At 48.9% G+C, this 230,686-nt stretch carries 198 protein-coding genes, 2 tRNA genes, 3 rRNA genes, 4 pseudogenes and 1 riboswitch (2 of these 208 running past the window's edge); of the genes and pseudogenes, 81 read left to right on the forward strand and 126 right to left on the reverse strand.

Features of this window, described 5'->3' with window-relative positions:
• A protein-coding gene (locus AC566Q_RS20050; RefSeq protein WP_499609947.1) for a GGDEF domain-containing protein crosses the window boundary here: on the forward strand, positions 1-137 show its 3' end. It extends 817 nt beyond the left edge of the window; 137 of the gene's 954 nt are visible here — the last part of the coding sequence; the start codon falls outside the window, past its left edge; it ends in the stop codon at positions 135-137.
• A gap of 55 nt (positions 138-192) precedes the next feature.
• Here AC566Q_RS20050 and tnpA (AC566Q_RS20055) read toward each other — a convergent pair whose 3' ends face one another.
• The 5 genes from tnpA (AC566Q_RS20055) to AC566Q_RS20075 all read right to left on the reverse strand — a co-directional run bounded on the left by tnpA (AC566Q_RS20055) (position 193) and on the right by AC566Q_RS20075 (position 6,741).
• Positions 193-627 (reverse strand): IS200/IS605 family transposase, encoded by a 435-nt coding sequence (gene tnpA, locus AC566Q_RS20055; protein ID WP_105933925.1) that lies wholly within the window; start codon positions 625-627, stop codon positions 193-195.
• A 233-nt stretch (positions 628-860) separates the two neighbouring features.
• Positions 861-2,210, reverse strand: a complete 1,350-nt coding sequence (gene lysC, locus AC566Q_RS20060) for a lysine-sensitive aspartokinase 3 (RefSeq protein ID WP_499609951.1) — start codon at positions 2,208-2,210, stop codon at positions 861-863.
• A 34-nt stretch (positions 2,211-2,244) separates the two neighbouring features.
• The gene (locus tag AC566Q_RS20065) at positions 2,245-2,697 is read right to left on the reverse strand and encodes a DUF192 domain-containing protein (RefSeq protein WP_499609954.1); all 453 of its coding nucleotides are present in this window, start codon (positions 2,695-2,697) and stop codon (positions 2,245-2,247) included.
• Between the two features lie 85 nt (positions 2,698-2,782).
• Positions 2,783-5,395: a bifunctional aconitate hydratase 2/2-methylisocitrate dehydratase gene (acnB, locus tag AC566Q_RS20070; RefSeq protein ID WP_499609957.1), complete on the reverse strand. Its 2,613-nt coding sequence runs from the start codon at positions 5,393-5,395 to the stop codon at positions 2,783-2,785.
• Between the two features lie 209 nt (positions 5,396-5,604).
• The gene (locus AC566Q_RS20075) at positions 5,605-6,741 is read right to left on the reverse strand and encodes a PQQ-dependent sugar dehydrogenase (RefSeq protein WP_499609960.1); all 1,137 of its coding nucleotides are present in this window, start codon (positions 6,739-6,741) and stop codon (positions 5,605-5,607) included.
• Between the two features lie 175 nt (positions 6,742-6,916).
• Here AC566Q_RS20075 and AC566Q_RS20080 point away from each other — a divergent pair, with 175 nt between their 5' ends.
• Positions 6,917-7,432 carry a hypothetical protein gene (locus AC566Q_RS20080; RefSeq protein ID WP_105932908.1) on the forward strand — a complete coding sequence of 172 codons (516 nt, stop codon included), beginning with the start codon at positions 6,917-6,919 and terminating at the stop codon, positions 7,430-7,432.
• Positions 7,433-7,438: 6 nt separating this feature from the next.
• Here AC566Q_RS20080 and AC566Q_RS20085 read toward each other — a convergent pair whose 3' ends face one another.
• The 3 genes from AC566Q_RS20085 to AC566Q_RS20095 form a co-directional block, all read right to left on the reverse strand.
• Positions 7,439-9,088: an alkaline phosphatase D family protein gene (locus tag AC566Q_RS20085; protein WP_499609962.1), complete on the reverse strand. Its 1,650-nt coding sequence runs from the start codon at positions 9,086-9,088 to the stop codon at positions 7,439-7,441.
• Positions 9,089-9,227: 139 nt separating this feature from the next.
• On the reverse strand, positions 9,228-10,547 hold the full coding sequence (locus AC566Q_RS20090; protein WP_499609965.1) for a hypothetical protein: 1,320 nt from the start codon (positions 10,545-10,547) through the stop codon (positions 9,228-9,230).
• 152 nt (positions 10,548-10,699) lie between these two features.
• On the reverse strand, positions 10,700-11,476 hold the full coding sequence (locus AC566Q_RS20095) for a hypothetical protein (protein WP_105932911.1): 777 nt from the start codon (positions 11,474-11,476) through the stop codon (positions 10,700-10,702).
• Between the two features lie 139 nt (positions 11,477-11,615).
• Here AC566Q_RS20095 and AC566Q_RS20100 point away from each other — a divergent pair, with 139 nt between their 5' ends.
• Entirely contained in the window at positions 11,616-12,929 is a 1,314-nt protein-coding gene (locus AC566Q_RS20100) for a DUF2254 domain-containing protein (protein ID WP_499609969.1), read from the forward strand.
• A 73-nt stretch (positions 12,930-13,002) separates the two neighbouring features.
• On the opposite strand, the gene AC566Q_RS20105 is transcribed toward AC566Q_RS20100, so the two are convergent.
• From AC566Q_RS20105 to phoB, 12 genes are all read right to left on the reverse strand, one after another.
• Positions 13,003-14,316, reverse strand: coding sequence for a tetratricopeptide repeat protein (locus AC566Q_RS20105; protein ID WP_499609972.1), 1,314 nt, complete (start codon positions 14,314-14,316; stop codon positions 13,003-13,005).
• Positions 14,317-14,323: 7 nt separating this feature from the next.
• Positions 14,324-14,935: an energy transducer TonB gene (locus AC566Q_RS20110; protein WP_499609975.1), complete on the reverse strand. Its 612-nt coding sequence runs from the start codon at positions 14,933-14,935 to the stop codon at positions 14,324-14,326.
• A 13-nt stretch (positions 14,936-14,948) separates the two neighbouring features.
• Complete coding sequence (locus AC566Q_RS20115; RefSeq protein WP_105932915.1) at positions 14,949-15,356, reverse strand: ExbD/TolR family protein; 408 nt, start codon at positions 15,354-15,356, stop codon at positions 14,949-14,951.
• A 60-nt stretch (positions 15,357-15,416) separates the two neighbouring features.
• A complete protein-coding gene (locus tag AC566Q_RS20120) occupies positions 15,417-15,932 on the reverse strand; it encodes a MotA/TolQ/ExbB proton channel family protein (RefSeq protein ID WP_105932916.1) in 516 nt (171 codons plus the stop codon).
• A gap of 5 nt (positions 15,933-15,937) precedes the next feature.
• Positions 15,938-17,302 (reverse strand): MotA/TolQ/ExbB proton channel family protein, encoded by a 1,365-nt coding sequence (locus AC566Q_RS20125; RefSeq protein ID WP_499617564.1) that lies wholly within the window; start codon positions 17,300-17,302, stop codon positions 15,938-15,940.
• Between the two features lie 13 nt (positions 17,303-17,315).
• Positions 17,316-18,071, reverse strand: a complete 756-nt coding sequence (locus AC566Q_RS20130) for a DUF3450 domain-containing protein (protein ID WP_499609978.1) — start codon at positions 18,069-18,071, stop codon at positions 17,316-17,318.
• 153 nt (positions 18,072-18,224) lie between these two features.
• Complete coding sequence (locus tag AC566Q_RS20135) at positions 18,225-20,978, reverse strand: TonB-dependent receptor domain-containing protein (protein WP_499609981.1); 2,754 nt, start codon at positions 20,976-20,978, stop codon at positions 18,225-18,227.
• Positions 20,979-21,081: 103 nt separating this feature from the next.
• Entirely contained in the window at positions 21,082-25,146 is a 4,065-nt protein-coding gene (locus tag AC566Q_RS20140; RefSeq protein WP_499609984.1) for a beta-helix domain-containing protein, read from the reverse strand.
• Positions 25,147-25,360: 214 nt separating this feature from the next.
• Positions 25,361-26,164: a prolyl hydroxylase family protein gene (locus AC566Q_RS20145; protein ID WP_499609986.1), complete on the reverse strand. Its 804-nt coding sequence runs from the start codon at positions 26,162-26,164 to the stop codon at positions 25,361-25,363.
• On the reverse strand, positions 26,164-27,117 hold the full coding sequence (locus tag AC566Q_RS20150) for a PstS family phosphate ABC transporter substrate-binding protein (RefSeq protein ID WP_499609989.1): 954 nt from the start codon (positions 27,115-27,117) through the stop codon (positions 26,164-26,166). The genes AC566Q_RS20145 and AC566Q_RS20150 overlap by 1 nt, the downstream gene beginning before the upstream one ends.
• Position 27,118: 1 nt before the next feature.
• Positions 27,119-28,423 carry a phosphate regulon sensor histidine kinase PhoR gene (phoR, locus tag AC566Q_RS20155; protein ID WP_499609992.1) on the reverse strand — a complete coding sequence of 435 codons (1,305 nt, stop codon included), beginning with the start codon at positions 28,421-28,423 and terminating at the stop codon, positions 27,119-27,121.
• A 67-nt stretch (positions 28,424-28,490) separates the two neighbouring features.
• Positions 28,491-29,180 carry a phosphate regulon transcriptional regulator PhoB gene (gene phoB, locus AC566Q_RS20160; protein ID WP_105932924.1) on the reverse strand — a complete coding sequence of 230 codons (690 nt, stop codon included), beginning with the start codon at positions 29,178-29,180 and terminating at the stop codon, positions 28,491-28,493.
• Positions 29,181-29,517: 337 nt separating this feature from the next.
• Between phoB and AC566Q_RS20165 the strand changes: the two genes are divergently transcribed.
• Positions 29,518-31,245 carry an ATP-binding protein gene (locus tag AC566Q_RS20165; protein WP_499609995.1) on the forward strand — a complete coding sequence of 576 codons (1,728 nt, stop codon included), beginning with the start codon at positions 29,518-29,520 and terminating at the stop codon, positions 31,243-31,245.
• A 98-nt stretch (positions 31,246-31,343) separates the two neighbouring features.
• A complete protein-coding gene (gene rdgC / locus AC566Q_RS20170; RefSeq protein WP_499609999.1) occupies positions 31,344-32,252 on the forward strand; it encodes a recombination-associated protein RdgC in 909 nt (302 codons plus the stop codon).
• On the opposite strand, the gene AC566Q_RS20175 is transcribed toward rdgC, so the two are convergent.
• Complete coding sequence (locus AC566Q_RS20175) at positions 32,249-33,484, reverse strand: DUF418 domain-containing protein (protein ID WP_499610002.1); 1,236 nt, start codon at positions 33,482-33,484, stop codon at positions 32,249-32,251. The two genes, rdgC and AC566Q_RS20175, sit on opposite strands and share 4 nt — an antisense overlap.
• A gap of 259 nt (positions 33,485-33,743) precedes the next feature.
• On the opposite strand from AC566Q_RS20175, the gene AC566Q_RS20180 reads away from it, so the two are divergent.
• Positions 33,744-34,922: a benzoate/H(+) symporter BenE family transporter gene (locus AC566Q_RS20180; RefSeq protein WP_499610005.1), complete on the forward strand. Its 1,179-nt coding sequence runs from the start codon at positions 33,744-33,746 to the stop codon at positions 34,920-34,922.
• 36 nt (positions 34,923-34,958) lie between these two features.
• On the opposite strand, the gene AC566Q_RS20185 is transcribed toward AC566Q_RS20180, so the two are convergent.
• On the reverse strand, positions 34,959-35,795 hold the full coding sequence (locus tag AC566Q_RS20185) for an HDOD domain-containing protein (protein ID WP_499610007.1): 837 nt from the start codon (positions 35,793-35,795) through the stop codon (positions 34,959-34,961).
• 390 nt (positions 35,796-36,185) lie between these two features.
• Here AC566Q_RS20185 and AC566Q_RS20190 point away from each other — a divergent pair, with 390 nt between their 5' ends.
• Together AC566Q_RS20190 and AC566Q_RS20195 are read left to right on the forward strand one after the other, a co-directional pair.
• Positions 36,186-37,856, forward strand: a complete 1,671-nt coding sequence (locus tag AC566Q_RS20190) for a DUF8614 domain-containing protein (RefSeq protein WP_499610010.1) — start codon at positions 36,186-36,188, stop codon at positions 37,854-37,856.
• A 151-nt stretch (positions 37,857-38,007) separates the two neighbouring features.
• Positions 38,008-38,592, forward strand: a complete 585-nt coding sequence (locus AC566Q_RS20195; protein WP_499610013.1) for a hypothetical protein — start codon at positions 38,008-38,010, stop codon at positions 38,590-38,592.
• 937 nt (positions 38,593-39,529) lie between these two features.
• Here the strand turns inward: AC566Q_RS20195 and AC566Q_RS20200 are convergent.
• Genes AC566Q_RS20200 through folB form a run of 4 tightly spaced genes read right to left on the reverse strand, consistent with a single transcriptional unit; the run spans position 39,530 to position 41,589 of the window.
• Positions 39,530-39,898 (reverse strand): histidine triad nucleotide-binding protein, encoded by a 369-nt coding sequence (locus tag AC566Q_RS20200; RefSeq protein ID WP_123323838.1) that lies wholly within the window; start codon positions 39,896-39,898, stop codon positions 39,530-39,532.
• A gap of 29 nt (positions 39,899-39,927) precedes the next feature.
• Positions 39,928-40,728, reverse strand: coding sequence for an undecaprenyl-diphosphate phosphatase (locus AC566Q_RS20205; protein WP_499610018.1), 801 nt, complete (start codon positions 40,726-40,728; stop codon positions 39,928-39,930).
• A complete protein-coding gene (gene folK / locus AC566Q_RS20210) occupies positions 40,725-41,231 on the reverse strand; it encodes a 2-amino-4-hydroxy-6-hydroxymethyldihydropteridine diphosphokinase (protein ID WP_499610021.1) in 507 nt (168 codons plus the stop codon). Before folK ends, AC566Q_RS20205 begins: the two co-directional genes overlap by 4 nt.
• 1 nt (position 41,232) lies before the next feature.
• Complete coding sequence (gene folB / locus AC566Q_RS20215; protein WP_499610024.1) at positions 41,233-41,589, reverse strand: dihydroneopterin aldolase; 357 nt, start codon at positions 41,587-41,589, stop codon at positions 41,233-41,235.
• 198 nt (positions 41,590-41,787) lie between these two features.
• On the opposite strand from folB, the gene plsY reads away from it, so the two are divergent.
• Positions 41,788-42,390, forward strand: a complete 603-nt coding sequence (gene plsY, locus AC566Q_RS20220; protein ID WP_499610027.1) for a glycerol-3-phosphate 1-O-acyltransferase PlsY — start codon at positions 41,788-41,790, stop codon at positions 42,388-42,390.
• 3 nt (positions 42,391-42,393) lie between these two features.
• Here plsY and AC566Q_RS20225 read toward each other — a convergent pair whose 3' ends face one another.
• From AC566Q_RS20225 to tsaD, 4 genes are read right to left on the reverse strand one after another with little or no spacing between them, the layout of a single operon-like run.
• Positions 42,394-43,218 (reverse strand): redoxin family protein, encoded by an 825-nt coding sequence (locus AC566Q_RS20225; RefSeq protein WP_499610030.1) that lies wholly within the window; start codon positions 43,216-43,218, stop codon positions 42,394-42,396.
• A 23-nt stretch (positions 43,219-43,241) separates the two neighbouring features.
• Positions 43,242-43,592: a carboxymuconolactone decarboxylase family protein gene (locus AC566Q_RS20230; RefSeq protein WP_105932749.1), complete on the reverse strand. Its 351-nt coding sequence runs from the start codon at positions 43,590-43,592 to the stop codon at positions 43,242-43,244.
• 17 nt (positions 43,593-43,609) lie between these two features.
• Positions 43,610-44,824: an alkaline phosphatase family protein gene (locus tag AC566Q_RS20235; RefSeq protein ID WP_499610033.1), complete on the reverse strand. Its 1,215-nt coding sequence runs from the start codon at positions 44,822-44,824 to the stop codon at positions 43,610-43,612.
• Positions 44,825-44,868: 44 nt separating this feature from the next.
• Entirely contained in the window at positions 44,869-45,885 is a 1,017-nt protein-coding gene (gene tsaD, locus AC566Q_RS20240; RefSeq protein WP_499610036.1) for a tRNA (adenosine(37)-N6)-threonylcarbamoyltransferase complex transferase subunit TsaD, read from the reverse strand.
• A 250-nt stretch (positions 45,886-46,135) separates the two neighbouring features.
• Between tsaD and rpsU the strand changes: the two genes are divergently transcribed.
• The 4 genes from rpsU to rpoD all read left to right on the forward strand — a co-directional run bounded on the left by rpsU (position 46,136) and on the right by rpoD (position 51,023).
• On the forward strand, positions 46,136-46,351 hold the full coding sequence (rpsU, locus tag AC566Q_RS20245) for a 30S ribosomal protein S21 (RefSeq protein ID WP_012517258.1): 216 nt from the start codon (positions 46,136-46,138) through the stop codon (positions 46,349-46,351).
• Between the two features lie 74 nt (positions 46,352-46,425).
• Entirely contained in the window at positions 46,426-46,869 is a 444-nt protein-coding gene (locus AC566Q_RS20250) for a GatB/YqeY domain-containing protein (protein ID WP_499610040.1), read from the forward strand.
• 110 nt (positions 46,870-46,979) lie between these two features.
• On the forward strand, positions 46,980-48,770 hold the full coding sequence (gene dnaG, locus AC566Q_RS20255) for a DNA primase (protein ID WP_499610042.1): 1,791 nt from the start codon (positions 46,980-46,982) through the stop codon (positions 48,768-48,770).
• Positions 48,771-49,187: 417 nt separating this feature from the next.
• On the forward strand, positions 49,188-51,023 hold the full coding sequence (gene rpoD / locus AC566Q_RS20260) for an RNA polymerase sigma factor RpoD (RefSeq protein WP_499610045.1): 1,836 nt from the start codon (positions 49,188-49,190) through the stop codon (positions 51,021-51,023).
• 56 nt (positions 51,024-51,079) lie between these two features.
• Here the strand turns inward: rpoD and AC566Q_RS20265 are convergent, their stop codons facing one another.
• Positions 51,080-51,904: a hypothetical protein gene (locus AC566Q_RS20265; RefSeq protein ID WP_499610048.1), complete on the reverse strand. Its 825-nt coding sequence runs from the start codon at positions 51,902-51,904 to the stop codon at positions 51,080-51,082.
• A 244-nt stretch (positions 51,905-52,148) separates the two neighbouring features.
• On the opposite strand from AC566Q_RS20265, the gene AC566Q_RS20270 reads away from it, so the two are divergent.
• The 4 genes from AC566Q_RS20270 to AC566Q_RS20285 all read left to right on the forward strand — a co-directional run bounded on the left by AC566Q_RS20270 (position 52,149) and on the right by AC566Q_RS20285 (position 57,739).
• Complete coding sequence (locus AC566Q_RS20270) at positions 52,149-54,563, forward strand: alpha/beta hydrolase family protein (protein ID WP_499610051.1); 2,415 nt, start codon at positions 52,149-52,151, stop codon at positions 54,561-54,563.
• A 65-nt stretch (positions 54,564-54,628) separates the two neighbouring features.
• Entirely contained in the window at positions 54,629-55,324 is a 696-nt protein-coding gene (locus AC566Q_RS20275) for a 3-keto-disaccharide hydrolase (protein ID WP_499610054.1), read from the forward strand.
• Positions 55,324-56,997, forward strand: a complete 1,674-nt coding sequence (locus AC566Q_RS20280; protein ID WP_499610057.1) for a GMC family oxidoreductase — start codon at positions 55,324-55,326, stop codon at positions 56,995-56,997. Before AC566Q_RS20275 ends, AC566Q_RS20280 begins: the two co-directional genes overlap by 1 nt.
• Position 56,998: 1 nt before the next feature.
• Positions 56,999-57,739: a gluconate 2-dehydrogenase subunit 3 family protein gene (locus tag AC566Q_RS20285; RefSeq protein ID WP_499610059.1), complete on the forward strand. Its 741-nt coding sequence runs from the start codon at positions 56,999-57,001 to the stop codon at positions 57,737-57,739.
• Between the two features lie 11 nt (positions 57,740-57,750).
• On the opposite strand, the gene tsgA is transcribed toward AC566Q_RS20285, so the two are convergent.
• A complete protein-coding gene (gene tsgA / locus AC566Q_RS20290; protein WP_499610061.1) occupies positions 57,751-58,989 on the reverse strand; it encodes an MFS transporter TsgA in 1,239 nt (412 codons plus the stop codon).
• Positions 58,990-59,020: 31 nt separating this feature from the next.
• Positions 59,021-59,554: a DUF3750 domain-containing protein gene (locus AC566Q_RS20295; RefSeq protein ID WP_279320041.1), complete on the reverse strand. Its 534-nt coding sequence runs from the start codon at positions 59,552-59,554 to the stop codon at positions 59,021-59,023.
• Between the two features lie 232 nt (positions 59,555-59,786).
• Between AC566Q_RS20295 and AC566Q_RS20300 the strand changes: the two genes are divergently transcribed.
• Positions 59,787-61,295: a sodium:solute symporter family transporter gene (locus AC566Q_RS20300; RefSeq protein ID WP_499617566.1), complete on the forward strand. Its 1,509-nt coding sequence runs from the start codon at positions 59,787-59,789 to the stop codon at positions 61,293-61,295.
• An 857-nt stretch (positions 61,296-62,152) separates the two neighbouring features.
• Here AC566Q_RS20300 and AC566Q_RS20305 read toward each other — a convergent pair.
• Positions 62,153-65,254 (reverse strand): efflux RND transporter permease subunit, encoded by a 3,102-nt coding sequence (locus AC566Q_RS20305; protein ID WP_499610063.1) that lies wholly within the window; start codon positions 65,252-65,254, stop codon positions 62,153-62,155.
• Positions 65,255-65,257: 3 nt separating this feature from the next.
• Positions 65,258-66,324: pseudogene (locus AC566Q_RS20310) on the reverse strand (efflux RND transporter periplasmic adaptor subunit).
• Between the two features lie 64 nt (positions 66,325-66,388).
• Between AC566Q_RS20310 and AC566Q_RS20315 the strand changes: the two are divergent.
• Both AC566Q_RS20315 and AC566Q_RS20320 read left to right on the forward strand, forming a co-directional pair.
• Positions 66,389-66,946, forward strand: coding sequence for an NUDIX hydrolase (locus AC566Q_RS20315; RefSeq protein ID WP_499610066.1), 558 nt, complete (start codon positions 66,389-66,391; stop codon positions 66,944-66,946).
• A 124-nt stretch (positions 66,947-67,070) separates the two neighbouring features.
• Positions 67,071-68,831 (forward strand): acyl-CoA dehydrogenase family protein, encoded by a 1,761-nt coding sequence (locus AC566Q_RS20320; protein WP_499610068.1) that lies wholly within the window; start codon positions 67,071-67,073, stop codon positions 68,829-68,831.
• A gap of 47 nt (positions 68,832-68,878) precedes the next feature.
• On the opposite strand, the gene AC566Q_RS20325 is transcribed toward AC566Q_RS20320, so the two are convergent.
• The gene (locus tag AC566Q_RS20325; RefSeq protein ID WP_499610071.1) at positions 68,879-69,415 is read right to left on the reverse strand and encodes a DUF3016 domain-containing protein; all 537 of its coding nucleotides are present in this window, start codon (positions 69,413-69,415) and stop codon (positions 68,879-68,881) included.
• Positions 69,416-69,571: 156 nt separating this feature from the next.
• Entirely contained in the window at positions 69,572-69,937 is a 366-nt protein-coding gene (locus AC566Q_RS20330; RefSeq protein WP_499610073.1) for a hypothetical protein, read from the reverse strand.
• Between the two features lie 285 nt (positions 69,938-70,222).
• On the opposite strand from AC566Q_RS20330, the gene ccoG reads away from it, so the two are divergent.
• Together ccoG and AC566Q_RS20340 are read left to right on the forward strand one after the other, a co-directional pair.
• Positions 70,223-71,656 carry a cytochrome c oxidase accessory protein CcoG gene (gene ccoG / locus AC566Q_RS20335; RefSeq protein WP_499610076.1) on the forward strand — a complete coding sequence of 478 codons (1,434 nt, stop codon included), beginning with the start codon at positions 70,223-70,225 and terminating at the stop codon, positions 71,654-71,656.
• 12 nt (positions 71,657-71,668) lie between these two features.
• Positions 71,669-72,643 (forward strand): serine/threonine protein kinase, encoded by a 975-nt coding sequence (locus AC566Q_RS20340; protein WP_499610079.1) that lies wholly within the window; start codon positions 71,669-71,671, stop codon positions 72,641-72,643.
• A gap of 88 nt (positions 72,644-72,731) precedes the next feature.
• On the opposite strand, the gene AC566Q_RS20345 is transcribed toward AC566Q_RS20340, so the two are convergent.
• Positions 72,732-74,798 carry a winged helix-turn-helix domain-containing protein gene (locus AC566Q_RS20345; RefSeq protein ID WP_499610086.1) on the reverse strand — a complete coding sequence of 689 codons (2,067 nt, stop codon included), beginning with the start codon at positions 74,796-74,798 and terminating at the stop codon, positions 72,732-72,734.
• Between the two features lie 157 nt (positions 74,799-74,955).
• Between AC566Q_RS20345 and AC566Q_RS20350 the strand changes: the two genes are divergently transcribed.
• From AC566Q_RS20350 to AC566Q_RS20360, 3 genes are all read left to right on the forward strand, one after another.
• Positions 74,956-77,283: a CocE/NonD family hydrolase gene (locus AC566Q_RS20350; protein WP_499610093.1), complete on the forward strand. Its 2,328-nt coding sequence runs from the start codon at positions 74,956-74,958 to the stop codon at positions 77,281-77,283.
• 81 nt (positions 77,284-77,364) lie between these two features.
• Positions 77,365-77,572: riboswitch (cobalamin riboswitch) on the forward strand.
• A 73-nt stretch (positions 77,573-77,645) separates the two neighbouring features.
• Positions 77,646-79,544 carry a TonB-dependent receptor plug domain-containing protein gene (locus AC566Q_RS20355; protein WP_499610097.1) on the forward strand — a complete coding sequence of 633 codons (1,899 nt, stop codon included), beginning with the start codon at positions 77,646-77,648 and terminating at the stop codon, positions 79,542-79,544.
• Between the two features lie 102 nt (positions 79,545-79,646).
• Complete coding sequence (locus AC566Q_RS20360) at positions 79,647-80,273, forward strand: thiol:disulfide interchange protein DsbA/DsbL (RefSeq protein WP_499610101.1); 627 nt, start codon at positions 79,647-79,649, stop codon at positions 80,271-80,273.
• 110 nt (positions 80,274-80,383) lie between these two features.
• On the opposite strand, the gene AC566Q_RS20365 is transcribed toward AC566Q_RS20360, so the two are convergent.
• Positions 80,384-81,949, reverse strand: a complete 1,566-nt coding sequence (locus AC566Q_RS20365; RefSeq protein ID WP_105932777.1) for a SulP family inorganic anion transporter — start codon at positions 81,947-81,949, stop codon at positions 80,384-80,386.
• Between the two features lie 191 nt (positions 81,950-82,140).
• On the opposite strand from AC566Q_RS20365, the gene AC566Q_RS20370 reads away from it, so the two are divergent.
• From AC566Q_RS20370 to AC566Q_RS20385, 4 genes are all read left to right on the forward strand, one after another.
• A complete protein-coding gene (locus tag AC566Q_RS20370; RefSeq protein ID WP_499610108.1) occupies positions 82,141-82,452 on the forward strand; it encodes a TetR/AcrR family transcriptional regulator in 312 nt (103 codons plus the stop codon).
• Between the two features lie 9 nt (positions 82,453-82,461).
• Positions 82,462-82,755, forward strand: a complete 294-nt coding sequence (locus AC566Q_RS20375) for a TetR/AcrR family transcriptional regulator C-terminal domain-containing protein (RefSeq protein WP_499610116.1) — start codon at positions 82,462-82,464, stop codon at positions 82,753-82,755.
• Between the two features lie 62 nt (positions 82,756-82,817).
• Positions 82,818-83,156: a hypothetical protein gene (locus tag AC566Q_RS20380; RefSeq protein WP_499610120.1), complete on the forward strand. Its 339-nt coding sequence runs from the start codon at positions 82,818-82,820 to the stop codon at positions 83,154-83,156.
• A gap of 207 nt (positions 83,157-83,363) precedes the next feature.
• Positions 83,364-84,308: an AEC family transporter gene (locus AC566Q_RS20385; RefSeq protein WP_499610123.1), complete on the forward strand. Its 945-nt coding sequence runs from the start codon at positions 83,364-83,366 to the stop codon at positions 84,306-84,308.
• Between the two features lie 22 nt (positions 84,309-84,330).
• Here the strand turns inward: AC566Q_RS20385 and AC566Q_RS20390 are convergent, their stop codons facing one another.
• Positions 84,331-84,648, reverse strand: a complete 318-nt coding sequence (locus AC566Q_RS20390) for a BolA family protein (RefSeq protein ID WP_105932860.1) — start codon at positions 84,646-84,648, stop codon at positions 84,331-84,333.
• A 3-nt stretch (positions 84,649-84,651) separates the two neighbouring features.
• Positions 84,652-85,293 carry an alpha-ketoglutarate-dependent dioxygenase AlkB family protein gene (locus AC566Q_RS20395; protein ID WP_499610126.1) on the reverse strand — a complete coding sequence of 214 codons (642 nt, stop codon included), beginning with the start codon at positions 85,291-85,293 and terminating at the stop codon, positions 84,652-84,654.
• 29 nt (positions 85,294-85,322) lie between these two features.
• Here AC566Q_RS20395 and AC566Q_RS20400 point away from each other — a divergent pair, with 29 nt between their 5' ends.
• Positions 85,323-86,489: a methyltransferase gene (locus tag AC566Q_RS20400; RefSeq protein WP_499610129.1), complete on the forward strand. Its 1,167-nt coding sequence runs from the start codon at positions 85,323-85,325 to the stop codon at positions 86,487-86,489.
• 9 nt (positions 86,490-86,498) lie between these two features.
• Positions 86,499-87,104 (forward strand): peptidylprolyl isomerase, encoded by a 606-nt coding sequence (locus AC566Q_RS20405; RefSeq protein ID WP_499610133.1) that lies wholly within the window; start codon positions 86,499-86,501, stop codon positions 87,102-87,104.
• Here the strand turns inward: AC566Q_RS20405 and AC566Q_RS20410 are convergent.
• From AC566Q_RS20410 to AC566Q_RS20440, 7 genes are all read right to left on the reverse strand, one after another.
• On the reverse strand, positions 87,095-88,633 hold the full coding sequence (locus tag AC566Q_RS20410) for a diguanylate cyclase domain-containing protein (protein WP_499610135.1): 1,539 nt from the start codon (positions 88,631-88,633) through the stop codon (positions 87,095-87,097). The genes AC566Q_RS20405 and AC566Q_RS20410 overlap by 10 nt on opposite strands.
• Positions 88,634-88,754: 121 nt before the next feature.
• The gene (locus AC566Q_RS20415) at positions 88,755-89,261 is read right to left on the reverse strand and encodes a GNAT family N-acetyltransferase (RefSeq protein ID WP_499610137.1); all 507 of its coding nucleotides are present in this window, start codon (positions 89,259-89,261) and stop codon (positions 88,755-88,757) included.
• A complete protein-coding gene (locus AC566Q_RS20420) occupies positions 89,258-89,890 on the reverse strand; it encodes a gamma-glutamylcyclotransferase (RefSeq protein ID WP_499610141.1) in 633 nt (210 codons plus the stop codon). Before AC566Q_RS20420 ends, AC566Q_RS20415 begins: the two co-directional genes overlap by 4 nt.
• Positions 89,891-89,901: 11 nt before the next feature.
• Positions 89,902-90,642 (reverse strand): 23S rRNA (guanosine(2251)-2'-O)-methyltransferase RlmB, encoded by a 741-nt coding sequence (rlmB, locus tag AC566Q_RS20425; RefSeq protein WP_499610147.1) that lies wholly within the window; start codon positions 90,640-90,642, stop codon positions 89,902-89,904.
• Entirely contained in the window at positions 90,642-93,029 is a 2,388-nt protein-coding gene (gene rnr, locus AC566Q_RS20430) for a ribonuclease R (RefSeq protein ID WP_499610152.1), read from the reverse strand. The genes rlmB and rnr overlap by 1 nt, the downstream gene beginning before the upstream one ends.
• A 170-nt stretch (positions 93,030-93,199) precedes the next feature.
• On the reverse strand, positions 93,200-96,070 hold the full coding sequence (locus AC566Q_RS20435; RefSeq protein WP_499610159.1) for an insulinase family protein: 2,871 nt from the start codon (positions 96,068-96,070) through the stop codon (positions 93,200-93,202).
• 206 nt (positions 96,071-96,276) lie between these two features.
• Positions 96,277-96,648, reverse strand: a complete 372-nt coding sequence (locus AC566Q_RS20440; protein WP_105932790.1) for a VOC family protein — start codon at positions 96,646-96,648, stop codon at positions 96,277-96,279.
• 145 nt (positions 96,649-96,793) lie between these two features.
• On the opposite strand from AC566Q_RS20440, the gene AC566Q_RS20445 reads away from it, so the two are divergent.
• Positions 96,794-98,473, forward strand: a complete 1,680-nt coding sequence (locus AC566Q_RS20445; protein WP_105932791.1) for an alkaline phosphatase D family protein — start codon at positions 96,794-96,796, stop codon at positions 98,471-98,473.
• Positions 98,474-98,524: 51 nt separating this feature from the next.
• On the opposite strand, the gene AC566Q_RS20450 is transcribed toward AC566Q_RS20445, so the two are convergent.
• The 4 genes from AC566Q_RS20450 to AC566Q_RS20465 form a co-directional block, all read right to left on the reverse strand.
• Positions 98,525-99,595 carry a hypothetical protein gene (locus AC566Q_RS20450; RefSeq protein WP_499610166.1) on the reverse strand — a complete coding sequence of 357 codons (1,071 nt, stop codon included), beginning with the start codon at positions 99,593-99,595 and terminating at the stop codon, positions 98,525-98,527.
• A 103-nt stretch (positions 99,596-99,698) separates the two neighbouring features.
• Entirely contained in the window at positions 99,699-100,304 is a 606-nt protein-coding gene (locus AC566Q_RS20455) for a tetratricopeptide repeat protein (protein WP_499617568.1), read from the reverse strand.
• Positions 100,305-100,733: 429 nt separating this feature from the next.
• On the reverse strand, positions 100,734-101,444 hold the full coding sequence (locus AC566Q_RS20460) for a hypothetical protein (RefSeq protein WP_123323801.1): 711 nt from the start codon (positions 101,442-101,444) through the stop codon (positions 100,734-100,736).
• Positions 101,445-101,764: 320 nt separating this feature from the next.
• On the reverse strand, positions 101,765-102,007 hold the full coding sequence (locus tag AC566Q_RS20465) for a TIGR02647 family protein (RefSeq protein WP_105932794.1): 243 nt from the start codon (positions 102,005-102,007) through the stop codon (positions 101,765-101,767).
• A gap of 297 nt (positions 102,008-102,304) precedes the next feature.
• On the opposite strand from AC566Q_RS20465, the gene ubiD reads away from it, so the two are divergent.
• Genes ubiD through AC566Q_RS20485 form a run of 4 tightly spaced genes read left to right on the forward strand, consistent with a single transcriptional unit; the run spans position 102,305 to position 106,941 of the window.
• Entirely contained in the window at positions 102,305-103,792 is a 1,488-nt protein-coding gene (gene ubiD, locus AC566Q_RS20470) for a 4-hydroxy-3-polyprenylbenzoate decarboxylase (RefSeq protein WP_123323800.1), read from the forward strand.
• A 34-nt stretch (positions 103,793-103,826) separates the two neighbouring features.
• Positions 103,827-104,522 (forward strand): NAD(P)H-flavin reductase, encoded by a 696-nt coding sequence (gene fre / locus AC566Q_RS20475; protein WP_105932796.1) that lies wholly within the window; start codon positions 103,827-103,829, stop codon positions 104,520-104,522.
• 24 nt (positions 104,523-104,546) lie between these two features.
• A complete protein-coding gene (locus AC566Q_RS20480; protein ID WP_499610172.1) occupies positions 104,547-105,917 on the forward strand; it encodes a M28 family metallopeptidase in 1,371 nt (456 codons plus the stop codon).
• Between the two features lie 22 nt (positions 105,918-105,939).
• Positions 105,940-106,941, forward strand: a complete 1,002-nt coding sequence (locus tag AC566Q_RS20485; RefSeq protein ID WP_499610174.1) for a substrate-binding periplasmic protein — start codon at positions 105,940-105,942, stop codon at positions 106,939-106,941.
• On the opposite strand, the gene AC566Q_RS20490 is transcribed toward AC566Q_RS20485, so the two are convergent.
• From AC566Q_RS20490 to AC566Q_RS20500, 3 genes are all read right to left on the reverse strand, one after another.
• Positions 106,942-107,157, reverse strand: a complete 216-nt coding sequence (locus tag AC566Q_RS20490) for a hypothetical protein (RefSeq protein ID WP_499610176.1) — start codon at positions 107,155-107,157, stop codon at positions 106,942-106,944.
• 63 nt (positions 107,158-107,220) lie between these two features.
• Positions 107,221-108,399, reverse strand: a complete 1,179-nt coding sequence (locus AC566Q_RS20495; RefSeq protein WP_499610179.1) for an acyl-CoA dehydrogenase — start codon at positions 108,397-108,399, stop codon at positions 107,221-107,223.
• A gap of 99 nt (positions 108,400-108,498) precedes the next feature.
• Entirely contained in the window at positions 108,499-108,957 is a 459-nt protein-coding gene (locus tag AC566Q_RS20500) for an Lrp/AsnC family transcriptional regulator (protein WP_123323794.1), read from the reverse strand.
• 140 nt (positions 108,958-109,097) lie between these two features.
• Between AC566Q_RS20500 and AC566Q_RS20505 the strand changes: the two genes are divergently transcribed.
• Positions 109,098-110,054 carry a PLP-dependent cysteine synthase family protein gene (locus AC566Q_RS20505; protein ID WP_499610182.1) on the forward strand — a complete coding sequence of 319 codons (957 nt, stop codon included), beginning with the start codon at positions 109,098-109,100 and terminating at the stop codon, positions 110,052-110,054.
• Between the two features lie 5 nt (positions 110,055-110,059).
• Here the strand turns inward: AC566Q_RS20505 and AC566Q_RS20510 are convergent, their stop codons facing one another.
• The 10 genes from AC566Q_RS20510 to AC566Q_RS20555 form a co-directional block, all read right to left on the reverse strand.
• A complete protein-coding gene (locus tag AC566Q_RS20510) occupies positions 110,060-110,665 on the reverse strand; it encodes a hypothetical protein (protein ID WP_499610185.1) in 606 nt (201 codons plus the stop codon).
• 146 nt (positions 110,666-110,811) lie between these two features.
• Positions 110,812-111,021, reverse strand: a complete 210-nt coding sequence (cspE, locus tag AC566Q_RS20515) for a transcription antiterminator/RNA stability regulator CspE (protein ID WP_105932863.1) — start codon at positions 111,019-111,021, stop codon at positions 110,812-110,814.
• A 313-nt stretch (positions 111,022-111,334) separates the two neighbouring features.
• On the reverse strand, positions 111,335-112,966 hold the full coding sequence (gene ubiB, locus AC566Q_RS20520) for a ubiquinone biosynthesis regulatory protein kinase UbiB (RefSeq protein WP_499610190.1): 1,632 nt from the start codon (positions 112,964-112,966) through the stop codon (positions 111,335-111,337).
• Positions 112,967-112,971: 5 nt separating this feature from the next.
• Positions 112,972-113,595, reverse strand: a complete 624-nt coding sequence (locus tag AC566Q_RS20525; RefSeq protein ID WP_499610193.1) for a ubiquinone biosynthesis accessory factor UbiJ — start codon at positions 113,593-113,595, stop codon at positions 112,972-112,974.
• The gene (gene ubiE / locus AC566Q_RS20530) at positions 113,595-114,380 is read right to left on the reverse strand and encodes a bifunctional demethylmenaquinone methyltransferase/2-methoxy-6-polyprenyl-1,4-benzoquinol methylase UbiE (RefSeq protein ID WP_105932864.1); all 786 of its coding nucleotides are present in this window, start codon (positions 114,378-114,380) and stop codon (positions 113,595-113,597) included. Before ubiE ends, AC566Q_RS20525 begins: the two co-directional genes overlap by 1 nt.
• Positions 114,381-114,520: 140 nt before the next feature.
• Positions 114,521-115,201 (reverse strand): phosphoglycolate phosphatase, encoded by a 681-nt coding sequence (locus AC566Q_RS20535; RefSeq protein WP_499610198.1) that lies wholly within the window; start codon positions 115,199-115,201, stop codon positions 114,521-114,523.
• A 19-nt stretch (positions 115,202-115,220) separates the two neighbouring features.
• A complete protein-coding gene (locus AC566Q_RS20540; RefSeq protein ID WP_105932808.1) occupies positions 115,221-115,907 on the reverse strand; it encodes a DNA-3-methyladenine glycosylase I in 687 nt (228 codons plus the stop codon).
• On the reverse strand, positions 115,907-117,952 hold the full coding sequence (gene prlC, locus AC566Q_RS20545) for an oligopeptidase A (protein ID WP_499610203.1): 2,046 nt from the start codon (positions 117,950-117,952) through the stop codon (positions 115,907-115,909). The genes AC566Q_RS20540 and prlC overlap by 1 nt, the downstream gene beginning before the upstream one ends.
• Positions 117,953-118,138: 186 nt before the next feature.
• The gene (locus tag AC566Q_RS20550; protein ID WP_123323786.1) at positions 118,139-118,600 is read right to left on the reverse strand and encodes an Hsp20/alpha crystallin family protein; all 462 of its coding nucleotides are present in this window, start codon (positions 118,598-118,600) and stop codon (positions 118,139-118,141) included.
• Between the two features lie 179 nt (positions 118,601-118,779).
• The gene (locus AC566Q_RS20555; protein WP_499610207.1) at positions 118,780-120,471 is read right to left on the reverse strand and encodes an EAL domain-containing protein; all 1,692 of its coding nucleotides are present in this window, start codon (positions 120,469-120,471) and stop codon (positions 118,780-118,782) included.
• Between the two features lie 188 nt (positions 120,472-120,659).
• Here AC566Q_RS20555 and AC566Q_RS20560 point away from each other — a divergent pair, with 188 nt between their 5' ends.
• Genes AC566Q_RS20560 through nosR form a run of 4 tightly spaced genes read left to right on the forward strand, consistent with a single transcriptional unit; the run spans position 120,660 to position 125,092 of the window.
• The gene (locus AC566Q_RS20560; protein WP_105932812.1) at positions 120,660-121,220 is read left to right on the forward strand and encodes a response regulator; all 561 of its coding nucleotides are present in this window, start codon (positions 120,660-120,662) and stop codon (positions 121,218-121,220) included.
• A gap of 25 nt (positions 121,221-121,245) precedes the next feature.
• Entirely contained in the window at positions 121,246-122,088 is an 843-nt protein-coding gene (locus AC566Q_RS20565) for a phosphate/phosphite/phosphonate ABC transporter substrate-binding protein (protein WP_499610211.1), read from the forward strand.
• A gap of 9 nt (positions 122,089-122,097) precedes the next feature.
• Positions 122,098-123,768, forward strand: coding sequence for an ATP-binding protein (locus AC566Q_RS20570; RefSeq protein ID WP_499610213.1), 1,671 nt, complete (start codon positions 122,098-122,100; stop codon positions 123,766-123,768).
• A 25-nt stretch (positions 123,769-123,793) separates the two neighbouring features.
• On the forward strand, positions 123,794-125,092 hold the full coding sequence (gene nosR, locus AC566Q_RS20575; RefSeq protein ID WP_499610216.1) for a response regulator c-di-GMP phosphodiesterase, NosR family: 1,299 nt from the start codon (positions 123,794-123,796) through the stop codon (positions 125,090-125,092).
• A gap of 64 nt (positions 125,093-125,156) precedes the next feature.
• Here the strand turns inward: nosR and map are convergent, their stop codons facing one another.
• The 3 genes from map to dps all read right to left on the reverse strand — a co-directional run bounded on the left by map (position 125,157) and on the right by dps (position 126,804).
• Positions 125,157-125,945, reverse strand: coding sequence for a type I methionyl aminopeptidase (gene map / locus AC566Q_RS20580; RefSeq protein WP_499610219.1), 789 nt, complete (start codon positions 125,943-125,945; stop codon positions 125,157-125,159).
• A complete protein-coding gene (locus AC566Q_RS20585; protein ID WP_123323780.1) occupies positions 125,938-126,144 on the reverse strand; it encodes a ParD-like family protein in 207 nt (68 codons plus the stop codon). The genes map and AC566Q_RS20585 overlap by 8 nt, the downstream gene beginning before the upstream one ends.
• A 147-nt stretch (positions 126,145-126,291) precedes the next feature.
• Complete coding sequence (dps, locus tag AC566Q_RS20590) at positions 126,292-126,804, reverse strand: DNA starvation/stationary phase protection protein Dps (RefSeq protein ID WP_105932818.1); 513 nt, start codon at positions 126,802-126,804, stop codon at positions 126,292-126,294.
• Positions 126,805-127,167: 363 nt separating this feature from the next.
• Here dps and gorA point away from each other — a divergent pair, with 363 nt between their 5' ends.
• From gorA to AC566Q_RS20605, 3 genes are all read left to right on the forward strand, one after another.
• Entirely contained in the window at positions 127,168-128,514 is a 1,347-nt protein-coding gene (gorA, locus tag AC566Q_RS20595; RefSeq protein ID WP_499617570.1) for a glutathione-disulfide reductase, read from the forward strand.
• A gap of 133 nt (positions 128,515-128,647) precedes the next feature.
• Positions 128,648-129,049 carry a transposase gene (locus AC566Q_RS20600; RefSeq protein ID WP_499610224.1) on the forward strand — a complete coding sequence of 134 codons (402 nt, stop codon included), beginning with the start codon at positions 128,648-128,650 and terminating at the stop codon, positions 129,047-129,049.
• A 60-nt stretch (positions 129,050-129,109) separates the two neighbouring features.
• Positions 129,110-129,277, forward strand: a complete 168-nt coding sequence (locus AC566Q_RS20605) for a hypothetical protein (protein ID WP_499610228.1) — start codon at positions 129,110-129,112, stop codon at positions 129,275-129,277.
• 607 nt (positions 129,278-129,884) lie between these two features.
• On the opposite strand, the gene AC566Q_RS20610 is transcribed toward AC566Q_RS20605, so the two are convergent.
• Entirely contained in the window at positions 129,885-130,211 is a 327-nt protein-coding gene (locus AC566Q_RS20610; protein WP_499610234.1) for a hypothetical protein, read from the reverse strand.
• A gap of 25 nt (positions 130,212-130,236) precedes the next feature.
• Here AC566Q_RS20610 and AC566Q_RS20615 point away from each other — a divergent pair, with 25 nt between their 5' ends.
• The 5 genes from AC566Q_RS20615 to AC566Q_RS20635 are packed head-to-tail and all read left to right on the forward strand — an operon-like array spanning position 130,237 to position 134,478.
• Complete coding sequence (locus tag AC566Q_RS20615) at positions 130,237-130,416, forward strand: hypothetical protein (RefSeq protein WP_499610237.1); 180 nt, start codon at positions 130,237-130,239, stop codon at positions 130,414-130,416.
• A 17-nt stretch (positions 130,417-130,433) separates the two neighbouring features.
• Positions 130,434-131,207 (forward strand): ETEC_3214 domain-containing protein, encoded by a 774-nt coding sequence (locus AC566Q_RS20620; protein ID WP_499610243.1) that lies wholly within the window; start codon positions 130,434-130,436, stop codon positions 131,205-131,207.
• Between the two features lie 13 nt (positions 131,208-131,220).
• Complete coding sequence (locus AC566Q_RS20625) at positions 131,221-132,540, forward strand: transglycosylase SLT domain-containing protein (RefSeq protein WP_499610246.1); 1,320 nt, start codon at positions 131,221-131,223, stop codon at positions 132,538-132,540.
• A gap of 15 nt (positions 132,541-132,555) precedes the next feature.
• A complete protein-coding gene (locus AC566Q_RS20630; RefSeq protein WP_499610248.1) occupies positions 132,556-133,461 on the forward strand; it encodes a hypothetical protein in 906 nt (301 codons plus the stop codon).
• Between the two features lie 18 nt (positions 133,462-133,479).
• Positions 133,480-134,478, forward strand: a complete 999-nt coding sequence (locus AC566Q_RS20635; RefSeq protein WP_273072034.1) for a hypothetical protein — start codon at positions 133,480-133,482, stop codon at positions 134,476-134,478.
• Between the two features lie 504 nt (positions 134,479-134,982).
• Here AC566Q_RS20635 and AC566Q_RS20640 read toward each other — a convergent pair.
• Entirely contained in the window at positions 134,983-135,699 is a 717-nt protein-coding gene (locus AC566Q_RS20640) for a hypothetical protein (RefSeq protein ID WP_499610252.1), read from the reverse strand.
• A gap of 265 nt (positions 135,700-135,964) precedes the next feature.
• On the opposite strand from AC566Q_RS20640, the gene AC566Q_RS20645 reads away from it, so the two are divergent.
• Positions 135,965-137,494, forward strand: coding sequence for a DUF3369 domain-containing protein (locus AC566Q_RS20645; protein WP_499610255.1), 1,530 nt, complete (start codon positions 135,965-135,967; stop codon positions 137,492-137,494).
• A gap of 150 nt (positions 137,495-137,644) precedes the next feature.
• The gene (locus AC566Q_RS20650) at positions 137,645-141,004 is read left to right on the forward strand and encodes an amidohydrolase family protein (protein WP_499610258.1); all 3,360 of its coding nucleotides are present in this window, start codon (positions 137,645-137,647) and stop codon (positions 141,002-141,004) included.
• A gap of 61 nt (positions 141,005-141,065) precedes the next feature.
• Here the strand turns inward: AC566Q_RS20650 and gloA are convergent, their stop codons facing one another.
• From gloA to AC566Q_RS20665, 3 genes are all read right to left on the reverse strand, one after another.
• Positions 141,066-141,599 (reverse strand): lactoylglutathione lyase, encoded by a 534-nt coding sequence (gene gloA / locus AC566Q_RS20655; RefSeq protein WP_499610261.1) that lies wholly within the window; start codon positions 141,597-141,599, stop codon positions 141,066-141,068.
• A gap of 95 nt (positions 141,600-141,694) precedes the next feature.
• Positions 141,695-142,264, reverse strand: coding sequence for a DUF4136 domain-containing protein (locus AC566Q_RS20660; RefSeq protein ID WP_499610263.1), 570 nt, complete (start codon positions 142,262-142,264; stop codon positions 141,695-141,697).
• 117 nt (positions 142,265-142,381) lie between these two features.
• On the reverse strand, positions 142,382-143,926 hold the full coding sequence (locus AC566Q_RS20665; protein ID WP_499610266.1) for a hydroxymethylglutaryl-CoA reductase: 1,545 nt from the start codon (positions 143,924-143,926) through the stop codon (positions 142,382-142,384).
• 284 nt (positions 143,927-144,210) lie between these two features.
• Here AC566Q_RS20665 and AC566Q_RS20670 point away from each other — a divergent pair, with 284 nt between their 5' ends.
• Genes AC566Q_RS20670 through AC566Q_RS20680 form a run of 3 tightly spaced genes read left to right on the forward strand, consistent with a single transcriptional unit; the run spans position 144,211 to position 147,873 of the window.
• Positions 144,211-145,470, forward strand: coding sequence for an HlyD family secretion protein (locus AC566Q_RS20670; protein WP_499610268.1), 1,260 nt, complete (start codon positions 144,211-144,213; stop codon positions 145,468-145,470).
• Complete coding sequence (locus tag AC566Q_RS20675) at positions 145,467-147,638, forward strand: peptidase domain-containing ABC transporter (RefSeq protein ID WP_499610270.1); 2,172 nt, start codon at positions 145,467-145,469, stop codon at positions 147,636-147,638. The genes AC566Q_RS20670 and AC566Q_RS20675 overlap by 4 nt, the downstream gene beginning before the upstream one ends.
• Positions 147,631-147,873 carry a helix-turn-helix domain-containing protein gene (locus AC566Q_RS20680; RefSeq protein ID WP_105932826.1) on the forward strand — a complete coding sequence of 81 codons (243 nt, stop codon included), beginning with the start codon at positions 147,631-147,633 and terminating at the stop codon, positions 147,871-147,873. The genes AC566Q_RS20675 and AC566Q_RS20680 overlap by 8 nt, the downstream gene beginning before the upstream one ends.
• A 177-nt stretch (positions 147,874-148,050) precedes the next feature.
• On the opposite strand, the gene AC566Q_RS20685 is transcribed toward AC566Q_RS20680, so the two are convergent.
• The 12 genes from AC566Q_RS20685 to priA all read right to left on the reverse strand — a co-directional run bounded on the left by AC566Q_RS20685 (position 148,051) and on the right by priA (position 156,662).
• Entirely contained in the window at positions 148,051-148,152 is a 102-nt protein-coding gene (locus AC566Q_RS20685) for a hypothetical protein (RefSeq protein ID WP_499610273.1), read from the reverse strand.
• A 211-nt stretch (positions 148,153-148,363) separates the two neighbouring features.
• Positions 148,364-148,963, reverse strand: a complete 600-nt coding sequence (locus AC566Q_RS20690) for a Fic/DOC family protein (protein WP_499610276.1) — start codon at positions 148,961-148,963, stop codon at positions 148,364-148,366.
• On the reverse strand, positions 148,953-149,111 hold the full coding sequence (locus AC566Q_RS20695) for a hypothetical protein (protein WP_499610279.1): 159 nt from the start codon (positions 149,109-149,111) through the stop codon (positions 148,953-148,955). Before AC566Q_RS20695 ends, AC566Q_RS20690 begins: the two co-directional genes overlap by 11 nt.
• Before the next feature lie 57 nt (positions 149,112-149,168).
• Complete coding sequence (locus AC566Q_RS20700; protein WP_499610281.1) at positions 149,169-149,837, reverse strand: tyrosine-type recombinase/integrase; 669 nt, start codon at positions 149,835-149,837, stop codon at positions 149,169-149,171.
• A 114-nt stretch (positions 149,838-149,951) separates the two neighbouring features.
• Positions 149,952-150,344, reverse strand: coding sequence for an RHS repeat-associated core domain-containing protein (locus AC566Q_RS20705; protein WP_499617572.1), 393 nt, complete (start codon positions 150,342-150,344; stop codon positions 149,952-149,954).
• Complete coding sequence (locus tag AC566Q_RS20710) at positions 150,341-150,814, reverse strand: type II toxin-antitoxin system YhaV family toxin (RefSeq protein ID WP_499610284.1); 474 nt, start codon at positions 150,812-150,814, stop codon at positions 150,341-150,343. The genes AC566Q_RS20705 and AC566Q_RS20710 overlap by 4 nt, the downstream gene beginning before the upstream one ends.
• 2 nt (positions 150,815-150,816) lie before the next feature.
• Positions 150,817-151,146, reverse strand: coding sequence for a type II toxin-antitoxin system PrlF family antitoxin (locus AC566Q_RS20715; protein ID WP_499610287.1), 330 nt, complete (start codon positions 151,144-151,146; stop codon positions 150,817-150,819).
• A gap of 66 nt (positions 151,147-151,212) precedes the next feature.
• A complete protein-coding gene (locus AC566Q_RS20720; RefSeq protein WP_499617574.1) occupies positions 151,213-151,521 on the reverse strand; it encodes a tyrosine-type recombinase/integrase in 309 nt (102 codons plus the stop codon).
• Positions 151,522-151,667: 146 nt separating this feature from the next.
• Positions 151,668-153,002, reverse strand: a complete 1,335-nt coding sequence (hslU, locus tag AC566Q_RS20725; RefSeq protein WP_499610290.1) for an ATP-dependent protease ATPase subunit HslU — start codon at positions 153,000-153,002, stop codon at positions 151,668-151,670.
• A gap of 72 nt (positions 153,003-153,074) precedes the next feature.
• Positions 153,075-153,599, reverse strand: a complete 525-nt coding sequence (gene hslV, locus AC566Q_RS20730) for an ATP-dependent protease subunit HslV (protein ID WP_123323762.1) — start codon at positions 153,597-153,599, stop codon at positions 153,075-153,077.
• A 168-nt stretch (positions 153,600-153,767) separates the two neighbouring features.
• Positions 153,768-154,349 carry an SPOR domain-containing protein gene (locus tag AC566Q_RS20735; protein ID WP_499610293.1) on the reverse strand — a complete coding sequence of 194 codons (582 nt, stop codon included), beginning with the start codon at positions 154,347-154,349 and terminating at the stop codon, positions 153,768-153,770.
• Positions 154,350-154,469: 120 nt separating this feature from the next.
• Positions 154,470-156,662 (reverse strand): primosomal protein N', encoded by a 2,193-nt coding sequence (gene priA / locus AC566Q_RS20740; protein WP_499610296.1) that lies wholly within the window; start codon positions 156,660-156,662, stop codon positions 154,470-154,472.
• Positions 156,663-156,886: 224 nt separating this feature from the next.
• Here priA and rpmE point away from each other — a divergent pair, with 224 nt between their 5' ends.
• Positions 156,887-157,099 (forward strand): 50S ribosomal protein L31, encoded by a 213-nt coding sequence (gene rpmE / locus AC566Q_RS20745; RefSeq protein ID WP_105932834.1) that lies wholly within the window; start codon positions 156,887-156,889, stop codon positions 157,097-157,099.
• A gap of 322 nt (positions 157,100-157,421) precedes the next feature.
• On the forward strand, positions 157,422-158,660 hold the full coding sequence (locus AC566Q_RS20750; RefSeq protein ID WP_499610299.1) for a malic enzyme-like NAD(P)-binding protein: 1,239 nt from the start codon (positions 157,422-157,424) through the stop codon (positions 158,658-158,660).
• 61 nt (positions 158,661-158,721) lie between these two features.
• Here AC566Q_RS20750 and AC566Q_RS20755 read toward each other — a convergent pair whose 3' ends face one another.
• Complete coding sequence (locus AC566Q_RS20755; protein ID WP_499610302.1) at positions 158,722-159,726, reverse strand: helix-turn-helix domain-containing protein; 1,005 nt, start codon at positions 159,724-159,726, stop codon at positions 158,722-158,724.
• Entirely contained in the window at positions 159,726-160,628 is a 903-nt protein-coding gene (locus AC566Q_RS20760; protein WP_499610304.1) for a GGDEF domain-containing protein, read from the reverse strand. The genes AC566Q_RS20755 and AC566Q_RS20760 overlap by 1 nt, the downstream gene beginning before the upstream one ends.
• A 313-nt stretch (positions 160,629-160,941) precedes the next feature.
• On the opposite strand from AC566Q_RS20760, the gene AC566Q_RS20765 reads away from it, so the two are divergent.
• From AC566Q_RS20765 to AC566Q_RS20815, 11 genes are all read left to right on the forward strand, one after another.
• Entirely contained in the window at positions 160,942-163,635 is a 2,694-nt protein-coding gene (locus AC566Q_RS20765; protein WP_499610307.1) for a TonB-dependent receptor, read from the forward strand.
• A gap of 52 nt (positions 163,636-163,687) precedes the next feature.
• The gene (locus AC566Q_RS20770) at positions 163,688-164,689 is read left to right on the forward strand and encodes a purple acid phosphatase family protein (RefSeq protein WP_105932843.1); all 1,002 of its coding nucleotides are present in this window, start codon (positions 163,688-163,690) and stop codon (positions 164,687-164,689) included.
• Positions 164,686-166,575 (forward strand): phytase, encoded by a 1,890-nt coding sequence (locus tag AC566Q_RS20775; RefSeq protein WP_105932844.1) that lies wholly within the window; start codon positions 164,686-164,688, stop codon positions 166,573-166,575. Before AC566Q_RS20770 ends, AC566Q_RS20775 begins: the two co-directional genes overlap by 4 nt.
• A 270-nt stretch (positions 166,576-166,845) precedes the next feature.
• Positions 166,846-167,211: a response regulator gene (locus AC566Q_RS20780; protein WP_105932845.1), complete on the forward strand. Its 366-nt coding sequence runs from the start codon at positions 166,846-166,848 to the stop codon at positions 167,209-167,211.
• Positions 167,208-167,792, forward strand: coding sequence for a chemotaxis protein CheC (locus tag AC566Q_RS20785; protein ID WP_105932846.1), 585 nt, complete (start codon positions 167,208-167,210; stop codon positions 167,790-167,792). Before AC566Q_RS20780 ends, AC566Q_RS20785 begins: the two co-directional genes overlap by 4 nt.
• Positions 167,793-167,798: 6 nt before the next feature.
• Complete coding sequence (locus tag AC566Q_RS20790) at positions 167,799-169,106, forward strand: sensor histidine kinase (RefSeq protein WP_499610310.1); 1,308 nt, start codon at positions 167,799-167,801, stop codon at positions 169,104-169,106.
• 32 nt (positions 169,107-169,138) lie between these two features.
• Positions 169,139-169,672 carry a sigma-70 family RNA polymerase sigma factor gene (locus AC566Q_RS20795; RefSeq protein ID WP_499610313.1) on the forward strand — a complete coding sequence of 178 codons (534 nt, stop codon included), beginning with the start codon at positions 169,139-169,141 and terminating at the stop codon, positions 169,670-169,672.
• Positions 169,669-170,376, forward strand: a complete 708-nt coding sequence (locus AC566Q_RS20800) for an anti-sigma factor (protein WP_499610319.1) — start codon at positions 169,669-169,671, stop codon at positions 170,374-170,376. Before AC566Q_RS20795 ends, AC566Q_RS20800 begins: the two co-directional genes overlap by 4 nt.
• 169 nt (positions 170,377-170,545) lie before the next feature.
• Complete coding sequence (locus AC566Q_RS20805; RefSeq protein ID WP_499610324.1) at positions 170,546-172,123, forward strand: DUF4331 domain-containing protein; 1,578 nt, start codon at positions 170,546-170,548, stop codon at positions 172,121-172,123.
• Positions 172,124-172,134: 11 nt separating this feature from the next.
• On the forward strand, positions 172,135-172,629 hold the full coding sequence (locus AC566Q_RS20810; protein ID WP_499610327.1) for an Ig-like domain-containing protein: 495 nt from the start codon (positions 172,135-172,137) through the stop codon (positions 172,627-172,629).
• A 39-nt stretch (positions 172,630-172,668) separates the two neighbouring features.
• Complete coding sequence (locus tag AC566Q_RS20815; protein ID WP_499610330.1) at positions 172,669-173,721, forward strand: tetratricopeptide repeat protein; 1,053 nt, start codon at positions 172,669-172,671, stop codon at positions 173,719-173,721.
• Here the strand turns inward: AC566Q_RS20815 and AC566Q_RS20820 are convergent.
• Positions 173,718-174,737, reverse strand: coding sequence for an MBL fold metallo-hydrolase (locus AC566Q_RS20820; protein WP_499610334.1), 1,020 nt, complete (start codon positions 174,735-174,737; stop codon positions 173,718-173,720). The genes AC566Q_RS20815 and AC566Q_RS20820 overlap by 4 nt on opposite strands.
• Before the next feature lie 96 nt (positions 174,738-174,833).
• Here AC566Q_RS20820 and AC566Q_RS20825 point away from each other — a divergent pair, with 96 nt between their 5' ends.
• Complete coding sequence (locus AC566Q_RS20825; protein WP_499610337.1) at positions 174,834-177,185, forward strand: DNA polymerase II; 2,352 nt, start codon at positions 174,834-174,836, stop codon at positions 177,183-177,185.
• Here AC566Q_RS20825 and scpC read toward each other — a convergent pair.
• The gene (scpC, locus tag AC566Q_RS20830; protein WP_499610340.1) at positions 177,182-178,702 is read right to left on the reverse strand and encodes a succinyl-CoA:acetate CoA-transferase ScpC; all 1,521 of its coding nucleotides are present in this window, start codon (positions 178,700-178,702) and stop codon (positions 177,182-177,184) included. The genes AC566Q_RS20825 and scpC overlap by 4 nt on opposite strands.
• 537 nt (positions 178,703-179,239) lie before the next feature.
• On the opposite strand from scpC, the gene AC566Q_RS20835 reads away from it, so the two are divergent.
• On the forward strand, positions 179,240-179,947 hold the full coding sequence (locus tag AC566Q_RS20835; protein ID WP_499610347.1) for a 2OG-Fe(II) oxygenase: 708 nt from the start codon (positions 179,240-179,242) through the stop codon (positions 179,945-179,947).
• A 54-nt stretch (positions 179,948-180,001) separates the two neighbouring features.
• Here AC566Q_RS20835 and AC566Q_RS20840 read toward each other — a convergent pair whose 3' ends face one another.
• The 6 genes from AC566Q_RS20840 to AC566Q_RS20865 all read right to left on the reverse strand — a co-directional run bounded on the left by AC566Q_RS20840 (position 180,002) and on the right by AC566Q_RS20865 (position 187,438).
• On the reverse strand, positions 180,002-181,114 hold the full coding sequence (locus tag AC566Q_RS20840) for a glycosyltransferase family 2 protein (protein WP_499610350.1): 1,113 nt from the start codon (positions 181,112-181,114) through the stop codon (positions 180,002-180,004).
• A 510-nt stretch (positions 181,115-181,624) separates the two neighbouring features.
• A 5S ribosomal RNA gene (gene rrf / locus AC566Q_RS20845) occupies positions 181,625-181,740 on the reverse strand.
• Positions 181,741-181,959: 219 nt separating this feature from the next.
• Positions 181,960-184,919, reverse strand: a 23S ribosomal RNA gene (locus AC566Q_RS20850).
• Positions 184,920-185,568: 649 nt separating this feature from the next.
• Positions 185,569-185,645, reverse strand: a tRNA-Ile gene (locus tag AC566Q_RS20855).
• Between the two features lie 89 nt (positions 185,646-185,734).
• Positions 185,735-185,810, reverse strand: a tRNA-Ala gene (locus AC566Q_RS20860).
• 94 nt (positions 185,811-185,904) lie between these two features.
• Positions 185,905-187,438 (reverse strand): 16S ribosomal RNA (locus AC566Q_RS20865).
• Together the 16S, 23S and 5S rRNA genes with 2 tRNA genes alongside form the textbook arrangement of a ribosomal RNA operon.
• 464 nt (positions 187,439-187,902) lie before the next feature.
• On the opposite strand from AC566Q_RS20865, the pseudogene AC566Q_RS20870 reads away from it, so the two are divergent.
• A pseudogene (locus tag AC566Q_RS20870) lies at positions 187,903-188,649 on the forward strand (hypothetical protein); the annotation flags it as partial.
• On the opposite strand, the pseudogene AC566Q_RS20875 reads toward AC566Q_RS20870, so the two are convergent.
• The 8 genes and pseudogenes from AC566Q_RS20875 to AC566Q_RS20910 form a co-directional block, all read right to left on the reverse strand.
• Positions 188,645-188,689, reverse strand: a pseudogene (locus AC566Q_RS20875) (hypothetical protein); the annotation flags it as partial. The pseudogenes AC566Q_RS20870 and AC566Q_RS20875 sit on opposite strands and share 5 nt — an antisense overlap.
• 126 nt (positions 188,690-188,815) lie before the next feature.
• A complete protein-coding gene (locus AC566Q_RS20880) occupies positions 188,816-190,555 on the reverse strand; it encodes a glycosyltransferase family 2 protein (RefSeq protein WP_499610359.1) in 1,740 nt (579 codons plus the stop codon).
• Between the two features lie 174 nt (positions 190,556-190,729).
• The gene (locus AC566Q_RS20885) at positions 190,730-191,983 is read right to left on the reverse strand and encodes a molecular chaperone DnaJ (protein WP_499610366.1); all 1,254 of its coding nucleotides are present in this window, start codon (positions 191,981-191,983) and stop codon (positions 190,730-190,732) included.
• Between the two features lie 367 nt (positions 191,984-192,350).
• Positions 192,351-193,550, reverse strand: coding sequence for a Wadjet anti-phage system protein JetD domain-containing protein (locus AC566Q_RS20890; RefSeq protein WP_499610369.1), 1,200 nt, complete (start codon positions 193,548-193,550; stop codon positions 192,351-192,353).
• A gap of 12 nt (positions 193,551-193,562) precedes the next feature.
• Positions 193,563-197,006 (reverse strand): ATP-binding protein, encoded by a 3,444-nt coding sequence (locus tag AC566Q_RS20895; RefSeq protein WP_499610374.1) that lies wholly within the window; start codon positions 197,004-197,006, stop codon positions 193,563-193,565.
• A complete protein-coding gene (locus AC566Q_RS20900) occupies positions 196,996-197,607 on the reverse strand; it encodes a DUF4194 domain-containing protein (protein ID WP_499610377.1) in 612 nt (203 codons plus the stop codon). Before AC566Q_RS20900 ends, AC566Q_RS20895 begins: the two co-directional genes overlap by 11 nt.
• Positions 197,604-199,085 (reverse strand): DUF3375 domain-containing protein, encoded by a 1,482-nt coding sequence (locus AC566Q_RS20905; protein ID WP_499610380.1) that lies wholly within the window; start codon positions 199,083-199,085, stop codon positions 197,604-197,606. Before AC566Q_RS20905 ends, AC566Q_RS20900 begins: the two co-directional genes overlap by 4 nt.
• Positions 199,082-199,954 (reverse strand): WYL domain-containing protein, encoded by an 873-nt coding sequence (locus tag AC566Q_RS20910; RefSeq protein ID WP_499610385.1) that lies wholly within the window; start codon positions 199,952-199,954, stop codon positions 199,082-199,084. Before AC566Q_RS20910 ends, AC566Q_RS20905 begins: the two co-directional genes overlap by 4 nt.
• Before the next feature lie 414 nt (positions 199,955-200,368).
• Between AC566Q_RS20910 and AC566Q_RS20915 the strand changes: the two genes are divergently transcribed.
• Entirely contained in the window at positions 200,369-200,623 is a 255-nt protein-coding gene (locus tag AC566Q_RS20915; RefSeq protein WP_105936113.1) for a hypothetical protein, read from the forward strand.
• Between the two features lie 2 nt (positions 200,624-200,625).
• Here the strand turns inward: AC566Q_RS20915 and AC566Q_RS20920 are convergent, their stop codons facing one another.
• The 6 genes and pseudogenes from AC566Q_RS20920 to AC566Q_RS20945 all read right to left on the reverse strand — a co-directional run bounded on the left by AC566Q_RS20920 (position 200,626) and on the right by AC566Q_RS20945 (position 203,865).
• Positions 200,626-200,868: a type II toxin-antitoxin system RelE/ParE family toxin gene (locus tag AC566Q_RS20920; protein WP_499610388.1), complete on the reverse strand. Its 243-nt coding sequence runs from the start codon at positions 200,866-200,868 to the stop codon at positions 200,626-200,628.
• Between the two features lie 10 nt (positions 200,869-200,878).
• A complete protein-coding gene (locus tag AC566Q_RS20925) occupies positions 200,879-201,121 on the reverse strand; it encodes a type II TA system antitoxin, ParD family (protein ID WP_105934092.1) in 243 nt (80 codons plus the stop codon).
• A 211-nt stretch (positions 201,122-201,332) separates the two neighbouring features.
• Positions 201,333-201,810: pseudogene (locus tag AC566Q_RS20930) on the reverse strand (transposase); the annotation flags it as partial.
• A gap of 360 nt (positions 201,811-202,170) precedes the next feature.
• Entirely contained in the window at positions 202,171-203,181 is a 1,011-nt protein-coding gene (locus tag AC566Q_RS20935; protein WP_499610391.1) for a HipA domain-containing protein, read from the reverse strand.
• On the reverse strand, positions 203,178-203,531 hold the full coding sequence (locus tag AC566Q_RS20940; protein WP_105935347.1) for a HipA N-terminal domain-containing protein: 354 nt from the start codon (positions 203,529-203,531) through the stop codon (positions 203,178-203,180). The genes AC566Q_RS20935 and AC566Q_RS20940 overlap by 4 nt, the downstream gene beginning before the upstream one ends.
• Positions 203,524-203,865 carry a helix-turn-helix domain-containing protein gene (locus AC566Q_RS20945; RefSeq protein WP_164464632.1) on the reverse strand — a complete coding sequence of 114 codons (342 nt, stop codon included), beginning with the start codon at positions 203,863-203,865 and terminating at the stop codon, positions 203,524-203,526. The genes AC566Q_RS20940 and AC566Q_RS20945 overlap by 8 nt, the downstream gene beginning before the upstream one ends.
• A gap of 304 nt (positions 203,866-204,169) precedes the next feature.
• Between AC566Q_RS20945 and tnpA (AC566Q_RS20950) the strand changes: the two genes are divergently transcribed.
• From tnpA (AC566Q_RS20950) to tnpC (AC566Q_RS20960), 3 genes are read left to right on the forward strand one after another with little or no spacing between them, the layout of a single operon-like run.
• The gene (tnpA, locus tag AC566Q_RS20950; protein ID WP_499610398.1) at positions 204,170-204,454 is read left to right on the forward strand and encodes an IS66 family insertion sequence element accessory protein TnpA; all 285 of its coding nucleotides are present in this window, start codon (positions 204,170-204,172) and stop codon (positions 204,452-204,454) included.
• On the forward strand, positions 204,454-204,789 hold the full coding sequence (tnpB, locus tag AC566Q_RS20955; RefSeq protein ID WP_126874057.1) for an IS66 family insertion sequence element accessory protein TnpB: 336 nt from the start codon (positions 204,454-204,456) through the stop codon (positions 204,787-204,789). Before tnpA (AC566Q_RS20950) ends, tnpB (AC566Q_RS20955) begins: the two co-directional genes overlap by 1 nt.
• 23 nt (positions 204,790-204,812) lie before the next feature.
• Complete coding sequence (gene tnpC / locus AC566Q_RS20960; RefSeq protein ID WP_499617576.1) at positions 204,813-206,381, forward strand: IS66 family transposase; 1,569 nt, start codon at positions 204,813-204,815, stop codon at positions 206,379-206,381.
• A gap of 326 nt (positions 206,382-206,707) precedes the next feature.
• Here the strand turns inward: tnpC (AC566Q_RS20960) and rfbB are convergent, their stop codons facing one another.
• From rfbB to AC566Q_RS21035, 15 genes are all read right to left on the reverse strand, one after another.
• Positions 206,708-207,796: a dTDP-glucose 4,6-dehydratase gene (gene rfbB, locus AC566Q_RS20965; RefSeq protein ID WP_296050575.1), complete on the reverse strand. Its 1,089-nt coding sequence runs from the start codon at positions 207,794-207,796 to the stop codon at positions 206,708-206,710.
• A 22-nt stretch (positions 207,797-207,818) separates the two neighbouring features.
• Positions 207,819-208,673, reverse strand: coding sequence for a dTDP-4-dehydrorhamnose reductase (gene rfbD, locus AC566Q_RS20970; RefSeq protein ID WP_499610403.1), 855 nt, complete (start codon positions 208,671-208,673; stop codon positions 207,819-207,821).
• Between the two features lie 9 nt (positions 208,674-208,682).
• On the reverse strand, positions 208,683-209,228 hold the full coding sequence (gene rfbC, locus AC566Q_RS20975; protein ID WP_296050580.1) for a dTDP-4-dehydrorhamnose 3,5-epimerase: 546 nt from the start codon (positions 209,226-209,228) through the stop codon (positions 208,683-208,685).
• Positions 209,229-209,704: 476 nt separating this feature from the next.
• Complete coding sequence (rfbA, locus tag AC566Q_RS20980) at positions 209,705-210,583, reverse strand: glucose-1-phosphate thymidylyltransferase RfbA (RefSeq protein WP_499610410.1); 879 nt, start codon at positions 210,581-210,583, stop codon at positions 209,705-209,707.
• Positions 210,584-210,682: 99 nt separating this feature from the next.
• Positions 210,683-212,071, reverse strand: coding sequence for a glycosyltransferase (locus AC566Q_RS20985; RefSeq protein WP_296050586.1), 1,389 nt, complete (start codon positions 212,069-212,071; stop codon positions 210,683-210,685).
• Positions 212,068-213,189: a hypothetical protein gene (locus AC566Q_RS20990; RefSeq protein WP_499610414.1), complete on the reverse strand. Its 1,122-nt coding sequence runs from the start codon at positions 213,187-213,189 to the stop codon at positions 212,068-212,070. The genes AC566Q_RS20985 and AC566Q_RS20990 overlap by 4 nt, the downstream gene beginning before the upstream one ends.
• 16 nt (positions 213,190-213,205) lie before the next feature.
• Entirely contained in the window at positions 213,206-215,158 is a 1,953-nt protein-coding gene (locus AC566Q_RS20995; RefSeq protein ID WP_499610418.1) for a DUF6473 family protein, read from the reverse strand.
• A complete protein-coding gene (locus tag AC566Q_RS21000) occupies positions 215,151-216,362 on the reverse strand; it encodes a glycosyltransferase 61 family protein (RefSeq protein WP_499610422.1) in 1,212 nt (403 codons plus the stop codon). Before AC566Q_RS21000 ends, AC566Q_RS20995 begins: the two co-directional genes overlap by 8 nt.
• Entirely contained in the window at positions 216,325-217,260 is a 936-nt protein-coding gene (locus AC566Q_RS21005; RefSeq protein WP_499610426.1) for a sulfotransferase family protein, read from the reverse strand. The genes AC566Q_RS21000 and AC566Q_RS21005 overlap by 38 nt, the downstream gene beginning before the upstream one ends.
• 6 nt (positions 217,261-217,266) lie before the next feature.
• The gene (locus AC566Q_RS21010) at positions 217,267-218,376 is read right to left on the reverse strand and encodes a glycosyltransferase (protein WP_499610431.1); all 1,110 of its coding nucleotides are present in this window, start codon (positions 218,374-218,376) and stop codon (positions 217,267-217,269) included.
• Positions 218,373-219,527: a hypothetical protein gene (locus AC566Q_RS21015; RefSeq protein ID WP_499610435.1), complete on the reverse strand. Its 1,155-nt coding sequence runs from the start codon at positions 219,525-219,527 to the stop codon at positions 218,373-218,375. Before AC566Q_RS21015 ends, AC566Q_RS21010 begins: the two co-directional genes overlap by 4 nt.
• Positions 219,524-221,446 (reverse strand): glycosyltransferase, encoded by a 1,923-nt coding sequence (locus AC566Q_RS21020; protein WP_499610440.1) that lies wholly within the window; start codon positions 221,444-221,446, stop codon positions 219,524-219,526. The genes AC566Q_RS21015 and AC566Q_RS21020 overlap by 4 nt, the downstream gene beginning before the upstream one ends.
• Positions 221,446-221,916 (reverse strand): hypothetical protein, encoded by a 471-nt coding sequence (locus AC566Q_RS21025; RefSeq protein ID WP_499610442.1) that lies wholly within the window; start codon positions 221,914-221,916, stop codon positions 221,446-221,448. The genes AC566Q_RS21020 and AC566Q_RS21025 overlap by 1 nt, the downstream gene beginning before the upstream one ends.
• 134 nt (positions 221,917-222,050) lie before the next feature.
• Entirely contained in the window at positions 222,051-223,010 is a 960-nt protein-coding gene (fcl, locus tag AC566Q_RS21030) for a GDP-L-fucose synthase (protein ID WP_499610445.1), read from the reverse strand.
• A gap of 110 nt (positions 223,011-223,120) precedes the next feature.
• Positions 223,121-224,179, reverse strand: coding sequence for a GSCFA domain-containing protein (locus AC566Q_RS21035; RefSeq protein ID WP_499610448.1), 1,059 nt, complete (start codon positions 224,177-224,179; stop codon positions 223,121-223,123).
• Positions 224,180-224,305: 126 nt separating this feature from the next.
• On the opposite strand from AC566Q_RS21035, the gene tnpA (AC566Q_RS21040) reads away from it, so the two are divergent.
• From tnpA (AC566Q_RS21040) to tnpC (AC566Q_RS21050), 3 genes are read left to right on the forward strand one after another with little or no spacing between them, the layout of a single operon-like run.
• Complete coding sequence (gene tnpA / locus AC566Q_RS21040; protein ID WP_126874056.1) at positions 224,306-224,590, forward strand: IS66 family insertion sequence element accessory protein TnpA; 285 nt, start codon at positions 224,306-224,308, stop codon at positions 224,588-224,590.
• The gene (tnpB, locus tag AC566Q_RS21045) at positions 224,590-224,925 is read left to right on the forward strand and encodes an IS66 family insertion sequence element accessory protein TnpB (RefSeq protein ID WP_126874057.1); all 336 of its coding nucleotides are present in this window, start codon (positions 224,590-224,592) and stop codon (positions 224,923-224,925) included. The genes tnpA (AC566Q_RS21040) and tnpB (AC566Q_RS21045) overlap by 1 nt, the downstream gene beginning before the upstream one ends.
• 23 nt (positions 224,926-224,948) lie before the next feature.
• Positions 224,949-226,517 carry an IS66 family transposase gene (tnpC, locus tag AC566Q_RS21050; RefSeq protein WP_499617577.1) on the forward strand — a complete coding sequence of 523 codons (1,569 nt, stop codon included), beginning with the start codon at positions 224,949-224,951 and terminating at the stop codon, positions 226,515-226,517.
• Positions 226,518-226,753: 236 nt separating this feature from the next.
• Here tnpC (AC566Q_RS21050) and gmd read toward each other — a convergent pair whose 3' ends face one another.
• Together gmd and AC566Q_RS21060 are read right to left on the reverse strand one after the other, a co-directional pair.
• A complete protein-coding gene (gmd, locus tag AC566Q_RS21055; RefSeq protein ID WP_499610454.1) occupies positions 226,754-227,869 on the reverse strand; it encodes a GDP-mannose 4,6-dehydratase in 1,116 nt (371 codons plus the stop codon).
• On the reverse strand, positions 227,866-228,342 hold the full coding sequence (locus AC566Q_RS21060) for a hypothetical protein (RefSeq protein WP_499610459.1): 477 nt from the start codon (positions 228,340-228,342) through the stop codon (positions 227,866-227,868). Before AC566Q_RS21060 ends, gmd begins: the two co-directional genes overlap by 4 nt.
• 211 nt (positions 228,343-228,553) lie before the next feature.
• Here AC566Q_RS21060 and AC566Q_RS21065 point away from each other — a divergent pair, with 211 nt between their 5' ends.
• The 4 genes from AC566Q_RS21065 to tnpC (AC566Q_RS21080) form a co-directional block, all read left to right on the forward strand.
• Entirely contained in the window at positions 228,554-229,030 is a 477-nt protein-coding gene (locus tag AC566Q_RS21065; protein ID WP_499610462.1) for a hypothetical protein, read from the forward strand.
• A gap of 69 nt (positions 229,031-229,099) precedes the next feature.
• Positions 229,100-229,384, forward strand: coding sequence for an IS66 family insertion sequence element accessory protein TnpA (tnpA, locus tag AC566Q_RS21070; RefSeq protein WP_024016272.1), 285 nt, complete (start codon positions 229,100-229,102; stop codon positions 229,382-229,384).
• Complete coding sequence (gene tnpB / locus AC566Q_RS21075; protein ID WP_126874057.1) at positions 229,384-229,719, forward strand: IS66 family insertion sequence element accessory protein TnpB; 336 nt, start codon at positions 229,384-229,386, stop codon at positions 229,717-229,719. Before tnpA (AC566Q_RS21070) ends, tnpB (AC566Q_RS21075) begins: the two co-directional genes overlap by 1 nt.
• Positions 229,720-229,742: 23 nt before the next feature.
• Positions 229,743-230,686, forward strand: the 5' portion of a protein-coding gene (tnpC, locus tag AC566Q_RS21080; RefSeq protein ID WP_499617577.1) for an IS66 family transposase. The gene runs 625 nt beyond the window's last position; only the first 944 of its 1,569 coding nucleotides appear in the window; its start codon is at positions 229,743-229,745; its stop codon lies off the right edge, out of view.

The raw sequence follows: 230,686 nt of genomic DNA on the forward strand, positions 1-230,686 counted from the left end.
TTGGTATTTCTGTTGGCCAGCAACAGGATGGCAGGATCACCCTACCCTCAGTGGAAGCCGCCGATAAAGCCCTCTACAAAGCTAAGCGAACCGGCCGCAATCGTTGGGTGAACGATGCAGATGACGACGAGCAGTAAAGAATCCACCTTCTAAAGAAGGTGGCTTTGCGTTAACCCCCTAAAAGGGGGCCTTCTATTCAAGGGCTAGCTGAGCTTGCTCTTGTCTTTCAACCTTCTCTTGGTGACGAACATACCGTCTTATGATCTCTTCGTTTATCCCAACTGAGTCAACGAAGTAGCCTCTTTGCCAAAAGTGGTTGCCCCACATCTTATTCTTTCTCAAATGCGGATATTTGCTAAATAGCTTCAATGCTATTTTTCCTTTTAAAGCTCCCATTAAATTCGATATGGATAACTTTGGAGGAATTTTTACTACCAGATGGACATGGTCAATCTGTACATTCAACTCCACTACTATGCAGCCGAGTTGCTGGCAATACACGTGAATACACCTGTAAACATCTTTGCCTAATTTATTCTTCAAAACCCTAAACCGATACTTCGGCGTCCAAACTATGTGATATTGACATCGCCAGAACACATGCGATGCTTGCTCGTATCTACTCATGTTAATTTCCTTTTTGACTTCGCTAAAAATCAAAGGGAGATTTAACATGGGTAGGTATACGGGCAAAGCCCTACCATGAATGATAACCACCTACTGAAGTAGGTGGTTTAGGGCTGAAAATAAAAAATAAAGGGGTCAGGGTTAATTAATTTTAAACAAATTAATTAACCCTGACCCCTTTATTTGAATCAACTGACTCTGACCCCTTGATTTGGTTTTAGTCTTTTTGGATCTTACTCAAAGAGCTCCTTGTGTAGCACTGTGACGATCTCGGTGCTGTCTGACTCATTTACCAAAAATGAGATATTGTGCGGATTAGCACCAAAACAAATCATACGCAGGTTGTAGTCTGATACGGCCGCAAAAATCCGGCTCGATACGCCTTTACTGGTTTGCATGTGATTACCCACTACGGTAACCAAATCAAAACCGTGTTCCACGGTTACGTCACAGATGGTTTCCAGTTCGGCTATGGTTTCACGATTTAAGCGCTGTGCCACTGAATTAGCCGGGTTGTCCAGGGTAAATGATACCGAGATCTCAGAGGTGGTTACCAGATCAACACTCAGCTTGTGCTTGGCAATAATCGCAAACACCTGCTGCAGGAAGCCCTGCGCATACATCATCTTAGGCGTTTTTACCGTTACCATCACCTGCTCTTTACGGCGAGTCAGGGCACGGAATGGCGGCTCATTTTCGCAGTCTTTAACAATCCAGGTACCGCCCTTTTCAGGCTCTTTACTGGACCCTACAAACACTTTGATGTCTTTGCGAACTGCCGGTTCCATAGTGGCCGGGTGTAATACTTTCGCTCCGAAGGTAGCCATTTCCGCGGCTTCCTCAAAGCTCAGTTCCGGTAACGGATGAGCCGCAGCGGTAATACGTGGATCGGTAGTATAAACACCGGTTACGTCGGTCCAGATTTCGCATACCTCAGCGCCAATCGCTTCGGCCAACAGGGCTGCAGTAAAGTCTGAACCACCGCGGCCCAGCGTAGTGGTACGGCCTTCTTCGTCGGCGCCCACAAAGCCCTGAGTCACCACAATAGCGTTTTCAATCTCTGGCTTTAATAACGCCTGGGCGTTTTCGGCAATAGCATCCAGTTGTGGGGCGGCAGCGCCAAACTCACTGTCAGTACGCAAAACTTTGCGCACGTCAAAGTTCATGGTAGCCACATCCTGTTCTGCCAGCACAGCGCTGAACATCAGGGATGACATCCGCTCGCCCATCGACAGTAACTGATCTTTCAGATCGGCACGATGTAAAATCTCTTCATGGAAAGCCAGTTTCTTTACTTCTTCCAGCAAGTCGTCGAGCTTTGCCGCAACACTGTCTTTGGCTTTTAATTCGTTGAGGATTTTAAACTCAATATCAGCAATCGCCTGACAGACTTCGCCGACTTGATCCTGGGTCATGGCTTTATGCGCCAGATCCACCAGATGGTTGGTAATGCCGGCTGCGGCGCTTACCACAACAATACGAGTGCCTGGGTTGCCAGCAACAATGCGGGCACAATTTTGCATAGCAGCATAGTTAGCAACACTGGTGCCGCCAAATTTTGCAATGGTTAACGCCTTACTCACGGTGTTCTCCGTTTGTACGCTGTTCAAATCAGCGTTATGGATTGACAATCAGTTGGTCGCCAACATGAATATCATGCCTGGCAAACCAGCCCTGGTTCATTTCTAGCGCGTATTTCACCACTTTGGATGCGCCCACAGAAGTTAAGTCCTGTGGTTGCAGTGGTTTTATATCTGTAATTACGCCGTTTCTGTCGATAAATGCCACATCCAGTGGAATGAAGGTATTTTTCATCCACATACTTGCTTGTTTTTCGGGATCAAACTCAAACAACATGCCACAGCTTTCGCACAATGTTTTACGAAACATCAGGCCCTGAGCCCGTTGTTCGAAGGTTTTGGCAAACTCCACCTGCAGTGCAATGTCGTTAATTTCAATTCGCGCGGATTCAAAATCAACAGCGTTTACATTACAGGCGCTCAGCAGCAAGCCAGCTATCAGAAGGCCTGACGCTATCAGTTTTGACCTTATTATAGTGCGCGATCCCATTTATATTCCTTGTTAGTTACCTTAAATACAGACATAAAAAAAGCCGGGCCCTTACGGTGCCCGGCTTTCTAGTTTATATGCTAAGTCAGGCAACATTCAACGTTGGAATGATCTTAGCCTTAGCCTCTTCTTCTGCCTTCTTAAAGCTTTCCATCTTATCGAAGTTCAGATAGCGGTATACGTCAGCTGACATAGAGTCGATCTTACCAGCGTATTCCATGTACTCCGCCGCAGTTGGCAGACGACCAACGATTGCACCAACTGCTGCAAGCTCTGCAGAGGTCAGATATACATTCGCGCCATCACCTAAACGGTTAGGGAAGTTACGGGTAGAGGTAGACAGTACTGTTGCACCGGCATCTACACGTGCCTGGTTACCCATACACAGTGAACAGCCTGGCATTTCTGTACGTACACCTACGCGACCGTAGATGTTGTAGTAACCTTCTTCCATCAGCTGGGCTTTATCCATCTTCGTTGGTGGAGAAATCCACAGACGGGTCGGCAGCGTCTTACCGTAGTTATCCAGCAATTTACCTGCCGCACGGAAGTGACCGATGTTAGTCATACAAGAACCGATGAATACTTCATCAACCTTGTCACCCGCGACTTCAGACAATGTTTTAGCATCATCCGGGTCGTTCGGGCAGCATACGATTGGCTCTTTGATTTCTGACAGGTCGATTTCAATTACTTCTGCGTATTCAGCATCGGCATCAGCACGCATCAGGCTTGGGTTCGCCAGCCACTCTTCCATCTTCTGAGCACGACGCTCAAGAGTACGCGGATCGCCATAGCCTTCGTTGATCATCCAGCGTAACATGGTGATGTTAGAACGCAGGTACTCAGCAATAGACTCTTCAGACAGGTTGATGGTACAACCGGCTGCAGAACGCTCAGCAGAGGCATCAGACAGTTCGAATGCCTGCTCAACGGTTAAGTCTTCCAGGCCTTCAATCTCAAGGATACGACCAGAGAACTGGTTGATCTTACCTTTCTTCTCAACAGTCAGCAGGCCTTGCTTGATACCGTATAATGGAATCGCGTGTACCAGGTCACGCAGAGTGATACCAGGCTGACGCTCACCTTTAAAGCGAACCAGGATTGATTCAGGCATATCCAGAGGCATAACACCGGTGGCCGCAGCAAAAGCAACCAGACCAGAACCAGCCGGGAATGAAATACCCAGCGGGAAGCGGGTGTGCGAATCACCACCAGTACCTACGGTATCAGGCAGCAACATACGGTTTAACCAGCTGTGGATGATACCGTCACCAGGACGCAGAGAAACACCACCACGGTTCATGATGAAGTCTGGCAGCGTGTGCTGGGTATCAATATCTACCGGCTTAGGATAAGCGGCAGTGTGACAGAAAGACTGCATGGTTAAATCGGCGGTAAAGCCAAGACACGCCAGGTCTTTCAGTTCGTCACGGGTCATAGGACCAGTGGTATCCTGAGAGCCAACAGTCGTCATTTTAGGCTCGCAGTAAGTGCCAGGACGGATTCCTTCAACGCCACAGGCTTTACCTACCATTTTCTGTGCCAGCGAGAAGCCTTTACCAGAATCAACAGGTTGCTCAGGCTTACGGAACAGATCAGACGGGCCTAAGCCTAACGCTTCGCGGGCTTTTTCAGTTAAGCCACGACCGATGATCAGGTTAATACGGCCACCAGCACGTACTTCGTCGAGGATTACCTTAGACTTGTAGCTGTACTCAGCCAGTACTTCACCAGTTTCAGCGTTAGTAATTTTGCCTTCGAACGGATAGATGTCGATAACATCACCCATGTTCATTTTTTCTACGTCGGCTTCAAATACCAACGCACCGGCGTCTTCCATAGTGTTGAAGAAGATTGGCGCTACTTTAGAACCAATACATACACCGCCGCCGCGCTTGTTAGGCACGCCTGGCAGATCTTCACCGAAGAACCACAGAACAGAGTTAGTGGCAGACTTACGAGAAGAACCGGTACCTACTACGTCACCCACAAAAGCAACAGGATGGCCTTTGGCCTTCACTTCTTCGATTTGCTTCATTGGGCCTTTAACGCCGTGCTCTTCTGGCTCAAGACCGTCACGGGTCATTTTGTAAGCAGCTAAGGCGTGCAGAGGGATATCAGGACGTGACCAGGCATCAGGTGCCGGAGACAAGTCATCGGTGTTAGTTTCACCGGTTACCTTAAACACTGAGTAAGTCATTTTCTCAGCCATTTGCGGACGAGAAGTGAACCATTCAGCTTCGGCCCATGACTTAATGATGTCAGTGGCGAATTCATTGCCTGCTTTGTGTTTTTCTTCGACGTCATGGAACGCATCAAACATCAGCAGCGTGTGCTTCAATTCTTTGGCTGCCAGTGGCGCAAGTGCTGCATCGTCGAGTAACTCGACTAAAGTGGCGATGTTGTAACCACCGTGCATGTTACCCAGCAACTCAACTGCTTTTTCTTTGCTGATCAGGTCGCAGCTAACTTCGCCTTTTACAATGGCACTTAAGAAACCAGCTTTTACGTAAGCGGCTTCGTCAACACCAGGAGGTACACGCTCAGAAATTAGTTTCAGCAGAACCTCTTCCTCGCCTGCAGGTGGATTTTTCAGTAATTCGACTAATCCGGCCACTTGTTCCGCGTTTAACGGTTTGGGTGGGATTCCTTCAGCAGCACGCTCTTCTACGTGTTTGCGATATTCTTCTAACACGATGTTTTCCTCATGGTTATTCCTGCCAATTCGAACGGTCCCGGAGCAGGAAGTGACTATTTAAACGCCGGAATTATAACGGCATATATAACAAATTTGAATTTTTATGCAGTTTCGCAGACTTATAGCCGCTATTCAGCCAGACTATTGTTGTAACCACCGGGGTAACAACCGCATTTCTGCTAGCTTTTACGGGGATTCAGCCTGAGTTAGCGCAAACTGTGTTCCGGTACGTTTTCGGCCCGCAGTGGGGAAAAACGCATTAACCGGCCGCGCTCGCCGTCCGTCAGTACGTATACCGATCCGTCACGACCCACTATCACATCCCGTAAACGCTCATTTATAGTAGCAAAGATTTGCATTGTCGACATGGGATTTTGGTCTAATGCCACCGCATATAACGCCTGATCTTTCAGGCTGCTAACCAGCAGATGGTTGGCCAGCTCAGGAAAAGCCGAATCCTGATAAACCACTACTGAGGAAGGGGCTATGGATGGTGTCCAGTTTAACACCGGATCCACCATGCCATCATAATGGGTAAACGGCGAGATTTTTGCGCCGGAATAATCCATGCCCAGCGTCACCACGGGCCAGCCGTAGTTATTGCCAGCCTCCAGAGCATTAATTTCGTCGCCGCCATCCGGGCCATGTTCATTAAGCCATATCGTACCAGATTCCGGATCCTGAACCAGTCCCTGGGGATTGCGATGGCCAAGGGTATAAATATAGCTCTGCGGAGCATCGGGCGTGGTATAAAACGGATTATCCAATGGCGCACTGCCGTCTTCGTTAAAGCGCAGCACTTTACCCAGCATACTGTTTTTTTGCTGCGCCTGCTCACGATAGTCAAAGCCATCGCCGCTGGTCATTAACCAGGTACCGTCGGCCAGTTTTAGCAGTCGCCCGCCAAAGTGTACCGGCGTGTCTTTGGCTGTTTTAACGGTAAACAGACGCTGCACTTCAGGCTTGTCTCCCACCAGCTGCGTCGTGCCGAACGCGAGGTAGTTTTCGCTGTCATCACCCACCGAAAAGCTCAGATAGACCCGCCGGCTTTCGGTAAAGTCATCGGCCAGCACAATGTCCAGTAAACCGCCCTGCCCGGCCACATACAGCTGGTCTATTTGCAGCGGGATCTCAAGGCGTTGGCCGGCATTGGTATATTCAATAATAGTGCCGACACGTTCAGTGATCAGCCAGCCGCCGAGTGGATTTTCTACGGCCGCCCAGGGCGCGGCGAGGTAGCCTGCAATCTGGGTTTGATGGAAGTTTCCGGTTAACGGTGGCGGGTCATCGGCCTGTGCACAAAAGGCTCCGAACAGGCTAATTATCCCCGCCAGAAGGAGCATCAACTTTTGACTCCGCTGATGTAACGCTTTGCACATATCGATTAGACTATCAACAACTTGTACTTGGCAGCTTAGCATGAAATTATACGATTTGTGTTGCGCTTTATTGTAAGCAGTGTTGTCATCTGTGCAAGATGAGTACAAATTAAGCCTGTTGTAAGAGAGTAGTTCTGTAATGTCTGAAAAAGTCGTCGTTTACGAAGTTCAGTCCGACATCAGCCCGGTTACCAAAGCGGGCGCGTTGCTGGTGAGCTGGTTGTTGACCTACACCATTGCCAGTGTGTCTCAGTCACAATTTGTCCTCGCGAATCTGGAATCACTCGGCGTAAATATTACCGGTAATCAATGGCTCGAACATACCGTACTAGACTGGTGGGGTCTGCTTCCCAAATATGGTTCGGCAGTGTTTGCTGCGCTGTGTATTGCGTTATATGTGAGTGGCCGTGCCGGGCGCATGCTTAAACTGCGCAGTAACTGGCTTCACCCGCTGGCTGGCGGCCTGGCTATGGCGCTGATGTTAATGCTGATGCAACCGCTACTGGACGTTACCCTTATCGCCGGCACGCGCTCCTTTGAGGGCCAGCTCTGGCAGGTAATCGCCGGCATATCCGGCGGTTTAACGTATAAGTTTTTACGCCAGGACGTGGCGCGCTGGATAATCCAGCGACCACGCCAGAATGCGCTGCTGTAACTGCAACTAAATCTTTTCGATTGCCAGCGACGAACCCGCTTTGCTTATCTGATACTGACGCAGAGTTTTCGCGCTATAGTGCTCACTGGTAATGTTCGATACGCCAATAAAACTGGCGATTGCCGTCTTAGGAGCAAGCTCCAGCTTCACATAACCACGATGCTGACAATCCGTCCACAGAATTTCCCGGTTATGCTGCGCTACCCGTTGATCAAACTCCCCGGCCAGCGCCGGGCCAAAGGTTTCAAAATCACCCGGCGAGGTAATGCCTGCCGTACCCAGCTCCACCCCCATGGCATCGCCATCGCCGGCAAATAACTGATTTGCCCAGAACGCATGGCTATCACCGGTTAACACAATTAAATCAGTGGCTTTCGCCGACTGACAGAGCTGATAAAACTTCTCTCTGGCCACCGGGTAGCCATCCCAGGTATCCAGATAAATAGGTAAGTCATATTTACCCAGGGCCATAAAGTAACCGAAGTGTTGAGCTATCGCACCGTTATCTGCCAGCGCTTTGGGCAGAGATAAATCCGTGGCATCCGGAACGTTGGTTCGGGCCATTGGGATCTGGTTGCCGATCAGTCGCCATTTTGCCCCCTGAGCGACAGACTCGGCCAGTTTTTGGTTAACAAAATTCTCCATTGCTACGCTTAACATAGAACGACCGGGGTCACCTAACACCGACTCAATAAAATGCCGCAGGGTGTGTTCTGACTTTATCTGGGGCAGATGTTCGGCGTAGTCAATTTGTTTACTGCGTCCGGTATGGCGCGTTTCTAAGGTCGTCAGCGTAGCCAGATTGCCGAATTCAAAGTGCCGCCAGAGCTGCGCTTTTTCAGCCTGTTTAGCCGGTTCACGCAAAGGCATCCACTCGTAATAAGCCTGAATGGAGGCCGCCCTGCGATCAGCCCACTCGCCTTCACCAGGCTGATGATTCTGCGCGCCATGCAGGTAGGGATTATTGGCAGATTCGTGATCGTCCCAGGTGGGAATTAACGGATGCGAAGCATGCATTAACCGTGAACCATTATCAGTTTTATACTGGCGGTGCCGGGTTCGGTAATCTGTTAACGAAACAATTTCATTGGCGGGCTGATGCCGGCGCTTTAGCTTACGCCCTTCCTCGTCTCCCCAGCTGTCCTGCCCGTATTCGTAAATGTAATCGCCAAGGTGTAACACAAAATCGACCGACTCATCGCCCGCAATGTGGTGGTAGGCATTAAAGTAACCAAACGGGTAGTTTGAACAGGACGCCACGGCGATGTTCAGTGATTCCGGCTCGCCGGCGGGCAATGTCCTGGTGCGCCCGGGTTCACTCTGGCCATTGCTGGTAATAAACCGGTAATAATAAGTGGTTCCCGGTTCCAGACCGGTTACATCAATTTTGAAGGTGCAGTCCTGCGTTAACGCAGTTTCCCCCTGGCCACTTAGTACCAGCTGCTTAAATGCCAGATCCCTGGCTACTTGCCAGGTCAGGGCAATCGGTTCACGGGTGTGAGTCCATAGAATAACGCTGTTATGGGTCGGGTCGCCGCTTGCTACGCCACAGTCAAACAGGGGATTTACCGGCGCAGCGGCTACCTGATAAGCAAACGGCGTTAAGGCGCCAGAGGCAAGAGTGGTTTTTAAAAACTGGCGACGAGAGAAAATCATAGTAAGGTCCGCACAACAAAATGGAGCCTGACTATGCAGAAGCTCTGTGACACTCCGATGAAGTGTCGATGAACATTTGACTAAGGTATTGAAACTACTTCGTTAAGTACAACAATTGCCAACCCCCGCCGCCAACCGTTTAGCCGCGGGAGCGGATTTCTTCGACTCTCTTCAATCTGGTTAATACCTGTTCGCGGACTGCTGGCGACTGACGGGACAAAAACTCGTCGGCCTTGGCCTGGCTGTAGCGACCGTAACTTTGATAAATTCTCGACGTTAAAACGGTAAGGTTATCCTGGTTGGTGATCCTGTGCAGGTTCTGATCTGCAAACTGCGGATTTCGATAGGCCGAACGACTAATTAGCTCCGAAGTCAGTGGTTGGGTATCAATGTCGGTTTGTCTGTTTAGCCAGCTCAGCGCCTGTTCAGGCTGATTAAAGCTCATCGACTCAACCACCACTTTGGCTCGTGACTGGCGTTGATCCGGCGCCGCTCGTTGCATAAAACGATCGGCCGCTTCCGCCGGTTTTCTCACCATCCAATTGCGAAACGCTCTCTCCTCAATAGCTTGCCGCTGTTTAGGATCGCTTATCAGATCGAGCCTGGCCAGCGCTTCGTCTGGGTCTTTAGTTAACCAACTGGAGAACACAGCTTGTAACGCACTGTCGTTATCCATGGCCTGAACCCGGTCAAGTAAATACTCAAAATCTTCGGTATTTTGCAGGCTCCTGGCAGTGCTGCTTACGGCATAATCAATCGCTTCAAAGTCATTGGCATCGAAATCCGTTTCTATGCTGCTGATGGCGGCATCCAGGTCCTGTCGGGCGAGGCTTGAAAACAAGCCGCCCAGTGCAAATCTACCCACTGCCTGCTGGCGGGTAGCCTCGGGCTGGCTCAAATACCACTGCAGCGCAGCATGGGGGTCGGAATCTGCCCAGGTTGCTATGACAGCCGCCATAGCGCCGTCTTTTTGCATGCTGCCGGTCACGTTGAGGTTTACATAATCCACGGCCTGCAGTGGTGACAATTCTGCCAGCCGGTTGATAAACAACATCTTTATTTGCAGACTTTCCGGCGAGTCAGCGTATTCCAGCTGACTGAGCGCTGCTAAGGTTTGTTCTAAATTAAGTTGCGACACAATAGCATAGGCTTTGGCGATACTTGCCATGGTGGGCGACCAGCCCATATCGCCTAACAGCGCCTGCGTTTGCGCGACAGCATCATCTACGGTTACTGGCATATAGGCACTTTCAATATTCGCTTCAGGCCCCGCGCCAGTCTCCTCATAAATTGGCAAGATTGCGCTGCTTGTCACATTGTGCCTGTCTGGCTCTGCTGTGTCTTTAAGAGAGTTTACGGAACCGGGCCCGACGCTCTGGTGAGAGTTAACTTGTGATGTGCCATACCAATAAGCGCAGAGTACGGTCGCCATCCACAGCAAACCAATCAGTAATTTCATATCCAATCCTTTGAAAACGAGAACCTACCGGTCTTACCTTGTTGAGGTTATTAATGACCGGAAAATACAACTAAAGTCTAACCTTTAATGGCTCGTTGCGCCAAAATAATTGTTTAGCAGGTCACATAGCCAACCCGTCTGATTGGCTGATATTACAACGAGGTGTCCCTGGCCAGAAAGCCGAGCGCAGAGCGACTGCCATGCAGGCGGATTTGTTGCCCCGGACGAAGTCGCTCCCACTGCGATCTGGTCGTTACCTGGCACACATAATCAAAAAACTGAGCGCTGTACTCCGCCAGATAAATTTTGCCGTTACAGTGCTTTCTACGAAAGCGGCGGGGTAACTTTGCGATAGTCACCTGCTCGGTTGCCGTGCTGGCATCCAATACATAAAGATGCAGCGCGACCGGCGCGCCACGGTAAACTGCCAGGGCTGTAAACAAAGCAACCAGCAACGCTGCGCCAATCGCATTATAAAAACGGCGCGGTGAATCAACCTTAACCTGCTTTTTGCCCTTCGCCAGCCGCTCGGCACTCATTTTACGCAGGTGATTGGTGTGGAGGAATTTTTTGCAAGTTACCACAAATACCACCAGGCCCGCCGTTAAGGCTACCCATTTGAAGGGGGTAACCATCTCGTTATTCAGCAGAAAAGAGTGAAAATAAACCGGTAGTAACATGGCGCCGAGAATTAAACCGCCACAAATAAGCGCTAATGTGCCAAGCAACTTGCGCTGTATTTGCTCGGGAGTTTCAGGTTCTGGCAGCAGTATTTCCTGCTCAGGCGCGGGGGAATCGTCTTCATTGGCTTCAAGTGAAGCCAGCGCCTGAAGAATTTTTTCCACCCGTTCCGGAAAACGCGCTTTGTCGATGGTCCTGAGCGCTTCTTCAAGTTCTGCTTTAGAGTAACGACTGTAATCTGGTGTCACTGATCCATTGACCTTTCTGACTGTCCTGTACAGTACGATACATGACCGGCTATAAAAAAACTAATCAATCCGAATCAATAGGTTATTTCGTACTAAACTGATATTTTACTGGGAAGTCCATCGCTTATTAGGAAAACGGATGAATTTACGGCTGCTCACCACCCGCGTCAGGGTACTATGGGAATCACTGTCTACCAGCTACTGGTTTATCCCTCTGCTAATGATGAGTACAAGCGTGGCGCTGTGTTATGCCTGTTTATCGGTTATTGAACGGGCTTTTCTGCCGGACGTTTTACGACCGCTTATCCCTCTGGTTACGCAAGAAAGCGTTCAGCAATTACTGTCTACCGTCGCCGGCGCCATGATAACCGTAACCAGTATTGCTTTCTCTATGACCCTGGTATCGTTAACCCTGGCCTCAAATCAGTTTGGGCCGCGCTTAATTCGCAATTTTATGCAGGATCGTAATACCCAGATGGTGCTCGGAATACTGGTTTCCACTTTTCTGTTCTGCCTGATTTCCCTGCATCACTTGTCGTCGATAAACAGTAATCAGGATGCGGTTTCCATGTTAGCCGGTGCCACCGTGTTTCTGGCTCTCATCGATTGTGTCACCATCATCTATTTTATCCACCACGTGTCCCGCTCTATTCAGGCCGACCAGGTGATTGCCAATTGTGTACAACATTTCGAAAGCAACATTAACTCATTCTTGCCGGTACCTGAGTCTAACGCCTCCGTCCGCGCTATTGCCGAGCAGTGGGCAGCGCCACAAGGTGACTTTCAGGTGAGCGTGAAAGCGGTTCAAAACGGATATGTTCAAACCATCAATTATGCCAGCTTTCTAAATCAGACTGCCACCGAGGTGGCAGGGTGTGAGTTACATGTTCGCAGCGGCGACCACGTTTTATGCGGCGAAGCATTGTTTACCGTTCACTGCCGGCAACCTGCCAGCGAGGACGAATTTACTACGCTGCGACAAGCGGTGGTGCTGGGCGCCAACCGAACCCCCATTCAGGATCCTGAGTTTGCTATCAGTCAGCTGGTTGAAATTGCCCTGCGCGCTTTATCACCGGGGATTAATGACCCGCATACAGCCATCACCTGCGTGGATAAGCTAACCGCCATTTGTGTGCAGGTGGCCACCCGCGAGTTTCCGGCAGAAAACCTCATTCACACTTCGTCTGAGGTGTGGCTGAAACGTCGCACATTCACCTTTGCCGGTGTAGTCGATAAAGCGTATAGTCAGGTCCGCCAGTCAGCTAACGACCAGATTGCAGTGCTTATCCACTTACTTAAGAGCCTGGCAAAATTACAGCAATGCTGCGCAGCCACTGAGCAAAAAACCATATCAACTCATGCCCTTAGCATCGAACAGCAAATTGCCACGCTAACCATCAGTAGCAGTGATAAAAAATCCATAGAAGAGGCTATGTTGCCGTTTAGAGCCTAAGTCAATGTGACTGAACTAAAATAGAAAAGCCGGTAATGAATACCGGCTTTGGGTTAACTAAGCGGCTGTAATATTAAGAACCCAGTTCTGCCTGAATCTGCTCGCTGCTGCTCTTTTCTGACTCAACAAACTTTGACCACTGCTGCGCCATCCCTTTGCTTGAGCTGAATTTCTCAGCTTCGGCCAGGGTATCCAGCGCGGCGGCATATTGTTTTTTGTTGTACAGCGCCATACCTTTAATCAGATACGGGATGCCCGGGTTCCGCAACTCGCCTTTATTCAAGGCATTATCGGCCGCTTCAATGGCGTTGTCCCAGTTTTCCATGTTCAGATAGATCTGCGCAAGCTGGGCATCCAGCTCACCATCGTCAGATAAATCTGCCGCCTGAGCCATCACCGGTACCGCTTTTTCCTGTTCTTTAGCCAGCGTCCAGCTTTGGCCGAGGAACTTAAGGTTACGCAGATTCTTTTCCAGCACCCCATCATTTAACGCCTGCTCCATCAGACGGGCGCCTTTATAAGGCGCTTTATGATAGTAATAAAGCTGTGCAAGGTTAAAGATATCGCCGCCATTGGTCACGTAGCCCTGCTGATAAGCCGCTTCCATGATCGCCAGCTGCGTTTTCTCTTCACCCAGCTCACCGTACATACCCGCCAGTTGGATCCAGTACTTTGGCTCGTTAAACAACTTCACCATTTTTACCAGCACGTCTTTAACCTTTTCAGGCTGCTTGAGCTCGTAATAAATAGCACGTTGTAAAATCAGCCAGCCTTCGTCCGGGATCATGCCTTCATCTTCGTGACCTTTAATGGCCTGATTGATGAATTCTGACGCTTCAGCGTACTGCTTATTCTGATAATAGGCCTGGGCTTTAATTACCAGATTCTTCGGTGGAATCTTACCGGTATTCAACGCTTCCCAACGCTCAAGATACTCAATACTCTGGCTGTAGTTACCCTGCATCAGGTGTAGCTGGGCCAGACTGAACAGCGTGCTCATCTCGAAGCTTTCCGGGATTGGCTGTTGCGCAACCACTTTGGCAAAGTTTTCCAGTGCTTTGTCGTACTGCTCGTCGTTGTAGTAAATAAAGCCGTAGAAGTTATACATCATGGCCAGCTCATAGCTGTTCATGGAACTTGCTTTGTCCTGAACCACATCCAGGATGTCCACCGCTTCAGCAATGTTGCCTGCATCCGCCTGTTCCTGGGCACGGGCTAACTGCTCGTAAACCTTCGAACGTAATGCCGGCGTACGACGAGTGGGTCGCTCGCTGGCTTTTTGTTCTTCCTGGGCAACTGCAGGTGCTACCACCAGCGAACTCGCGCCAGTGAACAACAAGCCTGCCACCGCCAGTGACAACAGGGATTTAGAAAGTGTCTGTTTCATACTCACCTTACCCGTCTATCTGGAACGTAATACGGTTCTGCACACCGGAAACTTCCGCTGGCTCACCATTTACAACCCGAGGCTTATACTTAAACTTCTTCGCTGCGTCCATCGCGGCCTGCTCAAAAATGCCTTGTGGATTCGCTTCGATAACGAACACGTCTTTCACGGCACCTTGTTTGGTTACGGTGAACTCAACAATAACAAAACCTTCGATACCACGTTGCAGTGCACGACGGGGATAAACCGGCGATACCTTCACAATTGGCAGGTACTCACCATCGCCGCCTTCCAGCGCTAAACCGCCGCCTTCCAGTGCCATGCTGTCGCCCACATCTGCGGCAAAAGACATTCCGCTGCTATCCGCGTCCGGACTCGGCGAGTCCATTTGCGGAGAGTCCATCGGCGGTGGTGGCTCTTCTGGCTTGGGTGGCTTACGTGGTTTACGTTCTTTCTTCTGCACCTGCTCTTCAGGTTTAATGCGCACAAAGTCTAACACGCTGCCTTTAGGCGGCTCAGTGAGTGCACTGCCGCCCATTTTAATCAGCGACTGCATCAGAAAGAACAATCCCAACGTAATCGCCAGTGATACAACAAATGCGATTAAAAATCGTGACATGGTCTATGCTCGCTTATGGCTCTTGCGCGGCGATTGACACATCGTAAACACCAGCGGCCCGGGATGCATCCATCACTTTAATTAGCGTATCCGTAGTGGCTTTCTTATCGGCCTGAATAACTACGGTGCCCTGCGGGTTTTCCGCGTGTAAACGCTCAATATTAGCCTGTACAGCACGAACATCGATACGTCGCTTGTTAATCCAGATTTCGCCTTTATCCGTGATGGCAATCAGGATGTTGGCGCGATCTTTCTTAACCGCTGTGGCGGCTTCCGGACGGTTAACGTCGATACCCGCTTCTTTCACAAAAGAGGCCGTTACGATGAAGAAGATCAACATGATAAATACAACGTCCAGCATGGGCGTCATATCAATGGTGGCTTCTTCTTCATCCACCAGGTTTTGAAAATGCTGTTTCATAATTCTTTGTTACCTTGCTAGTGGGCGACTCGCAACGAGTCCCCCTCTCGGAATACCTTGTTAGCGCTTGACGAGTGCTTCTTCTAAGTGAGCACGTTCGGTTTTCACTTTGCGGTTCAACCAGGTTGACGCAAATACACCAGACAGTGCTCCAACCATTCCGGCCATTGTCGGAATAGTGGCTTTCGAAACACCAGACGCCATCGAACGGGCATTACCTGAACCTGAGATGGCCATAACATCAAAAACTTCGATCATTCCGGTTACCGTTCCCATCAGACCCAGCAGCGGACAAAGTGCTACCAGCGCCTGAATAATCGGGATACTGCCATTTAAACGAATGGTCAGCGACGAAATGACTTTTGAGCGAACCTGCTCAGCGTACCAGGAAGAACGATCTTCGCGGGATTTCCACTGAGCGATTGCTTCTTTGCTTAAGCTTTTGTGCCAAATCAGCAGGTACAGAGCACGTTCGAGGATCAAGAGCCACATGACGAATATCAGTAAGCCGATGACCAGGAGTACCTGGCCTCCGGTTTCTGTAAAATCACGAATTGCTTCCAGAAACTCAATCATGATGATTAGCCTTTCTCAGCGCGCTCAGCGATTACTCCGGCAGCTTGTTCCTGCAGAATGTAAACAATGTTCTTACTACGCGTATTCAGCATCGCGTACAGTAAGGTAGTCGGGATAGCTACCACCAGACCCAGTACGGTAGTTACCAGGGCAGTAGAGATACCACCAGCCATCAGTTTCGGGTCACCGGTACCAAACAGGGTAATCGCCTGGAAGGTGTTGATCATACCGGTAACGGTACCTAACAGACCCATCAGCGGTGCAACCACAGAGATTATCTTAATGATGGTCAGGTTACGGCCCAGCTTAGGTACTTCAGCCAGAATGGCTTCAGTTAAATGCAGTTCCAGTGCTTCAGTGTCGGCATTAGGGTGCTCATCACGGACTTTCAGTACACGGCCCAGCGGGTTGTTGGCTTTCACTTCTTTAGATTTCAACTGGCTGTTAACCTTGGTACGAATAATTGTCAGAGTGAACAAACGCTCGATTGACAACAACAGACCAAAAGCACCGACGATTAAGATGATGTAACCCACTACACCGCCCTGCTCTACACGTTCCTGCAGGTTAGGCGCCTGAACCAGCAGGCCAAGGATTGAACCGCCAGTCGGGTCGATACCAAACTTAACAATTTCACCGTTAGAGGCTTGCAGTTCTGCGGCAGATTCACCGTAGCGGCCCGCAGGCTGACGGATAAGCTCGGCAACCGTACCGGTTACGCCGTTGTAGTCGAGGTACTTGCCATCAGCAACCAGGGCAAACGGACCAACACGAACCACTTCTTTAGACACTTTGGCACCACCCGCTTCCACTACGTCGGTAGTGAACTTGGTGACTTTGCCTGATTGGGTCATTTCGCGCTGAATTTCATACCAGACCTGCTCAATCTCATCGATAGAGGCCAGTTTTGAGCTTGAGCCCATGTCCTGTGCAAGCTGGTCTAAGAATGCAGCACGGCCAGGGATTTCAGCAGAGACCACTGAGTTATAAAATTTGTTTTTAGTGTCGCCGGCAACCTGTTGCAGCACACCAAATAACTCTTTTAATGAACCTAAACGGTTGGTCAGCGCTTCATTTAAGTCTGCCAGTTTAAATTCGTTTTCTTCAAAGGTCGTTTCGAGCTGCTCTGACGTCGCCAGCGTGCGGTCACGCAGCTGTGCAGTTTCACGCAGAATGCGGTCCTGCTCTGCTCGCTGAGCCATAAACTCTTGCTCACGCTGTTTGTTTTGCTCAGTTTGCGCAAACTTACCTTCTTCCAGCTGCTTTAATAAAGCATCTAAATCTAAGGCACGGTCATCCTGTGCGACAGCGCTTACGCTGATGCTCGCAGCAACCAGACCAAATACGATATTCTTAAACGATTTCAACATCATCTTCGTCCTCTTAGTCTGTAATCGCGACAGGCAGCATTAACAGATCAGGCGCAAGTTGCTTCTTGGCCATGCGTAATGCTTTGGTTACCTGGGTACGGTAAGAGCTGTCTAACTCTTCCCACTGACGGGTTTGCTTGTTCCACACGCCCTGCGTGCCGGCATCACGAGTTTGATAAATCAGCGCGGTACGACCTAAGCGTAAAAACTCAACGTCACGCTCCTGACCGTTAATTTCGTGGATACCCGTGTAGGCTTCCATAGTACGGCCATAATCCATCTCAACCTGATACGCTTCCATTACACGACGGAATTTTTCAGACGCTGCCACATCGGCGCGGTCCATCATGCTTTTCAGGCTGGCGATACGCTCAGCACGCTCTTGCGGCAGAAACGGTACGTCCAGTTCGATAAACTGTTCCAGGCCATCAATCATGCGGATCATCAGTGGCGTGATTTGACGCTCGATAACAGACACTTCATCGATTGCCGCATTCAGGTCAGCCATTTCCTGTTCCTGGCTGGCGATCTGTTTACGCAGCTGGTTGTTGTACACTTCCAGACCTTCGATCTCTTTGTTCAGCGTTTTAAACTGTTGCAGCTTGCTGTCAATCTGATCGGTAATGCCATCAATTTTTTGCTGCGATTTGGCAGCTGACTCGTTGATTTCCTTGGCAGTGTCAATGGCAGGCTTTAAGTCCTGCTCCTGAGCAAAGGCTGACGCCGACAATAAAGCCGTGCTCATCAGCAAGGTGTTAAAAAGCTTCATAGATTCAAACCTTTTGTTTTCAAGAAATCGGATGTACCGACCACTAAATTAGCTGCGGGTAGGATAGGGGGTTTCTGTGACAGTTTTATTACATATCTGTCATATAAATATGGCAGTAAAAAGGGGCCCTTACGGCCCCTTTGCTGATGCTGCTTAGAACTGGTAGCTGTAGCTTAAACCAAACTCTACGCCATCTTCCTGTAACAACAGGTTTAAGCCTTCCTGTTGAATCTGCTTGGATTGATCCAGCAGGTTTTTGATGCTGAATTTAATCCGCGTATTGAAGTCGGGATAGTAGGTATAGTTCATGTCCAGTGAATGGTAGGTCTGCTCTTCGGCATCCTCGTTACCACGCGTACCAGGCACGATAATCCGTGGACCAAAGGCGTTGTATACTAAGGTTGCAGAGTGCTCACCGTTATCTGAGTCGTAACCTACCTGCAGGTTAGCGACCCATTCAGAGTGGCCTACCAGGCGACGTTTGTTGTTGGTTACCGTAATCGATGCAGAGGTCGCGTTTAACGCATCGAGCAACTGGGTTTCAAACAAACTGGTCACGTCATCTTCTACCGCACCTAAGGTTACCTCAGAGTCTGAAATGGTCAGGTTACCGGTAACGAAGAAGTTGCTTAAGTCACTGCTGATAATGCTCAGGTCCTGCAGGAACTCCACTTCCAGGCCGTATAACTGACCCGATTCACCGTTGGCGGTTAACAGGTTAGGTGCAGCGCCACCCACGGTGTTCAGCTCAATCAGTTCGATTGGGTTTTCGATGTCTTTATAAAACAATGCAACCGACAGGTTATTGCCCGCTTCACGATACCATTCCCAACGGAAGTCGACGTTGTCCAGCTTAGAGCTTTGCAGCAGTGGCGTACCACGTACCAGAAACTCAGTCAGCGGGTCGATAAAGAAGGTCACACTTACGTCACGCAGGTCCGGGCGGATGGTCGTCTGACTCATATTCAAACGGAACTGCATGTCGTTATCCATCATGTAGGTTAACGCCAGTGACGGGAAGAAGTCGTCTTCCTCAAAGAATAACTGCTCGATTTCTTCCGGGCTCACGGAAAACTGGTTTGAGTGTGCCTCAAATGGTACCGAAACCTGACGGAAGTCTTCGTAGCGTACACCGCCGCTTATCCGCCAGGTGTTATCGATAAACGCATCCATCATAAGATAGTAGGCGTCTATTTTAGTCCCTGCGGCAAATTCGTCGCCATCAGCCATGCCGGATTCCAAAATGTTGGCGCCGGTTGCACTGCGATAGAAATCATCATTATTGATGTTTTCATCGGAGAAAATCTCATCAATGCGGTTACCAAACAGGAAATCGCTTGAGATTGCCCGGTGGGTCACATTAATAGGAATGTTCTCAGCCTTACGCGCTTTTTCGAAGAAGTCGGCACCGGCTTTAATTTCCAGTTCCAGGCCTTCGTCCATAATCGGATAGCCCGCGTTCCAGCCCCAGGTTTCCACTACGTCGCGCAGGTCCTGATAACCTCTGTTAACACTGGTAGCTGCAATAGGCTGCAATTGTTGATCAACAAAGGTTCCCTCTGCAAAATTTTGCTGGTAGGTTACATCCAGACTGCCTGGTGCCGAACGACGCGCCCGGCTGGTGCCGGCGTACCAGTCGAGGTACAGGAAGTTAAGCTCAGGGAAGTTATGAGTACCTTTAATCTGATTCGAGTTCATGCGGCGTTCTTCAAACAACATGTCCACACGTTGTAATTCGGTTTCGCCAAAGACCGTTTCATTAATATCGATAAATTCACGTACCCGCACCCGGTCACTCATGTCGTGCAGGATCAGGTTAGTCATATCGATACGGTGGTTGCTGTTGATTTCCCAACCGAGGTTAAGCATGCCGCTCCAGCGTACCTGCTGTTCGGTATCCACGCCTTCAAAGAACTGCGCGAAACATTTGCCGTCTTTAGAATAGCGATCCGGCAGGTCAGAACAACCTACGGTGCCCAGGTTATTACCCTGACTGCCCTGATTGATATTCCATTCATTTTCGTAAGACACTGCCGACAGGAAACCAAATACCCCGTAATCGGTATCGTAGTTATCCCCTAAGGTCATGCCCAGATTGAAATCAGGATCAACACTTTTTGGATCAGGACCGATATCCCAAAACATCGAGCTCAGCATAGCTTTGCGATCTTCCAGGGTTAAACGATAACTGTTGGAACCCTGAATACCGGCGTCAGATTGCGCCCGGTCGAGGCTGTCTGAAATGACCGATGAGAGTTCACGGGTGCCATCGTCGCGGCCGGTCCAGTCGTCACCGCCGCCCGAATAAAAGAATCCATCATCTGAGTTATTGGTGTTGTACCCTAACCCGCCACTTAAACGGAAAATAAAGTCAGTCGGGATGGTTTTGGTACGAATGTTTACGTTACCCCCACCGAAGTGCGAAGGAATATTCGGCGAAAAGGATTTTTGTACATTCAGACTTTCAATAATGTCGGAAGGAAATAAATCCAGTGGCACTACAGAGCGGGTTGGATCCGGACTCGGCACACCCATTCCGTTTAGCTGTGTACTGGAATAACGTTCACCTAAACCGCGAACGTAAATGAATTTGCCGTCTACCAGGGTTAAACCGGTAACACGACGAAGTGCAGATGCGGCGTCGCCATCACCTGTACGGGAAATTTGTTCAGCACCCATTATATCGGCTACGAAGGCCTGGTTCTGACGTTCCTGCAATACTGCAGCAGCTGTGCCTTTCAAACGAGTTCCGGTGGCAACAACTTCTTCGATGGCCTGGGCTTCGTCCTGCTCTGCTTCTTGAGCAATCGCACTGTTTAACGGCACTAATGAACCGGCACAGAGAGCAAAGGCAACCGATTTATACAGCCGCGAGAGTGACGGCATTGGACGGTCTGATGAACTCATTATTCTAAAACTCCATTGGGACTCAAATTTTGCTGGATTTTCAACAGGTCAGGCGCCATACGGCGCCTTCCCTATTTATGACTTACGGTAAGCGCGGTGTGGATTACTCCAGACCGACAGTTACCCATCCTTGCGTCCAGTCATTGCTGGCGTCCATGGCACCGATAAAGTCAGTGTCTTCCAGCAGGTCGTTACCGGTGAAGGTTAACGAAGAATCTAACAGTACCGAACCAGCAGCTGGCATATAACCATTGTCTGCCATACCCAGCTGGTCGGCGGTGGAGACCATGTTAGAGGCATCCGCCAGGAACCAGTCTTCGGCAAACTGGTCACCAAAGTTGCTGCCCGCCTCACACGCTACGATTGAGTCAGCGATTGACAGGTCACCCGCGGTAGCAAGCGCCTGAGACTCATCACCGTTTACACGCAGACAGTTGCTGTAACCGGCAGGTCCGGTGATTACGAAACCGTGCAGAGAGCCAGCAGTACCGGCGCGCAGACGAACACCATTGGTTTGCGCTGCGCCTACAATGGTAACGTTGGCAACAGTCGGGTTAGTCAGTGGCGTAGCCGCCGCATCAAATTCGCTGTTGTCTGATTCAAACGCGTTATCGCCACCAGCAGAGTCCTGCTTAATCAACACGTATTGTGCAGTACCTGTCCAACCGAATGACCAGTCGAAGGAATCATCACCGTTGGCGGTCAGTACCACGTGCTTAACGCTTACGGTACCACCGAAGAACTCGATACCGTCGTCCAGGTTCTGGTGAACCTGAATGTAGTCAACCGACGTACCAGAACCTACCCCGGCGAAGCTGATACCGTTTAGTTCGTCACCGTTACCTAAGGTACGGCCCGCGTATTTAACCACAACGTACTGGATAGTGCCTGAATTATCTTCAGGTTGGTTACCACCGAACTGACCTGCGTCACCCTCGGCAGCTACACCACAGTTAGCCAGTTCAGATTCAGTGGCATCACCGGTAGTGTCGCCACAAGAGTTCGCTGGTGCATTACCCAGTAATACCAGCCCCCCCCATTGGCCAATGCCCGTTTCCTGACCCGTTACGTCTTGTACAGAAGTCATCACAATTGGCGCATCAGCAGTACCCATGGCGCGGATTTTCGAACCGCGACGCACTACCAGGAAGTCTTCACCCTGCTGACCGATTAGCGTAGTGCCTGCATCGATATAAAGGGTGGCAGAGTTCTGGTTATCACCACCAACCGCAGTACGACCTGTTAATACCCAGTGCGCATCGTTAGACAGCGCAACGTCGGCGTTAAATTCAACGTCTTCATCTAACTGATAAACCGGCTTGTCAGTGATTTCCGGGAAGCTTGAAGACACGTCAGTCGCCAGGCCTTGCTCAAAAGCGTTGGTGACCAGAGTCTGGTCCATACCGTAGGCCCAGCCTTCAGTCCAGTCGTTTTCACCGTCGAAGGCACCGATGTAATCGGTTGACGCAAACCAGCTATCATCTTCAACGTCGGCCACGTCTGCACCAGCGCCTAACAGCGCAGAACCTGCACCCGGCATACGGCCCAGCGTACCTAAGTTAAGGTCGGCAGAAGTCAGTACCTGGTTGTTGTTACCTGCAGTAAACCATGACTCAGCGAAAGCATCACCGAAGTTGCTGGCGGCAGCACAAGCGACTACTGAGTTAGCAATTGACAGGCTACCCGCAGTGGCCAGAGCCTGAGACTCGTCACCGTTTACACGTAAACAGTTGCTGTAGCCTTCAGGGCCGGTAATTGCGAAGTTATACAGCGCACCTGCAGTACCGGCACGTAAACGTACGCCGTTTGTCATTGCAGCACCCTGGATAGTGACGTTAGCTACCGTTGGGTTAGTCAGCGGTGTAGCAGAAGCGTCGAATTCGCTGTTGTCAGATTCAAAGGCGTTATCACCACCTTCAGAGTCCTGACGGATATAAACGAACTGTGCTTTACCTGTCCAGCCGAATGACCAGTCGAAAGAGTCATCGCCATTGTCGGTCAGTACAACGTAACGAACGTTAACAGTACCACCGAAGAATTCGATACCATCGTCCAGATTCTGGTGAACCTGAATGTGGTGAACGTTGGTTTGTGAACCCACACCCGCAAAGCTGATACCGTTCAGCTCATCACCGTTACCTAAGGTACGGCCCGCGTGTTTAACCACTACGTACTGAATAGTACCTGAGTTGTCTTCCGGGTTATTACCGCCGAACTGACCTGCGTCACCTTCAGCTGCGACACCACAGTTAGCCAGCTCGTCTTCGGTTGCGTCGCCAGCAGTATCGCCACAAGAGTTAGCTGGTGCATTACCCAGTAATACCAGGCCGCCCCATTGGCCAATGCCGGTTTCCTGACCTGTTACGTCCTGCACAGAGGTCATGGTGATAGGTGAACCAGGCAGACCCAGTGCTTCAATCTTAGAACCACGACGAACGACCAGGAAGTCTTCACCCTGCTGACCGATAATAGTGGTGCCATTTTCGATGTATAAAGTTGCTGAATCCTGGTTATCACCACCCACTGCGGTACGACCGGTTAATACCCAGTGCGCATCGTTAGTCAGGGTAACGTCGGCAGTAAATACCACGTCTTCGTCGATTTGATAAACCGGCTTGTCAGTCAGTTCCGGGAAGTTTGCAGAAACGTCCTGGGCTAAACCTTGCTCAAAAGCGTTATCCACATCCGCAGGGAAACCACCGTTAACACCTGAAGTCCAGCCAGACATCCAGTTAGTTGCGCCGTCAAACGCACCTACGTAGTTAGCTGAATCAAAGCTGCTGTGCAGTGCGGTAGGATCAGAACCTGAAGTCAGCAATACAGAACCTTGTGCAGGCGTGTAACCGTCATCGCTCAGACCAAGTTCAGCAGGTGTCAGCACCTGGTTGCCAGACTGTGAGGCAAACCACTCAGCGGTGGTCATGGTACCGATAGTGTCGCTACCAAAGTTATTGTTAGCATCTTCACAGGCAACAATTGAGTTGGTGATAGCCAGTTCACCGTCCGCAGCCAGTTCCTGAGACTCAGAACCGTTTACGCGCAGACAGTTTTGATAACCTGTAGGACCGGTTACTAACACGTTAGTCAGGAAGCCGGCAGTACCCGCACGCAAGCGCACACCGTTAGTTTGCGCGTCACCAACGATAGTCACGTTAGCAATATTAGGCTGAGTTAATGGCGTAGCAGCTGCGTCGAACTCGCTGTTGTCTGCTTCAATGGCGTTGTCGCCATTTTCGCTGTTTTGCTGGATATAAACGAACTGGGCAGAACCTGTCCAGCCAAATGACCAGTCTAAGCTGTCGTCACCGTTATCAGTCAGCACAACGTGTTTAACGTTTACGGTACCACCAAAGAACTCAACACCATCGTCGAGGTTCTGGTGAACCTGAATGTAATCGACTTCGGTGCCTGAACCCACACCCGCAAAGCTGATGCCGTTCAGTTCGTCGCCGTTACCTAAAGTACGGCCTGCGTGCTTAACCACGATGTAGCGCAGTACACCCGAGTTATCAGTTGGGTTGTTACCGCCAAACTGGCCAGCGTCACCCTCTGCAGAAACACCACAGTTATTCAGTTCGTCCTGAGTAGCGTTACCTTCGGTATCACCACAAGAGTTAGCCGGTGCTTTACCCAGCAGTACCAGGCCGCCCCATTGACCGATATCGGTTTCCTGACCGGTAACGTCCTGTACAGAGGTAAAGATGATTGGCTCAGCAGCCGTACCTTCGGCCATGATTTGTGAACCACGACGAACAACCAGGAAGTCTTCGCCTTCTTCACCAAAAACAGTGGTACCCGCTTCAATGTTCAGCACGGTAGAGTTTTCATCATCGCCACCCACAGCAACACGACCGTCCAGCACCCAATGTGCGTCGGCAGTCAGCGTGGTTTCTTCGTTAAACTCTACGTTTTCGTTCAGGCGATAAACCGGCTTGTCGGTGATTTCAGGAAACTCTGAAGACACATCGGTGGCCAGGCCCTGATCTAACGGGTTTTCTGCACCCGTTGGAGTTGGTGTAGGGGTTGGGGTTGGTGTAGGGGTTGGCGTAGGTGTTGGTGCCGGATCCGTTACCACATCACCTTCGTTGATATTAATATCCCCACCACAACCTGCCAGAATAAGTGCAGTTGCAATGGCTGATGCTCTGAATGTGTGCTTGATAGCCATTAAAATTCTCCAAAACCACTTTATGTCATTATTTCAATGGCTGAGAAGACTACCGGACTTGAATGACACTTTTGTTACACTATTTAGCTGTAACAAAAGTTTCTTATTTTTCAGTTGATGATTGTTTTTTAAACACTAGCTTGAAGTACTAAAACCGCCAGCACTAGCGCCGTTGCGGGCTTATGGGCGATTTTCGGCTGAATTATGACAGTGGTCAGACCGCCTCTCTGAACCACTTGGTGATCACCACTTTTTCACCTTTTATAACAGGATGGGCATGATGCAGGGTGTTGGCATTAGGCCGCCCGTCCGGCAATAAATTATTCCAGATCACCGCCATACCAGGGTGAGGAGTAAACGATTTATCCAGTTTAACAAACTCTGTTTCGCCACCCGCCTCAACTTCGTTCAGATACACCATGCATGTCCAGGTACGCTGCCCCAGTTGACTGGCAAACTGGCGGTATTCACTGGTACCGGGTTCAAAATAATCGGTATGGGCTTTAAATTGCTGACCAGGCGCATAGTGCTGAGCCTGGATAGGCTCTTTATTGCCTTTGGCAAAACCAAAATAATCAATAATGTGCGCAGAGACCTGATGGGCAATTTCACTGTCGAGGCTTACCAAGTCACAGGTGCTCGAGGTTCTGAAGGCGGTATCTGCCTCAGTGCTGGCTGTGGTAATAGTGGATGGCCTGAGATGCTGTTTACTCAGCGCCACGATGCTTTCACAGGTCGGCAACGGCAGAAAATCCTTCACCACATACAGCTGTGCCTGCTTGGCTTCTATTATCTGTATATTATCAGGCAGCCCCGTTGCTATAAATTTCGGCTGAGGATAGCGTGATGCGTATTGCCGGGCCAGTGACTGTTGCTGTGCGGGAGGCAGGTTATTTCCAAGCAGCGCCACAATTTCAACGTGGGCAAACCCTTCGCCCAGCAACGTGGTATAAAGCTGCGTTACCGGTACATTGCGTAACAAGTTGGTTAGCACCCATTGCTTCCACTGCGCTTGCATTAATAGGCCTCCGCTCCACCAATAGCCCGCATCTGGCGGTTCAGCATATCTTCACGAATGGGGAAGTAGCCATCTCGCTCTACCTGCTGCTGGCCGCGCTGCGACAGCACGTAACGCAAAAATTCACTCTCCAGTTTGGGCAATGGCTCGCCGGGAGCTTTATTTACCACCAGATACAAAAACCGGCTGAAAGGGTAAGTTTCATTTTGTACGGTTTCGCTGGTCAGCGGCACCAGGTTATCTGCGCTATGCCCTAACGGCAGCGCTTTCACGCCGGCAGTCTTGTACCCGTAAGCGGCATATCCCATACCGCCTTTACTGGACGCAACAGATAATACTACCGAGGCAGAGCCCGGCTGCTCATTCACCGATTTGGTAAAGTCGCCGTCGCATAACGCCATAATTTTAAACAGGCCGTAGGTACCCGATACCGAGTTTCGGCTGAATAACCTTATGGGTGCCGAATCGCCATAATCACTGATCCCCAGCTGCGACCATTTGGTAATGCGCTCCTCGGCGCCGCAATAACGGGTAACGGAAAAAATAGCATCCACCTGCTGCAGGGTTAATCCTGCAAGCGGATTGCGGTGTTCAACAAAAATAGCAATGGCATCGATGGCAACCTTGATCACCGTAGGCGGGTAACCATGAGCCTGTATAAACGCGCGCCGCTCACTAGGCTTTAAATCCCGGCTCATAGGGCCAATGGTAGCGGTACCTTCGGTCAGCGCCGGCGGCGCAGTAGAAGAACCTGATGCCTGGATCTGGAAGGTCACATCCGGGTAAAGGGTTTTAAATTCCTGGGACCACAGGGTCATTAAGTTAGCCAGGGTGTCGGAGCCCACAGAGGTAATATTGCCTGCCACACCGGGCTTGCGCTCGTAGCCGGTTTCACTGGCTACAGCACTTACGGAAACTCCGATAAGCAGTAATAGAAAAGCAAACTTGTGCATATTACTCCTGGCTGGCAATCATCTCGGCATCAAATTCAAAAAAGAATTCGCTGCCCTCGCCTACCCGACTGGTGATTTGAAGTTTTGAATTATGATGATTCAGCACGTGTTTTACAATGGATAAGCCCAGCCCCGAGCCGCCGGTTTTTCGTGAGCGTGCTTTATCCACCCGGTAAAAACGTTCGGTCAGTCGCGATAGATGGCGCTGCTCTATACCATCACCGTTATCTTTTACGGCAAACCGCACACCGGCTTTGGTCACCGACCAGTACACGTCAATATTGCCGCCTTCCGGCGTATAGTTGATGGCATTAAAAATCAGATTGGAACAGGCGCTGCGCAATTCGGTTTCAATACCGTAAATACGCACTCCGGGAGTCAGGTGAAACTCAATGGTGTGGTGCTTGTCTTTATTCAGCGCATCGGCTTCAATTTTCACCTGATTGAGCATCGCCGCCATATCCACCGTGTTTTCGTACACGCGCTCGGAGCTTGCTTCAATTCTGGATAGCACCAGTAAGTCTTCAATCAGACTCTGCATACGCTGAGTCTGGGTGCTCATTTCAAGATAAGCTTTTTTCACAAACGGATTAAGCTGTTCATCGGCATCCGGCAGTATTTCCAGGTAGCCGTTGATAACCGTGAGTGGCGTACGTAATTCGTGGGAAACGTTGGCGACAAAATCTTTGCGCATTTCCTCGAGCTGGCTCAGACGCGTGACATCCCGGGCAATCAGCAATAAGTGCTCTTCACCATAGGGCATGATCCGGTATTCGAAAGATTTTAACGGGTTGAGCGGTGACGGTACTTCAATCGGAAAATGATATTTCCCGGCATGAAAATACTCGATAAATTCAGGGTGCCGGATTAGGTTATCCAGTCGCCGCCCCGCATCAGACGGCCAGCGCAAGCCCAGCTCCAGACGGGCCAGGCGGTTGCACCAGATAATACAGGCTTTGGAATCCACCACCACCGCAGCATCGGGCAAAGCTTCTGACCCTTCGCGAAACCTTTTAACCAGCGCGCCCAACTCCTTGCGTTTGTTGCGGTTACGCCGCTGCAGGTAGTAAATCCCTTCGTAGATATGTTCCCATAATCCACTGACCGACGGCGGCGACATCTTACGGCTGTGCCACAACCAGCGGTTTAATTTGAATAACTGCCAGTAATTAACCAGCAATAAACCCGTGGCGCCCATAGCCACAGCCAGCAGCATGTCTTCCACATACCAGCCGATAATCGCAAAGAAGATAAGAAACAGGACGAGTCGCGCAACTGACTTTATCCACGAAAAGGGGTAATACATCCCGGTTGTTCCTTTCTTGCGCGCTGACGATGGGGCAGACTATACCTACCCCAAAGATGAAATCAAATTAAAGCTTAGTCGAAAAGCGGTAACCTGCACCTCTGACCGTTTGGATCATGGCGTCGTGTCCCTGACCACCAATGGCTTTGCGTAAACGGCGAATATGCACGTCCACCGTGCGATCTTCCACGTAGACGTTGGTTCCCCAAACATTGTCGAGCAATTGTTCACGGCTATACACCCGCTCCGGATGCGTCATGAAAAAGTGCAATAACTTGTATTCTGTAGGGCCCATATCCAGCGCTTCGTCATTGGCCATTACCCGATGCGAGATAGGCTCTAACTTAAGACCGTTAAATTCAATGGGTTGCTCATTTGAGGTGGGTGTAACGCGGCGCATCACTGCCTTAATACGAGCCACCAGTTCCTTGGGCGAAAACGGTTTGGTAATGTAATCGTCCGCACCGGCATCCAGGCCACGGATTTTATCGTCTTCCTCGCCGCGAGCAGTCAGCATGATGACCGGAATATCCCGGGTAAATTCATGTTGCTTCAGGCTTTTGGCCAGTTGAACGCCGCTACCACCAGGTAGCATCCAGTCCAACAAAATTAAATCAGGATAAGGTTCTACCAACTTTTGTTGCGCGATATCGTAATCTTCTGCTTCGATAGTCTCAAATCCCGACTGTTCCAGCACAAAAGATAGCATGTCGCGAATAGGCGCTTCATCCTCTACCAACAAGACTCTTCTTGACATAGATTTTTTCCAGCTCATAACAAAACGCCGCTATTATTATCAGGGTGTGTGACAATTTTATTAAACGATTACATTTATATGTCAAGTTTGTGACTGCGATTACCTGATTTATTGGGATGATTGCGTAAATAAATATGCCCGATAACTTAGCAGGGCCAATAAATGTTAGCGAAAATGTAAAGATGATTTGAATATAAAAAAGCATGGCGTAGTATGAAGGCGATTTAGTCATTGCGCTAATTATCAGGAACTCGAGCTAAGAACTTGTCTATTCAGCAATTAACACATATTATTGAAAGAGTTCAAAAACTCATCAGTAATATTAGATAGGTATCAGATGGCGTCGGTTCAGACAGGGTTGTCGAGAAAGCTACTAACACGCGTTTTGTCGGTATACTTTTTTCTGACTTTCATTGTGACCATTGGCCAAATTTTTACTGAGTATCTCAGCACCAAAAGCCACATTGAATCCGAACTCCAGACCCTGAAAAACACGTTCTCCACCAGTCTTACCCGGGCCATATGGGAAGTTAATATTCCTCAGGCACAATCAATTGCCGAAGGGCTCATGGAATTACCCATTGTAACCGGCGTACAAATTCGCGATGAGAATGGTGATTACATTGCTGATTTAGGCGTGACCATAGCGCAAATTCGCGCGCCTTTCACCAGCGGCGAACTCGAAGATCATGACGGCGGCCTGTTCAGTTACAGCTTTCCATTGATTTTTGAATTCTCCAACCGTGCCTCCACGGTGGGTGATGTAACCCTGTATTCCAACTTCGATATTATTTTCGGCCGTATCGAAGTGGGGATCTTCTTTTTGATCGGCAATGCGATTGTTAAAACCGCTTTTCTGGTATTTTTGTTTATGACCGCCTTCCGCCGCATGCTGTCAGATCCTTTAATGGAAGTGACGCAGAAGATGAGTGCGTTTAATCCGGATAATCCTGAGCAGTCAAAAATCTATCTAACTCTTGACGACGAAAATGAACTGCGCCTGCTGCAATATTCCTACAACCAGGTGATTGATGATCTGATAGTCTCCCAGCAACAGCTGAAAAACACGCAAAGTGAGCTACAGCGGGTGAATAAAAAACTCGACGATCAGAATCTGTTGCTGGAACAGGAAGTCGCTAAGAAAACCGCGTCGCTGAGTCAGATCATGCTGGATCTGGAGCGTCAGAAAGATGAACTCATTGCTAATCAGCGCGAGCTTCGCCAGGAAAACGAAAATCGTCAGTACATCGAAAACGTGCTGCGGGATAAAAATAAAGAACTGGCCCAGTCCATGGAAAATCTTAAGCTGGCCCAGGATCAGTTGCTTGAGTCTGAACGAATGGCCTCTCTTGGTGGCCTGGTAGCCGGTATTGCCCACGATGTGAATACCCCACTCGGCGTTGGGGTTACCGCCTCCAGCTTTCTCAATGAGCGCCTGGCGGAAGTACGTAAGAATTATGAGGATAAATCCCTCACGAATAAAACCATGGCGTCTTTTTTAGATGAGGCTGAACAAACTACCAATCTGCTACTGACTAACTTAAACCGCGCATCGGACCTTATCACCAGCTTTAAACAGGTGGCAGTAGACCAAACCAGTGAAGCAGAGCGGGTATTTAACTTAAATAACTACCTGCATGAGATTTTGCAATCTCTCGGTCCGTCGTTTAAACACACTCAGCACAAGGTAAATGTGCAGTGCCCCGATGACCTGTACATTCGCTCAGCGCCGGGTATTATTGCCCAGATCATCACCAATATGATCATGAACTCGATTATCCACGGCTTTGAAAACAAGCCTGATGGTCACATTGATATTGCCGTACAACAGGATGGTGAAGACGTTTTACTGACCTATCAGGACGATGGCTGTGGTATCCCGTCCGACCAGCTTGGCCACCTTTTTGATGCGTTTTTTACCACTAAACGTGGTCAGGGCGGCAGCGGTCTGGGTACTCACATTATGTATAACCTGGTGACCCAGGCGCTCGACGGCAACATCGAAGCAAGCAGTGAACCTGGCCAGGGCCTGCGCTACGAAATCCGCTTCCCGGCCCGAACCTGATAGCCACTTACCCCGGCCAGCTAAATCACCTGCAGTAGTTGCGCAGTTACCGGTGCACTGCTAACCTTTCGGCCTTTTCAAAATGACAGATCTTCTTTATGTGGTTTAAGAATATTAAAGCCTACCGGCTCACCCAGCCGCTGGCACTCAATGATGATGAATTACAAACGGCGTTAAATGAACTCGCCTTTCGCCCCTGTGGCAGCCAGGAAAGTGCCACCATGGGCTTTGTCTCACCGTTACACGACGCCGGCAAAAACACCCTGCTATTCCACCAGACTCAACTGCGTTACTGGATCACGCTGAAGAAGCAGGAACGCTTGCTGCCTTCTTCCGTAGTCAATTCTGAACTGGCCGACAAAGTCGCCCAGATTGAGGCAGAAACGGGCTCACCGGTGGGTAAAAAAGCTCAGTCAGATCTGAAGCAGGAAATTATTACCCGTCTGTTACCCCAGGCTTTCGTGAAAAATTCTTATACTAACGGTTTTATCTCAATTGCTGATAATTTAGTGATTGTGGATGCCAGCGCCGACGGTAAAGCCGAAGCATTCCTGGCTATGGTCCGTAAAGCCCTGGGTTCACTGCCGGTAGTCCCTCTGGTTCGTCACAGCCTGCAAAGTGAACTGACTCACTGGTTAACCGATAAGCCACCCGCCAAAATTGAGTTACTGGAAGAAGCCGAGTTTAAATCTACGGATGAAGTAGGTAGCGTTATTCGGTGTAAAAACCAGCCGCTGGACAGCGAAGAAATTCAGCTCCACCTGGATGCCGGAAAACTGGTACAAAAAGTGGCTTTCGATTTCGACGAAACACTGGAAGCGGTCATTCAGGAAGACGGTTCGGTAAAACGCATTAAGTTTACCGACCGGATCAAAGAAGAAACTCAGGACATCCCTAAGGATCAGGTAGCAGCGCGCTTAGACGCTGAGTTCAGCCTGATGTCTGCAGAGATGTGTGCCTTTGTTAATTTCCTGAGCGAAGCACTGGACCTCGATAAAGACAGTTAAGCAGCCTGCCTGACCCTGCGCTGCAGCACTGGTTGCCAGCAGCGTTGGGTCAGGTTACGCCATATTCGCTCCATGGGCCCGCTGTTGAAGCTACTAAGCCACCAGCGTGAGATAACCAGCTGCACAGCCCATATAGACAATACGATCAAGGTAAGAGAACTGCGCTGTAACTCACCAAACAGACCCAGCCCCCAGCCATAAAATATGGCACAACAAAGCAGCGTTTGCAGCAGATAATTAGTCAGCGCCATCTGCCCTACTGGCGCCAAATAGTTTACCACCGCTCCCTGCCAGTTATTGCCGGCAACTTTCACCAGCCACATCACCAGACACACATATCCCCAGGCTAAAACCAGTGCGCCCCAGTAATTGGGAAACCGGTAGACGGTCATAAATTCAGGTATCACCACACCATTTTGTTTACTGAGCATAGCCCCTGCCCCACATATCAAAGCGCCGAGAATGACGCCCAGTATTCCATTGAGCCGGTAAAATTTAAGCGAGCGGCTAGCGGTTAAAATACCAAGCTTGTACAGTGCCATGCCTACCAGCATTAAACCGCACATGCGAAACTCCACCGCGATCAGCGCATTGACATGAAAATCCAGCGCAGTATCAACCCGCATCGATGCTCTTTGCCACCAGTTGCCCTGATAAGCGGCTATTTCCTGCTGCAGTTGTGCCAGTGGCGGGCTGATACTGTGAATAACTTCCAGTTGCTCACCGTCAGACATGCCTCCCCAGGAGTAATACACCAGCCATAACAACAGCATCAGAATACCTTGCAGGAAAAAGCCAAAGCCAAGTAGCTTTTTTACCGACCAGTTTCTGCACTTAAAGATCAGCATGCCGCCAATAGCGTAGGTCACCAGAATATCTCCCCACCACAAGCCATAGGCATGCAACAAGCCAATCAGCAGTAACCAGAACATACGACGGTAGTGGACCTGCTTAGCCTTTATGGGATCCGGCTGCCGCTCTGCCATCATAGCAATACCAGCGCCGAATAAAGCGGCAAACAAAGCGTAAAACTTTTCTGCGAAGAACACCTCCGCCAGAAACCACTGCCACTCGTTTACGGCGCTTAACGGCCCCAGCGCGAAAGGGTTATCATAGAGCGCCCGGGGAAACGCAAAAGCAATAATGTTCATCATCAGAATGCCGAGCAGGGCAACGCCTCGTAGCGCATCCAGACTTATAATGCGGGTGGCTGGTGATATCTGCAGACTCATTGCTTGTCCTTAAGCATTGGCGGTTTCCTTTAGGTTTGATTGGAATTTGTTGGCATTTAGCTGTTGCCTGTGGCGACAGTATACATCAATCCAACACAGTAAACCCTGCACCAACGAATAGAAACGACTGTTGAGCAGCGCTTCATAAGGATGATTAATCACAGCCCGTCAATTGTGCGCTATAACGCACAATGCTATAGTAACTCCAAATGTACGTTATAGCGCACAACAAGAGTTTTCTACACAGGAAAGTTTGGCCATGAACCACAATCACTCGCTTCAGCTTAGTCATCTAGCCGCCGGCTCCAGTTCTGTCATTGTAGGTTACAGTAGCTCGGTAGTGATAGTGATTGAAGCGGCCAGACAGGCCGGTGCCAGCGAATCTCAACTGATAAGCTGGTTACTGGTGCTCGGTTTAGCCATGGGGCTGACCACCTTGTTTTTTTCGTGGCGTTTTAAAATGCCGGTAATTACAGCGTGGTCGACGCCCGGCGCGGTTTTTTTAATTTCTACGGCGGGTGATTTTTCGCTGGGGGAGATTACCGGTGCCTTTTTATTTGCCGGGCTCCTAAGCTTTTTGGCCGCACGCAGTCGTTTACTGATGCGCGGTATTGAACGAATTCCCCCGGCACTATCCGCCGCTATGCTGGCAGGGATCTTATTGCCCTACTGTCTGGGTGTGTTTACCAGCGCTCAGGACTATCCTTTGCTGAGTATGCTGTTTATTCTGATTTATCTGCTTGGCAGTCGCTGGTTTCCCCGTTACCTGATGCTGGTTTTACTGATGGTTGCAGCACTGGCCGCACTGCTGCTAACCGGTACCAGCAGTAAGCCTATCCACTTTGCCCTGCCGGCCCTTGAGTGGGTTATGCCGGCTTTCAATGGTGCCGCACTTATCAGTATTGGTCTGCCACTTTTTCTCATAACCACCTTGTCGCAAAACCTGCCAGGCATCAGTATTCAACACAGCCATGGCTATAAGCCAGACAATCGGTTCGTATTGACGGGCATAGCTATGGTGCAGCTGTTCAGTGCCCCGTTTGGCGGTTTCATGATTAACCTGGCGGCGATAACCGCTGCTATTTGCATGGCCGACAATGTGGATGAAAACCCGGCCAAGCGCTACCTGGCAGGTGTAGTGGCCGGGATTGGCTATTGTCTAGCCGGCCTGTTTGCCGTCACCATTACCCTGATTTTCACTCAGATGCCGCAGGTGGTAACCAGCTTACTGGCAGGCATTGCACTGTTATCTACCTTACAATCGAGTTTGTTGCACAGTCTGCAGGATGCGCCTTTCAGGCAGGGTGCAATACTAACCTTGCTGTGCAGTGCATCAGGATTAAGCCTGGCAGGGATTAGCGCACCGGTTTGGGGGCTGCTTGCGGGAGTAGTAACGCTTTGGCTGCATCCTCAATGGAAACAGCCGGTAAAGCCATAAAACTATAAACGGGGCCGTTAAACGGGCCCCGGGGGATCAGGCAAAGATTTGTTTAGCCGCAGCCCGCATTTCAGCAAAATCGTCAGACAGCAGTGAGTTTACATCTTCCACCACACCACGCTGAATGGCCAGGTTAAGCACTGCGTCTTTCTTACTGTTGATTTGGCCCGCTAATGCCGCGCCGACTCTCACAAAGTCGATGTAGCCTAGCTTTTCAGGAATGTAGGCCAGATCGTGCCAGCGCTCAGCCACCACTACGAAATCTTCGCCGAATTCCCAGTTTCGCATAATGCTGCCGCCTACTTTGGGGGCCAGCTTGTCGATGGCATCGTTGAGGAAGCTAGGGCTGGCAAACACCTCAGTGTGACGCTCTGCCTCAGTTAAAATTGGCAAAACGCCAATACTATGGATTAAAGCCATTAACGTCATGGTATCAATAGTGAAATCGCGCTTCTTGGTTCTCGCCGTGTACATTTGTAATGCCGCCATCGAATTGGCAACCACTTCAACGGTGTTTGCCCATTCTTTTTTCATGTACTCACCAACCAGCTCGTTTTTTGAAACAAACAGTTGTTCCATTGCCAGCGCCGTTGCAATGTTTTTGATTTGTCTCAGGCCTATGCGGGTAACGGCCTGCGAGATGGAGGTTACTTTTACCGCGCGCCCCATGTAGGCACTGTTAGAAATCTTGATCATCCTCGCACTCAGCGATGGATCCTGGCCAATCACCTCACCCATATCATGTAAGTTAATATCCGGATTGTCTGCGGCTTTACGAACTTTCAATGCCACTGCGGGTAACGTTGGCAGTACCAACGTATCGTTTTTAATCTTTTCAACCAGAATGGTGAGTAGCGCATTTTGTGTAGACATATTCCTACCTTTGTCGATGGTCAGTGTGTTTTCGCATCCGTTGCGGTTAACAGTAACGGAGCGCGCTGCTTTTTATATTGTTGAAAATCAATGTTTGTTGCTGTTATATAACCATAACATAGCTTAAATTTCTGTCATGCGACCAGTCCGGATAAAGAAAAAATGACATTCAGGGAATTATCGTGCGGCCGACAAAAGAAATTTTGTTCCTTATCAGAGTATAGCATCTGCTTTACGGCTTGGTTATGCTAGAAAGAGTTTCTATTTTTTTAACGCTCGGCAGCTATTTGTAAAAGCCCTCCGGAATTAAAGATAGCGAGAAAGATCAGTTTCACGGATAAAAATGCTAAACAATAACAACAACTTTTAATAAACGACGGACGAATTATTATGCGCAAAGCACTGCAAAAAACATTTGCCCTCACCGCCCTGGCCAGTTCACTTCTTTTCGCCGGCTGTTCAGAGCCTCAGTCACCGCAATCAACAACCCAGACTACAGCGCCTGAATTACTGGTTGATGACAGTCGTCTGGGGATCTATCACCAGGTTCCGCTAACCGCTGATTTGTCGCATTTGAGTGATAATCAAAAACAAATGCTCAGCAAGCTGATAGACGCCTCGGAAATTATGGACGACCTGTTCTGGAAACAGGCCTTTTTTGGCGATAAAACAGCATTTCTGCAGCAGTTTAGCAATGAGGAACTCAAGGCTTTTGCGGCTATTAACTATGGCCCCTGGGATCGTTTAAACGGTGATGCGCCGTTCCTGAGTGGCTACGGCGAAAAAGCCGCCGGCGCTGAGTTTTACCCTCAGGACATGACTAAAGCGGAGTTTGCGGCGGCTGAATTTGCTGATAAAGATGGCCTCTACTCGGTGGTAGAGCGCACTGAAAGCGGCGATTTAACTGCCACGCCCTATTCTGAGAAATATCAGGCAGAACTAACAAAAGCCGCAGCTTTACTTAAAGAGGCCTCTGAACTGGCAGATAATGAGACCTTCGCAAACTACCTGAAATTGCGTGCCGCAGCGTTACTGAACGATGATTACTACGCGTCGGACATGGCCTGGATGGATATGAAGACCAACCCCATTGAGCTGGTGATTGGCCCCATCGAAACCTATGAAGACCAACTCTATGGTTATCGCGCCGCATTTGAATCTTATGTACTCATCAAAGATATGGCCTGGAGCGAGCGATTAGCAAAATATGCTCAGTTCCTGCCCGAGCTGCAAGAAGGATTGCCAGTCGATGAGGCCTACAAACAGGAAACGCCTGGATCGGATGCCGATCTTAATGCTTATGATGTGATTTATTATGCCGGGCACTCTAATGCCGGCAGTAAAACCATTGCTATCAACCTGCCCAATGATGAGCGGGTTCAGCTTGCTAAAGGCACCCGCCGCCTGCAGCTGAAAAATGCGATGCAAGCCAAGTTTGATCATATTCTTAAGCCCATTTCAGAGGTGCTTATTGCCCCTGAACAACGCGAACACATTACCTTTAACGCCTTCTTTGCCAACACCATGTTCCACGAAGTGGCCCATGGTCTGGGGATCAAAAACACCATTACCGATAAAGGCACAGTTCGGGCTGCACTTAAAGAGCACGCCTCGGCCCTGGAAGAAGGTAAAGCCGATATTCTCGGTCTGTACATGGTTCAGAGCCTGTTGGAAAAAGGTGAAATAACCGAGGGCACCCTGGAGGATTATTACGTTACCTTTATGGCGGGGATCTTCCGTTCAGTGCGCTTTGGTGCATCCAGTGCACACGGCAAGGCTAATATGATTCGATTTAACTATTTTGCTACCATGGGCGCTTTTGACCGCAACGAAGATGGCCTGTACAGCGTGAATATGGATAAAATGTCGGCAGCGGTTTCTTCCTTATCTGAGCTTATTCTAACCCTGCAAGGCAATGGTGATTACGATGGCGTAGCTGAGCTGGTTGCGGATAAGGGTATTATTAAGCCTCAACTGGAAGCCGATCTGGCCCGTTTAAAAGCGGCCAGTATTCCAGTTGATATTGTGTTTGACCAGGGAAAAACACAACTCGGTTTATAACGAAAAGCGCCAGGCACTTATTTTCACTCCGGTAACGGTTAATCTACCGGGGTGATATATCGCCCCGCGTTCAGGCAGACAAGGAACACAGTCTGCTAGTTAACATCTGGCCTGTTCATTCAGGCCGTTTTCATCTGACAAGGAGTCCTGTATGAAACAAATCGCTGCGTTATTTCTACTCGCAATGTCGCTTTATTATATCTATTTAGGCTGGCGGGTACTTTCCACCAAACGGCCTTTTATTGTCTCAAGCGGTCTGCTGATGAGCTTTGCCCTGTTAATCTATTTAGTACTAATCATCCTGGAGGCTGTTCGGTTTTCGCAAACCGGTAGCCTGGAAGGCCAAGAAATTATTCTGCTGGCGGTAACCATTTATTTAGGTGTTAAATGCTGGCGACAAAGGCGGTCGTACCAGGTTATCGGTATGGCTGATGACTTTACACCGGCACTTAAAACTGCATTGGCTCATAACCAGCTGAATTATTGCGAACAACCCGGAATTATCAAAGTGCCAGCCATGCCCGGAGCTATTGAATATCAATCCAAGGATTCCAAAAACGAATCATCGTTTAATTTTAAGGGCAGCTTTTCAACCACGACAATCATTAACGTTCTTGAACAACTCGAAAAGTACTTCACGACACACCCTTTCACCATTAATAAAAAATCAGCATATGAAATGTGCGGATTGGGCATGATATCACTGACTATTTCACTTGCTTTGCTGTTCTACTGACTATAAAACGGCCTGGAATATCGACCTGGAGTATCCGCAGGTGACGCTAGTTCAAAACTGGTATGAAGGGTAGATTCAAATAAGACAGTTTTTGGAAGTTGAATGCCTGAACAGGTGTGCTTTTACAGCCTACGATTGCACGATGGAGATCCCGGATAAGTACTACGTACTTTCCGGGATGACAGGGTATTTTGTGGTCCCAAAAATCATCGTCATACCGGCCCACGAGCCGGTATCTTCTGATAAGGCTATTGACTGATAAACAACCTGCTTTTTATTTGGTTCTTTGTATTGCGAAATACTGAGGCCGGGCAGATTAAGTAAAAGCGTAGAGGCGTCATGGATGACGGCTCCCCTCTGGGTGCAGTCGGCACCCCGACAAAATGTGGAGAAATGAATGGTGGTGGAAGTGCCTACATTCTATAGATACGCAGAGAATGGTATTTTTTAGTCCACAATATCAGTCAAGGAGATCCCGGATAAGTACTGCGTCCTTTCCGGGATGACAGGATATAAAGAGGATAGCGTCTTTGACGCTTCCGGGATAACAAACGCATACTGTTTAGGTTAGTCAGCCTTCTCAGGAGATCCCGGATAGCGTCTTTGACGCTTCCGGGATAACAAACGCATACTGTTTAGGTTAGTCAGCCTTCTCAGGAGATCCCGGATAGCGCCTTTGGCGCTTCGAAGGATAACAAACGCGATACTGTTTAGGTTAGTCAGCCTTCTCAGGAGATCCCGGATAGCGCCTTTGGCGCTTCCGGGATAACAAACGCGATACTGTTTAGATTAGTCAACCTGCTCAGGAGATCCCGGATAGCGCCTGTGGCGCTTCCGGGATAACAAACGCGATACTATTTAGGTTAGTCAGCCTTCTCAGGAGATCCCGGATAGCGCCTTTGGCGCTTCCGGGATAACTTCGCGCTTAGGCGCGAAGTTACTCTAAATGCTTGGGTTTATCTGTGTATGGAGGCCAGCCCATCATTTTCCCGGCCAGAACATGTAAATGGATGTGATAAACGGTTTGGCCACCAAACTCATTACAGTTCATTACCGCACGGTAACCCTCTTCGGCAAAGCCCATCTCATGAGCCAGTTTGGCTGCTACTGTGTAGAGATGGCCGACCACCGCTTCATCTTCTTCGCTGATGTCATTAATGGTGGCAATCTGCTTTTTAGGAATGACCAGAAAATGAATCGGTGCCTGCGGATTGATATCTTTGAAGGCTAACGCCTTGTCGTCCTCGTACAAAATATCTGCCGGGATAGACTTATCAATAATCTTATCAAAAATAGTTTCAGCCATTTGTTATCTCCATCAAATCGATACAGGGCTTACCAGAATATAAAGGCAATCAGCACGACGCCAAGCAGTAAGCGGTATATCACAAACGGTAACATACCGATGCGGCTTATCCAGCTGAGGAACAAAAAGATGCACAGATAAGCACTAACAAAGGAAAAGCCTGCACCGTAAATTAATGCCGACCAGTCCACAGCTTCATTGGCGTCCAACAGATCTTTTACTGCTAATAACCCAGCGCCGAGGATCACCGGAATAGACAGTAAAAACGAAAAGCGCGCTGCGCTTTCCCGGTTTAAGCCCAGCATCAGACCGGCCGTCATAGTAATACCAGAACGGGATGTCCCCGGAATTAATGCCAGCATCTGGGCCAGACCAATAATAATGGTCTGACGCAATGTCAGTTGTTCCAGCTTCTGCACGTGTTTAGCTTTTACATCGGCATACCACAGTAGCAAGCCAAACAGGATGGTCGTGGTAGCAATTACAGCAGCACTGCGAGCGTGGGTTTCAATCAGGTCTTTCAGTAAAAAACCAGCGATTACTGCCGGTATAGTGCCAATTACCACAAACCAGGCAAGCTTGCTGTCGGTGTTCTGTTGTTGACTAAATCCGTGCTTAAAAAAGGCCCCTGTCATTTGCAGGATGTCATTACGGAAGTAAATCATTACTGCCAGTAAACTGCCCACGTGCACAGCTACATCGAATGCCAGGCCCTGATTACGCCAGCCGAGCACTTCGGCAGGTAAAATCAAATGGGCGGAACTACTGATAGGTAAAAATTCGGTAAGGCCCTGGATAATGGCCAGAACAATAATTTCGAAAAGCGTCATCCCTGGGGTAAACTCCATGTAAAATCGACAGGTGTGGTTAGCTGCTTGCTGTGATCAAAGGCCTGCCAGAGTTGCGAGAAAGTTTTTCCCACCACCGGGTGGCGCATATCCGGGGCAATATCAGCCAGCGGCCGCAGTACAAACGCGCGCTGTAGAATTTCCGCTCTGGGCAGCGTCACCGGTGCATCACACACCACTTGATCGAAGCACAATAAATCCAAATCCATTGTGCGTGAACAGTGCTTTTTATACCAGTCTTTTCGCCCGTATTCGGCTTCTAATTGTTTGAATAACTGATAAATAGCCTCCAGCGACAGGCTGGTATCCACTCGTGCCACCCAGTTGTAGAATCCCGGTCCGTCAAAGCCCTGGGCCGGGCAATCATAAACCGGTGATACCACCACGTTGTCAAAGTACTGGTGCAGCAACTGGTAAGCTTCGCGGGTATGAAACTCGCGCTCAATATTCGAGCCAATACCAATAAAAACCTGATGCAGGCTCACTTTATTTGCCTGCCTCGTGAGTGATTCGGATACCTACTTTGCGGGCATCGGGTAATATCCCCGGCTTTTCGATCGTCAGTACCAGGTTTTGTACCGCAAACGCCTGGCAAACAGCACTGATAATGGCCTTGGCAAACGTTTCCAGTAACTCAAAGGAAGAGTCACTTCCCACTTGCTTAACCGTTTCGGCTACCGCTGCATAATCGATAGTGTGAGCCACATCGTCTGACTGCATAGCCGCGCTCAGGTCGGCATCAATTAACAAGTCGACAATTAACACCGTATTTTGCGTGCGCTCCCAGTCATATACGCCTATCAGGGTTGGCACTTCCAGCCCTTCGATAAATATTTGCTGCATTGTTTGCTGCACCTTAAAACTCATTTTTTTGCGAGTATAGCATTGGCGTTGCAGATTACGCGATCCCGGTAAGCTTGGCCAGTCCGGCCAGCTCTGAGAACCTTTTATAACTGTCACCTATAGCGTCACAATGTCTGGCTTTGCGGGCGATATTCTAGTAGTGTGTGCACACTTTTCGTACATAGTTGGAGCATTGGCTTGATTGCACTCAGTCTGTTAATGATTGGCGTTGCCTACCTGATAGGCTCTGTTAGCAGTGCAGTATTGGTCAGCCGTGCTTTTCGATTACCCGATCCGCGCCGTCATGGCTCGGGCAACCCTGGTGCCACCAATGTTTACCGCCTCGGTGGTCGGGTGCCGGCTTTGCTGGTGCTGGTTATCGACGTGCTGAAAGGCACCATTCCGGTGTATTCAGCCTACTTTATGGGGCTTGCCCCGGTAGCCCTGGGTTTTATTGCCATTGCTGCTTGTCTGGGCCATATCTTCCCGCTCTATTTTAATTTTGCCGGCGGTAAGGGCGTCGCTACAGCATTTGGCGCCATGTTGCCAATTGGCCCGGCGCTGGCCGGTTCGCTGATTGCCAGTTGGGCGGTTGTGGTATTTATCTGGGGATATTCTTCACTGGGCGCTATTGTTACCGTACTACTGGCGCCAGTGTTTACCTGGTTTATCAAGCCCACGTACACCATCCCGGTGGCGATGCTGTCGGTGCTGATCATTTTCAGACACAAAGAAAACATTCAGCGGTTGCGCAAAGGCGAAGAGAGTAAAGTCTGGGATAAAGGCAAAGCCAACGAATAAGCGTTATTCTTCAGGCGTGCTTTGTGTAAGCTGTTGCAGTGCGTAATCCAGACTTGCCGCCGACACACCGCCTACATGGCGATACAGCAATTTACCCTGGGGAGAATAAAACAGCGTAGTAGGCAATACTGCCACGCCGAAGGCTTCACTTACCGCCCCGCTCGGATCAAGCAGGACATTTTCAAGTTTGAGTCCCTGGCTATTGAGAAAATCATTAACGTCGTGGGCCGACTCTCCCTGATTTAAAAAAATAAAATGCATGTCGGGGTAGTTTTGCTGGGCCTGCTCAAGCACCGGCATTTCGCGGCGACATGGCGGGCACCAGGTAGCCCACACATTCAGTACAATGGGCTTATCCGTAAAGGCTGCAAAGTCCACCGTTTGAAGAACATTATTCTGCACCACCGGTAACGGCATGGTCGTGCTGCGATTTACCCAGTTAACCCCAATATAAACCGGCAACATACAAGCGGCAGTGAGCAGAACAACTTTCACTGAAGGCTTGCGGGTAACAGGCAGTTTATGCACACGCCATATCAGTACCAGTGCCCCGGCTATCAATCCGGCCTGGGGCAAAAAGCCGCCATCGCGAATATCCAGCATGGCCAGCAAGTCAAATTGATATTGTGGCCACATGCGCCAGATAAATCCGGCTCTGGCGCCAAGGAGTGCCGCCACAAAAACACTGAACAGGGTGTTTTCTACCTGCGCGCGTAGTGGCTTTTCTTTTACGACCAGACGAAGCCAGACAAGTGCGAGGAACAAAGCTCCCCACACCAGAACATAGTCGATAGCCAGACCTACCGGCCCTATCGACAAGCTATGCAAGCCGGTTCAACCGGCAAGAGTGATTAAGCGCTGGCTTCACTGAACTGTTCATAAGCCAGCATGGCATCTGCGGCGTACATCAGCGACGGACCACCTCCCATGTAGACCGCCATGCCCAGCGTTTCCTCGATTTCCTGCTTGGTTGCACCAAGCTCCACCAGAGCTTTAACGTGAAAGCCGATGCAGCCGTCACAGCGGGTAGATACGCCAATGGCCAGGGCGATGAGTTCTTTGGTTTTCTTGTCCAGTACGCCATCTTTGGTAGCGGCTTGCGCCATGGCAGAAAAGCCCTGCATGGTATCGCTGATATCACTGCGTAATGCTTTTAAATTACTGGAAATACGTTGGGTAATTTCGGGATAAGACTTACTCATTTTCACGACCTCGTAGGTTACTGTTCAGCCAGCGCCTGATTGAGCACATCCAGTTTGCCGTCGATGGGGCGGAGCAACTCAAGTCCCAGCACTTTTGCCAATGCCGGATACACCTCCAGATTACTGAAGCGCGGAAGGCGTTGCCCTTGCTTAAAGGCAGGCCCGGCAGCGACAAACGTTGCCCCCATGTCCGGATGTTCAGGCAGATAGCCATGACCGCCCGGACCAATACGGCTGTCTTTATTTTTAGCAAACCGGGCCGGTGCATCAATGGTAATGATAATATCACCGGTACGCGGATTATGCGGCATGTGATAATGGTTTCGTTGATTTTCATCAAACACTCTGACTCCGGGCAGTGCTAATGCTCGCAACGCCTCTTCCTGCTTTTTAACGTCCGCCTCGCTGACACCGTCTTTGGCGTACAAGAGTATTTGTTCGCCTTCGTTGAGTACCAGAAAGTCATCGCTGATATTCAGCTCGTCCTGATAAATTATCCGGCTGGTATCTACCGCGTTCATGCCGTGATCAGACACCAGGATTAGGTTAACCTTAATTGGCAAAGCCTGAATACGTTCATACAACTGGCCAATCAGCGCATCAATTTTTTGCACTGCTGCAAAAGTCTGCGGGGCATCCGGCCCATAGTCGTGCCCCACGGTATCGACTAAAGAGAAGTAGCCGGCAATAAACACCGGTCGGGTCGCATCCGAATAGGTCAGCCATTCAATGATCTGATCAATACGCTGCTGATAATCTGAATATTTGGAATAGTGAAAATGATAAGAAGGTAACTGCCCGCCAATCCGTGCGTCTGACTCCGGCCAAAAGTAGGTGGCTGCCGGGTAACCATGGGTTTCCACCAGATTCCAGAACGGCATTGCCGTGATCCAGGTACTGTCTTTATAAGCTTCACCCATGGAATAGTAAGCGTGACGGCTTTTATCGTAAAAACGATTGTTTACAATACCGTGATTAACCGGCAACAGGCCGGTCAGCAGTGAAATATGATTAGGAAAAGTATTGGCCGGATACACCGGCTGCATGCTTTCAGCGCGAACACCGCGAGCGGCAATATTGGCCATCGCCCGGGCCTGATGCTTTTCGATATAGTCGTGGCGGAAGCCATCGATTGAGATTAATACCACATGCTGCTCCGGGCGTTCAGCATGCACATTCAGACTAACAAGAATCAGGCAGCCAAGTAGGCCGCGCCAGCTAAAGAATGTCATAAAAGGCTTTGATATCAATTAAAAAGCATAAGATAACACCTTTTTTATGACACTGGTGTTAACGAATCAAGTGGCCAGCGAGGAACGACCGATTCTGACAGAGGAGTGGCTTCACCTGCTTTGAGTCGCTGCATGCCGGCATACGCTATCATGGCGCCGTTATCGGTACAAAAGCCTAAGCCCGGGTAATACACTTCGCCGTTGATATCCTGCATTAATTTTGTCATGGCAGCGCGTAATGAAGTATTAGCACTCACGCCGCCGGCTATCACCAATCGTTTCAATCCGGTTTGTTTAAGCGCCCTTTTACACTTAATAATCAGGGTATCAATGACCGCTTCCTGAAAAGCAAAAGCAATATTAGCTTTGGTTTGATCACTGCCATCAGCGTCGCGAATGGTATTGGCAGCAAAGGTCTTAAGACCGCTAAAGCTAAAATCCAGGCCAGGCCGGTCGGTCATCGGGCGCGGAAAACTGTAGTGGCCGCCTTCGCCCTGATCGGCCAGCTTCGCTAGCAACGGGCCCCCCGGATAATCCAACCCCAGCAGCTTGGCCGTTTTATCAAAGGCTTCACCAGCCGCATCGTCGATAGACTCGCCGAGTAATTCATAACTGCCAATCCCATCGACCCGCACCAGCATGGAGTGACCACCAGACACCAGCAGCGCAACGAAAGGAAACGGCGGCGGGTTATCTTCCAGCATGGGGGCTAGCAAATGCCCTTCCATATGATGCACGCCAATGGTTGGTACATCCCAGGCATAGGCTAAGGAGCGTCCCACTGAGGCGCCCACCAATAATGCCCCAACCAGTCCCGGTCCACGGGTATAGGCAATACCATCGATATCGTCAGAAGAGGAACCTGCATCGCTCAGCGCTTTTTGAATCAGCGGGACGATTTTGCGCACATGGTCACGGGATGCCAGCTCGGGCACTACGCCACCATAATCGGCGTGCAACTTAACCTGACTATATAAGGTATGCGACAAAAGCCCCTGTTCGTCGTCGTAAACAGCAATACCGGTTTCATCACAGGATGTCTCAATACCTAATACGCGCATAGTGTTCTGTTTGCCTTTAGTTGATCTGATTTAGCAGGGGTGACTGGTTGCGAAGTTTAACCGAATTGGCGAATTCAGGCCACTACGGTGCAGTGGGTGTATTATATCAGGCGTTTTGGCTATTTTTTTAACACTAAGACTTTACATCCTGGGCGTGAATGATTAGAATTTCGCACCATTTTTAACCCGGGTGGTTTAAAAGTACCTATTTTAACCCGGACATCCTGTTAAGTTTTGAGGTGAATTTTTAATGCCTATCGTTAAAGTTAGAGAAAACGAGCCATTTGACGTAGCACTGCGTCGTTTTAAGCGTTCTTGTGAAAAAGCCGGTGTTCTGTCAGAAGTTCGTCGTCGTGAATTTTTCGAAAAGCCAACTTGGGAACGTAAGCGCAAGAAAGCTGCTGCTAAAAAGCGTCACCTGAAGAAGCTGGCTCGCGAAAACGCACGTCGCGTAAAACTGTACTAATACACCTTTAGTCCAGTTTAGCTGCAATAACATGCAGCAAAAAAACCTGTAAGCAACTATCGACTGAGTAACTTATGGCGCTAATCGACGATTTAAAAAATGCACAGAAAGAGGCAATGCGGGCAAAAAACAAGGTCCGTCTTGGCACTATTCGCATGGCGTTAGCAGCTATTAAGCAAAAAGAAATCGATGAGCAGGTAACGTTAGGCGATTCTGATATCCTGGCAGTGTTAACCAAAATGGTTAAGCAACGCCAGGATGCTGCTGCGCAGTACGATTCGGCAGGTCGTGAAGACCTGGCGCAAACTGAGCGCACAGAGATTGTCGAACTCGAGTCTTTCCTACCCCAGCCTCTCACTGAAGAGGAAATTGCCGTATTGATCGACGAAGCTATGGCTTCAACCGGTGCCAGCGGCATGCAAGATATGGGTAAGGTGATGGGTGTTTTAAAACCCCAGGTACAAGGCCGGGCCGATATGGGCGCATTGAGCGCCCAAATCAAACAGCGTTTAGGGTAAACTACCCAACTCACGCTGGCATTTATGGTAGCGGCGCAGATCGTTGCGCTTACCACATATCCTGATAAAGTATCCGCAATCCAATACTTCATGGCAGCGTAGTACAATCTATGGCAGGTAAAATCCCTCGCGAATTTATCGACGATCTGTTGGCCCGAACCGATATCGTTGAAATTGTTGATAGCCGTGTCCGGCTCAAAAAAGCGGGAAAAAACTATTCAGCCTGCTGTCCGTTCCACGACGAAAAAACACCTTCTTTTACCGTAAGCCAGGATAAACAGTTTTATCACTGCTTTGGCTGTGGTGAGCATGGCAACGCCATTTCGTTTCTGATGGACTATGACCGACTGGAGTTTGTTGAAGCCATTGAAGAGCTGGCGAAGATGCACGGTCTGGAAGTGCCAAGAGAGCAAGGTTCAGGTCGTTTTACCAGCGACAAGAACAAGCAGCAGAATGAGTCTGACTTCCAGTTAATGGAAAAGGTCACACGCTTTTTCCAGCATCAGCTTAAACACCATGCTCAGGGCTCTAAAGCGGTGGATTATCTTAAACAGCGCGGCTTGTCTGGCGAAATTGTTAAGCAGTGGGAAATTGGCTACGCGCCGCCGGATTGGGATGCGGTACTCAAAACCTTTGGTACCGACAACGCGTTAAGAAAACAATTGCTTGATCTTAAGCTGGTAAATCAAAACGACAACGGCAAACAGTACGACTTTTTTCGCGACCGGATCATGTTTCCGATTCGTGATAAGCGCGGCCGGGTGTGTGGCTTTGGTGGCCGGATTATGGAAGGCAATGGCCCGAAATATCTGAACTCGCCGGAAACCCGTATCTTTCACAAAGGATACGAGCTGTTTGGCTACTACCAGACCCGCCAGCAACGTAACTTACAGCGCATCATGGTGGTTGAGGGTTATATGGATGTGGTGGCGCTAAGTCAGTATGGCATCCAGTATGCCACCGCTGCACTGGGTACCGCGACCACTCAGGACCACATGACCATGCTAATGCGTGGCACGCAGGAAATTGTGTGTTGTTACGATGGCGACCGGGCAGGAAGAGATGCCGCCTGGCGCGCAGTGGAAAATGCCCTGCCGGCTTTAAAGGATGGCGTACAGTTAAAATTTCTGTTTCTGCCGGATGGCGAAGACCCTGATACCATGGTGCGTCAGATTGGTCAGGAAGCCTTTGAGGAAATGGTCGCCAGGGCAACACCGCTGTCGACCTTTTTCTTTGATGCATTACTTAAACAACATTCCGTTGGCACCCCGGAAGGCAAAATTGCCCTGAAGTCTGCAGCCCAGCCACTGATAGATCAGGTAGCCGGCGAACAGCAAAAGCTGATGCTTAGTGAAGAACTCAGCAAACATGTAGGTGAGTACGACCGTTTTAAACTCGATCGGGATATTCGCGCAGCCAATGCCGGCCCTGGCTCGGCTGCACCAAGACAGCAAAAAAATGACGGCGGCAATATCAATAAAACTCGCCTGTCGCCGATAAGTGTAATGATTAGATTGTTGTTGGAGCATCCGTCGCTGGCAGCAGAATGTGGTGATTCCGTACAGCCTGAATTTCTCAACGGTTCAGGGATTGCTGGTCTCAACGTTTTACAGGACGTGTTCAGTTTTTGTGCCACGCATCCGCAGGCCAAAACTGCGCAAGTGGTTGAAAACTTCCGTGAGCACCCCTATTCAAAGAGTCTGGGTCGGTTACTCGTGCAGGAGCACTTTATTGATGAGGCCGACGCACAAAGGGTATTTCGGGACTGCTTTGCCCGCCTGTTAGACTGGCATTTCGATAGCCGCATTGACCAATTGTTGTCAAAATCAAGAATTCAGGCGCTTAGTAGTGACGAAAAACAGGAATTAAACATGCTCATGCGGGAACGGCAAAGCAGTTAATTCATGACAGCAACATTAAGCATTGGGTATGAATATTGAAAGTTGCGGTGAAGGCTTTAAACCTGAGCAACAACATTCCCGGCGCAGACTTCGGCGTTAGTCGCAGGTAACGGACCTGCGACCGGCAGAACAATAAACGGCGAATTAGCACCATAATTACAGCAGAACCGGCAAGATTTGAAAGGCTTATCAGCAAAATTAGATGCGGTAAAAGTAGCCGCCGTAGTAGTCAAAATAACCGTGTTTCTGTTATACTGTGAAATTCGCTGCCGTCGTCGCAATGGGCAGGCAATTAAACGTAAACCAACAAAAGCAGTCTACCGTAGGTAAGTTGTAACGTTATTACCGCGGTCCGTCATAGAGTTACATTTGGACGGGTCATATTGCAATGGTTAATTTTTGAAAAGTGTAGGGTATATGGCGCAAAGCAAGCAGTCTCAGATTAAACTCCTGATTGCGAAAGGTAAAGAACAAGGTTATTTGACGTTTTCTGAAGTCAACGACCATCTGCCTCAAGACATTGTCGATTCGGATCAGATAGAAGATATCATCCGCATGATTAATGACATGGGTATCCAGGTAGCAGAGTCAGCACCGGATTCCGATGAACTGTTAATGCAGGAAACCACCACTGACGAAGAAGTTGCAGAAGCGGCAGCACAAGCGCTGGCAACTGTTGAAAGCGAAATCGGACGTACCACCGACCCGGTCCGCATGTACATGCGTGAGATGGGTACCGTAGAACTCCTTACCCGTGAAGGCGAAATTGAAATCGCCAAACGTATCGAAGACGGTATTAATCAGGTTCAGTGTTCTGTTGCAGAATACCCTGAAGCCATTACTTACCTGCTCGATCAATGGGACCTTTACGAAGCAGAAGAAATTCGCTTAAGCGATATCATTTCTGGCTTTGTTGATCCAAATAACGAAGAAGACCTCGCGCCCACCGCCACACACGTTGGTTCAGAACTTTCTCAGGAAGAGCTGGACGACGAAGATGATGACGATGACGACGATGATGATGATGACGAAGATGATACCGGTGTTGATCCGGAAGAAGCGCGCCAGAAGTTTGCCGAATTACGCGATCAGTATCAGGTTGCCCGCGAGGTCATCGAAACGAAAGGCCGTACTCACGCCGATTCGCGTAAAGAAATTAACGCGCTGAGCGACATCTTTAAAGAATTCCGCCTGGTACCAAAACAGTTTGATCGTCTGGTTCGCAATATGCGTGAGATGATGGACCGCGTACGGATCCAGGAACGTCTGGTAATGAAGTACTGCGTCATGCACGCCAAAATGCCGAAGAAAGATTTCATCAAAGCATTTGCCGGTAATGAAACCTCTACCGCTTGGTTAGAAGCGATTCTGTCTGGCAGCGCACCGTATGCCGGCGTGTTACAGTCGTACAAAGAAGAAATCGAGCGCAGTGTTGGCAAGATTTCTCAGGTTGAGCAAGAAACCGGGTTGGTGATTGCCGACATTAAAGATATCAACCGTCGCATGTCGATTGGTGAAGCTAAAGCCCGCCGTGCCAAGAAAGAAATGGTTGAAGCAAACTTACGTCTGGTTATTTCAATCGCGAAGAAATACACCAACCGTGGTCTGCAATTCCTCGACCTTATTCAGGAAGGTAACATTGGTCTGATGAAAGCGGTGGATAAGTTCGAATACCGCCGTGGTTATAAATTTTCAACCTATGCAACCTGGTGGATCCGTCAGGCGATTACCCGTTCGATTGCCGACCAGGCACGAACCATTCGTATTCCGGTTCACATGATCGAAACCATTAACAAACTGAACCGTATTTCTCGTCAGATGCTGCAGGAAATGGGTCGTGAACCAACGCCGGAAGAACTGTCTGAGCGCATGCTGATGCCGGAAGATAAAATCCGTAAGGTACTGAAGATCGCGAAAGAGCCTATCTCGATGGAAACGCCCATCGGTGATGACGAAGATTCGCATCTGGGTGACTTTATCGAGGACAGCACTATTATTCAGCCCCTCGATTCAGCGACCGGCGGCAGCCTTAAAGATGCCACTCAGGAAGTTCTGGCTGGCCTGACTGCCCGTGAAGCAAAAGTACTGCGTATGCGTTTCGGTATCGACATGAATACCGACCACACGCTGGAAGAAGTGGGTAAACAGTTTGATGTAACCCGCGAGCGTATCCGTCAGATCGAAGCTAAGGCGTTGCGTAAACTACGCCACCCAAGCCGCTCTGAACAGCTACGCAGCTTCCTGGACGAATAAATCGTCTTGCAAATAGCCATTAAAAGCCAGTCTTAACGACTGGCTTTTTTGTTTGTCTAATCGAATTTAACAAAGTGCATCTGGTGACTGAACGGGTTGATGATCACCTTATAAAGATGCAGTAAATCACTCCCCAGAATACCGACTACCTCTAAATCGGCCAGCACTGCTAAATCCTGCTCGTAACCGGTCAGCGTAATCGCCTCGCCGCTCAGGTTAAAACTTACCTCGTTGTCTTTGCCAAATTTTACTAACTGAGGATCAAATACAGATACACTGGCACCAGTATCCAGCATCACGCGCTGCACTTTACCCTCCAGCATCACTTCAAAAATAAGCGGGCCGTACTGATCTTCATAGGCCAGCGTCATGGTTGGCAGCAAACCTTGCGGTAGTTGTTCGTACATGCGGATAAGTTTGTTTGAATAGTCGAACTCCACGATATAATCCTGCAGAAAGCCCCAACCGATCACCGCCTCAAAATCAGTGGAAATTTGCTTTGCCACATCTTCGATATCGCCGCGAGAGCTGCTAAACCTAACGTCAGAAAACACCTGTTCGCCGAGCTCTAGTGTGTTCAGCGTCCCCTGGTATACGTCCCATTGCTTGCCGTTGATATCACCGGCTTTAAAGCCGGCCTTTTCGAGTGGAATGGCCAGGGCTTCAGCGGTAGAAAAAGCGACTTGCAACCTTTGCTGATCGCCAATATCAACCATCGCTAACAATGGCTCACCGTTCACCTCTATGGCGGTAAAAATCAGACCATAAGGGCTGGTTTCAAATTTTAACGTTATGGGCTCATCACTTGCATAAACCCCATTAACTGCGGCTAAGGTAGCGATTAATAGATAAAAAAATTTGTGGGTAAGACGACGTTGCATGGGTATTCATCCTTGAATAATTATCATCATAGAGCACCTTAAAATATAATCATCGTTGTATAAAATTTCAACGCGCAGGCACTTAAATGGCTGCGCCGAAAGAGAAGTTAACCGTATGTAAATGTTATTCAACCTTGGCCTATTCACCTGTATGAATAAATCAGGCTAATATGCACAGTGGTTAAAGTCACTTTACTGCTAAAAAACGACAGATACGAAATACTAATAACGAAAAGGGAATCCCATGCAATTTCACAGGTTACGACTGAGAGCTGCTGCACTCTGTTTTGCAGTCATCCTCTCTCCCACCGTTTTGGCTGCCACCGAATATCAAAAACCGACCGAGGAAATCCTTAAGCTCGTCGATGTAAAACGCGCCCCCTATTTTCTGATGAATGATAGTCAGGATACCGCGTTGATGCTTTACCGCGATACTTATAAAACTATCGCCGAGTTATCCGAAGAAGAGCTGCGCCTGGGGGGATTACGTATTGATCCCAAAGCGAACATCGGCAGTCGTGATACTTTTTATAACGATTTAAAGATTCAGCGAATCAACAGCCAGCAAACGGTAGACATCGGCGGATTACCCGCTAGCCCGCGTTTATCCAATTTTACCTGGTCGCCGGATCAACAGAAAATGGCAATGACCCATAAAACGCCGAACGGCATTGAGTTATGGGTTGTCGATTTAAAAAGGGCTAAGGCCAAACGCCTTACCAAAGCTATTCTTAACGCCAACATGCGTGATGCGATCAACTGGTTTGCTGATGGCTCTGCACTACTGGTAAAAGTGGTTCCTGACGACCGCCAGCCGCTGATTAACACCGAATCCGCCACGCCGACCGGCCCGACGGTATCGGTAAGTGACGGTAAAAAAGCCCAAAACCGCACCTATCAGGATCTGCTGAAAAACAAAAATGACGAATTTAACTTTGAGCAGTTAACCCGCGCTGCGCTGGTAAAAGTCGATCTCAACGGCAACACCTCTAACTGGCTGGCGCAAGCTATGTACGGCAATATCGATGTCTCCCCCAGCGGCCAGTATGTACTGGTTACCCGTTACCAGAAGCCGTTCAGTTATCTGGTGCAGTACAATCGCTTTCCATCGGTCACCAGTGTGTATACCCAACAGGGAAAATTTGTTAACGACATTGTTTCAGTCCCGCTGATTGAGGATCTGCCCAAGGGCTTTATGGCCACACGTGAAGGCCGCCGCTCCATTCAGTGGCGTGATGATAAACCCGCTACGCTGGTCTTTGCCGAAGCGCAGGATAAAGGCGATCCGGCTGTTGAAGTTGACTATCGCGATGCCGTTTACACGTTAGCGCCACCGTTTGATGGCACACCGTCGCTGTTACTTAAAACCCATAATCGCTTTTCCCGCATTATGTGGGGTAACGACAACCACGCTATCGCCCAGGACTACTGGTGGAATACCCGTAATACCAAAGCTTATGCGTTTAACCCGGGCGACAGTACTGTTACGCCTACGGTTATTTTTGATCGCAATTATCAGGATGCCTACAGCGATCCGGGTTCTTTTGTGACTGAACGTAATGAATTTGGCCAGAGCGTACTGGCAATGGATGGCGCTAAGGTTTTTTTACTGGGTGATGGCTATTCTGATAAAGGACAATTTCCTTTCCTAGACAGTCTTAATCTGAAAACGCTCGAAAAAGAGCGCCTCTACCAGTCTGCTTATACCGAGAAACTGGAAGAATTATACGATTACAAAGTGAATGAGCAAAAGCTCACCGTGAGTATCGAGTCGAAAAGTGAATACCCTAACCGCTACTTCCGACACTTAACCGACCAGTCGCTAACGCAGTTAACAGACTTTGAAAATCCGTTTAAAGCCATTCAGAGCGTTAAAAAAGAAGTCATCACCTATAAGCGCGATGATGGGCTGGAACTTTCCGGCACGTTGTATTTGCCGGTTGGCTACCAGGAGGGTAAACAATATCCGATGATCCTGTGGGCTTACCCACGAGAGTATAAAGATCAAAACAGCGCCTCACAGAATACCAGTAACCCCAATGAGTTTACCTATCCGTTCTGGGGCTCGCCCATTTACTGGGTAAACAAAGGTTACGTGGTGCTTGATGGTGCCGCCTTCCCCATTGTGGGCGAAGGTGACGAAGAGCCCAATGACAGCTTCCGTAGTCAGTTAGTAGCCAACGCTAAGGCGGCCATTGATGCCGTTGACGCTCGCGGGCTTATCGACCGACAGCGCGTAGCAGTAGGAGGACACAGCTATGGCGCCTTTATGGTGGCTAACCTGCTGTCCCATTCTGATTTATTTGCTGCCGGCATTGCCCGCAGTGGTGCCTATAACCGCACCCTCACGCCGTTTGGCTTCCAGTCTGAAGAGCGCTCCTACTGGGAAGCCCCCCAGGTGTATTACACCATGTCACCCTTTATGCATGCCGACAAAATGAAAACCCCGTTGCTGCTTATTCATGGCGAGGCTGATAACAACAGTGGTACCTACCCCATGCAAAGTGAGCGCTACTTTAATGCGCTTAAAGGCCTTGGTGCCACAGCACGATTAGTGATGTTACCCAAAGAGTCCCATGGCTACCGCGCTAAGGAAAGTATCCTGCACATGCTGTGGGAACAGGACCAATGGCTGGAACAACACGTAAAGGCTAAGTAACCCCTGCATTACACAGGCCCGGTGGGCCTGTGTGCTCAGCAGCCTATTTCAACAGGAAAACAACAATGAAAACACTGATTACGCTATTGGCAGGATTACTTGTAAGCGCTTCCACAGCGGTACTCGCCGGTGATAACACTCTCTCAGCCATCGAACAGCAGCAAGGCTGGGAAAGTTTGTTTGATGGTAAGTCACTTAAAGGTTGGCGTAACTATCAAAAGGACGAAGCCGGCAATAACTGGCAGGTTAATAACAGTACCATTTCCCTTACTAAAGAGGGCAGTGGCGACCTGATTACAGAAAAACACTATGCGGAGTTTGAACTGAGCCTGGACTGGATGATTTCCGAGGCCGGCAACAGCGGTGTTTTCTTTCTGGCTGATGAGAGTGAGCAGTATATTTTCTTCCATGCCCCTGAAATCCAGATTATCGACAATGAAAAACATCCCGACAGCAAGCTCGACTCGCACCGCTCTGGTTCACTGTACGATATGGTAGTGGCACCGCCCGCGGCCTATAAAGACGCGGGAGAATGGAATAATCTGCGCATTAAGCTGCACAATAATGTACTGGAAGTCTGGCAGAACGGCGTAATGACTGTTCACATCGTGATGCACTCCTCAACCTGGGACAAGCTGGTAGCAGCCAGTAAATTTGCCAAATGGGACGGCTTCGGCGAGCAAACCAAAGGCCATATCGGACTCCAGGATCACGGCGACAAGGTGTGGTTTAAAAATATAAAAATCCGGGAGTTACACTAATGACAGAATTTGCCCATCAGGTGGTTATTGTTGGCTCAGGTGCAGGCGGTGCGATGGCCGCCTATGAGCTCACCAAAGCAGGCATCAATGTACTGATGCTCGAAGCTGGCCGTGACTATAACCCCAAATCCGAAACGCCGATGTTTAAGCGCAATGCCGAGGCGCCCTTAATGGGGGCTTCTACGACCGATAAGAACTTTGGCTATTATGATGCCACCGTGGATGGTGGCTGGTCGGTCCCCGGTGAGCCCTACACTACCGATGATGACTCCGATTTCTTATGGTGGCGAGCGCGAATGCTTGGCGGCCGCACTAACCACTGGGGCCGTTATTCCCTGCGTTTCAGCGAACATGACTTCAAAGGTAAAACCCGCGACTGTCTGGGCGCAGACTGGCCCTTTGAGTATGCCGATCTTGCGCCGTGGTACGATAAAACCGAAAGCCTGGTAGGGGTTTGTGGTACCAACACCGGGCTTGATGATATGCCCGACTCCCCGCCCGGCGTGCTGCAGCCACCGCCCACCCCGCGGATCCCCGAATTGCTGGTGGCCGCTGCCGCGAAAAAGCACGGCATTACCGCGGTTCCCATGCATCGCGCGGTACTGACCCGGCCTAAAGACGACCGGGCAGCCTGCTTTTATGCCACGCCCTGTGGTCACGGCTGCTCAATTGGCGCGGCATTTCAAACCACCACGTCATTAATTCCGATGGCCCGCCAAACGGGTCATTTTAAGCTCATTACCAACGCCATGGTCAAACAGATAAATACCAATGACGAAGGCAAGGTCACAGGGCTGACTTACATAGACAAAGCCAGTAGCGAAGAGGTAACGCTGGACTCGCCAGTGGTTATCCTGGCCGCCAGCGCCTGTGAATCGGCCAGAATTATGCTGAACTCAGCGTCGCCCGGTCATCCCAATGGCCTGGCTAATTCAAGTGGCCAGTTAGGCCGCAACCTGATGGACTCTACCGGTGCCGGCCTGGGTGCCACCATACCGGCGTTAAAAAACCGCCCGCGCTACAATGAAGATGGTCATACAGCCAACCATCTGTTTATCCCGTGGTGGGGTCACAAAGAACAACATAGGCTGAATTTCCCCCGTGGTTATCACTTTGAGCTGGGTACCGGTTTCAGAGAGCCCGGCGCCTGGATATCCGGCGATTTTTCAGGGTATGGTGAGTCACTAAAAGACGAAGCCAAGGCCAATTACGGCGCCAGTGTGTACTTCGCGCTGCGTGGCGAAATGCTGCCTAATGATAACTGCTATATGGATATTGACCCCAACGTTACCGATAAATGGGGTATTCCGGTAGCTCGTTTCCACTGGCAATGGTCAGAACACGAACTTAATCAGGTGGCTCACGGCCTGCAAACCGCTAAAACGCTGCTTGAAACCATGGGCGCAACCGTGGGTGAGCTGCCACCGCCAGAACAAGCCATCGCCAAAGGCGGCCAGATTATCCATGAAGTGGGCACTGCCAGAATGGGTAGCTCACCATCGGATTCTGTGACCAATCAATGGGGGCAAACCTGGGACTGCCCGAACCTGTTTGTGATGGACGGCGGCGTATTTGCTTCCAACCCGCATAAAAACTGCACACTCACTATTATGACGCTGGCCATGCGAAACGCTAACTGGCTGGCAGGCCAGATCCAACAGGGAGCTTTGTAATATGACAAATTATAACCCTAACAATGCTTCTCACGGCTTAACACGTCGTCAGTCGTTAAAACTGTTTGGCATGATGCTGGCCAGTGCTGCTGTGCCGGCCCTTAGCGGATGTGCCACCAGCGAAAGCAAAGTCAATGCGGTTGCCGCAGACTGGCCAACGCTAACCATAGAACCCATCAGCGTGGCCGGTTACGGGCAGGATCCCAATTTGATTATGCCTCCGCCCTCGCCGTGGCCAAAAACGCTGACTCAGGAACAAATTGCCCTGGTCTCCCGGTTAACGGATATTCTGGTGCCAGCGAGTAACGGTCAGCCAGGCGCGCTACAAATAGGTGCTGTGGATGTGATTGATGAGTGGGTCAGTGCGCCCTACGCTCAGCAACAAAGGGATCGGGATAGTATTCTGCGTTTGCTGATCTGGCTTGATGAAGAATCGGTACGCCGGTTTGGCCAGCCGTTTCTGACGCTTAACGAAAGCGAACAATTTGCCCAGCTCGATGACATTGCCTACAACAGAGACAATATCGAACAGCGTCTGCAACAACCGGCGGCGGTATTTAACCGCTTACGTTCACTGGTGCTGGCGGCCTATTTCTGCTCTGAACCAGGCAGCCACGAGATTGGGTATCAGGGGAATATCGCTATAAGTGGAGACTACCCGGGCCCAACCGAGGAAGCCAAAGCCCATCTTGATGGCATTCTGGATGAACTTGGTTTAAGCGAGTACGCCTACCAGCCGTAATTCGACTCAGGCTAAACACTCTCTGGCTGAACCGGCTCAGGGAGTGTTTGCCGCTTCGCCAGGCGCTCCAGCAACATGGCGGTAATAAACAGCGCTAACATCGTCACAAAACCCGCCAGCGCCAGCATTAATGCGCCCTTTTCGTCACTGCTATCCACCACTAAACCAGACACCACTGGTGCTAATGTACTCCCTATACTGCCACTGAATAACATCAGCGTAACCAGCATTGGGGGCGAATCTGCTATCTGCTGGGTGCCAACTGAAATCGCAATTTTATAGATACAGGTGGTCAGTAACCCAAAGGCCAGGCCCAGCGTCAGAAACGTTTCCACCGACTCAATAAGCAAAAATGCTGTTGTGCTGGCAATAGCAATGGCCGAGACCACCAGCAGCATGATTCGGGTGGGGATAAAGTTCACCAGTACCACCGAGGTGAGCAAGCCAACAATAGAAAAGCCCCAGTAATTGCCTACCACCTGCCCGGCCACTTCCGGCTGGGCATCAAAATAGGCCATCAGGTAATTCGGCGCCCAGGTTAAAAACGTGGTTTGGGCAATAAGATAAAGGCAAACGCCGATAGCAAAACACACCACCCGCGGTGTAAGGATACGCTTAAACTGCATCAGCGCCGTCTCGCGCTCAGGGGCAGGCTCATCGCACCTTGCGGTTGATGCAGCATGCTGCGCGTCGGGGAAGGCGGAGGTCGCGGCCAGGAGTAAAATAAAAATCGCAAGAGAGGCTACCGCCAGATAGCTCAGCGTCCAGCCCAGTTCTTTGACCAACAGCCAGCCTGCCAGGGTAGGAAAAATAAAACCGGCGGCACTAAACGCACAGTCTGTGGCGATAAAGGCCGAGGCCCTGCGCTGTGCCCGATAGATACGGGAGATAATAACGGCTCCGCCGGATAGTCCGCAGCCACAGCACACGCCTAAGCCAAGAAATACGGCCGCCAGTGTGGAATAACCCGCCCCGGTTAATAACGGTAACACCACACCCAGCAGCAACAGTACGGAATAAGTGGTTATCAGCAAGCGGCGCACACTAAAGCGGGTATATAAATACATCGACAAAAGCGTGCCGATGAGCGCGCCGCCGGTTAGCCAGGAGAAAATACTCACCGTCCTGGCTGCGCTCATATCCAGCTGGGCTGCGATAGCATTAAGGATCACGCCGGCCTGAGTTAACAAACCAGACATGATCATATAGCTTAAAAACGCTATCAGGGTTAACCGAATCTGGCTGCTCAACGATTTGTAATCCTATTATTGGAAGGGGAAGCTAATCGGCATAGCCCGCGCCAATGGCGTTAAAGGGCATATCCAGCTCCAACTCAGGCACTTGTAACCCAACCCAGGCCGGAAAGGTATTACTGTTCGGCCCCGGGAAAACCGTGTATTCGTTAGCCCAGGGATATCTGTCGATAGCCGCCACTATATCCGGGATCAGGCGACGCGCTTTATCGCCCTGAATCGACAGTACCTTTTCTGGTCTGGCCCCATACCAGTAGCGGTCCGGACTGGCAGTTTTAAAGTTGCGCAGCGCTGGCAGGCCACTCCTGACACGCCAGCCAACCACTTCATACACCTGGTACTCTTTTGCGCCCTGCTCTTTAAAGGCCAGCCAGGTATGCACGGCAAACCAGCCACGCCAGCTAAAAGCATCGGCAGCATAAACCTCAATCACTGCATCCTGAACCAGTTCAGGCGAAGGCGCGATACCCGCGGGCTCCCGACTGGCAGTACGCCAGTCACTGTTGCTACAGGACGTAGTGGCAAACAAAATCAATAAAACAGCGGCCAGTTGCCTGCCCATCCTTAAAACCTTTTTCCAGAAATGAATTCGCTACTTATCTAATCAGCAGCCATGGGGTTATGCAAGCCAGTGCCGACCAAACTACCACTGGTCAGGATAAACTTTAATCAGCACAACTGGAATTTGTACTGGTAAATCAGCATACTGGTTTAACAAACAGCAAATCAGGGAGCGTGTTTTGGGCTGGATTGACTATACAATCATCGCGATTTACCTTGTTGGCTTACTCGCCATGGGACTGGCTTTTCGTCATCAGCATAACAGCCGGGAGTATTTTCTTGGCGGCCGGACAATTCCATGGCCAGCATTATCGCTGTCGGTTATGGCCACCCAGCTCTCTGCTATCAGCTTTATCTCTGCGCCGGCATTTGTGGGGTTACGGGAAGGCGGCGGCCTTATCTGGTTGTCTTATGAACTGGCGTTACCCATTGCCGTGCTGCTAATGCTATGGCGTTTATTGCCCACACTACACCAAAGCGGTGTGGTGAGTGTGTACGATTTCCTGGAACGCCGCTTTGAACGCTCCACCCGCCTGCTAATTAGTTTTGTCTTCCAACTCAGCCGCTCCTTTGCCACCGCCATAATGATTTACGCCATCTCACTCATTTTGCAGGGCACGATGGGCCTGGAGCAATGGCACAGTATTGTGGTGATTGGCGTGATTACACTGGTTTACTCCGCCATGGGCGGCATGAAAGCCGTTGTTTTTGGCGACGCGGTACAGATGATTATTATCCTGGCCGGTGCGCTCACCTGCCTGTTTGTGGCACTGGATGTAATTGGTGGTGTAGATGCTGCCCTGGCGCTTGTCGACAGTGATCGTATGGATGCGGTTAACGTAGGCTCACTGGGCCTGAGCGGCAACGATTTCGGACTCCTGCCCATGCTGTTTGGCGGTATCGTGCTTTACGCTTCTTATTATGGCTGTGACCAGTCAGAAGCCCAGCGTTCGCTGTCTGCGCATAGCGTAAAGGACTTGCGCAAGGTGATGTATACTGTCGCTCTTAGCCGCTTTCCCATCACGGTGATTTATTGCACCACGGGTTTGGTGATAGGCGCACTGGTACTGAATACACCATCACTGGCAGCGCAGATCCCGGCAGAACAACCCGACTGGATGATGCCGGTTTTCATTATTAACTATCTGCCTGAAGGCGTTATTGGTTTACTGGTAGTGGCTATTATGGCGGCTGCCATGTCGTCGTTAAGCTCCGCCATTAATAGTCTGGCAGCGGTTACCACCGAAGATTTCTGTCGCTACAAAGGGCATGAACCCAGTGATGATGAATACATGCGTTTCGCCCGCGCCGCTGGCATCGGCTGGGGGCTGGTAACACTGGTATTAAGTTTATTCGCCGGTGACATTGCGCCCACCATCATTGAAGCCATTAATAAAATCGGCTCCGTATTTTACGGCCCGGTACTGGCGACCTTTTTACTCGGCATTCATAGTAAAACCATTACCGCAAAGGCCGCTAATATTGGCTTATTACTGGGCGTATTCAGCAATACCTTCTTATGGCTCAGCGACAATCCGATTTTCTGGTTCTGGTGGAATGCTATTGGTTTTGCGGTCACAGTTGTCAGTGGTCACCTGGCGAACCGTTTAATCCCAACCAGCAATAAGGCCACACCGCAAACCAGTTACGCAGGTTTAAATGCCAGGATGATTGTAGTGCTGTCAGCCTGGAGCGCTTTACTGCTTTTCATCTGCTTCAATTTATCCGCCTGGCTGGCTTGATATCGTGGGTTTAATGCATTCAAGGGCGTTGCCCTACGGTTGAAGCACCCATTGTGCAGGAGCCAATACATCTTACACGTCATCCCCGAATTTGTTCAGCAAATATCGGGGCCCCCCTACCTTGATATCGTAGAGCTTAAATGACCTTTGTGAAAAGGCCGTATCAGATGATCCAGCCTGACTGGGAGATCCCCGCTCAAAAGCATGCGGGGATGACGGTTTTTTTTTGGCGGGGATGACAGATATTTTTTGGCGGGGATGACGGGTCTGTTTTGGGCGGGAATGAAAGGATAATTAATGCCCTAAAATGTACTCGTAATACCGGCTCAAAGCCCACTTTATCCGTCTTCCCTGAAGTTTCGCAGAAACTATCCGGGATCTCCCTGCGCAGTTACTGTTTATCATTGCTGCCAATACAACGGCTTTTTACCCGTTCGGTTATTGCGAACTATTGGGAAACAAAAAGTTTCCGGTAATCCGTAGGCTCGTCACGGACGACGAGCCAGGGCAGAGCGGGCAGGACGCCCGCTCTGCCTCGTTAGGGTTGCCCTTTTTGTTTATCAATAGGCTTCTTCGCAATGTAGAACTGAGTGAATCTGTTATAGAGAGCTAAAGGGGTGGCCTCACTGCCACCCCTGGGTGCTGTCGGCACCCCGACAAAATGCGGATACTTCATCAGTAGCCCAACTGAACTTGTTGATACCACGACACCATGCGAGGTGGTCCCCGCTCAAAAGCATGCGGGGATGACAGGTATTTTTTTGGCGGGGATGACGGGTATTTTTTGGCGGGGATGACTGGATAATTAATGCCCTAAAATGTACTCGTAATACCGGCCCGTCGACCGGCATAGAGCATCACTCACCTTTCACATAGGGAATGTCTTCATCCAGCTCTTCCAGCTTATGGGTACGTTTAAGCGGTGAGCCGGTGTGTCGTGCCATCCAGTAGTAAGCAGTGGGCACGATGTACAGGGTTAAAAAGGCTGAGACCAAAACCCCGGCAAAGATCACCATACCAATGGCCATGCGGCTTTCCGCCCCGGCACCGCTGGCCATGACCAGCGGAATACTACTGAAAACGGTGGTAAAACCGGTCATCACTATGGGCCGTAAGCGCATTGCTGAGGCTTTACGCAAAGCCTGTTCAAACTCCTCACCGGCATCACGCAACTGGTTAGCGAACTCCACAATGAGAATACCGTTTTTGGCCGCCAAGCCAATAAGCATTACCAGGCCTATCTGACTGTAGATATTGAGCGTCATACCGGCAAAATACAGGCCGATAAATGCACCGAGCAGCGCCAGTGGTACCGTCATCATGATCACCAGTGGATGCACCCAACTTTCGAACTGAGCCGCCAGGATAAGATAGGTAATCGATAACGCCAGTAAGAAAACAAACACGAAGGAGTTACCAGACTCCTGATACAACTGCGATTCGCCTTTATAATCAATCGACACCGAATCAGGTAATTCGGTTTCTACAATATTTTCCAGATACGCCAGCGCTTCACCCAGCGAATAGTCGCCTGCCAGGTTAGCCGAGATAGTAACCGAGCGCATACGGTTATAACGGTTAAGCTGCGCCGAGGTCGCCTGTTCTTTGAAAGTAAGCAGATTATCCAGCGGGATCAGCTTGCCGGTGTAACCTGAGCGAACATAGAGGTTTTCAATACTGTTGGGGCTCCTGAATTCAGACTCCACCCCTTCCATGATCACATCGTATTCTTCGCCACGATCGAGGAAGGTGGAGACCCGGCGCTGGCCCAGCATGGTTTCCAGAGTGCGGCCCACATCACTTATTGATACGCCCAGGTCAGCGGCGCGGTCGCGGTCGATTTCGATAAGTAATTGCGGCGAGGTCGACTTATAATCGGAGTCAATTCGAACCAGCTTAGGGTTCTCTGAAGCTTTCTCTATAAGGATATCCCGCCACTCTGCGAGATTTTCGTAGGTATCGCCCTGCAACACAAACTGTACCGGCCGGTTAAAGCCGCCACCGCCGATACCTGACCGCATAATCGCAAAAGCACGCACATCCGGAATAACATTCAGTCGCTCGCTGATTTCATCCATGATTTCAAAGGAACTGCGATCCCGCTGTTCCCAGGGCACAACGCCCACCACCACAATACCAGCCCGGCCACCCCAGCCTGGGGCACGCACCAGAACGCGGTCGAGTTCACCCGCTTCACGGTATTCCATCACAATGTCTTCGACTTGTTTAAGGTTACGGGAGTTGCTCTCGAAGCTCGCACCTTCCTGTGATTGCATGATAATAAAGAAATTACTGCGGTCTTCTTTTGGCGTGAATTCAGCCGGAATACGTTGCTGTAACTGATAAATTAAGCCAACCGCCACAGCCAGTAACAGCATCATCATGATGGGCTGATGAATGGTTTTCCCCAGACTGTTAAAGTAACCGCCTTCCAGTTTTTTAAAGCTGTTATCCAGCCAGTTACCAAATCCGGAGCGTTCGCTTTTCTTCAGCAGGATAGAGCCCAGCATGGGTGAAAGGGTAAGGGCTGTTACGCTTGAGAAAGCCACTGCTGCGGCGATGGCCAGGGCAAACTCGGTAAACAGGCGGCCCACGTTTCCTTCCAGGAATACCAGTGGCACAAACACCGATATCAGTACCAGCGTAGTAGCAATAACCGCAAAGCCCACTTCCCGGGTACCGCGATAAGCCGCCAGTATGGCGGGCTCACCCATTTCAATGCGGCGGTGAATGTTTTCCAGCACGACGATGGCGTCATCCACCACCAAACCAATCGCCAGTACCATGGCCAGCAGGGTGAGCAGGTTAATCGAGAAACCCAGCGCCAGCATAACGATAAATGCCGCAATCAGGGAAACCGGTACGGTTACTGCCGGGATTAGCGTGGCACTCACGTTACCCAGGAATAAATAAATCACTACGACCACCAGCAACATGGCAATGCCCAGCGTGTTGTATACCTCTGAGATCGACTGTTCGATAAATACCGAGGAATCATAGCTTGGCACAATAAAAATATTGTCCGGCAGGCTTTGTTCGATACGGGCAATTTGTTCCCGGGCCGCACGCGCCACTTCCAGCGTATTGGCCTTCGACTGCTTGATTATGCCAAGGCCAATCATATTTACACCGTCACCGCGGAACTCGGTTTCATCTTCCACTGCGGTAAGCTCGACTTTGGCGATATCACCTAAACGCACCAGGTAGCCGTCGGCACCTATGGCTACGGTAAGCGCCGCAAAATCTTCCGGGGTCAGGAAGCTACGCGCCACCCGAACCTCAAAATCGCGGTTTAACGACTCAACCTGCCCAGCCGGTAACTCTACGTTTTCTGAGCGGATCACCGACTCAACATCGGCCACGGTAACATCTCTGGCGGCCATGGCGGTTCTGTCGAGCCACACTTTCATAGCATAGGTTCTGCCGCCACCAATGCGCACCCGGGCCACACCGTTAACAATCGACAAGCGATCGACCAGATACCGTTCGGCGTAATCGGTTAGCTCCATGGTGTTGAGGTTGGTGCTTCGCAGGTTAAACCACATTACCGGCTGTTCATCGGAGTTGGACTTCGACACCTCCGGCGGATCGGCCTGATCCGGCAGGTTATTCAAAGCCCGGCTAACTCTTTCCCGCACATCATTAGACGCCGCATCAATGTCCCGCGACAGTTCAAACTCAATGGTAATATCGGAGCGCCCGTTACGGCTGGTAGAGGTGATATTTTTAATTCCCTCAATGCCGCTGATTCGGTCTTCGAGTAACTGGGTAATGCGGGTTTCAACAATGTTGGCCGATGCGCCAGGATAGTTGGTATTAATGCTGACGATAGGCGGATCGATGTCCGGATATTCGCGCAGCGACAACATAGAAAAAGACACGATGCCAAAAATAATCAGCAGCAGATTCACTACCGAGGCAAAAACCGGTCGCTTTACCGATACGTCTGATAACCACATGATTTAGCTCTCCAGCGTATCGCGATTAAGTACTCTTACTTCAGAACCGTCGCGTACCCGCAGCGTGCCTTCAACGATAATGTGTTCGCCCGCATTCAGGCCACTAACGATTTGCACCCAGCCCGGGCGACGCTCACCAACCATTACTTCGCGCTCGGAGACCAGGTTATTCTCGGCCACCACGTATACAAACTGCTTATCGGCATTAGGCACCAGGGCTTCTTCGGGGATCACCAACGTATCGAGAACCTGCTTTTCGATGGTGACCTGCATCAGCATGCCCGGGCGCAACTCCGCCTCGGGATTATTGATCACAGCGCGGGATAAAATAGAGCGGGTAACCGGGTCGATACGCGAGTCCATGGCGACAATTTCGCCACTGAATTCACGGCCCGGATAGGCTACCGACGTAGCCGTTACTTTCTGGCCGATAGCCATACTGGCAAGATGGTTTTCAGCCACGTTGAAATCCACCTTGATAACACTGATATCATCCAGCGTGGTAATTTCATCGGCGGGACGAACCAGCGAGCCGACGCTGACCCGACGGATCCCAAGGCGGCCATTGAATGGCGCTTTGATTTGCAAGTCATCCAATTGCGCATTGGCAACCGCTATTTGCGCTTCAAGGGATTTTACCAGGGCCTGCTGCTCATCCAGTAATTGCTCCGAAGCGGCGCTGGTGCGGGCCAGGTTTTTGATCCGGCTTAGCTGGCGTTTTGACTCTTCAAGGCTTACCTGTAACTGCGCTACCCGGGCGACTTCTTCTTTATTGTTCAGTTGTACCAGCAGTTGACCGGCTTCGACTTTATCACCGTCGTCAAATAACACACGGTTACCGTGTCGGCTACCTGAGCCGTAAGGGTCACGGATTCATTCGCAGTGGCGGTGCCCAGTGCATCGATGGTAACCGGAAACAATTTATTGCTGACTTCGTAAACCTTAACCGGCGTTAGTTTTTTTGCCATCGTCTGACCGGCTTGCTCCTGAGGCCAGTTTAAAAAAGCCAGCAACCCAACCAGTAACACCAAACCCAACAACAGCGGCGACAGCTTTTTACCCAATGCCATAATCAATCCTGCTATACTGGTACCCAGATTAACGTCATCAGCGGGCACCGGAACTTAATAATAAATGTTAACCAACGGCTTAATTTTACCCGATAACCTCAGCAAGGGAGCGCGTTTAACAGCAATAATCAGTGTTTTAACGTTTTTCGGTTGCCAACCCCTGCCCCCGTCTGCACCGAGCTGCAGAATTTCTGAAAATGCCAGTCCATTATCTCCCTCACCAGAAGTCACTGCTGCAGCATGTCTTATTCGCATAGACAATAGCGTGTTGATGGTCAGGCACCGATTGTCCGGCAAACTGGATTTCCCGGCTGGCGGTACTCAGGGCGACGAGAGTCTGCGCTGTGCTGCACATCGGGAAACCTGGGAAGAAACCGGGTTTAACCTCGAGGTGGGCAAGCTGCTTACCTATTCCTCCTCAGGAATGCCAGTGTTCCATTGCACAGGCGAGGCCTCCATGGCGGCACTGGCCGAGCAGGTGCCAGCTCCAGGCTGGGCTAAAATAGAAGTAATCGAGCTGATTCGGGTAAACCCATTTGAAATAACCAACGAAGCATTGAGATTTAATGATGATCTGATCCCACTCCGTGATGCGTTTGTACAGGCAGGAGGGGCAGATTAGCCAGCCGGTTGTTGCTTTATTGCGCTGGCTCAAGTTAATGACACACTGTGATTTTGCATTTCATACAGGCGTTGTATGGTAACACCACCAAACAATCAGACCTGATTGAACAAAGGAGAATGTTATGCCGGCATACACCCCGCCACTCGCTGATTTTACTTTTCTGGTGAAAGACTGGCTGAAAATTGATGCACTATATCAGTCGTTGGGACTGGAAGAATTCGATGCGGAACTGGCACTGGAGGTTATCGAGCAAGGCGGCAAATTTGCCACTGACGTGGTCGCGCCGCTCAACCGTGAGGGCGACGAACAAGGTTGTAAGCTAAACAACGGCCAGGTAGTCACCCCCGATGGCTTTGCTGCAGCCTATCAAAGTTATGTGGATAACGGCTGGAATGCCATGCTCGGCGATATTGAGTATGGCGGACAAGGTCTTCCCTATTCCATGGCCGTGCCCGTGCATGAAATGCTGAATTCGGCCAATCTAAGCTGGCGGCTAACCACCATGCTTACCGAAAGTGCCGTGCTTGCAGTTACCAAGCATGCCTCTGATGAACTGAAAGCACAGTTTTTGGAAAAGCTGGTCAGCGGCCAGTGGACCGGTACCATGAACCTTACCGAACCGCAGGCAGGCAGTGACTTGAGTCTGCTATCGACCAAGGCAGAGCCAAATGGTGATGGCAGTTACAAGATAACCGGTAGTAAAATTTTCATCACCGCTGGCGATCATGACTGGACTGAAAATATCGTGCACATGGTGCTGGCACGCTTACCGGATGCACCAGCTGGTGTGAAAGGCATTAGCCTGTTTCTGGTGCCTAAATTCCTGCTCGACGCCAACGGCAATCCGGGCGAGCGGAACGCCCTGGCGCCCAGTGCGCTGGAAAAGAAAATGGGAATAAAAGCCAGTCCCACCTGCGTAATGAATTTCGACGGCGCTAAAGGCTGGCTGGTTGGCGAGCCACACTGTGGTCTGGCCTGCATGTTTACCATGATGAATGATGCCCGTTTTCAGGTGGGTCTTGAGGGACTGGGCGCTTCAGAGGCCTCTTTTCAGGGCGCATTGACTTATGCACGAGAACGTCTTCAATCCCGCGCACCACAAGGCGTACAACAACCGGATGACAAAGCAGATGCAATCGTTTACCAACCCGACATTGCGCGGATGCTGCTCACCCAAAAAGCATTGACAGAAGGTAACCGGGCACTGGCTATGTTGTATGCCAAATATATGGACATAGCGCATAATTCAGGCGGCGAAACGCATGACAATGCCGAGGCTATCCTGCAATTTTTAACGCCTATCTGCAAAGCGTTTATGACCGATACCGGTTTAGAGTCCGCCAGCCTGGGAATTCAGGTTTTTGGCGGTCATGGTTATATTCGTGAATGGGGCATGGAACAACTTATGCGCGATGTACGCATCGCCATGCTCTACGAGGGCACCAACGGTATTCAGTCACTCGATTTGATTGGCCGCAAACTGACCCGCGACCGCGGCGACATGCTGGGGGCTACGCGTAACGCTTTTGCAGAGTTAGTCGCCGGCATGGCCAACGGCGAAGCCCGGCAGCACGCATCGGCCTTACTGGACGAATGGTATCAGACCTCGTTACAGGTAAAAGCCTTTTCGGTGGTGGATGCTGCGGGTAGCGCCTGTGATTACCTGGCCTACAGCGGTTACTGCCTGCTTGGCGTATTATGGTATTCCATGGCAGATTGTGCAGCACAGGGCGATAATCCGGTGCTGGCCGCAGGTAAACAAAAAACCTGTGACTTTTATATGCAGCGGCTGCTGCCTCGTACCGCCGCCCATAAAGCTGCGCTGTTGGAGTCTGCAGACACCCTACTGGCCGTTGAGGGCAGTGAGTTCGATTATCTGTAAGCCTGTTAAGACCAATAAAAAGGCCGCTTAAGCGGCCTTTCTAACAATCAGTTTTTCGCGATGGTGTCTTCAAATTCATCATCAAACCACCGTTTGATCATGTCTTTTTCGTAGCGGAACGGATCGTTGCTGTGGGCGCGACTTATTCGATTCATAAAAGCCATCTCCTTAATCTTTACGTCGGCAGACTTCACCACTTTGTCGCCTTCTTTAAGTTGATAACTAAACTCCATGCGTGGAATATACACCGTATCGATGATACGGATGTCGAAAGCGCCTGCGCGCATGGTGGGCCAGACTTGCCCGGCCAAATCCAGATCCGTCACAGTTACTTCAAGTGTCTGCTCCTCCGGCAAGGCTTCTGCCAGTTTATTGAAGTATTTATCCAGCGACTTAAATACGCGGTTACGAAAACTTTTACGCGACTCGTTACTTGGTCTGACATCGGTGTACGACTTGGGGTCTTGCCAGGTAATTTCGACCTTCGTCTCTGCCGGCTCAGCAGTGCTTTTTTGGGCCAGACTGGCGCCTGAAAATACCATGAGTGCAGGTACCAGTAACCACGACGCTGTTACATTTCGCATTGTAGGATCCCCCAAAGGTTTGGTTCGAAATCAGAGTATATACGTACTCATCTAACCATTAGAACAATAAACCGGCAAAAAGTTTAACGGTTTATCGTAGCTTTGAGTCTATCAGTCTTCATCTGAACCGAGGATGAACAGGAGGAATCAACTATTTTACGTGTCGGTATTCAACACCGGTGAACGGCGAATCTCAGAGCAAAACGTGTGGAGTGTCACGCCATGGATGTACGGATTTCTATCTGTATTTTCACAATAAGCATCGTAGAATTGCAGCGTTCTGACCCGTGAGGACAGCACCGTATCGAGATAATCTTTCTGGTAAGGACGCATGGCCGAGTACTGCACTGCCAGGCTGTCTTTAATTTCAGCCAGCTGCTGGCGCTCTTCACGCGTAGCGATCTCTTCCATCCAGTCACTCAGCGTAGCCTGAACGTCAGAAAATAAATACTGAACAAACGGTAGCTGTAATACCACTACCAAAATAGCGATTTCAATGATGACAGCGATTGAACGAAACATGCTTTATACTTCTCCCAAACTAATGAGCCAAGTTTATCCCACGTCTAACCATTTAATAAGGTACGTGATTTATACGTAGTTATTAAGAGTTATAGCTGATCAGGATAGTTCATTTTTTCGCCAAACCTTTTTGTCGCAGGACTGGCACCAAGTGTGTACACCTAAAAAATGCGTTACACTGTCGCCGCGGCGAATCAGACTGCGATTGATCTATATTAAGTAAAATTAATATATGACAGGTATACTGCTGCCGTAATCATGTTTAGCTTCAATGAAGGTAGTCCCATGAACGATCAGATCCCGGTGAAAAATGTTACTCCGGTAAAAGTTCACAAACCCAAAAAACTCGACGAGTCGAAACGCTATACAGCGCGCGACCGAATCTACGTACGGTCGGTTAAAGGTCCGTTAGAAAACTTTCGTCGATTCTTCGGCTTCTTTTTTATTGCCTTATTCGTCGCCATCCCCTGGATCCAGTATGACGGCCATCAGGCTGTGCTGCTGAATATTATGGATCAGCGCTTTACGATTTTCTCATTGACCCTGTGGCCACAGGATCTGACGCTGTTGGCTTATATCTTTATTGTGTCTGCCTTCGCGCTGTTTTTTATCACTACCTTTGCCGGCCGGGTTTGGTGTGGCTTTATGTGCCCGCAAACCACCTGGACATACATATATGTGTGGTTTGAAGAGTTTTTCGAAGGTAACCGTAATAAGCGCATTAAGCTCGACGAACGTCCAATGGACTTCGATAAGTTCTGGCGCAAAGCGGCTAAGCATACTGCCTGGGTTCTGGTTGCACTGCTCACGGCCATGACCTTTGTTGGCTACTTCACTCCGGTGGCTCAGCTGTACGTTGACTTCTTTACCTTCAACACCAGTTTCTGGGCCGGCTTCTCTATTATATTCTTTACCGTGTGTACTTATGGTAACGCGGGCTGGATGCGTGAAATTATGTGTACCCACATGTGCCCCTATGCCCGCTTCCAGTCAGCGATGTTTGATAAAGATACCTTTACCGTATCTTACGACGCCAGCCGCGGTGAACAGCGTGGCCCACGCTCTCGTAAACTGGCCCATGAAGACTTGGCTGAAAAAGGCCTCGGCGAATGTATCGACTGTAACCTTTGTGTGCAGGTGTGCCCTACCGGCATCGATATTCGTAACGGCTTACAATACGAGTGCGTTAACTGTGGTGCCTGTGTGGATGCCTGTAACGGCGTAATGGAAAAAATGGACTATCCCAAAGGGCTTATCAGCTTTACCTCAGAGCACGAGCTGGCTGGCGGTACCACCCATATCGTTCGTCCTAAACTGGTAGGCTACCTGGTGGTACTGCTGGTAATGTGCGGTCTGCTGGTTGCAGATATCGTGACCCGGGTGCCCCTGGAAGTGGATATTATTCGCGACCGTAACTCCCTGTACCGCGAAAATATGAACGGCGACATCGAGAATGTGTACACCCTGAAGGTCCTTAATAAATCACAAACCGAGCACACTTATACAATTAAGGTAGAAGGTTTGGCGGAATACGAGTACATTGGCGAACAAGTTGTTACCGTGGGTGGCGGCGAGGTATACAGCCTGCCTGTATCTGTCGCAACTGATCCCTACAACCTGTCTGACCGGGTTACCGAAATATACTTTAATGTTTCCACCACCGAAGCAGACGGCACTGTTGTAGAGGTTAGCGAGCCATCGAAATTCCTTTATCGATAAACAGGCCTTAATGTGAGTGACTTTACCTTTGCCGAACTGTCACCCGATATGATCCTTGCCGCACTGGAACAGTGCGGCATTTTTCCTCAATCAGGACTCCTTGCGCTAAACAGTTACGAAAACCGGGTCTACCAGTTTTTAAGCGATGAACAAAAGCGCTATGTAGTGAAGTTTTATCGCCCGCAGCGATGGACTAACGAACAGATTCTTGAAGAACATGCCTTCAGCCAGGCGCTTGCCGATGCTGAAATCCCGGTGGTAGCCCCGCTTGCCCATCAGGGCGAAACACTGCATTTTGCTGAGCAGTATCGCTTTGCCTTATTTAATTCCGTGGGCGGCCGTCAGTTTGAACTGGATAATCTCGATCACCTGGAATGGATGGGCCGGTTTATTGGCCGCATGCATAAGGTCGCCAGCAGTGCGCCTTTTACGCACCGTCCGACCATGGATATTGAAAGCTTCCTGACCAAACCAAGGCAAACCCTTGCCAGCAGTACGCTATTACCGGAGTCACTACATACCGCGTTTTTCACCATACTCGATCAGGTAATTGAACTCACCAAAGCGTTGTATCAGCCAGGTAAACTTATTCGTCTGCACGGCGATTGCCATGCCGGTAATATTCTGTGGCGTGACGGCCCGATGTTTGTCGACCTTGATGACAGCCGCATGGGTCCGGCGGTTCAGGACTTATGGATGATGCTCAACGGCGACCGCACGCAGCAGCAGATGCAGCTTGAAACACTAATAGAATCTTACGAGGAGTTCTGTGAGTTCGACAGTAAGGAACTGGCATTGATGGAGCCATTGCGGGCCATGCGAATGGTGCATTACATGGCGTGGCTGTCTGACCGGTGGGAAGACCCAGCGTTCCCACGAGCCTTTCCCTGGTTTGCCGAACAGCGCTACTGGGAGCAGCAAATCCTGGCACTGAAAGAGCAGTTTGCCACGTTGCAGGAGCCGCCACTCTCTCTTGTGCCGTATTGACTGATTTAAAGCCAACAGCGTATTGTTACGGTAACCTTCATAAAGATCTGCGCGTAACAGCCCTGATGATTGGCCATACCGAGGCGTCTTACTGACTTACCGTTCTGAACAGGTTAGATTGCAACTCACTGCTTTGAATATAAAGTAACTTGTCTTCGCGGATATCGAAATGCCCCACTCTGGCCTCGGCAATGACTTCAAGCTCAGCAGTTTGTTGATTGTAGCGGTAAATCTGGCCTGGCAGATCAGGGTTGTACCAATACCAATGATGTGCCTGCTTGCGAAGATTCCACTGACGTCCGTCGAGTAGTTTCTGCACAGGAATATCCTGATCACTCAGCGCAACCTGCTCGTCAGAGAAATAGAGCTTTTGCTCGTGGGAATACCATAAGGTATCGGCGCCATTCGCTCTGAACTGAATAAAAGACCATTGTGGCGATTCTGCCGACACAGTCTGATTACTCAGATTGTAAGTGTACACGCGCCAGCGCTCGCCTTCTTTGGCACTAAAGCTTAATTCAGACGCCGATTTAAATGACACCCCTCGAATTTCAGTTTGCGGAAAATCCACAATAGTTGCTTCGCCGGTTTTCACATTGATTAGATGCAGCTCGTTGAAAGTAAGGCCAACGATGTAGCGATCATCTAATGACCATTGTAGATCCAGATAATGACGGTTATCGGTAAACGCCGTAACCTGTTGTCGCGCTTTAGAACGAGTATCATAAATCCACACCTGTTCTTTGCCTGAAACCATACTGATATAGGCTACGGCGTGCTGTGCGGTGGAGAACCTGGCCAGTCTTTCATCAACCGTATCATTCGCAACAATACTGATTTGGTGCGTGGTCAGCTCAAGCATTACTATATCGCTGTGCTTGTCGCCGGACGCGAACACATAATCCACACCATTATTAAATCGGTTTGGTTGATTTATCCGGCGGCTGCCAGAATAAACGACCTGCCGATTACCGCCGGACAAGTTGTAACTCAGCAACTGATAAGCCGGGTGTTCGCCCATCAGAATAACGTTCTCTCCGCTGTGATCCCAAATTCCACAGCAGATATAGGCGTCTTGTTTAAACAATAAGTTCAGTTCATTAGTTTGCAAATCAAGCGTATAAAAACCCTCCCACTGCTGCTTATCCGGCGACGAAATAAGCAATTGATTGGCTTCGGGATGCATATCAAACTGACTGTTACCAGAGAGGTAAATGTCCGGCTGGTTGACCCGCCGTTTCGTTTGAGTAGTCAAATCCAGTTCATAAATCGAATAAGGCGTACCTGGCCCGCTATTCTCGCTAAAGACCACTCGCTCGTCGTTATGGGTAAACAGGATTTTGCCGTAGCTGCCAGCCGGGCAACGGTGGATAAGCCGGGCCTCTTTTGGAGTTAAACCGTTAAACTCACGAATGTAATATTCACAGCGTTCATCTGACGCCGCCAGGTAAACCAGGTTATCTGAATACTGACTCCAGTCGCCAGGACCGGTATTCAGCCCATCCGGGGGGGTGACTTCCAGAGCCTGCCCGTTAGTGAGATCTTTAACCACCAGCCGCAAGCGACGTTCTTTCACCGACATAAACGCCATGCGGGTACCATCGGCACTGAAAGAAGGAAAAAATTCATTACCATCACGGGAAGTCAGTGCCCGGGCGAAGCTGGCTGATGGTTGCGGCGTTTGCCAGGCAAGCCAGAATATCAACAACGAGGCTACAACAAGAAAGCCCACTCCCCCCCACAGTTGAAGCCGCGATGTATCGGCCTTCGGGGAAGCTGATCCAGCCTGAGGTAAAGTATCTGTAGCACTGGCAGGCTCTTCTGCGCGTGAAAAAGCACCTTCGTTTATCACCACTACGCGGGCCACAAACTTGTACCCCTTCTTAGGAAATGTCGCAATAAACCGGGGCTGTCTGGCATCGTCAGCAAAGGCGCGGCGCAATTTGGTGATCAGTCGGCTAACCGCATTGTCGGTGACAACCCGGCCCTGCCAGACCTGGTCAATCAGTTGATCAACACTAATGATTTCATTGGGGTGCCGACAAAAATAAGCCAACAACTCGACCATCATGGGCTCCAGCTGCAACGTCTCAGAAGGCGAGGATAACGTCTGCTGTTGTTCACAAAATTGATAATTGGCTATTTGCCAGCGCATGAGAGTGCCCTGCTTCGCTGTTTGGCTAAAAATACCACGTTGGTTTGCGTGGGATCACCATAAATCATCAAAAATCATCGTCCGGTCATTTCTTTTTTCTCTTTTTATTTAGGCTGTTAGTCATTATTTAACGAACCTTACATTCAAGGAGAAAAACGTGTTGACGTTAGCTTGTTGTATCATAAACCACATAAAAACCTGGCTTATTATGGCGCCTTTTTATCTATTGTTGGTTGCCAGTGTCACCCAGGCTAGTTGGGCAGCAGTTGATAAAATACCTACCCCTGCTGCCTTAACAAAGAGTGAACTCTCCAGTCAGGGCGCAGCAGTTAGCCTGTTGAATAACAACACTTTTAACCAACAACTTGTGGCGCTTGCCACGGATTTATCTGCTGACGTCATCAACAGCCAAACATTATTTAACCGGGTCGCGCTACTTTCAGTACGAAACCAGCATCAGGCGTTGCTCACCTTACTGGCGAATGAGAAAAATGGCTTGTCATATAGCCACTATCGTTTATTCCATGAAGTCCTGTTTCAAGCCCCTGAAGTGCCCGGGCCTGTCTTGGCTGACAAGCTCAAAAAGCATATTAAACAAAAGGTCGGTGAACTCAACAACGAGAGCTTATATCAGTTACAGGACGCGCTTGGCTGGTCAGTGCAGAGAGCCCTGGATTATGTCATTAACCTGTTAAAGCAGTATCAGGCTCTGCCTATGCTGGACGAAGAACAGGTAATATCCTTAATTACCAACGTCCATCTGTACCACGTACTAAAATCTGTCATCCCACTAAGCAGTGAGATAATTGCCGCCGAAAACCAGCGTCGATATCATATTGAACCTGCCCGGTTGGTGAAGTTTGCCAACGGAGTGGAATTAACTCTGACCATCGTCAGACCGAAAAAATCAGCCCATCACTTGCCCACCGCAATGCAGTTCACCATTTATGCCGACGAGCGCTCGCATCTCACTACGGCTATTCATGCAGCAGCCCATGGATACATTGGCCTAATCGCGAATTCCAGAGGCAAACGCCTGAGCACCAATACTATTGCGCCCTGGGAGCATGAAGGCGAAGATGCCGCTGCCGTTATTGAATGGATCAGCCAACAACCCTGGAGTAATGGTGAGGTGGTGATGTATGGCGGGAGCTATAATGGCTTCACCCAATGGGCCGCGGCTAAGCACATGCCAAAAGCGCTGAAAGCCATGGCACCCTATACGGCGGCCAGCATGATCACGGGTTTGCCCTACGAAAACAATATTGTGCTCACTGCCAATTATGAGTGGGCATTCCATGTCACTAACAATAACACCATGGATGATACTGTTTACGCAGACTGGGCTAAGCGTACAGAGTTACTTTCCCGCTTTTATAAAAGCGGCCTGCCGATAACCAGATTGCCGGATATTGATGGTACGCCAAACCCTTGGTGGCAACGCTGGATGTCTCACCCTGATTTCGATAGTTATTACCAGTCGATGGTGCCGGTTGGTGAGGAGTATCGCCAGGTCACGATTCCGGTGTTAACCGTAACCGGCTATTTTGACGGTGGCCAGATATCCGCGCTCGATTATATGAAACGCCACGAGCAGTATAATCCTGACGCCAATCACACCTTACTAATTGGTCCGTACTCTCATGGCACCGCGCAGGGTAAAGTGTGGCAAACCTACAGCAATTATAAACTCGATCCGGTAGCGCTCGACAAAGACACCGAAGAGGTTGTGTTTGGCTGGTTTGATCACCTGCTGTTTAATAAGGACATTCCAAAGCTGGTTAGCCACCCGGTCAATTATCAGCTGATGGGCAGCAATCAATGGCGGCATGCCGAGTCGCTGGCAAGCCTTAATGCACAGGGTACAGAGTATTACCTGAGCACAACACCGCAGGCCAATGGCAACTATGCATTGTTAACCGCACAGGAACCCATGGCGTCGAGTATAAAAATGACCGTTGATATGGCCGATCGCACCACTCAGCGCAACGTTAGCCCCTGGCCGATTATCCAGCAGGAGATAATCGACGATGGCGGCCTTATCTATATAACTGACCCTTTTACGTCATCGATGGAACTGGCCGGAGCGATAACCGGCAATATTGTGATAAGCACCAACAAACAGGATGTTGATATTGGCTATAACTTTTATGCCATATCGGCAGAAGGTGAGGTGTTTCACTTAAATACCTATCGCAGCAGGGCCAGCTATGCCCACTCTATGCAACAACGACAATTACTTACACCGGGAAAGAAAACCTCACTGCCTATAGTAAATGCGCGGATGACGGCTAAGCTACTTGAGCCAGGGAGCCGACTGGCAATCGTGCTAAACGTCAACAAAAATCAGGATGCCCAGGTGAATCATGGTTCCGGCAAGCCGGTTAATGCCGAAAGCAGTGCCGATGCAGGTGAGCCGCTAACGATAGAATGGCACAATGACACGCAAATCATGCTGCCTTTAAAGCCCTGGTCCAATCAATGAAGGCACATAAAGTCATAGGTTCACAGCGCGGATCAGCTTGCATTTTTACCCACGGGGGTATTTATCCGTTGGCGCTCCCGTTATAATCCCGCCCGCTCAGGTGCCTGATGTTAACTCATCGGGATAATCGGGAAGTAAGTGAAAAGCTTACGCTGCCCCCGCAACGGTAATCACGTATTGCATGCACATGTTAATACGATTCCCCTACGCCACCGACTATCGGGAAGGCGGGAATTCATGCCACGGCATGACTGAAAGCCCGGAGACCGGCCTGCGCTGCGTCGGCAACTGCTCACAACGGGCCGTTTGCCACTTCTTATCCGTCTTAGCACTCGGCGGGAGTGCTGTTAAAAGAGCCTTTTATGAAAATTCGATCCCTTTCCTGTGCGGTAGCCCTTGCGTGCGCCGCGAATATTGCCAGCGCCCAGCAATCCTCGGTAGAAACCATTACTGTTACCGGTTCTCGTTTACCGGTTAGCCTGGATAAACTGGCGGCCTCCGTCTCAGTCCTTACCGAAGAAGATATTCAGGCTGCAGGTGCTACTCAATTAACTGATTTATTACGCGGTATGCCCGGCGTGAGTCTGAGTCAGTCAGGCAGCCCCGGTTCACTAACCGAACTGCGTTTGCGTGGTAGCGAAACCAATCACCTGTTGGTACTAATCGACGGCGTGATTGTAAACGATCTCAGCCAGGGTGGCCTGGTAGATTTTGCCCATCTCACCGCTGATAATATTGCCAGAGTTGAATTACTGCGTGGTGCGCAAAGTGCACTGTGGGGCAGCGGTGCGGTGTCTGGTGTACTTAGCATCACAACCAAAGCGGGCAGTGAGAGTAATGACAACACGTCACTGAGTGCTGGTATTGGTAACGCCAGCACCTATCGTGCTTCCGTCTCAACTCAGCAGTCGCTGGACAACCTGAATGTGTCTCTGTACGCCAATCACTTTAATACCGATGGCGACAATGTGTCGCGTACCGGCGGCGAAGACGACGGTTACCGCAATACCACCGCCGGCTTTGGACTGAACTGGCAGGCAACCGCCAGTAACACCTTTATGGCCGGTACACGTATGGTTGATTATCGCAACGACTATGATGCAAGCGACTTCACCACCGGCCTGCCAGCGGATGCCGACAACGTTACCGATGGCGACCAGTTAACCTCCTACTTACAGTGGAACCTGGCTATCGCTGAGTTAGGCTATACCAGCGAACTTAAAGCCCAGTACCACAAGGATGATAACGACAACCTGACCAGCGGTTTCGACGCTGGTGGTACTACCGGAGAGCGTAAGCAGCTCAACTGGACTCAATTTATCACTACCGACGTGGCCCAGTTTGCTATTGGCACTGAGCTACTCCGTCGCGAGTTCGAACAGCGCGGGCCGGCTGACTGGGGCGATCCGAACTACCGCGGCGATGACAGCACCAGCAGTATTTTTGCGGAGTTAACCGGGCTGGGCACAGACGAGCTGACTACGCAGTTCAGCGTACGCTACGACGATAACGATCGCTTCGAAAAGGCCTGGAGTTATCGCGCCGGTGCACACTATGCCCTGAGCCGTCAGGTTAATGTTTTTGCCAGCATCAGCCAGGCTGTTAAAACCCCTAACTTCACTGAGCTGTTCGGCTATTATCCGGCCCAGTTTATTGGTAACCCTGATCTCAAGCCAGAACAAAGCCGGGAGTTTGAAGTGGGACTGCAAAGCCAGTTCAGCCGTCAGCTTTCAGCCGATTTCAGCGTATTTTCTACGCGCCTGGAAAACGAAATCACCAGTGTATGGGATAGCGCCAGTGGCTTAAGCTCGGTGGCCAATGCCAGTCAGGATTCCCGCCGCGACGGCTTTGAAGCATCGCTGCAATGGGTTGCTGATACCTGGCAGTTCACTGCCCACTACAGCTATCTGGATGCCACCAGCGGTGATGGCGCCGATCAGGCGGTTGAACTGCGTCGCCCTAACCACACCGGCTCGGTAACCTACCGCCATTCATTACCGGTTCAGGGTTTATCTGTTTATATCAAAGCAGATTACACCGGCGTGCGTCAGGATATCTTTTACCCGCCCACGTCATTCAGCGGCGAAGTTCTCAGTCTTGATCCGTACTGGCTAACGAGCATAAACGTGAACTATGACTGGAACCAACAGTGGCAGTTTGGGGTCCGAGTGGATAATGCATTGTCTGAAGACTATGAAGATATCATTGGCTACCGCGGTGCAGAGCGGCGTTTCCTGGTGCATACCAGCTATCGCTTTTAACCGTTAATCGCCGTTTAATTCGCCTGGTCGTCACTGACTAGGCGATTATTTAGCGGTATGATAATCTCAACGTTTATTTGAATTAGAAAGGAAAACACTCGAATGAAGAAGTTTGCTTTGTGGGTTGTACTAGCATTGCTGATTCCATTACAGGCCTCTGCCGCTGTTAAGTGGGAAGAAGGTAAACATTACGAAGAAATCGATAAGCCCTTAAGTGACTCGCCACAAGTCGTCGAGTTTTTCTCCTACTGGTGTCCGCACTGCTACCGCACAGAGCCATTCGTAGCCGAACTTAAAAAGTCGCTGGATGACGGTGTTAAGTTCGAAAAGGTCCACGTTAACTTCATGCCTTACGCCAGTCAGGAAGTGCAGGATGAAGTGACCACAGGTATGTTAATCGCCAAGGCACTGAAGCAGGAAGACAAGCTGAGCGCCGCAATCTTTAACTATATCCATAAACAACGTGCCACCATTACTGGCATGAAAGACATCCGTAACATCTTTATTATCAACGGTGTGGATTCAGCAAAATTCGATAAGCTGGCCAAAAGCTTTGGCGTTAAATCAATGCTGGGCAAAAACAATAAAGTCGTAGAAGACTACCGCCGCGAAGTGCGCTCGGTGCCTACCTTCATTGTTAACGGTAAATATAAAGTACAGATTGGCCGTGACCTGACGCCAACTGAACGCCTGGAACTGTTTAACTACCTGGCAGCAAAACGCGACTAAAAGCACTTTGCTCCTAATCAAGGGGTCTAATCAAGGTAATCAAGGGGTCAGAGTAATAATTTACTCTGACCCCTTGATTTTCTCTGACCCCTTTATTTTGGGCTGGCCGGTTAGGCCAGTTTGTCGGTTGCTATCCGGTAGCGAGGGTCTTCGTTAACGTTTATCTCAACGAATTTACCAGCCTTGTTAAGCAAGCTCTGGCATTCCTGACTCACGTGACGGATATGCAGTTTCTTACCCGCCTGCTCGTATTTATCGGCCAGACCATCCAGCGCATCAATGCCTGATGAATCCCAGATCCGGCTGTTCTTAAAGTCGATAACCACATCTTCCGGGTCATTAGCCACGTCAAACAGCTCTTTAAAGTGACTTACTGAACCAAAGAATACCGGGCCACGCAGCTCGTAGACTTTCCAGCCGTCGTCATCGATGTGTGTTTTCGAATCAACATAGCGAGCCGCTTTCCAGGCAAACACCAGCGCAGAAACTATTACCCCAACCACCACGGCAATCGCCAGGTCGGCAATAACGGTAACGGCGGTTACCAGGAACAAGACAAAAGCATCTTCCTTATTAACGCCACGGATTATGCGGAACGATGCCCACTCGAAGGTGCCTATTACTACCACAAACATTACACCAACCAGTGCTGCCAGCGGGATCATCTCAATCAGCGGTGCAGCGAATAAAATAAAGCCAAGTAATACTACTGCTGCGGTGATACCTGATAAGCGTCCGCGACCACCAGAGTTAATGTTAATCATGCTCTGGCCAATCATGGCACAACCACCCATACCACCAAAGAAACCGTTCACGGTGTTAGCAACACCCTGACCAATACATTCTTTGTTACCGCGGCCACGGGTATCGGTCATTTCGTCAATCAGGGTGAGGGTTAACAGTGACTCAATCAAACCCACCAGACATAAAATGACCGAGGTTGGTAAGATGATCATCAGCGTATCCCAGTTAAATGGCACCATAGGGATAGCAAACGTTGGCAGCTCGCCCGCAAGGGTGGCGCTGTCGCGTTGGTCAACCGGGAGCATGTCGCGCACGAAGTCGATAACCGTGCGAGCTTCCAGATCCAGTCCGTGCACTAGCAATGTAATAGTGATAATCGCCGCCAGCGATGCGGGTACGGCTTTGGTCAGTTTTGGCAATAAGTAGATGATTGCCATGGTTAATGCAACCAGCCCCAGCATAATGTAGAGCATAGTGCCGCTCATCCACTCCTGGGTACCCAGTGCGCCAGTGACTTTAAACTGCCCCAACTGGGCCAGGAAAATTACGATAGCCAGGCCGTTTACAAAGCCCAGCATAACCGGGTAAGGCACCAGGCGAATAAACTTCCCTAAGCGAAATACGCCGCATAATATTTGCAACAAACCGGCCAATAACACTGCGGCAAACAAGTACTGGACACCGTGTTCGGCAACCAGGGCAACCATAACAACTGCCATCGCGCCGGTTGCACCGGAAATCATGCCAGGACGGCCACCAATGGCAGAGGTAATCAGCCCCATCATAAATGCCGCGTACAGGCCTATCATCGGCTCAACGCCGGCAACAAATGCAAAAGCAACGGCTTCGGGCACCAGTGCCAGGGCAACGGTTATTCCTGAGAGCACGTCATTCTTTACGTTACTTTCTTTACTCGTGATGATATCAAACATTACTATCTCAGCACTGAGGTGGTTAAAAATCGGTCGGCGATCCTACCATTACCAGGCTCATTTGTCCTTTAACAGTTTGTAAAAATCTGCCGCCCGATGCGATAAACTCAGTCAAAGCTGCCCCGTAGAGCATTGCCTGAGCCGGGTAAGTCATTACCATAGTCGTTAACACCTCAGATAGTAAAAACTTCATGTCTCTCAATAACAAACAGCAAAAGACTCAGGCCATAATCAAAGCGGCTTGTCATTATTTTCTGCAGTACGGTTACAATGGCGCCACTACCGATCTGATCCAGAAAAAAGCCGGCGTTTCCAAAACCACCTTATATAATCACTTTCCCACCAAAGAGAGTTTATTTGCCTCGGTGGTGAATACCCAGTGCAAACACTTTATTGAACAGGTCAGAGCCATTAGTTTGCCCGATACGCATTTTTCAGAATCGCTGTTTCGTATTGGTGAAGCGTACCTAACCTTATTACTAGCACCAGAGAATCAGGCCTAATTCCGCGCCGTGGTTGCTGAAGCGCCGCGCTTCCCCGGGCTTGCGAAAACCTTTTACGATGCCGGGCCCGCCAGTATCCTGCCGGTGATAGCCGAAGCAGTTAACCGCGCCCTGCAAAAGCATGAGCTGGCTGATAACGGTTGCGAGCCGCTGCGTCTGGCGACCGACTTTATTACTGTTTTGCGGGGTCAATCGCAGATGTATTGTTTGCTGCATCCGGATTTTATCCCCGACCAGAACATTATTGCTGAGTGGGTTTCTGAAGCCGTGGATATCTTACTTAATCAGGTTAGCCTGCCGTAGGATTGCATTGTGAATTCGCTGCGCCTACACTTTGCAGCAAAAATAACGTCGAAACGTCAGTTATGGATATTAAAGAATACATCGACCAATTCTCGGAAATCGCCGATCGCGAACGTCATGAGCAGTTTACCTTGCTGGAAAAAGCCCGCGACACCAGTTTCAATCCCCCGGCAAAACGCCTGTTCCAAATGTATTGCTGGCTACTACCGGTATTTATGATTTTTGGCCTGGGTGGTATTTTGTATTCGTTTTTTGGTTATGGCAGCTGGCTGCCCATAGCTGCCTTATTGCTCGGGCTGATTATCTCGCGGCAAATGATTAATCAGCGCCGCACCGCACTTATGCAGAAAGGATTACAGGAAGTACTCGCAACAGAGTCACCCTCTGCGACATCTGAGTAATTTTGACTGTTACTGCTTCGATACCAGATTCATACATTTGCGTAAAAAGCGTTCAGCTACAAAGCTCAGCTGCGGAGCTGTAGCTCTTTCACTTTTTCACAACCTGATGCAAGGATTAATGCATTAACCTTGCCCAGCGCCCGTAAATTGGTGGTATGCTGTTGTTTCAAAATCGCTTTCACTGCCTTTTCGGGATTCTCAACCGTTATGCAAGCATCCACCTTTGATTTTGCCATTACTGTTATTGGCCCGGTCCTCGTATTACTTATCATGGGCAATGTATTATTGCGCGCCAAACTTATTAATGATGAATTTGTCGCCACCGGCTCCAAACTGGTGTTTACCGTGGCCCTGCCAGCCTTATTGTTTATCTCCATCAGTCAGGCTGATTTCAGTAAAGCGGCGAATCCGGTACTGATCATTACCGGCTTAACCGGCACGCTGGGCTATTTTTTGCTGCTGATGTTAGCCAGTCATCTGATGGTGCCGAATCGCCAGGCAACCGGGGTGGTCACCCAGGGCGGCTTCAGGGCCAATATGGGTATTATTGGTCTGGCTTATTGCGCACAAACCTACGGCAATGATGGTCTGGCAGCCGCCTCTGTTTATCTGGGTATGGTCACCATTTTGTTTAATGTATTATCGGTATTTATTCTCAATTTTTATCAGGAAGGCAAGCGCTCACTTACTTCACAGATAAAAGGTATTGTGAAGAATCCGCTAATAATAGCCATTGTTATTGCGTTACCCTTCTCTTATTTCGACTGGCGTCTGCCCGTATTGCTAACCACCACCGGTGAATACTTCGCACAACTTACCTTACCACTGGCCTTGCTGTGTACAGGCGCCTCATTGCAGTTCCGCTCATTCAGTGCGGACTGGTTTAATATTAGTCTTAGTTCGTTGAGTAAATGTGTGTTTTATCCGGCTGTGATGGTCGGTTTAGCCTACGCTGCCGGGCTGCGCGGCATGCCTCTGGGCATTGTATTACTGATGACTATCGCACCCACGGCCGCTGCCAGTTACGTTATGGTACGCACGCTTGGAGGGGATTACCGACTGGCGGCCAGCATCATCGCCATCACCACGGTATTGTCATTGCCCCTGACGATTGCGGCGTTCGATTTTCTCTCTGGCCAGGGGCTGCTTTAATCGTTACTGCGCTTAACGGTAGTTAGCCGAGTTTGCTGCCGCCCAGACACGCTGGCGAATCTACCGACGTCTGGTTACGCTTTTGCCATTCGGCCGGGGTATAGGTGTGCAAAGCCAGGGCGTGAACCGGCCCGGCTAGTGCTTCAGCCACCAGCGCATTCACCTGGCGGTGACGGGCAATAAGGCGAAGTCCTTCGAAGGCCTCACTGACAACAGTAACCTTAAAATGACTTTGTGCGCCATCCGGCACATTATGCATGTAACTCTCATCCAGCACTTCAAGGTACTGTGGTGCGAGTTCATCAGTTAATTGCTGCTCTATAAAGGGTTTTACCTGCATCATTTATGGCTCACCTGTATCGGAGTTTTCCGCTCCGGGAATATATCGAAAAGTAAGATTAATTCTACCACCGATAGGTTTGCGCGTCTTGCTGAGTCCGTGGTGATAGTATTGCTGCGTATCGCCAGCCATTACCAACAGGCTGCCGGGCTCCAGCATGAGTTCGCTGCGCTCGCCGCTGCGCAAATGCTTAAAACTAAAGCGCCGGGTGCTACCCAGTGAGATGGAGGCTATCACCGGGCGCGGGCCGAGTTCGGGTTCATCATCGGCGTGCATCCCCATACCATCACTGCCGTCGCGGTACCAATTGGCCAGAACACAATTAAACGGCGCATTTAGTTCTGCGCTCAGTCGTTGCTGCAGTTGCGTTAAACTAGCTGTCATGGGATGCGGTGGCATGCGCAAATTGGAATAGGTATATTCACAATGAGGCGCGCCGTGCCACGATTGTAAGCGCGGAATTTTTACCTCTCGGCCGTACAATTTGATAGTATCCTGCCGCCAGGGTAATTCCTGCTGGAGCTGAAGATACAGGTCTTCAGCCTGCACTGGCGACAGCCAGTCAGACTGATAACGGATATCGGCATCGGGCAGTGATACAGGCGCCAGAGCTGCCGCCTGACTGGCAAATAGGTTAAATTGCATTATCGATAACACCGGGCAAACCACACATCATGAACACAGAGTTTACACTATCTAACCGCACATTGACGCTGATCCGCTATCCGGCCAAACATCAGCACAAGAGTCTGCAGGCCTGGGACAGCGCTGACGAATTGCTTATTGAGCATATCGGGCAGGAGCTACCGGCGTTATCAGGCAGCCAACAGCCGTGGATACTCTTTAACGATGATTTCGGTGCGCTGGGGTGTTGGTTTGCTGAAGAGCAACCGGTGTGGGTGTCTGACTCGAAAATTGCAGAGTTATCGTTTAAGGAAAACCTGACGACCAACCAACTGCCTGATGTGCCAATGCAAGATTGCCTCGCCCCTTTGCCTGACTCACCGGCACTGGTCATCATCAAAATTCCTCGCACCCTGGCACTACTGGAAAGTCAGTTGCTGGCGCTGCGCAAAGTGGCCGGCCCGCAAACCGTTATCGTCGCCGGGGCAAAAGTAAAAACCGTTACTCGCTCTGTGCTGGCGTTGTTTGAAAAGCTCATCGGCCCCACTAAAACGTCACTGGCGAAAAAGAAATCCCGCCTGATTTTTTGTCAGCCGGATCCCGAAGTGCTTAGTCGCGAAATTAAAAATCCGTACCCCACCGTTTGGCCTTGCCGACTACCCAGTGGCCAGACGGTGCAGGTGGCTAATCATGCAAACGTGTTTTCCCGCCAGTCGCTGGATATCGGTGCGCGTTTTCTACTCGAGCATATGCAGGTAAGCGACCATGACAACCTGCTCGATCTCGGCTGCGGCAATGGCGTACTGGGGCTTAATGCACTGAGTGTGGCACCAAACGCGAGGGTCACCTTTGTAGATGAGTCATACATGGCGATTGCTTCGGCCCGCCTGAATGTCGAAAACAATTTCCCTGAGCAGGTTAACCAGTGCCGCTTTGTAGCCAGTAACTGTCTGGAATCCTTACTCGACCAGCCAGCCCGCCCCAGCTTTACCAAAGTGCTGTGTAACCCGCCGTTCCACCAGCAGAATACCATTACTGATCATATTGCCTGGCAGATGTTTCATGATGCTTATGAACTGCTGGACAAAGGCGGTCATCTGATTGTGGTAGCCAACCGGCATCTGGATTATTACCATACCCTTAAACGCTTGTTTGGCGGCGTTACTACCCTTGCCAGTCAGAACAAGTTTGTTATTTTTAGTGCTGCAAAACGATAAGGATAACCCATGCTAAGAGCTCTGCTATTTTCACTGCTGATTTTTACTGTGTCTGCTCAGGCCGCCAAAAAAGAGGCCGATGACGGTTCACAAATCCAGCCTGATAATTACTACCCACGGGTTAAGCTGGAAACCACCATGGGTGATATTGTTATCGAGCTGGATCGTCGCCGTGCGCCCATCACAGTAAACAACTTTCTGCGTTATGTGGATAAGCGAAGTTTCGAAGGCACAATTTTTCAGCGCATTATCCCTGGTTATATCGTTCAGGGCGGTGGTTATACCGTGGATTACGAAGAGAAATCGTCTTACCCGGCCATCTTTAACGAGTCAGGCAACGGCCTGAAAAATACCATGTATTCGGTTGCAATGGCTCGTCAGAACGACCCGCATACCGCCACCCGTCAGTTCTTCTTTAATCTGGATGAAAACGATAACCTCGACCCGGGCAGGTCATGGGGCTATGCCGTCTTTGGTGCCGTAGTGGAAGGCTTTGAAGTGGTTGACGCCATGGGCGAAGTAGACACCGAATACAAAGCAACCATTGGTTTTGCCGATGCGCCGGTAGAAAACATCATCATTGAAAAAGTCACCCTGTTACCGCCTCAGTTCTGATCCACCTGATGCTTTTCGGGCTTATGTGACAGCCAGTCGCTGGCGAAGGTAATACAACTTTCGCCAGTGGCCTTTGAGCGATACATGGCCTTATCCGCCAGACTCAACAATTCCTGCTCATTGGTTGCATCGTCAGGAAAACAGGCCACCCCAATGCTGGCTCCTACTTCGACGAGCACTTCCTGAATAAGGTAAGGCTTGCAAATCGCATCAATAATTTTATCCACCAGCGCCTTACACATACCATAAGACTGTATGTCGGTGAGCAGTAGCGTAAACTCATCGCCGCCGAGCCGAGCTACGGTATCGGAATCCCTCACGGTTTGCTTCATTCTGACGGCAACACGCCCCAGTAATAAATCACCAAACTTGTGGCCATAGCGGTCGTTAACGCCCTTAAACCCGTTGAGGTCAATAAACAATAAGGCGATTTTTTCATTGCGGCGCAGGGCATGCTTCATTTCTACCGACAAGCGGTCGTTAAACAGGTGGCGGTTGGGTAAATCCGTTAACTGATCGTGATAAGCCAGCAACGTGAGTTCCTGCTGCTGGGCTTTTTGCTGGCTGTCATCAATAATGGTGTACACAGTTGCCGGACGATTACCGATCAGGACTTCGCTGACCTCCACCTGGCAATGATACTGATCACCAACCTTGCGTATCCCATACATTTCACCTTCATACTCGTACAATAACGAGTCTACTTTACGCCCTTGCAGCTCAGTCATAAGGTAACCGCTCATGTTTTCCACAAGCTTGTTTGCCCTGATAATCTTGCCGCTTTCATCAGCCACCAGAATACCGGCTGCAACCTGATTCATTATGTTATCAACCAAATCCACCGAGTGATTTGCCTTAAGCACCCGCAGGCGATACATCACAATGGCCAGAGTAAAGTTAATAATGGCCAGGAAAAATGCCAGTCCCTGATAAAAGCGAATCGACATGGCTTCGGCCTGGGTTTCGTGTTCAAGTTCAACAGTCAGCTTGTTCATTAAATCAAGTAAGGTGAGGTTTTTTCGCTGCGCCACATCGATGGCCTGCTGCAGGAGTAAATGGTCGTATTCACGGCCAATCAACTGCCTGATTTTTTGCCTGAGGGGTGACCACTCCAATAACGCCTGTTGCACTATATGGGTAGTGGCATCGCTGGTTAAAGGTGCCACTTCAATGACATTATGTTCGGCCGAAAACGTTCGTCCGCCGCGATGGAAACTATCAAGTGTAAGATCGAAACGCTTAAAGGTTTCGCGCAGTTCTGCCAGTGCGGCACTATAAGCTTCTTCGTTAGTGTAGGCGTTTTCCATCATCAGCAGGTTTTTCACCAGACGCTGGCTGAGCATCCGTTGTCGGCCGGAAAGGTTGATATTGATGGCGGCCGCTTCAATGCGATAAGACAGCCAGACATTGAGCGAAAGAGCAACGAAGTCGAAGGTCAAAAATAACACCACCGCCATTAGCGTTAGCGTTCTGCCATAACGCTGGCTGATGAGGGTTAGCTGGCTTTTGATGGATGCGAATAAGCCCAAGACGTCCCTGCTCCCTGCTTAAATGAGTTCGATAAGATATAGAATAATATCTACTAAAGTATAGCATATACCTCAGAAGTTAAAGCTGAAATGGCCTGGCCAGGCGAAGTCAGTAAGCCGGCTACAGCGAGCGCAGAAAGAAATCGTGAGGCAGTTGCTGTGGCTGAAATAGCTTTCCCATGCGCTCAAACCCTGCTCGCTGCAGCACTGCAAGCGAAGCATGGTTATCTGGCCGGCAAATAGCACTAACCTGAAGCTCATTAGTATGAGAGGAAGCCCAGCTTAGCACCAGGTTTACCGCTTCACAGGCATAGCCTTTGCCGCGCCCCCGGGGTAAAAAGGCATAGCCCAGATCGGGGCAACTCAGAAAAGGGCGGCGGATAAAGCCACACAGTCCAATTCGTTGATCGCCCTCTGCATCAATGGCTTCAACCAGCCATAAGCCATAACCTTTGGCAGCGAAACTGTCACTGGCTACGGTTATATACTGGCTGGCCTGGCCGTTGTTATGAATACCGCGATCGCCGATAAACGTCAGCCATTGTTTATCGTTAGTCACCGCAAGAATAAAGTCCACATCATCCCGACTCAGCCGTCGCAGCTTCAGCCGCTCAGACTCAAGGATCATGACGGGTTTTCCAGCAACCGATCGATCACCGTAAAGTAAGCCGGGTTGACCACTGCCGCCCGCGGGTAGCGAGGCGCTTCGCGATCGTTAACCCGGTGATGCTGCCAACCTGTGGTTGAGGCTATAAAACGCCGGGCGGCCGCTTCGCCGCCTAACTCCAGGCAACCGGCCAGACAGGTGTCGATATAGCTTTGATGGACCGGATAGTCGGCGCTTGAGGGCTCAACCTTTAACGACTCGCAAATCCAGATATCGCGCTGCTTTAACCACTCAATCAATCGCTCGGTGAGGTCGTCAGCCAGTTCAAAGTTTAACTGGTCGATAGTCACCGGCGTAAAGCGGTAGTCCTGCTCTCGCTTTTGCAGCGCCGGATCAAGATGGGTAGGCACAAGCTGAGCATTCAGCCAGCCATCTTTTTTCTGATAGGCGCCAACGTAGGTTTGCAGTTCGGGTTCAGAGCGCGTGATCCAGCCCCGCTCGAAACCAAATACCTCAACTTCAACACCATCGTGGGGAATCCCCGAATGACGACTACGGGAGTCACTGTTCATCAGGCTGCCATAGCCAAGCACGATATGGGGCTCAGAAATGGCTGTCATCCACCGTTCAAGCTGAGCTATGCTTTCCATCGCTTAGTACCTTAAAGGCCGCGCTGGCGGACAATCTCGTATAAACACACCCCGGTAGCCACCGACACATTTAAGCTGGATACGCTGCCAGCCATGGGCAGTTTTACCAGCTCATCACAGGTTTCGCGGGTTAACCGGCGCATGCCTTTGCCTTCGGCGCCCATGACCAACGCCATAGGGCCGCTTAGCTTGCAGTCATAAATCAGTTGCTCAGCTTCGCCGGCGGTACCAATTACCCAAACCCCTTTATCCTGCAGCTGTTTTAAGGTTCGCGACAGATTAGTGACCTGTATAAAAGGCACCACTTCAGCGGCACCACAGGCGACTTTACGGGCCGTGCCGGTAAGTCCGCCGGACTTGTCTTTAGGTACTATCAGTGCGTGTGCACCGGCCGCGTCGGCGGTACGCAGGCAGGCACCGATATTATGCGGATCGGTTACTCCATCCAGAACCAGCAATAAGGGCACGGGAGTGGAATCCAGCAACTGGTCCAAATCGCTTTCATCTAAGGTTTTGGCTGGCTTAGCCCGGGCTACTATGCCCTGGTGCTGCTCACCTTTAACCTTATCGTCGAGCACTTTACGGTTGCAAAATTGCACTGAGACGCCAAACCGACGAGCCTGATTAACAATATTAATCAACCGCTCATCATCACGCCCTTTCAATACCCAGACTTCAATCAATCGTTCGGGTTCGTTTTCAATTACCGCCTGCATAGCATGCAGACCGTATAACCATTCTTGCTGTGCCATTAACCTTTCTTACCTTTTGCCGGCCGCCCCTTATTGGAGCTACCGCGCTTATTCGCTGTACTGCCAGACTTTCCCGCTGGCTTACGTCGTGATTTACCTGAGCTTTTCCCACCGCTTTTATCGCCGTCTTTAGTACTACGACGCTGGCGGCCCGGCGATTTTTCGTCACCACTGCGCTTATTAACCACTTTAACCTTTTTACCGCCCTGGGAGCGCAACCACTTATTATCGAGCACCAGATCGATCTTACGTTCATCCAGATTCACGGCCGCGACTTTGACTTCCAGCTGATCGCCTAAGCGGTACTGGCGGGCGCCGCTCTCGCCGCTGAGTGTTTGTTTCACTTCGTCATAACGGTAGTAGTCATCGTCGAGGGAGGTAATATGTACCAGACCATCGATATGGTATTCGGTAATGCGCACGAAGATCCCAAAGCCGGTTACCGAGCTCACCACCCCTTCAAAGGTTTCGCCCACGTGATCCTGCATAAACTCGCATTTGAGCCAGTCGCTGACGTCACGGGTAGCATCATCGGCACGGCGTTCAGTCATGGAGCACTGTTCGCCTAATTGCTCGACTTCTTCTTCGCTGTAAGATTTAGCGCCATGAACGGTCTGCCCTTGTTTTTTAAGGATAGATTTAAGTGTTCTGTGCACTACCAGATCCGGATAACGGCGAATCGGCGAAGTAAAGTGAGCGTAAGCGTCCAGCGCCAGGCCGAAGTGGCCAATATTGTCGCCATCGTAGATAGCCTGCTTCATAGAACGCAGCAGCATGGTCTGGATCAGTTCCTGATCCGGGCGGCCCTGCGTTTTACTGACCACCGCAGTAAAATCTGCCGGCGAGGCACCCTCTACAATACTGTGGGGGATCCCAACTTCACCGAGGTAAGAGGTAAACGCGGTGAGTCTGTCTGCATCAGGTTTGTCATGCACCCGAAACAACGAATGTGCCTTATTGTCTTCAATGTATAAGGCCGCACTGACGTTGGCCATGATCATACATTCTTCAATCAGCTTATGGGCATCATTACGCTCAATGGGCACGATGTTTTCAATCTTGCGCTGGGCATTGAAAACAAATTTACTTTCCTGAGTTTCAAACTCAATGGCACCACGCTGAGCACGGGCTTTTTTAAGCGCGCGGTACAGGTCGTGTAAATGGCGCAGGTGGGGCACAAATTCTTCATAACGCTGATGAAGCTCTTTGTTACCGCTTAAAATCTGCCACACTTTGCTGTAGGTAAAGCGAGCGTGAGAATTCATCACCGCTTCGTAAAACTGGTAATTCTCCAGTTTACCTGCCGGGCTGACGGTCATTTCACATACCATGCACAGCCGGTCAACCTCAGGATTCAGTGAGCATAGCCCGTTCGACAACACTTCCGGCAACATGGGAATAACCTGCTCAGGGAAGTACACCGAGTTACCGCGCTCCAGCGCTTCGGCATCCAGCGCACTGCCCGGCGTCACATACTGACTCACATCAGCAATGGCTACCCATAACTGCCAGCCACCGTTATCCAGCGGCTCACAGAATACGGCGTCGTCGAAGTCTCTTGCATCTTCACCGTCGATAGTCACCAGCGGTAACTGACGCAGGTCGACGCGGCCGGTTTTGTCTTCTTCCTTAACGCTGTCGGTTAACCCTTCAATCTGTCGGGTAACGCCTTTAGGCCACTGATGGGGAATATCGAAGGTGCGCAGGGCCATTTCGATTTCCATCCCCGGCGCCATGTGCTCGCCGAGCACTTCAATTATCCGGCCAACCGGGCTGACCCGCCGACGGGGACGCTGAGTAATTTCCACCACCACTACATTGCCTTGTCTGGCACCGTGCGCGTGTTCAGGTGGAATAATGATCTCAAAGTTGATTCGGCTATCATCAGGAATAACCATCCCCATGCCCTGTTCGGTAAAATACCGGCCAACAATGGGCTCCTTACGGGGCTCTATCACCTGATTTATGTAGGCTTCGCGACGACCACGGCGGTCTGTACCGCTTTCACGGGCTTCCACCCTGTCGTCGTGCATAAACATTTGCATTTGCCCGGCACTGATAAACAAGTCGCCGGAATTATCATCGGGACGCAGGAAACCGTAACCGTCACGGTGGCCTATAATTCGCCCGCGGATAAGCTGTTCCTGTTGCAGAACGGCATAGCGTTTTTGTTTGGTAAATTGAATTTGCCCCTCGCGCTCCATGGCGCGCAGGCGTCGTTGAATACCAATCCGGCTGTCTTCGTCCTGGGCATTTACGCTTTGGCAAATGTCCATAAAGGTCATGGGTTTGCCATGCTCTTTAAGGGTTTCCAGCAAATATTCGCGGCTGGCTACCGGATTGTCGTACTTGGCTTTTTCCCGCTCGTAGTGCGGATCATCTGTCATATAAACTCTGTGGTTTGATGTATTGCTGCCAGTATAATACTAATCTGGCTCATTAAATACTCAATTGCATAGAAGAATTGTAGTGGCGTCAGTATATAACGGACCACGGCATAAAAAAACGGTGGCAAAGGCCACCGTTTTTGATTGTGTTGCAGTAAAGTGCTGCTGGCTTATTGTTTTTTCATCGACTCGTGAAAGCCGGCCAGATCCTCAACCTTAGTGGCCCCTTTGATATCTGCAAAAGGTTGTTCCACAAAGCTGGTACCTCGCAGTTGAACAGAGATCCGTGCCGCGTTGTCGTTAAGCATAGTTTGCTGGTAAAACGCTTTCACATCTTCCAGGGTCACTTTCTCAACCGCCGCAATGAGTTTCTGCTCGCTGTCGAAGTCGTATTTCTCGCGATACCAGTCTGAAATAAACGGTACCACTTCATCACGCATATTTTTAGGCGCTTCCTTCAGCGATACCAGTGCACTGGTTTTTAACTTGGCAAATTCTTCCTCGGTTAAGGCATCCAGTGCGACTTTGTATTGCGTTTTAAATTCATCAAAACGCGCCTGCATAGCCGCTACGTCTTTCACCGGGGTCTGAATAAACATGGCAAAACCGGTGTAGTCACCAATGCTGGTTGCCATACCGCCTACCGCGTAAGCCAGTTGCTCTTCGGTGCGCAGCTTGTCAAAGGCGACGGTTCTGAAGTGGCCACGCAATACCGTGCCGGCAGCGCGGGTATCAAAACCTGGCGTTGGATGCACCATCACATCAATCAGCGCCACATCGGCAACACTCAAATCCTGCTGCCAGACAAGGGTCTGTTCAGCCTGTGGCTGCCAGAACTCACGCATATCGTATTTCAGGCTGGTGCGATCATCCGGCAGAGCGCCTTTCACTAACGCTACCGCATTGTCCAGATCGGCCTTGTCATAGTTACCAAAGGCAAAAATACGCAGTTGGTTTTCACTCAGCAGAGCCTGCATAAATGCCTGCATGTCGGCCACCGTTAACGACTCAGCCGCGCTGATAAGTGCGTCAGTATTGAAGTTACCCTCACGGATCAGGTTGTTATAAGCATCAAACGCCTGATAGAAGGGGAATTTTTTGCCCGCATTCTGCAAACCACGTACGTAGCGGTCGACTGCCTGAGCAAAGTTCTGCTGGTTAACGTCAACTACCAGTGCATCAAGGGCTTTGGTTAATAACTCAGGCTGCTTATCGGTAAAGCCACCAATGGCCAGACTGATACCATTGCCATCGCTAAAGCGTAGCGACATACCAGCAATGCTGGCCTCCGTCATCAGCGCGCTTTGCTGCAGGCTGTACAAGTCTTTCCACAGGGCCGTCATTACCGTTGCTTTAACATCAGACTCAGGTAAACCTGAATTGATATAAACGGTCATTTCACCGCGCGGTTGCTCGGTAAATGCCTGACTCGGGAACGACCACACCTTAACGCCGTTTTCATCAATCACCAGCTCAGGTTTTTCCTGTGGTGTTTGTGGCTTAAGGGTAAATTCTTGCGGTAACAGCGTATTGACGGCCGGTAAATTCAGCGCAATTTGCGCAGGTTGCTGCCAGCTGGCAATTTCTTCTGCGCTAATGGTATCAACCTGATATTTACCGTCGTAGAAGTGAAGCTGGCTGTCTGATGGCTCATTTTTACTGATATACCAGATACGAACGCGCTCAGGCGTTAACTGTGCCAGAACTTCCTGGATAGCCTCAGCATCGAAGGATTCATAGTAATACGGCGAAGATACCGCAAACTTAGCCGGTACTTCCTGCATCGCTGCCGCCAGATTTGACACATAGCCAAATTCATCGGACTTCTGCAGGAAACGGAAACGGTTGTTCAGGCTGGTCTGAATTTCACTGAAGTATTTTTCGTCTACGCCTTGCTCACGGATCAGGTCGATATACTGCATCACCACAGCCACAATGGCTTCGCGGTGTTGCATACCGGCATCGGTGAGATCGATGTTGATGCTGAACGAACCGTAGTTACCATACATGTTCGGCGACGCAGAGGCAGACAGATTAGAAATCAGCCCCATGGCCTTTAACTGATAAGCCGGCGTGCCCGGCATTTCAGAGCCAATCAGGTAGGTTAAGAACTGGTTAGGTTTGGTGGCAAACTCATCGCTGTTATCACTGATGGTGAAGTCGATGTTGAGTTTTTTAACGTCTTCATTGGGTACATAATGAATTCGCTTGCCGCCCACTTTGGCAAAATCGAGTTTATCGTCAACGGTCGGGTTGTCGATGTTCTTGTTTTCAATATTGCCGAAGTATTCTTCTGCCAGCGCTTTCATTTCGTCCAGCGGACGGTTGCTGATCATCGCCAGCTTCATAATGTTGGCCGAGTAGTAACGCTCGTAGAAGTTCACCGTTTCGGTGTGCAGCTTGCTGCCTTCCTTATCGCCAAGGGTTTCCAGGTTACCAATCAGAAAGCGGTTGGCCGGATGGTCGCCCATCAGGCTGCGCGCCAGTTTAAACTGGCCAAAGTAATCCATCTCGCGGCGCATGGACCATTCCGCATTGACCGCATTTTTCTCTTTGTCGGTATACTCCGGGTAAAGTTTGGGCGCCTTGAAGAAATCAGAGAAACGATCCAGCGCTTCGCCGTAGGCATCATTATTGATTTTAAACATGTAGTTGGTGATATCCAGCCACGTGTAGGCATTGTGCTGGCCACCGTTAGCGGTCATAAACTCGGTATACCCTTTGGTATCCGGGTAGCGCTCAGTCCCTAAGAACAGCATATGTTCCAGATAGTGCGCCATGCCCTGCTGTGACATCGGGTCGTGCAGCAAGCCTACACTCACGCTCAGTGATGCGGCCGATTTTTCGGCTGCCGGGTCAGACACCAGCATCACTTCTAATTGGTTGGGTAAAGTAAAAGTATCGTACTGTCTGTCGTCGTTAGGCGATACCATTACGCTCTCTGGCGTAGCAACCGGGCTGGCCGGAGCCTGAGCTTTTTCTGTGGCACATCCGCCAAGCAGTGCAGCGGAAACTACACCTGCAATCAAAAGCTTTTTCATTAAAATGTTACCTTATGCAGCGTTAATATAGTGAGTTGAAACTTTCACACCGACCCGGCTCTTAATAATGCAACTGTCGGAACGAATTTTCACGCAGCACACCATAAAGAAAAGCGCCGCAAGGCGCCAGTCACCGGTTACACAGGATTGTAAACAAATATGTCAGCGATGCTACTGACCCGATATGCAGTTTTGTTTACCGCAAGTCAGACATGCTGATCAATCAGGATCGCGTTGCCGTCGGGGTCGATCATGGCAATGCTTTCTGGTCCTGAAGAACCTGGCTCGGTTTTCTTGGTCAGAATCACCCCGGCATCGGTCAAGGCCGATTCTATATCCTGCACCGATGTAAACGAGTCCAGCGTTTTACAATCCTGATCCCAACCGGGATTAAAGGTCAGGACATTGCCCTCGAACATGCCCTGGAACAGTCCGATGACATTTTTACCGTTGCGCATAATCAGCCAGTTCTGATTAATGTCACCGCCAGACTCGCTGAACCCAAGTTTCTCGTAAAATGCTTTTGAAGTATGGATATCTTTTACCGATAAGCTTACCGAAAATGCGCCAAGTTCCATGTGTTGCCCTCATTGATTAGGTAAACCTAACTATCGTCCAGCCCGAGCTAAATTGCAAAGCAATACGACGGGTGACAGAAGGTAGGCAAGCTGCACCAGTTACGCTAAAGTGAGCATTCTTTTTTCCTACAGTTATTAAAGCGCCATGGACAGACGACGATTTATTAAACTTTCTTCTTTACTCGGCGGTACTCTTACTCTGTCGACCCAGTTAACCGGCTGTGCCTCGGCCCCCCAAACCAAAGACTATTTCCCGGCCGTTGAATTTACCCACGGCGTAGCCAGTGGCGATCCAACCACCAGCGCCGTGATTCTGTGGACCAGAGCAGTACCGGCCGACAATGACGACAGCGGTTATGTGCGCTGGCAAATTGCCACCTCGCCGGACTTCAATTCACCGCTGCGCGACGGCGTGGCAAAAACCACGCGCAACAACGATTTTACCGTAAAAATTGATGTTCAGGATTTACCTGCAGGCCGGTCGTTCTACTATCGCTTTTTTACCAGTGAAAACCGTTCCGTAACCGGTACCACCAGTACTCTGGCGACGGGCGTAATTGATAAGCTGAAGTTTGCTATTTTTTCCTGCGCTAATTATCCGGCGGGTTACTTCAATGCTTACAAAGCAGCCGCTGAGGATAGTGAAGTTGATGTGGTACTGCACCTTGGTGATTACATTTATGAATACCCGAAAGGCGGCTATGCCACGGCCAACGCAGAAGCCATAGGCCGCGACTTTATGCCGGGTAATGAAGGAGAGCTGCTAACGCTTAAGGATTACCGGCTTCGCTATGCAACTTACCGGCAGGACAACGGCCTGCAGTTACTGCATCAGCGTAAACCTTTCATCGCTATCTGGGATGATCACGAGATTGCCAACGATACCTATATGTCGGGAGCGCAGAACCATTCGGCCGACGAAGGCGATTTTTTTGCCCGGCGCACCGCCGCTATTCAGGCCTATTACGAATGGTTACCCATTCGTCCGCCCATGGGCGATGGTAACCCGCAGATTTACCGCAGCTTTGAATTTGGCAATCTGGTAAACCTGTATATGCTTGATACACGGGTAATTGGTCGTGAAAAGCAGCTTAACATGGCCGATTATAAGCGTGCCGATGGCCAGTTTGACGGCAAAGCATTTATGCAGGCGCTGCATAATCCGGATCGCACATTGCTGGGCAGGGCCCAGTTTAACTGGCTGGCCGATGAAGTTAAGCAAAGCAGTGCCCGCTGGCAGGTGCTCGGGCAGCAGATCCTGATGGGTAAGATGCATTATCCTGCTGAGGTACTAACCAGCGAGCGTGAAGCCGTGGCAGGTGCCATTGAAGGTTTGCTTGGTCTGCTCAAAAAGCAACAGGCGGGCGCCACCCTAAGCGAAGAAGAACTGGCTCGTTTAGCCACCAAACTCCCCTACAATCTGGATGCCTGGGATGGGTATGCCGCAGAGCGTGACAAAGTACTCAGCTTGTTCTCGGATGCGCAAAAATCTTTACTGGTGATTGCCGGGGATACCCATAATGGCTGGGTGAATAAGCTTACCGACAACAGCGGCGAGACCGTGGCGATGGAGTATGCAACACCGAGCGTTTCGTCTCCGGGCATGGAAGGCTATCTGGGGCTAAACACAGCACAGGCTAAACGACTGGCTGATGCTTTGCCCCTGTTAATTGACGATCTCAGTTACTGCAATCTTCATGAGCGGGGCTATATGACCATGTCATTTACCCTCTCCATGGTCACCACCCAATGGCACTATGTAAGCAACATCAGCAACGAAAACTACACCGTTTTCACCCGCCACACCGAGCGGTTTGTCAATTAATCACTTCACGCAAAGGGCCTCAACCGGCCCTTTGTTGATCTCATGTCGCGCTCAACGAATATACATCTGCGCAAAATCCGGGATCCGATATTCTGCACAAACCTGTTCAAAGCCTACACTTAACACCGAATAAATTTCATCCAGCGCACTTTTATCAATGGTGGTTTTCGCCAGCATATTAAGCAGCTGTTTGGATTTATCAGGCTCTCCATAACAACCAAACTCCGATGCCACATGGATCTTCGCATAAATATCGCCTTCGTCGGCGGCTTGCTGGATCAGGCTTAAGCCGTTCTCGTTATAGGTAAGCCGACCCAGAATAAACTTCGCCCTCACATTACCGCGCTCTTCGCTGAGGTAAGACAAGACGCGCTTTGCTTTGTAGTCTGACTTTGGATAATGGGTGTAGCGGTTGCCACTTTTGTTTGGCAGCTGGCCGGCAAAAAAAGCAAAAGCGTGACGCATTGCTTCGTCGGTCGGCAGCGTATCAAGGTGGGCAGATGTCACCTCAATTGCCCGTGCCTCAAAGGCTTCACGCTCAGCCATCCGGCTTTCGTGATGGGATTGCGTGGCGCGGAAAATCTCAAAACCGGTTAAAGCGAATAAAGAAACGGTGAGGGTCAGGCAACACCCTGCAAGCGCCAGCGGCGTAGTGATAAACCAACGATTTCTCAGCCGCCTGCTACTGTCGTGCGGGGCTTCTTCAGTGAGGACGTAAAATGCCCTGTGCTGCTCAAAGGGAATACTTAACCTGCCGATGTAGGCTGCCGACCAGGCGCCAACGCCGTACAGGCCCACTAAAATAAAAGCCCGGACCGATTGGCCCTCACCGAGGCTGAGGCCAAACATAAAAGCCGCCACTACCACAGCAAGATGGGCCATAAATGCCATTACAGCGAAGGAAAGTTGATAACCACGGCCGTAGAACCGCACCACAATTCCAATTGCCGCGCCGCTTAATGCCAGCATAATCGGTGCGAAGCGGTCGTCATACAAATAAAGCCAGTACCATAGTACCAGAATGGGTACCGACCAGAATGCCACGGCCAGCGCCGCTTTTAATCCATGTTGCCCATTAAGCTTTGCTTCAACGGCATCGATTTCCTGTTGGTTTACCTGCACTGCCCTATTCCAAATATCATTTAATTCTATGATTTTGTTGAAGTATACAGGAAACCAACTGCACTGCGGCAGTTTCTTTTACTGGCTCAAACCTGCATCGGGATTATGAATCGAGGGGAGTTCGCGCGGCCCTCACTGCCCGGGGATGCATAAGCTTTTCAAGCTCTTTCAGATAGGTAGCAATAGTTTGATGAGTTTGCTTATCTGCCGTAACGGCGTTGTACAACCACTGATAAGCATCCTGATAATCATAGGGAGAGCCGTAACCGTCGATAAACAGTTCGGCCAGTTGCATTTGAGCTTTAAGATTTCCCAGTGCTGAGGCTTCGCGCAGAAATATCACCGCCCGTTTGCGGTCTTGCTGCACCAGCGTGCCTTTGCTGTAATAGCGACCAAGTTGCTCAAGTGCGGCCGGCAGTCCCTGGTCGGCGGCCTGACGCATAAAGTCAACGCCTCGTTCCGGGTCGGCTTCAACACAAACACCCCAGGCCAGCATATCGCCCCATAAAAACTGATAGGCAGGTACTTTGAGGACTTCTGCCCGGGCTTCAATATCCTGATTTAACTGACAGCGATCTATCACCACCCGGTCGAGATGCTCGTTACGGTTGATCATGTTGATCAGCTCGTCCTGAGTATAAAGCTGTACCGCTTTAATCTCCTGCGCCTGCACTGCGCTACCGTCTCCCAGCCACAGGACTGAGAGCATCAGTAATAAACCACCTTTGTTCTGCATATCACATTCTTCCAGCTAACTCGTCGCCTCTTGGCGTTTTATCGGCCGCGGTTCGAAAAACCTAATTAATTATACAAACCATAACACATAGGTCCTGTACCAATCAGATTAGCTTCTAGCAAAACACACAGAGCTACTCAGATAGATTTTAAAGCCAAGCAAGCTTTAAAGGAATTATTCCGAACCTTACGTTCAGTATAGCAACTACGAGATAATAGAACAGAGATTGGGCCATGCACGAAGTTAAGGCTCGGAAGAGAGAAATCAGCTAATGTGTGAAAAAGGAAATTAGTATCTGCGCCAGGTTCGTCGCAATTCGATTCACACAAAAAATGCTTGATATGCTGAAGCGAAACGCGGTTAGCCTGGCGCATGATGCAACACTAAGGCTGCATGATTATTTTATGAACGCTTTGCTTTACGAACAGCAATTCCAGCAATAGCCAGCGCTAGTAATGCAAAGGCCTGAGGCGCGGGAACAGGACTTACATCACCGGAGAGTACAAAATTATCAATTCCAGCATTATTACCAGGACCAGTCCCAGAAGCTGTAATTCGTAAAGTATATTCGGTGTCTTGCTGCAACAACACAGCTAAATTGTCAAAGCTGATGTTTTTCACAGGCTGAGAATTTGAACCATTTGCAGCAAAAATATTATTTTGCGCATAAGAAAAAATCGGGCCCAATGCTAAATCGTCAAACAGCTCAACTGTAAAATCCAAATCACGCTGTACGCCTTGTACGTTACCGCTATTATTAAAAATAATGGAATCAAATGAGACACTTGAAAGACTTACAGAAGCAAAGTCATTAGCCATCATGAAAGTAATGTCAGTGAACCAGTTGCCTTCATTGTGCAAGTTACGGTCTACAGCGAAACGGTCTTGTGCTGCTGCAGTATCGAAAAGTGAAAACGAATCTGACCCTGAATTTGCGGCTAATACTCCAGGTGCTATAACACCATTTGTAGTCCATGTTAGATCACTGGCTGTGTTACCGCTGACTGTACGGCCGTCGAAATCGGTTGAGAGAATAACCGTTGCGCTTGCCGCAGAACTGGCCAGAATACCAGTGACCAACAACGCACTTTTGCATAATTTTTTGAAGTTCATTACTACAGTTCCTTAACTACGGAGACACAGCTTTATTTAGTCTCACTTCTTGAACACGAACAAAATAGATAGCCTGCTGATTTACCATCCATAATCATCTGCCCAGAATTTATAGCACAGAACATGCCAAAAAATAAATTCAATATTTACAACCACTTGAAATCCCACTCAATTCAAAGTGTAAAGCATGCTGACACCCTAGAGCGGCTTTTGCTGCCTTTAGTTAACCAATTGAAAGCATCTAATTCATAGGTAAAAGTACTGTAGTGAAATTAACTCAGTAGGAACTCATATCCCGCCGCAAAACGCCCGAGTGAAACCTAATTAAATTTGATATTCATGGCGCTGTTAATGCGCCGCGTGTGCTCTACCACATCAATACCAAGATCGGTGAGATAGCCCCCGTCCACCTGGGTTATCAGGCCTTTGGAATACAGACGGGCTGCCGCCTCAACAATGGATTGGGTGGCATCGTGGTGAATTTTTAAACCCTGCATCAGACTTTCGGCAGGAAACTTCAGTAACAGGTTTAGCTCTTCGATGACGTCGTGTGAAAAAGCCATAAGGACTCCAGGCAACTATTCTCTTTTATTTGTATAGCCAGTATGCGCTTGTTTAGCCAACAAGTCATGACGATATTTAGCGCTCACCAACCGGTTTTTAAAACCCTTCACTCAATGTTTATATAATACCCTTATTAACAAAAACGCAACCAGCGTATACCGCCTATGGCAAGAATACGCAGAATCAGCGCCCAGGAGTGATCGGCTCAGGGTCTTTAATGGTATACTCCTGAAAATAATCCTGTTTTGATGGGTATCATAAAAACCCAAAGCACGCTGCTGGGATAGCCACAAACTATGAAGTATAAAGATTTACGCGACTTTATCAGTCAGTTAGAAAAAAACGGCGATTTAGTGCGCATTACCAAGCCAATCAGTACCAAACTGGAAATGACCGAAATAGCCGACCGTACCCTGCGTGCCGGCGGCCCTGCTCTGTTGTTTGAAAACCCGGTGGATTTTGATATTCCGGTATTAATGAACCTGTTTGGTACACCAGAGCGGGTGGCTCTGGGAATGGGGCAAAGCTCGGTAACAGCCCTGCGTGAAGTCGGAAAGCTGCTGGCCTATTTAAAGGAGCCAGAGCCGCCTAAAGGACTCAAGGATCTGTGGGAAAAACTCCCGGTTTTTAAACAGGTTCTGAATATGCCTGCTAAGGAAGTGCGCAAGGCGCCTTGTCAGGAAGTGGTGTTAAGTGGTGATGAGGTTGATCTCACCCGCCTGCCGGTGCAGCACTGCTGGCCGGGCGATGCAGCGCCGCTGATCACCTGGGGGCTCACTGTTACCCGGGGCCCGCACAAGAAACGCCAGAACCTGGGCATTTACCGTCAGCAGGTGCTGGGTAAAAACAAACTCATTATGCGCTGGTTGTCGCACCGCGGCGGCGCGCTGGATTTTCGCGAGTGGTGTCAGACCCACCCCGGCGAACCTTACCCGGTTTCTGTGGCGTTAGGCGCCGATCCGGCCACTATACTTGGTGCCGTGACGCCGGTACCGGATACCCTTTCTGAATATGCCTTTGCCGGACTGTTGCGCGGCGATAAAACCGAAGTGGTTAAGTCGGTGAGCAATGATTTGCAGGTACCTGCCAGTGCCGAATTTGTGCTGGAAGGTTACATCGCGCAGGACGAAACAGCGCCGGAAGGCCCCTATGGCGATCACACCGGCTACTATAACGAGGTAGACGAATTCCCGGTCTTTACGGTGACTCACATCACTCATCGTAAGGATCCGATTTATCACTCAACCTACACCGGCCGTCCGCCGGATGAACCGGCTGTGCTTGGTGTGGCATTGAATGAAGTTTTTGTGCCCATCCTGCAAAAGCAGTTCCCTGAGATTGTTGATTTCTATCTGCCGCCGGAAGGTTGTTCCTATCGTATGGCGGTAGTAACGATGAAAAAACAGTATCCCGGACACGCTAAACGAGTGATGATGGGCGTTTGGTCGTTCTTACGTCAGTTTATGTACACCAAGTTTGTTGTGGTGTGCGATGACGATGTTAATGCTCGCGACTGGCAGGATGTGATTTGGGCGATTACTACCCGAATGGATCCCGCCCGTGATACAGTAATGATTGAAAACACGCCCATCGATTATCTTGATTTCGCCTCGCCGGTATCAGGGCTGGGTTCCAAAATGGGCCTGGATGCCACCAATAAAATGCCCGGCGAGACTGACCGGGAATGGGGCGAACCCATCGTTATGGAGCAAGCGGTAAAAGACCGGGTGGATGCAATCTGGGACGAACTCGGTATCATGAACAGCGCAAATTCCGGACAATAAAGTAAACCTACAAACATTAAGAGATTCTGAATACATGTCACAAATTAGATGCCAGGTTGAAGGTATAGCACCACTGACCAAGACGGTTTATCGGGTTGATCTGACCCCTGATGTTTCTCTCGACTTCCAATCGGGACAGTACGTTTTGGTACACATGGCTGAAGACGATAAACGTCCTTTCTCTATTGCCAATGCGGCGCACGACAACAACCGCCTGGAGCTGCACATTGGTGCCGAACCGGGTAACAGCTATGCTGGCGAAGTGCTCGAACGCATGCGTCAGGAAAAAGCCATTTTCATCTCCGGCGGGCATGGCCAGGCCACCCTGCAAGACGGCGATACGCCAATGATTCTGGTGGCTGGCGGAACCGGCTTTTCTTACACCTATTCAATTTTAATGCAATCACTGAAGGTCAATCCAAACCGTGAAATCACCCTTTACTGGGGCGGCAAGCACCTTGAGGATCTGTATTATCACAAGGAACTGATTTCACTGGCTGCACACCATCCGCACCTGACTTACATTCCGGTAGTCGAAAACGCTGCCGATGACTGGGACGGTCGCAAGGGCTGGGTACACCATGCCGTGCTGGCAGATTACGCCGACCTGTCCGGCGTACAGGTCTATATTGCCGGGCGCTTCGACATGGCCAAGGTAGCCCGCGACGATTTCTTTGAGCGTGGCCTGACTAAAGAAAACCTGTTTGGCGACGCCTACGCGTTTATTTAATCTCACACACTGAGGGTGGTTATAATGAAAATAATACGTCCACTTACTTTACTGGCTTTTAGCGCCAGCCTGTCATTGCAGGCTGCTCAGCTTGAATATGTTGATCAGCCTCAACTGCATGATATTGCGGCCAATGTTTCTGCCCAGCGGATAGAACAGGATATTGAGAAGCTAGTAAGCTTTGGCACCCGCCACACGCTCTCTGAAACTGAGTCTGATACCCGCGGCATTGGTGCCGCGCGCCGCTGGATCAAAGCCGAGTTTGAGCGCATTTCTGCCGCCTGTGGCAATTGCCTTGAGGTGTATTACAGCTCTGCCACCATCAGTGGTGAAAAACGCATTCCTGATCCGGTTGAGGTCGTCAGTGTGATTGCTGTACAACGCGGTGTCAGCGATCCGGACCGCTATGTATTGATGTCGGGAGACATTGATTCGCGGGTATCTGATGTGATGGATGCCACCTCAGACTCTCCCGGAGCGAATGACAATGCCTCAGGAGTAGCCGGCACGCTGGAAGCTGCCCGTGTACTCAGCCAGTATCGTTTTAACGGCAGCATTGTTTATGCCGCGCTGTCTGGCGAAGAGCAGGGCTTATTTGGCGGTAAAATTCTGGCTGAACAAGCCGCTAAAGATGGCTGGCGGTTAAAAGCCGTGCTGAATAACGACATGATTGGCAACATTGAAGGGATCAACGGCGTTATAAACAACACCACTGCCCGGATTTTTGCCGAAGGCACGCGTCAGACTGAAACTGACCGCGAAGCCACCATTCGTCGCTTTACCGGCGGTGAGGTAGACTCACCGAGTCGCAACCTGGCCCGTTATATTGATTTAGTCGCTGACCGCTATATTCCTAATCTGGATACCATGGTGGTTTACCGCCTCGACAGATTCGGCCGCGGTGGGCACCACCGTCCGTTCAACGACCTCGGCTTTCCTGGCGTTCGAATCATGGAAACCAACGAAAACTACGTGCGCCAGCACCAGGACTTACGCGAAGAGAACGGTATCAAATACGGCGATACCATTGACGGGGTTAACTTTGATTACGCTGCTAAACTTACTGCACTAAATGCGGTAAGCCTGGCCAGTATGGCCTGGGCTCCCAATCCGCCTGCCGGAGTGAGCATTAAAGGAGCGGTAGAACCTTCTACTACCCTGAGCTGGCAGGCTTTGGACAAAGCCCAAAATCCGCATCTGGCCGGCTATAAGATTTACTGGCGCTACACCGACGCCCCGCAGTGGCAGTTTAGTCGATTTGTCGGCGATGTGACCGAATTTACCCTGGAGAACGTAGTGATAGATAACTATTTCTTCGGCGTAGCCAGTGTCAGTAAAGATGGCTTTGAGAGCCCGGTTGTGTTTCCGGGTGCCGCCGGAGCGTTTGGCGAGTAATGATTAAAGAGGTGTGGTTAATATGCAATTAAACGGTGTGGTGATTGGCCTTTTGTCAGCGTGGTTAATGGTATTAACCTTCTCTGCTGCGGCGCAATCGTCCATCACCCTGGTTGCTAACCCCTTACCCACACTGGTTAGCGAAGAGACCGAAAATGCCAGGCTCAATCAACTGGTTGAGCAGGCATTCAGCGAGCTCGGCATAGAGGTCACTCTGGCAGTAGACCGCCCTGCTTTTTCTGGCAGCGGTTTGCTCACTGGCAAATATGATGGCGAATTTGCTCACCTTGCCCTGCAGGAACAGCGGGACAACCTGCTCTACAGCAAAGCCTATCTACCCGCCCTGCTGTATGTCGCCAGCCGTAAATATCCACTCGATGAAGTCACTCAGTTTTCCCACATTCGTAATAGCCGGGTGGCAACCACCAACCGCATTGCCAACACGCCGGCAATGCGCAATATTAAGGCAGTATCCTGGGTGCGTAATCCGGCTCTTTTCGACATGTTTAGTCAACTGTCAGAAAAACGAGCGGATTATGTTTTTGAAGACTGGCTGGTAATCGCCGAGTTTAACCGGATGCTCACTAACGATGGTGAAAAGGCTTTATACGTCTCACCCTATCCGTTGATCAAGTCAGCGGTAACAGTCAGCCTGCGCAAGGATTATCCCAATGCCCGACAGCTGCTGGATAGATTTGATAGTTACATTCACGATATCCAGCGCGATGGCCGTTTTAACCTTGCTATGGCAGTAGGCTGGACCAGCATGGATATCAATGGTGACGGCACTGCAGACTGGATAACCAGCGCGCAAATGCACCATGACGATGTACCGCCCATGTCGCAGAAAGGCGTGCTGCCACTGGATAAAACCAAACCGGGCGAAGCCTCTTTGTTTGTAATAGATGGTGAGCAATTCAGCAGCTGGCCCGATGCCCAGGCAAAGCTTAACGACCAACCGGTACTGCCCCGCCCCACTCTACTGGATCGCGAAGTCTACAAGCGCATGCTACAGCGTTGGTAGTTACCACTGCGAGCCACGCCACTGACCAACCCATTCACCATTTTGCAGGATTTCCTCAACACTGCTGGAGGGGTCTGTCGTGGTAGCCATAAACAACCGGTACTCGCCGCGACTGTCTTCAAACACGTAGGTCCCTTTGGCGTCGGGACCGGCAATGAGTTTTAGTGGGGTTGATACACTTTGTTGCACTGTACCTTGTGAGTACGTTTGTGACATGGTGCTTGCCTTTATGATTGGTTCATTTTAACAGACCGTGCTTAAAGCCAATTACTTTCAACGTTAAAAAAATGACTGTAGGCCGGTTTGCGCACGGCCGAGTATCAGGCCATGAATATCGTAAGTCCCTTCGTAAGTATTCACTGTTTCCAGATTCAGCATGTGCCGCATAATGTGGTATTCATCAGAGATCCCATTACCACCATGCATATCCCGCGCTTTTCTGGCAATTTCCAGCGCTTTACCGCAGTTATTGCGCTTTATCAGGGATATCATCGCCGGATCAAACTGTCCTGCATCGATCAACTGGCCGACTCTGAGTGCTGCCTGTAAACCCAGCGTAATTTCGGTTTGCATATCAGCAAGTTTAGTTTGAAACAGCTGGGTTTGCGCCAGTGGCTTGCCAAACTGTTTACGATCCAGACCATACTGCCGGGCCGCATGCCAGCAAAACTCCGCCGCGCCCATGGAGCCCCAGGCGATACCATAACGAGCCATATTCAGACAGCTGAAAGGCCCTTTCAGACCGCTTACTCCGGGCAGCCTGTTTTGCTCAGGTACAAACACCTCGTCCATGACTATTTCACCGGTGATAGAGGCTTTAAGCGACAACTTACCGCTAATTTCTGGTGTAGACAGCCCTTGCATACCGCGCTCAAGAATAAAGCCACAGATCGCATTATCCTGCGCCGTATTTTTAGCCCACACCACACAAATATCAGCAATAGGTGAATTGGTGATCCACATTTTGCTCCCACTGATACGGTAGCCACCAGCAACCGGTTCAGCCCGGGTTTCCATGCTGGCCGGGTCGGAGCCGGCATTGGGTTCGGTTAAACCAAAGCAACCAATCATCTCACCACTAGCGAGCTCAGGCAGGTATTTTTGTTTTTGTTCTTCGCTGCCAAACTGATAAATAGGATGCATAACCAGTGAAGACTGCACGCTCATGGCGCTGCGGTAACCGCTGTCGACCCGTTCGACTTCGCGGGCAATCAACCCATAGGCCACATAACTCACACCGGCACAGCCATAACCATTGATGGTGGCGCCCAGTAAACCCATGGCGCCAAACCGGCGCATAATATCAGGGTCAAACCGGCCCTCCCTGTTAGCGCTTAAAATACCTGGCTGCAGGGTTTCCTGGCAAAACTGATGGGCCGAGTCACGCAGCATACGCTCCTCATCACTCAGTTGAGCATCCAGCATTAACATATCCTGCCAATAAGGGTTAACCGACATCCTCATCTCCTGTTTATCGTATTTGTAGGGTCGCTGTAGTTAAGCTTTTATAGTTAGCTTTTATGGGCAGCATTATACACTTTACGGCCTGTAGCCTGGCTAAATCCCGCTTAAAGGCAGCGCCGTTGTGTACTTTATTTGTTCCATCGCAAAACTCGAGGTGACATCTCCCATGGGCATATTTTTGATCAGACGCTTATAGAAGTGATCAAAGCTTTGCATATCCGCCACCATCACCTTGAGCATGTAATCATACTCGCCGGACATCCGGTAAAACTCTACCACTTCCTCAAAAGCGCTACAGTGCCGGGCGAATTCGTTTAACCATTGCTCATCATGCCGGGCAGCTTTTACCTGCACAAAGACGGTAAGCTTTAAACCCAGCGCTTCGGCATCAAGCAGGGCAACTTTGCGGCTGATTGGCCCTTGCTGCTGCAGGCGCTGAATGCGGCGCCAGCAGGGTGTGGTGGTAAGCCCGACCTGCTCAGCAATTTCCTGTACAGCTATTTCACTGTCCCGTTGCAACAGGGCGAGTATTTTTTTATCGGTGGCATCCATAGAATTATTTTCTAATAAAATTTAATTATTGAGTTTTAATATTCACCAACCATGACATTTATCGAAACTTTTAGCAACGCTTTGCTTAGCTAACAGAGCATACTTTTAGTCTCTTTTCATTGCTCTACCGGATATCTGATATGTTTGATTCACCAGCGGCGTACTCTCAGCCTAACGCTTTTCGCCAGTGTATTACTGAAACTATTGGCAATACACCACTGGTGCGGCTCAAACGCTTACCTGAAATGCGGGGTACCCGGGCTACTGTGCTGGCCAAGCTGGAATATTTCAATCCAGCGGGTTCGATAAAAGACCGGGCCGCGCTCTCTATGCTGGAAGATTTGTTACGCCAGCATAACGGCAATGTCAGGCATATTATTGAAGCCACCTCTGGCAACAGCGGGGTGGCCTGTGCCTGGTTAGGCGCTGTATACGACATCCCGGTTACCATTGTTATGCCAGAACATATGTCCAGCGAACGACAATTAATGATCCGGCATTATGGCGCCAGTTTAGTTACCACGCCCCGGGGCGATGGCATGCCCGGTGCCATTGCTTACGCGGATGCTCTGTTAGGTGACATAAAAGGTGCGGTATCCATGGACCAGTTTGCCAATCCTGCCAATGCCGCCGCGCACCAGAGCACCACGGCGCGTGAAGTATGGCAACAAGCTAACGGACACGTTGAGGCGCTCGTTGCCTGTATGGGTACCGGCGGCACGATCACTGGCATGGCGCGCTTTCTGAAAGTCCACAACCCGGCAATTAAAATCATTGCAGCGGAGCCCAGCGCCTGCCCGTTGTTAAGCAAAGGCGAAGGGGGCGAACATGCTATTCAGGGCGTTAATCCAGGGCACATTCCAAAGGGGCTGGATCGTAGCCTGATTGATGAAGTGCTGACCGTGGATTGTCAGCAGGCTATTGAAACCGCCCGGCTATTGGCCCGTAAGGAAGGCATGGCGGCAGGCATATCATCCGGCGCCACTGTAGCCGCGGCGCTGGCACTGGGTAGCAGAATTGAATTACAAGGCAAAACCATTGTAGCCATACTGGCAGATAGTGCCGAGCGGTATTTTTCTACCAACCTGTTTGCGTAAGATAACTAGCCCAGCTTGTGCCACCATGGCACGCTAAAATCAACATCACCGGCGGGGATTTCAACGGCGTTGGGCCTGACAAACCCAAGCCACCAGGTATTAGCGATTTCTTTATCGAAAAACACCAGTTGCTGTTTTTCGCTGTATGCCTTATACGCATTAAAATACGCTTCGATTGGTAACATAGGGTGACTGTGGTCAAATACCACGCGACCGCCGTGTGCTTTATATAGATGCGCATCGACGGCAAATTGCAGGGCTGCAAACTCGGCCAGTTCATCGAGTTTCTCACCGTTTAACGATTCACTACCAAAAGCCTTTTTAAACGAAGCAACAAATTCCGGCGCGGCCGTCAGGTTGTTGTTGGCGGCATAGTCGCGCACAAAGTGGTGCTCGACAAACTCAACAATCTTAGTGAAGTTTTGTAACTCCCGGCGCTCTGCGCCCATGGGATCCTCTTGCAGACTGGCCAGCTCTTCTTCAGTAGGCTTAAAGTCGCTTTCTGTCAGCGTATGGGAACCAACAGACACCACGGGTTTATCATCTGCCAGCGAAGGAGATAACTGGAAACAACAAATGAGTAATAAGAAAAATTGCAAAACGCGCTTCATGGCCACTATGCTCTTTACACACATTCGCCATGCAGGACGTAAGCGTACCGCTCACAGCTAGTGTGATTGGTTTACCAGTAAACCACCAGAGTGATGGTTCAGAATAGAGAAGGCCCCTACCTTTCGGTAGGGGCCTCACAAATTATTTAGATGGCTTGTACGTTAGCCGCCTGCAGACCTTTTTGTCCCTGTTCAACTTCAAATTGAACTTTCTGACCTTCTACCAGGGTTTTATACCCATCGGAGATGATTGCACGAAAATGAACAAATACGTCTTTACCGCCGTCGTCCTGCGTTAAAAAGCCATAACCTTTTTCAGCATTAAACCACTTAACGGTACCAGTTACTTTAGACATGAAAACCTCAAAAAAACTCTGTAAAACCTTTGTGCCATGTGACACGAACTTGCTTCTTTAACTAGGGGTGACTCACGGCAAAACTATCAAACAGGTCATACAGCGCTAACTTCCATTAGCGTTTATAACTGCGCGACGTTAGTAACGAACGAAAGCACAACTATTTAAAGAACAATACCACTATAACCACACCCTGAGTAAATTGATACTAAAATCACCCAAACTCTTATAAATTCATTAAAAATTAATTTTAAGGTCATATAGAAATAACTGTTTCGCCTGCAAAATTTGGTCTTTCAGTCAGGTTTTGAACTCAGCGACGGCCCTTCCACCAGGCCACAAACCAGCAGCCACTGCCCAGTAAAGCCAAACCGGCCGACAGGCTCCAGTGAGCCGGATACAACGGCAGAATCGCCGCTACAATAATGAGAGTCGCGCCCACAATACTAAAGTGCAGCGCCTTCTGTCCCCGTTTTTGTTGCTGCAATAGTGCGGCATTAGCCTGCTGCTGTTTTTCCGGAAAGTGCTTCACCTGTTTAAGCGTGTCATACAGCAAATCCGGCATATCCGGCAGCTTTTCGCTCCAGTACGGCAAGTTAGACTTCACCTTGGAAAACATTGCTCTTACACCAATTTGCTCGCGCATCCAGTTTTCCAGGAAAGGTTTGGCGGTCTGCCATAAATCAAGCTGCGGATATAGCTGGCGGCCGAGGCCTTCTATATAAAGCAGTGTTTTTTGCAGCAACACCAGTTGCGGCTGCACCACCATATTAAAACGCCGTGCGGTATTAAATAGCTGAACCAGCACATTACCAAACGAGATTTCGGCCAGCGGCTTCTGGAAAATCGGTTCGCAAACCGTGCGGATAGCTACCTCAAATTCATCAATATTGGTATCCGAGGGTACCCAGCCAGAATCGGCATGTAATTGCGCGACCTTTCGATAGTCACGATTGAAAAACGCAATAAAGTTCTCGGCCAGGTAACGTTTGTCTTCCTGGTTGAGGGTGCCGACAATGCCAAAGTCGATGGCAATGTACTGTGGATTTTGCGGGTTTTCCCGCGACACAAAGATATTGCCCGGATGCATGTCTGCGTGGAAAAAGCTGTCACGGAATACCTGGGTAAAGAACACCTCAACGCCGCGCTCGGCGAGAATTCGAAGATTGGTATCCTGCTCTATCAGCGCTTCGATATTAGAAATAGGAATGCCGTAGATGCGCTCCATGACCAACACGTTTTTAGTACAGTAATCACTGTAAATACTGGGCACGTATAAGGCTTCGGAACCTTCAAAATTGCGTCCTAACTGCATACCGTTAGCCGCTTCGCGGTTGAGGTCGAGTTCGTCCACAATAGTTTTTTCGTACTCTTTAACCACTTCAACCGGGCGCAAACGCTTGCCATCAGGTAACCACTTCTGCAGCACTTTGGCAAAGGTCAGCATTAGCTCGGTATCGGCTTTAATAGTTTTGCGAATATCGGGTCGCAGTACTTTTACCACTACGTCGGTGTTGCAGTCTTTCAGTTTCGCCGCGTGCACCTGGGCAATACTGGCCGAGGCAAGTGGTGTTTCACTAAACTCGCTGAACACCTGATCGAGAGAAGCAATATTCAGCGCTTTAAGAATAATGGCCGTGGCACGCTCACTGTCAAACGGTTTTACCCGGTCCTGCAGCATGGCCAGTTCATTGGCAATTTCCGGCGGCAGTAAATCACGCCGGGTCGACAACATCTGACCAAATTTAATAAACACCGGTCCCAGCGCCTGTAATGCCAGGGTTAGCCGGGCGCCGGCATTTTTCTCTTTGTGCTGGTTACGGATCCAAAAGATACTCATGCGCATCAGGCGCACATACCAGGGCAACCACTTGGCTGGGATCAGTTCGTCCAGACCATGCTCGAGCATGACCCGGTTAATATGGTAAATCCTCAGTAACTGCATAGTTCCTACTGTTTGCTCCGTTCCAGTCGCTCAAGACGCGCTTCGAAACGCTCGGCATCATCACGCAGACTGCTCACCTGATCGGAAAAATGCATCACCGCCAGTTTATGGGCCGCCAGTTGTTTTTCATCGGTAAGAGCGCTACCCAGAATGGCCTCGGCTTTACGGCCGGCTTTCTGCAGCTGCGCCTGGGCTTTGGCTGCTAAACCAAATAACTCGTGAGCGATAACATCATTGGTTCGCACAGCCAGTTGCTCTTCCAAATCAATATTGAGTGACTGCAATAAACCAGAAAACGCCTGAGCAATGGCCAGCTCGCCATTCACTTCCAGCTCGCCGCTTTTAATCAACCGGGTTAACTGACTGGTGTCACGAAGGCTGGGTAGTACGCTCAACCGGGTTTTGATAATGCATTCATCAACGCCAGCCGGGTCCGGCGCATCGGCCAGAGCCAGTACATCAACTTTGGTAGAAAACACCAATGCAAAGCGCTGCTGCAGGTCATCAAGCTCAACTACAAGACGCTTCCCTTGCAGCTGGCTTAGCTTTGCCGCAGCATCCGGATCAAGCGACAGCACTTTATTCAGTGCTGTTTCGATAGTGGCAGTTAACAGAGGTACCGCGGACATTAAAATTTATAACCCCGGTGCAGGGCTACTATTCCGCCAGTCAGATTCTGGTAATCACAGTGTTCAAAGCCCGCGTTCTCAAACATGGCTTTAAGGGTTTCCTGATCCGGGTGCATACGAATGGACTCAGCCAGATACTGGTAACTTTCGCGGTCGTTGGCCACCAGTTGGCCCATGGTGGGCAGAATATTAAATGAATACCAGTCGTAGGTTTTCGACAGCATTTCGTTGGTGGGTTTGGAAAACTCCAGTACCAACAAGCGGCCACCAGGCTTCAGAATTCGAAAGATCGAGGCCAGCGCTTTATCTTTATCGGTAACATTACGCAGGCCAAATGCCATCGTCACCAAATCAAAATGATTATCCGGAAATGGCAGTGCTTCAGCATTCGCCTGCACATAGTTGACATTGCCAACCACGCCTTTATCACGTAGTTTGTCACGGCCAACCGATAGCATGGAATGGTTAATATCGGCCAGGACTACCTCACCAGCGGGACCAACCAAACGGGAAAATTTGGCAGCCAGATCACCGGTTCCACCCGCCAGATCGAGCACCTTCTGGCCACTCTTAATACCACTACAATCTATGGTGTAGCGTTTCCATAAACGATGAATGCCCATCGACATAAAATCGTTCATAACATCGTATTTGGCTGCAACGGAATCAAAGACACCGGCTACCATCGACGCCTTTTTAGTCCGGTCGACAGTTTTAAAGCCGAAATGCGTCGATTGTTCAGATGAACTGGTTTCATCACTATTTGGTGTTTGTTGTTCTGACATGGATAAATTCTTCTTTTTAGAGTCCGGGATCTCATTACCCTGAAAGCGCGAGAAAGAATGATGAGCCGGCTGATGCAATGCGGCAAGTGTAACCAAAACCGGGGGCGCTTACCATCCTGTTCATGACGACTTGCCTGATGTTATTGACCGGGCGCAACTACAGCCGGTAACTCGGCCAGTGAGTTTAACACCCTGTCCGGGTGATAACGCTGAATGTCCTCGCCGTGGTTATACCCATAGGGTAACGCGATGACCGCACAACCTGCGGCTCTCGCCGCATGAATATCCGATTTTGAGTCACCAATCATCAGCGCTTGCGACGGCTTACCACCCAGTTTATCCAATGCTAACAGCAAAGGGTCTGCGTGAGGCTTTTTGTGCTCACAGGTATCACCGCTCACCACTACCGAAAAATAGCGGTCCAGCCCTTTTTCGGCCAACAAAGGCAAGGTAAACGCTTCGGCTTTGTTAGTCACGCAAGCGAGTTTATAGCCGTTTGCCGTTAACCATTGAAGGGCCGGTATCACGCCCTCATAAACGGTGCTGCGTTTGCCGTTATGCGCTTTATAAGCGGCCATAAATGCCTGGTAGGCGGGGGTAAACAGACGCTCGTCGGGCAGCTCGTCCATGCTGCCTGATACTGCGCGCTGCATAAGCTTCTCGATACCGTTGCCCACCCAGCAGCGCACGGCTTCAACGCCACGGGTTGGCAAACCTACTGTCTGCATAGCAACATCTACGCAATAAGCCAGGTCCGGCACGCTGTCTACCAGCGTGCCGTCGAGGTCAAACAAAATAAAGGGGTAGTGCTTTTCTTCCATGGCAGACGACCTTGTTTATTTAAACGCGGTTATCACCGCAGCTGTAGGCCAGAATCTGACTTAGCTCTTGCAGGCTTCGTCCACTCTGGGCCTGCCAGTCAGCAAAGGTATTGGCGATAGTGGTAAGGCTTTGCTTTGATGTCAGGCCGCCACTGATCAGATCATAAGCCCGAAAGTAACCTTCCACATCACGGCTCAGCAGAAACGTGTCGATTCCCAGTGCACGCAGTGCATAAGGGCCGGTGTTGCCGCCCAGTCGCGCTCCGTGCTTTTTAAGGTGGGCCCACAAGTCGATCACAGCCGCGCCGGTAAACTGACTGGCAAATTTACCAAAGCTTCCGTGTGACAAACGAATGTCATTGAGCATCAGGGCGTTGTCGCGGATCGTCATAACTTTTTTAAGGTTACGCACGATCCGTTTATCCGTGGCCCGCTGTTCGAGCATTTCATCGGACATTAATAGCACCTTTTCAACCTCAAAGTTAAAAAACAGCGCTTCAAATTCCGGCCACTTTTGCTCAATCACGCGCCATACAAAGCCTGACTGAAAGACTTTTTTGGTAAAGGCCGAGAGTACCCTGTCGTCGCTCAACGCTTTAACGCCAGCCGGTGATAGGGGCTGGCTAACCAGCGCTTCCAGCCCCCGCTCGCCGCCCTTTCGTTCAGCCGCCCGGGCATAGATAGCGGCAAATGATTCCGCCGCCATCAGGCACCTGTCGCCACAATACCGTTATGGCGAAGCAGTGCGTCTACTTTAGGCTCGCGCCCTCTGAAGGCGACAAATAAATCCATTGGCTCACGACTGCCGCCCATTTCAAGAATATTGTGCAGGAAGTCGGCACCCGTTTGCGGATTGAAGATCCCTTCTTCCTCGAACCGGCTGAACGCATCGGCAGACAATACTTCTGCCCATTTGTAACTGTAATAACCGGCTGCATAACCACCGGCAAAGATGTGCCCGAAGCTTTGCTGGAATCGATTGAACGACGGTGGATGAAGCACGGCGACTTCGTTGCGAACCTGCGAAAGCACTTGTTGAACATCCACATGCTCGCCGTCTTCCATGTGGAGCAGGAAGTCGAACAGGCTGAACTCCAGTTGACGGATCATTTGCATTGCGGCCTGATAATCCCGGGCGGCCAGCATTTTATCCAGTAACTCTTTAGGTAGCGGTTCGCCGGTTTCGTAATGGCCGGAGATAAAGCCCAGAGCCTCTTCCTGCCAGCACCAGTTTTCCAGAAACTGACTGGGTAATTCAACCGCATCCCATGGCACGCCATTAATGCCGGATACCCCGGGCACTGACATTTGCGTAAGCATGTGATGAATACCATGACCAAATTCATGGAACAAGGTTACCACTTCATCATGGGTAAACAGGGCTGGCTTATCGCCGACCGGCCCGTTGAAGTTACAGGTGAGGTACGCCACCGGTGTTTGCAACTCGCCACAGGCCTGAAAACGGCGCACACGGCACTCATCCATCCAGGCGCCGCCACGCTTTTTAGGACGAGCGTAGAGGTCGAGGTAGAACTGCCCGCGCAGGGTGTCGTCTTTGTCGGTAATAGAGAACAGGCGCACATCTTTGTGCCAGGTATCAGCATTTTCGACTTCGGTAATAGTCAGGCCATAGAGTTTCTCTACCACCGTAAATAAGCCGGCCAGCGCTTTGCTCTGGGGGAAATACGGCCGCAGTATTTCATCTGAAATACTGTAACGCTCCTGCTTCAGTTTCTCGCTGTAATAAGGTACGTCCCAGGCTTCAAGTTCGTCCATCTGATGCTTTTCAGCAGCGTAAGCCCGCACTTCTGCCAGTTCTTTTTCTGCCTGGGGTTTGGACTTTGCCGCGAGGTCGCGCAGAAAGCCCACTACCTGTGAGGTTGAATTGGCCATTTTGGTAGCCAGAGAGCGCTCTGCGTAGCTGGCAAAGCCTAATAGTGATGCGATTTCTGAACGCAGGGCCAGCGTTTCGTTGATAATCTCAGTGTTATCCCACTCACCGGCATTCGGCCCCTGATCGGATGCACGGGTTGCATAAGCACGGTACATTTCCTCGCGCAGCGCACGGTTATCGGCATACAACATTACCGGCAAATAGCTGGGAATATCCAGCGTGAACAACCAGCCCTGTAAATCTTTCTGATGGGCAGCCTGTTGCGCGGCGTCGAGCGCCGACTCTGGCAACCCGGCCAGCTCTGACTCATCGGTAATATGTTTGGTCCAGCCCATGGTGGCATCCATCACATTATTGCTGAAGGTCGACGATAACTCAGATAAACGCGCCTGAATTTGCGCAAAACGCTGTTTTTTCTCAGCCGGCAGCGCCACACCAGACAAGGTGAAGTCGCGTAACGTGTTATCAATAACCTTACGCTGCGATTCATCCAGTTGCAGATACTCATCGCTGTCGCGCAGGGCCTTGTATGCCTGAAACAACCCTTCATGCTGCCCCACCCAGGTGCCGTATTCCGACAGCAGCGGTAAACAGGCATCGTGGGCTTCACGCAGTTCATCGCTGCTGACTACCGAATTCATGTGCGACACCGGCGACCAGACTTTGCCCAGTACATCGTCGGCTTCATCGATTTTGCTTACCACATTGGCATAAGAATAATCACCACTGGCAACTACCGCCTCGATGGTTTGCTTACAATCTTCAATTGCTTTGGTGACCGCAGGCTTCACCTGATCCGGGGTAATTTGAGAAAAACGTGGCAGGCCATCTACCTGTTCGAGTGCAAGTGTAGTCATAGTCGTTATTAGGATCCGTTGCCAAATTAATATTGCTTTAGTGATGGGGTTCAAAGGCTAAAAAAACAAGCCCCGCAGCGAGCGGGGCCTGGACTTTTTACGTGATGGATTCACTTTGGTTCAGTCAGTGGCATTTCAGGCATTAGCGCTGCAATCCGCGCGAAAATAAATGCACTGCAACCGGGCCTAACTGATACTGACACGCTGCGTATTATCAACCGGATTAGCCGGACGTGGGATAAGAACCCGTAACACACCGTTGTTATACCGTGCTACCACATCAGCATTGTCGTTAACGGCAAAGGGTAAGGCGACAACCCGCCTGAAGCTGCCACTGCGACGTTCTCTGACATGAAAGCCTTCGTCTGTTGTGGATTCCTGTTCCTGCTTACGCATACCTGAAAGCACTAAACGGTCTTGCTGAACTTCCAGATGAATATCTTCTTTCTTCATGTCCGGCAAGTCTGCAGTTAACTCAAGGCCTTCTTTGGTTTCTTTTAAATCCAACGCCGGCATATAAACGTTATCACCAGCGGCGAAACCTGTCATGGCCGGAAAACCAGCAAAGAAATCATCAAAAACACGGTCAATTTCGCCTTTTAATGCACCAGGGTGATTACGACCAAACACACTTGGAAATAAACTCATAACCCCTCCTTAATCGATACCGATAGTTCGCTAACCTGTCCTCAGGTACTTTTCCTTCATCGTTTAACGATGAGTGAATTTATTGCTCCCTGCATCATAAATATGGTTGGTCGGTGTAGGGTTTTCAAGCTGTCGCATGGTCAACTATTGCGCTATATCAAGCTTTTTAAGCCGCCGGATTAACGTCCCTGTTGTGCCTTAAACTTGGCATAAAAAGGTTGTCTTATCATGAGCTTTTCTAATTCCTGGCGGGAGACTGCCGGGCTAAAAATGTACCCCTGAATTTTGTCGCAGTGCATAGCCTGAAGGCAACGCAAGTCTGCCTCTTCCTCCACGCCTTCAGCAACCACTTCAATACCCAGCTTCTTACAGCTCACAATCAGATTGTGGATAAATTCCTGCCGGGGACTGTCGGTATGCAGATTATCAATCATGACCTTGTCGAGCTTCAGGGTATCGATGGGCAATTTAGACAGGTACGAAAACGACGTAAAGCCAGCGCCAAAATCATCAACGGCAAGTCTCACTCCGAGTAACTTGAGTTGCCAAAGAAGCTCTTCAAGGTAGTGAGAGTTTTCAGCCAGGGCGGTTTCGGTCAGTTCAAGTTCAATAAATGAAGGAGGCAGATAATAGTGCTGCAAACGCTCACCAATAAACTCCACAATACGCGAAGACTGTAACTGTTTGGCAGAGATATTAATCGCAATACTGTCGAGCTCAGCACTAAAGCGTCTTAGTTCGCTGGCGACTTTAAATCCCTGGTCCAGCACCCACTCACCAATCGCTTCTATCTGTCCATCCAGTTCGGCAAGACGGACAAATTCTGAAGGGGGAACCCAGCCTAAACTGTGATGTTGCCAGCGCAGCAGCACTTCAGCACTATTAATCATCCCCGAGCTCAGCTGCACTTTGGGCTGATAGGCCAGCTTAAACTCCTGATTCCGCAATCCACTTTGCACCTCTGCGCTGAGCTGCTGCTGTCGACGGTACTGCGTAATAGTGGAGTTATCCAGCTGCGAAATACTGATACGATGACTGTCGCGAACGATGGTATCAACCAGGCTGCTGATCAGAATATCGTGGTCAAGCTGCGAATCCCTGAGGTTTCGAAACCCCACGCCTATGTGGCAAAATACTGATACCCCTTTGATGGCAAAGGTACGCTGCAACTGCTGGCGAATCTGGCAACACAGAGAGCGCGTTATTTCGATGGTGGATTCTTTAAGATACAGCGCAAACACTCCAGCCTGAGTGCGTTGTAGCAAGTGTGGCTGCGTGACCATATATTCCAGACGCTGGCCAATATAGGCTTCGGTATCCAGCGATGCAGCTTCCCCATGGGCCAGGCTGATGTCTGAAACGTTCATAAGCTTAATCAGCACCACCGACTCATAATCACGCAGATTTGGCTTATCATTTTCGTGATCAAAGTCGGCCAGTTGTTGCGCCGATGTTTTTTGTCCTCCCTCGCTGCACTGATTAAGCACTTTTACCACTTCATTACGCAAATCCTGGCGATTCCAGGGCTTGGTGAGATACTTTGTCAGCATACGCTGATTGAGTAATTCTACTGCCGCCTGTAAATCGCCTTCACCGCTGAGCATAAAGATGTGCGTATCGGGAGAGTATTGTTTAGCAAATCGCACCAGATCGACGCCATTCACGTCAGGCATCTTATGATCGGTGATTAACAGAGCGACATCCTGCTCGCGCAATACAGACATAGCTTTGCGACCAGAAGTGGTTGTAGTGATGCAGCAGTTAAGATCTTTAAGTTCACGTTTGAGGGCGTTGACCACGCCTTTTTCGTCATCTACCAGCAGTAAATTAAGTGCTTTTTCTGGACTAGCACTCTGGGTATCACAAGCCATGCTATCTACCTCTTTTATGATAACAATAATCCGATGTGCGATTCCTTGCAGACAGATAATTCATGTTGTTGTCACAAATTAGCACAATGTCACTAATGTCGCAAATTATACATATTGCTTAATTGCCATATTTGATTAACAATGCTATAAATGGGTCTCGATGAAAACTTAAGCAACGAGGATCAACTGTGAAAACACTGACATCCGGCGAAATTGCCGAATATTGTGACGTTAATCTCCGAACGGTTATCCGATGGTTGGAAAGCGGCAAGTTAAAAGGGTTTAAATTACCAGGTCGTGGTAACAACCGGGTTCTGATCAACGATTTTATCGATTTTCTGGAACGCCATAATATGCCGATACCGGATAGCCTCAAGCCCGAGGCTTCTCCGCTCATCCTGATTGTTGATGATGAACTACCAGTGGCTAAATCCATCCAGCGGGTGGCGCGTCGCGCTGGTTACGACACGCTGATTGCTACCGGTGGTTTTCAGGCAGGCATGATGCTGAGCCAGCACTCACCGCGGGTAATGACCCTTGATTTAAGCATGCCCGGTATGGACGGCTACAGTGTATTGCAATACACCCGTGAACAGGAGTCACAGCGTGGTCTGAGAATTATTGTGATTTCAGCGCTCGACGATGCGAGCCTGGAAAAAGCTAAGGAACTTGGCGCCGACGCCACCCTTACCAAACCGTTTTCAAATCACGATCTGACTCAACTGTTTGAAGAATTCATGCAGGTATGAGCGGTAAATCAAAGCGGAGAGCAATATGAAATTTGTGCTTGTTATTTTAGCTATTCTGGGGGCGTCGCACGCATTTGCCGACACAGGCAAACAGACACCTGCTAACCAGCCAGCACAATACACTTTTGGTGTGGTTCCCCAGCAATCTGCTTATCGACTTGCTCAGATGTGGACTCCCCTGCTCCAGCACCTTGCGCAGGAGACCGGTCTGTCATTAAACTTTATCACTGCCAAAGACATCCCCAGTTTCGAGGATGAGTTAACCGCGGCAAATTATGATTTGGCTTACATGAACCCTTATCATTACGTTGTATTTCACAACAGGTCAGATTATCAGCCACTGGTGCGGGACTCAGAAAAAGGTCTGCGGGGGATTATCGTGACCCGTAAAGACAGCAATATTACCAACATTGAGCAATTACAGGGGGCAACCCTTGCTTTTCCAGCCCCGGCCGCTTTTGCAGCCAGTATTGTACCGCGTGCCGAGCTCAATCGTGCTGGCATTAGTATTAGTCCACGTTATGTAAATTCTCACGATTCGGTCTATCTTAATGTCATTAAAGAACTCTTTCCGGCAGGGGGCGGCATTATCCGATCACTGGAACATTTACCGGCGGCACAACGCTCGCAACTAAAAATATTATGGCAAAGTAAAGCCTATACCAGTCATGCGATTGCTGCGCACAGCAGGGTACCCCTCGCCCACCAGAAATCACTGATTGCTGCGATGGAAAAACTGGTGACCACCGAAAAAGGCAGAGCTTTACTTAAACAGTTGAATTTTAATCGTCTTGATGCGGCTGAAGATAAAGACTGGAATGACATCCGCGCGTTAGGCATTAATTCGCTGTCGAGACCGGACATCTGAGCCAGCATCATGCGCCTGTCATTACGTACCAAAACCATCGCCGGTACGGCGTTAATCGAAGCGACACTGCTGCTTGTTCTGATTATAACGAGCCTGACGTTTATTAACGCATTAATCGAAGACAACGTGGTAAAGCGTGCACAAACCACAGCTAACCTGTTTTCGTCGATCACCCGGGATCCTTTGCTTTCTCTCGACCTGGCTTCGCTTGAAGCATCGGTAGAAGAACTCATGAATAACCCGGATATCGCCTACGCCAGGGTGATCGACAGTCAGCAACGGGTGCTTGCTCAACGTAGTCGTGAAGGTATCGCCGATAAGCCGTTTAGTCTGGATACTTCGGTACAGGGGATTGACGACTCGGTTTATGACACCCGGGAACCGATTACTGTTGCCAACGAATACTTTGGCGAAGTACAAATTGGTATCGACGTGACCTCAGTGCAATCTTCGCTGCTGCAAATTCGCAACTGGATCATCGCGCTGGCGCTGCTGGAAATGGTACTGGTAGCGCTGTTTTCCTTTGGTTTAGGCACTTACCTGACTTCCCAGTTGCAGTCTTTGCGCCAGGGGGCGAAAGACATGCTAAAGGCCATCCCAACTCACAGCTATAAAAGCGTATCGATCCCAATTAAAGGGCGTGACGAACTTTCAGAACTGGCCCTGTCGTTCAATACCCTGGTGGATACGCTGGCTGAAGAATATGAAAACAGAAGCGGTGCGCAGGACGAACTCAAAAAATTAAACCGTTCACTGGAAAACAAAGTGAAAGAGCGCACCGAGGCCTTAAGTAACAAAAACACTGAACTGGAAAATGCCAACAAACACCTGAAAGAAACACAACAGCAACTATTGCAGGCGGAAAAAATGGCCTCAGTGGGTCAGTTAGCCGCCGGTGTAGCCCATGAAATCAATAATCCCATAGGCTTTGTCAGCAGTAACTTAAGCACATTAAAAGATTATCTGTCGCTGTTTCAAATTCTGCTGGATATGGCGAAGAAGCTTCACAGCGATGAATCCATCGAGGCTTTAAAAGCCAGGGTGGACGAACTTCAGGCATTTTACACGCAGCATGATCTGGACTTTATCAGCGAAGATGTGGGATCCCTTATCGAAGAGTCGGCAGAGGGGTTACAACGAGTCAGTGAGATCGTTAAAGGACTGAAGATATTTTCCCGGGTCGACTCAGGAGAGTCGCAATGGTACGACCTGAACCATTGTCTCAACACCACGCTGACGATGGTCAATAACAAGCTCAAATATATCTGCAAGGTAGAAAAGCAATTCGCCGATTTGCCCAAAGTGTACTTTAATTTGGGTAAGTTAACGCAGGTCTTCACCAACCTGCTAATCAATGCCGGCCAGGCAATAGAAGCCACCGGTAAGCAAGGCGTAATCAGTATCAAAACAATGCAGGAAGGCGATATTGTGAAAGTCCGTATCCAGGACACCGGCTGTGGGATTAGTCAGGAAAATCTCGACCAGCTGTTTAATCCGTTTTTTACTACCAAACCTGAAGGACAAGGCACCGGGCTGGGCTTGTCTATTACCTATGGGATTATTCAGGAGCATGGCGGCCAGATTCAGGTCTCCAGTACGCCAGGAGAAGGGAGTATCTTTGAACTAGCCTTACCTGTAAACGGTCTGGATGACCACCAGCATACCGTAGCGCAACACTAGCGGTCAGGATCATCGAGGAACTACTATGCCGAACACCGAAGCTGCAACGCCAAGATACTCAGTACTTTGTGTTGATGATGAACAAAATATTTTACGCTCCATCAAGCGAGCGCTGTTTTCATTGAAAATCGATCTGACCCTTGCAGAGAGCGGTGAAGAAGCCCTGGCGATTATGGAGCAGAAAACCATTCATGTGGTGATTTCGGATATGAAGATGCCGCACATGACCGGCGCCGAACTGCTCGAAAAAGTAGCCGCAAAATATCCAGACACGTTCCGGGTGGTGCTAACCGGCTTTGCGGATATCGACGCCACCATAAAAGCCGTTAACCAGGGGCGAATTCATCGTTATCTGCAAAAGCCCTGGGACAATCAGGAGCTGATTAATACTATCGAAGAAGGGCTCGAACGCATTAAGCTCAAAGACGAAAATGCCCGCTTGCAAAAACTGACTCGCTTGCAAAACGCCAAACTGAAAGAGGTCAACAACGACCTGGAAAAAACGGTTCAAAAACGCACCCGGCAAATTAAAGCGGCGCTTAACCGCATTGAAACCCGCAACCGTGCACTGGAGCAGGTACTGTTTAATGTGATTTCTATTAATCCGGATATCGACGGCAAATTTGCCATTGAGGTGAGTGAGCTCAGTAAAAAACTGGCCGCCAAACTCGGCTGCAACACAGATGAGAAAAAGCTCTATGCTTATGCCAGCCTGATTGGCGAATTAGGGTTATTGGGATTACAACCTGAAAACTTCCGCCCGCCGTTTGCCAAACTGACTTATCAGCAGCAAAAAGATTACCTGTCACAGACTCACCTGGCCAAGATGATCCTGGCGCCAGCCGAACATATGCAGCCCATCAGTGAAATTATCGAGTTTCAGTTTGAGCACTATAATGGCAGCGGTTTATACCACAAAGTGGCTAAGGAAATTCCGCTGGGCGCGCGGATTCATGCCATCGCCCGCGACTACTGGCGCATGGTTGGCGGCCGCATGAGTGCTCAGCGCATGGAGCCAAGAGACGCCAAAGCAGAGCTGAAAAAACATCGTAATACCCGTTATGATGGCGAAATTCTTGATTTACTGCTTAGCGACCATGATATTCATAAGCCCAGCTTTATCGAAAATCACCTAACCAGTGAAGAACTGGCGGCTGGTATGGTACTGGGCAACAACCTGTACAATGATAATCATATTCTGCTGCTACCTGCCGGCCATGTATTTTCAGAGGCGACCATCGCCAAGCTGAAACAATACGAACGTGAGCACAAGCGTCACTTTGAGATTTTAATTGAAAATGAAAAAAGCAAAGAAACTACCTAAGCAGGATTTTATAGCGTTTTTTGTTCGCCAGGCATAGCGACAGCCATAGGCGCTGTCGCAGTGCTCAGTTTAAGACTGCCGGTATCTGCTCTTCCGGGCGCAGCGTTAACACTTCGTAACCATCGGCTGTCACGGCAATGGTATGTTCCCATTGTGCTGATAACTTTCGATCGCGGGTAATCACCGTCCAGCCGTCTTTTTTCAGTTTGGTTTTATGGGTGCCCTGATTAATCATGGGCTCAATGGTAAACACCATGCCCTCGCGCAAAACCAGTCCGGTACCGGGCGTTCCCACATGCAATATTTGTGGTTCTTCATGCATTTCGCGGCCGATGCCATGACCGCAATATTCTCTTACCACGCTGTAACCATGTTGCTCGGCATGCCGCTGTACGGCGTCACCGATATCGCCAATACGGGCTCCGGGCTTAACCGATTCGATGCCTTTCCACATGGCTTCGTAGGTGACTTTTACCAGCCGGTGTGCCAGTGGTGAAACTTCACCTATACAATACATTTTGCTGCTATCAGCAATGTAGCCATTCTTTTCCAGGGTGATGTCCAGATTAACAATATCCCCTTTGCGCAGGGCTTTGGCCGCCGACGGTACGCCGTGGCAGATAACCTCGTTCACAGAGGTATTTAAAGCGTATTCATAACCATACTGCCCTTTACTGGCAGGCCGGCTTTTAAGCGTATCAACAATATAGTGCTCCACAAATTCGTTGATCGCCATGGTGGTTACACCGGCGGCAACAAATTCATCCAAAGCACCAAACACACGCGCCAGCAACTGACCGGCCTCGCGCATTAATGCCACTTCCTGTGGCGTTTTAATTATCACTTTACTCATTAACCAGCCGGACCTTATTCACTTTCTGCTGGCGCATCTCCTGCTCCAGAATTTGCTCGTAAGTAAGCGAAGGGTTTTGTTCTGCTAAGCGGCCTATTTTCATCCAGAACTCAGCCTGAGAATTAATTGAGCGCTCCATCACCACGCTGTTCTTGCGCACCTCTTCGTGCAATTGATCAGAGATTTTTACGATGCCCATCAGACACACCCCAAACGCTACATAACACTACACATTGCTACACTATATACTCAACCAGATGACCATGCAAAAAAAAGCCCGCGGCCGGGAGGCTGCGGGCAAAATGGGAAGTTACACACATGAAGAAAGAAATGTTACAAGCTACTGCTAGCTTTTAAGTTCACCGCTCGCTGATTCAATATGCGCGCGGACAAACCACTGGAACTGCTCGAGCTGAGCTAGTTGACCGGTTACCATATCTTCAGATACCGGGTCGAGTTCACTCAGGGTATCAATGGCCTTACGATGGTCTTCGTTGACACCGTTATACACTTTATCCAGCGCAGTCAGATGGTCTGTTACCAGGCCTTTACCTACTGAATAATCGTCCCAGCGACGACGCTCTACAATCGATTTTGGCGTACCTACCGGCACACCGCCAAGGGTGGCAATACGCTCGGCTATGGTGTCGGTCATTTCACGAACTGCTTCCACCTGTGGGTCAAGCATTTCATGCACACCAATAAAGTTCGGTCCTACCACATTCCAGTGAATGTGCTTAAGCGTAAGCTGTAAATCAATCAAGGCGACCATACGGTCATCAAGCACAGAGATAGCATCTTTTGCTGCATTGTCTTTAATGCCCGGGGCGGTAAATTCTGCAATTTTTACGTTGCTCATAATTCCTCCTGCTCGTTAAAAGTCGTAAGGCTGATACGGTATCAACCTTTCAAATTCGTACGATTAAGAGGTTGCATAGCCTGTGCCGGATTGCCGCCAAAGGCCTTAATCCCCGCCATACCTGGCTTTCAACGCCACCAGCCAAAGTGTAGAGCCCTCATTACCATGCGTTCATAGAGGTAAATAATGCATGCGCCTGTAAATTCTTCAGAGCACTAGCCCTGCTGAAAGTAAATAATCCCATAGCGGGTCTTTAAGGTAACCCTGGGCGACTGACTCGCTGCCTGTCATGCACAGAGTAAGTTTGTCCGGTTATCCGAAATCATGCACAATAGCAGCACTACAATGACGAGAGAATTTGCGATGCAAGAGTTTGACTATATCTGTATTGGCGGCGGCAGTGGCGGCATTGCCTCGGCCAACCGGGCAGCAAAACACGGCAAGAAAGTCCTGCTTATTGAAGCAAAAGCGGTGGGCGGTACCTGTGTAAATGTGGGCTGTGTGCCTAAAAAAGCTATGTGGTACGGCGCTCAGGTAGCAGAAGCCATTCATAAGTACGGTCCGGATTACGGCTTTGATGTAACGGTTAATAAATTTGACTGGTCTACGCTGGTTAAGAACCGTCAGGCGTACATATCTCGCATTCATGCCTCTTACGACCGGGTGCTGGGCAACAATCAGGTAACCCTGCTCAAAGGTTATGCAAAATTCGTTAACAACACTACCGTGGAAGTCGACGGTGAACAGTACACTGCCCCGCATATTCTGATCGCAACCGGCGGTAAGCCATTCCGCCCGGATATCCCCGGCGCAGAGTACGGTATCGACTCGGACGGTTTCTTTGAGCTCGACGAGCAACCAAGACGTGTTGCCGTAGTAGGCGGTGGTTATATAGGTGTGGAACTGGCTGGCGTGCTGCACGCGCTGGGCAGTGAAACCCACTCTATCCTGCGTCAGGAATTACCGTTACGCGGTTTTGATGCCATGTTGCAGGAAACGCTTAAGACCCTGATGCTCGAAGAAGGCATCGATATTCACGAAAAAACCGAAATCAAACAAGTTACTAAACTGGACAACGGCGATCTGGAACTGGCGTTAACCGATGGCAATACGCTTACCGTTGACTGCCTGATCTGGGCCACCGGCCGCAAGCCAAATACCGCAACGATTGGCCTGGATAACACCGACGTTGAAATGCGCCACAACGGGCAGATAGTGGTCGATAAGTTTCAGAATACCAACGTTGAGGGCATTTATGCGGTGGGCGATATTACCGGCCAGCCTGAATTAACCCCGGTAGCGGTTAAAGCCGGGCGGATGTTGAGCGAGCGCCTGTTTAACGGCCAGACCAACGCCCACCTCGACTACGATCTGGTGCCTACAGTGGTCTTCAGCCACCCGCCAATTGGTACCATTGGAATGACTGAAAGCGAGGCAGAAGCTAAGTTTGGTAAAGATAACCTGACCATTTACCGTTCTAACTTTGCGGCCATGTATACCGCTGTCACCCATCATCGCCAGCTCACCAGTATGAAGCTTATCTGTGCCGGCGAAGAGCAGAAGGTAGTAGGTTTACACGGCATAGGTTATGCCATGGATGAAATCCTGCAAGGCTTTGGCGTGGCAATCAAAATGGGCGCCACCAAAGCTGACTTTGACGCTTGTATTGCTATTCACCCCACTAGCGCCGAAGAATTTGTCACCCTCTAAAAGCGCTTCGGGTAAGTTAAACCCTAAGCCGGGCTAGTCTGGAAAACCATACTGACCTTTTAAATTAATGAAAGTTAACTTGAAAGGTTGTTATGGTTTTCTCCGTTTACTCCAACTCTTTTTGGGGTAGTAGTTGATACTTGCAAACGAAGACGTAAAAGCAAAAGAGCCCATTAAAAGGCTTCTAACTTTTGCCGATAGCAAGTTTTCCTGCGAGCGCCGCCAGACCCGTATAGATATTCCCCCCCCCCGAATGGACAACTTGTTGCCGTGGTCTCTACCACTGAAAGTAATTGCCCCTTTTACGCTAAAGCAGGCAACGGTCGCCATCCTTATTTGCTTAGAGACCATGCTTCGCATTCACTGTATGCAACAATGGTATAGCCTTGGTGATGAAACGATGGAAGATGCAATGTATGAAATTGCTTCGATGCGTCAGTTTGCGCAACTGTCAGTGGATAAAGCGATTCCTTACCGCACTACCATTATGAACTTTCGGCACTTGCCGAAACAGCACAAACTGACTGGCAAATGATTCAAAACGTTCAACCAATGGCTGTCGGACTGCGGTGAGATGATGACGCAGGATACACTGGTGGATATTACAGTTATTGAAGCGCCCTGCCCCACTAAAACTAAAAAGAATAAACGTGACCTGATTAAGTTGAAAAACCTGTTGTACGGCAACGAGGAATTCATCTCTGGCGATACCGGATACCAAAAAAGCGGGAAGAGCTGCAATATAAGGATTTGGAATGGCTGATTGCCAAACGACCATGTAAAGTCCGGGGACTGAAAAGCATCCCCAAAAAAACAAAACGGCCATAGACATCGAATACTTAAACGCCAGCATCCGAGCAAAAATCAAACAACCGTTCCGCATTGTCAGATGCCAATTTTGTTTTATCAAAGCTCGCTGCAAGGAACTGGAAAAAAAAACGACAGTCGATTGGCTATGTTATCCACTCTGGCGAATCTGCTTAAAGTTGACCAGATGCTGCGACGACAGCCAAGATCTGCCTGGAATCCGGAAATAGCCCGGAGTTTGGCATAAAGCGGCGATATGTCGACCCAAATAGCAAATAATAGTTCAAAGAACAGCCAGATGACGTAATGATTTAATTTTTCACTAAATTGCAGGATTTGTCCGCAGTGCTTTAACCAAACATTCATATATAAATCAAATGCTTTATTTAGGTATTTATTTCAGTACCTATGAGTTAGTTTACATTCTCAAAATATTGTACTAGCTGTACTAGCTGTGTTATGAATAACAGGGTCGGTATAAATCTTAACGAAATCAAATGGATTTGAACGCGGCGTTCTAGTCCGTGCAAATAAATGGAGTAAATAATGCTGAAACGCAATCTTCAGTTAATCACCTTGTCTACCCTCGCTGCTTTAATAACAGGTTGTAATTCAACGTCAAATACAAACGCCACCGAAATGGGAATGGCGATACCTTCCTGGGTAACAAACCCTGTTGCAGAGTCTGGTTTAGCAGCGTCATCATGTGTCGCAGCATCAAACAGTTTTTCTATGGATAAAACGCAAGCCGCGACGATGGCCAGGACCGAACTAGCGGCACAATTAGACGCACGGGTATCTTCTTTACAAGAGCAATACGCCCAAACGACATCCAATGCTAGCAGCAGTACTTCCAACACCAACTTTTCGACCACCACCACGCAGTTCATTAACCAAGCACTACAGGGGTCGAAAGTGACTAAAGTAGACTACGCCAAAATAGGCCAACAAGAAAATGTATGCGCGTTGGTCACGGTTTCTGAAGACAACGCCAAACGTTTGTTTGAACGCGTAATGAACAGTGCACCTACCAAGCTAAGCCCTGAAGACGAAACCCTGCTTTATCTAAACTTTTTGAAGTCAGAAAATCAGTAAAGCGTTAGGTGCTGGTAATGAGTGACGAGAATAGAAGTATAGATAGCGCTAGAAACGCACCTGCTCGTAAAAAAACAATTTACGAGTATTTTGTAGCAGGTACCCTTGGTCTTATGGCGTTAGGACAATGGGGCGACACAAAAGATGTTATTGTTGAAGCATGGCGACTCACTCTTTCTAACTTTACACACCAATATGAATACGAGTCGTTAGATCATATTAACATAGGCAGCAATTTAAGTTACATAAAAACACTAATCGGCGAACCGCAGCTAACTAAAGACAGTAAGTATAGCGAAGCCATTAGCTTTGCTTACTACCTCAAAGAAAAGTATATACTAACGCTGGTAATAGAAGAAAATCGCGTAAGTGCGTACACCATTACCAGCCTAGTTGACGACTTTGTACCCCACAGCCTGTTAAGTAAAACCGCTGCCGGCGATAAAACCACCATTGCCGATAACTATGGCACGTTTCAAGACTTCACACTGGACTTCAATAACGTAGAATATTTATTGGTCATGGAAGAGCTGGGCAAAGAAAAGTTATTTGTAAACAACTATTTTGGCGCTATTAGCTACAGCGAAGATACCCGTTTACCACGCGCGGAGATAAGGGAAATCTACAACACCTTAAGCATGAATGAGACATCAACAGTAGCGCGAGAAGAAGTGAAGCAGTTAACAACGAAAGTCGTAAATAACTTTTATGGCGCGGGTGAAAATAACCTATCCACCATCGCTGACTCAGTATTAACCCACTTTGAATACTCTTTGTACTACAAAAAATAAGGACATATTTGCCATGCTGCAAAACAAAGCGTTAATGAGTGTAGTCATTACATCGATGCTATTAACCGCTCCTACACAGGCGCAACAAAATAAATTCGATGAATATAAAAAACAACAAAAAGCGAAATACGAACGTTTTGCTGACGACTACATTCAGCGGTATGAAGCATTTAAAGCCCAACTAATTGAAAAATGGGGGGTAGCAGAATTAAGCTCATCCACAGAATATGTGGCCTATTCAGACGACAACAATGTAAAAGTCATTGCTGACTTTGAAAACGACACTATTGAAGTGAGCATTCACGAAGATGCCCTGAACGCGCTTAGCAAAGAAGAACAAAACGAAGCCGTAAAAACAGCTATTGAAAGCACGTTAAACCTGTCGGCACCTGAAGCGAATAAGTTCAATCCCGAATTTGCGATTCTTGAGAGCCAGGCGTCGAAAAAATACGACACAACAACGCTGACTCATAGAAAAACCTCAGCTCCTACCCTACTTAACGCATTGGGCATAAAAAACGATGTGGAATTGCAAGAATCTATTGCCGGCGCAAAAGAGGTGCCAGCGGGACAACAGGCAGACATAGTTACCCAGCGAACTAAATCCCGCCTAGCAGAGCAAATTGCCGAAGTGAAACAATTCGCAGCTCGCGAGGATGTGCCTGAACAAAAAAAAGAGCAAGCCGAAAAAACCGCACTAATGCTGACTGCCGATCTAAATGAAGTGTCTGCCGCAAAAATAGATGCTACTGTAAAAAACACCAAATCTTACAAAATTCAGCTTCACCGCGCCCGTTATGACAAAGCAACTAACTACTTGGACGCCGTATATCAACAAGCAGAACGTTGGCAGGTAGCTCAGGATACGCTGTTAGCAGTAATTGAAACCGAGAGCCACTTTAATCCAATGGCCAAGTCGCACATTCCTGCTTATGGGTTAATGCAGATAGTACCCGCCACCGCCGGTGCAGATGTAAATAACAAAGTCTTTTCAAAGGAAAAAAAACCAACTCCAGAAGAGTTGTTTAACGGCGAGCGCAACATTGAATTCGGCAGCGCATATTTCAATATTTTAATGACCCGTTACCTGAAAGAAGTTGAGGATCCCACCAGCCGCATGTATTGCGCTATTGCTGCCTACAACACCGGCATTGGAAACCTTTCCCGAGCGTTTAATAATGGTGAACGCGGCAGAATGGCGGCCATTAAGCAAATTAATCAAATGACGCCAGAGCAAGTGATGCGAGTAATAAAAAGCAAAACGCATACTGAAACGCAACGCTATTTAGACAAAGTGTTAAGCAGTAAAGCGTACTTTGCACAACACATTTAACGCAGAGGTTTGGCAATGCGACAACTACTGTTCTTATTACTGTTTGCGGCTTTTTCTGCAACAAGTATTGAGTTACCAGCAGATACACCTGAGCATATTTACGGCATAGGCAGCGACACGAGTTACGACTTGGCACAAAAAGCGGCCATGGCAGATATTGTGATGAAGCTGGCTACCCGGGTAAATGCGAGTACCCAAATTAGCCAAACCAAAAGCAATACTAAAACCCAGGTAAATGCTCAATCACGAGTGATAGCCGAAAGTCGGGGCATAGAGCTTCCGAATGTAGACGTAATAGATAGCGAACAAACACAGGGCCGATGGCAAGTGGTTGTGCGAGTAGAACGCGATCAGGTTAAGCGTTCTATCAAGCATCAACTCGACACGCTAAACAGTGATTTGCGATTTACCCTGGAAGAGTTTGAGAACCATTATGCGCCGTCGTGTTTCTATGCACTAAGCAACGAAGAAAGCAAAATAACGCAGCTTAGTGAATTAATTCCAGCATACATTGGTATCGGCAGTGAAAAAGGGGCTGAAGCACCGTTTTACAGCACCATCAACATCTTTGAACGCACATACAAACGCTGCAAAAAGCGCAACCGTTATACGCTTACCTTCTCAGAACCGGTGTCAAGTATACTTGAGAACTCAACAAAAGCGCTACTGAAAAAAAATGGCTTTGAAGTGGTTAGTCAGGGTGAAAACACGGGTAATGTGCAATTTAACATTAAAACCAAATCTTCATATTTTAATAAAACGCACCTCACCATTCTCACAACTGAAATTCTGGTGTTCGACGAAAACGAGTCACTGAAATTTAAAGATTCGTTCAAAGTAAAAGGCGCCTCATTCAAATCAAGCAATGAATCGGTAGCAAAAGCCGAACAAGCGTTACTGCAACGCGTGAAACTAAAATAAAAAACAAAGGACCTGAAAATGAGAAAAGCACACATCTTAACTGGTTTAGCCGCCGCATTGACTATAACTGCATGCGGATCTACTGCCCCAACGGCCTTGCCAACTTACCCGGACGTAAGTATTCCTGCATTGCCCGGCGCACCGACTGATGCTGGCAGCGTTAAAAGCAATAAACTATTAGTCGCACCGGGCGTTAAAAGTAATGTACCTTCATTTATACAAAGCATGTTCGTAGATACCGTTAACACATTCGTTACAGAAAGCGGCTCTGAAGTCATTGACCGTCAGTTGGCACAGCGCTTTATTGACGAAATTCAGCTAAAAGAAAACTTGTCTGAAAGCTACGACACTTATGAAGGTCCGGTTGAAGCCAAATTTGTAATTATCCCGACCATTACCGATTATTCATGGAGTAGTGAGTACGAAAAAGCAGAATCACGTAAAAATAAAGACGGTGAAAGGGTACATTACCCGGCTGAATGTGACTACACAGGTAAGGTAAAGGGTAATTTGCAGATTCGTGCATTGCCCTCAATGAAGCAAATTCTGTCATTGAACTTAACCGGCAGAGAAAGCGGCTCGAAAGAAAACCCGCCGAGCAGAAAATGTGACGAGCCAAGCATGATAAACGGTGCAATTAAAGGGGCCATTGCCGACTTGCTGGTAAAAGGTAACAGCGATTATGTTACCTTAAGCAAGTATGTAAGCTCACAAGGCATGATTACTGGCGCGAAAAAAGCCGAAGGCGATATATATTTTGAAACAAACCTAGGCCGTTTGAATGGCGCAAAAGAAGAAGCTGCGGTGGCTATTTATCAAGAAATTGATGGCGAGTTAGTAAAAATTGCTTCAGGTGAAATGGTAGATAAAGACAATGTGTTCAATAACAAGTCTTACATTACAGTAGATGAAGACTTAGTACCACGCATAAAACGCGGCATGATTGTGATGCTTTCTGGTGAATGTACAGGCTTCGGTTGTAAATGGGATAGAACGTTAAAGGATATGAGCAATTAGCAAGTCCAGCTCTTTTAAACCAAGCACTTGCGCTACGCCGCTAGCTTGATTGATTCCTCCCTCTACCCAGTGCGCTTCGTTAGCCGAAGCGCACTGTTACTACAACTGGGGTTATATGGATTAACCTATTAACGACCCTACATTCCAGTCAAATTTTCTGGCGTGTAACATCTGTGGTGCCCAAAAAATTCTGAGTTGATTGAATTGTTCTTACAAAGCAGATTTGATTTTTAAGCGCCAGAAGTTAAATAATGAAGCCATTTATAATCAGGAAGCGTTAATAGAAAGCGCAGACAACAATTGGTATGAGGCAAATCACAGAGGGAAAAACCACTTTTTTCCTGTACCGCAGCTTATTCAGGAAGTGGAATACCATTTAAAAACCGTATCGTCTTTCACTCGCTGTGGCATACAGGGTGGGCATACATCAATGCGGAAACGGTTGAGCCAGTGCCGCCCGCGCCCTTAAACGGCGAATAGAGGCACAGCACCTTAGATAAGCCATTAACACTGCAGATAAGTTAGGTAAATATCCTCCTGCCGATAAATATTAGTCACTTCGGTTCGTCCGTCCGGATAGTTTTTAGTGATCACTTCCTCAACGACCCAGTCTGTGCTATCAAATTTTGGCTGCTCGCACCTTTTAGGTATTTGTTGAGAAGTTGCAACCCGTTGAGCTTCCCTGAAGCTACGCTGAGACGAAGTACCATAACTCTCAGCGTGAGTAAACGTTCTGCCCACACTCGTTATAGACGCGTCTCTGTTGACTACGATTTCGACCACTCCTCCCTCTACGCGGACATTAAGCACTAGCTCAGATCCATCGACAAATTTACTTATAAGTCTGAACGACGAGCGGTTATTCAGAGTGGAGAAATCACTATTTAAAGGACTAATTACTTTAACTATACCTGCAGATTTGTTCTCTGCTGACATCAATGCGTGAAAACCCGCTTCAGAGACAACCGCGTTATCAATGGCTGTATTTAAGGCCCCGGCACAATTAACATCATTACTGGTATAATCAAGTGCGGTCAGGCAAAGCTCAATTGCTCCAGTTTCTTGATTGGGGCAGGTGGTAAAATCGCTGCCAAGGGTTGTAGCACATGCCTCACCTCTTTCTACACCCAGGAAATTAGCTTGGGTATGCAGCGGATAAGCTGAGAAGAAAAGCGCCATTGCCAAGAGTAAACTGGCTTTTGAGAGTGTTTGTAAATCCATTAATCCATTATTTTAAATGCTGGCTTCATTAACCAGTTATAAGACCCTAACATTTTGCGTAAACTCGTTCAAACAAGCGGCACTTCTTACTGACTAAAAGATGCTTCAGTAAACCTGTGTTCAAAAGCCACCCTGAGGCTCTATGAATTAACAGCTCCTTGCTGGTATAAACTGGCAGGCGGATTCATCAACCTCGTACTATAGTTATTCTACAACCCCTTAAATCGTTAAGAGGTTGTCACAGTGGCAACGAGGTAACCGCATAATGCTCGGTGACGAATTACTGTTTATCAACGATGACGAAACCGATCTCGAAGAAGAGCTATTAGCAGCCTGGACGGTGCTGGTGGTTGATGATGAGCCGGAAATCCACGCCGTCACACGAATGGTGCTGGGCGACTTTGTGTTTGAGCAGCGACCGCTCAACATTATCACCGCCAGCAGTGCCGCTGAAGCCCGCGACATTTTGGTGGCTGATACACACAATGCCATTGCGGTTGCGATTATAGATGTAGTAATGGAAACCACTCAGGCCGGTCTTGAGCTGGTGCGCTGGGTGCGCGAAACGCTAAACAATCACGTCATCAGGCTGATCTTGCGTACCGGTCAGCCCGGCGAGGCACCGGAAGAGCGGGTGATCCGCGATTACGACATTAACGATTATAAAAACAAAACCGAACTCACCGCGCTGCGCCTGAAAACCAGTATGTACGCTGCGCTGAGGGCTTACCGTGACATTCGGCTGATTGAGCGTCACCGACAAGGGCTGGAAAAAATTATCAGCGCCACCACCGAATTTATCGAGTGCGACACCCTCCCGCAATTTGCCTCCGCTATCTTAAATCAAATATCCGTACTGCTGGCAATCGAGACCTCCGATATTATTTGCTGCGCCATTACCCGCGACGTAAAAGCCGGCAACCAGTATAAAATTCTGGCCACCAACTTACAGGGCAAGTCTTTATCTACCATCCCTGCAAATGTGCAAACCCGCATCGAAGAGGCGTTAAAACAACACAGCAATATTCAGGGCTGCGATTACTTTGTGAGTTACTTTACTACCCGCCGGGGCATGGAAAATGTGCTGTACGTAGCGAAAAATGAACCGTTGGAGCCTGTCCAGCATCACTTGCTCTCGTTTTTTGCCAACAACATCGCGGTATCCCACGAAAACCTCAAACTGCGTGAAGTGATCAGGGACTCGCAACGTGAACTCTCGTACATTATTGGTGAGGCGGTGGAACTCCGTTCTAAGGAAACCGGTTCACACGTGCGCCGGGTAGCCCATATCAGTGCACTGCTGGCCAGGCATTACGGCCTAACCGACAGCGAAGCCGAAATGATAAAACTAGCCTCACCGCTGCACGATGTAGGCAAAGTCGCCATCCCGGATTTAATTTTAAACAAGCCCGGCCCACACACTGATGAAGAGCGGCAGGTAATGCAAACCCATGCCAAAGCCGGGTTCGACATGCTACGCAAAAGTGATAACCCGATTTTGCAGCTTGGCGCCACCATTGCCCATGAGCATCATGAATGCTGGGATGGCAGCGGTTACCCAAATGGGCTGAGTGAAAATGCCATTTCAGCGGCCGGGCGCATAGTGGCCGTTGCCGATGTGTTTGACGCGCTGGGCAGTAAACGTTGCTACAAAGGCCCCTGGTCTGAAACGCAAATTCGTGAATACTTCACTGCGCAACGGGGTAAACAGTTTGATCCCAGACTGGTTGATTTGTTACTGGCAAACTTTGCTACCTTCACTGCCATACGCGGCCAATTCCCCGACCCGGAATAAGCGCTGCGATATACCCTGCAAACTTATCCGATGAACTGCAACACCTCACAGTAAACATACTTTATACTGACTGTTAACAATCCAGGGAAGATTGATTTTGCCGCGGGCTCAGTCCCGGCCATTACAACAAAGAAGACGTAGAGAATAACAATGAAACTAACGACAAACCTTCGCACCCCCAAGCAAAAATTAACCTTATTGAGTGCTTCGGTATTCACCTCACTGTGCCTGCTCAGTGCTCCGCTGGCAGCACAGGAAAGCGAAGACGCAGTTACCGAGGACAAGTGGGAAGTGACTAACCCGCCTTACCCTTTGCACGATGTCACCATCAACACCACCGAAACCACCTGGTCGAGCCTCGACGTAGCACCTGATGGCGAATACTTTCTGTTCGACATGTTAGGCGATATTTATAAAGCCGACCTCGACGGCGGCAACGCTAAGCCGTTAACGCAGGATTTTGCCTGGAATATCCACCCGGCCATCTCGCCCGACGGCAGCAAAATTGCGTTTATCTCAGATCGCGGCGGCGTGTCTAACGTGTGGGTGATGGATGCCAACGGTGAAAACCTGCGCCAGGTCACCAAAGAAAAAAATAACACCATTCACTCGCCTAAATGGAGCCCGGATGGCGAATATATTGTGGTGACCAAAGGCATTACCTCTACCCGCAGTATCCCGGCCGGCGAAATCTGGATTTATCACCATTCCGGCGGTAGCGGTCTGCCGATTAAAGAGCGGGTATCCGGTAAACGTGAGCAAAACAACATTACCGATCCGGTGTTCTCTCACGATGGCAACTATATTTACTATACCCAGAGTACCTCTGGCGGTTACCGCTTCGACTATAATCGCGATCCGCTGGAAGGCATTTTTGCCATTACCCGCTTTGATCGCACTACCGGTGAAGAAGACCGCGTTATCTCCGGTACTGGCGGCGCCGTGGTACCAACCCCTTCACCAGACGGTAAGTACATTGCTTTTCTACGTCGTGTGAAGTACGACACCGCGCTGTTCATTAAAGACCTTGCCACCGGTGAAGAAACGCTGCTCACCCGCGATATGGAGCGCGATATGCAGGAAGGCTTTGGTGTAGAAGGTTACTATGCCTACTTTGACTGGACACCTGACAGCAAAGCGATTGTGTACTGGGCCGGCGGAAAGTTTCATAAGCTCAATGTAAAAGATCAATCGGCAGACACCATCGATATCGCCGTTGAGGCCAAACTGCAATACGCCGATGCATTGCGTTTTGATGTAGACGTGGCACCGGATACCTTTAACGTAAAAATGATCCGCTGGTCGCAAAAATCGCCGGGCGGTAAATCTGTGCTGTTTCAGGCGCTGGGCAAACTGTACGTTAAAGATTTAAAAAGTGGCAAAGCGAAACGCCTCACCCGTCAGGATGAGCATGATGAATACTACCCACGCTATTCTGCCGACGGTAAGCGCATTATCTACACTACCTGGAACGACCAGAAGTTAGGTGATGTTCGCATCGTCTCTGCCCGTGGTGGTAAGGGCAAAGTCATAACCCCTGAGCCGGGGCACTACATAGAGCCGGCGTTTTCACCCGATGGCGAGTTAGTGACCTACCGTAAATTTACCGGCGGCTACCTGCTTGACCCGAAGTATTCGGTAGAGCCAGGCTTATACGTGATGGACCTGGATAAAGGCGAACCGAAAAAGGTCAGTAGCTCCGGTACGCAGCCGCACTTTGCCGGCGACAATGAGCGCCTGTTCTTTACCGAACGCAGTTACGACTCTCCCTATGGCGCCACCCAACTGGCCAGTGTAAACCTGCATGGCGACGACCATCGGGTACATTTGTACGGTGCCGACAAGGTAGCGGAATACCGCCTGTCGCCGGATCGCAAATGGGTTGCATTTGTTCATCAGTTTAATACCTACGTTACGCCATACGTAGACAACGGCAAGAAAGTGACTATCGGCCCGAATATGTCTTCTCTGCCGGTGACTCAGCTGTCTGATCGCGCCGGAGAGTACCTCACGTGGGCGCCGGATAGCAGCAGTGTAGGCTGGTTCCATGGCCCCTACTATTTTGAGCGTAAGCTGGAAGACGCGTTTGCCTTTGCCGGTGGTAAATCGGCCGATGAACTGCCGGATCCGCTCTCTGAAGGCCTCGATTTGAGCTTCACCGCCACCAGCGACAAGCCCAGCGGTTATAAGGCGCTCGTAGGTGGTACCGTGGTCACCATGCGCGATGCCGACAATACCCGGGAAGTTATCGAAGACGGTGTGGTGCTGATCCTGGATAACCGCATTGCCGCGGTAGGTAAGCGCGGCGACGTGGATATCCCCGGCGACGCTATGCTTATTGATGCCTCAGGTAAAACCGTTCTGCCCGGGTTAGTGGATACCCACGCCCACGGCGGACAGGGTCGCAGTGAGATCATTCCGCAGCAAAACTGGATGCAGTATTCTAACCTGTCGTTTGGCGTGACCACCATTCACGATCCGTCTAACGATACCACTGAGATCTTTGCCGCGTCAGAGCTGCAACGTGCAGGTGAACGCGTTGCACCGCGCATCTACTCTACCGGGACTATTCTGTACGGTGCAGAGGGTATCGGCTATAAAGCGCAAATAAATAACTATGACGATGCTTACTTCCATGTGCAGCGCCTGAAAGACGCCGGCGCCATTTCGGTGAAAAGCTATAACCAGCCACGTCGTGATCAGCGCCAGCAGGTGTTATGGGCCGCTAATAATCAGCAAATGATGGTGGTGCCGGAAGGCGGTGGTAAGTTCCAGCAAAACCTGACCATGCTGGTTGACGGTCATACCGGCCTTGAGCATTCGCTGCCCATTGCCCGTGGCTATGACGACCTCACCCAGTTATGGAAAGCCACCGACTTTGGTTACACGCCAACTTTTGTGGTGTCTTACGGTGGCCTGATGGGTGAAGAATACTGGTACGATCGCACCGAAGTGTGGAATAACGAACGCCTGCTACGTTATGTCCCTTCTACCAGACTGGATGGCCGTGCCATTCGCCGCCCTACCGCGCCAGATGATCAGTACAACCACGTAAATGTGGCTGAATACGCAAAAGAGCTGCGCGATAATGGCGTAAGTGTACATATTGGTGCGCATGGTCAGCGTGAAGGATTAGCTGCTCACTGGGAAATGTGGCTGATGAATCAGGGCGGCTTTACGCCGTGGGAAGCTCTGCGCGGTGCTACCATTGATGGCGCAACGCATCTTGGCATGGGCAAGGATCTCGGCAGCATTGAGCCGGGTAAACTGGCCGATCTGATGATCACCGACGGCGACGTGCTTAACGACATCCGTCGCAGTGAATATGTCACCTACACCGTGATTAACGGCCGCGTGTATGACGTTGCCACGATGAACGAAATGGGTAGCAAGCAAAAACGCCAGCCGTTCTTCTTTGAAGGTAACAACAAAGCCTTTATGCCGCAGCAAACGGCGACAGAAGTGGAGGCCAAGGCGCACCAGTATCACTGGAAGCATACCAACCACTAAACGCAAAAGCCGGAACCTATGTTCCGGCTTTTTTATACTGCCTTGATACTTCTATTGCGCGTTAGCTTCCTAAATTCGCTACACGTTGTGCATCAAAAATCTCAATCCAGTATCCGTCGGGGTCTTTGATAAAGGCAATATTATTCATACTGCCATCTTCCAGACGTTTTTGAAATTCAACGCCGAGTTCTTCAAAGCGCTTACACGCCCCTTGCAGATCCGGTACGTGGAAACCTATATGACCAAAGCCGCGGGGATCGCTATTACCGTTATGATAACTGGTGGTTTCGGCGCTGTCGTCCCAATTGTGCGTGAGCTCCAGCATGGCCGGACGGCCAAAGGTTTGCGCTGTTCGCTTAGCTTCATCTTCGCTGATGTCAGAAAAATCTTCGCCGGTGGTGAGAAAATATAAACTGAACTTCATTTCCGGAAAGTCGAGCTTGCGCAGCAGGGTCATGCCCATTACACGGGTATAAAAATCCAGCGAACGGACCGGATCGGCTATCCGTAACATGGTCTGGTTAAATACAAAGCCGTCGGTGGCCGGGTCTTTTTGTTCACACAAGCCTTCGGCTTGTTCAAAGTGGCGAGACATACGATGCCCTCATTTGATTTTAAATTGATATATAAAACTGGGGACTAAACACATTTTCACAATCCCACTGGCCGCGCGATTATGCCACTTCGCAGCTAGTTTGCGCGGTTAGCAGGAAAAGGCTCCAGGAGCGTTTCTATCAATTCGGTTAACGCCTGTTGCACGGTAATGCTGTCGCTGGCCTCTAACTCTGCGCTGCCTGCAGCGCTGTAGATAAACTCGCCGTCCTGTACCACTTCAATTTGCAGATTCTGGTATTCGGTAACCTGCTCGCCTACTGGCACACTAAAAATGCTTCCCAGTGAAATACCGCCAGAGCGACCAAATACACCGGTGCCAAGCCCGATACTGACCGACGAGCCTCCTTCTTCCACCCGGCTGGATGGGAAAAAGCCCACTTTAATATCAGCCTCTGATTCGTTGGCTACATTCAGCCCTTTGCCTTGCAACACGGTCGTTATGGTGGACGCCATATGCTGCTCCAGGGTGGAGTTAAATGCGTTGAGCGGTGGCTGAACATAAAAGGTTTTCAGCGCGGCGAAGTTAGTCTCGTCGCGCATTTTAATTTGAGGCTTATTGCTGGCACAGCCGGCTAGCCAGGCGCAAAATAAAAACACCAGCACTACGCGGTAAGGGAAAGACGTGCCAGCCTTATTGTGATTCATCGCGATAACCATTGAGTTGAGTTACCTTTTTTAACGCCGCAAAAGGGGGGCGGACTGTTTTAGCCGGGAAATAAGGCTAACCAGGAGGACAAGCCCCCCTGATCAGAACCCAATATATTACCGGTTACGGCCATACTGTTCATGGGAAGACACCCAGTCGGAACTGGAGATGGCCGAGGCAAGTGAAATTTCACCCGCCAGCGCCACCGCGCCAACGATTTCGGCAAACTTATACACATTACCCCGGCCATAACAACCCAATAGTTCCAGACACTCACGCTGAGTACCAATACCGGTACCGCCACCATAAGTCGCCACAATGAGCGACGGAATAGTCAGGGAGATATATAAATCGCCTTCCTCGGTCAGCTCAGAATACATGATACCAGCGGAGGACTCCGACACGTTGGCCACGTCCTGCCCGGTAGCAATAAACATCGCGGTAATGCCATTAGGCGAGTGTAAGCCAGTATTATTGACGCCCGACAAGAAGGAGCCGACGCCCGCTACCCGGCCGTGATAATCAATCTGTTTAGGATCCACCCGCATTACCGACAACAAATGCTCGCGCTTAATGGTCGCTTCGGCAATCACCCGTTTACCCCGGGTACGCATGATATTAATTTGCGAGGCTTTTTTATCGGTGGCGAAGTTGGACTCCAGATAAAAGTTTTCGATGCCTTCATAGTGATCGAGGATCCAGCCACAGGCAGCAAATGTAGCGCGCCCCACCATGTTCTGCCCTGCTGCATCGCCGGTACGGTAATTGAAGCGCAAAAAGGCAAACTTGGTAGACAGGAAACTGTCAATATAAATGAGCTTGGCAATGGATGAGGTGGCTTCTGCTTCCTCGCGGATTTTATCGATATTCTCGTTTACCCAGGCTACGAAATCCCGCGCGCCGCGAGCATCAGAAAACACAAATACCGGCGCGCGCTGCATGGCATCATCCACCACGGTGGATTTGATCCCGCCACTCATATTAAGCAGTTTCATACCGCGATTATAAGAAGCAACCAGGGTACCTTCGGTAGTGGCCATTGGGATCAGAAAATCGCCTTTGGCATGCTCGCCGTCGATAGTGACCGGCCCCGCCACGCCAACTGGCACCTGCGCCACACCAATGAAGTGCTCGATATTGCCGCGCAGGGTATTGGGATCAATGGAGTACTGGCCAACATGGTGAATATTAGCGCCGGAGAAGTTTTCAAAGAACTTCTGGCGTTTTTCGATAATCCCCGGCGAGTAATCATCATGCGGATCGCGGGGAATATGCCCTTCAGCCAGATTCGGCGCCGATACGTTATCTTCAACGCTGAATTTCAGTTTGCCGAAAGGTGAGGCCCGGAACACCAGTTCGATAGTATGTTTTTCCGGACTCACTGGCAGGGTTTTATTTAAGTAAACCGTAATGGCCTGCTTAAGCTCAAAAGGTACTTCACCGCTTTCATTCAGCTCTGTCATCGACATAATTTGCTCAGGGCCAACCTGCAGCGTGACATTTTCAGGCGCAATAACTTCCCCGTTTATGGCAATACTGTCTACCTGTTTGAGCACGGCATCTTTGAGCCGGTTTTTAAGCATAAACTGCAAACCATCTTCAGTTTGCGTCAGGCTCCCATGGGTGTACAACTGACGGAGCAAAATACTGGGTATAAACATAACTACGGCTTCCTTGGCAAAACATACATCAAGTGTAGAGCTTTCTTTGCTAACCACAATATATTAACAATCTGCATTAGGAAAGCCGCCGTCAGCATACCTTTGACCTGCAACAACTGTCAGACCAGTGTTTCAACGGCTTACACAAATGAGACATACACCTGCATTTTGAGACATCAGTCAGCGATCGTCCCCTCAATAAGCGCACCAGGCCTGACCTTCACCGTGAACCAGGGCTCTCAGGCATAAGGTTGAATCATCAACCCACAGCAGGAATGGACGCCATGCAAAGCCAAACATTATTTCGCCACCAGGCCGTCGTTTCACAGCAGCAAAAAATCGATAGAGCAATATTACTCAGGCCAAGACTACCCACTCTTATGATTACCGTGCTGCTGTGTAGCTGGTTAATTGGTGTTATAAGCTGGCTGTTGGCGGGACGCTACACTTATACCCAAACCGTAACAGGCTGGCTGGAACCCGCCCGCGGTATTACCCCGGTTTACGGACCGGCATCAGGCGCTATTGTTAGCGAAGTGCTGGTTAGCGAAAACACGCAGGTGCAAAAAGGCACTCCACTTATCAGGCTGACCCGGGACGCAATTTTACATAACGGCCAGAGTATCAACGACGCTCTGATTCAGGAGCTCGACACGCAGATTGAGCGTCTGCAAAGCCAGTACAGGCTTACCCAGAAAGGTTTCACAACCCAACAGCAACGCCTGACTAAAACGGCCCAACGACTCACTGAGGATCGCTCACGCCTCGCCGCCATGCGCATGTTGCTGGATGACAAAATGGCCTTACTGGATAAGCAAATTCAGTCGTTCACCGAACTCACCCATCAGGGATTTTCCAGCCGCCAGCAATTACAAACCTTAAAGACGCAGCGAATCGACGAAACCTATCAGCGTCAGAATCTTGAGCGCGAATGGATAGCCACCTTACAAGCCATTGAAGACAACCAGTTTGCCCTTAGCGAAGCGGAACACGCCCATCAGTTACAGTTGCTGAGTATTGAAAACCAAATCAGTGAACTGCAAAAAAGTCTCGATCAGCAGTACAGTCAGCAGGAAGTCATTATTACCGCGTCCACAAACGGCCGGGTAACCAACCTCAATGCAAAGCCAGGCCAGTTCGCCCAGAGCAATGTGCCTCTGCTTTCGCTGATGCCATTTAACGCCGAGGTCTCTGCACAATTGTTAATCCCGGTCGCCGCGGCGGGCCAGATATCCCCAGGCCAATCCATCAGTTTACGCTACGATGCCTTTCCGCATACCCAGTTTGGCACCTATAAAGCCACCATCGATTCGGTATCTGCTCACTTGCTACTGCCACAGGAAGTAGCGCAAAAACCATTGGCAATAAACACCCCGGTGTACCTGGCCAAGGCAACCCTGCAAGCCACCAGCATTGAATATTTTAATCAACGCATTGCCCTGCGAGCCGGCATGACCTTTGCCGCAGAAATAGCCATTCGCGAGCGCAACCTGATGCAATGGTTATTTGAACCACTCTATGAACTGCATGGAGGTGTGTTGTGAGCACCGTCACACTGTTCAAACTACCCTTGCAGCTCGGCTGGCGCCGTTCGACGCCGCAGATATTGCAAGCCGAAAACGCCGAATGCGGACTGGCCTGTATCGCCATGGTAGCCGGCTATCACGGGCTCAATATAGACCTGGCCAGGCTACGCAGCTTACGCGCCTTCAGCCAGCAGGGTGCTAACCTTAAACAGCTGATTGATTTCGCTCACTCACTCAACCTCAATAGCCGGGCGCTAAAGCTTGAGCCAGAGAATATGAACGAGCTACAGCTCCCCTGCATTTTGCACTGGAACATGCAGCACTTTGTTGTGTTAACCAAAGTTTCAGCGAAGGGTATTGAGATTCAGGACCCGGCATGTGGCAAACGCCGTCTTAGCTGGCAACAGGTTAGTGATGCCTTTACCGGTATTGCACTGGAGCTTCAGCCTGGCAGTGACTTCACGCCTCAAAACCTGCGCCAGCCATTAAAGCTCAGCCAGTTATGGCAGCGTATCGTAGGTATCAAGCGCTCCTTACTGGTGTTGTTTATTTTGTCTTTGCTGCTGCAATGTTTTGCGCTGGCATCGCCCTATTATATGCAACTGGTTATCGACTCAGTGATAGTCAATAACGATGCTTCGCTGCTCAATGTGCTGTTTCTCGGCTTCTTTCTGCTAATTGTTGTGGAAGCGATCACCAATCTTACCCGCCAGACTGCCGGCATTGCTATGTCTGGGCACCTCGCCCAGCAACTCTCGGTAAATGTCTTTACTCATTTGATCCGGCTGCCATTCAGTTACTTTTCCCAGCGCCATATCGGTGACATGGTGGCTCGTTTTGGTAGCTTGCAGGAAGTCAGACGCTTTATCAGTCAGGGTATTGTCGCGCTCATTTTAGACACGCTAATCATGCTGTGCACACTGATTTTAATGGCGTTATACAGCCTGAAACTAATGCTGGTGGTAGTAGGCATTGCGGGGTTATTTCTTGCCCTACGGTTAATTTTGCTAGGCCCGGTGCAGCGCTTACAACAAGAAAGAATTGCCTGTGCCGCGAAGGAAAACAGCCACTTTATAGAAACGCTGAGGGGCATTCAGTCAATCAGAATGCTTAAGCTCGAGTCGTTCCGGTTACATGGCTGGCAGCATTTACTTACCGATACCCTGAACCGTGATATTCGCTTACGCCGCTGGGAAATGGGTTTTAGTATCGTACACCTACTGCTGTTTGGAATTGAAAACCTACTGGTCGTCTATCTGGCTGCCACGCTGGTGATGGAGCAGGCTTTTACCGTTGGCATGCTGTACGCATTTACCAGCTACAAGAACCGCTTTAATTCAGCTATCAACGGATTACTCGAACAATTACTTCAGTGGCGTTTATTGCGCGTGCACCTCGACAGGCTGGCGGATATTGTCCAAACGCCCGTAGACTTTGCCTCACTGGCTCCTGTTTCTTGCAGTGCGCCAGCCCATGTACCTGTGGCGCACAAACTAACTATCGAGGATTTAAGCTTTGCCTATCAGGGTCAACCGCCGCTTTTCGAAGGGCTAAACCTTGAAGTGTTACCGGGCCAAATGGTAGTAATCACCGGCGTTAGCGGCAACGGAAAGTCCAGCCTGGCTAAATGCCTTACCGGCTTACTTCCAGCCACGTCGGGGCAGATCTTGATTGACGATAAGCCGCTCAACAGCCGCGATCCAGCCCAGCGGATCAGTGCCGTAATGCAGGATGATGTGTGTCTTTCCGGCACCGTTATCGACAATGTCAGTGGTTTTCAGCAACATATCGACATGCCACGGTTAATAGAGTGCTGCCAACTGGCCAATCTGCACGACACCATCACCAGGCTGCCTATGCAGTATTACACGCTGCTCCAGGAAGGTGGCAGCAATTTTAGTGGCGGCCAGCGCCAGCGTTTATTTCTCGCCCGGGCCTTGTATCAGCGTCCGGCTCTGCTGCTACTCGACGAGGCCAGCAGCCATCTTGATGCCAACAGTGAAAAGCTTATTAATCAACATCTTTCCCGATTACCCATGACCCGGGTGGTTATTGCCCATCGGCGCGAAACCATTCAAATGGCCCATCAGCGGTATCACCTGGCAGGCGGCCAGCTGACGGAAGTAGCCATCAATTATACGCCTGATTTACCAACCCCCACTCAACAAGGAGATCATCATGTTTGATCAAGAGTTATTAAACCCTGAACATTTGGAACAGTTGTCTAAACGTGAACTTCAGGTGGCGCATAAAATTATCGAAGGCTTACCGAACAAAACCATTGCCTCGCAATTGTTTATCAGTGAGCGAACGGTGAAATTTCACTGCGCTAATATTTACCGCAAGCTGGAAATTCGTAACCGGGCAGCATTAATGGCCCGCTATTTCAGAACCTTGTATACGCAAATCCCTACGGTGTGAGTGGGGATGTGGCAAGTAAGCCTGGCCGGTACAGACGTACCGGCCGGTTTGTATGTTTGGCGTTACAGGATAGTATTGTGGCAGTTAAACACTTTAGACAATTAGAGCCTATGAATATCTAAAACTAAGTCCCGCAAGTTCGACGTAATTGAGTTGGATTCAATTTTCTATTTTGACTTATGTAGGAATTCCGTTTTCAGTACCAAAATAAGTTATTGAGTCTATTGGATCATTCGAATAAAACCGCCCGATAACTGGATCATAGTATCGTGCCTGCATATAAAGTAATCATCGGATTCACAAGCCATGCTGTTATCTTTCAGAAAGGCTTTGATATTTAGGAGGGGTGCATCCCAGCAGGTTTTAAAAGAGCAGCTTACTTCCTCGTAAGCGATATCCATCGTTGATTCTATGTGGCAATGCTGGATAAATCTAGCTGGGTTAAATTAATTCGTGTTTCATGCCTGTCATCTATACAAGCACCTTTTTCTTATTCGCTATCGGATGAGATTGCCTGAGCAAATATTGCCTCAAGAAGAGACAAGTCTAAATTTACCCCTGCTATATTGGCATCTATCCAGTCTTGCTGGGGTATTCGAGGCCATGACACATCATAACCCAAGGTGAATAGCATTTCCTCGAAGAAGAAGCGCTGAATTCGGCCATTTCCTTCTCTGAATGGGTGGAGTAAGTTTATCTCACAAAATACATCAGCCACTTTTGATATTAAAGCTTCTTCAGTTTCTACATGCGCAAGAGTTGGGATAGTGTTGAATAGCTTATTGGCTTCTGGCTCAATACGTGACCATGTACAGAACCGCGTGCCGCCTTTCGAAATATCAACATCTCTTAACTGACCTGCCCAATCATAGACATCCTGGAATAGGTGATAGTGGAGCTGTTTTAGATGCTCCAGCGTAAAATCAGCTATTGTTAGCTTGGGGGCTTCGTATGTTCTGTAACGCTCAGCGGTGAACTCAGCTTCGGCTTCTGCTAATAACACCGCGTCGCGTATATCAAGGTGATTGATAAGAACGTCAGCATCGGGGTAACAGTATCTATCCTGTGTTACCCCGTACTTATCGAGCATACTTCCGTTTTAAATTGGTAATGCTTTTTCGCTCATTACTTTTTTTGAGCGCAAGCCCTTCATAGCTCAGGCTTACTTCGAAGTTATCCATATTCGGGGTAAACCGACCTTTTTGGCTATTGCCAGTCTTTGCAACGGTGTTTTTCATATACCCTCCAGTGTTGCTACGATTTTACCTCAACATGCAAGAAATAGCCATTATGCCCTACCTGAACAACCTCTTATCGCTTAATGCGGACGGATGTGTCTTGTTGTACACATCGCGAAGCTTAGAGCGAGAAACAAAGGTGTAGATTTGTGTGCTGGCAATGTCAGCATGGACCAGCATTTCTTGCACATGCCGAATGTCAGCGCCGTTATCCAGCATGATAGTGGCTGTTGCATGGCGAAACAGGTGACAAGAGCCCGACCGCTTAAACCCTGCAAACCGAACATACCGCGAGGCCATATCAGATAACGCGCAAGCACGGTATCGCGCTCCCTTATCGTTTAGAAACAGCGCACTGCCCGAGTGTAAGGTTGCCAGTTTGAGGCGAAGTTTGGTCAGATAGAACACTAGCCATTCGACTGCTCTATCACTCACTGGCAAAATGTTCTCCCGATTACCTTTGCCTTTTCTTACCCTAATCAATTGCTGATTAAAATCCACATCCTCAATATCGAGATGCAACAGTTCTATTCTATGAATACCTGTGGCAAACAGCGTTTCAAGTATCACACGGTCTCGCATACCCTTAAAGCCATATAACAAAGGCTGCTCAAGGATTTGCTCGACCTCCTCGGCAGTAAAATTCGCCTTGGGTAATGGTCTGCCAACCGTGGGTAAGTCGATGCTACTAAGCTTGTCAGCAGTTAACAGGCCACGATTGAACATCTTTTTGATAAAGTTTTAACGCACAATATCAAATCGTATTTATTGGCTGCACACAGCGGTTGCACCCATCAAGCGGTTTGCGGTAAACATTGAGATATGCCATGTACTCATCCATCAAAGTGTCATGACAGAGCTGGTTGCAGAGCTAACAACAGTCGTGTCCACAAATGTGATAGACCCGTTGTCATTCAATTGTTTCTCTACCTGCCCAGCAATGCTGTTTGGATCAGATAACCTATCCTGGACTAACGCCGCTGCATTGCTATCGCCCGATACAGGACAGATGCCACTTGTCTGCTTTCCACTAGAATCAGTCATACATTTACCTGTAGGATCAGTCATATCAACCGGATCATTGCCCACATAAGCATAAAGATTCATCTGGTCTTCATAACCCACAGGGTCAGTTTGCAGGAATCGCCCTAGCTTTGGATGATAAATCCGTGCTTTGTAGTACAGTAATCGATTGTATGATCCGCTAATTCTGAGCAGTTCAAAGACGATTATTTATCTGATGTTATAGCAGAAGCCATTTTTAAAAGAGCGTCCCAACTATCAGGTGGATTGCCCGAAGCTAGCAGTTTAGCAAATACTTTATATGCATCGTTTTTGCTTTCATATGCGCGTTTGGTTTTTTCATCGTTAACCCACGCATAAACGATAACTTTAGATGCTTGATGATAGCGAAAAAAGAGTCGATATTGTTGGAAGAATTTTGCTCTGAACCAGTGTTTGTTGTTGTCACCTAATGTTGAACCTTGGCGATATTCAGTCGCTGTAGGATCATTCGGAATGATTTCGAATATTAGCTTCTCTATTGCTGCTAATCGCTTGGTCGCGTTTTTCTTTTTGTAGCCGATAGGGTCTCGTGCTTTAAAAGCGTTAACTTGAGCAGTCAACGATGCTAACTGCTCTATAAACAAAGGATGGGCATATAGCGTCCAACCATTTTTTACAACAAAACTACTATCCGCCAAAATCAGTCGTCGTCTTCATCTAGTGGCGCGTTCAAATCGATTTCAACCCCCTCTACCAACGATTGAATAGACGCTTGCATAGCAGGACTTAGCGCTTGAATATTCTCTGGGTGTTGTTCAATATCGTTGCCTAAAAAAGCCAAAAATGAATCTAACGCAGGATCATCTTCAGAAGGCTCGGCACGCGATAACGTCACACTACCGTTAGGCTCCACCGTAAACCTGATTTTATCTTTTTTACCCAAATGCAGTGCTTTGCGCACAACGCTAGGCACGGTCGTTTGATATCGCTCCGTCAAAGTTGATTCAGTTTGTAATGGTAATTGCGGCATGTTGCTATCCTCAATTGAGTACACACAGCAATAGTAATGCATTTGCATTACCATTGCTAGTACTGATTAATATAAACACTCATTACTCAAAGCTGAGGGATGACTTTTGTTGTACACCTCACCAAGCTTGATGCGAGACACATGCGTATATAATTGTGTCGTAGAAATGTCAGCATGGCCGAGCATCTCCTGCACATGCCGAAGCTCCACGCCGTGATCCAGCATAATGGTTGCTGTCGCATGCCGAAACAAATGACATGCACCACCGCGCTTCATACCACTGAGCTTAACGTATCGACCGACCATTTCTGAGAGTTTGCCAGGCTTATACGCCTTGCCATTGTTTGCTAAAAACAATGTGCTGCCAGATGCGATATTGCTTTCTGTTAGTCACTTCAAGATGTAACCTAAGTGGGGGGAAATTTCAGAACCTTGTACACGCAAATACCAACGGTGTAAGTGGAATGTGGCAAGTAAAGCCTGGCCGGTACAGACGTACCGGCCGGTTTGTATGGTTGGGCTTAGAGGATAAAGCGGCTTAGGTCTTCGTTATCCACCAGGCTCTCAAGGTGCTCATTGACGTAATCGGCATCAATGATGTAGGTCTCGCCCTGTTTTTCAGACGCGTCGTAAGAAATATCTTCCATCAAACGTTCAAGCACCGTATGCAGGCGACGGGCTCCGATGTTTTCGGTTTTCTCGTTAACCTGCCAGGCCGCTTCGGCAATTCGCTGAATACCACTTTCGGCAAACTCAACGGTTACGCCTTCGGTTTTCATCAGCTCAATGTACTGCTCGGTAAGCGATGCATTCGGCTCGGTAAGAATACGTTTAAAGTCTTCCACTTTTAGCGCTGAAAGCTCAACACGGATAGGCAAACGGCCCTGTAATTCAGGGATCAGATCCGACGGCTTGCTCATCTGGAAGGCACCGGATGCCACAAACAGAATATGGTCGGTTTTGATCATACCGTGCTTGGTTGACACCGTTGAGCCTTCTACCAGTGGCAGCAGGTCACGTTGCACACCTTCGCGGGAAACATCAGCTGAATTAGCGCCTTCACGCTTACAGATCTTATCGATTTCGTCCACAAATACGATGCCGTGTTGCTCCACCGCTTCGAGGGCTTTTTCCTTAAGATCTTCTTTGTTTACCAACCGTGCGGCTTCTTCTTCAATCAGCACTTTCATGGCATCTTTGATGCGCAATTTCTTTTTCTTCTTCTGCGAACCAGAAGATGACAGATTTTCAAACATGCCTTGCAGTTGGTTGGTCATTTCTTCCATGCCCGGCGGGGCCATAATTTCTACACCAATTTGCTGCTGGGCAACGTCGATTTCGATTTCTTTGTCATCCAGACTGCCTTCACGCAGTTTTTTGCGGAAAGACTGGCGGGTACCGCGATCTTCCGAGCGCTCTTTTTCACCCCAGGCATTTTCGGCAGGCGGGATGAGGATATCCAGAATACGCTCTTCGGCAGCTTCCTCAGCGCGATAGCGCACCTTTGCCATTTCCTGCTCTTTGGTCATTTTTACCGCAATGTCTGCCAGGTCGCGAATGATGGTTTCGACTTCCTTACCTACATAACCTACTTCAGTAAATTTTGTTGCCTCTACCTTAATAAACGGCGCATTCGCCAGCTTGGCCAGACGGCGGGCAATTTCGGTTTTACCTACACCCGTTGGACCAATCATTAAAATGTTTTTCGGGGTGACTTCCTGGCGCAGTTCTGGCGCTAACTGCATACGTCGCCAGCGGTTACGCAGCGCAATGGCGACTGCGCGCTTAGCGCTTTGCTGACCGATAATATGGCGGTCCAGTTCGTGGACAATTTCTCTTGGTGTCATTTCAGACATAATTAACCCTTATGTAAAACTGACGGTAGTCAGTATGGCAGCCGCCTTCAGGCCACTGCCAACACAATTCATTTAGTAATCGAGTACTTCAACCGTTTGATTATGGTTGGTGAACACACAAATGTCGCCGGCAATCGATAAGCTTTGGGTGGCAATTTCGTGTGCCGTTAACTGCGTATTATTCAATAACGCTGTCGCCGCTGCCTGGGCATAGTTACCACCCGAACCGATGGCAATCAGATCCTGCTCTGGCTGCACCACATCGCCGTTACCGGTAATAATGAACGAAGCGGTTTCATCGGCGACAGCCAGCAAGGCCTCCAGACGCCGCAGCATGCGGTCGGTACGCCAGTCTTTCGCCAGCTCTACTGCCGCTTTGGTCAGGTGACCCTGGTGCAGTTCCAGTTTGGCTTCAAAGCGTTCAAACAAGGTAAACGCATCGGCGGTACCACCGGCAAAACCGGCTAATACTTTATTTTGATACAGGCGGCGTACTTTACGGGCATTGCCTTTCATTACGGTATTACCCAATGACACCTGGCCATCACCGGCCATGACAACCTGATTATCTCGTCTGACTGATACTATTGTAGTCACGTTTACTCCACTGTAGTGGTTTGGCACAGCATTCCGCCGGGCGGTCTGTGCGTTGACAATGAGTAGTAGGTGGGGGAGCCTGACGATTTTTCAAGACTTAAAAGATGAATATACGCTGGCGTTTGCAGCGGCCAATAAAAAAGCCGGCGACTTCCGGCTTCCGATTATTTACAAATTCCAGAACCAAATCTGACAGGTGGTGATATTCACTTTGCGTAGTGCGTGTTTGGCACGCTCAGCGTCGCGCTTGGCGTCAAAGGGGCCAAGGATCACACGGAACCACTCGCCGTTGGCGCCATCGCTGTGCCGGATCTGCGCTTCCAGCCCCTGAAACGCAATTTTAGCGCGCATTTCATCGGCCTGGGCCCGGGTTCTGAACGAGGCACACTGCATCAGGTAACGCTTGTCGGATTTTTCCTGCTCGGCGACTTCAACTTCTACCTCGTAACCCGGCAGTGACTTAATGTATTCCCATTCTTCCTCGGGCAGTTCGGGTAGTTCATCTTCGATAGGCGCAGGCTCTACCGTAAGCGGTTGAGCGGTATCCGGATCGGCATTATCTTTAATTGACCACAAGAACCAGGCAAAGCCCAGTAACAAAGCCACCACAACGGCCACAGTTACCCAGGGTACAGTTACCTGTGGCTCCTGCTGGTTGCGACCTCGTCTGGCAGTTTTTTTGTTTTTTGTTTTCTTGGTATTTTTCTTTTGTGGCGCACGTCCACGAGAAACGTAATCGCGTTGAGACATAATGCTGTTTCGATTTCCCTGTGTGGATGATTATTATTATCTGCAGGCAGTGTACCTGCTCTTTGGCAAAAATGCTGCTTTAAAGTGTGGTTAACGCTGAAAGTTTACCAGTAACCACACTTAACTCAGATCGACCGGGTCAATATCCAGACTCCAGCGTACCTTGCTTGCCAGAGGCAACGCTTCTACCTCCTGCAAGTGATGTTTTAGCCAGCTATGTAGCGCAGCACGCTGCTGACTCTGCAATACCAGCATATAGCGAAAACGCCCCTGACGCTTCTCAATCAAACACGGCAACGGCCCGATAAACTGCCCTTTGGCGGCATTCACACTGGGGCGATAGCAATCGCGTATTTGTTGTAACAGGTTGGCAGCGAGCCCTGCTTCGCCGGCTTCGGCGCGGAAAATGGCCTGACTGCTATACGGCGGCAGAGCGCCCAGCTTGCGTTCCTGCAATGCCTGACGAGCAAAGTGCGCAAAGCCGTTATTAATGAGATCCTGCAAAAGTGGGTGGCCGGGGTTATCGGTTTGCAGCCACATTTCGCCCGGTTTACTGGCGCGACCGGCGCGACCAGCCAGCTGCGTAATCAACTGCGCGAGCTTTTCCGCCGCCCGAAAGTCGGCCGAGAATAACGCGCCGTCACAGTCGAGCACCACTACTAAGGTTACATGAGGAAAATGATGCCCCTTCGACAGAATTTGCGTGCCCACCAGCAACTGATATTTGCGCGCATTGATTTCATCGAGACGGGTGATGAGCTTGTCTTTGCCTTTTACCGCATCACTGTCGATTCTGACCTGCTTTATATCCGGGAATAGCTGCCCCAGCCCCTGTTCGAGCTGTTCGGTACCAATGCCAGAGGTTTGCAGATCGTAGCTGTGGCACTCACTGCACTGCTCGGGCATTCTCCGGCTCGCACCACAATGATGGCACTGCAACCGGCCCTGGGACTTATGGTAGGTAAACGGCCGCTCGCAACTTTTGCAATCCACCGTTTGGCCGCAATGATGACACAGCACTGCCGGAGCAAAGCCGCGACGGTTTAAAAACACTAACACCTGATTACCCTGTTGCAGATGGCTGCGCATAATGCTTATCAGGCCCTGAGCTATTCCGGCATGGAGCGGCTGATCACGTGAATCGAGTACCTTTAACTGGGTGTGACTGGCTCCGCCGGCCCGCTGACTTAAGGTTAAATGGGTATAGCGTTTATTCAGCGCGTTATTCAGGCTTTCCAGCGACGGTGTAGCACTGCCCAGAATCAAGGGTACGTTTTCGGTATGGGCTCGCTTTACCGCGAGATCCCGGGCATGGTAACGCAAGCCATCCTGCTGCTTAAAAGACTCATCGTGCTCTTCGTCCACAATGATCATGCCTGGTCTTTTAAGCGGCGTAAAAATGGCTGAGCGGGTACCAATGATAATCCCCAGTTCTCCGCGCCGCGCCTGTTGCCAAACCTTCAGCCGCGCCAGGTCAGTCATTTGTGAGTGCAACACGCCAACATTAATGCCGAAGCGACGCTCAAAGCGCCCTACTGTTTGCGGTGTCAGGCCTATTTCCGGCACCAGAATCAACACCTGTCTGCCTTGTTTGAGTACCGGCTCAATTACCTGCAAATACACTTCGGTTTTACCGCTACCGGTTACACCGTCGAGTAAAAACGGTACAAAGTGGCTGGCCTGCTGATTGATAGCCGCAATGGCCACGCCCTGCTCGGTAGAGGCAACAGGCGGTGTTTGCTGCAGACTAAATGACGCCCAGTCCTGCTTTTCAGTCAGGCGGATACTGGTTTGAGTGGTCAGCGCTTTCTCTTCCAGCGCCTTTAACACCACATTAGAAAATTTGGTTTTGATTTCTTCACTGGCCAACGGCCCTTTGGCCAGTAAAGCGATGCATTCGAGCTGTTTTTTGCCCCGTAAAGTAGGCGATTGCGCTTCGGCTTGCCCGGCTTCGGTTAAGGTTAATGCCGGAACGCTGTCACTCAACGCCCCGCCTTTGCGCAACCGGGTGGGCATAACCGTCGCCCAGACTTCACCAATCGGATGATGATAATAAGTGGCCAGCCACTGAGTTAACGCTTGCAATGTGGGATCAAACAGCGGCTGCTCATCGAGAACTTCGGTTACCGCTTTCAGTTTAACTTCAGACTCCGTCTCGCCCGCCGGGTCGTTATAACTTGCTGTCACTACCCCGATTAGCTGACGGCGACCAAAGGGCACGCTTACCCGTACACCCGGCGCCAGCTTTTGCTCGCTGGTGTAACTAAAGGTTTGTCGTAGTGGTACCGGAACGGCTACATCAATGATTGGCATAGTGAATTTTGAACAACGCACATTATCAGGCTGAATTTAAGTAGTGGTTATCCTAACATGCGGATAGCAAAGTATTGCACGAAAATACTTGATTGATTATTCGGCATCCATTAATATGCGCCGCTCTAAAAAGCAGGCGGTATGTCGCTTGTAGTGAAAATTAGTCACGTATGGTGGCCAACTTCGGGTTGGTTAGCGATGCGGCCTTATTTTGAGGTAATCCCATGAAACAAGATATCCACCCTAAATACGAAGAAATTACTGCTAGCTGTTCTTGCGGTAACGAAATCAAAGTTCGTTCAACAATGGGCAAAGACATCAGCCTGGACGTATGTTCAGCTTGTCACCCTTTCTACACTGGTAAACAACGTAACGTTGACACCGGTGGTCGTGTTGACCGCTTCAAGAAGCGTTTTGGCGCACTGGGCAAAAAATAAGCCCCGTCCTGAAGAAAAAGCTTCGAAGAAAAAGCGCCTTTACGGCGCTTTTTTTGTGCCTGTTTTTACTATCATGTTAATTGATTGGGGTAATGGTAAAACCATTTTCCATAAGTAAAACAAATTACGATTATTTCTTCAGCAACGTGGCGTTCAGGGCCTGTTCGCGTTATGTTAGTTAGCATTAACAAGTTTGTAAGGTACTATCGATTTTACAATTGATAGATACCATGCCATATGACATGCGCTGTGATACAGTTCGCCTATAATAACAATAACCTAGCGACTGGCTTACAAGATAAAAATTACAGGACTTACAAAAATGTCAGATTTTCGCCAACGTGCCCTCGACTACCACGCAAAACCTACGCCGGGCAAGATCCGCGTAGAGCTCTCCAAACCGGCAGAAAGTGTTGATGATCTCGCCCTTGCTTACAGCCCCGGCGTAGCGGAACCCTGCCGCGAAATAGCTGAAGATCCAAACGCTGCTTATACCTACACCGGTAAGGGTAATATGGTTGCCGTTATCAGTAACGGTACCGCAATTCTCGGCCTCGGTAACCTCGGTCCACTGGCCTCCAAACCGGTAATGGAAGGTAAAGCGCTATTATTCAAACGCTTCGCCGGCCTTGATTCGATTGATATTGAAGTTAAACACCGCACGACCGAAGAGTTCATCAATACGGTAGCCAATATCGCCGACACCTTTGGTGGCATCAACCTGGAAGATATTAAAGCGCCGGAATGCTTTGAGATTGAACAGGAGCTGATCAAGCGCTGTAAGATCCCGGTTTTCCATGATGACCAACACGGCACCGCAATTGTAACAGCTGCCGGTATGCTTAACGCACTGGAAATTCAGGGTAAAGAAATCGGTGATGCTAAAATTGTTTGTATGGGTGCCGGCGCCGCTGCCGTAGCCTGTATGGAATTACTAATCAAATGTGGTGCCCAGCGTGAGCGTATTTATATGCTCGACCGTAAAGGGGTTATCCATACTCGCCGTGACGATCTCACGCCGCACAAGATGCTGTTTGCCAACAACACCGACAAACGCACTTTGGAAGACGTAATGGACGGTGCGGATATTTTTGTTGGGGTATCCGGCCCGGATTTACTGCCGCCTGAAGCGCTCGAACTGATGGCACCAAACCCGGTGGTATTTGCCTGCTCTAACCCGGACCCGGAAATCAAACCGGAAGTGGCCTTGGCTACCCGTTCTGATCTAATTATGGCGACCGGTCGCTCTGACTACCCTAACCAGGTTAATAATGTATTGTGTTTCCCGTTTATTTTCCGTGGTGCACTGGATGTTCGGGCTACCGCCATTAACGATGAAATGAAAGTCGCTGCGGTTGAAGCACTGCGTTCAGTATCCAAAGAGCCGGTACCTGAATCCGTATTAAAAGCCAGTAACGTGGATAGCCTGACCTTTGGTAAGGATTACATTATTCCAAAACCGATGGATCCGCGTCTGTGTAGCCGAATCGCCAGAGCCGTTGCTCAGGCCGCGATCGACTCAGGCGTAGCGCGCCTTGAAGTAATGCCGGATTATCAGTAACCACCAACCAAACGCATAACCAGGCCATCCTTCGGGGTGGCTTTTTTTGTTTCAATTACTATTACACTTCGCGCAACTGACTGGGCGTTTGCCCGGTCCAGCGCTTCACCGCACGACGGAAATTAGTAATATCCGTAAAGGCCATTTTCAACGCGCTTTGCTCGTTATTGAGCTTTTGCACCTGCAGGTAGTAAATGGCCTGCTGACGTCGAATATCATCGTGCAACAAACTAAAGGTAGTGTCGTGATCCGCCAGTTTACGCTTAAGTGACGCCGGGCTTAAGCCGAGTTCACCAGCAATAGCAGGTAAGGTAGCGTTGCTGTTGCGGCGCAGGTGATAGCGCACGGCATCAAGCAAAGTTACGCGGTACTCCCGCTGCTCCAGAAAGCGACGCAGGGCAAACTGCTTAAACATTCGATTAGGCTGTAAACATGGCGTTGCCAGCTCTGCTCTGGCCACTTTAATGGTAAAGAAGGGCTGCTCGAAAGACAGCCGGAACCCCAGCCCCTCTTCGTATTCCTGGATCTGCCGAGGACGCGCGAAGGGAAAAGAAAAGTGCAGCGCCAGACGTTTACCGGTGCAATGCCGGGCCAGTGCCACCAGCGCTGCACAGTAGGCCTCGGCCATAAAACGAAACTGCTTACCACTGCCCACGGCGTCCTGCAGCACCAGCAGTAAGTCATCGCCCTCGTCATAGCGAAAAGCAGAGACAAAAGGGTAAAGACGGGTCTGAAAGGATGGCAGTGCCCGCAAGCATTCGCCAAAATTCCGCGCGTGGGTAAAATAGGGCAATGCATCGCTAACAAAAGCCGACACTAAGTGATGGCCAAACTGAAAGGCCAGGTCGAAGCCTTTGTAATGTTGAGTGGCGTTGCCGCAAAGACGCTGCAACTGATTACAACTTAATGGCTTTGCAGTAAGTAAGTCTTCACTGAAAATTCCCGTACCACGTAACAGCTTTTGCTCACCCGCACCACGGGCTACCGCTACCTGCACCAGGCTTTGGGCAAGCTGTCTGGCAGGCAGTGTTTTATCGGTACGGGTAAGCAAAGCGTTATGCGTCATCAGGCGGCCTGCCGGGAGGTCTCATCTAACTGACGGTTCAGGCCGGCCATCATTTCAGCCAGCGTTACCTGTTGTTGCAACTGAGCACTGACACTGCGCACTGAATGAAAAATCGCCGTGGTCTGGCCGCCACTTCTGAATGCCACATTGCGAATGCTGCACTCTAACTGACGGGCAAACTCGCAGGCCTCTTCGGCGGCAATTTCCGGCATCAGGATAACAAACCGATCGCCGGCATAGCGGCAGGCCAGGTCGACGGCTCTGAGGTTCATCACAATTAACTGTGAAATCTCCTTTAAGAAGCGATCCCCTTCGGCATGGCCGTAGCGCAAATTGAGCTGCGAGAAATCGTTAATATCCAGTATCACTACTGCCGCCTTTACGCCCTGCTCCTGTAACTCCATGGCCCTGGCTCGCCAGTAGTCTGCCCGGTAAAGCTGGGTAATAACATCGATTTGATCGTGGGCCCGATACCACATTTCGCGGCGTTGCAGCTGTTTGTTGAGCGCCAGTTGTTCCTGATGCCACCAATACAACGCAACACTCATCACGACCATACCCATTGCAGCGGGAATAGACTCCACCACGCTGAGCCAATGGGCCGCATCGCTGTAAAAGGTAAATTCATCGAACACGTCGAGCATGGCGGAAAAATTAAAAAACGCCAGGCCTGCCACCAGCAGTGCCGTAACCTTGCCTGGTGGGCGGCTGATCATCACCGCGGTTATCCAGCACAAAGTGAGCAGGCATATGCTGCCCTCGCCCACGACATCCAGCCACTCAACGTCTGCGATATCTTTCAACTGGCCATTAGTAACGCATAATGTCACTGCCAGCCCCAACACCAGCATGACAAATGCCAGTAAGCCCCGGTGACGTGTTAATAAACTAAAATCCATCATTTTTTCCGCATGCAAAACAATTTTACCTGCGCCTATTGTTAATTGAGTCGCCGGTAATCTTAGGGGTCATTCTGGCTCAGCAATATGACACTGGTATGATGCTTTTCCCTTTTCAGCCGGCTTAAAATACTTTTTTTCAATATTAAACAACGGTTTGCACGGGGGTCATTTGGGCTCATCGAGTTTAAAAATAACGCTTTTCAGGCCGATTCCGGCTATTTTTCAGGCAACTGTGCCATTCACCGTCATCGATTTGTCATTTTTGCTTTCTACCGTAGCCGCCAACACATACACACAACTTAAGAGAACACTCATGAAAAATCGTATTTCCAGCCTGGCGTTGGCTGTCAGTACCGTTTGTTGCTCATTTGCTTCGGTCGCAGCAGATAATGCGGGGCTGATTGGTCAGTTAACCAATAAAGATCAAAGCCGGGTTTTTGCCGGCGCAAAAATTGAAATTACTGAATTAGGTAAAAAAACCTTTTCTGGCCGCGATGGGACTTTTCGTTTCACTAATCTGCCTGCCGGTAACTACACGCTGGTTGTTACTTACCTTGGTGCCGATCCGGTTAGTCGCGGGATCACCCTTACCGAGGGTGAAAATATTACGCCGCTTATTACCCTTGAAGCGGCAAACGAAGCGCTGGAAGAAGTGATGGTCCGTGGTCAGCGTGGCGGTCAGGCCAGCGCCATCAATCAGCAGCGTATGGCTGACAATATTAAATCTATCGTTTCAGCCGATGCCATTGGTCAGTTCCCGGACCAAAACGCTGCCGAATCATTGCAACGCCTGCCGGGTTTGTCTATCGAACGCGATCAGGGTGAAGGCCGCTTTGTAGGGATCCGTGGTATCGATCCTAACCTCAATAACGTTACCATCAACGGCCTTAACGTCCCGTCTCCGGAGGGCGGCGTTCGCTCAGTTGCTCTGGATGTGATCCCCTCTGAACTAATCCAGACGCTGGAAGTTTCCAAGTCTGTTACTGCAGATATGGACGGCGACGCGATTGGTGGTTCGGTAGAAGTTAAATCGGTAAGCGCTTTCGACCGCAAAGGCCAGACCGCCAGTTTATCGGGTCAGCTAAGCCAAAACGAGTTACGCGATGAAATGAGCCCCAAACTTTCCGGTACCTACACCAATTTATGGAACGATACTTTTGGTGTGGCGGCAGCCTTATCTTATTTCAAACGAGACTTTGGTTCAGACAACATTGAGTCCAACGCGGATGACGAAATTGAACAACGTCATTACACCATTAGCCGTGAACGCTTAGGGGCTGCGGTTAACCTTGACTACCGCCCTGACTTTAACAACGCTTACTTCCTGCGCACCCTGTACAGCGAATTCTCTGATGAAGAGTATCGTCAGCGTAATACCTTTGTGTTTGACGGTGAAGACTCTGAAGTGGAGCGTGAGTCGAAAGATCGTTATGAACAACAGTCTATCCTGACCATCGCTGCCGGCGGTGAGCACGTGCGTGGCGAGTGGACTTTCGATTATCAGCTCGGTTACGCCAAGTCTGATGAAGATGAGCCGGATGCCCTCTACTACACCTTTATCACCGAAGACGACAGCATCGAGGGTGATATGCAGCGGGTAATCCCCAGCATTAGCTACGCCGACTCGGTGAATGACTTCAATAACTACGAGGTTGACGAAATCAGCTTTGAGGATAACTACGCCAAGGACACTGAAAACAGTATTAAAGCGAATCTGAGCAAAACCTTTGCCGAAGACCCCTATCTCAGCGAAATTAAAGCCGGTGTTAAATACCGTACCCGTACTAAAACTGTCGACAGCAATATCTACATTTACGACGGCGACTTCGATGATATGGATCCGACGCAATTTGCTGCCAGTGACGTAGACTGGGGGCTGGGTGATTTTGGCCCGGGCCTGAACCGCGGTGAGATGCGCAGCTACTTCAATCAGAACCGTGGTTCGCTGGAGCTGTCAGAGCTGGACTCTGAACTGGAGTCAAATGGTGCATCCTACGAAACCAACGAAGATATCTTTGCCGCCTATTTTATGGGCACCTTTGATATTCACGATGTACATATTGTGGCCGGTGTTCGTTATGAAAAAACCGACTTTGATACCGCCGGTATGCGTGTTGAGTTGATTGAAGATGAACAACTTGACGTGGAAGAAGTGGTTAACACGCCATGGCAGTCAGCGCGTAGCTATGATCACTTCCTGCCCAGCATTAACGTTAAATACAGCATCTCTGAACAACTGATCGTTCGTGGTGCTTACACGCAAACCATTTCCCGCCCGGGCTTTGAAGAATCAGCCGCTTTCCAGATTATTGAAAGCAAAACCGAAGAAGACGATGGCGCCTTTGTTACCGAACGTGAAGCCGAAGTGGGTAACCCTCAATTACTGCCTTACGAGTCAGACAACTTCGATCTGTCGATTGAATATTACCCTGGCCAGATTGGCGTGCTGTCTGCCGGTTTATTCTATAAGCAAATTGACAACTTCGTTATCTTTGCCGATGTAGCAGGTATGCAAGGCTGGGAAGGCTTTGATGAAGTCATTCAGCCGCGTAATGGCGAAACCGCCGATCTCACTGGTTTGGAACTGTCATGGGTGAAAGCCTTTGATAACGGTTTATTACTCTCTGCTAACGGTACTTTTTCATCCTCTGATGCCACCACGCTGCTGGACGGAGAAGCGTACAAAACCAGCCTGCCTAATCAGTCTGATACCGTTGGTAACCTGACCGTAGGATACGAAGACAACGACTGGAGTCTGCGTTTGGCAATGACCTACAAGAGCAAAAACCTGGAAGAAATCGACGGTGACATGCTGCGCATGGAAGATGCCCATCAGCAGTTCGATTTTATGGGTAAATACTATATCAACCAGGATCTGACGGTGTACTTTAACGCCATCAATATTAATGATGAGCCTTACTATCACTACTTCGACCGTCGCAGTCAGAATGCCCAGTACGAAGAGTACGGCCGTACCTTCGAAATTGGTTTTAACTGGCAGCTATAAGCTCTATCGGTAATTAGGCGGGCTGTTGTCCGCCTGCATCTTAAGGTTTTCAATGAAACTCATACAATTACTCACGCTCACCACTTTGCTTTGCGCACCACTGATCCAGGCTCAGTCAGCTCAGCAGGACGTTTTTGGTGAGCACTATTACCAGACCAATCAGATCCCGTCTTCATTCACCAAAACCGATGATGACTATACGTTTCTGGTGGTCGGCGACTGGGGCCGCAATGGTCACTTTGCTCAGCGCAACGTTGCCAAATGGATGGACATTGCGTCTTATCAGTTTGATGCCGACATGATTATCTCTACCGGCGATAATTTCTACGACAACGGTATTGCATCGGTCAATGATCCCTACTGGCAAACCTCCTATGAGAATATTTATCATGGCCCGCACCTGTTCATCGACTGGTACGTGGTGTTAGGCAATCACGACTACCGCGGCAACTGGCAGGCGCAAATCGATTACTCTGCTGTCAGTCGCCGCTGGAACATGCCGGCGCAGTACTTTGATAAGCTCATTCCGCTGGAGGAAGGCGGTTTGGTGCATCTGGTTTTTTTAGATACCAGCCCGCTGAATCCGGATTACCAGCACGACGCTAAATATCAGGAAACCCTGCGTCAGGATAGCCAGGCTCAGCTGACGTGGTTTGAGCAAACACTGAAGCGCCATAAAAACGCCGACTGGACCATTGTGATTGGTCATCACCCACTTTATTCCAGTGGCAAACGGTATGGTAAAACCCGCGCTGTGCGCGGCGTAATAGAACCACTCCTGGCACAGTATGAGGTAGATGCCTATATCGCTGGTCACGAACATGACCTGCAACATAACAAACCTGCCGGCAGCAGTGTGGAACACTTTGTTTCCGGCGGCGGATCTGAGATCCGCCCGGTAGCACAACGCAAGTTTACCGCGTTTGCTAAATCATCCGCCGGTTTTGCTGTGGTGCGGGTTAATCAACAACAGTTCACCCTTGAATTCATTGATGATAAGGGCGAAGTCATCTACCAGTATACACGGGATAAAAGCAGGGAGTCGGGCCAATGAAACCGCTTAAATTTACGCTGGGGCTGCTCGCCAGCCTCGCCCTGGGGGCCTGTAGCGCCAGTGATCCAGCCGGTACTCAGCCAACTGAACCCGCCTCAACACTCACGCTGCGCGCACTCCCGGTGGCTGGCGAGAGCCTCAAACCTGTGGTCATCAACACACTCAAAGGTTACCTGATCACCAGTGAAGCAGAGGGGCTTATCTGGGCGTCGCCTGAAGGTCAGCAGATCAGTGGGTTTACCGATCACATCGCTCAGGCAGACTGGCGTCTGCTGCCCGGCTCAGACAACACAATTGCCATTGCCGCCATCGATCAGAATACTTCAGCCCTGCACCTGGTGACGCTCGATACTGCAACCGGGGAGTTTCTCTTACAGACTTCGCTGCCCTCTGCAATTGCCGACCGTGAAACCCTTTGCCTGAGTCGTCAGGACGATACGCTGCACCTGTTCAGCTCCGATGCCCGTGGATTGATGTCTCACTACCTGCTGAACACCGGGGAAAACTGGCAGCTTACGCCAATCAGACAAATGATGGTGGGGCCTGATCTGTCGTCGTGTGCGGTTGCTGATGAGAACAACTCGCTGCTAATTGCCGAAGAAGGCACCGGTATCTGGCACTATAGTGGCAACGCTGAAGGCGAAAATGCCCGCAACCTGGATTACTTCTCTACCGGCCCTGAACTGGAATCGGTAGCCGCCCTGGCCGATGGCCGCTATTTTGTGGTGGCTACCGACCAACCGTTCATTTATGAGCGCGGTCAGCGCAACCGCCAATGGCCTTTGGCTACAGCGCGTGAACTTAAGTCTGTCAGTGCCGCCGTGGCCGGCGACACCCTTTATCTTGGCGCTTTTGATGAAGCCAGCGGCGAATTACTCGCCGCTACCCTTAACGATACCGCGCCTGCCAGCAAGGCTACCAGGAAGGTATATACCCTGAGCGCCGACGTGCAAACCGCACCGGTCAACCGTTATGGCGATGCCGCTGATGATCCGGCTATCTGGGTAAACCGGCTCAATCCTGCCGCCAGCCTGGTGTTGGGTACCGATAAAAAATACGGACTCAATGTGTATTCATTAAAGGGTGAGCAGTTGCAATCATTGCCTGTCGGCCGGGTCAATAATGTGGACGTGCGTTATCAGATTGACACACCAGCCGGTAAGCAGGATATTGCCGTAGCCAGTAACCGTTCATCACAGACGTTATCGGTATATTACATCTCCGCTACCGGTAAGGTGACCCACGCCGGCGAACTCCCCACTACATTGTCTGATGTTTACGGCTTATGTAGTGGGGTTATCGATGGTCAGTTGCATACGTTTATTAACGACACCGACGGCCGCTATCAGCAATATGCCTTCACCTTTACCGGGGACGGCCCCTCGGCAGAACTCGTCGGTGAGTTTAACCTGCCCAGTCAACCCGAGGGATGCGTGGTGGATGATGCCAGAGAAATACTCTACATGGGTGAGGAAGCCGCAGGCATCTGGCAAAAGGCACTGTCACAGCCACTCAGCGCGCCGAATCTGATTGCCTCTGTAGGTGAGGAAGTTGAAGCCGATATTGAAGGCATGGGCATTTACACGCTGGAAGATAAACGCTACCTGGTAGTCTCCAGTCAGGGCAATAGCCGATTTGCGGTGTATGCGCTTGATGATGGTAATCGTTTGCTGGGAACGTTCCGGATCGGCATCAACGGTGCCAGACAGATTGATGGCGTTTCAGAAACCGACGGCCTTGAAGTCACCTCAACAGCACTTGGGCCGCAGTTTCCTGACGGACTCATGGTGGTTCAGGATGGCCGCAATGTGATGCCAACCGCCCCGCAAAACTTTAAACTGATTAGCGGCACTAAGCTGGCTGAGTTTATTCGCCAGAATCGCTAACCATCCTTGATCCGGCTCCGCCTGGTGAGCCGGTTCGCACGCTTACATCTGCGTTCATCGCTCCCCGTCGTTACTTATCACCCTGAATACTTAGGTATAAGATTAAATAAACATAACACCAAATCACCTCATAAAATAACCAATAGTCACATTTGTCACCATTTTCATATTCGCTAGCGGCACGCTAAGCAAGGTAGAAATGACCGCATCAGACTTGCAGGATTGTAAAAATGGCAAATACTTATATGAAACCGGAAGTCGGAGTCCTTTATGAGTTTAACAGTGTTGGTGGCAGATGATTCAAAGCTATCCAGACGCAGCGCTATCAGAGCATTGCCACCGGAGCTTGACACAACAGTCATGGAAGCCGCCAATGGGAAAGAGGCCATCGAAACGCTGTCAGGTAACGCCGTTCAACTCGTTTTGCTTGACTTAACCATGCCCGAAATTGATGGTGTGGGCGTGCTTGAATACCTTTCTGAGCAACCTTCATCACCGGATGTCATTGTTATAAGTGCCGATTTTCAGCCGGAGAAACAGCGTATAGTGATGTCGCTGGGTGCTAAACGGTTTTTACGCAAACCACTGGATAAAGAAGAATTAGCAATGACCTTATTTGAGTTGGGTTACCTATGAACGATGCAATTGCCCTGTCTGAAGACCAGCGGGATGCCTTACAAGAACTGATGAACATTTCTATGGGTCAGGCTGCCAACAGTCTGGCCCATTTAATCGAAACCAAAATCGGCATCTCGATCCCTAAAATCACTGCAGTTACCCCGGCCGGGCTGTATGAGTTAGTCAGCCATAATCAACAGGCCTATTACACCCGCCAGTCTTTTATGGGCGACATTCACGGCGAGGTGATGTCGATTCTCACCCAGCAGGGACTTACTGAAGTCGCAGAACTACTCGAATATGAACAACCACTATCAGAAAACGATATCAACGAAACGATTCTGGAGTTGTCTAATATTCTTGCCGGTGCTTGTCTGGCCGGGTTGTCTGAACAGCTCGAGCTGGCCACCAACCTGCAGATGCCAACATTATTTGCGCCGCAAAAAAGTGACTTTTCGCAATATGACTGGCAACACAGCCTGGTAATGGAAGTAAAATTCGATATTCATATTTCATCGTTCACCATGCGCGTGGTGTTTTGCCTGGACGATGCTTCATTGACACGGCTAAAATCGACGATCGACGAGTTACTGGGCTAGCCCTTTATGAATAAACCGTTGCTGGATAAACTGCCAGTTGGAATTTGTCTGGTAAATGAAGCCTATGAAATTGTCTATCTGAATGCGTTTTTTCTCGACCGTATGCCGGTTGAGCTGCGGGGTGACGCCTTAGGCAAACCATTAGCCGATGTCTTTCCCGAGCAAATCAAGTTTCTGAAACGGCGCATAAAATCGGTTTTTGTTCTTAAACATCCCAGTTTCAGCTATTGGGAACAACGCCCGCACATCTTTCCTTTTAAAAGCAGCCGCCCCATCACTGGCGAAGAAACCCAGATGGTACAGAATATGGAAGTTGTACCTCACAAGGATACCGAAACCGGCGAACAGTATGCCTGCATTCTGATCCAGGATGTCACCGCTCAGGCCAGTTATTTTAAAACTCAGGCCCAGCTCGCCGAGGAATTAAAAGCAGAACACGAAGCCCAGCGCAAACTGATCCGCAAACTCGACAGAGCCCAGTCACAGCTCATTCAGGCAGAAAAAATGGCCTCAACAGGTCAGCTTGCCGCTGGCATTGCGCACGAAATTAATAACCCCATGGGCTTTGTTACGGCCAACTTAAATACGCTGGAACAGTACGCACAGAATTTGCTGGAAACCTGTCAGGCCACCAAAAAACTGGTTACCAGTCATGCACCTGAGCATATTGAGGCACTGGAGGATCTCTTTGACGCCACCCATGTCGAGCTTATCGAAGAAGATATGGGCCCACTGATTCAGGAGTCTAAGGATGGTCTTAAGCGGGTCAGCGAAATTGTCTCTACGTTACGCTCTTTTGCCGAAGAGCCGCAGCACACCTGGGGTTACCTGAACTTACACGACACGGCAAATCAACTGGTACAACTTATCAGCACCCAGTTTAAACGGCCGAAGTTTAAGGTAACCTGTGAGCCTGCCCAGCTAAAATGGTATTGTGAATCCGCCAGCTTAAAACAGGCCCTCACTAATCTGATGATGAACGCCGCTCAGTCAATTGACGAAAATGGCCTGGTGATGCTCGATATCAGACAAACCGGTAGCGGCACAGTCGCTATAAAAATAGTCGATACCGGCTGCGGTATCAGTGAAGCCAATCTGAAGCGTGTTTTTGAACCGTTTTTTACTACCCGACCTGAAGGCAAAGGTCAGGGACTCGGCCTCTCTGTGGCCTATTCCGCGATTGAAAAACACAAAGGCAAACTGGCGATTAACAGCCGCGTGGGCAAAGGCACCGTGATTGAGGTACGCTTACCCATATTAAAAGAGCAAGAAGAGGATAAATCTGCATCCAATCCAAGCACTGAATCGTTATAAGCCAGACAGGCCCATCAAAAATTGAGGAAACAATGGAACAGGAAACCTTATTACCCTTGTTGTGTGGCACAGCGCAGGGAAAAAAGCAGGACTTTGCCAGGCTCTATCAAATTACCAGCGGTCAGGTGTATGCGGTAGTGTTGAAGATGCTACAAAACACCGCTCTGGCAGAAGAAGCCACTCAGGATGCCTACATTAAAGTGTGGCATAACGCCGGCAGCTATCAACGAGGGAAAGGCACGGTGTTAACCTGGATAATTAGTATTGCCCGCTACCGGGCGCTGGATCTGATGCGCTACCACAAAGTAAGGAAAGAAACGCCGCTGGATGACGATGATCACCATCCCGATGAAAACAGCAATATAGCTGCCAGTGAACTAGCCCACCCGAAGTTAAACGAATGTATGGATGAGCTGGATAATCAGCAACGCCAGGCCATTCATCTGGCCTATTTTAACGGCCTGTCTCACCAGGAAGTGGTCGATCACTTATCCTCGCCATTAGGTACGATTAAAAGCTGGATCCGTCGGGGCCTGCAAAGTTTGCAGAGGTGTCTGTCAGTATGAATTATAAGAACGAAACTTTACGCAATGCACTGGCCGCAGAATACGTTTTGGGTACCTTACGCGGCGGTGCTCGCCGGCGCTATCAACAACTGATGATGGAAAGCCAGCTGATTACTGAAACTACGTGGATGTGGGAGCAATATCTCAACGGATTGGGTCAGAACGTCCAGCCGGTTGAGCCACCCGCATCAGTCTGGCAGGCCATTGAACGCCAACTGGGACTTGCTGATGACTCAGCAGACAGCAATGTGGTGGTAATGCCGGCCGCCAAATCCTCAAGACCAGTGGTATGGCAGGCTATCGCCGGACTGGCAACAGCAGCGGCAATTATTCTGGCGGTAGTGCTGATGCCGGCTACTCCACCAGTCAAGGCACCGGTAACGAATATAGCCGTTGTCACCGATGCTGAAGCAACACCGCTGTGGCTGATTGAGATCAGCACCTCTACCCTGGCAGTCAGAACTACCGCAAATCTGACTGCCAGAACCGATAAAGACTTTGAGCTTTGGATGGTCCCTGCCGATGGCGGTGCACCGATCTCGCTGGGTCTGTTACCGGAAGGCGGACAACTGGCTATCAGCCGCCCGGACTGGTTTGATTTAGCCGATATTGCAGCCCTGGCGGTCAGCCTTGAGCCGAATGGCGGCTCACCGACCGGCGCTCCTACTGAGGTTCTCTATATCGCGCCAATCAGCGCAGTTTAACCAGCCTTTGTAATAGCCCCCGCCCGGGGGCTATTTTTTAATTATCTTTTGCCCCTAAATCGCCTCAACAAAACAAAAAACAACTTTTATTTATTTTTTTAAATTATTTTGCATCCACTGCCCTGAGTTAGTCGTTTGGCTTAATACACCAACAAAAAGGGGTAACACCATGCAAAAACTACTACTCTCTATCATGATCGGCAGCGCACTGGCAGCAACGGCAGTGCAGGCATCCAGTCACCGTGAAGCGCCGGGTATCGCCCGCGCGCCGGCTCTGGACAGTACTGATTTTTATGCCTTTAACAGCTACGAAAGTGGCCGTGAAGGCTATGTAACACTTATTGCTAATTACATTCCATTACAGGATGCCTACGGCGGTCCGAATTACTTTGCCATGGATCCGGCAGCCGAGTACGCCATTCACATTGATAACGATGGCGACGCAATGGAAGACATCAGCTTTGCCTTAAAATTTACGCCCATGCTGGCGGCTGATAACCAGGGCGTGGCACTGACGGTCGGCCCTGAAGGTAATCAGCGCAGTGTAAAAGTACCGCTCAAAAATGTTGGCCCGGTGAGCGCCGAAGATATGAGCGCGGTTAACTTTTCTGAGCAGTACTCGCTGATGATGGTAGAAGGCGACATGCGCAGCGGCGCTCGCACTGAAATAATGCCAATGGATGCCATGTACTTTGCCAAGCCGCTCGATTACATCGGCAACAAAACTTTTACCAGCAACGCTGAATACCAGCGCTATGCCGACCAGTATGTTTATGATGTGATGCTGCCTGGCTGTGAAATGCCGGCCAGAGTATTTGTAGGCCAGCGCAAGGATCCGTTTGTAGTGAACCTCGGCAAAACCTTCGATTTGGTTAACTACGTGCCGGTGGAAGGTGACAGTATGCCCGGCGCAGGCGATGGAAGTGGCTTTCCCGGCGGGATTACTCAGTCAGACAGCAATGACGATCTGGCTGATAAAAACGTTACCAGTATTGCCCTTGAGGTACCTGCTAGCTGCGTAACCGGCGACGGTAACGGCACTATTGGTGCGTGGACCACTGCCAGCCTGCCACAGGCCAGAATACTCAACCCTAACGCCACCTTCAGTAAACCCGAGGTGCAGGGCGGCGCGATGACTCAGGTGTCACGTTTGGGTAACCCACTGGTCAACGAGCTGGTTATAGGAATTGGTGATAAAGATAAGTTCTCCACGTCACACCCTGCCGACGATGGCCAGTTTGCCGACTATGTCACCCACCCTGCTCTGCCGGAGCTGCTAAACATCCTGTTTCGTGATGCAGTGAATTCCACTCTGGGCACCGACATAGAAACGCTGGCCCCCACTAACTTTCCGCGTACCGATTTGGTCACGGCGTTTTTAACCGGTTTCCCGGGCGTTAATCAACTTGCCACGGTCACACCGTCTGAAATGCTGCGCTTGAATACTGCTATTCCGGCAACGCCGGCAGCAGAGCAATCCTGGGCCGGGGTCGCAGGCGATGATCTGGCAGGCTTCCCTAACGGACGCCGTCCCGGCGATGACGTAGTTGATATTGCACTGCGCGTAGTCATGGGACGCCTGTGTTACCCCATCCCGGTGAATGGTGAGGAAACTGACCTGGGTTTATGCGACAGCAGTGATGCCAGTGTGGGCAATGTACCGTTTACTGATGGTGCGCCGCTGGATGCCAGCATGATGGACACCAGCTTTCCGTACCTGGCAACCCCACTGCCTGGCTCAGAATAAAGGAGGCTGAAATGAATAAGTTCATACCAATATGCGCCCTGAGTATCGCGCTGACTGGCTGCTTTGACAGCGATGATAAAGACAGTTACGACGATATTAACCAGGCGCCGGTAGCCAACGATCTGGCTATCACTACGCAGACCGAAACACCGGTTACCGACATGCTGACTGCCACCGATGCCGATGGTGATGGCCTGACTTACGCGCTGTCCGGGGAGCCTGCTTTTGGCAGCGTTACCGTAACAAGTAGCGGGGAGTTTACTTACACCCCCAATGCGGAAGTCACTGGCACCGATAGCTTCTCGTTTACGGTTTCCGACGGCACCGCTTTTGCGGTGACCGGTAACGTAACCATTACCATTGAAGCACTTGAGGTTCCGGTATCTACAGCAGTGCGATCGGCATTTAACCAGAACTCCGATGATACGCCACTGGCGGTAAATGGCCGACTCTATATTCAGGATACAACCAATCCTGCTGAGTTTGACGATTTACTCAACAATTAAACCGCAAGCCAGGGACGGCGACCTTTAAGGAGCAGTGATATGAAACGTATTTTCCCCATCAGCCTGACACTCACCGGATTACTCACCGCCTCGCTAGTTACGTTTATAGCGCTGGCGCTGATTGGTGTAAAACAAGCAGTAGCCCACACTTATCATAGCCACAAGCCGGTAAAACCGGTGACCATGACCGCCGATCAAATGAGTGAGCAGGTAAACCAAAGCACTCGCCCCGACTTTAATGAGCAAGACTTAGCGCCGATAATGGCAACGCTTGTAAAACTGGCAGAAGGGGATCGCATTACTCATCAGGAGCGTCTGGTTTATGCCCGCCTGCTACAACATCAACACAAGTTTGCTGATGCACTGGCAGAGCTTGATACGCTGCTGGCTGAGCGCCCCGAGCAACCATCAGCATTATTATTACAGGCAAATGTTCAGCTTAATCAGGGGCAGCCTGCACTGGCAAGGCAAACCTGCTTACAACTGATGGGCAAAACTTCAGAACTGGTTATGGCGACCTGCTTGCTGGAAGCCAACATGCAGCTGTCGCCGTCGACTCAGTATTATTCGCAGTTACACAACATCAGCGAGAAATTTCCGGCGGCATCAACAGAGATAGCTTTGTGGGTTAACGAGGTCCTGGCCGACATGGCATTGTTTGCCAATCAGCCTGCTACCGCGATTAAGCATATAGAGCAGCAACCCGACAGCGAATGGCCAATCAGTAGCTGGGTAGCCTGGTCGAAAGCTAAGCTGGCCCTGCAACAAGGCAATGACATACTGGCCCGGCTGGCACCTGAAATAGCTAATAATCCGGCCCCTAACGACAGCGCGCTACTTTATCTGGCGCTTGCTGAACAGCAAACCGGCGAGGGGAAAAAGTGGACAACGGCCATGGCCCAGCGGGTATTTATTCGCGAACAACGCGGTGATACCACCCATGCTGCAGAAGTGGCGCTTTATTACCTGCACCTCGCGGCTGAACCCCAGCAAGCACTGTATTGGGCCAATATTAACTGGCAACAGGCCAAATCATTTAATGATGAACAGCTGCTCAGCAAAATTCGCCAGCTCGCAGCAACAGAGGGCTAACCGTTTTCACAGGTCTGGTAACGATATACGCCTTGCTCATCGCACTGGCGGGTTACCAGCCCTGTTTTTAACAGATGATTGAGGTGAGCCAGGCCTTCTGCCAACGCAAAAAACAACATCTGCCCGCTTAGCTTTCGTTTATAGAGTACCGGCAGGCATGCCATAAGTGACCTTGGCGTTTTACAATGCGCCAGCAACCTGCGGAGCAATGCCTGATGATGCTCTGCCAATTCATCGCAGCGAGTATGCAAGCCAGTATAAGGTTGGTTGTGGGCAGGGAGAACCAGCGTATCTGCCGGTAACTGTTTGAGCTGCTCCAAACTACGCAGATATTCGGTTAACGGCTGGGCCTCGGGTTCGCGACTGTAGACACCAATATTAGGCGAAATATAGGGCAGGATCTGGTCACCACCAATTAACAGGTTGGCCTCGGCATCAAACAGGCAAACGTGCTCTGGTGAGTGACCGCCATAAGTCAGGATTTGCCATTGCCGATTACCGATACGCAATGACTTACCCGCCTGTAAGCGTCGGTACGCCAAAGGGATAGGCGCCACAGAGTCAACGTATTTACTATGGTCGCTGACAAAGCTTTGTGCCTCGGCCTGACTTAAGCCTGACCGGACAAAATAATCCACTTCCACCGAGGTATCCGCGCCCGGGTTGGGAGAGAAATAAGCAATCGCCCCGTAATACTCCAGCGCGCTCATATACAGCGGCACTTTATAGGTCTGACACAGCCAGCCAACTAACCCGCAATGGTCCGGATGCATATGGGTAGCAATTACACCTGCAACCGGCTTACCCAGGGCGCCCAGCACCTGCTGCCAGATAGCCTTACTGCGCTCACTTTGCACGCCGGTATCCACCACATAAAGCCCCTCATCGGCTTCCAGTATGTACAGGTTGATGTGGTCGAGGGCAAAAGGCAGCGGCATACGAAGCCAATAAACGTCGGCGGCGACCTCGCAAAAGCTGCCCGAGGCTGGTATCGAATGGGTACTTGGCGTTATCATGAGTGCTACAACATTAAACAAATCTGCATTGACTATACCATTGCTATATCATGACTTCTGCCACTGTGCGTTAGATTTACCGGGCTGTACTATAAAATGACGACCACGCTAACCGGTCAGGGCATGGTGCTAACCGCCAGAGTGCTGCCTCAGGGCGCTCAACAAACTCTCGAAATCTGGCTTGCCACCGAACAGGGGCCGGTAAAGCTCATCACGCCGGTGCAACCGGCAACCTGTTTTGTTGCGCAAAATGAAGCCGAAAAGGTGGCTGCCATCAGTCAGGCCCAGCAGTTAAAAGCCAGCTTTAAAAATCTACCGCTTAATACCTTCGGCCACGAGCCGGTAAGCGTTATTAAATGCCCTCAGGACCGGCAGTTACATATCCTCAGACGCCTCAGTGAAGAACAAGGGCTAACGCTCTTTGAGGCAGATATCAAAACCCCGGATCGCTTTTTTATGGAGCGGTTCATTACCAGCGGTGTGCACTACAAGGGCATCGCTCACCAGCATAACAATACGGTGACCGAGGCTCGCCTAAAACCGTCGGAATATCGCTGCGATCTGAGCGCCTTTTCCTTTGATATAGAATGCGACGAACATGGCCATTTATATTCCATCGGTATCGCTTCCCCGACGTTAAATGTTGTGCTGATGATTGGCGAGCCTGAAGACGCTGAGTTGCCTTTCAAAATAATCTGGTGCGCAAACGAAACCGCGTTGTTAACCGAATTTATCAGGCTCATCCAGCACCACGACCCGGACTTACTGATTGGCTGGAACATTAAACAATTCGACCTGCCGGTATTGCATGATGCGGCGACCCGCTGCGGCCTTAAGCTTGCACTCGGACGGCAACACAGCAATGTGGATATTAAAGTTTTTGATGATAACCGGGCTTTGGTGGATGTCCCCGGGCGGGCCATAATTGATGGCATTGAAGGACTGAAAACCATGACCTTTCAGTTTGATTCTTTTGCCCTGGATAACGTTGCCAGCGAATTACTCGGTAAACGTAAACTCATTGATGATCCGGACAAGCTCGGCGCCATAAAAAAGCTCTTTATCCACGACAAATTAGCGCTGGCAAAGTATAACTTTGAAGACTGCGTACTGGTTAATGACATTGCCGAACAGGTGCGGCTGATTGATTTTTTGATTTTGCGCAGTGAACTCACCGGCCTGCGCCTTGGCCGCCCCGGCGGCTCGGTTGCCTCATTCATTAATTTATACCTGCCCAAGTTACACCGGGCAGGCTACATTTCGCCCAACCGTCCGGCGGACGGCGGCCTGGCCAGCCCAGGCGGTTATGTGATGAGCTCCAAACCCGGACTCTATCAGAATGTGCTGGTACTGGACTTTAAGAGCCTGTACCCCTCGATAATACGGACCTTCAAAATCGATCCTTTAGGTTTAGTGGAAGGACTCAAATCCCCCGAAACCGCCATTCCCGGCTTTAAAGGCGCCAGCTTTCACCGCAGCCAGCATTTTCTGCCGGATATTATTACCAATCTCTGGCAGCAGCGCGACGAAGCCAAGCGCCAGCAGGATAAGCCCCGCTCCCAGGCCATCAAAATTCTGATGAATTCCTTTTACGGGGTGCTTGGCAGTGGTGGTTGCCCTTTTTACGACCCGCGGCTGGCCAGCTCCATTACCATGCGCGGCCACGAAATTATGCAGCTCACCGCCGAGTGGATCCAAGCGTCGGGCTATGACGTGATCTACGGCGATACCGATTCCACGTTTGTACACATCGCTGATGACGTATCCGCTGAGCAGGCGTGGGACATTGGCAAACAATTGGAACAGGACATAAACCAGCGCTGGCAGCAACGCATCGCCGAGGAGTTTGATTTAACCTGCGAACTGGAAATCGAGTTTGAAACTCATTATGAGCGCTTTTTTATGCCCACGATTCGTGGCTCTGAAGCGGGCAGCAAAAAGCGCTACGCCGGTTTAATTCGCCATGAGGGTAAAACTGAGCTGGTGTTTAAGGGGCTGGAAAACGTGCGTTCAGACTGGACCCAACTGGCCAAAGACTTTCAGATGGAGCTATACACCCGCATATTCAACGATCAGCCGGTAGACGATTATGTGATGCGAATCATCAGCGGCATCAAACAGGGTGAATTTGACCAGGGACTGATATATACCAAGCAATTACGCAAACCCCTGAAAGACTACACTAAAACTGCACCACCCCATGTAAAGGCCGCGCGCCATGCCGATGAAGAAAATGCCCGCACAGGCAAACCATTACGCTACCAGAAACGCACTAAAATACGTTACGTAATGACTACCACCGGCCCGCAGGTGGTTGAATATTGCCGTCAGCCACTGGATTACGACCACTATATAGAAAAACAAATCCGGCCAATCGCCGACAGTATTCTGCCAGCCATTGGCGGTGATTTTGAGTCGCTGGCCAGCCAGCAACTAGGGCTTTTTTAATCCTGACGCATCGTGCCGGTTTGTTCAAACCGCTCATGCCAGCTCAATGCTTCATTGAGTAGATGAGGAGTATGCATACCTCTGTCACTGGCACAAGCGCGCTCATAATAATCGAGCAACTGATCCTTAAAGTCGGGATGGGCACAATTATCGATAATTACCCGGGCCCGCTGACGAGGCGACAAACCACGTAAGTCGGCCAGTCCCTGCTCGGTAACAACGACTTTGACGTCGTGCTCGGTGTGATCCACATGAGACACCATAGGCACAATGGCCGAAATAGCACCGTTTTTCGCAGTAGACGGTGTCATGAAGATCGACAGGTAACCATTGCGGGCAAAGTCGCCCGAGCCACCAATCCCGTTCATCATGCGCGTGCCCATAACATGGGTGGAATTAACGTTACCGTAAATATCCGCCTCAATCAGGCCGTTCATAGCGATAATCCCTAAGCGGCGGGCAATCTCCGGATGGTTACTGATGTCCTGCTGGCGCAGAATGATTTTTTCACGGTAAAAGTCGATATTCTCATTCAGCTCAACCAGCGCATCCGGGCTTAACGAGAAGGCCGTTGCAGAAGCCACCGATAAGGTGCCGCTTTTAAGCATTTGTAGCATGCCATCCTGAATCACTTCGGTATACGCCGAGAGGTTTTTGTAACCGCCATTATCCAGACCGCTTAACACCGCGTTAGGGATATTACCCACCCCAGATTGCAGCGGTAACAGGTTGGCCGGTAAGCGGCCTTTTTTAATTTCGTGTTCAAAAAACGCTAAAATGTTAGCGGCGATTTGCTCAGACACAGCATCTGGTGGTGAAAATGGGCTGTTACGGTCGGGCGCTGATGTTTCGACAACGGCGACAATTTTGTCTTGGGGAATATCCAGATACTTGCTGCCAATGCGATCGGCCGGCTCATTCAGCAATATGGGTTTGCGGTGCGGCGGTAACGCCGTACCGTAATAAATATCGTGCATGCCTTCAAGCTTAAGGCTTTGCTGACTGTTAACCTCAAGAATGATCTTGTCGGCCTGCTCTACCCAGGTTTTATTATTGCCCACCGAGGACGACGGAATAATGCGACCGTCTTCGTGAATGCCCGCCACTTCAATAACTGCCACATCCAGATCGCCTAAAAAGCCTGACCACGCGTATTGCGACACTTCAGATAAATGCAAATCGATATAGTGCATCTGGCCGCTGTTAATCTGCTGACGACAAATGGGATCAGACTGGTAAGGCAAGCGTAAATTAATGCCATCGGCGTCGGCCAGCACGCCATCGAGCTCCGGCGCGGTTGATGCCCCCGTCCACAGATTAATTTTAAATGGCTTTTTCAGGTCGCGCTGGATTTGCGCTTTATTGACCAGTGCGCCGGGCAAGGCCTTAGGATAACCAGCGCCGGTAAAACCACTCATGCCAACGGTATCACCGTCGCGAATAAAGTCGGCGGCCTGTTCGGCGGTCATGATTTTTTGTTGTAATTCAGGGCACAGAATTCTGGAATGAGAAAACATGAAAGCTCCATACTTAGCAGAAAAGGAAAAGAACGCACCTGAGTGTGAAAAAGGTGCGTTGAAGTGCGGCAGGACAGCCGCAAAAACTGACACTTTATAGACTTATCCAAAAGTATATATAAGACCTAAGTGGTAGATGTGGCGGGAGTTGTAGCAATTTAGTTAAAGGCAATAACAGCGCGCGAGTTTATTGTGAATAATTGGTAAAACCATCAAATAAGCGGTGATTTATCAATTTATTAATTTTTGTTCTATATTATGCACTGTTTTTAGGAAGGTATAGGGCGGCTGTTTAAGCCACCCAACCGTGGGGTTTATAAGCCGCAGGATAAACAGACTTTCCCGTCATTTTTTCCAACCAGAGAGCATGCGGGGGTAAGCCCTGGCGAGCCGCTTTTAAGCTTGGCAGCTCAGGCAGAGTTTTATATAGTTTTAGTAGAACTATTAGCCAAAAACGAGAAGCTAAGTTTCTCAGTTCGCAGGCTTAATGACAAAATCCAGGCTCATACCGATAAATTAAAAAAAACAGGAAGCAACTTGCAGATTACTTTTCACCCCGAAATCAACTTTGAAGCAATTAGTGCTGAATACCAGCATGATAAACGCGTAAGAGTGCAAAGTTTGATCCCTATGGATCAGGCTGAACAGGTTTACAACAGTCTGAGCAAAGAAGCGCCCTATAAACTGGCGCTACTCCGCGATGGCAGACCAACTACACTGGCAGACAATGAATGGAAGCAACTGCCTGATAACCAGAAACAGCGTATTCATACTGAAACCATGCAAAATGCCGCTAAAGGTGTTGGATTTATTTATGGCAGGTATCAGCTATCTAATCAAAAAGAACCCATTGCTAATCTGGCCGCGTTACATCAATGGTTAAACAGTGAAGCAGTGCTGAGCTGGGTTCGGGAAATCAGCGGCCATCATGATATTGTTGCGGCGAGTGCCCAGGCCACCCGATACACTGCAGGCCAGTTTTTAACCCGCCATATGGATACACACAGCACCGAACAACGTCGCCTGGCCTACGTATTAAATTTTTCGCCAAACTGGCATCCGGATTGGGGCGGTTTGTTACAGTTCTACGAGAAAAATGGTACGCCAAGAGATGCCTGGGCGCCGGGCTTTAATACCCTGAGTATTTTCGACGTAGAACATATTCATAGTGTTACTTACATCACACCTTTTTCGTTAACCCCAAGGCTATCTGTGACCGGCTGGTTCAGAGCTACGCCTCTCTGATTTTGCCCGTGTCTGATATCACTAACCGGTAAACCTGAACATTGATCGGGTTACTTATTCAGCAGCGCTAGTTTCATCCTTATTGCGCTGCTGATAATCAGCAAGCGCCTGACTCGCTTCTTCAAGCGTGACGTTTCTTAATATTTTATGTATTACACCGGCTTCTGCCAGAGGTGCACTACGGATATTGTTGAGTACCTTATAATAACGTTGCTTAACGCCATCTCTGGCACGTTCGAGTATTTCCTCTGCTTCGTAGTTCGTCAGGCTGATATTCACGGCTTTTTGGTACGCAGCCAGGGCCGATTTAGAAAACTCTATCGTTTCGAATGTTTTTCTATTCTCAAAACCAGCACGGTTACTTTTAAATATAGAAACAACACCTTTGCCCCTTCCTACAACACCTCTATCGAGACTGGCGATATACTCGATCTGACTCCGGTATTTACGGTGTAACACAAATGCCCTTGGCGGCAGGGTGTCTGTGGCGGCGAGGGAATGATAGCGATTAGATGGTACAAACGGGCTGAACGATGATTCGAGTTTGATAAGTGAGTTATCCAGTATATTGTGCGGGTTTAGTAAACCTGGCGTAATAAAGGACTTATAGACAGACTTTAACTGCCTTGCAGGTTGTACCAGTATACTTTCGTCGAGTGCGGTTGAAAAAGGTGTATAGTCAGACACCTTGTTTGCCCACTGAAAGCTCAGCACATCAAAGTAGGGTGCAGACTGTATAAAATCTGCTATGGAAGTGCTCAGATCATAGGGCACCCAGAACTCATCAATGTCCAAAAACATCACATGATCGAAGCCTTGCTTTTGGGCAGCGCTGAAAGCATGACGATATATTTCAATTTGAGGTTTCGCCTTAGATCTTTCAAATACAGCGTCGGCATTAATAAATTGAACAGACTCTGATGAAAAAGCGCGGGCAACTTCAGGGGTGTTATCAGTACAACCGTTGTAGTGAATTTCAATTGCTGCAAAGCCGAAGTGTAAATGGTGACAGATCCATTCGGGTAAATAAGCCGCTTCATTCTTAGCTATGGCAACCAGCTTAACCTTTGGAGCTGAATTGTTTTGTTTATAAGCCCGACGATAACGCGGATAAGTCAGTGCTGCGAGCTTCGACTGAATGACATAGTAAATCGTACTTAGCTTCATATTACTTGTACAAATATCCCTTTTTCATTATGACCGCACTATACTTTTTATTAGTTGTCTGTGGTAGTGGTGCTGATATTCTAGGTTTTATTTAGCACCGTATGAGGCGCTCTTTTTTACTCTACGGTTGTACGATGGGGGTCCCGGTCTTCGCTGAGCGAAACCGGGATGACGGTTCTTTTTATATTTAATTAATAAAGCTCACATGGGGGTGAAGAACGGTGCTTCGTAGAAGTATGACGAATGCCGGTGGCATTCGACAAGTGATGAACGCGAGGCATGGATGCCGAGCTGGATGCCCCCTACAGGGAAGTATCACTAAAGGACACTGTTCGAAGAGCGTCTATGGATATGACTCTCGATGGTTGGGTCTTCATAGGAGTGGCACGTCAGTGCCTTTCTAAGCAAAAGGGCTATCCAGATAATGTTGTTAGCAATGATGATGTTTCACTGAACGCCGCATACAAAAAAAGGCTACCCAAATGGATAGCCTTTTTTCTTAGAATGGGAGCCTGGCGGTGTTCTACTCTCACATGGGGAGACCCCACACTACCATCGACGCTAACATGTTTCACTTCTGAGTTCGGAATGGATTCAGGTGGGACCACGTCGCTATTGCCGCCAGGCAAATTCGTGCAAAATCGAGTGCTTTTCTCGACTTTTGCGCAAGGAGGACAAACAGTACTCTCAGGTGCCTGTTCATCAGCCTTATTTAAACTTTTAATTGTTTTAACAATTCTGGAAAATCTGATATGTATTCAATCTATCGAGTAACTACTACTCTCTCTGACTTAATTAGTCAGCCATTCCATCAACATCTAAATGTAAAGCCATTTAGGCGTTGTATGGTTAAGCCTCTCGGGCAATTAGTACAGGTTAGCTTAACGCCTTGCAACGCTTCCACACCCTGCCTATCAACGTCGTAGTCTACAACAACCCTTCCAGAACTTAAGTTCAGGGATGACTCATCTTGGGGCTCGCTTCCCGCTTAGATGCTTTCAGCGGTTATCGATTCCGAACTTGGCTACCGGGCAATGCCTTTGGCAAAACAACCCGAACACCAGCGGTTCGTCCACTCCGGTCCTCTCGTACTAGGAGCAGCTCCCCTCAATCATCCAACGCCCACACCAGATAGGGACCGAACTGTCTCACGACGTTCTAAACCCAGCTCGCGTACCACTTTAAATGGCGAACAGCCATACCCTTGGGACCGACTTCAGCCCCAGGATGTGATGAGCCGACATCGAGGTGCCAAACACCGCCGTCGATATGAACTCTTGGGCGGTATCAGCCTGTTATCCCCGGAGTACCTTTTATCCGTTGAGCGATGGCCCTTCCATACAGAACCACCGGATCACTATGACCTACTTTCGTACCTGCTCGACGTGTCTGTCTCGCAGTTAAGCTAGCTTATGCCATTGCACTAACCTCACGATGTCCGACCGTGATTAGCTAACCTTCGTGCTCCTCCGTTACTATTTGGGAGGAGACCGCCCCAGTCAAACTACCCACCAGACACTGTCCGCAATCCCGATTAGGGACCTACGTTAGAACATCAAACATACCAGGGTGGTATTTCAAGGACGGCTCCACAGAAACTAGCGTCTCTGCTTCGAAGCCTCCCACCTATCCTACACAAGTAGGTTCAATGTTCAGTGCCAAGCTGTAGTAAAGGTTCACGGGGTCTTTCCGTCTAGGTGCGGGTACACAGCATCTTCACTGCGATTTCAATTTCACTGAGTCTCGGGTGGAGACAGCGTGGCCATGGTTACACCATTCGTGCAGGTCGGAACTTACCCGACAAGGAATTTCGCTACCTTAGGACCGTTATAGTTACGGCCGCCGTTTACCGGGGCTTCGATCAAGAGCTTCGCTTACGCTAACCCCATCAATTAACCTTCCGGCACCGGGCAGGTGTCACACCCTATACGTCCTCTTTCGAGTTTGCAGAGTGCTGTGTTTTTAATAAACAGTCCCAGCCACCTGGTCACTGCGACCCCCGACCGCTTAGGAAGCAAGTTCCATCACAGTCAGGGGCGTACCTTCTCCCGAAGTTACGGTACAATTTTGCCGAGTTCCTTCACCCGAGTTCTCTCAAGCGCCTTAGTATTCTCTACCTGACCACCTGTGTCGGTTTGGGGTACGGTTTACATAATCATAAGTTTAGAAGCTTTTCCTGGAAGCAGGGCATCAACAACTTCACCACCTTGGTGGCTCGTCTCACGTCTCAGCCTTAAGAAACCGGATTTACCTAATTTCTCAGCCTACTCGCTTTCACTTGGACAACCAACGCCAAGCTTGCTTAGCCTTCTCCGTCCCTCCATCACTGATTATATAAGTACGGGAATATTAACCCGTTTCCCATCGACTACGCATTTCTGCCTCGCCTTAGGGGCCGACTTACCCTGCCCTGATTAGCATGGGACAGGAAACCTTGGTCTTCCGGCGTGCGGGTTTTTCACCCGCATTATCGTTACTCATGTCAGCATTCGCACTTCTGATACCTCCAGCAAACTTCACAGTTCACCTTCAGCGGCTTACAGAACGCTCCCCTACCCAGAGGACATCCTTAACCCCACTCCACTGTGATGAAACGCTTTAACAGCAGGTCGCTTCGCGACGTTGCTGTTAGCTTACATCGAAGTAGTGTTAAGTGATGTCCTCTGCCGCAGCTTCGGTATATTGCTTAGCCCCGTTACATCTTCCGCGCAGGCCGACTCGACTAGTGAGCTATTACGCTTTCTTTAAAGGGTGGCTGCTTCTAAGCCAACCTCCTAGCTGTCTGGGCCTTCCCACATCGTTTCCCACTTAGCAATATTTTGGGACCTTAGCTGGCGGTCTGGGTTGTTTCCCTCTTCACGACGGACGTTAGCACCCGCCGTGTGTCTCCCGGATAGTTCTCTTTGGTATTCGGAGTTTGCAAAGGGTTGGTAAGTCGGGATGACCCCCTAGCCTTAACAGTGCTCTACCCCCAAAGGAATTCGTCCGAGGCTCTACCTAAATAGATTTCGGGGAGAACCAGCTATCTCCCGGTTTGATTGGCCTTTCACCCCCAGCCACAAGTCATCCCCTAACTTTTCAACGTTAGTGGGTTCGGTCCTCCAGTTGATGTTACTCAACCTTCAACCTGCCCATGGCTAGATCACCGGGTTTCGGGTCTATACCTAGCAACTAGACGCGCAGTTAACACTCGCTTTCGCTACGGCTCCCCTAAACGGTTAACCTTGCTACTAAATATAAGTCGCTGACCCATTATACAAAAGGTACGCAGTCACCCCGAAGGGCTCCCACTGCTTGTACGTATACGGTTTCAGGTTCTATTTCACTCCCCTCACAGGGGTTCTTTTCGCCTTTCCCTCACGGTACTGGTTCACTATCGGTCAAATAGGAGTATTTAGCCTTGGAGGATGGTCCCCCCATCTTCAGTCAAGATAACACGTGTCCCGACCTACTTAATATGTAAACAAAGCAGCTTCATGTACGGGGCTATCACCCTGTTTCGCCCAACTTTCCAGAAGGTTCCACTACTACTTTGCTTATCGGCTGCTCCCCTTTCGCTCGCCGCTACTCAGGGAATCTCGGTTGATTTCTTTTCCTAAGGGTACTTAGATGTTTCAGTTCCCCTCGTTCGCCTCTACACCCTATGAATTCAGGTGCAGATACACATAAATGTGTGGGTTTCCCCATTCGGACATCTGTGGCTCAAATGCGTTTTGTCAGCTCACCACAGCTTTTCGCAGACTTACACGTCCTTCATCGCCTCTATTTGCCAAGGCATCCACCGTATACGCTTAGTCACTTAACCATACAACCCTAAATAGCTTTTGAGTGCAAAATCGACGTTATTTGTCGACTTTTGCGCAAGGAGGACCAAAAGTACTCTTTGCAGCAAAAAACATCCTATCCATCGCCATTACTTTTTCTCAACATGAGTAGTGAGAAAGTTAATAGCCGTACAACACTATCCAAAGGATGCGACATCCTAAAAGGATGGATAACGTTGCGCCTAACCCCCGCCTTTTTATCCGGAGTCAGGTGTGCATTAAAGCACTGTTGCATGCATGACTGTCTAATCTTCGTGCAAAATTTTCATTATCGCCTCAGCGATGATGGAAACTTTTGCGCAAGGAGGACATACAGTACACTCAGTTGTGTACAATTGCCTTCTTGCTACACTTTCGTCAAGTAGAGAGTAGTCTTGAAAGAACATCTTTCGATATTCTCAGTTACTCAATATTGATTGATTACTAATATCAGCTTTCCAAATTGTTAAAGAACATGGTGCAAAATCGATGTTGTTTATCGACTTTTGCGCAAGGAGGATTCACAGTACTCTTTAAAGTATGTAATCTCCCCGAGGGTAAAAAACCCTAACTAATAAGCACTAAAATAGTAGTTATTTGTTAGGATTTGTATCCAACGCTTCGACCAAAAACAGCTACCAAGTAAGCAAATGGTAGGCTTGGGCAGACTTGAACTGCCGACCTCACCCTTATCAGGGGTGCGCTCTAACCAGCTGAGCTACAAGCCTGTACTATAAACTTTTATTATCGGCAGTTGCCGACCTCACCGTCCTCAGCCTTAACAGGGCTGCAACCAGTAAACTAAAAGCCTAAAGAGTGGTGGAGCTAAGCAGGATCGAACTGCTGACCTCCTGAATGCAAATCAGGCGCTCTCCCAGCTGAGCTATAGCCCCAGTGATTTCCCTTACGAGTAAATCTTGGTCGTTCTTTATTTCATAACAAAACAATCTGTGTAGGCACTACATCAAGTCGTCCAACGACTTTACGTAAGGAGGTGATCCAACCCCAGGTTCCCCTAGGGTTACCTTGTTACGACTTCACCCCAGTCATGAAACACAAAGTGGTAATCGTCCTCCCGAAGGTTAGACTAACTACTTCTTTTGCATCCCACTCCCATGGTGTGACGGGCGGTGTGTACAAGGCCCGGGAACGTATTCACCGCAGTATGCTGACCTGCGATTACTAGCGATTCCGACTTCATGGAGTCGAGTTGCAGACTCCAATCCGGACTACGACATACTTTAAGGGGTCCGCTCCACATCACTGTCTCGCTTCCCTCTGTATATGCCATTGTAGCACGTGTGTAGCCCTACACGTAAGGGCCATGATGACTTGACGTCGTCCCCACCTTCCTCCGGTTTGTCACCGGCAGTCTCCTTAGAGTGCCCAACTAAATGCTGGCAACTAAGGACAAGGGTTGCGCTCGTTGCGGGACTTAACCCAACATCTCACGACACGAGCTGACGACAGCCATGCAGCACCTGTGTCAGAGCTCCCGAAGGCACCAATCCATCTCTGGAAAGTTCTCTGCATGTCAAGTGTAGGTAAGGTTCTTCGCGTTGCATCGAATTAAACCACATGCTCCACCGCTTGTGCGGGCCCCCGTCAATTCATTTGAGTTTTAACCTTGCGGCCGTACTCCCCAGGCGGTCTACTTAGCGCGTTAGCTTCGCTACTCACGAATTAAATTCACAAACAGCTAGTAGACAGCGTTTACGGTGTGGACTACCAGGGTATCTAATCCTGTTCGCTACCCACACTTTCGCACATGAGCGTCAGTCTTTGGCCAGGGAGCCGCCTTCGCCACTGATGTTCCTCCAGATATCTACGCATTTCACCGCTACACCTGGAATTCCACTCCCCTCTCCAAGACTCTAGTCTGCCAGTTCTAAATGACCATCCCAGGTTGAGCCCGGGGCTTTCACATCTAGCTTAACAAACCGCCTGCGTGCGCTTTACGCCCAGTAATTCCGATTAACGCTCGCACCCTCCGTATTACCGCGGCTGCTGGCACGGAGTTAGCCGGTGCTTCTTCTGTTGTTAACGTCACAGCTGGCAGGTATTAACTACCAACCTTTCCTCACAACTGAAAGTGCTTTACAACCCGAAGGCCTTCTTCACACACGCGGCATGGCTGCATCAGGGTTTCCCCCATTGTGCAATATTCCCCACTGCTGCCTCCCGTAGGAGTCTGGGCCGTGTCTCAGTCCCAGTGTGGCTGATCTTCCTCTCAGAACAGCTAGAGATCGTTGCCTTGGTAAGCCTTTACCTTACCAACTAGCTAATCTCACTTGGGCCTCTCTTCAGGTGCGAGCTAAAAGCCCGCTTTGGTCCGGAGACATTATGCGGTATTAGCAGTCGTTTCCAACTGTTATCCCCCTCCCGAAGGCAAGTTCCCAAGCATTACTCACCCGTCCGCCACTCGTCATCTTCTAGCAAGCTAGAAATGTTACCGTTCGACTTGCATGTGTTAGGCCTGCCGCCAGCGTTCAATCTGAGCCATGATCAAACTCTTCAATTAAATATCGAAATTTTGAATTGTCGTTGTTGACACTCTTAATGAGTGCCCACACAGATTGTCTTGTTATAAATTGTTAAAGAACAGTGCGAAATCTTATTTCGCTGCTTCAGCGTTCTTTCAGAACCTGCCGAAGCGGGATGCGTATAATACGCTCTTCGTTTTCAGTGTCAACACTTTTTTGAAAATTTATTTTCGAAGCATTCTCGCTGTATACCGCTTCACATAAGGCTTTCGCGTTATGCCGGGTAGCCTGTTGAGGCGTTCCCGTTCGAAGTGGGGCGCATTTTAGAGATTTATAATTAAAGGTCAATACCCATACCTAACATTTCTTGTAATTTTGTGATCGAACGGATACTTTGTAATCAATGTGACAATTTTGTCAGCTATTATTGAACTAAATTGGAAAGTGCTGTTCAAATTTTAGCTAAAAAGTCTCTTTTCTACTAAAAAAGTAGGGTTTGAACATGAATCGTAGTTGTTGCTTTATCCTTGGTTCGCTGATGTTACTCACTAACCACTGTGCGCTTGCTATTACAGACACAGCTGTTAAAGAAAGTGAAAATAAGGTGCTGCAAGTTTTCATTAAGCGCCAGGTTAACCAGTCGATGTCTGTTGGCCGGGCAATTGGCTCGATTACCAGTAATTATCCTGATGAAGTTGAAACCATTGTGGCAACAGCACTGGATTTATATCCGGATAATTATCAGGAGATCATCCACGCGGCGATATCTTCACAACCAAACGCTACTTCTAAGATTGTAAAGATAGCAATGGATAAAGAAGTCAGTAGCTGCCCTAATATAGTAGAGCTGGCAATACAGGCCGATCCCAGTTATGTGGATTTTGTTGTGGGTGCCGCAGCAAATTCCAATCCGGACCAGCTTAAAGACATCGTGCGAGTGGCTGTTCTTACTGAGCCAGACTCTGCCGATACCATAGTACAAACCCTTACTGCTGAGCATCCTAATGAACTGGTTGATATTCTTTCCAGCGCTATTCGTGCCGTACCACTGGTAGGTGAGTATGTGGTGGATGCACTTTTAGCTGTATTTCCGGGCGAAGCTGAAGCTGTTGTCACTACGGCAGTTCGTGAATCCGGCGAACAGCGGGAACAGGTACGCAAGATTATTGAAACAGCCCACCAGGCTGGCGTAGATGAGGATTCCCTTAAACGTTTTGCGATGAATGGTGGTGCCAGCGAAGAGGAGTACCGCCTTCCCGCAAAACGCTTGCGCTAATCTGGAATAACACAAATATCAATACCCGTCATCCCCGCGTGCTTCTGGCGGGGAACTCCTTGCTGGTTATCGTAGAGTTCAAAAGTGCTTTAATGAAAAGGCTGATTTGGCTGGGCCAACCTTTTTAGGAGATCCCGGGTCAAGCCCGGGATGACTGTATTGAACTTTCTTGTTCGCTCTTTTCTTTAATCGAGAAGTTTTCACGGCGAAGCGTCAGGTTAGGGTTATAGGCCGGGTCGTGGGCAATCACTTCAGGCCAATGAGTCTTTAAGTAGTCCAGTTCAGCATTGAACCTTGCCATTTTCTCTTTACTGACATCCAGCCCACGGGATACCGATTCATGATGATACAGTTCTGCTTCAGCGCAATAAAGATTTCTTACTCCTTGAGCCCTCACCCGCAGGCAGAAGTCCACGTCATTAAACGCGACTGTAAGATCGGTTTCGTTTAATCCCCCCACCGCATCAAACAGTGACTTTTTCACCAGTAAGCAAGCGGCAGTTACTGCACTGTAATTATGTGAGGCGATTAGCCGGTTCATATAACCGGGATGGTATCGAGGGAAGTACTTATGTGCATGCCCGGCTCCACCGCCATAGCCCAATACCACTCCGGCGTGCTGAATACGGTCGTCGCCGTACATGAGCTTCGCCCCTACACAACCAATATCTTCTCTCAACGCATGACCAACCATATATTCCAGCCAGTCCGGCGTGATCACCTCGATATCGTTATTGATCAACCCGATCACTTCTCCTTTGGCCTGCTGCGCCGCAAAGTTATTGATAGCGGAGTAGTTAAAGGGATGTGGGTATTTTAATACCCTGATCTTCTCGTGTTGACTGAGCTCCTCAAAATAAGCCAGGGATTCAGGCTCATCGGAGTTATTATCCACCAGCAGAATTTCATAGTTCTGGTAGGTGCTCTTGGTCAAAATAGACTCGATACACTCTTTAACCAGTTGCCTGGCATTTTTGGTAGGGATAATTAAAGAAACGAGGGGCTGATTTGTTACTGGCCACTGCACGATATTGATCTGCTCAACCTCAACAGTATTAGCTGAGGCTTTTTCACTCTCGATCAGTCCGGCAATCTCTTGCAATTCGGTTAATTTTGCTTGCTTATTTTCTTTGTGGTGAACCAGAGACAATGGAACATGCTCAATACTCAGCTCATTATCAAGCAACCACAGTTGAGTCACCAGGCCCGCAATCGTTTTTGCAGATGTCTGCTCAAGACTTTCTCTTAACTTCGCAGACAATAGAACGCCACTTCGAATGTATGCATTACTCAACTGATAGTCCGGATTCCAATCCGGCAATAAACGTGCATTCTCGCATAAAGACCCGGAAAGTTTCTGGTCAGTATCTACGTAAAGTAGTCCTTCTACCGTTCGTTTACTCAAATAGGCTAATGCCTGACCATGCAATTCGTCACCGGCGTTTAACAATAAAAGAGGCGAATTTGTTTGTTGTATCGATACATCACCAAGGCCACTTACCTTTTTGAAATTCAGGTCTGAGAACTCTTTGGTTTGACTGTTAGACTCAACACTTGTAAAAACGTAATCGATATTTTCAGCCTGGTTACTTAGCGACCTCAGAGTGCGGATTACCCTACCATTTTCCTCACCTATGATCGCCAATGAAAACTTTGGCGTGATGGTCTCGAGTCGGTGAATATCAGTACTAATAGCAGACTGTTGCAGGTTTAATGTCTGGGAATATAAAGCTAATAATTTCTTCTTGCTGGGAAAGCCGTAAAACAGTCCGGACTTTTGCAGTGATCTGCTGTAAAAAGAGGTAAGAGCCGGGTTTTTCTTAGCAAAATTACGCAATGGCTTGGGCACAACCCCAACACCAGCCTTAATTGCCATCATTGAATATTTTTTTACAGACATGCGCGAAGAATTCACAAACCTTGATTAGTAATTATCCGGTTACTGGTAATGCATAGCAACCGGCGGGCAGTATCGCTTAAAAAACAAAAAGGGGCAATCTGCCGCCACAACGAGTACTCGAACAAGATAGCCATCAACCTAGCTAGACGTTGATTAATCGAACATATCAAATGGAAAATCGTCAAAGGGCAGTTCGGACATGGGAACACGCGTGAAATTAAATGATTGAAGTCGTGCCGTTAGGTGCTTCTGCAACCCTTTAACCGTTTTAATTTCCCTGCACTTTGCCATGAGATTCTCAACATCTTGCTCAAGCGCCTGCCGATATTCTCGTAAGCCTTTTTCCCGGGCGGCCTTTGTGCCACCACCAAAGCGCTGCCAAATTATCACACTCAGTCCGTCACCGCGTCGCAACTCGTGATAATCGGCGTTTAACTGTTTAACCTTGTCTTTTAATATTGTTTCTAACTGCACAGTTAAATTGTCGTTTAACTCCAACTGATATTCTGGCAAATACTGCTGTGCTAACAAAAATATAGCCAGCGGATCCTTAACGTCCCTGGCGTGTGAAAGTTGTTGCATCAAACCCATTTTTTCAGCCTTCTTATCCGGGTCGAGTTCCCGGTCAGGATGCAGCTTTTTAGCTAACTGCCGATAGAGTCTGTTGATTTGTTTATCGCTGAACAAAGCAGTAGCTACATCGACATTCGTATTATGGAAGTCTTGATTATGTTGTTGGTACGAATGATCGTGTTGATCTGACTCGTCATGAAAATATGGCGACTCCTGCCCGTGAATATCTTCATCATCACCCACGTAACCTGATTCCATTTTATGTTTGAGCACCGATTCAAAATAGGCCATTGCCTTATGCGGGTCATGGATCAACTCAACCAACTCTTCGTCACTGAGTTCTATCTCTTCTCCAAGCATTAGCGACAACTCAATCCGGTAATGATCGAGTTGCTCCTCAGGTACCTCGCTGGAGTTGGGGTTCTGCTTAATTGAGGTGACTATCGCTTCATTAAAAGCGTCCCTCAAGTCATTGGTATTCACAGGATTAAACGGATTCGACTCAAGTATCGTTAATTCTTCCTGGATCCAATCCAGCAGGGCCTCATGTTGCCTACCCTTTATTGATTTACGCGACACAAAAGAAACTAGATGGCGGATCCACTGCTCGTTAGCCCGGCAGACCTCCTGTTCAATGGGTTCAACCGATTGCTTGAAGTACGCCATAAACGCTTCAAGCTTAGCCTGATAACGGTCATTTCGTTGCTGTTTTTTGTTAACTTCTACCCACAGTTTATCGAGCGTCTCCCGTGCTTGGGCGCTTTGGCTTCCTGAGGAACTCACTGATACAACCGTTAACCCACTATTGCTGTTGATGTGACCTTGCTTAGCCATTACTTATCTCTTTGTAGACCTTCATTCCAATTCGCCAGCATACTGTTAGCAAACCTTTCATTACATTCAGTGATCCTACCATGTTTGTTTTGCTAAACCGATGTTACTAACCACTATTGCAGTAAACGTATGCGCTCTCATCCCCTGTCATAGCCGTGACAAATGTTGATGTGACCTTGCTTAGCCATTACTTATCTCTTTGTAGACCTTCATTCCAATTTGCCAGCATACTGTTAGCAAACCTTTCATTACATTCAGTGATCCTACCATGTTTGTTTTGCTAAACCGATGTTACTAACCACTATTGCAGTAAACGTATGCGCTCTCATCCCCTGTCATAGCCGTGACAAATACAACCAAACTATTGTTACTTACATCCTAGTTGCCGTAACTGCTCGGATAACAGACTGAATGGAATTCTTTCTTGTTCCAGCCTTAAGCGCGGTTGCCAATGATCTGCTTTTAGCTTTGTATAGAGTGCCGCTTCGGTGGGTAAGAGGTTGGGCAAACTTTCCGGCGTTTGGCGTTTGTTAAGCGCTTCCGCGCCCCAAAAAGACTTGGTGGCTAACAATGTCGCCTCATCCATCAACAGCGACTGCGTGTTGCTAAAATAACCGCGTATTTGTGAGAGCATGGCAAAACCGTCAGTATCAACATCCCCCCAATAATAGAGCCGGCAGCGGTGTAACCACTGTATCTGTTTGAGCAGTTGAACACTGTAACCTTTACCAAAGATCACCAGGGCATTTTTCACATTGGGAAACGCCAGACCATTTACCAGGTTTTCCGTTATGAAGACACGGTCGACCATTAACGATAACTGAGCAAAATGGCTAATCGGTAGCGTAATATCCCGCAACCCGCCAACTTCATAATACAGTTGTGGATCAAGCAGCCGAAAGCGTATCTGCGGCTCATCAAAACGCAAACCAAAGCGCTTTTCAAAACCGTGTTCACCCATCTGCGTATACTGGCTGTTAATCGCGTCTGCGGGTAATACCGCATCTAACAGCGTTTTTACGGTTTGCTTGCGGTGTTCTATAAATTTACTGTCTACCCCGGCAACGGGTAGCTCGCGCAGATAACACCCGGGTAACGGATTCGCCCTGAAAAAGTGCGCAATTGCAATAAGCTTCTCCCACTCACCCGCATGATTCAGTAACTGTTTAATCGATACCTGCTGGCCAATGCGCACATGGGGCAAACCCGCTTGCAACCGCTTGGCATCGGCAATGAATTGCTGCCATTCCTGCCATTTACCGCAAAACCGGGCCAATGCTTCTGGCGACTCAAACACCACAGCAACGGGGACATTCTGACGCCCCATAGTGGCATAACTGACTTGTTGTTTAAGCAGACTCACACCAGCATGAGGCAGAAGCTCCCGCTCAAAGGCCTGTTGAGCGGCCGTCAGTACGGCAAAATCGTGCAGCAGTTGTTTGTCTGTCGGCCGTTTGAGTGAAACCTGCAAAGGAAATGACAACTCGCCACACAGCCACTGCTTGTAGAACACCTGATTTTGCCATTGCTTTTGCAGTTTTGCTTTCAGCGCTTTTACTGTCTGCACCTATTCAGCCCCTTATTCACGTTTAAGCGCTGGGTTTTGCTCTACCTCTTCCACCAGCGCTTTATATTGCTGCTGCGATTTGTGTTGTGCGAGCCGCTCACGATATTCTTTTATCGTCATATTCAGCACCATGGAACGATTACTGCGCTGATCAACAAAGTGCACTTGTTGTACGTAGTGTTCAATGACATCGAGTTTCTGTAGCGGCGTTACCAGTAACAGCTGAAGTCCGAGTTTTTTAAACAATTCAAGTCCAAAGCGCGTACTGTCTTTTGAGCCACGGGCAAAGGCTTCGTCAATCACCACCAAATTAAACCGGCGTTTGGCTTTTGCGCCGGTCTCGTCATCCACCAGGCGATATTGCAGCAGGATGGCCGCTGCCAAAATGGAATACGCCAGCTTCTCTTTCTGCCCGCCGGACTTACCCCCTGAGTCGGAATAACACTCTTTCTCACTGTTATCTTCACGGTATCGCTCAACCACATTGAACAGTTGCCAGTAACGTACATCCACTACTTTCTGAGTCCACGTCGGCTCGTGGCGCATTTGCTCAATCAGCGTTTTGACCTGCTCGAACTTCTGTTCGGAATATAAATTGTCGTCGGTAGAAAACTCCACGCAACTCTTCAGGCGCTGCTTGAACTCACGAATATCCAAATCCGGTGAGGAAATACTGTCTATTTCGATGTAGGTGCCCTGCTGATAATCCAGTTCCCGTAATGAACGGTTGATCATACTGACTCGCGCATCGATTTGCTCTTCCTGCTTATCCAGATAGCTGCGAAACAGCGCCATCGAACGAATGGTGTCCTGATTAAGCATTTCTTTAAAACGGGTTTCATGGCGGGGTAAGTCTTCATCCTGCAGTGTTTTCAGCATCTGCTGATATTCAGACAGTGACTGCTCACTAACGTCCAGTTCGGTTACATCGTTAGGAAAACGGAAAGCAAAATCTTTCATGGCGGTGAGCATCTGCTTTTCCCGCTTACTGCGTTTCTCCTCAAGATGCTGGATTTTTTCATTCAGTTTGGTGCGTAACACCGAGCATTGGTTCGCCAGCATGTCGATGCGCAATTGCGCCGCACCATGCTTTTCATACAAGGCGGACAGATCCGGGTAACAACGCTGCTTTACCTGTTCGGATACCGCGTTACACTCGGCTGTCTTTTCAGCCAGGATCTTATGATCGTCTTCCAGCTTAGTCTCAAGTTTACCCAGTTGTTGATAGTGCGCTCGAAACGCTTCTTCCACCTGGGTTAATTCGGTTTGTGCGTGCTGAAACTGTTGTTGTAATTCCCGCAATACATCGGAGCTTTGTTCCAGGACCCGTATTTCTTGCCTGGCGACTTCCAACTGATTGGCAAACTGTGACCAGTTGATTTGCTCAAAGGTTAAGTTAAAGTCGCTGAGATTTTTGGCCTGACGACGCAACTCTTCAATATCGCGGCGCTGGCTAGCGCATTGCGCTAACGTGGTTGCCATGGCGGCGGCATCAGTTTGCAGTGCACGTATTTGGGCGGCCAGCAGGTCGAGCTTTGCCTGGTTACTCCAGCCAAGTACAAAGCGGCTTTTGTCATGCAAACTGTGGCGATCGTCTTTCTCGTGACGAAAACGACCTGACTTCACCTGCCCCTGCAAACTAATGGCTTTTTCACTCCGACGAAAGTCAGTCATTGACTCGCAGCACTGATAGTCAAAACGCTGCTGTAACTCGCGGTGCAGCCATTGAAAGTGCTCACTGTCGCGCTTGATTTCTATTTTTGCCAGCAGGGAGTCCGGCTGCGGCGATTGCGGATAGTAATTCTCGGTACTTTTTACACGGTAATACACCAACCGCGTCCCAAGATGGGTGTTTTCAACAAAATCACTCACATCAGCGTACAGCGAATCCGGCACCACCAACGACAGTGCAAAGTTGTGCAACACCCGCTCAATGGCGCCCTGCCATTGAGTCTGGCTCTGTTTTACCTGCACCAACTCACCGACAAAGGGTAACCGGCTTTCCTCTACCTTAAGATATTCACACAGTCGCTCGCGGATGTTTAACTGGCGTACCGGAATATTGGATTTGCGATGACGCAGCGCCTCCAACTCTTGCTGCACCGCCTGTTGTTGCTGTTGCAACTGGTGATTTTGCAATTTGTAATCGTCTTGCCGGCTCTCAATATTTTCGAGTTGCTGTTGATGTTGTTCAAACAAAGAATGCGATTCACGTATATTGCTGACAAAGTTATCTGCTGTTAGCGCTTCGGGCAGCCCGAGCGGCTTAACCAGTGCGAGATAGTTATCACACAAACGCTTACTTTGGTTTCTTGCTTCATCTAAGCCTTTAATTTTATCTTGCAGTTGCTGCAACCGGCCCCCACCGTTTTGATCGATATCGCTTCTGAGCTGACTTACCGTTTGATTAAGGCGACGTTTCTGACTTTGCAACTGCTGTTCATCAATGGCCAGTTTTTCAAGCTCACCTTGCTGGCGGACAATCCGCTTTTCATACAGTACAACCGCTTTCTCGGCCATAAAGCTGTCTACGTAATCACGGCAGAACGCAAAGTGTTGTTTTTCCTGCGCCGCCTCTTTCGCCTGACGGCCATGTTTATCAATCGGTTGAAGTAAGGTAATTTTTTCACGAGCCGCGACCACCGCGTCGTGAAGTCGCTTTAATGATTCATAATTGCGCTCCAGTTCCTGAATTTGCCCCTCCACATCGGGCTGTTCAAGCATATTCTGGCGCACAAAGTCGGTCACAGAGCCGACTGATTTCATGGAAATCGTTTGATTAAACAACTCCAGCGCCTTGCCATCGGTACCTAACCCCAACCACTTACTGAAGGTTTGTTGATATTGATTAAAGCTCTCAACCAGTGTGAGCTCGGGCATTTTTTGCAAGCGTTTACGCAACGCCTTAATTTGCGTACCAAAGTCGCTGAAGTGGGTGGCAATGTCGAGCGCCTCCGGAACCACAACGAACAAGCGTTTCACTTTGTTTTCACCAGGTTTGAGCCAGAAGATCTGCGCCAGTGTAATTGTTTGTTGCAGTGCTACAGAATGAAATTGTGCCAGCAGTACCGAATAGTGATTTCCCTTGCTACGCAAACCTACCGCACGGGCTTTACCCGACTCATCCTGCTGTGACGTATAATAGCCGTAAAAGTACGACTCCAGCGAACGCTCTTTGTTTTCAGCACCCGCAGCCTTATTAAACGCCAGCTTTCTGGGCGGAACCAGCAACGTTGTCAGGCCATCGACCAGCGTTGATTTACCGCTACCGATATTGCCGGTGAGCAGGCAATTGTCGCCACTATTGTCCAGGTGCCAGATCTGCCTATCAAAGGTCCCCCAGTTTAATACCTCAAACCGGGTTAAACGAAAACCCTGCCGCTGCGTTGCTTGTGATACAGGGCGAGGATCGCTATGTATTGGCGCAGCGGTCTCTGTTAACGTGTCACTGCTCATCACTGGCTTCCTCTTTGCTATGGATATCGAATAATTCCGTGTACCGGACAATTTGCTCTGCTGTCACAAAGGCTTTGAGGATACGCTGGACTTCAAAATCATTTTGATGATTGGGTAACTGATTCAAAAAGCCCATTTGGGTGATCTTTTTAATCAGCGCATCAAACTCTTTGTGCTGCTTTACTTCGTTACTGGCATCCGGGAAATGGGGGGCGAGCCACTGCCATATTTCCTGACGCTCAACAATAAGACGCGGACTGCTCTCTTCACTATCGTGTTCGGCCAGGCGCTTGCGTAAAAAAATCAGCAGCAAGGTTTGCCCAAAGCTCAGTTGGCGACGGGTAATAAGCGAGGGGATCTCTGTTTGATCTTCTTCGGTATCAACCTCACGCTGTTGTAAAAATGCAAAACCTTCTGCATCATCGAGTCGCAACGACAAACCGATCTGGTCAAAATAACTGCGGATAAGCGCCTGATCACGCTCCAGCACATCCCACAGGTCGCGATGTTTTGCCCGATAAACCGGCCCTTTTAGTAGCCGGACCTTCAATGCCGCATGATGCTGCGCAGTCAAGGCTTCTGCAGATGCTTGTTCGTTCATGATGACGTATCCCGAATAAACGTAATAGTGGGTACCGACAGGGTGCGGCTAACGCCCGGCTCACTCTGCCAGCTAACGTGTTGCGGTTGTTGGGTGTCAATACTGGCAGGCACAACCTCTTCACAGGCCAGTTTAATGTAGCTGAGTACCTCATCGAGGCCGTACTGCAGGGGATAATCTTCCAGCACACCGGCTAAGGTCACCTGCCCCTGATGTTTATCCAGCGAAGTAAAGATCTGCTGCTGTAACTGCAGTTCGTCAATATGACTGACTTCAAACAGATTGGTTAAATCCACATCGGCTTCTTGGGCGCCCTCTTTGATGTCAGAATCCAGTTGTTCCGGTGTTTTAGGGACAAACAAGCCACGGCTGAGGTGAGGATAAATACTGGCCTGGATGCCAGCAATCTCGGCAAAATTCTGCTGCAAATGCAAAGGGGTGTCGGGACGATTCGTTTGATGTGCAACAGCTTCAAAATCGCGGATAAGCTCGAGAATGCGCCGGTTATCCTGCGACTGCTCCTCGATGTAGCGGCGCAGTTGTTCGGTAATTTGCTGTTTGGTGCGATTCACTTTGTCACCGGCCTCCAGCAAATAGCTGTAAAGGTGCTGGAGCAATTCGTCACTACTGACAAACTCGTGCCCCAATTGGTGGTGCATTATCTGCTTTAAGTTTTGTCTTAGCGAATCGCGCATTTGCTGGGTCATTAACAATTCAAAAAACGCGATAAAAGACTTTCCTTCGTCGGAACTGTTTATGACGTCCTGATCGGCAAATACGATATCCAGCACCCGCCCTTTCTGGCCACCTCCCAAGGTGATTTTTTTGCGGGTGTCCTTATCCAGGAGCCGAAAATTCGCCTCTACCTGCCGGAAATCACCGAGTAATTTGCGCGAAATATCAGAGACCAGATACAGCCTTTCCCGCACCTCGGTATCGTCCAGCCCAAGACTGGTGCCTTGTTTTACCGCCTCGATTTGCTGTTCGATCAACGCTTTTTTCTGCTGCAAGGCTTCTAGTTGCAAAGATTTATCGTTGGTAGTGCCCTGCACCAGCTCCCCAATTAAATCGATAAGGAGTTTCAGGCGCGATTCTGTGCCGACAAATTGCCGCCCCTGCAACTCTTCAACCCAGTGCAGCGCTTTTTCGACATCGGGCAATAAATCGCACTCTGGCTCATCACTGTTTTGCGGCAGGTACTTACGCAGATAACCGGGCTTTTGATTGATCCAGTCGTCGATATAGGCGCGGGCTGTTTTCGGGTATTTTTGCTCGCCATACACTTCAGCTACATCGCTTAAGTGGTAATCGAGCATTGCGATCAGTTCCTGATACGGCACCGCCCGGCGATTATGGCGAATAAACGCACTGTGAAAAAAACTCGTCATCAATGGAAAGTGTTGGGCGCGCAGCAAACGCAAAGCGACACTTTGTTCTTTAAATTGCTCCAAAAACTCTACGCTGAAATCGGCTTTCATTGCTTAACTCCCGGTAGCAACGGACTCACATCCATGTTTTTCAGCACCTCTTTATTCGCCAGCGCCAGTGGGAATTGCATTGGATCGAGCCTGTAATTTGCAGAGCAATCCACTCGCCATGCCTGGGTTAAATAGCCCAGCAACGCTTCGCGGGTTTCCACGGTTAAGCTGCCGTTCGTCATGTTGTAATCAAGTTCGATGGCTTGCTTATGCTTAACTCCCGGATGCGGTATTAAGTCCAAAGGGATGACATTATTCCAGGCCGTATCACTGAGCACCGACTCTGTATTCAGCGGTTGCCCGTCCAGTAAATTGATGTCTAAAAAACGATTGCTGACAAAATCCCTGAATGCTTGATTGCTTCTGTCGTAGCAGCGTACGTGCCAGCGATAACCGTTATTAATGAGTGAATGGGGCACTAGTTCCCGTTCCGTTATGCCGGAAGACAGCGACACGTAGCGACAGTGTATGGCTTTGTTATGCATGATGGCCCGTAATAGCGGCGCAATAGTCGATGATGAAGCATGAATAAGACGTACCGCTTCAACGCATACGTCACTGGGTCGCTGCAGCAACTTAAATTCATCTGCGTCTTTGTTTGCCAACCTGAACAGCACTTCTTCCGCGTGATGCGGAAACAACGGTGAAAATTCGGCGGTACGGTAATAGAGCTTGGTTTGATGCCTCAGCACCAGGTTGTCTGGTGCCAGAGATTTATACAACGTTAAATCCCGGGTGGCCGAGGCGATCCCCGTTTGAAAATGGCCAACCAGATCCGCTCTGGCCACTTGCCCGAAGAATTCCAGACAAAAATCGATAAACGCGAGCCGTTTTTGCTGAGTTAATGTAATGGTGCTGAAATCTGCCATGGCTTGCCACTGAGTGTATAACTATTGTTCAGCATAACATGAAATCATAATGATGCAATCATTTTAATTCCAACAGTGCGCGTATAACTGGATCTAAGCTTCAGAAAACTCAGCAAAACAGCGCATACCTTGAGCAGGCCAGCGGATTGTCCTGCCGGGGTAGAATGTCACTCTATGCACATGCGAGAAAGCAAACGGCACTATAATAAAGTTATTTAGCTGCGTTTAAACAAACTATTACCGACGTAAACCCGGCTGGCTTCCTTCTATTTATCAGTTGCTCAATGGCGGACGAACGACCGTTGAAAAGTGAAAAGATCGTGCGCGCGTTCATTGGGTACAGTACACTAACCCTTAGGTTGCTACTCATGTGTTCGATAGATAAAATAGCTTTATCAATTGAAGGAGAAATCAATGGGCCAGCTAGTAAGAAAAGTTTCTGTAGCAAAACGCCAAGATCCGCTAATTGATTTTACGACATTGGCGAAAATTGGTCGTCATGCTTCTCGCTCTGCGCGAGAAAAAGCTTTAAGCCAAGGTGTAGGCTTCACCTATGCCAAAGGTGGTCGAATTATGAAGCGTAACCCCGATGGTACTGAGCAACTTATTCGGGTCATGGATGATATGAATGACTTTCCAACTCTCCAAGCCGATTTATGCCAAGACTGAGGTTAATTGCCGGCCCAATGGCCCTCATTAAGATAAAAGATATAGTGATGCTGGCATTTTGTGACGAGTAAATCAGGAAACGTATCTGAAAATTTGCGAATGACTACAGTTTTGCGCCCGATAAGCTCAAAAGTGTCTTTTATGGCTTTTCTATAGATGTTTGTTTGTGCAACGCCCCAGTTCTCAAGGGTATAGCCAACAATCTCGCGAATATCGGCTTCAGCATCATCCGTAATGTCATACAAGGGCATTATTTTATTTGGCTTTCGCTATTTCTTCATCAAAAATGTCATCGACAGACTTGCTCGAAATTTTACCTGCTTTAGCGGCGGCAACACGCGGCGCTAGATACGCCTCAAGCTTTTGTAAGGCGGCTTGCTCGTCTGCATTAGGTAGTGCCCGTTCAAGCACATAGCTTTTGATACTCTTGCCTTGTAAGGCAGCTGCGGCTTTTAAGTTCTGATGCTGCTCAGGCGTGATTTCTATCGATAATCGCATAAATACCTCCTAAGCATTTGATGATAAATGCTCTGATTTCATCATAATGGGATTTACAACAATTTGTCAATTTTGCACAAATGTTGTTTAGCGGCTGACTAATGTCACATTAGAAAAATTGCTTGTAGTACAGGCGAACAAGCAATAAAAAAGGCCGTACTGGATAACCTTAATACAGTTATTCGAATAACGATTATTCATAGGTTGGACATTAAGGATTAACCGAGACCAAGCCATGCTTCAAGCGCCCGGTTTTCCTATCTCTGGCAGGATGTGCCCGATTGGCACATCCTGATAAATAATTTACTGCCAAATTCCACGTTTGTATAAATTCAGATTAAGCGTCATGGAGTATCGACTCCATTAATAGATAAAACCAGCTTTGCGTATTTTTCGCGACCATGAAGCTCGATATATCGGCGCCCATCAGACGTTGAATACTAAACCCAATACGCTGTTTCACCAATAATGCCAGCAAACTGCCATATCAGTCCCTCCATCAAGCCCGTATTCCGAGTATTGAACTTACGTAAACTGCAGTAGAGTTTCCACTCCTTGAAGAGTAATTCTATCTGCCAGCGCTAGCTGTATAATTGTAAGACTGCTTGTACTGCGTATTGCTCTCGCGGCAAGTTCGTCGCCCAATAGGTTGGCTCTGATTTACCTGGAGGCCAACTCGCTATCAGGCGATCTGACATGGCGAATCAATGCCATAGAGTTTACTTTTTTGACAATACCGATCTGCTGCTACCAATTGCAGAAATTAACCCAAATGGTTTTCTGGATGTAACAGAAAAGGAATATAACTCAGTTAAACCCGGCTGGTTTCGTACAAATGTTCTTTTGAAGTGGGATAAGGATAAAGTCCGGATACTCCGCTGATCCTTTAGAAAATGGGCTGCACCTGATGCTTTCTCCCTGTTTTATTATCTCACTGTCTTATGGCCTTTAAAGAAATATCCCCACAGTAAGAGAGAAAGATCGAGTAACAATGAACCATTTTCTTTACGAGCCTGCCTAAAAACACACAGTACCCCGCTACAGTTACATCACTTAACTGATTTTAGCGCAGCGATATCCGGGGCAAAGCGAGCCAGCTTTGCTTTGATATGCTGTTCGATAACCGTTTTATCCGGACTCGAAGAAGCCGCGAGCAACGGCTGAAAATAGCGGGCAACATCGTTGCAGAGTTGAGCCACTAGCTTCTGTGCCGCCGCTTTGTGCATTCCAAGATTCATTGCCAAACGCACAAAACATTCCATACAATAATGACCAACGGCTTCATACGACGGACTAAACACGGCATTTAACTCACTCGCCAAAACACAAAGCGTTAAATCCTCGTTATAGTAATCCTGATAGGGTGCTACCGACACTACATCATACACCGGCGTAAAATCCCGCATCCTGACAGTCGCATCATCCGGGTGTCGGTACATCGACAAATTTTTACAATGGAGATCGTTGTTGCCTACCAGGTAGGCAAATAACACCTGCCTGACACCGTTGAATATTATCGCCATATTTCGCCCACTGGCTTCATATAATTTTTTCAGCACACCTTCATAAGAAAGGTTGTCACTGCCTTTATTCGATGAGTGGACGTTACACAAACTTGCGGCATCTTCAACAAACAACCGGCGACCATCGTCGCGCAAATCAAACCGACGGGTCACATAACACAGTTCACCGTCTTCAAAAGGCACCAGGGCGTTATCTGCTACATTAAATTTGCAGAGTCTGGCCAATTGCATGATGGCATGTTCGTTTTCCGGCAGATGGGGCAGATGGTCGGGGGCTGGTTTAACAATATACCGGCCATGGCCTTTTACCGGTACCAGGTAATTGCCTTCTAGATCCATGAATAATTTTTTCTGGACACCCGAGATAGATTGACCATCCAAATAGCGCGGCGCGGCACGATTAAATAATGCCTGGTCCCCTTTAACTCTTATCCCCGCTGCGGGCAGGCGGGTTAACGTAAACATCTTCTTCAGAAACGCCGGGGAGTATGGTGCAGCTCCGCCTTTAAGTGATATTTGGCCTAGCTGAGCAGTCATAATCTCACGAATTCCTTTTCCATATTCACCACAGATAGCGCCCCAATCAATACCCGGCCATTATGCAATAGCAAGCCAAATTCATCACGTTTGTCTAACCGGGTATTGGTTGTTTGATACATTTTTATCCACCCTTCACTTAGCAGGTTTTCAAAAAATGAGGGAAACGCATCAAATAGAAAAGCGTCGGCTTGCAAAGGAAACTGGTGGCCTATGGGCACACCGCTACCAAGATACTCCAAGACATACTGATAGGTATACCGTACTTTACCATTAGCGGTGAGTTCTGTGAGATAACCCGCCAGCAGGTTATTGGCATAGATGGCCCCCTGGCGATTTATTTCACTCATCGGTTTGAGCCTTTCTGGCTATCACTATTTCCATGCCCATAACATTCAGTACGGCATTTAACGTGTCGATTCTGCAAGACTCAACCGATTTTTTAAGACGGGTCATGGTATTTTTGGACACGCCCGCCAGCATGGCCAGGGTACTCAAATCCATTTGGTGTTGCCGAAGGTAATCGTCAAGGACGTAATTAAACTGGTTGAGGTTCCCCGCTACTTCACTTGAGTTCATGGCCATCTTCAATTGCCTTTCCAGCGTTGATGTAGCGGCGGAAAGGCTTTGCTGGTGAGCAGATAAAGCCTGATGTAACAGCTCGTTATTCTCTGAAGCGCTCATAAACAACCTTAAAAAGTGATTATATAAAGTAAAATACAATATAGTCACCATTTAATGCGAAGTAAAGACAGAAAATCATCATTAATAGTGATTATAAAATTTAACCATTAAAAAATAACAATAAAGAGTGATTAACTACAAAAAAATCACCACAAATAAGGAAAATGTAAATAATAGACCCCTGACATCACAATAAAATAGTAACAGCTTAGTAAAAGGTAAGCGATCAATTTAGACCGTCTTTTCCTCATTGAACTACCCCGTAAAATAGTCCCCGTAGATTTTACTCACGGAGACTTAATCGATGGCAACAAAAAGACGTACACGCGAGCAATGGCAGGTATTGATTGATAAGCAAGCAGCAGGCGAACTGACAGTCAGTGAATTTTGTGCACAGCATGCGTTAACAGTATCAAACTTCTATCTGTGGCGTAAAAAACTGAGCGATGATAGCCAATCGCTTGCGCAGCAAGATAACTGGCTTGCCTTTGATATGCCAGCAAGTGCGAACCAGAGCGCAGGTTCTGCCTGGGAGATTGAACTGGCATTACCCGGTGGTGTGGTGCTGCGGATGAACCGGGCTGCCTGATGTTACCCTTATCCAATGGGCGTATTTGGCTGTATACCGGTAATACCGATATGCGCAAACAGTTTGATGGGCTGGCGGCACTGGTACAGGGCAAACTGGGGATGCAAGCGCATTGTGGTGACTGGTTTGTGTTTATCAATAAACGCCGTACCCAGCTCAAGGTGTTGTATTACTACCAGGGCGGTTATTGTTTGTGGAGTAAACGGTTAGAAAAAGGCACCTTCGCCAAAGTCACTGACGGTACAGCAAAAACACCATTAAACAGTGCTCAGTTACAGTGTTTGATTGATGGCATTTACTGGCAAAAAGACAAACAAAACAGGCGATTTAATTGACTGATTTTGTTATAATTTACGCCATGAAAACACATTCTATTAGTCACCTTTCACCGTCTGAAATTGAGGCTGCCTTTGCTCATCAAGCTGAGGAGATTGCGCAACTCAAGCATCAACTGGACTGGCTTAAACGCCAGTTGTTCGGGCGTAAGTCTGAAAAAGTGTTAGTGGATAATCCGGCGCAGAGCAGTTTGTTTGATGAGGGTGAGACACACGCCTTACCGGCAGACACCAAACCGGTGAAGGCCCATACCCGTTCCTCACAAAAGCAACGTCGCGACTCGGATGTGAATGATGAAGGCCTGCGTTTTGATGAGACGGTGCCGCAACAGGTGATTGACCTGCCTGCGCCAGAATTACAGGGGGCGGAGGCCGACCAGTATGAAGTTGTTGATATCAAAGAAACCCGTCGCTTAGCACAACAGCCCGGCAGTTATGTGGTACTGGTGTATCGTCGTCAGGTCGTGCGTCATAAAACCACGCAAACCCTTAAGGATACCCCAGCGCCAACCAATGTACTGGAAGGCTGTTACTGCGATGTTTCATTACTCGCCGGGCTGATGGTGGATAAAGCGGTGTATCACTTACCACTTCACCGCCAACATCAACGGATGCTCGATAGCGGCATTACCCTTAGCCGGGCTACCTTAATCAACTGGATACAACAAGGCATTGAGCTGCTTCGGCCCATCGCCAAGGCCCAGTGGCAGCACATTCTGCAAAGCAAAATCCTGATGATGGATGAAGTGCCCATCAAAGCCGGGCGTACCAAAGGGGCTGGCCGAAAACCGGGGCAAATGAAACAAACTTACTTTTGGCCGATGTACGGTGATAGTGATGAGGTGGCGTTTACCTGGAGTCACAGCCGGGGCATGTTGCATGCCAAAGCCCAGTTGCAGGACTTTACCGGTACCTTGCTGACCGACGGCTATGCCGCTTACACCAAGACGGTTGAACAGTTAAACCAACACGAACAGCAGATTGTGCACGCTGCCTGTTGGGTACACATGCGCAGAGGCTTTGAAAAAGCCCTCGACAGTGAGCCTCACACCGCACAACAGGCATTGGATATTATCGCCACACTCTACCGGCATGAAAAACACATCCGGGATAAGCAATCAGACCTGGCCGATATCCATACCTACCGCCAACAACACAGCGAACCACTCGTGACTGACTTCTTCCGGTGGGTCTACCAACAACGACAGCGCACTGATTTACTACCCAAATCCCCCTTCGCCAAGGCGCTTCATTACACCGCTGAGCGAGAGAGCCAACTCAAGGTGTTCCTGAGTAACCCCGCGTTACCCATGGACACCAATCATCTTGAGCGGGCACTGCGGGTAATCCCCATGGGCAGAAAAAACTATTTGTTCTGTTGGTCCGAACTCGGGGCTGAACAACTGGGCATATTACAAAGCCTGATGGTGACTTGCCGCCTGCAAGGCGTCAATCCCTACCATTACCTCGTGGATGTATTGCAGCGTGTAGCACTGCATCCGGCCAAAGACGTACTCGACCTGACGCCAAGAGTCTGGAAAGAGAGATTCGCGGACAAAAAATTAACGAGCGACTTAGATAAAATGGGGTGATCCGGGTCTATATTGATCGCTTACAGTAAAAGTGAACAGTCTCATACGCCAGTAAGGCTCATCCATAGATTTATTTTTAGCTATTCCTTTGTTGCCAAACGCAGTTGTTCATTTACTGTGGTAACTCAACGGCAACGATAAAGCGGAAGATAAAAGATGCGGACACTGACAATAGAGGTGTGGAGAAGGTGTATTGGATTAGACTTGCAAATACTTACCGCATTGCCGGCGCTTGATATACGAAAGGTGGGATATCCCCAAATAGCACAAAGGGGGCAACTTGCCCCCTGTTATTTGCGTTAAATATCGAGTTAAACGACAATTATTTAAGCAGTGCCTAACCGCTCCCCCTGATAGCTACCGTCTAATACGGCTTGCCACCAGGCGGTGTTGTTTAAATACCATTCCACGGTTTTCTTAATGCCGCTCTCAAACGTTTCCCGGGGCGTCCAGCCCAGCTCTTTTTGAATTTTACTGGCATCAATAGCATAGCGCATATCATGGCCGGGGCGATCAGCTACGCTGGTGATGAGATCGCGGTAGCTGCCTTCGGCCTTGGGTTTTACTGCATCGAGGATGTCACAAATGGTGTGCACCACTTCGATGTTTTGTTTTTCGTTGTGACCACCGATGTTATAGGTTTCGCCAATGTCGCCTTGGGTAGCCACCACCACCAGCGCCCTGGCGTGATCTTCAACATATAACCAATCGCGAATTTGGTTACCTTTGCCATACACAGGCAGAGGCTTGCCTGCCAGCGCGTTTAAGATCATCAGCGGAATAAGCTTTTCCGGGAAATGGTAAGGGCCATAGTTGTTAGAACAGTTAGTCACCACGGTAGGTAATTTAAATGTTCTTAACCATGCACGCACCAGATGATCCGATGCCGCTTTCGAGGCTGAATATGGCGAGCTTGGTTCGTATGACGTATCCTCGGTGAACAGCGGTAGCTCGGTACCTGTAGCCACTTCATCCGGATGTGGCAGGTCGCCGTATACTTCGTCGGTGGAAATATGGTGGAAACGGAACCCCGCTTTCTTGTCTTCATTTAATTGAGCATAGTAAGCACGGGCTTGCTCAAGCAGTACGTAAGTACCCACTACGTTAGTTTGAATAAACTCACCGGGGCCGTCAATTGAACGGTCAACATGGCTCTCGGCGGCCAGGTGCATAATGATATCAGGCTGATACGTATCCAGAACCCGTTTTACTTCTGCACCATCACAGATATCCACTTGTTCAAAGTGATAACGTTCACTTGAGTCAACTTCTTTAAGCGACTCAAGATTACCGGCGTAAGTCAGCTTATCGAGGTTCACTACGTTATGATTGGTATCGTTAATCAAATGGCGCACTACCGCCGAGCCAATAAAGCCCGCGCCGCCGGTTACAATAATGGTTTTCGCTGTTGTCATGCTATTAAGTTCTCTGCTGCGCTTACACTAACTCATCCATCATAGCGCTTAACTGTTCGCGCCAATGGTTAAGGGGTGAAGTAAAAGTCTCTCGCGTTAGGGTTTTATCCAATACGCTGTAATGGGGGCGCTTTGCCGGGGTGGGATAAGCGCTGCTCGGAATGGGTTTTACCGGCACGGCCTGTTGCAGTAAGCCTTTTTCCAGCCCTAATTGCTGAATGGCTATGGCAAAATCATACCAACTGCATACGCCTTCATCAGACCAGTGATATACGCCTGCTGTGCGATGAGAAGCCGCTTCCACACAGGCACGCGCCAGGCCTTTGGCCCAGGTAGGGCTGCCAATTTGATCGTCAATCACACCTAGCTGAGGCTTCTCTGCCATCAGGCGAAGCATGGTTTTTACAAAGTTATTGCCATGGCTGGAATACACCCAGGAAGTACGCAGGATGGCACTTGCTGCTGGAAGAATCGAAGTCACTTCGGCCTCACCCGCCGCTTTGGTTATACCGTACATGCCCTGAGGCTCGATGGCATCATCTACCGTGTAGGGAGAGCCTTTTTCGCCGTTAAACACATAATCGGTAGACACATGCACCAAAAACACATTATTGCTTTTGCAATATTTCGCCAGGTTGGCTACCGCCGTTTGATTTAGCAGGTAAGCATTTTCTTCATCGGACTCGGCTTTATCCACAGCGGTATAGGCTGAGGCATTGATCACTGCATCAGGGTTAATTGGGCCGAGTTTCGCAGCGATGTCTTCGCCTGAGGTAATATCAATATCATCCCGGCCCAGGCACACTGCCTCCGGTACCAGTCGGGCAATTTCCCAGGCCAGCTGACCGCTTTTGCCGATAACCACTAATTTTTTCATGGTAATATCCTAAAACGCCGGCGCATCAACAAAAGCCGTACCGGCTTCATCCTTGCCCGATAAAGACGGCGCTTCGCCATTCACCAGCGGCCACTCAATGCCAATGGTTGGATCGTCATATTTCACCGATATTTCGGATTCCGGATGGTAGTAATCCGTGCACTTATACACAAATTCAGCCGATTCACTGGTGACATAAAAGCCGTGCGCAAAGCCAGCAGGCACCCATAGCTGACGCTTGTTTTCGGCAGACAGGTACACGCCAACCCATTTGCCGAAAGTTTCAGAGTCTTTCCGCATATCCACGGCTACGTCGAACACTTCGCCAGACACTACGCGGACCAGCTTGCCCTGAGTTTGCTCTAACTGATAATGCAAGCCGCGCAAAATCCCTTGTTTAGATTTAGAGTGATTGTCTTGCACAAAATCGACGTCGGCACATTCAGCTTTAAACCAATCAGTGCGAAAGGTTTCTAAGAAAAAACCGCGCTCATCACCAAATACACGTGGTTCGATAATTTTGACATCCGGGATGTCGGTTTTGATTACTTGCATGGTTAATTCTTTTCCTATCTTTATTCTGTCATCCCGGAGAGAGTACCGGTCTTATCCGGGACTTCCTAATTGTACGCCGTCATCCGGGGAAGGCGTAGCACTTATCCGGGATCTCCCAATTAATTCTTCGCTGCCGCTTCACCAGACTGTTATGATGATCCCGGCTCAAGGCCGGGATGACAATAAAAACAGACCGGGATGACAATAAATATTGGCCACGGAGACAATAGATATTTGTCGGGGCGACATCATTAAATTTACGTCATCCCGGAAAGCGCGCAGCGCTTATCCGGGATCTCCTAACTATTTCTTCGGAGCCACTTCCCAGACGTTTATGGAGATCCCGGCTCAAGACCGGGATGACAATAATTGTTGGCCACGGTGACAATAGATATTTGTCGGGGCGACATCATTAAATTTACGTCATCCCGGAAAGCGCGCAGCGCTTATCCGGGATCTCCTAATTATCGTATCTGTTAACGTACCCGGTCGTTTATAACTTTTAGCAGATAACTACCATATCCACTTTTCACCAATGGTGCGGCCAGCTTTTCTAACTGCTCTGCATCAATGTAACCCATGCGAAACGCCACTTCTTCGGGGCAACAAATTTTGAGGCCCTGGCGTTTCTCTATCGCCGCCACGAAGTTTGCAGCATCTAACAAACTATCAAGCGTACCGGTATCCAACCACGCAGAGCCACGCCCCATCAGCTCCACTTTTAAAGAGCCATCCTGCAGGTACATATTGTTCAGATCGGTAATTTCTAGCTCGCCTCGCGGGGAAGGTTTTACTTCTTTGGCGAAATCGACAACGCGGTTGTCATAATAATAGAGGCCAGTTACTGCATAATTAGACTTTGCAACTGCTGGTTTTTCTTCGATGGATAACGCATTCCAGTCGTCATCGAAATCCACTACACCGTAGCGCTCGGGATCATTAACGTGATAGCCAAATACCGTAGCACCTTGTGTTTGCCCATAAGCATTTTTTAATGAAACCCGCAGATCGTGGCCATAGTAGATGTTATCACCAAGCACTAAGGAACAACTATTGTTACCAATAAAATCTTCACCAATAAGAAATGCCTGGGCAAGACCATCCGGCGACGGTTGAGCCGCATACTGAAGGTTGAGCCCCCAGGCACTTCCATCACCCAGTAACTCAATAAATCGACTCTGCTCTTCCGGGGTAGTGATAATCAGAATATCTCTTATCCCAGACATCATAAGCGTAGAGAGCGGATAGTAAATCATTGGTTTATCGTAAACAGGCATTAACTGTTTACTTACGACTTTAGTAAGGGGATGGAGTCTGGTTCCTGAACCACCCGCTAGGATTATTCCTTTTCTCATATTGTTTATTCTCCAAACTAAATCGTCATAGTAATTCTCAAAGTCGCTATTGAGATTATCATGAAAGCACAGCTGATAAAGTTCTCATTTAAATATTTCTTATTCAAAATAATTGAATAACGTCCTATTTTTAGCGTTGATATCAAATAAAGTCTTAAACCTTGCAGTATTATTTTGAACCAACTCAGCTACATCATTACTATTATGATTTTCAACTATCCATAGCATTTTGTCAGCAGCATCATCTATCGATGGTTCTGCCCAAAATTGCTCATCAGACCACGGATACTGATGAGCATCTACAGGCACCAAATTGTAATCAATGTTTAAAGGGTTATCTTGTCCTATTATATCAATGCTTCCGGACCAATTTGTGGAAATCACTGGCAAGCCCAATGAAACTGCTTCAGCTATTGTTCGGCCAAAGCCCTCACTACGATGCAAAGAAACATAGCAGTCAGTTTTAAGCCACAGCGTGGACATCTCTTTTTCATTGTACGAATCATCAATTATTTTGATTCTTCGATCTTGCGTTGCGAGATGCCGAACCAGGTTCCATTCAGGTGAGTCATTTGTGTTAGAAACTTTTAATATCAATCTAACGTCATATTTCCCTGATTTGAATGCTTTGATAAATGCATTAATAACTCCAGTTGGATTTTTCCTTGCTAAATATGATGCCGCGTCAAAAATATAGAGAAATGTATAAGGTCGAGACTGCCGGGGTACTTTATAACAATGAGGTTGTGTTTTTTGTATCACAATCGGGTTAGCAATTTCCACTTTGCTCTTATTCCCACGACTACTCAAATAAGCTTGCTGAACAAACTCGGAAATTGACCATATAAAATCAAATTTATTAAGATGATCGAACCAAGAATCGGGAATTTTAGGTAGTTCCCATGGAGGCACTGCGATTGTAGTGCCGAATCCGCTCAGTTCACCATCAAAAATCTGCACAAATTTCTGCAACTCGATTGGATTTAGAAAAAACAGAGAGTATTGATAAGGCAACTGTGTGGAATAATACATTTTAAAATCGAAGTCGAGTTTGTCTGTCAGATGGCCAATATGATAAATTGAAAAAGAGATACCTTTCTGCTGAAGCAAGCGCGCGTAGCTCCTTAGGTCTTCACCTAGCCCCAGGCGCCCCTGGTCATACCCAATAAGATTAAAACCATGTTTTTTGTTCTTTTCTACACTACCTTTTTTACCCTCAAGTAACGAAAAAAGTTGCGGAAGATTAAAAATAGACTGGGCATAAGTTTGATACCAGCTTACTAATATACGCCGATGAACAGTTTCTTTTAAACTACACTGCCCAAAAATTTTGGTATAAAGGAGAACCATGAGGTTGGTTATTGGGATTGATTGATCCTGCTTTATTGCTGCGACTGGTGACAGCAAAAGGCGCCATTGGTCTGTATCTATATTGTTAACACGAAACTCTGTCCAAGGTAAAAAGTGGTCAAAAATATCCATCTTCATTTATTCACGCTTCTTACAACACCTTTTATAGTACTTTTTTTGAAACGCTTAACAATATGGCAAAACCAAAACCTAAACTTAACCTTCACAGGTATTAAGCCTAAAATAAGCTTAATACGGTGGGGGCTCTTATAGGTTCCGTCGGGTGCATCTCGCTCTTTCAAAGTCTTAAATACAGCAGGAGCCATTTCAGCGTAGGCTGCTAAAAACTCTGTAGCAATTTTCAAAAACTCTTCATCAGGCAATACTTGCCTTGCAAAAGGGCGCTGTTTTTGCTGACGACATGCCTCTATGAACTTATCTAAGTTTACAATTCTAAAAAAATTACCTACATCATTAAGAATTTGCAAATAAGTATTTCTATAGATTTCAAAAATTTCTGATGGTATCAAAGAATAGTTAGCTGTCGGGCCCTGATAACTTTGTAAAAAGTAATCTAGCTTTTCCTGTAATTCTTTAACATTAAACTGATTAAACCAACGTTTAAATTCGACCGCCTCGAGTGAGTAAGAAGTGTTAACTCTTTCACTGGTCATTTTTAAATGGTTACTAGTAACACTGCATCCGATAGCTTCCAAAAAATCAGTCACTATTTCACCACCAACAAAGCACTGCGAGTGATAAGGTCTCAACTGGAATCGCTCTATGCCGACAGCTTTAATCTCACGGAATAATACATGAATTTGAAAATACTTAGGTTTCTTGTCTATTCCAAAGGCTTTAACTTCGCCATGCCGCTTCACGCCTTGATTGTAAGACGACTCTATTACTTCTACCGGAAACCGCAGGTAAGCCACAAATGTGGCAGTAGGGAATTCTGCTGCGAGTGTCTCAATTTGTTGAAAGAAAAACTCTGAAGAAAGCAACAAGGTAGAGAGTTTTGTATTTTCAAACTCCGACAACAACTGCGCTTTTTTTTCACGATCAAAAAGAGGTTTACCATTACTATCCCGACTAAACAGTGACAACAGGTTACCAGAACTTACGCCATTAGGATCAGACTGATGGCGCGGATAATAAATACCATACTGTTGCAGTTCTGCACGATTTTGCAATAACCACTTTTGAATTGCAGAGGTCCCCGACTTAGGAGGACCAATATGAATTACTACGCGCAATACTTTTTACCTACAATTAAGAACGTGAAGCAAGATCACGCAAAAATATTTCCAGTATTTCATCCTTTGCTTCGACATCGTGTCTCTTAAAGTCTGTTTCCAACCCTACATTGGCCAACGCTACACTAACATCCAAGAACTTAGTGATACGATACATTTCATTTGATGTATTCGAGATAAGATCACTATATTCAACTGAAAGCGCTTGCCCTCCAAAAATAGTGTTTATCTGCTCGTTAAGTTTTACTTCGTCAGCTTTTAGTTCGTTATAAATCTTGTAGATCGCATTAAAATTATAACTCTTAACTAGATGATAAGAGTATTCGGTCTCTTGCTTGTCCTTTACATGCCATTTATTTGATAGCTGTGCAAACCACTTCGACACAGCTTGCTCGGCCACAGAACCACGAGTGAGTTTTAGAACTTTGTGGGAACCAAAAAACGAGTGCAGGAAGTTATCAGAGTAAATAGACCGCAACCACTCAAGTCTCTCAGTGATAATTTTCGTTCCAAATACCAAATTATCGCTTAAAACATTGTTCTGTAGAGTAGTGTACCAGTCATCAAAACTAAATGCAGACGCTTTCAGCGCTTCAAACACTGGCCGAGTAAGGTGCTCTTTAGGTTGTCCCGCAGCGCCAGTTTTTTCTAATAGGTCACAAAGAACGGTACTTCCCGAGCGCGGTGTGCAAAGAACCACATATTTTTCGACTGGTTTTATCTGTTCGCTATCCACCTTGAATGATTTAACTCGAAATGACCAGTTGAAGATGATGTCAGAATAAATACCTTTCACTTCTGTCAGGATATTTCGCAAGGAACAGAATTCGGTAACTTCGTATTTCAACAATTTCTCGTTTTCTGTCGATGCTATAACTACCCTACTAACCTTGTTTCGTTGTAACACTTCTCTCCAAGAATGCGGCGATGCTGTAAGGCATTGCAGATTTGCTTGATCTAACCAGAATTCAGCTTCAAAAGCATCAAAGATTAGCAGGTCGGATTTGTCCAAGCTTTTTAAAAAATTCTGAATGTTGGGATGTACCCAGGGCTTAAGTAATCGATTAAAGTCAACAGCTTTACTTACACTCTTTCGATGGGTGTTTTGCAACGAAAATTCGGTGACTTTCAAGAACTCAGCTAGTTTTATAGCTAAATCAGCGTTCATTTCCGGTGACGGATAATATTTGTTTAGATTGGTATTTTTGTCCTTTATCCCCATTTTTACTGAGGCTGAAGCACCATTATCACTTAGCAACTTTTGCGGCATACCCAGGTTTGAGTAATACTCAAAATAGACCGCAACATCTTTCTTAAGCACTTCTATTAGAGTTTTATCGATAAGTTGCGGGAATTTCCAGAGTTGGTCGAAGTTATTAAAAACCAATTTTTCTGGCGGCTTAAAATGGGAATAATAAAGTAAGATTACTGGCTTTTTGATAGCACGTATCAGCGCTTGCATTTTGTCAAGCCATATACCCCGCTGTTCAGCCAATACAGATTGAAAGTACTCACTAGATGACGTTTCGTAAATCTCTTTCCACAATTTTCCTGATAACTGACGCCCCTCAAACAAAGAGGAGGTAAAGTGATTCAGCCCCCCCTTGTCTTTGAAAATTGAATTCGATACAGAGCGTCCACTCATAACTTGGAGAACAACAAATTCAGCTTTATTGACCGTTTCCAATAACGCCGGCCTTTGAAGGTAATATTCGGGCCCAACTCCACCACGACCAAGGTTGAGTGATTGCAAGCCCAATTCTTTTGCAAGTAACTCTGGGTAAGTATCTTTAACAAATCGACCTAACGTTTGAGCTGCGCCGAGACAAGCAAAGAACGGCTTTTTAAAATCAGGTAGAGGAGCTCTTACAAACTCACCTACCTCTGGACAAAGCTTATAGCCATAATCGATAAAATGTCCATCATTTGACTGATATAAACCTAGCTCTTTATTTGGATCTCTATTCATTTTCAATTACTTCCGGGTAGCCTGCTTTCTTGATAGCTTGCATCAAACTATCTGAATAACCATCAATATTGTTCCTAGTCGACAGAGTCTCCGTAGTAAAATAGCGCTTGAGGTCTTGTCGAACACACTCTTGCAGAGCAGTGTCGTCAATATCTGGTTCACAACCTACAATTTTTTTTATGATATTATTCAATTTGACTCTGTCGGGTATTGTGACCCCGCATTCCAACAGAGGCTTACCATCACGCAAGCCACACACTAAATCGCCAATAGTATAATAATCAACGCTCTCAGCTCTTGGCTCGATAAAATTCTTACACATATTATAAGTGGGCCTTCGTCTTATTACGTGTACTTTACCTAACCCACGTCCAAGGAGCTGCATTGTATGTAATGCTGACCCTTCCGAAAAAACCAAAGTTGTACTATTAAGGTATTTGTGTAGTTGTTCAGACAACGAATATTGCTCGGGCATAAACACTTCGAAGCCATGTTGAATCAATATTTTTTCAATATACTTTTCGCCCGCGATAACCCCTTTACTCTGCGCTGAACGAGATACATAAATTTTTCTATTTTTATTGATATTGAGCTTTTTACTTTGTACTAAATTATCGAACTCCGATAAATAATCGCCGTTAGCACCGACGTTTGGTAATTGCTCTTGCTGTCCAAGTACAATGAGCTCTTTAACCAGCAGAGGCTTGTTGACGAGTAAAATTTGTTCACTAATTTCCAACCAGTCTGTAATTGCTCTAAAGAAAGACGGGGTATTTTCTATGGTGTATTTCTCGTTATTAGGGGCACTAAACGCGTATACACCTCTCAAGCCTAACTTTCGATAAGCCATAATTCGAGTAGAAAAATCAGCAATTTGGTGCCCAAAATGATCTACGATTGCACCGCACCAGAACACAGTTCTAGTTTCATAGCATAGATGCTGCCCATCACTAATGATCGGCTCATCGTCTTTAAGATTATTATTTCTTTTAAATCGGATTTCATGCTGCGAGTCCCACTCAGGCCAAACAGGCCCAAGCTGATGCTCAGAACGACCAAAAGGCGATGCCAATACCTGTTGTATTGGCATCACCGGTATATTATGAAAAATCTTATGCATTTTACTGGTGTCCTTCGTAATAGGAGTGTGTTTACGATTTTTTCGCCTAACACCAATAATCCGCAAAAGCTTTTCTTTTTGCATCAATCATCTCAATATCTTGCCGTGACAGGAATTTTTCAATATCTACATCATTTTTTTGGGGGGCCTGATTAAGCAATGGATCCCAAGCTTGTTCCCGCCTTTCTTTGGAAACAGCAGCGCTATTAAATGCTTCACCTAAAAAAGAAAATAGGGCTTTCAGCGTATCATCAGGTTCATTGGTTAATTGACCATAAGAGACAATCTTACAAGCATCTGTAAATTTACTGCTTAAAATTTTGATTTTGTTCTCTATATTAAGCAAATAATTAAGATATTGCTCTACAGAATGAGAAAGCCATGCAATGCTCGGATCATCTTTGTCCTTACCCAGTGCAATTTCTTTAGCATATCGCTTTTTATGGGATGCTATGATTTCAGCTATATCTCTAGTACAAATGAGTAATTTAGCATTTGGGAAAGTAGCGAGCACTTCCTCAGCGCAGCGAATATGAGCTGGTGTTTTTTCAACAAAGCGTTTACCACCCAAATTTTTAGATGAGTGATACACGAAAGCACGCAGAATATGTTTATATCCCCGTTCGTACCAAATCTCTTCTCTATTCGGCTCTGTTAGAAACGCTTTCGGCATGCCTTGCTCTGAAAGCATTTTGTTTCTTTCAATCAACGGAGCTAGACTATCTTTGAATTGCGCTACATTTTTCTGGCCCAGATAAACACGCATTTCGTAGTTTTCTGGTGTCGCATCATCTAACAGTAACCAAGGCTTGACAAAACAAAAGGTTTCTACAGTCGCATGTGAAAAATCGCAAAAAGCAGGATGATTAGAAACCTGCTGAAACAATAAGCTGGTACCACTTCTTTCAGGGCCCATAATAAAAACCGGCTGTTGCTCAAAAGCCCATTCTCTTAACGTTTTTTTATATATTTGAAAATCCATGAAATTTTAGCCAAATAGTTTTTTAAAGCTGACGACTTGCTGTTCGTTATAATTCTCGAACACCTGACTGGAGCTACGCGTTAACTCAGTCAATCGACTGTTATTAAACGTTTGCAGTTTATCTACCATTTCATTAATTGTAGCGCATTGTTGATAGGGCTCAGAGGTGGTTATCCCAACCATCGCGTCTAACGTTGCCATTAAAGGTTTACCAAATGAAAGCGCTTCGAGCGATTTAATTTTTAGGCCGGTACCACCGAGCATTGGATTAACTGCAACATCAATATCCCGGTAGAATGTGTCTAAGTCATCTACCATACCAACAATTTCAAACACTTCATTACTAGCGCTAAACGTTTTACAAATACTTCCACCTAACACGAACTCAAAATTGTCAAACAGTGTTGGCGATTGTTTGATTGCGTTTTGAAAGGTTTCGATAGAGATAATATTAAACGGGTTACCGCTCCCGATGTAGCCCACCCGTATTTTATTGTCGTCTCGCTCTGCGCTAACAATGGATTGCAACGGCGTAACATAGCCAATTACTTCAACGGGTTTCGAGGTTATTGACTGAAAATAGTCCTGCTCCTGGTCTTGAATAGCAATAACCAAATCTGCACGCTCCAGAGCGTAGGCCTCCAGCTCTTTAGTGGTATAAAACCACACCGGTTCCAGCCCAGCTTCTTTAGCCACAATATGTCGGTCGCCGAATACATCGTGGGTATCGATAACTTTGTACACGTCATCAGGTACAGCTTCGAGGACTTTAGAAAACCAAACGTAGTTCACCAGGCATACATCAAACTTCCAACGCGTACATAACTGCTCTACCAGAATGGATACCCGTTGATCATACCAGTCATCTATATCGAAATACTCACCATAGCTGGGCTCGGCTGCCGGACCTTCCGGTTGCACGTAATGAAAGTAATCCCAGTCCTGTTCCATGGCCACGCGCTGTTCGGGAGAAAGCCCCTCCATGCCAAAGTAAACAAAGTGTACTTTATAGCCACACTGCTGGAACATTTGATTGAGCCGGTATATACGTGCGCTGTTGCCCTGAAATTGCGGGTGAGACGGAATCGGCGACACTATTAAAACATGTTTATTCATTCGCTTAGGTTCCACACCACTTCTATGCCGCTAATGGCAACACCGAGGGGACGGCCGCCACAATTTTTCAGGTCGGTTACACTTAACAACAATTCTACAGGTTCTTCCGGCTTGTTAGATACATAATCAAAAGCAATCGTATCACCGGCGCTAATGTATTGCCCAAAAACAGGTACGCCGTTCATAAAACAGCGAACAAAGCCACATTCTTGCTCTTCGGGCAAGGCCAGTACAGACAACGACACCCGATATAACCCGCGCGCACGCATAGGTAATAAAATGGTGGTGTCGTGGCCTGGCCCTGTCCAGCGCCATTCGGTGTCATCATGCCACTCAGAGGCATATAGGTTTGTGGCCATCATGGTGGCTAAGGGATACTGCCGGGTACAGGTTTTTAAGTATTTTTGGGTAAGATTGCCGAGATTATCGCCGGCAGTGCACAGCGCTGGCCATTTTTGCGCTAATTGATTGTTGGCCAATAACACTTCATCGGCGCTGATCTGATCAGGCGTGAGGTATGTTTCAACCTCATCAAGTAGCACCTGATCGGGAAATAAATACACCTTTTGCGACGCTGTACTAGTAGTTGATAACGCCCTTAAAGTGGCATCAACGGCAGTATAATGATGTACTTCGCACCATTGCAGCAAGCTGGTAACAGACCCCTCGAAAGTCAATGAAATAAGTGGCCGATGTTGTGTAACACAGTTAATCGACTGATTTAAAAAGGTAACATCCACCCGCTCAAATGCCAGCCAGTTAATGCGTTGTAATCCTAGCAAGGCATCGTCTACCGTTTGTACCGCAAGCGTTAACGGCGCCCGGGCTAACAACGAGAAACCAGCTTCTACCCGCGGCGTGATCCGCAACGTTGAACACTCGGCCCCTAAGCATAGGAGTGGCAGGCCTGCCTGGGCAAACATGTCTGCCAGTTTAAAACCATATTTACGTATTAATGGTTCAAACACCACGAAATCGCAACTCATACCCGTGGCTTCTACCAGGCTCGCCATAATGCTTTGTGGCAGGTTATCCATTACTACATGCGCATTGCGTGGCATCGCCCGGCAAATTGCCGACTGAATCAGAATTTGATTACTAATAGCGTGTTGTTGCGTAGCTGCATTTAATACGTGAAGGACGTTTTTCATGACCCCCCCCGGCCATTGGCTGTGGTAACTGCCGGTTGCAACCACTTAAGCTCACTAATACCCGTAAAACCGTATGCCTGAGGCGTAGCGTTAATCATCCAGGATACTTTTGTAAGCTCAAAACACCACTCCTCGTGGGTTATGGGCGGATAGGTATTATTCATATCAATGTGTGAAACACCCGTATGGATGTTATCTACCTGAAAGCCACTAGCCTCGAGGTACTGCGTAATATCTGCCCGGGTTAACGGAACATCTGGACTCGCCAGATTATCAGGCTGCACCGTAACAGACACTTTTGCGCCAAGAGCGAGTCGTTCGCTGAGGGCTGCAAAATAACGTACCGGATCGCACTCGATAGCCCGTGTGGGTATCACCACAATCGCTAACTCGGCCAGACTAGCCGGGAATGCGTTGCCTTCTGGCTGTTCCAGCTCAAAGGGCGGGATAACTTGTAGGGCACTTTTGGCGTAACCAAATAAATCGGTTAGTAACTTGTTCCCGGGGGTTGCTTCGCCAACCAGTAAAACCGGGCCACTAACGCCTACCGGAACGGTATTGTTTAGCCACCACAACACCCCGCTTGTCTGGGTGTCTAGTGTAGTTGTCCAGGCTTGGTTGTTCACCAGCCAGCGGGCGATGGTTGGCTCTGCGAGATAACGCCATAACGTAGCAGGTAAGGCCGGTTCTGCAGCGCTTCTGCGGCTGAGTAATTGTTGTTCTTGTGCTATAACCTCGCGATATTGTGCCGTAGTGCGCACAATATTATGGCTGCGCTCTACCCAGCGCCGGGCATTTAAGCCTAGCCTAACCCGCTCTACCGGTTTTTCAATTAAGTGTTTGATAGCAGCTGTAAGGTTGGCATTAAATGCCTCATCGTAATCTAGCTTAACCGCGCACTCATCCGGGATCTCAGCAAAGGGCCCAATGTTTACCACAAGACACCCTAAACCCAGCCCCATGGCCCGCGACAACGTACCAGAGCTTTCGCCACCGGTGGGATAACGCAGGTTAATAATAAAGTCTGAAGCCAGCAGGTATTTAAAGAAGTCCTGCTCGTCTAAAAAGCCGGTTACCACAACATGATCAGCCAGGCCACTATCGGCGATATCCTGATACACGTCATACTCGTGAGGCTTGCACTGGCCAGCTAGCACGTACACAAAATCCAGACCTTGTGCTTTTAGCTCTGCCAATGCAGTAAGCACCGCTTTTATCTGTTTGGCCTTGGCAATAAAGCCCATTGAGGTAATAACGACTTTATTACCCGGCAAGCCTAACTCACCTCGGTATGTCATTTTGAGTTTAGGCTGAAAATGACGAATGCCAGGTGACAGGTGGTGAGGAATTAACGTAATAGCGCTATGCCCAAGCGCTGCAATTTTATTCGCGGAATATTCAGAGTGCACAATAATTTGCGACGATGCATCAATAATTGAACTGTGCATCATCAGCTCATGGGGCATAAACTGCCCTTTCCAGCCCTGGCTGGCAAGTTGTTCGCCGATCACCTTACCCTGAACACCGTATTGGTTAGTTAAGGCTTTGGTGTATGCCTCCTTATCACCCTGCGACAGGTTAGTGAGATCGATCAGGTAATGCAGATTAAGATCGTGTACTACCGTGATCCCCGGCCTGCTTAGCAATACTTCCAGCATGTATACCGTATCGGGATTATTGCCCACATGGTACAAATGAGGCACTTTATCAAAAGCTTGCCAGTTGGCCAGGTACTCAGCCAACCGCAGCACACGGGTGCGAGGGCATATTCCCGTCGGCTCAGGGAAATGATTTTCAATAACTACCGTTACATCGAGGTATTCACTCAAATAAGGGAGCTGTTCAGCCAGATAATCGGCAATACCATTTGGCTTAGGGGGTAGCGGGCAAAATATTACTACCTTAGCGTTTGCTGCCATTAATTTTTATTTTCCAGTTGGCTCTTAAGGTAATCAAATTCACGCTGCATGCGCTCGTTCTGAATAGACAACAGGGCGTCCATTCGTTTTTCAACTTCACTGGCAAAGTCACCTAAAATATCGCTAAAGCTATTTTGTAGTTTAACGGCGGCATCAGTGACTCGTTTACCGTCGATAAACACATGCACTTCACGCGCAGCTGCCGAAAATGGCAACATATCCAAATCGATAGTAAACCCGTGGCAGCCATTACCCACACCAGCGGCAACCAGATCTTCGCGTAATGTGGCCGCCTTGGTAGATGCCAGGGTTTTGTCGCCCTCTTTCACTTCTACCATACAAGGTTTGCCAGGACGGCTGGTATTACATGCCCAACCCGATATTTGGTTACTACTTATGGAATCAATATGATACTGAATGGCACCTTTGCCAAGCACACGTTTTGCTAAATTCTTAAGTTTTGCTTTCATTGTATATCCGAAGATGCGCCTGCATAATTACAGCCGCGTATAGTATCGCAAATATGCGAACTGTGCATCAGCAGCAATAGTTCAGCGGGACAAAGTGCCAAGCATAAGCGCTTGGCGCAGATGATAAAAGAAAGTTAGCCGCGGAAGTTATCCTGGTTTGCCAAAAACCAGTCAAAGGCATGCTTCAAACCATCTTCCAGATTGTAGGTATGTTGCCACCCTAACGCATGCAGGCGCGACACATCCATTAGCTTACGTGGGGTGCCGTCGGGCTTGCTGGTATCCCATACAATGTCGCCGGTAAAACCGGTCACTTTGGCAACGGTCTCTACCAGCTCTTTAATGGTACAGTCTACGCCGGTGCCCACGTTAATATGGCTCAGCATAGGCTCGGTGTTTTCTTCGTAAGTGGCTTTATCCAGCTCCATAACATGTACGCTGGCGGCTGCCATATCATCTACGTGCAGGAATTCGCGCATGGGTTTACCACTGCCCCAGGCAACCACTTCGGCATCGCTTCGTTGTGCCGCTTCATGAAAACGGCGTAGCAGTGCAGGAATAACGTGCGAATTTTCCGGATGGAAATTATCGTTAGGGCCATACAAATTAGTGGGCATTACCGAACGATAATCCCGACCGTACTGGCGGTTGTAACTTTCGCACAGCTTGATACCAGCGATTTTCGCAATGGCGTAGGGCTCATTGGTTTCTTCTAAGGTACCGGTAAGCAGTGCCTTTTCGGTCATCGGTTGCTCAGCCATTTTAGGGTAAATACAGCTAGACCCTAAAAACAACAGCTTTTGTACATCATTAGCATGGGCCGCATGGATAATGTTGGCTTCAATCATCAGGTTTTCGTAGATAAACTCAGCCGGATAAGTGTTGTTGGCGTGAATACCGCCAACCTTGGCAGCAGCCAGGTATACCTCGTCTATCTTATTATCAGCAAAAAACTGCGACACCGCCGCCTGGCTAGTTAAGTCCAGTTCGCTGCGGGTACGGGTAATAATATATACACCGCCACGCTGTTCTAAGTTTTTTACAATGGCTGCGCCCACCATGCCGCGGTGACCGGCTACGAATACGGTTTTCATCGTTTTTAATTAACCTTTGAGTGTTGTAAACAAGTTTAACGTTAAGCTATTTTTTAAGACTAAACGGATCACCGCTCAATCTCTACAAAAGTGAGTGACAAAATAAACGCTCACGCTTTTACAATTTGCCCTAAATAAATTTTGGGAGGTTCACCTAAGTTACCATCTCTGGTTTCTAGCGTTGATAAATATTCTTTAAATACATCTTCTGCCGTTTCCATTCCGTAGTAACAATTCACAAATGCTTTTAATATCTGAGTGACGAGAAACCTTGATACGTGCCTCACGCATCCGTCATCCGTTCCATAGACTGGATACGGTAAATGACATCCCACCCACTTCACAATTTCGAACGAAGGCCAGTAATATACATTTGATGAACAATCAGTTTTACTCATATAATCGTTAATTGCCAAACGTAATGTAGACTTAGAAACGCAGTCAGAAGTAATACAGGATTTACTACCAAAGGTAGCTTTTAAAGGAACCGGAGATACAGTAAATACAATAGGCGCATTTGGGTTTATTTGGCGGATCAGCGCTACTATATTCTCTAAATTTTCCGTATTTTCTTGAACACTGGACAACCTAAAATGATGACGTCCTTCGTTAAATATTCGCTCTGGTACTCCGCGCCAGAAGACCTTTCCGGATTCTTTATCTTCCCAGACCTCAGCTAGCCCAAGTGTAAAAACAAAACTGCTAGCGTGCGCGAGTGCATCTTTATATTGTTGCTGTTCGAAACTCGGTTGCCAATCAACTATGTCTCCGTTGCTGGTTTTATTGTAACCGTACCCTTTACCGGTTTGCTCGCCAGTAACAGCCCAACTAAAAAAATCCAGCAACGCGAAGGTGTTATTTAACCCTGAAGGGATCCAAAAAGAATCGGACGACAGTCCAACATCATTCAGAAAATGACGTAGTTCAGCGGCAAAACAAGAACCTATAGCAATAACACTGCCGGATTTATTAAGCACAGGCGCTGCAGGAGCATGTCCCTCCAAACAATATTGATTAATTAGCGATTCAAGCTCGTTAAACTCTGCATTAGTTGTTGGATACTTTTTGACGTCGGATTGATGCCAACTTCCTTCTCCCCATGAAGCAGGGCCACTGCCATCTCTGACTGCTGCCAAACTACCTAATTCTCTTTCCGCTGAATTTTTCATAGTTCGCTCTCTTTTACGTGAAGTAAGTTCTCGCTATAACGTAAGCGATCAATTTAGACCGTCTTTTCCTCATTGAACTACCCCGTAAAATAGTCCCCGTAGATTTTACTCACGGAGACTTAATCGATGGCAACAAAAAGACGTACACGCGAGCAATGGCAGGTATTGGTTGATAAGCAAGCAGCAAGCGAACTGTCGGTCAGTGAATTTTGTGCACAGCATGCGTTAACAGTATCAAACTTCTATCTGTGGCGTAAAAAACTGAGCGATGATAGCCAATCGCTTGCGCAGCAAGATAACTGGCTTGCCTTTGATATGCCAGCAAGTGCGAACCAGAGCGCAGGCTCTGCCTGGGAGATTGAACTGGCATTACCCGGTGGTGTGGTGCTGCGGATGAACCGGGCTGCCTGATGTTACCCTTATCCAATGGGCGTATTTGGCTGTATACCGGTAATACGGATATGCGCAAACAGTTTGATGGGCTGGCGGCACTGGTACAGGGCAAACTGGGGATGCAGGCGCATTGTGGTGACTGGTTTGTGTTTATCAATAAACGCCGCACGCAGCTAAAGGTGTTGTATTACTACCAGGGCGGCTATTGTTTGTGGAGTAAACGGTTAGAAAAAGGCACCTTCGCCAAAGTCACTGACGGTACAGCAAAAACACCATTAAACAGTGCTCAGTTACAGTGTTTGATTGATGGCATTTACTGGCAAAAAGACAAACAAAACAGGCGATTTAATTGACTGATTTTGTTATAATTTACGCCATGAAAACACATTCTATTAGTCACCTTTCACCGTCTGAAATTGAGGCTGCCTTTGCTCATCAAGCTGAGGAGATTGCGCAACTCAAGCATCAACTGGACTGGCTTAAACGCCAGTTGTTCGGGCGTAAGTCTGAAAAGGTGTTAGTGGATAATCCGGCGCAGAGCAGTTTGTTTGATGAGGGTGAGACACACGCCTTACCGGCAGACACCAAACCGGTGAAGGCCCATACCCGTTCCTCACAAAAGCAACGTCGCGACTCGGATGTGAATGATGAAGGCCTGCGTTTTGATGAGACGGTGCCTCAGCTGATTATTGATGTGCCTGCGCCTGAGTTACAAGGAACGAATGCCGACCAGTATGATGTCGTTGATATCAAAGAAACCCGTCGCTTAGCACAACAGCCCGGCAGTTATGTGGTACTGGTGTATCGTCGTCAGGTCGTGCGTCATAAAACCACGCAAACCCTTAAGGATACCCCAGCGCCAACCAATGTACTGGAAGGCTGTTACTGCGATGTTTCATTACTCGCCGGGCTGATGGTGGATAAAGCGGTGTATCACTTACCACTTCACCGCCAACATCAACGGATGCTCGATAGCGGCATTACCCTTAGCCGGGCTACCTTAATCAACTGGATACAACAAGGCATTGAGCTGCTTCGGCCCATTGCCAAAGCCCAGTGGCAACACATCCTGCAAAGTAACATACTGGCCATGGATGAAGTGCCCATTAAAGCCGGGCGCACCAAAGGCGCGGGTCGAAAACCGGGGCAAATGAAACAAACCTACTTCTGGCCGATGTACGGTGACAGTGATGAGGTGGCGTTTACCTGGAGTCACAGCCGGGGCATGTTGCATGCCAAAGCACAGTTACAGGACTTTACCGGTACCTTGCTCACAGATGGCTATGCCGCTTACACCAAAACGGTTGAGCAGATAAACCAACACGAACAAAAGATAGTGCACGCTGCCTGTTGGGTACACATGCGCAGAGGCTTTGAAAAAGCCCTCGACAGTGAGCCGCAAACAGCACAACAGGCACTGGATATCATCGCCACGCTCTACCGGCATGAAAAACACATCCGGGATAAGCAATCAGACCTGGCTGATATCCATACCTACCGCCAACAACACAGCGAACCCTTAGTCACTGAGTTCTTCCGGTGGGTCTACCAACAACGCCAGCGCACCGATTTACTGCCCAAATCCCCCTTCGCCAAGGCGCTTCACTATGCGCATGAGCGGGAGAGCCAACTTAAGGTGTTTCTGAGTAACCCCGCGTTACCCATGGACACCAATCATCTCGAACGGGCACTGCGGGTAATCCCCATGGGCAGAAAAAACTATTTGTTCTGTTGGTCCGAACTCGGGGCTGAACAACTGGGCATATTACAAAGCCTGATGGTGACTTGCCGCCTGCAAGGCGTCAATCCCTACCATTATCTGGTGGATGTATTGCAGCGTGTAGCACTGCACCCGGCCAAAGATGTACTCGACCTGACGCCAAGAGTCTGGAAAGAGAAATTCGCGGACAAAAAATTGACGAGCGATTTAGATAAAATGGGGTGATCCGGGTCTATATTGATCGCTTACGCTATAACTGGTTAGGAAACGACTTTTTGTAATTCGCGCTTGCCATAGTCTCAAAATTACTCAGGCTGCTGCTAATTTTTGTTACGAGTTCGTTGACTTAGGGGGAAGTTTACATTTGCCGAAAATCATCAATTATTTTTATGATGACTAAACAACAAGCTGGTGTGTTCTATTTACTAATTGGGGAGCATGTCGCTCCCCAATTAGTCATACTATTCTTTTGCTACAGCTACCGAGTAACCATGCTTTTTAAGTAATGCGTGTTGTTTGGCTTTTTGCAGATCGCCTTCCACCATTTCGGCACACATTTCTTCAACAGTGATTTCGGGCACCCAACCCAGTTTTTCTTTGGCTTTGGCCGGATCGCCGAGCAAGGTTTCTACCTCTGCAGGGCGGAAATAGCGAGGATCGACTTTAACAATCACATCACCAACGCTTACACCTGGCGCATTTTCACCTTCAACCGCAGTAACGGTAGCGATTTCATCTACGCCTTCACCGCTAAACTCAACGGTAATACCAGCTTCTTTACAACTCATGCGAACAAACTCACGAACAGAAATTTGTTTACCAGTAGCGATAACAAAATCCTCAGCGTGATCTTGCTGCAGCATCATCCACTGCATACGAACGTAATCTTTAGCATGACCCCAGTCACGCAGTGCATCCATATTGCCAAGGTACAGGCACGACTCAAGTCCTTGGGCGATATTTGCAATACCACGTGTGATTTTACGCGTTACAAAGGTTTCACCACGGCGTGGAGACTCATGGTTAAACAAAATACCGTTACACGCATACATACCATAAGACTCACGGTAGTTAACCGTGATCCAGTAAGCGTACATCTTTGCAACTGCGTAAGGGGAGCGTGGATAGAATGGCGTGGTTTCTTTTTGTGGGATCTCTTGTACTAAACCGTAAAGCTCAGAAGTGGACGCCTGATAGAAACGGGTTTTCTTTTCCAAACCTAAGAAGCGAATGGCTTCAAGCAAACGCAACGTACCAATAGCATCAACATCCGCCGTATACTCTGGCGCTTCAAAGGATACTGCAACGTGTGACTGCGCACCCAAGTTATATACTTCGTCCGGCTGCACTTCTTGCAATATACGCGTTAAGTTAGATGTATCTGTTAGATCACCATAATGCAGATGAAATTTAGGATTTTCGTTGTGTGGATCTTCATAAATGTGATCAACACGTTCGGTATTAAACAACGACGCACGACGCTTAATACCGTGTACTTCGTATCCCTTTTCTAACAAAAATTCGGCTAAATAGGAGCCGTCCTGGCCGGTTACACCGGTAATAAGTGCTTTTTTCATTTATTAATTCTCGCTTTTAAACTTAACAACTGTTCTGTCAGATTCTTTATATGGACCTCAAAACCTTTAGATTTACGACCTAATTCAATAGCCATTTCAAAATATTTAAGAGATCTTTGTAAACTCCCTATTTTCTCGGAGCAATATGCCATCCATATAAATGGATTAGGACTTTCACTGGCAACCTTATGAGCAGCATCAAAATAGTGGAATGCGATATCTACTTTATCCTCATAGAAATACAACTTTCCTAACGACATTAAGATTCCGAAATTGTTTCTAAAATTATCTTCAATAAATTTAAGAATTACCGGCAACCTCTCGCTTTTGACTTTGTTGTGAAATGAATTAACCAACAAAATAAAATCTTCGGAAGTAAAGTACTGAAGAACACTTTGTTCCTTTTGAAGTATTGGAAGCACTTTCGAGAGCCCATTCTTATTCTTGAGACTCCAAACAGTAGTTACCTTCAAGCCATTCGGGTGATTCTTAAATATTTTAAGGAGATAATCTAAAAATGAGTCATCGAACGTGTCGAGATCTTTAACAAGATTTATAAGAAAATGCTCTACTTTAACACTGAGCTATCCCCACGAATAGTAAAATAAAGTCAAAGAGTTAGGGAACATTCATGGCATTTGGTGATCAGATCTTTCGCCAAAAAAAACCAACACAGAAAACACCATGAATGCACGCTCTATATTGAACAATCTTGTCTCTTTTGTCAGCCATAAAATGCATAAAACCCGCAAACAGGCCGTTGTCGCCTGTGTGCGAAGCTTGATTGAGAGCGGTTCGGCCACTGTGACCAGTATGGGGCGCGGTATCCGTTCCAATGCCTATGAGAAACACCGTATTAAGCGGGCTGACCGGCTGTTATCTAATGGTCACCTCCAGCGTGAAGTACCGTTTATCTATGCAATGATTTGCCGGTTATTTTGTACCTGTAAACATCCTGTCATTGCCGTTGACTGGTCAGATTTGGATAAGTGCAAAAAGCACTTTTTACTTCGCGCCGCAATTGTCGTTAAAGGGCGGCCTATTACCCTTTATCAGGAAGTGCATGATAGAAAAGCCAGTGCAAAAGCGACTACACATAGAGACTTTTTAGAGATATTGCACACGCTCTTACCGGATACCTGCCGTAAGCGATCAATTTAGACCGTCTTTTCCTCATTGAACTACCCCGTAAAATAGTCCCCGTAGATTTTACTCACGGAGACTTAATCGATGGCAACAAAAAGACGAACACGCGAGCAATGGCAGGAATTGATTGATAAGCAAGCAGCAGGCGAACTGACAGTCAGTGAATTTTGTGCACAGCATGCGTTAACAGTATCAAACTTCTATCTGTGGCGTAAAAAACTGAGCGATGATAGCCAATCGCTTGCGCAGCAAGATAACTGGCTTGCCTTTGATATGCCAGCAAGTGCGAACCAGAGCGCAGGCTCTGCCTGGGAGATTGAACTGGCATTACCCGGTGGTGTGGTGCTGCGGATGAACCGGGCTGCCTGATGTTACCCTTATCCAATGGGCGTATTTGGCTGTATACCGGTAATACCGATATGCGCAAACAGTTTGATGGGCTGGCGGCACTGGTACAGGGCAAACTGGGGATGCAAGCGCATTGTGGTGACTGGTTTGTGTTTATCAATAAACGCCGTACCCAGCTCAAGGTGTTGTATTACTACCAGGGCGGTTATTGTTTGTGGAGTAAACGGTTAGAAAAAGGCACCTTCGCCAAAGTCACTGACGGTACAGCAAAAACACCATTAAACAGTGCTCAGTTACAGTGTTTGATTGATGGCATTTACTGGCAAAAAGACAAACAAAACAGGCGATTTAATTGACTGATTTTGTTATAATTTACGCCATGAAAACACATTCTATTAGTCACCTTTCACCGTCTGAAATTGAGGCTGCCTTTGCTCATCAAGCTGAGGAGATTGCGCAACTCAAGCATCAACTGGACTGGCTTAAACGCCAGTTGTTCGGGCGTAAGTCTGAAAAGGTGTTAGTGGATAATCCGGCGCAGAGCAGTTTGTTTGATGAGGGTGAGACACACGCCTTACCGGCAGACACCAAACCGGTGAAGGCCCATACCCGTTCCTCACAAAAGCAACGTCGCGACTCGGATGTGAATGATGAAGGCCTGCGTTTTGATGAGACGGTGCCTCAGCTGATTATTGATGTGCCTGCGCCTGAGTTACAAGGAACGAATGCCGACCAGTATGATGTCGTTGATATCAAAGAAACCCGTCGCTTAGCACAACAGCCCGGCAGTTATGTGGTACTGGTGTATCGTCGTCAGGTCGTGCGTCATAAAACCACGCAAACCCTTAAGGATACCCCAGCGCCAACCAATGTACTGGAAGGCTGTTACTGCGATGTTTCATTACTCGCCGGGCTGATGGTGGATAAAGCGGTGTATCACTTACCACTTCACCGCCAACATCAACGGATGCTCGATAGCGGCATTACCCTTAGCCGGGCTACCTTAATCAACTGGATACAACAAGGCATTGAGCTGCTTCGGCCCATTGCCAAAGCCCAGTGGCAACACATCCTGCAAAGTAACATACTGGCCATGGATGAAGTGCCCATTAAAGCCGGGCGCACCAAAGGCGCGGGTCGAAAACCGGGGCAAATGAAACAAACCTACTTCTGGCCGATGTACGGTGACAGTGATGAGGTGGCGTTTACCTGGAGTCACAGCCGGGGCATGTTGCATGCCAAAGCACAGTTACAGGACTTTACCGGTACCTTGCTCACAGATGGCTATGCCGCTTACACCAAAACGGTTGAGCAGATAAACCA

It is taken from the genome of Alteromonas sp. H02 (assembly GCF_059682525.1).

Coding starts and splice junctions, on each gene's coding strand:
- tnpA (WP_105933925.1), bottom strand. CDS start 627: ATGAGTAGATACGAGCAAGCATCGCATGTGTTCTGGCGATGTCAATAT.
- AC566Q_RS20065 (WP_499609954.1), bottom strand. CDS start 2,697: ATGGGATCGCGCACTATAATAAGGTCAAAACTGATAGCGTCAGGCCTT.
- AC566Q_RS20075 (WP_499609960.1), bottom strand. CDS start 6,741: ATGCTCCTTCTGGCGGGGATAATTAGCCTGTTCGGAGCCTTTTGTGCA.
- AC566Q_RS20080 (WP_105932908.1), top strand. CDS start 6,917: ATGTCTGAAAAAGTCGTCGTTTACGAAGTTCAGTCCGACATCAGCCCG.
- AC566Q_RS20085 (WP_499609962.1), bottom strand. CDS start 9,088: ATGATTTTCTCTCGTCGCCAGTTTTTAAAAACCACTCTTGCCTCTGGC.
- AC566Q_RS20090 (WP_499609965.1), bottom strand. CDS start 10,547: ATGAAATTACTGATTGGTTTGCTGTGGATGGCGACCGTACTCTGCGCT.
- AC566Q_RS20100 (WP_499609969.1), top strand. CDS start 11,616: ATGAATTTACGGCTGCTCACCACCCGCGTCAGGGTACTATGGGAATCA.
- AC566Q_RS20105 (WP_499609972.1), bottom strand. CDS start 14,316: ATGAAACAGACACTTTCTAAATCCCTGTTGTCACTGGCGGTGGCAGGC.
- AC566Q_RS20110 (WP_499609975.1), bottom strand. CDS start 14,935: ATGTCACGATTTTTAATCGCATTTGTTGTATCACTGGCGATTACGTTG.
- AC566Q_RS20115 (WP_105932915.1), bottom strand. CDS start 15,356: ATGAAACAGCATTTTCAAAACCTGGTGGATGAAGAAGAAGCCACCATT.
- AC566Q_RS20120 (WP_105932916.1), bottom strand. CDS start 15,932: ATGATTGAGTTTCTGGAAGCAATTCGTGATTTTACAGAAACCGGAGGC.
- AC566Q_RS20125 (WP_499617564.1), bottom strand. CDS start 17,302: ATGTTGAAATCGTTTAAGAATATCGTATTTGGTCTGGTTGCTGCGAGC.
- AC566Q_RS20130 (WP_499609978.1), bottom strand. CDS start 18,071: ATGAAGCTTTTTAACACCTTGCTGATGAGCACGGCTTTATTGTCGGCG.
- AC566Q_RS20135 (WP_499609981.1), bottom strand. CDS start 20,978: ATGAGTTCATCAGACCGTCCAATGCCGTCACTCTCGCGGCTGTATAAA.
- AC566Q_RS20140 (WP_499609984.1), bottom strand. CDS start 25,146: ATGGCTATCAAGCACACATTCAGAGCATCAGCCATTGCAACTGCACTT.
- AC566Q_RS20145 (WP_499609986.1), bottom strand. CDS start 26,164: ATGCAAGCGCAGTGGAAGCAATGGGTGCTAACCAACTTGTTACGCAAT.
- AC566Q_RS20150 (WP_499609989.1), bottom strand. CDS start 27,117: ATGCACAAGTTTGCTTTTCTATTACTGCTTATCGGAGTTTCCGTAAGT.
- phoR (WP_499609992.1), bottom strand. CDS start 28,423: ATGTATTACCCCTTTTCGTGGATAAAGTCAGTTGCGCGACTCGTCCTG.
- phoB (WP_105932924.1), bottom strand. CDS start 29,180: ATGTCAAGAAGAGTCTTGTTGGTAGAGGATGAAGCGCCTATTCGCGAC.
- AC566Q_RS20165 (WP_499609995.1), top strand. CDS start 29,518: ATGGCGTCGGTTCAGACAGGGTTGTCGAGAAAGCTACTAACACGCGTT.
- rdgC (WP_499609999.1), top strand. CDS start 31,344: ATGTGGTTTAAGAATATTAAAGCCTACCGGCTCACCCAGCCGCTGGCA.
- AC566Q_RS20175 (WP_499610002.1), bottom strand. CDS start 33,484: ATGAGTCTGCAGATATCACCAGCCACCCGCATTATAAGTCTGGATGCG.
- AC566Q_RS20180 (WP_499610005.1), top strand. CDS start 33,744: ATGAACCACAATCACTCGCTTCAGCTTAGTCATCTAGCCGCCGGCTCC.
- AC566Q_RS20185 (WP_499610007.1), bottom strand. CDS start 35,795: ATGTCTACACAAAATGCGCTACTCACCATTCTGGTTGAAAAGATTAAA.
- AC566Q_RS20190 (WP_499610010.1), top strand. CDS start 36,186: ATGCGCAAAGCACTGCAAAAAACATTTGCCCTCACCGCCCTGGCCAGT.
- AC566Q_RS20195 (WP_499610013.1), top strand. CDS start 38,008: ATGAAACAAATCGCTGCGTTATTTCTACTCGCAATGTCGCTTTATTAT.
- AC566Q_RS20200 (WP_123323838.1), bottom strand. CDS start 39,898: ATGGCTGAAACTATTTTTGATAAGATTATTGATAAGTCTATCCCGGCA.
- AC566Q_RS20205 (WP_499610018.1), bottom strand. CDS start 40,728: ATGACGCTTTTCGAAATTATTGTTCTGGCCATTATCCAGGGCCTTACC.
- folB (WP_499610024.1), bottom strand. CDS start 41,589: ATGCAGCAAATATTTATCGAAGGGCTGGAAGTGCCAACCCTGATAGGC.
- AC566Q_RS20230 (WP_105932749.1), bottom strand. CDS start 43,592: ATGAGTAAGTCTTATCCCGAAATTACCCAACGTATTTCCAGTAATTTA.
- AC566Q_RS20235 (WP_499610033.1), bottom strand. CDS start 44,824: ATGACATTCTTTAGCTGGCGCGGCCTACTTGGCTGCCTGATTCTTGTT.
- tsaD (WP_499610036.1), bottom strand. CDS start 45,885: ATGCGCGTATTAGGTATTGAGACATCCTGTGATGAAACCGGTATTGCT.
- rpsU (WP_012517258.1), top strand. CDS start 46,136: ATGCCTATCGTTAAAGTTAGAGAAAACGAGCCATTTGACGTAGCACTG.
- AC566Q_RS20250 (WP_499610040.1), top strand. CDS start 46,426: ATGGCGCTAATCGACGATTTAAAAAATGCACAGAAAGAGGCAATGCGG.
- dnaG (WP_499610042.1), top strand. CDS start 46,980: ATGGCAGGTAAAATCCCTCGCGAATTTATCGACGATCTGTTGGCCCGA.
- rpoD (WP_499610045.1), top strand. CDS start 49,188: ATGGCGCAAAGCAAGCAGTCTCAGATTAAACTCCTGATTGCGAAAGGT.
- AC566Q_RS20265 (WP_499610048.1), bottom strand. CDS start 51,904: ATGCAACGTCGTCTTACCCACAAATTTTTTTATCTATTAATCGCTACC.
- AC566Q_RS20270 (WP_499610051.1), top strand. CDS start 52,149: ATGCAATTTCACAGGTTACGACTGAGAGCTGCTGCACTCTGTTTTGCA.
- AC566Q_RS20275 (WP_499610054.1), top strand. CDS start 54,629: ATGAAAACACTGATTACGCTATTGGCAGGATTACTTGTAAGCGCTTCC.
- AC566Q_RS20280 (WP_499610057.1), top strand. CDS start 55,324: ATGACAGAATTTGCCCATCAGGTGGTTATTGTTGGCTCAGGTGCAGGC.
- AC566Q_RS20285 (WP_499610059.1), top strand. CDS start 56,999: ATGACAAATTATAACCCTAACAATGCTTCTCACGGCTTAACACGTCGT.
- AC566Q_RS20295 (WP_279320041.1), bottom strand. CDS start 59,554: ATGGGCAGGCAACTGGCCGCTGTTTTATTGATTTTGTTTGCCACTACG.
- AC566Q_RS20300 (WP_499617566.1), top strand. CDS start 59,787: ATGGGACTGGCTTTTCGTCATCAGCATAACAGCCGGGAGTATTTTCTT.
- AC566Q_RS20305 (WP_499610063.1), bottom strand. CDS start 65,254: ATGTGGTTATCAGACGTATCGGTAAAGCGACCGGTTTTTGCCTCGGTA.
- AC566Q_RS20315 (WP_499610066.1), top strand. CDS start 66,389: ATGTTAACCAACGGCTTAATTTTACCCGATAACCTCAGCAAGGGAGCG.
- AC566Q_RS20320 (WP_499610068.1), top strand. CDS start 67,071: ATGCCGGCATACACCCCGCCACTCGCTGATTTTACTTTTCTGGTGAAA.
- AC566Q_RS20325 (WP_499610071.1), bottom strand. CDS start 69,415: ATGCGAAATGTAACAGCGTCGTGGTTACTGGTACCTGCACTCATGGTA.
- AC566Q_RS20330 (WP_499610073.1), bottom strand. CDS start 69,937: ATGTTTCGTTCAATCGCTGTCATCATTGAAATCGCTATTTTGGTAGTG.
- ccoG (WP_499610076.1), top strand. CDS start 70,223: ATGAACGATCAGATCCCGGTGAAAAATGTTACTCCGGTAAAAGTTCAC.
- AC566Q_RS20345 (WP_499610086.1), bottom strand. CDS start 74,798: ATGCGCTGGCAAATAGCCAATTATCAATTTTGTGAACAACAGCAGACG.
- AC566Q_RS20355 (WP_499610097.1), top strand. CDS start 77,646: ATGAAAATTCGATCCCTTTCCTGTGCGGTAGCCCTTGCGTGCGCCGCG.
- AC566Q_RS20360 (WP_499610101.1), top strand. CDS start 79,647: ATGAAGAAGTTTGCTTTGTGGGTTGTACTAGCATTGCTGATTCCATTA.
- AC566Q_RS20365 (WP_105932777.1), bottom strand. CDS start 81,949: ATGTTTGATATCATCACGAGTAAAGAAAGTAACGTAAAGAATGACGTG.
- AC566Q_RS20370 (WP_499610108.1), top strand. CDS start 82,141: ATGTCTCTCAATAACAAACAGCAAAAGACTCAGGCCATAATCAAAGCG.
- AC566Q_RS20380 (WP_499610120.1), top strand. CDS start 82,818: ATGGATATTAAAGAATACATCGACCAATTCTCGGAAATCGCCGATCGC.
- AC566Q_RS20385 (WP_499610123.1), top strand. CDS start 83,364: ATGCAAGCATCCACCTTTGATTTTGCCATTACTGTTATTGGCCCGGTC.
- AC566Q_RS20390 (WP_105932860.1), bottom strand. CDS start 84,648: ATGCAGGTAAAACCCTTTATAGAGCAGCAATTAACTGATGAACTCGCA.
- AC566Q_RS20395 (WP_499610126.1), bottom strand. CDS start 85,293: ATGCAATTTAACCTATTTGCCAGTCAGGCGGCAGCTCTGGCGCCTGTA.
- AC566Q_RS20400 (WP_499610129.1), top strand. CDS start 85,323: ATGAACACAGAGTTTACACTATCTAACCGCACATTGACGCTGATCCGC.
- AC566Q_RS20405 (WP_499610133.1), top strand. CDS start 86,499: ATGCTAAGAGCTCTGCTATTTTCACTGCTGATTTTTACTGTGTCTGCT.
- AC566Q_RS20415 (WP_499610137.1), bottom strand. CDS start 89,261: ATGATCCTTGAGTCTGAGCGGCTGAAGCTGCGACGGCTGAGTCGGGAT.
- AC566Q_RS20420 (WP_499610141.1), bottom strand. CDS start 89,890: ATGGAAAGCATAGCTCAGCTTGAACGGTGGATGACAGCCATTTCTGAG.
- rlmB (WP_499610147.1), bottom strand. CDS start 90,642: ATGGCACAGCAAGAATGGTTATACGGTCTGCATGCTATGCAGGCGGTA.
- rnr (WP_499610152.1), bottom strand. CDS start 93,029: ATGACAGATGATCCGCACTACGAGCGGGAAAAAGCCAAGTACGACAAT.
- AC566Q_RS20435 (WP_499610159.1), bottom strand. CDS start 96,070: ATGAAAAAGCTTTTGATTGCAGGTGTAGTTTCCGCTGCACTGCTTGGC.
- AC566Q_RS20440 (WP_105932790.1), bottom strand. CDS start 96,648: ATGGAACTTGGCGCATTTTCGGTAAGCTTATCGGTAAAAGATATCCAT.
- AC566Q_RS20445 (WP_105932791.1), top strand. CDS start 96,794: ATGGACAGACGACGATTTATTAAACTTTCTTCTTTACTCGGCGGTACT.
- AC566Q_RS20455 (WP_499617568.1), bottom strand. CDS start 100,304: ATGCTCTCAGTCCTGTGGCTGGGAGACGGTAGCGCAGTGCAGGCGCAG.
- AC566Q_RS20460 (WP_123323801.1), bottom strand. CDS start 101,444: ATGAACTTCAAAAAATTATGCAAAAGTGCGTTGTTGGTCACTGGTATT.
- AC566Q_RS20465 (WP_105932794.1), bottom strand. CDS start 102,007: ATGGCTTTTTCACACGACGTCATCGAAGAGCTAAACCTGTTACTGAAG.
- ubiD (WP_123323800.1), top strand. CDS start 102,305: ATGAAGTATAAAGATTTACGCGACTTTATCAGTCAGTTAGAAAAAAAC.
- fre (WP_105932796.1), top strand. CDS start 103,827: ATGTCACAAATTAGATGCCAGGTTGAAGGTATAGCACCACTGACCAAG.
- AC566Q_RS20480 (WP_499610172.1), top strand. CDS start 104,547: ATGAAAATAATACGTCCACTTACTTTACTGGCTTTTAGCGCCAGCCTG.
- AC566Q_RS20485 (WP_499610174.1), top strand. CDS start 105,940: ATGCAATTAAACGGTGTGGTGATTGGCCTTTTGTCAGCGTGGTTAATG.
- AC566Q_RS20490 (WP_499610176.1), bottom strand. CDS start 107,157: ATGTCACAAACGTACTCACAAGGTACAGTGCAACAAAGTGTATCAACC.
- AC566Q_RS20495 (WP_499610179.1), bottom strand. CDS start 108,399: ATGTCGGTTAACCCTTATTGGCAGGATATGTTAATGCTGGATGCTCAA.
- AC566Q_RS20500 (WP_123323794.1), bottom strand. CDS start 108,957: ATGGATGCCACCGATAAAAAAATACTCGCCCTGTTGCAACGGGACAGT.
- AC566Q_RS20505 (WP_499610182.1), top strand. CDS start 109,098: ATGTTTGATTCACCAGCGGCGTACTCTCAGCCTAACGCTTTTCGCCAG.
- AC566Q_RS20510 (WP_499610185.1), bottom strand. CDS start 110,665: ATGAAGCGCGTTTTGCAATTTTTCTTATTACTCATTTGTTGTTTCCAG.
- cspE (WP_105932863.1), bottom strand. CDS start 111,021: ATGTCTAAAGTAACTGGTACCGTTAAGTGGTTTAATGCTGAAAAAGGT.
- ubiB (WP_499610190.1), bottom strand. CDS start 112,966: ATGCAGTTACTGAGGATTTACCATATTAACCGGGTCATGCTCGAGCAT.
- AC566Q_RS20525 (WP_499610193.1), bottom strand. CDS start 113,595: ATGTCCGCGGTACCTCTGTTAACTGCCACTATCGAAACAGCACTGAAT.
- ubiE (WP_105932864.1), bottom strand. CDS start 114,380: ATGTCAGAACAACAAACACCAAATAGTGATGAAACCAGTTCATCTGAA.
- AC566Q_RS20535 (WP_499610198.1), bottom strand. CDS start 115,201: ATGGAAGAAAAGCACTACCCCTTTATTTTGTTTGACCTCGACGGCACG.
- AC566Q_RS20540 (WP_105932808.1), bottom strand. CDS start 115,907: ATGGCGGCGGAATCATTTGCCGCTATCTATGCCCGGGCGGCTGAACGA.
- prlC (WP_499610203.1), bottom strand. CDS start 117,952: ATGACTACACTTGCACTCGAACAGGTAGATGGCCTGCCACGTTTTTCT.
- AC566Q_RS20550 (WP_123323786.1), bottom strand. CDS start 118,600: ATGAGTTTATTTCCAAGTGTGTTTGGTCGTAATCACCCTGGTGCATTA.
- AC566Q_RS20555 (WP_499610207.1), bottom strand. CDS start 120,471: ATGGCTTGTGATACCCAGAGTGCTAGTCCAGAAAAAGCACTTAATTTA.
- AC566Q_RS20565 (WP_499610211.1), top strand. CDS start 121,246: ATGAAATTTGTGCTTGTTATTTTAGCTATTCTGGGGGCGTCGCACGCA.
- AC566Q_RS20570 (WP_499610213.1), top strand. CDS start 122,098: ATGCGCCTGTCATTACGTACCAAAACCATCGCCGGTACGGCGTTAATC.
- nosR (WP_499610216.1), top strand. CDS start 123,794: ATGCCGAACACCGAAGCTGCAACGCCAAGATACTCAGTACTTTGTGTT.
- map (WP_499610219.1), bottom strand. CDS start 125,945: ATGAGTAAAGTGATAATTAAAACGCCACAGGAAGTGGCATTAATGCGC.
- AC566Q_RS20585 (WP_123323780.1), bottom strand. CDS start 126,144: ATGGGCATCGTAAAAATCTCTGATCAATTGCACGAAGAGGTGCGCAAG.
- dps (WP_105932818.1), bottom strand. CDS start 126,804: ATGAGCAACGTAAAAATTGCAGAATTTACCGCCCCGGGCATTAAAGAC.
- gorA (WP_499617570.1), top strand. CDS start 127,168: ATGCAAGAGTTTGACTATATCTGTATTGGCGGCGGCAGTGGCGGCATT.
- AC566Q_RS20610 (WP_499610234.1), bottom strand. CDS start 130,211: ATGAACTGCGTGGTGGTGGTCGAAAAGTTGGTGTTGGAAGTACTGCTG.
- AC566Q_RS20620 (WP_499610243.1), top strand. CDS start 130,434: ATGAGTGACGAGAATAGAAGTATAGATAGCGCTAGAAACGCACCTGCT.
- AC566Q_RS20625 (WP_499610246.1), top strand. CDS start 131,221: ATGCTGCAAAACAAAGCGTTAATGAGTGTAGTCATTACATCGATGCTA.
- AC566Q_RS20630 (WP_499610248.1), top strand. CDS start 132,556: ATGCGACAACTACTGTTCTTATTACTGTTTGCGGCTTTTTCTGCAACA.
- AC566Q_RS20635 (WP_273072034.1), top strand. CDS start 133,480: ATGAGAAAAGCACACATCTTAACTGGTTTAGCCGCCGCATTGACTATA.
- AC566Q_RS20640 (WP_499610252.1), bottom strand. CDS start 135,699: ATGGATTTACAAACACTCTCAAAAGCCAGTTTACTCTTGGCAATGGCG.
- AC566Q_RS20645 (WP_499610255.1), top strand. CDS start 135,965: ATGCTCGGTGACGAATTACTGTTTATCAACGATGACGAAACCGATCTC.
- AC566Q_RS20650 (WP_499610258.1), top strand. CDS start 137,645: ATGAAACTAACGACAAACCTTCGCACCCCCAAGCAAAAATTAACCTTA.
- gloA (WP_499610261.1), bottom strand. CDS start 141,599: ATGTCTCGCCACTTTGAACAAGCCGAAGGCTTGTGTGAACAAAAAGAC.
- AC566Q_RS20660 (WP_499610263.1), bottom strand. CDS start 142,264: ATGAATCACAATAAGGCTGGCACGTCTTTCCCTTACCGCGTAGTGCTG.
- AC566Q_RS20665 (WP_499610266.1), bottom strand. CDS start 143,926: ATGTTTATACCCAGTATTTTGCTCCGTCAGTTGTACACCCATGGGAGC.
- AC566Q_RS20670 (WP_499610268.1), top strand. CDS start 144,211: ATGCAAAGCCAAACATTATTTCGCCACCAGGCCGTCGTTTCACAGCAG.
- AC566Q_RS20680 (WP_105932826.1), top strand. CDS start 147,631: ATGTTTGATCAAGAGTTATTAAACCCTGAACATTTGGAACAGTTGTCT.
- AC566Q_RS20685 (WP_499610273.1), bottom strand. CDS start 148,152: ATGCAGGCACGATACTATGATCCAGTTATCGGGCGGTTTTATTCGAAT.
- AC566Q_RS20690 (WP_499610276.1), bottom strand. CDS start 148,963: ATGCTCGATAAGTACGGGGTAACACAGGATAGATACTGTTACCCCGAT.
- AC566Q_RS20695 (WP_499610279.1), bottom strand. CDS start 149,111: ATGAAAAACACCGTTGCAAAGACTGGCAATAGCCAAAAAGGTCGGTTT.
- AC566Q_RS20700 (WP_499610281.1), bottom strand. CDS start 149,837: ATGTTCAATCGTGGCCTGTTAACTGCTGACAAGCTTAGTAGCATCGAC.
- AC566Q_RS20715 (WP_499610287.1), bottom strand. CDS start 151,146: ATGCCGCAATTACCATTACAAACTGAATCAACTTTGACGGAGCGATAT.
- hslU (WP_499610290.1), bottom strand. CDS start 153,002: ATGTCTGAAATGACACCAAGAGAAATTGTCCACGAACTGGACCGCCAT.
- AC566Q_RS20735 (WP_499610293.1), bottom strand. CDS start 154,349: ATGTCTCAACGCGATTACGTTTCTCGTGGACGTGCGCCACAAAAGAAA.
- priA (WP_499610296.1), bottom strand. CDS start 156,662: ATGCCAATCATTGATGTAGCCGTTCCGGTACCACTACGACAAACCTTT.
- rpmE (WP_105932834.1), top strand. CDS start 156,887: ATGAAACAAGATATCCACCCTAAATACGAAGAAATTACTGCTAGCTGT.
- AC566Q_RS20750 (WP_499610299.1), top strand. CDS start 157,422: ATGTCAGATTTTCGCCAACGTGCCCTCGACTACCACGCAAAACCTACG.
- AC566Q_RS20755 (WP_499610302.1), bottom strand. CDS start 159,726: ATGACGCATAACGCTTTGCTTACCCGTACCGATAAAACACTGCCTGCC.
- AC566Q_RS20760 (WP_499610304.1), bottom strand. CDS start 160,628: ATGATGGATTTTAGTTTATTAACACGTCACCGGGGCTTACTGGCATTT.
- AC566Q_RS20765 (WP_499610307.1), top strand. CDS start 160,942: ATGAAAAATCGTATTTCCAGCCTGGCGTTGGCTGTCAGTACCGTTTGT.
- AC566Q_RS20770 (WP_105932843.1), top strand. CDS start 163,688: ATGAAACTCATACAATTACTCACGCTCACCACTTTGCTTTGCGCACCA.
- AC566Q_RS20775 (WP_105932844.1), top strand. CDS start 164,686: ATGAAACCGCTTAAATTTACGCTGGGGCTGCTCGCCAGCCTCGCCCTG.
- AC566Q_RS20780 (WP_105932845.1), top strand. CDS start 166,846: ATGAGTTTAACAGTGTTGGTGGCAGATGATTCAAAGCTATCCAGACGC.
- AC566Q_RS20785 (WP_105932846.1), top strand. CDS start 167,208: ATGAACGATGCAATTGCCCTGTCTGAAGACCAGCGGGATGCCTTACAA.
- AC566Q_RS20790 (WP_499610310.1), top strand. CDS start 167,799: ATGAATAAACCGTTGCTGGATAAACTGCCAGTTGGAATTTGTCTGGTA.
- AC566Q_RS20795 (WP_499610313.1), top strand. CDS start 169,139: ATGGAACAGGAAACCTTATTACCCTTGTTGTGTGGCACAGCGCAGGGA.
- AC566Q_RS20800 (WP_499610319.1), top strand. CDS start 169,669: ATGAATTATAAGAACGAAACTTTACGCAATGCACTGGCCGCAGAATAC.
- AC566Q_RS20805 (WP_499610324.1), top strand. CDS start 170,546: ATGCAAAAACTACTACTCTCTATCATGATCGGCAGCGCACTGGCAGCA.
- AC566Q_RS20810 (WP_499610327.1), top strand. CDS start 172,135: ATGAATAAGTTCATACCAATATGCGCCCTGAGTATCGCGCTGACTGGC.
- AC566Q_RS20815 (WP_499610330.1), top strand. CDS start 172,669: ATGAAACGTATTTTCCCCATCAGCCTGACACTCACCGGATTACTCACC.
- AC566Q_RS20820 (WP_499610334.1), bottom strand. CDS start 174,737: ATGATAACGCCAAGTACCCATTCGATACCAGCCTCGGGCAGCTTTTGC.
- AC566Q_RS20825 (WP_499610337.1), top strand. CDS start 174,834: ATGACGACCACGCTAACCGGTCAGGGCATGGTGCTAACCGCCAGAGTG.
- scpC (WP_499610340.1), bottom strand. CDS start 178,702: ATGTTTTCTCATTCCAGAATTCTGTGCCCTGAATTACAACAAAAAATC.
- AC566Q_RS20840 (WP_499610350.1), bottom strand. CDS start 181,114: ATGAAGCTAAGTACGATTTACTATGTCATTCAGTCGAAGCTCGCAGCA.
- AC566Q_RS20880 (WP_499610359.1), bottom strand. CDS start 190,555: ATGATGGCAATTAAGGCTGGTGTTGGGGTTGTGCCCAAGCCATTGCGT.
- AC566Q_RS20885 (WP_499610366.1), bottom strand. CDS start 191,983: ATGGCTAAGCAAGGTCACATCAACAGCAATAGTGGGTTAACGGTTGTA.
- AC566Q_RS20895 (WP_499610374.1), bottom strand. CDS start 197,006: ATGAGCAGTGACACGTTAACAGAGACCGCTGCGCCAATACATAGCGAT.
- AC566Q_RS20900 (WP_499610377.1), bottom strand. CDS start 197,607: ATGAACGAACAAGCATCTGCAGAAGCCTTGACTGCGCAGCATCATGCG.
- AC566Q_RS20905 (WP_499610380.1), bottom strand. CDS start 199,085: ATGAAAGCCGATTTCAGCGTAGAGTTTTTGGAGCAATTTAAAGAACAA.
- AC566Q_RS20910 (WP_499610385.1), bottom strand. CDS start 199,954: ATGGCAGATTTCAGCACCATTACATTAACTCAGCAAAAACGGCTCGCG.
- AC566Q_RS20915 (WP_105936113.1), top strand. CDS start 200,369: ATGGGCCAGCTAGTAAGAAAAGTTTCTGTAGCAAAACGCCAAGATCCG.
- AC566Q_RS20925 (WP_105934092.1), bottom strand. CDS start 201,121: ATGCGATTATCGATAGAAATCACGCCTGAGCAGCATCAGAACTTAAAA.
- AC566Q_RS20935 (WP_499610391.1), bottom strand. CDS start 203,181: ATGACTGCTCAGCTAGGCCAAATATCACTTAAAGGCGGAGCTGCACCA.
- AC566Q_RS20940 (WP_105935347.1), bottom strand. CDS start 203,531: ATGAGTGAAATAAATCGCCAGGGGGCCATCTATGCCAATAACCTGCTG.
- AC566Q_RS20945 (WP_164464632.1), bottom strand. CDS start 203,865: ATGAGCGCTTCAGAGAATAACGAGCTGTTACATCAGGCTTTATCTGCT.
- tnpA (WP_499610398.1), top strand. CDS start 204,170: ATGGCAACAAAAAGACGTACACGCGAGCAATGGCAGGTATTGATTGAT.
- tnpB (WP_126874057.1), top strand. CDS start 204,454: ATGTTACCCTTATCCAATGGGCGTATTTGGCTGTATACCGGTAATACC.
- tnpC (WP_499617576.1), top strand. CDS start 204,813: ATGAAAACACATTCTATTAGTCACCTTTCACCGTCTGAAATTGAGGCT.
- rfbB (WP_296050575.1), bottom strand. CDS start 207,796: ATGACAACAGCGAAAACCATTATTGTAACCGGCGGCGCGGGCTTTATT.
- rfbD (WP_499610403.1), bottom strand. CDS start 208,673: ATGAAAAAATTAGTGGTTATCGGCAAAAGCGGTCAGCTGGCCTGGGAA.
- rfbC (WP_296050580.1), bottom strand. CDS start 209,228: ATGCAAGTAATCAAAACCGACATCCCGGATGTCAAAATTATCGAACCA.
- rfbA (WP_499610410.1), bottom strand. CDS start 210,583: ATGAGAAAAGGAATAATCCTAGCGGGTGGTTCAGGAACCAGACTCCAT.
- AC566Q_RS20985 (WP_296050586.1), bottom strand. CDS start 212,071: ATGAAGATGGATATTTTTGACCACTTTTTACCTTGGACAGAGTTTCGT.
- AC566Q_RS20995 (WP_499610418.1), bottom strand. CDS start 215,158: ATGAATAGAGATCCAAATAAAGAGCTAGGTTTATATCAGTCAAATGAT.
- AC566Q_RS21000 (WP_499610422.1), bottom strand. CDS start 216,362: ATGCAAAAAGAAAAGCTTTTGCGGATTATTGGTGTTAGGCGAAAAAAT.
- AC566Q_RS21005 (WP_499610426.1), bottom strand. CDS start 217,260: ATGGATTTTCAAATATATAAAAAAACGTTAAGAGAATGGGCTTTTGAG.
- AC566Q_RS21010 (WP_499610431.1), bottom strand. CDS start 218,376: ATGAATAAACATGTTTTAATAGTGTCGCCGATTCCGTCTCACCCGCAA.
- AC566Q_RS21015 (WP_499610435.1), bottom strand. CDS start 219,527: ATGAAAAACGTCCTTCACGTATTAAATGCAGCTACGCAACAACACGCT.
- AC566Q_RS21020 (WP_499610440.1), bottom strand. CDS start 221,446: ATGGCAGCAAACGCTAAGGTAGTAATATTTTGCCCGCTACCCCCTAAG.
- AC566Q_RS21025 (WP_499610442.1), bottom strand. CDS start 221,916: ATGAAAGCAAAACTTAAGAATTTAGCAAAACGTGTGCTTGGCAAAGGT.
- fcl (WP_499610445.1), bottom strand. CDS start 223,010: ATGAAAACCGTATTCGTAGCCGGTCACCGCGGCATGGTGGGCGCAGCC.
- AC566Q_RS21035 (WP_499610448.1), bottom strand. CDS start 224,179: ATGAAAAATTCAGCGGAAAGAGAATTAGGTAGTTTGGCAGCAGTCAGA.
- tnpA (WP_126874056.1), top strand. CDS start 224,306: ATGGCAACAAAAAGACGTACACGCGAGCAATGGCAGGTATTGGTTGAT.
- tnpB (WP_126874057.1), top strand. CDS start 224,590: ATGTTACCCTTATCCAATGGGCGTATTTGGCTGTATACCGGTAATACG.
- tnpC (WP_499617577.1), top strand. CDS start 224,949: ATGAAAACACATTCTATTAGTCACCTTTCACCGTCTGAAATTGAGGCT.
- gmd (WP_499610454.1), bottom strand. CDS start 227,869: ATGAAAAAAGCACTTATTACCGGTGTAACCGGCCAGGACGGCTCCTAT.
- AC566Q_RS21065 (WP_499610462.1), top strand. CDS start 228,554: ATGAATGCACGCTCTATATTGAACAATCTTGTCTCTTTTGTCAGCCAT.
- tnpA (WP_024016272.1), top strand. CDS start 229,100: ATGGCAACAAAAAGACGAACACGCGAGCAATGGCAGGAATTGATTGAT.
- tnpB (WP_126874057.1), top strand. CDS start 229,384: ATGTTACCCTTATCCAATGGGCGTATTTGGCTGTATACCGGTAATACC.